Raw genomic sequence first — 230,686 nt, forward strand, 5'->3', positions numbered from 1 at the left:
GGCCGCCCCGGAGGGGGTGAGGAAACCGCCGACCGCGATCGTCGAGCCGAACAGGTACAGCCAGTAGGCGAACATGTTCAGCCGCGGGAACGCGACGTCGGGCGCGCCGATCTGCAGCGGCATGATCCAGTTGGCGAAGCCGGCGAACAGCGGCGTCGCGAACATCAGCAGCATGATCGTGCCGTGCATCGTGAACGCCTGGTTGAACTGCTCGTTCGACATGATCTGCAGACCCGGCCGGGCCAGCTCGGCGCGCATGAACAGCGCCATCACGCCACCGATGCAGAAGAACGCGAACGACGTCACCAGATACAGCGTGCCGATCGTCTTGTGGTCCGTGGTCGTCAACCACTTGACACTTCTGGGGCTCTCGGTGGTGCGGGGTTCGAGGTTGATGGTCTTCACGCCCCGCCTGTGTCCGCGCCCGCCCCGGACGTCACACTCGAAGGACGCGACGAGAATCACGGAAACGGGTGTGACGATCCGCCGAGTGCCGGACACGAGCAGAACATGAGCAACGACGAGACCTTCGCCGCTGCCTATCGCGAGCACTACTGGGCGGTCAGCCGCTATGTCGCTCGGCGACTGGACGGCCGTACCAGCGAGGTGGAGGAAGTGGTGGCGGACGTGTTCACCGTCGCCTGGCGCCGCCGAGGCGACCTGCCCGCCACCCCACTGCCCTGGCTGTACGGCGTGGCGCGCAACTGTCTGGCCAACGCGGTGCGCGGCCAGGGCCGGCGCCGTCGGCTCGTCGACCGGCTGGGCAACGACGAGACCGCGCACGGCAGGCAGGTCGTGGCGAGCCCCGACGCCGAGTCGCCGGGCGCCTGGGTGCACGAGGCGCTCGCCCGGCTCACCCCCGCCGACCAGGAGATACTGCGCCTGACGGCCTGGGAGGAACTCGCCGTCGACGAGGTCGCCGTGGCCCTGGACTGCGGTACGCGCGCGGCGGCGATGCGGCTGCACCGGGCCCGGCGCCGTCTGAGAGCCGAGATCGACCGGATACGCCCCGCGCTCGCCGCCGACGTGAACTCCCCGAAGGAACACGGCCATGCCTGACGAACTCGACCTGCTGCGCGGCGCCGACCCGGTGCCCGCCGACGGCCCCCACTTCGGCGACGGACCACTGCACCACGACGCGGAACGCCGGCTCAACCAACTGCTGCACGGCCGGGGCCCGTTCGGCCGCCGACGCCGTCGTCTGCGCTGGGCCTGGAGCCTCGCGACCGTCGCGGCCGTCGCGGTGACCGTGACGGCCCTGCTTCTCGCGGGCCCGAACACCGTCCCGGCGGTCGCCGCACCCCGCCCGCTCCTCGTACAGGCCGGCTCCACTCCCGTACCCCTGACCAGGATGGTGGAGATCGCCGACGCGGCAGCAAGCTCGGACGGCTCACCGAAACTCCGGAAGGGTACCCACGTACAGACCTGGAGCATGGGCATGTCCGAGGACAAGCCCCCGATCACCCTGCCCGTCGAGCGTGTCGTCAGATGGCGGGCCGACGCGAGCCATACGGAACTGGTCGTCGCGACCGACCCACGGCATCCCGGCCGACCGGTGCTCAGCGAGGGGGAGGACGGGATGGTCGAGGACGGCCATGTGATCAGCGAGCAGACGTTCGGGCCGAGCTGGAGCGACGCCCCGCCCGAGTCGCCGCCCCCGCACGACCCTGGGCGGCTGAAGGCCTACCTTCAGGAGGCGCAGCACCAACCCACCCCACTGACCACCCCCGAACTCCTGGACGCGGTAAAGGTGTTGCTCGACCACTGGACCCTCGGCGCGCGCGAGGACGCGGCCGTCGCCCGGCTGCTCGCGGACGCCGAGGGACTGCGGCCGGTCGGCCGGGTGACGGACCGGCTCGGACGGCCCGGTCAGGCGTATGTGTACGACGGACGCGGCTCCCGCCTGATGGTGATCATGGACCCGGCCACCGGGACCGTTCTCGGCCTGGAGAACACGGCCTCTGTCGCGGAGCCCCAGTGGGGCCTGAAGAAGGGTGACGTCGTGGACTACAGCGCCTGGGTGCGCTGATCACGCCCGCGGGCCGTCCGTGCCGCACCCTGCCCGGCCGACGGCGGCCTCAGCCGCCCTCCTCGTCCCATGCCTGCAGCACGGTCTGGTCGACGATCTTGCCGTCGCGCAGGGACATCATCGAGCCGGCCAGGACGCGGACCCCGTCCGGGTACAGACAGGACTCGGTGTAGGCGACCTGGTCGCCCTGGACGACGACCTGCTCCAGCTTGTGGGTCATGTCCCGGCTGTAGACCTCGTTCAGCATGGCGCCGATCTCGCCGCGGCCGTGCATGACCATCGGGTGGCTCGGCTGGGTCTTGTGGTCGACGACGCGCAGTTCGGCGTCGTCGGCGTAGAGCGACAGTAGCGCTGCCGCGTCCTGGCCTTCGATGCCCCGGCGCAGTGCTTCGGTGTCGAAGGTGGAGCTTGCCGCGGTGCCCATGGTGACCTCCTCCGAGGGGCGCGGCCCGATCGGGCGCGGGCCGCGGGGGGCCTCTCCTCCCGAGCGTCCTCCGTCCCGGGAAGCTCGGCAAACGCAGAAGCGGGGATGAGCCTGACGGGTGAGCGGGGCGGGGTGCCCGTGTCCGGGGGGCGGGGCGCGCGCCGTTCATGAGTACATGATCTCAACACGACGAATCGCCGCCGCCGTTGGTCTCGCCGTCGGCGTCACCGGCCTCGCCGCCCCACTGGCCAGTGCAGCTCCCGCCGCCGACCAGAACGCGGGCAAGCTGAACCCGATCGCCCAGCTCGACTCGCTCGCCGCGAGCGAGATTCCCGCCCAGTACCACGAGGACCTGCCCCGGGTCTCCCACCAGCTGAGCTCGCTCAACCGTCTGAACGACCTCAACCAGCTGCACCAACTGACCGACCTGGCCGCCCCCGTGACCGGCCTGCTGCCGGGTATCGAGGCCTGACGCACACACGCATCCAGGGTCTCGAGGACTGAAGGCAAGCGGGCCGCCCGGCCGGACCGGGCGGCCCATACGCATGTCGTACGCGTGTGCTATTTCGATCGACTTTCTGGCACCGGCTCCGTGCCCAGGAAGTGGAAACCGGGTCTCGGGTGCATCAGGAAGTCGTGGTGGGAGATGTTCCACGCGTAGGCGCCCGCCAGCGAGAACAGGACCCGGTCGCCCGCCCGCAGTCCGGGCGCCGGGACGCGCCGGGCCAGGACGTCCTTCGGTGTGCACAGCTGGCCCGCCAGTGTGACCAGCGAATCCTCGGCCGCAGGGCGTGGCCACGGGTGCGGCCAGCTGTCCACCGGCAGCACCGTGCAGGGCTGGTCGTGGCCCTTGGCCGCCGGGGTGCGCAGATGGTGGGTGCCGCCCCGGACGACCGCGAACTCCTCGCCGTGGCTGCGCTTCACATCCAGCACCTCGGTGGCGTACCACCCGCAGTACGCGGTCAGCGCCCGGCCCGGCTCGATGCGCAGGGTCAGTTCCGGGTACGCCTCGGTCAGTCCCGCCAGGCCTGCACCGAACGCCGCCCAGTCGAACAGCGCGGCCGGGGCGGCGTAGTCGACGGCCATCCCGCCGCCGACGTTCACCTCGGTGAGAGGCACCCCGAGCGCCGCCGCCCAGGTGACCACGGACTCCGCCACCGCCAGCTGCTCCCGGGGGCCGAGCCCACTCGCCAGGTGGGCATGGATTCCGCGCAGCTCGAGCTGTGGGTACGTCCCGTCCGTCAGCGCCCGCAACACCGGCGCGGCCCCGGCCGGGTCCAGCCCGAAGGGGGTCGGCCGGCCGCCCATCGTCAGCGAGCTGCCCGCCAACGAGCCGTCGGACACCGGGATGTTGACCCGCACCAGCACCGCCACCCGGCGCTCGGGGCCGGCCTGGCGTGTCAGCTCGGCGAGCATACGCAGCTCGTGCTCGCTCTCGACATGGAACCGGTCGACACCCAGCTTCAGCGCGGTCAGTACCTCGTCCGGCGTCTTGCCGGGCCCGCCGAACGCCAGCGGCCGGCCCGGCACCGCGTCGGCGACATGGGAGAGTTCGCCGCCCGAGGAGACCTCGTAGCCGTCGACGTACGGCGAGAGCGCCGCCAGGATCTCCGGCTCCGGGTTCGCCTTGGCCGCGTAGTACAGCTCGACCCGCTCGGGCAGCGCCGCCCGGACCATCGCCGCGTGGGCGCACAGTTCCGTCAAGTCGTAGATGTACGCCGGGAGTTCGGTGGCGGGCAGGGACAGCGCGAAGTCGCGCACGGCGAACGTCATCGGGTGCTCCGGGTGGTGTCGCGCAGGATGTCCTCGGCGAGCGGGGACGGCAGCCGAACGTATCCCGCCTCGCGGTCCGCCTTTCGTTCCCAGCGGGTGAGCAGATTGGCCTTCGCGGGCAGCGGCACCCCGGCGAGCAGTGCGGCCAGCCGGGGCGGGCGGTCGAAACGGTCGGCGCAGGACTGCAGCGTGTCGCGCACTCGCCCCCACAGGGCGGCCTCGGCCTGCGGGTGCAGGTCGGCCAGGGCGGCGAGCAGCTCGGCGATGTGGTTGACGAGCAGGCAGTAGACGACCCGGTCCCAGCCGCGCTGCGCGTCGTACGTCATCGGGCCCGCCACCTCGGCGGGCATGGCGGTCAGCGTGTCGGTGTGGTGCTCGGGGACCAGCTTGGTGCCCTCCAGGTCGCGGAAGAGCACCTGGACGGGGCGGCCGTCGGCGTCGACGCAGATCAGCACGTTCTGGAGATGCGGTTCCAGGACCAGCCCGTGGTCGAAGTAGGCGGCCAGGACCGGTGGGACCAGCAGTTCGAGGTACGCCGACCACCAGTCGAGGGCCGTGTCCGCGTCCGCGTCGGACAGCAGTCGGGAGATGTGCGCGGGGCTCGAGGGGTATTCGTCGGCAACAGCCGCCGCGAGCAGGGGAGTTGCTCCCGGGGCCAGGTGGCGGGGGAGGCCCTCGCGGACGATCACGCCGAAACCCTCGAAGAGCTCACGGTCCGCGGTGCCGTCGGGTCCCGGCAGGGCGAGCGTGCGGTAGGCGGGCTCGCGGAGCACCGCGCTGCCGGGGAAGCGTCCGGCCAGATCGGTGAGGGCCGGGGCGAGGGCCCGGGTGAGGGCGACGGCGCCGGACAGTTCGTAACTGCTGTTCTTGCGCAGGCAGTTGGTGATCCGCACGTTCAGGCTGAACTTGAGGAACGTCTCGCCGTCGTACAGGGTGCGCACCGACGCGGTGGCGGCGAAGGGGCGGCCGCCCGGGCCGAGGTCCAGGATGTCGCCACGCTCCAACGCGGCCCGCAGCAAAGGGTGTTCGCGCAGAGTGTCGTACTGCCAGGGGTGCGTGGGCAGCAGCCGGTAACCGTCGGGGACATCGGTGCGCTGGCCGTCCAGCGCGGCGGCGGCCCAGGGGGCGGCGCACTCCTCGGCGATCAGGTCGGCGCGGACGGCGAGGTGCCGCAACGGGAAGACGGCCCCGGTCTCCGGTGCGTACGCCGACCAGGCGCGCGGGTCGCCGGTGCGGGCCTTGGGGGTGGGGTGGAAGCGGTGTCCGAACAGCAGGGACTGCTCGGAGGCCAGGTAGGCGGAGAGATGGTCGGCCGCCGGTTCGGTGGGGCGCTCCCCGGCCAGGGCGGCCGTGACGGCCTGGTGGCTGGAGGCGATCTGCGCCAGGAACTCGTCGTTGGGCTGCCCGGTGCGCAGGGTCAGCTCGTCGCGCGTGTACTCGGCCAGTCGGCGCCAGTCCACCACGCCCCAGCCGTCGTCGGCCCGCTCGCTCACCGGGCCGGTGAAGCGGTGGGCGCCCAGGAGCGAGGTTCGGCGCAGGCCGACCCGCAGGAGAACTCCGCGGCGGGGCAGGCGCAGCAGCAGGTGGCCGTCGTCGACGACGGTCTGGCGTTCCGGGCCCGACACCTCGCGCAGCAGGCAGTTGAGGAGGGTGTGGGTCACCACGTCGTCGGCGGTGGGGAGTTCGACCGTGGTCGGATCGGTGGGGGCGGCGGTGGTGTCGGGCGAGTCGGTCAGCGAGGGCATCAACGGCTCCAACGGGCGCGGTGCGAGTGGGGGTTGAGGAGGAAGGGGGCGGCGAGCACGGTCAGTACGGCGGCTCCGCTGCCGGTCAGCACCGGCGCGGCCGGGCCGAAACGGGCGCTGCCCGCAGCCGCGGCGAGTCCGGCGGCGACCGCTCCGGCCTTGGAGAAGAACTCCAGCGACCCGAACATCCCGCCGGGCGCACGGCCCTTGGCGCAGTCGGCGGCCAGCACCGACAGCGACACCAGGCCGAGCGTGAGCCCCGCCCCGAGGACCAGCCGTACGGCGATCAGCGCGGACAGCGAGTCGGCGACGCCGTGTCCGGCCAGACCGAGGGCGATACAGGCGAAGCCCAGGACGATCCCGGTCCGGGGCCGGTCCCGGACCGCGGCGTGCACCGCCAGCGCCGACACCAGATAGACCAGGTGGGGGAGGGCGAACAGGACACCGGACAAGGTCGCCGACGTGCCCGGCAGTTGGTCCTCGACCAGGGAGATCAGATAGGGGAAGGAGATGACGGTGGAGAACACGAACGCGAACTCCAGGGCGTACAGGGTGCGCAGGGAGACCACCGGTGCGGACGCGGGCGCGGACACGGTGGTCCCGGGTATGGACTCCGCCGGCCCCTCCTCGCTCGGCTCCGGCAGCGCGGCGAGCAACAGGGCGGCGGTCAGCGGGAGTACGGCCAGCAGCGCGTACTGGCGGTGCGGCGACAGCCAGCCGGACAGGGCACCGACGACGATCGGCGCGACGACCAGGGCGGCCCGGGCGCTGCCCTGCATCAGCGTGAGCGCCTTCGACAGGGCGGACCCCTCCAGCGCGGCGCCCAGATAGCCGTTGGAGGCGGCGAAGGTTCCGCCGAGGACCCCCTGCAGGATCAGCGCGACGGTGAACGTTGCCAGGGAGTCGGCCCAGCCGGCGAGCAGAAAGGCGACGGTGAGGCCCAACTGAGCGCGCAACAGTAGCCGTTTGCGGCCGAAGCGATCGGCGAGCCGGCCCCAGAAGGGGGCGCCGAGCGCGCCGAAGACCGTGGGAACCACGTACAGCACCCCGGCCCAGCGCGCCGAGCCGTCGCCGAACTCCGGGAGGATCTGGGTGAGATACGGGGGCAGTCCGAGGGCGGCGAACGACGCGACGAAGTAGCAGCCGGCCACCGCGTGCACATGGCTGCGGCCGAACGAGGAGCGTCTCGGCAGACGCCAGGCCTCGGCGCTCATACGGCGTCGCCTGTGTGCTGAATGGCCTGGGCGCCCGCGTGGAGAAGGTAGTTGGGGCCGGTGGTGTAGTGCTTGTTGATGTCCGCTGCGCCCGAACGGTCCTTGCTGAGCAGGGTTCCGGCGCTGACCATCGCCTTCACGGGCAGGTGCGGCGCGTCGAGGATCCGGGTGCGCAGTACGGCGGCGGCCGTACCGCCGAGCCGGTCGACGGCCTCGCCGAGCCGGTCGCGGACCAGCCTCAGCAGCGTGGGCAGCGGGGCGCGGCCGTGCCGGGCGAGCCCGAACGCGTAGGCGCCCGCGCACAGATGGACGGTGATGGTGGCGAACACGTCCGCGACCGGATCGTCCTCGGTGCCGTAGGTCCGTTCGTCGTCGAAGCCCCACGGCCCCGGCAGGACGCCGGCGAGCCGCTCGGTGTTGATGCGCGGGCCGTCGTTGTCCTTGAACAGCAGCCGCACCCGGCTCGGTTCGGGCCCCAGGACCAGTGAGACGTTCTGCTGGTGCGACTCCAGGGCGATGCCGTGGCCGAAGAGGGTGGTCTGCCAGTCGAAGAGGAGAGTGAGGCACGCGTCCAGCAGGGCGAGCGGGTCGCCGGCGTGGAAGCGGTCGGCGAGATGGTCGACGACCAGCCGTCCGCCGGGCGCCTCGGCGAGGAGGGCCGCGAGTGGGACGACGGCGGCGTTGTCGAGACCGGCAGGGTAGCGGCGGCACAGGACGGCGAGGAGTTCGTGTCCGGCGTGCGCGTACGTGGTCTCGTCGGCGTGCAGGACGGTGTCCCGGAAGCGGGGTTCGCGTCCGACGACCCGCTCGACCAGCCGCTGCCCGGCGGCGCCGTCGACGAGTGTGCCCGGCTTGATGGAGCGCCGGTTGCGCAGCCCCAACGTGGCTGTGGCGAGGGGGAGTTTGAGATGCAGGGTGGGATCGGCGGCGACCGCGACGGTACGCATCGACAGCGTCGGGACCACGTCGAGGTACCCGTGCTCCGCGAGCCGGGCGCGTTGCGCGAGGCCGGTGACGCGCAGTGCCTCGTCGAGCGGGGCGCCGACGGTCAACGGGTGCACGGGCAGGGCGAGATGCGTGCCCTCCAGATCCTCCATACCGAGGGTCGCGGGCGTCGGCCAGACCTCGGGCAGCGCACCCGTGAGGGTCACCGCCTCCCGGGGCACGGCGAGCCAGCGCAAGGCGAAACGAGGGTGGAACTCGGGCGCATACGCGCGCAGTTGTTCTTCCGCCAGCCCGGACCGGCCGCGTGCGGTCGGATACACCGGATGGTCGATACGGGCCGCGAGGGTGTCGTACGCCAGGGAGGCATCGAGGCCCGTCCAGTCGGCCGGGTCGGCGCCATGACGAACCGTCAACTGGTCGGCGGCCTCCACGCGGGTCGCGGCGTGCAACCGCAGGGTGGCCAGGGTCTGCCGGCACTCCTCGGTGAAGGCGTCGAAGCCGTCGCGGTCCACGGGGTCGGCCAGCGCGCGCAGCGCGGCGAGCACGGTGTCGTACGAGGTCAGCTCGGCTCCGTCCGACTCGCGTACCAGCAGCGGGAGTCGGGCGGCGTACTCGCACTGGAAGCCGTCCTCGGTGAGCGGCAGCAGCAGGGCGTGGTCGCCGGGGGTCGCCAGGCGGAGCCACAGGCCGTCCGGGCGGTGTGTGAGCGTGCCGAGGGTGCGCAGGCCGACGACGTCCTCGCGGAGCAGCGCACTGAGAACGCGGGTGAGCAGCTCCGCCTCGGCGGCGTCGCTAGTCATGGTTGCGGGAGCGGGAGCGGGAGCGGGAGCGGTGGTGGTCACGGCTGGACCTCCCAGCGCTGTGCCGCCAGGAACTGCGCCGACACCCGGTCGACCGTCGACTGGTCGGTGCCGGTGGCCCGCAGCACGCCCACATAGTCGCGGTTGGTGCGGTACAGCTCGTGCCGTTCACCCACCGCACGCAGCGGACGGTACGTCAGAATCACGCCGTCGACGGTGAGTTCGGTGGCCGCGGGAGCCGAGGTCAGGATGCCCGCGCGGTCGGCGCACGGGTACTCGAGCCGGGCCGCACCGCCCTGGCGGACACCCAGGTCGGCCGGGAGAGGCTCGCCCAGGTGGGTGCGCAGGATGTGCTCGAAGAGGGGGATCTCCAGCAGCCGGGCCAGCAGCAGATCGACCTGGTCGCCGATGGCACGGTAGTTGACCTCGATGATCCGGGCGCGCCCCTCGTGCACCACGAACTCGGTGTGGCACGCGCCGAACCCGACGCCCAGCGCGTCCAGTTGGGCCAGTATCTGGTCGACGACCGGCTCGGGATGGTCGGGGACGAAGACGAGCCGTTCCTCGATGAAGTACGGCGGCGGCGACAACTCGGTGTGGAAACCGCCCAGTACGTGCCGCAGCTTGCCGTCGCCGAGCGTCTCCAGGGTGTACAGCTCTCCGGGCAGATACTCCTCGACGACCAGTACGGCACCGGGCCGCCGCGCGAAGATCTCCTCGGCGCGGATGCGAAGCTGCTCCGGGTTCTCGACGCGGACCACGTCCTCGCTGGCCACGCCCTCGCGCGGCTTGATGACACACGGGTACGGCGCGGCCTGGGCGACGGACTCGACGGCGCCGGTCCCGGTCAGTTCGGCGGACCACACGGTGTCCGCGCCCGCGGCGGCGAGCCGGCGCCGCATCTCGGCCTTGTCCTTGCAGGCCAGCGCGGCCCGCCAGTCCTTGCCCGGCAGTCCGAAGTAGTCGGCGGCCAGGGCCGCCTGGGTCTGGAGGTGATCGCTGTTGCTGAAGACGGCGTCGGGCCGGTGATGCGTCGAGATCCGGGTGACGACGGCCCTGAAGTCACGGACGTCGCACTCCACGATCTCCACGTCCGGGTACACGGCCCGGTGGGCGTCGGGCTGGTCGGTGAGGACGGTGACATCGAGGCCGAGACGGGCGGCGGCGGGCAGAAAGCCTTCGGTGACGGAGTCGGTGGGGTTGCGGGCGAGCAGGTAAAGACGCATGGCGTGTGGAACAACTTCCGCTAGCGGGTGGGGGGTTGTGGCCCGGGTCGAGGACCCGGGAGCGAGGCGCGTGCAGAAGGGCGCGCCCCGCTCCCGTACAGCGGGAGTTACTTCTTCGGGAGCTCCACACCGGTGGCCTTGGCGACGTCCGCGAGCATCTGCTCGGCGGCCTGGACCCCGATGCCGGACATCCAGATCTCGTCCGGGACCTCGAAGACCTTGTCGTTCTTGACGGCGGGCAGGCTCTTCCAGACCGGGTTGGTGACGACCTGCTGCTTCTGCGTCTTGTCCTCGGTGTCGGCGGCGGTGACGAAGATCAGGTCGGCGTCGGCCTGGTCGATCTGCTCCGGGCTGACGTCCTTCATCGTGACCGTGGGGTCGGTCGAGACCTGCGACTTCGGGCGGACCAGACCGATGTCGCTCAGGACGACACCGCTGTAGGAGTTGGACTGGTAGAGCCGGGTCGGACCGGCGATGAAGCGGACCACGGACGCGGTCGGCATGGTGCCCTTGTTCTTCGCCTTGATGGCCTCACCGAGCGCCTTGGCCTGCGTCTCGTACACCTTGAGCTTGGCCGCGGCCTCGGTCTCCAGGCCGAGGGCCTCGGCGTGCACCTTCAGGTTCTGCTTCCAGACGCCGCCGGTGGTCTCCGTGAAGACGGTCGGCGCGATCGCGCTGAGCTTGCTGTAGATCGCCTCGTGACGGACCTTCGAGGACAGGATCAGGTCGGGCTTGAGCGAGGCGATCAGTTCGAGGTTCGGCTCGAGGAGCGGACCGACGTCCTTCGTGCCGCTCAACTCGCCCTTCAGGTACGTCGGGAAGCCGCCCTCGGACTTGAAGTGCGGGGCGACAGCGCCGACCGGGTCGACACCGAGGAGGGTGACGTCGTCCAGCTCGCCGGTGTCGAGGACGACGACCCGCTTCGGCTTGGCGGGGATCTTCACGTCGCCCATGACGGTCTTGAGGGTGCGCGGGAATCCGGCGGTGTCGGCGGCGGCCTTCGTCGAGGTGTCCGTGCCCTTGCTGTCGGAGTCACCGCTGCCGCAGGCGGCGAGCACGGCGGTGCCGAGTACGACGGCGAGCAGGACCGCGATGAGTCTGCCCAGACGGCCGAACCGGCTGATTCCGGGCAGGGGAGAGCTGTTGTGCATGGGGGGCAGGTCTTTCTGTCGACAAACGGTGAACGGGAAACGGTGAGCGGGTGTGTCACGCGGTCGCGGCGGTGTGCCGCAGCGCGCTGCCCTTGGGTATGACCAGCGGGGTGCCGGTCTCCGGGTCGGCGATGACCCGGCAGTCCACGTCGAACACGGACTTGACGAGCTCCGCGTCGAGCACGTCGGCGGGTGGGCCGGCGGCGGCGAGTCGGCCGTCCTTGAGGACCACCATGTGGTCCGCGTAGCGGGCGGCCTGTCCGAGGTCGTGCAGCACCATCACCACGGTGCGGCCTGCCTCGGCGTGCAGGTCGGCGACCAGATCGAGTACGTCGAGCTGGTGCCGCAGATCGAGGAAGGTGGTCGGTTCGTCCAGCAGGAGCAGCTCGGTGTCCTGCGCCAACGCCAGGGCTATCCAGGCGCGTTGACGCTGACCCCCGGAGAGCCGGTCCACGGGCTGGGCACGCAGCGCGGTCGTGCCGGTGCGCTCGAGCGCTTCGTCGACCGCCCGCTGGTCGGCCGTCGACCAGGGGGCCAGCAGCCGCTGGTGCGGATACCGGCCGAGCCGGACGAGCGCCTCGACGGTGATCGCCTCCGGGGTGACCGGCTGCTGCGGCAGCAGCCCCATCCGCAGGGCCAGCGCCTTCGCGGACATCCGGTGGATGTCGGAGCCGTCGAGGGTGACCGTGCCCGAGGCGGGGGCGAGCAGTCGGCTCAGTCCCCTCAACAGGGTCGATTTCCCACAGGCGTTGGGGCCGACGATGGCGGTGACGGCGCCGCCCGGGAGAGTCAGGTCGAGCCCGCCGACAACGAGCCGGTCGCCGTAGCGCAGGTCGAGGGCCTCGGTGCGCAACTCGTTGGTGGTGTCCGGCCGGGCGTTCATGCGTGACTCCTGTGAACGGACTTGCTCTGACGGAACATCAGCACCAGCAGCCAGGGCGCGCCGAGCGTGGCGGTGACCGCGCCGACGGGCAGTCCCTCGACGGGCAGCAGATGCTGGACCACCAGGTCGGAGGCGAGCAGCAGGACGGCCCCGGTGAGACCGGCCAGCGCCAGTGAGACGGCGGTCGGCGGGCCGGTGAGGAAGCGGACGATGTGCGGCACGGCGAGTGCCACGAACGTCACCGGACCGGCGAGCGCGGCGGCGAGGGACGCCAACACGACGGCGATGAACAGCAGTTGGAATCGTGCGGCGGACGTGTTGAGCCCGAGGGCGCCCGCCGAGTCGTCCCCGAGGTCCAGTACGGCGAGCCGTCGGTGCAGTACGAGGGTGACGGCGAGCGCGGCCACCATGGCGCCGCTCGCTCCCCACACCTCCGTCCACGTCCGCCCGTACACCGAACCGGTGGTCCACTGGAGCGCCGAGCCGGCCAGCTCGGCCGGGAAGCGCACGATCAGCAGGTTCACGGCGGCGGCGAGCCCCGCCTGTACGGCGAGCCCGGTCAGCACCAGCCGGGTCACCGCGACCCCCGAGCGCCAGGCGAACACGCCGAGCAGCAACGCGGACAGCAGTCCGCCCGCCAGCGCGCCCAGGGGGATCAGCGCCTGGGAGGCCCCGGCCGCGAGGAGCGACACCGCGCCGAGCGACGCCCCGCCGGTCACGCCCATGACATCGGGCGAGGCCAGCGGATTCCGGAACAGCCGCTGCAGCACACACCCGGCGACCCCGAGCCCCGCCCCGGCGACGAGCGCGGCGAAGGCGCGCGGCGCGCGGAACTGCTGCACCACCAGCACGTCCCCCGAGTCCCCGACCCCGACCAGCGCCCGCAGCGCGGTACCGGCCGGCATGCCCATCTCGCCGGTCGTGAGGGCGACGGTGAGCAGGACGAGGACGGCGACGACCCCGCAGCCGGCGTACAGCAGCACCCGGCGGCTCGGCCGGCTTCGGGAACCGGACGTCGTACGCGCGAAGTGGGCGGCGACGGTCATGAGGCCACCTTCCGTGCCAGCAGCGCCAGCAGTGGCGCGCCCAGGAACGCGCTCACGATGCCGACCTCGAGTTCCGAGGGGCGGATCACCAGTCGGCCGAGGACATCGGCCGAGAGCAGGAGCAGAGGGCCGGCGATCAGACAGCCGGGGACCAGGAGGCGGTGGTCGCCGCCCACCAGGGGGCGTACGAGATGGGGTGCCGCCAGGCCGATGAACGCGATCGGGCCCGCCACCGCGACCGCCGAACCGGCGAGCAGGACGACCGCGACACCGCCCGCGAGACGGATCCGGGCCACCGGGACGCCCAGTGCCTGCGCCGAATCGTCGCCCAGGGCAAGGGCGTTGAGGGCTGGGGAGACCGCGAGCGCGACCAGGAGGCCGATCAGCAGCGTGGGCAGTACCGGCCAGAGGGTGTCGAGAGTGCGTCCGGAGAGGGAGCCGGCCAGCCAGAAGCGGGCCTCGTCCAGGGTGCGCTGGTTCAGCAGCATGACCGCCGACGTCCAGGACAGCAGGACGAGTTGGAGGACCGTGCCGCCGAGGGCGAGCCGTACCGGGTCGATGTCGCCCGCCCGGCGGGCCAGCGACTGGGCGAGAAGGGCGGCACCGGCAGCGCCCACGAAGGCGAACCACACGTACTCGACCGGGTCGTTCAGCTTCAGCGCGAAGATGGCGACCACCACCGCGAATCCGGCGCCCGCGTTGATGCCGAGGGTGGTCGGCGACGCGAGCGGGTTGCGGGTGATGCCCTGGGCGAGGGCCCCGGCGACCCCGAGCGCCGCACCGACCGCGAGCCCGATGACGGTACGCGGCAGCCGCAGCCCGGTCACCACGAGCGCGTCTCTGCCCTGGGCGTGGCCGAACAGCGCGTCGGCCACGGTCGACAGGGGCACCGAGCGCGCGCCGAGGGCGAGGCTCAGCGCGGAGCACAGGGCCAGGGCCCCGAGTCCGCCGAGAAGGATCGGGATGTGCTTCAGGGCGCGGAAGGGCACACCGGTCGGCGCGCCCCGCTGGGTCGCAGTCACGAGCCGGGAGCTTAGGTTAGGCATGCTTTACTTTTCAATCAGCCATGAAGGGCCTGTGACGTGCACGGTCCTTGATCGTCGAGATGAGGGCATGCCTGGTTACCGCCTTGCGATCTCGCTAGTAAGGTAAGCCTTATCTAACCCTATGTGGGGCCCCTCTGTGCAGGAGTACCGATGAGCGTCACCCTGGAGACCACGCCGACCGCCGCCGTCGCGCTCGTCCTCGGCGGCGCCTACAGGCGGCTCACCGACGTCTGCGGGGTGCTCGCCGCGGAGGTCGTGGCACCGGGCGCGCCGGGCGCTCAAGTGGGTGTTCCGGCAGCAGAGTTGACGGTGAGTCAGGAAACCCTCGATGCCTTTGTCGGGGCCGAGGCGGCGCGGATCCAGGAGCGCTACGAGCACACCGCACGCCCTCATGTCGCCGCGTCCCGCGCCCTCCACGACTACGCCTGGTCGGTGAGCCTGCTGATGAGCGGCGTCTGGTATCTGGAGCGCCGCGTGCCGCGTATCCGGCCCGAGGATGTCCGCCTCGACCTCGCCACCGGCGTGTACAAGATCACACCGGGATCCGCCCTGTCCTGTCTGCCCGGCGACCCAGCCGCCGCGCTCCCCGGAGTCACGGTGCTCCCGCACGAGGAGGCGCTGCGCGCCGAGTTGCGCTCCGCCGTCGCCGACCACATGGCCCCGTTGCTCACGGCGCTGGGCCCGGTCGCCCGCCGGGGCTCGCGCGCCCTGTGGGGCATGGTCTCCGACGACCTCGTCTCCGGGATCTGGTACCTCGGGCGGGTGCTCGGCCAGGAGGACGACGCCGTCCGCGCGGCCACCGACCTGCTGCCCTCCGCAGTCTCCCCGTACCCCGGTGGCGCCGAATTCCGCCACCTCACCGACACGGCCGGGCACCGCCACCCGACCCGCACCCGCGCCGGCTGCTGCCTCTACTACACGATCCGCCCGGACGAGGCCTGCTTCACCTGCCCCCGCACCTGCGACACGGAACGGCTGCGCAGGCTGGAGAGCTGAGCGCCGACCGACCCGCGTGCCCTCAGCCGGCCGTCGCCAGGAACTGCGTCGCCGCCAGCTCGGCGTACAGCGGGTCCCCCGCGACGAGTTCGCGGTGCGTGCCCACCGCACGCACGCGCCCCGCGTCCATCACCACGATCCGGTCCGCCATCGTGACCGTCGACAGCCGGTGGGCGACCACCAGCACCGTCGTCGTACGGGCGACGTCCGCGACCGTGTCGCGCAGTGCCGCCTCGTTCACCGCGTCCAGCTGCGAGGTCGCCTCGTCCAGCAGGAGCAGCCGGGGGCGGCGCAGCAACGCGCGGGCGATGGCAACCCGTTGGCGCTCGCCGCCCGACAACTTGGTGCCGCGATGCCCGACCAGGGTGTCGAGCCCGCGCGGCAACCGGGCCACCAGACCGTCGAGCCGGGTCGTCTTCACCACATGCGTGACCGCGTCCTCGTCCGCCTCCGGGCTGCCGAGGAGCAGGTTGTCGCGCAGCGAGCCCGACAGGACGGGCGCGTCCTGCTCGACATAGCCGATCGCGGAACGCAGTTCGGTCAGTTCCCAGTCGGCGGTGTCCCGGCCGTCGAGCGTGATGACACCGGACTCCGGGTCGTAGAAACGCTCGATGAGCGAGAACACGGTGGTCTTGCCCGCGCCGGACGGGCCGACGAACGCCGTCATGCCCCGGGCCGGCACGGCGAACGTCACCCCGTGGTGCACGTACGGAAGGTCGTCGGCGTAGCGGAAACGGACCTCCTCGAAGGCGAGTGCCGCCGGTTCGGCGTCGGGGGCCGGGAGCGGCACGGGGTGGGCCGACGAGGGTTCGGCGGGCAGGGCGAGGGCCTCCTGGATACGGGTGAGGGCCGCGGCGCCCGTCTGGTACTGGGTGATCGCGCCGACGACCTGCTGGATCGGCGACATCAGATAGAAGACGTAGAGGAGGAACGCGACCAGAGTGCCGACCTCGACCGCGCCCGTGGCGACTCGCGCGCCGCCCACCGCGAGCACCGTGATGAAGGCGATCTGCATCGCGAGACCGGCCGTATTGCCCGCCGCGGCCGACCACTTGGCGGCGCTCACACTCTGCCGCCACGACTCCTCGGCCGCCGCGTGCAGCCGCTCCTCCTCCCGATGCTCGGCGCCGGACGCCTTGATCGTGCGCAGCGCGCCCAGGACCCGTTCCAGCGAGGCGCCCATGACACCGACGGCGTCCTGCGCACGCCGGCTCGCCTTGTTGATACGGGGGACGATCACCCCGAGCACGGTTCCCGCCCCCACGATCACGGCGAGGGTGACGCCCAGCAGCACCGGGTCCACGAGGCCCATCATCACGACCGTCGCCACCAGGGTGAGACCGCCGGTGCCGAGGCCGACCAGCGAGTCGGTCGTGACCTCCCGCAGCAGGGTGGTGTCCGAGGTGACCCGGGCCATCAGATCGCCGGGCTCCGTCTTGTCCACGGCCGGAATCCGCAGCCGCAGCAGATAGGAGGACAGCGCCCGCCTTGCGCCGAGCACCACCGACTCGGCCGTGCGCCGCAGTACGTACGAACCGAGCGCGCCCAGCGCCGCGTTGGCGACGACGAGCGCCGACATCAGCAGCAGCGCCCCGGTGATCGTCCGGTCGTGGGACAGGTCGTCGATGAGCCCCCGCGCGACCAGCGGCAGCGCCAGCCCGGCGGCACCCGTGGCCAGCGACAGCAGGGCGCCCACCAGAAGGGTCCATCGGTGCGGTCGTACGTAGCCGAGGAGCAGCCGCCAGGCGGGCGGCGGACCGGCGTTCGGCTCTGCGATGCTCACGGCGCTCCTCGGGAGGCAGTCGGGGCGGGCATTCACCCTACGTCGACGGCGTGGGGAGGTGCGGTGCCCCTACCGTCGCAGCGTCCGCCAGTCCCGGGCCGTCGCGAGGATGACGGGTGCCGTGTCGTCGTCCGGCAGACAGCCGTCGAGCAGCCCGGCCAGCACCTCGCCCGGGCCGAGTTCGAGATACGTGCCCACCCCGTCCCGCGCCAACAGGCCGACGGAATCGGCGAATCGGACCGGCTCGCGCAGCTCCCGCACCCAGAACTCCGCCGTCGCGGCCTCGCCGCCGACCGGCTTGCCCGAGATGTCGGAGACGAGGGGCAGGCGCGGGGCACGCAGGTCCAGCGTCTCCAGGGTGCGCCGGTAATCGTCGAGGACCGGGTCCAGCCACGGCGAGTGCGCGGCCACATCGGTGCGCAGCGCCCCCGTCCGCCGACCGCGTGCCTCCCACTCCTCCCGTACGGCACGCACCGCGTCCTGGTCGCCCGAAACCACCACCGCCCGGGACCCGTTGACCGCGGCGACCACCACACCGGGCCGCGCGCGGAGCTCCTCCGGGGACACCTCGAGCGCCGCCATCGCGCCTCCGCTCGGCAGCGAACCCATGAGCCGCGACAGGGCGCCCACCGCCCGGCAGCCGTCCGCGAGCGAGAACACCCCGGCGGCATGGGCGGCGGCCATCCGCCCGGCCGAGTAGCCGAAGAGCACGTCCGGACGCACACCCCAGCTCTCCAGCAGCCGGTACTGCGCGACCTGGAGGGCGAAGATCGCCGGATTGCCGAACGCCATCCGGTCCAGCAGGGCAGCCGTCCGCGTCCCGGCCTCGGCGAACATCACGTCCAGCAGCGGCACGTCGAGGTACGGGTCGAGTCCCGCGCACACCTCTTCCAGTGCCGCCGCGAACACGGGGAAGCAGTCGTGGAGTTCACGCCCCATCCCCGGCCGCTGCGACCCCGCGCCCGAGAACAGGAACGCGGTCCGCCCACGAAAAGTCGCAGGAGCCGGGGAAGTTGGCACCTCAGAAGCCTCCTCGTCGGACAACCGGCAGCCTGACTCGACAAGTTGCTCGACAACCTCCTCTGCCGACGTACACACGACGATCCGCTCCAGGTCCCCTGGATGCAGAAATCCCTCGTCCCGCGCGTGCTCGAGAAAGGCCAGCAGCGGACGGTAGAAGCCGCACGGGTCGAGCAGCAGACACGGCTTGCGGTGAATGCGCATCTGCGCCCAGGCGAGCGCCTCCAGCAACTCCTCGGCCGTACCGAGCCCGCCCGGCAGCGCCACGAACGCGTCGCCCAACTCCGCCATGCGCGCCTTGCGTTCATGGATGTCCGCCACGACCTCCAGCTCGCTGAGCCCCTCGTGCGCGATCTCGTACGGCAGCAGCCGGCGCGGTACGACTCCGGTCACCGTGCCGCCGCCGTCGAGCGCGGCGTCCGCGAGGGCGCCCATGAGTCCGGTGCGGGCGCCGCCGTAGACGAGACGCAGGCCCACCTTCGCGAGGGCGTGGCCCAGCGCGGCGGCGGTCTCCCGGTGGGCGGGGCGGTGCCCGGGGGAGGCACCGCAGAAGACGGTGACGGAGGTCACGGCCACAGTCCGTACCCCCGGGTGAGGACGGAGTGCGGGTCGTAGCGGTTCTTCGCGCGGGTGAGGGTCTCCCAGGCGGGGCCGAAGTGCGCCCGCCAGTCCCCGCAGGTCATCGGCAGCGCGCTGGTCGGGTGCAGGACCCCGCCGAGCTCGCGTGCCCGCTCGTACAGCGCACGGTTGGCGGCGACCGCCTCCCGTACGTTCTCGGGGGCGCCCGGCGGCGCCGTACGCATCAGGGAGAGCAGGCACAGGAGGTCACCGGGCGGCCTGCGCAGCAGCGGGGCACGCAAGGTCCGGGAGGTGAGCGGACGCAGCTGGACCACTCCGCAGGCGCGCAGACCGCTCTGCGCGTGGTCGGCCAGCACCGTCGGGACGAAGCCGGCGGCGGCCTCCTCCGGGAGGAGCAGCGTGAGCCAGGGATGCGGGCGCTGCCACTCGCCCGTGGTGCGCAGGATCCGCTCGTCACGGTCCATGCGCCGCACGAACTCCTCGTACGAGAGGTTCTCGATCTCCTCGGTGTTGCGGTCGTGTGCGAGCCCGCCGGTCAACAGGGTGTCGTCGCAGGGCAGTTGTCGGGTGTGCGGGACCACCGCCTCGATCATGTAGTCCCAGGTGCCGCCGAGCGCGGGCCGCGCCTGGCCGCACACATGGCTGAAGCGGTCGTCGCGGGCCAGTGCGCGCTGGTCGGCGAAGAAGGTGCCGGGGGAGTGGTGGTAGAGACGGAAGCGCCGGACCAGGGTGGGTGCGGGGACCAGCTCGAGGGTGGCGCTTACGATCACCGCGCACTGGCCGAGTCCCGCCAGTACGGCGTCGAACAGGTCCGGGCGGCGCTCGCGCGAGCAGGTCACCAGGTCACCGGCGCCGGTGACCACCTCCAACTCCCTCACGTGGTCGGCGACCAGGCCGTGCCGGTGACTCGACCCGCCCAGGCCGCCGGTGCTCAGCAGTCCGCCCACGCTGCCGCCGAGATGGTCGGGGAGCACGGGCGGGGTGAGCCCTTCGGCGAGGGCGGTCCGGACGACCTCGCTCCAGCTCGCGCCCGCTCCGGCGGTCAGCGTCCGCGTGGCCGGCGCGCAGCGCACCTCGTCCAGGGCGCTCAGTTCGACGACGAACCCGCCCTCCGCCTGGCCCTGGCCGTAGACGGAGTACCCACCGCCCCGTGCGGTGACGGGCAGACCCCGGGGCCCGACCAGCGCGACGAAGTCCCGCAGAGCGGCCACGGACGGGGGCGCGAACACGCCCAGCGGCCGTGAACCGACGATATGACCGAAGTCGTCGGCGGCCGGGCCCGCGTCGGCGGTGAACTCCGGGAACGGAAACAGGGAATCCGGCCGGGTGATGACGCCGGTTGCTTTCTTCACGCGGCACGCTCCAGCACACTCGGATCGAATACCGGGACCGGGACCTGTTTTTCGAAAGTTTCGGTGAACACGCGACTCTGCAGAATGCCGTGCTCCGCATGCCGCAGGGCGATGAGGGAGGCCATTCGCGACCGTATCGGGTCGGGCAGTGCCTGTTTGTGAATGGTCTCTACATCCAGTGCGTACTTCGCACAGCATTCGAGGACGGCCTCGAAACCGTTCACGGACGCCGCGAAACGCCGTTGCCGGGGATCGGCCCAGAGCTCGGCCAGCTCCTCCAGCAGGCTGCGGTCGGGGGTCGGCGGGGTGAGCATCGTCAGCGCCCTGCGAGTGAGCGCCTCGACGTAGTCGCCGTACGCGGGCAGCGGCAGCACCTGTACCGACAGCTGCCAGGGGAGCGCGGCGCAGCGCTCGGCCAGTACCTTCAGCAGAGAGATCGAACCGCCCTCGACGATCACGAACCGGTGCCGCGCGCCCAGTCGTTCGACCAGGTCGAACAGGGAGTCGGCGGCCGCGACCGCGCCGAGGTCGCCGTCGGGGACGGTCCGGTCCGCGAGCCAGTACCGCCGCACATCCGGGGCCTCGCCGCCGGCGCGAGCGCTGGTGGTGGCCAGGTCGGTGAAGCACTGGAGCCGGTCGGCGACGACGACCGGGGCTCCGGTGGCCCGGGCCAGATCATTGGCCGCGGCACTCTTGCCCGCCCCCGTCGGCCCCGCGATCAGATGGACAAAAGGACGATTCGTGCAGTCCTCCGGGATACCGGCCATCGGCACTTCCCTCCCGATCCGTGCGACTCGTTTCCATGAAACCGCTGTTGAGTACGGACAAGAAAAGCACGACGTGACACGGGTCAACACCACCTGCCCGCCTGGTCGGGGCAAAGAAACAACCACATTTTCCCGCAGTTGTTAAAGGCGGGAAAACGCTGCTTGAGTGGGAGAATCCCAGGGAATCCGAAACAGGTGGACGGGGTGCGACCGCCCCTTATTTTAATGAATTCCTCATGCTTTGCATCAGGCTCTTACCCAGGAGGACTCCGTGCATTCCGACATGCTGCTCGCCGCCGCCGACGCCCTGCCGCTCCCGGGGCGTGACGAGGTCCGCCCGGACGCCCAGGTCCTCGTCGGCTTCGGTGTGCCGGGAGAACTCGCCAGGTTCGCCGCCCGTCCCGACTGGACCGTGTACGCCCCGGGCCACGCGGAGGAGGCGCGCCAGTCCGTACTGGCCGCCACGGCGCGTGCTGAGCGCGCGTACATCCATGTGTCCGCCGAGTCCAACGCCGAACCGCGGCGCGGCGCGACAGACGGTTTCCAACTGATCCGGGATGGAGGCGCCGGTGTGGTCCTCGCGGTGGGTGCCACACTCGACCCGGTGCTGCGGGCCACGGCCGGGCTGGACCTCGCCGTCCTCTACACGGCCGTCGTCCGCCCCTTCGACGAGGTCGGGCTGCGCACCGCCGTGCTCGCCGCGGAGCACGCCGATGTGGTCCTGGTGGAGCCCTGCCCACGCGGCACCTCGGCCCATCACATCGCCGGCACGCTCGTCCACGTACCGCACCGGCTGCTCGCCCTCGGTGGCCCGGACGGCCTGGACGAGAGTGAACTCGCCCGGGCCGTCCGGGACTTCATGCGCTGACGTCCGTGACGCGGTCGACCGCTGCGGCGGACCCCATGGACTCACCGCGCTTCCGGGGCCGCCGCGCGAGCGCGGTGAGGGTGGCGTCGAGGTCGGCGGGCCGAGGCCGGTTGTGCGGCAGCTTCGCCAGCAGGTGGGCCATGCCGCAGGTGTTGCTGACGGCCGAGAACACGAGACCGCCCGCGACACCTGCGGACACCAGTCGCAAGGCGGGGTGCACGCGGCCCAGCCCCAGGCCCGCGAGGACGAGGCCGCCTGCGGCGAAGCGGACCTGACGCTCCATGGACCAGGTGGCGCGGGCCTCGGTCGCGGGGTGCTGCAGCTCAAGGCCCCGCTCCTGCCATCCCTGGGTGCCGCCGGTGAGGGTCAGCGCCGGGACGCCGTTGTCGGCGAGGACGGAGCGCGCGGACTCGGAGCGGGCGCCGGAGGCGCAGACGACGAGCAGTTCACGCTCGTCCGCCGCCTCCTTGAGGGCGGGCAGTGCGCGGCGGAGGTGGTCCAGGGGGATGTTGAGGGCGCCCGGCAGATGCCCGGAGGCATACTCGCCCGGGGTGCGGACATCGACGACGGTCAACTGCGGCAGGCGGATACGGGCCTGGTCGGTGTCGAGGGCGACGGAAGCGGCCATGAGTGGCTGGGATCCTTTCGTGGGGTGGACCTCGGGGGAGGTAAAATACCCCCAAGGGTATATAGAGGAGTGATTGTGGAACTGCAGTTCGAGGGCGATGAGCTCAAGTCGGTGCTGAACCGGTTGCGCCGGGCGCAGGGGCAGATCTCCGGTGTGATCAGGATGATCGAGGAGGGCCGCGACTGCGAGGAGGTCGTCACCCAGCTCGCCGCCGCCTCCCGCGCCCTGGACCGGGCGGGCTTCGCCATCATCGCGACCGGACTCCAGCAGTGCCTGACCGACGTGGAGGCGGCCGAGCGGAACGGCGAGACGAAGGAGCAGATGCGGGCCCGGCTGGAGAAGCTGTTCCTGTCGCTGGCGTAGGCAAGTTCGAGGGGTGAGCGGCGGGCGACCGGTGCTCACACCATCGCGTCGGCCAGCATGAGCAGCGCCACCCCCAGCAGCACCCAGGCGAAGATCCGCTGAAGCCGGCTCCCCGATACGCGGCCCGCGAGCCGCTTGCCGTCCCACGCGCCGAGGATCGCGGCCGCCGCGAAGGGCGCGACCAGCGCCCAGTCGACACGGGCCGCCGTACCCGCCCGTGCCAGCAGTGCGGCCAGCGAGTTGACGGTGATGACCAGCAGGCTCGTCCCGACGGCGGCCCGCATGCGCAGCCCCACGACGTTCACCAGCGCCGGTACGGCGAGAAAACCGCCGCCCACACCCAGCACCCCGGTGACCGCCCCCAGGCCCGCGCCCGCCTGAGCGACCTGAACCGGCCGCACCGGCACTCCCTCCAGTACGGAGACGGAAGGGCGCAGCATGCGGTACGAGGCAAGCCCGGCGACCACCGCGAACGCGCCGGTCAGCAGGGCGGACGGCACATACCCGCTGACCGCCCCGCCGAGCGTCGCGGGCACCAGCCCCGCCGCCGCGAACACGGCCCCGGCCCGCCACTCGACGGTGTCCGCACGGGCGTGCGCGGCCAGCGCGGTGGCGGAGGTGACGGTGACGATGGCCAGGCTCGCGGTGGTGGCCGCGGCCGGGGTGAACCCGAGCAGATAGATCAGCGCGGGCACGGCCAGCACGCTGCCACCACCCCCGAGTGCCCCCAGCGCGAGACCGGTCACGGCCCCGGCGACCAGGGCGAGAACGTACGCACTCACGTCGCTGGTCCGCCATTGCCGCGAGACTCCGTCGGTGGCCGGCTCGTGGTTGTGGTCGGTCGTCCCGAGTCGGCCCGCGCCTCACTGGTGGTCGTCGGCGGTCGGCCCCTGTCCGCACCCGGTCCGTCCCCGGTGGTCACCGGCAGGCCGGCTTCCGTCCACGCCCGCATCCCGCCGATCACGTCCGCGACCTCCGCGCCGCGCGCCGTGAGCAGTGCCGCCGCCTCCCGGGAGCGCTTGCCGGAGCGGCAGATCGCGATCAGCGGACGCCTCTGCGTGGACCCCGGCAGCAAGGCGCCCGCGGCCAGCGCCGACAGCGGGGCGTGCACCGCCCCGACGGCATGCCCGGCCTCCCACTCCCGGGCCTCACGGACGTCCAGAAGTACGGCCGCCCTGTCCGCGCCGATCAGCTCGAGGGCCTCGGCCGGAGTGACCCTGGCCATGGGGAGCCCCGCTTCACGGGCGGCCGCGAAGCCGTCGTCGACGGCGACCACGACGCGCCCAGCGGCGTCCAGCAGCGAGGCGGCGATCGCGGCCCGCATGCCACCCGCGCAGTGCACCCACACCGTCCCGTCGGGTATCTCCGCGAGCCGGTCGCGCACCTCGTGGAGCGGAATGTGCAGCGAACCCGCGATGTGGCCACCGGCACGCTCGGAGTCGCGCCGCACGTCCAGGACCACGACCTCCCCGCGCCCCTCCTCCGCCCGGGCGGTGTACGAGGTGTGCGGGTGTTCGGCAGGGCGTGGACGGGCGAGGCGGGTGCCCGTGGCAGCGGCCGGCCGGGCGGTGTCGGCGGATGCCGACGTCTCCTCGCTGACACCGAGTTGTCGGGCCAGGTCGGCGAACGTGGCGCGCGGGAATGTGCGCGGTTGCTCGCCCGGGCGTAGCCAGGCGGCGGGGGATCCCGTCGAGGCGGTGGCCGGGCGGTCGATGCCGACCCGCACCAGTTCCCTCTGCGCGTCCGTCAGTTGAGCCGCCGACTCGGCCAGCAGCGTCACCGGCCTGCCCCACGGAAGCAGCCACGCCAGATAGGTGGCGAGCTGTCCCGTCGCCTCGAAGTTGACCGACCCGGCGACATGCCCCTCCGCGAACGCGACCCGGTTGCGCAGATCCACCACCCACTCCCCGGCGGCAAGCCGCGCCGCGATCTCCACGGCGTCCGCCGGGGCCGGCGGTGTCAGGTCGACGGGCGCGGGGCCCGCGGAGTTCACCGGGCCCATGTGGGCGTAGTACGCGGGCACGTCGTCGAGCCCGGCGAGCAGTTCTGTGACGAACGCGTCGGCGTCCTTGACCAGCGCCTCGTTCACCACGCGTTCCCGGCCGATGGTCGTGGCGTCGCCCGTGGCCGTCCCGGCGGAGCAGAAGCTGCCGAAGCCGTGCGTGGGCAGCACCGCCGTCTCGTCCGGGAGCTCGGCGGCCAGCCGGTGCGCCGACTCGTACTGCGCCCGGGCCAGCCCCCCGGTCAGCCTCGGCTCGACCAGGTCCGGCCTCCCGACCGTGCCGATCAGCAGCGAACCCCCGGTGAACACGGCCACGGCCGCGCCGTCCTCCTCGAGAACGTACGCGGTGTGGTGCGGGGTGTGCCCGGGAGTGGCCAGCGCGCGCAGCACCAGCCCGTCGTCGATCTCCACGCTGTCCCCGTCCGTGACCGGCACCCTGTCGTACGCGACCCGCGCACCGGCCGGGACGAGGTAGGCGGCGCCGGTGATCCGGGCCAGCTCCAGGCCGCCGGTGACGTAGTCGTTGTGGACGTGCGTCTCGACGACGTGCGTGACGCGCACACCCCGCCGGGCGGCCGCCTCGATCACCCGGTCGATGTCCCGGGGCGGATCGATGACGACGGCCCGACGCGGCCCACCCGCCAGATAGCCGCGGTTGCCCAGTCCCGGCATGTCGATGCGGTCGACGAAGTGCATGGCGGCACTCCTCCCTCTGCTCGTGAAGCCACGGTGAACCCCTCGGAGGTTCTCGGAGGTCCTCGGAGGTTCTCGGAAGTCCTGGGACGTCCTGCGAACCCCATCGCGGGAATTACCCCGGGGGGTATATTCACCACCGTAGCAGAGGTACCCCCGGGGGTATTCTGATCCCAGGCGCCACCGTGGACGTGCCGTTACCGATCGGTCGCACGTAGGGTCGGAGCGAAGAACCGAACATTGGCCGATGGAAGGGTTCAGCACCATGGCGCAGGAAGTACGCGGCGTGATCGCACCGGGCAAGAACGAACCGGTGCGGGTCGAGACGATCGTCGTGCCGGACCCCGGTCCGGGCGAGGCCGTCGTCCAGATCCAGGCGTGCGGGGTGTGCCACACGGACCTGCACTACAAGCAGGGCGGGATCAACGACGAGTTCCCCTTCCTGCTCGGCCATGAGGCGGCCGGTGTCGTGGAGTCGGTGGGGGAGGGGGTCACCGATGTGGCTCCCGGTGACTTCGTGATCCTCAACTGGCGTGCCGTGTGCGGGAATTGTCGGGCGTGTCTGCGTGGGCGCCCCTGGTACTGCTTCAACACGCACAACGCCAAGCAGAAGATGACCCTGCTCGACGGCACCGAGCTGTCGCCGGCGCTGGGGATCGGCGCCTTCGCCGAGAAGACCCTCGTCGCGGCCGGCCAGTGCACCAAGGTCGACCCCTCGGCCTCCGCTGCCGTAGCCGGGCTGCTCGGCTGCGGTGTGATGGCCGGAATCGGCGCCGCCATCAACACCGGGAACGTCGGCCGTGGTGACACGGTGGCCGTCATCGGCTGCGGCGGCGTGGGCGATGCGGCGATCGCCGGTGCCAACCTCGCGGGAGCCGCGAAGATCATCGCCGTCGACATCGACGACCGGAAACTGGCCACCGCCCGCACGATGGGCGCCACCCACACGGTCAACTCCAAGGAGACCGACCCCGTCGAGGCGATCCAGGAACTGACCGGCGGCTTCGGCGCCGATGTCGTCATCGAGGCGGTGGGCCGCCCGGAGACGTACAAGCAGGCCTTCTACGCCCGTGACCTCGCCGGGACCGTGGTCCTGGTCGGTGTGCCGACGCCGGACATGAAGCTCGAGCTGCCCCTGATCGACGTCTTCGGGCGCGGCGGCTCGCTCAAGTCGTCCTGGTACGGCGACTGCCTGCCCTCCCGCGACTTCCCGATGCTCATCGACCTGCACCTCCAAGGCCGCCTGGACCTCGCGAAGTTCGTGACGGAGACCATCCAACTCGACGAGGTGGAGAAGGCGTTCGAGCGGATGCACGGCGGCGACGTACTGCGCTCGGTGGTGGTGCTCTGATGGCCGCACGCATCGAACACCTCGTCACTTCCGGGCAGTTCAGCCTCGACGGCGGCACCTGGGACGTCGACAACAACGTGTGGATCATCGGCGACGACCACGAGGTGATCGTGATCGACGCCGCCCATGACGCCGACGCCATCGCGACGGCCGTCGGCGACCGGCGCCTGACCGCCATCGTGTGCACCCACGCCCACAACGACCACATCGACGCCGCCCCCGAACTCGCCGCGCGCACCGGCGCCCCGATCCTGCTCCACGGCGACGACCTGCCGCTGTGGAAGCAGACCCATCCCGACCGGGATCCGGACGCCCGGCTGGCCGACGGTCAGGTGATCGAGGTCGCCGGCGCCGAGCTGACGGTCCTGCACACACCCGGACACGCACCGGGCGCGGTCTGCCTGTACGCCCAGGACCTCGGCACCGTCTTCACGGGCGACACCCTCTTCAACGGCGGCCCGGGTGCCACCGGCCGCTCCTACTCCCACTTCCCGACGATCATCGACTCGATCCGGGACCGGCTGCTCGCCCTTCCGGCCGGGACGAAGGTCCTCACCGGGCACGGCGACTCCACCACCATCGGGGCCGAGGCGCCGAGCCTGGAGGACTGGATCGCCCGGGGCCACTGACTCCGCGGACCCGGACACGCCTGTGGGCGCCCACCGCCGAGACGGAGGGCGCCCACACGGACGTACACGGCGAACGAGTGCGATCGGTCAGGCGGCGACGGGCAGTCCCGGAGTCCGGAAGACCTGGCGGTCGGCGTCGACGGCGAACACCTCGCAGCCCTTGCGGGCGGCCGCCCAGTCGATGCCCTCGGCGCCCATCGCGAACGCCGCCGTCGCCGTGGCGTCCGCCTCGGTGAGCGTGGGCGCGACGACGGTCAGGCTCAGCAGCCCGGTCGCCGGCCGGCCGGTGCGGCCGTCGAGGATGTGGTCGCCCCGCTCGTAGCGGGCGGAGGTCGCCACACCCCCGTCGGTGAGCTCCAGGACGGCGCACAGCTGGTCGGCGTGCTCGGGATGCCGTACCCCCACCCGCCAGGGGCGCCCGGCGGCGACCACGTCACCGCCGGCGTTCAGGCAGTACGTCCGTACGCCGGCCGCCTCCAGTCGATCCGCCGCCCGCTGCACCGCCCAGCCCTTCACCATGGCGCACGGATCGAGGCCCCGGCCGGGCAGCCGTACGTCGAAGGCGCCCCGGGTCGCGACCCGGTACTCCTCGCACAGGCCGAGCACCTCGGTGAGGTCCGCGCTCAGCTCGCCGTACCCCAGCTCGCCCCGGTCGAGGCGGGACACCTCGCTGTCGGGCTTGAAGGGGCTGAAGCGCGCGTCGACCTCGTGGAGCCAGGCGAACACGGCGTCCGCCGCCCCCGTGGGAGGTTTCTCGTCCTCGATCAGCAGCGAGATCGGGAACCCCATGATGTGTTCGACGCGCCGCATCCGCTCAGCCCTTCGCGTCGATGGCGGCCTGGAGGGACTCCTTGTAGCCGCCGCTGGTGATGGTGGCGCCGGAGACCGTGTCGATGTCGGCGCTCTGCGCGGCCAGGGTCTCCGAGATCAGGACCGGGACGGCGGCCGTGGTCTGCGGGTGGTTCGGCTGCTGGAGCATCTTCACGGACGCGATCTTGTCGCCCTCGAAGGTCACCTCGACCTGCACGGTGCCCTTCTCGGTGTCCACCGCGGTCCCGGACACGACCTTGGACGCGGAGGCGGCGGCCCCGGACGACGGGGTGGACGCGGCGGGCGACGGGGCCGCCGCGGCCGAGTCGGCCCGGTCGTCGATGGCGGCCTGGAGGGACTCCTTGTAGGCGCCGCTGGTGATGGTGGCGCCGGAGACGGTGTCGATGTCGGCGGTCTGTGCCGCCAGCGTCTCCTTGATGAGGACCGGCACGGCGGCGGTGGTCTGCGGGTGGTTCGGCTGCTTCAGCATCCGCACCGAGGAGATCTTCGAGCCCGCGAACGTCACCTCGACCTGGACGTCACCCTTCTCGGTGTTCACCGTGGGACCGGTGAACACCGAGGACGAGGAACCGCCGGACCCCGAGGACGAGGAGGAAGACGACGAGGTGGACGGCGTCGAGGCCGCCGAGGACGTGATGCCCAGGGACGGCTCGTAGAGCCAGACGGGGACCAGGCCCGCCACGCTCAGGACCAGTACAGGCAGTGCTCGTTTCACGACGTTCCTCTTATCCGGCCAGGCTGAAGCGCTCGAAATGGGTCTGCGATTTGGGCACGCCCAGTTCCCGCAGGTTGCGCAGCACCGCGTTCATCATGGGCGGCGGGCCGCACAGGAAGACGTCCCGTTCCGTGATGTCCGGCACCAGCGCGGCCAGCTCGGCCGGGGCCAGCAGGTCGGGGACGACGGGCCCGCTCACCAGGTGCAGCTCGGCGCCCTTGGCGTGGGCGATGTCCCGCAGCTCCTCGTACAGGACGGCGTCCTGGTCCCTGCCCACCCGGTAGATGACCACCGCGTGGCCCTGGATCTCCTCCAGGAGCGCGCGGATGGGCGTGACGCCCACCCCGCCCGCGATGAGGACGGACTCCGGCCGGGTGCGGTGCATCGCGGTGAAGGCGCCGTACGGGCCCTCGGCGAAGACACGGGTGCCCACCGGGATGTGGCGGAGGGCGGCGGTGCCGTCGCCGGCCACCTTCGCGGTCAGCCGCAGCGACTTGCCGTCGGGTGCCGCCGACAGCGAGAACGGGTTCGCCTGCCACCAGCGGTCCTTGGTGAGGAACCGCCACAGGAAGAACTGGCCGGCGCGGGCGGGCAGCTTGTCGAGGTCGCGGCCCGTCATGTAGATCGACACGACGTTGTCGGCCTCGGGGACGACCGCCGAGACACGCAGCTGGTGGCGGAGGTTCCTGCGCAGCGGCAGCACCACCCGGCCCAGGAACACCGAACCGAGGGCCACGCCCCACAGGGCCCACCAGTACGTGGTGGCGGCGGGCGACGAGGTGAACGTCGTACCGACCCCGACCTGGTGGGTGAACGCCAGGACCACCGCCACATACGTGTACAGGTGGATGAAGTGCCAGGTCTCGTAGGCGAGGCGGCGGCGGGCGTAGCGTGCGGAGACCGCGCCGATGATCATGATCAGGACCAGGGCGACGATCGCGCGCAGCACGCCCTCGGTGGTCTCGGCCAGCTCCACCAGCTCGTCGATCGGGCCCAGGGAGGTTCCCTCGGCGTAGCCGAAGGTGATGAACACCGCGTGGGCCAGCAGGGTCCACAGCAGACCGAAGCCGACCCAGCGGTGCCAGGAGGTCAGCCGGTCCATGCCGATGCGGTGGTCCAGCCACGGCAGCCGCGCCACCAGGACCAGCTGGAAGGCCATGAAGAGCGCGCCGTACAGGCCGGCGAGCCGGCCCAGCACGATCAGCGCGTTCGAGGCGAAGCCTGCCTGGGCGAAGAAGACGGTCACGACGGCCACATTGGCGGCCAGCACGGCGTACAGGCCGGTGCGGGCCACCACTTTGGGTCGTATCGCCGTGGGGGGCGCGGGAGGCGATTGGACGGTCGTCACGGATGGTGCTCCTTGATCGGGTCCTGGGACCACCGAGCATGACCGACCGTAGCTGTCATTCACCTGTCGTTGGACTTTCAAGTTCTTATCGATCGCGCGTAGGAAGGGAGGGAGGTGTGGCGTCGCGGGCGGCGTGCAGCAGTATGAGCACGTGGAAAAAGTACGACTTCTAGTCGTGGACGATGATCCGCCCATCGCCGACCTGGTCGCGACCGTCGCCCGCTACGAGGGCTGGGAGGCGGTCACCGCGTACTCCGGCGAGGACGCGCTGAGCAGGGCCGCCGAGTTCCGCCCCGACATCGTGGTGCTCGACCTGATGCTCCCCGGCCTCGACGGCTTCGCCGTGCTCGACCGGCTGCGGCTGTCGGGCACGATGGTGCCCGTGGTCTTCCTCACCGCCCGCGACGGAGTCGCCGACCGGGTCGCCGGACTCACCCGGGGCGGCGACGACTACCTGGTGAAACCTTTCGCCGTGGAGGAGCTGATGGCACGGCTGCGGACCGTACTGCGCCGCAGCGCCGGTCCCGCCTTCCAGCGGTCCGTGCTCCAGGTGGCCGACCTGACCATGGACGAGGACACCCGCGAGGTCCGCCGCGGCGACAAACGCCTCACCCTCACCCCCACCGAGTACGAGGTGCTGCGCTACCTGATGCGCAAGTCACCGACCGTGCTCACCAAGGCGCAGATCCTCGACCACGTCTGGGAGTACGGCTTCGGCGGCCGGTCCAACGTCGTGGAACTGGTCGTCAGCCGGCTGCGCCGCAAGCTCGACGACCCCGACCAGCACGACGAACCGCTGATCCACACCGTGCGCGGCGTCGGCTACGTGGTCCGGCAGGTCGGCGAGTGAAGCGCGTGGTCCACACGATCCGCCGCTGCCGGGAGCACTACCGCAGGCTGCGGCTGGGCACGCGGCTGGCACTCGGCATGGGCGTCCTCGCGCTGGGCGTGTTCGCCGTCGTCGGCGCGTCGCTCTCGATGTACATGCGGGAGTACCTGGAACGCCAGCTCAGCGACCAGATGGCGCTCGTCCAGACGAGCCAGTCCAAGGACGTCGAGGATTACGGCAGCGTGCAGGGCAAGCCGTACTGGGGCTGGTACACCGCCTCGTACGCGGTGTCCGGCCCCAAGCCCGTGCTGCGTCAGCCGGCCGACGTGCCGCCCGACTCCGCCCAGCTCCTCGCCACCGCCGCGACCCTGCGGGCCTCCGGCACCGACCCCGTCCTGCGCACCGCGCGCATCGACGGGGAGGCCTACCGGCTGCGCGCCTGCGAGGTCGAGGACGGGATCGTCCTCGTCACCGCGGCCCCCATGGACGACATCGAAAACACGATGGACCGGCTGGTCACGGTCCAGGTCGTCGCCTTCGCGCTCGCCCTCCTCGGCCTCGTGATTCTCGGCCGCGCGGTGCTGCGGCGCGGCCTGAGACCCCTCAGCGACATGGCCCACACCGCCCGCGGCATCACCTCGCACGACTTCACCGACTCCGCCCGGCTCCCCGTACGCGCCGACCGCGGCAACGGCGGCCCGGAGGTCGAGGAACTGCGCACCGCGTTCAACACCATGCTCGAACACATCGACGACTCCCTCGCCGTGCGCACGCAGGCCGAACAGCGCCTGCGCCGCTTCGTCGCCGACGCCTCGCACGAACTGCGCACCCCTTTGATGTCGGTACGGGGCTACGCGGACCTCTTCCAGTACGCCGCCGCCAACGAGCCGGGCGAACGGGAGAAACACCTGGCCCGGCTGCGCGCCGAGGCGGCCCGGATGGGCGTCCTCCTCGACGACCTGCTGCTCCTCGCCCGGCTGGACGCCGCCCAGGTCGAGGCACCGCTGCGCCTGGAGGACACCGACCTGGTGGAACTGGCCGCCCAGGCGGCGGACGCCTTCCGCGCGGGCCACCCGGCCCATCCGCTGACACTGACGGCCGCGCCCAAGGAACTGCGGCTGCGCCTCGACCCACTGCGCATCCGGCAGGTCCTGGACAACCTGCTGACCAACGCGGCCGTGCACACACCCGCCGGAACAGCGGTGACGGTGGACGTGATGGTGGAGCACACCGGCCACCGTGAGAGCGGCGGCGCAGGCGGCGACAACAGTGCCCACGGCTACGCGGTGGTCCGGGTCGCCGACGCGGGCCCCGGCATCCCGGCCGCCGACAGGGACCGGGTCTTCGACCGCTTCTACCGCGTCGACAAGGCCCGCAGCCGCGACCGCGGCGGCAGCGGCCTGGGCCTCGCCGTCGCGCTCTCCCTGGCCCGGGCACACGGCGGCACCCTCGACGTGACCAGCGGCCCCGGCTCCACCGCCTTCACCCTGCGCATCCCACTCGACAGAACGGACCGCCCGCTGAACACCTGAACAGCTGAACACCTGGGAAAGCAACGCGAACAGAACGACTCGGTCCGAACGGCTCGGCACGGACGACCTGAGGAGACCCCCCACTGTGAACGTACTGATCGTTTTCGCCCACCCCGAACTCTGCTCATTCAACGGCGCGTTGAAGGTCAGAGCCGTGGAGGTCCTGAAGCGGGCCGGGCACGAGGTCGTGGTCAGCGACCTCTACCGGCTCGGCTGGAAGGCCACCGTCGACGCCGACGACTTCCCGGGAGTCTGGACCGACCCGGACTTCCTGGACGTGGCCGTCGAACAGGAACGCGTGTCGGCGGCGCGGGAGACCCCGCCCGACATCCTCGCGGAACAGGAGAAGGTCGCCCGGTGCGATCTGCTGATCCTCCACTTCCCGCTCTGGTGGTCCGGAATGCCGGCCATCCTCAAGGGCTGGATCGACCGCACGATGGCCCGCGGCTTCGCCTACGGAGAGGGACGCGCCTACGACACCGGGCCCCTGAAGGGCAGACGCGCCCTGGTCTGCACGACCACGGGCACCCCCACGGGCCTGTACGACCCCCACAGCACCGACGACGACCTGGACCGCGTCCTGTGGCCCATCCACCACGGCATCCTGCGCTGCCTGGGCTTCGACGTCCTGCCGCCGTTCGTCGCCAGGGCCCCGGGGGAGGCGTCGGCGAAACAGCGGGAGGAGTACCTCACGGAGTACGCCGAGCGGCTGCTGGCGGTAACCCGGTAGGCGCTGACCCAGAAGAGAGTCCGGGCCGATCCCGCACGGGCTACTCCTTCACCAGGGCGGCGACATGGTCGGTGACCGTGTCGATGATGTCCCCGCTGGCCTTCTCGTCGCCGAGGGCAAGGAAGTTGAGCGTCAGCCCGTCCGTCATGGCCGCCAGATAGCCGGCCAACACCGGTACGGGCACGCTCAGTTCGAAGCCCATGCTCTCGCGCAGCTGCTCCAGCAGTTCGGCGTACGTGTCGGTGTACAGCGTGTACTGCCGACGGGCCAGATGCGCGAACTCCGGCTCGCGCAGGGCGTACTGGGTGAGTTCGTAGGTCAGCATGTGCTCGCCGGGATGGGCGGCCACATGGTCCCAGTACGCCCTGAAGCCCGCCCTGATCGTCTCCTGGAGAGTGGCCTGCGGCTGGATCGCCGCACGCACCACCCCCACCGTGTGATCCATGATCGTCGTGATGACCGACTCGATCAGGGCCTGCTTGGAGTCGAAGCAGTAGTGGAAGACGCTCAGTGACACGCCCGCCTCGGCCGCGATGGACCGGGTCGTCGTCCTGGGGACGCCGTCCCGGGTCATCGCGCGAATGGCCGCCTCGGTCAGCTGCCGGCGTCGCTCGGCCGACGGCTTGCGTGCCATGAACTCCCCCTAGGTACGGAACTCAGGTGCCGTAGACACCCACTTCGTAGAGTGAGTATCCCCAGTCCGTGCCCCGATCCAGTCCGTGGACGCGCACATAGCGGGCGGGTGTTCCCGCGAACTGTGCCGTGTCCAGGCCGCCGTCGCCGACGGTCGTGGACCACGCGGTGTGCCAGGTCGTGCCGTCGGTGGAGAGCTCGATGCGGTACGACTTGCCGAACGCCCTCTCCCAGTCGAGGGTGACCCGCTTGACCAGGTTCGTCGAACCGAGGTCGAGCTGCAGCCACTGGTCGTCGCTCCAGTCGCTCGCCCAGCGGCTGCCCGCGTCGCCGTCCACGGCGCGGCCCGGCTGGTAGCTGGTGACCGGGTTCGACTCGGACGAACTGGCCGTCGCGGACACGCCCTTGGCGAGGTTCACCCCGGCCTTGTGGGCCTCCGAGGCACCCCAGGTGTCGAGGTAGGACTCCGCGCCGCGGAACAGGTCACCCACCGCGTCCGCGCCGCCGACCTGCCGGATGTCCTGGATCCAGTCCGGGATCAGGCCGACGTGCGCGGCACCGTCCGTATTGATGTCCCAGGTGCGCGAACCCGTGGTCTGCCGGTTGATCACCGAACCGCCGTCGACACTGGTGAAGGGGTACGTCACCGCCGTACCGGTGTTCGTGCCGCGCGGGGCGGGGTGGTCACCGATGCCGTTGAAGTCGGTGCCGTAGCCGTACCCCTTGTTGTACTTGCTGCGCAGGGCGTCGGTGCGGGCGGCCTCCGCGACGAACTCCTTGGAGGAGTGCATGTACTGGGCGATGAACCCGCCGAGACGGTAGACGCGGTCGGTCCAGTTGAGGTCCATCCAGCTGTGCGAGGAGAGCACCCCGGGGTAGGCCTCGGCCTCGAAGATGTCCATCGCCTGGCCGGCGGCCTTGACGCCCATGTGGTCGATCTCGAGCATCATCTTGCGCTTCATCATGCCGCGCACCGCGTACTCGCCGAGATCGGTGAGCCCGCGCTTGTTGCACTGCGCGTCCGAGGGGTACGTCGGCAGCTCGGTGCCCTCCGGCAGTTCCTCGGTCGCGTTGGTCGCCGTCGCACCGCCGATGGGGTTGTCGTGCATCGCGGTCGTGCACTTCTCCGTCTGCCAGAAGGTGCCCGTCGACAGGAACTGGCCGACGTTGATCGCCGTACCGAGACCGTCCTCGTCGAACCGCACTCCGCACAGCGCGTTGTCGAACTTGTGGCACAGGAACATGCTGCGCACACCCAGGTCGTACAACTCGTCGAGGCCCTTGTCGATGTCGGCCTTGCCGCACTGCGCGATGTCCAGGATCTGCTTGCAGCCGAAGGGCTCGGACGTCTCGACGCCCAGCACGACCGCCAGCTTGCCCTGCTTGATCACCTCACGCGCCTGGGCGCTGTCGGTGACGATCCGGAACCAGCCCTTGCCGGTGCCGCCGTACTGCGCGTCGATGAAGTCCTGGAGCTGGTACGTCAGTTTCGCCTGGAGGCGGATCGACGTCATCTCGTCGCAGCTGCGGTCCTTGAAGAAGTAGACCGAGCAGATCACGCCGTTGGTGACCAGGTCGTTGACCAGCACCCGCTGACCGCCGCGCCAGGCCCGCTCGATCCAGGCGTAGTAGTTCGCCTGGTGGGTCATCGAGTCGTACGCGGGCCAGTCCTTGAACGTCGGGTAGCCGACCGGGTCGTGCTTGCCGTCACCGCCGTGGGTGATGTAGTCGAACACCGCGAAGGTGCCGTCGGGGTAGTGCTCGGGACAGTCCTTGAGCGCGTCGGCGATCCCGCTGGTGGAGAACACCTTCCCGCAGATGAGCCGTCCGCCGAAGGCCTCGTTGGAGAACAGGTGGTTGTGCGCGTCGACGAACCCCTGTACCTCGCCCTGGGAGTTGGTGCCCTTGAAGGGCTCACCCGTGACATTGATCTGGGAGTCGGGCGCAGGTCGCGCGGTCGGCGTCCACCAGTCGGTGCCGGCCGCCGAGCTGGGCCCGGTACCGAGCGTCAGCGCCAGCACGGCGAGCAGCAGGGACACCACGGTCAGGGGTCTGCGTCCGCGAGGCGGGCGAGGCGGAAAAGCAGGCTCGGTCATCGTTCACGTCCTCGCACAAGGGTTGTCATGACACGTGCAACTACGTGACGAGGATCGCTACAGCAGGGTGACGGAGTCAATAGTCCGGGACACTTGACCTGATAGCTGCGCTGGCAGCTGGTCCGGTGCACTGAGGACGACAGGCTCCTTTGAGGACGACCCGGCCCGCATTTCCAGCCCGTCCGGCGTTTGAGGACGAGGCCGTTCAGGCCGAAAGCGGGGGTCTTGGGGCGGCAGCCCCCAGGGATGGGACGGGTAGGGGCGGCGGGGGCGAAAAAATTCAGGGCGAACATCTGTCACAACCACGAACCGCCCGGTGTCTTAAGGCCGAACCCCTTTGAGGGGCCCCCGAGGGGCCCATCGCACCGTCCAAACGAGGAGACACCATGAGCGGGAACACCACGGTGATCGTGATCGGCGGCGGCTACGCCGGAGTCATGGCGGCCAACCGCCTGACGCAGCGCCCCGACGTCACCGTCACACTGATCAACCCCCGCCCCACCTTCGTCGACCGCATCCGCCTGCACCAGCTCGTGGCCGGCACCCACGACGCGGTCGCCGACTACGGCAAGCTCCTCGCCGAGAACGTCCGGCTGATGGTGGACACCGTGACGGAGATCGACGCGGCCGGACGCGCCGTGACGCTCGCCGGCGGAGGCACGGTCGCCTACGACTACCTGGTCTACGCGGTGGGCAGCGGCAGCGCCGACCCGCGCGTGCCGGGCGCCGCCGAGTTCGCCTACCCGATCGCCGGTCTGGAGGAGGCACAGCGACTGCGGCCGGCCCTCGACGCCGCCCCCGCCGGGGCTCCGGTGACGGTGGTCGGCGCAGGGGCGACCGGTATCGAGACCGCGGCCGAGCTCGCCGAGCAGGGCCGCACCGTGACCCTGGTGTGCGGGGGACTGCTCGGCCCGTCCCTGCATCCGCGAGCACGCCGCTCGGTGGCCAAGCAGCTCACCGCACTCGGGGTGAGCGTCCTCGACGGCCCGGACACGAAGGTCACGGCGGTGACCGGGGACGCCGTGCGGCTCGCCGACGGGCGAGAACTGCCGAGCGCGGTGACGGTCTGGACCGTCGGGTTCGGCGTACCGGACCTGGCCGCGCGCAGCGGCCTGCGCACCGACGCGCTGGGCCGGCTGCTCACCGACGAGACCCTGACGAGCGTCGACGACGAGCGCATCGTCGCGGCCGGGGACTCGGCCGCCCCGTCGGAGCTGCCGTACCGGATGAGCTGCCAGGCCGCGGTCCAACTGGGCCCGCAGGCCGCGCAGACGGTACTGAGCCGGATCGCGGGTGAGCAGCCCGCGTCCGTCGACGTGGGGTTCGTCGCCCAGTGCATCAGCCTGGGGCGGCACGGAGGTGTCTTCCAGCTCGCCGAGAAGGACGACAGCGTCAAGAAGTACTACCTCGGTGGTTGGTCGGGGGCGAAGATCAAGGAGCTCATCTGCAAGGGCATCCCCTGGCAGCTGTCGTACGAGGCGCGCAAGCCGGGTGCGCGTACGTGGTGGTCCAAGGACGCCACGCGTCGGCAGCGCGTCCAGGCCGTGCTCGGCCAGGAGCCTGCCGCCACCGAGCGAGCGGCCTGAGACGCTGCCCGGTGTGTCACGGCGGGACGCCGGGCAGTGTCCCCTGGTATTGATCGAACGCTGTCAAGAAAACGAAGAGGACCCTGTGGTGGAAGCACGCCCAAGAACCAGAACGGTCGGCAGACGGGGCCGCGGCCCGCGCCGGACAGGGGCGGGAACATGAGCGAGCCCACGACTCCTGAGCCTGCAGCCTCCGACCCCGTCACCCCCGAACCTGCGGCCGCCGAACCAACCGCCCCTGAACCCGGTTCCGCCGACCCCGTCACCCCCACCACCGACCCGGCGACCGACACCTTCATCGCCCACCGCAACCTGCTCTTCACCGTCGCCTACGAGATGCTCGGGTCGGCGGCCGATGCCGAGGACGTTCTTCAGGAGACCTGGCTGCGCTGGGTCAAGGTCGACCTCGAGCAGGTCAACGACCAGCGCGCCTATCTGGTCCGCATCACGACCCGGCAGGCCCTCAACCGGCTGCGCACGATGAGCCGCCGCAAGGAGGCCTACGTCGGCGAGTGGTTGCCGGAGCCGCTGCTCACCGCGCCCGACGTGGCCGAGGACGTCGAACTCGCCGAGAGCATCTCGATGGCCCTGATGCTCGTCCTCGAAACCCTGTCGCCGACCGAACGCGCCGTGTTCGTCCTCCGTGAGGTCTTCGACACCGGCTACGACGAGATCGCCGCCGCCGTGGACAAGAGCCCAGCGGCCGTCCGCCAGATCGCCCACCGTGCCCGCCGGCACGTCGACGCCCGGCGCCCCCGCCACTCGGTGTCCCCGGACGAGAGCCGGGCCGTCCTGGAATCGTTCCAGCGCGTACTGGAGACCGGGGACCCGCAGACCCTCCTGGCCGTACTGGCCCCCGACGTCGTCATGGTGAACGACGGTGGCGGCATCAAGCAGGCCGCGCTGCGGCCCATCAACGGCGCCGTGAAGGTGGCCCGCTTCCTGGTCGGTGTCCTCGGCAAGAACACGAGCCCGGTCACCGTCGCCCCCACCGTGGTCAACGGCGGCTTCGCACTTCTCGTACGCCTGGACGGCGAGCTCGACGGGATCCTGGCGATGCGCGTCGAGGACGCGCGCGTCACCGGCCTCTACTACGTGCGCAACCCCGAGAAACTGACCCGGGCCGAGACGGAGACCCCGCTCACCCTGCGCTGACGTCAGCCGTGGCCTGCCGGATGTGCCGGGAGACGAAGGCGTAGATCTCCCGGCCCCTCTCGTCGTCGTTCAGGTCGTAGCCGTGGTCGACCCCCGCCACGTCGTGGTGCTCCACCAGCGAGCCCACCTGGCGGAGCCGCTCGGCGTAGCGCAGGCCCTCCGCCCGGAGCCGGTCGTGGGCGGCCGTGATGATCAGCGCCGGGGCGATGCCCTTGAGGTCCGCGGTCTCCTTCGGGTGGGCGGGGGAGACCAGGCGGTCGGTGCGCCGGAGCGGGTCGGGCACGTACGCGCTGTCGAACACCTCGCCCATCCACGGGCGCAGCATCGGCTTGGCTATGGCCGCCCGCTTGTCCTTCGCGGCGGTCGCCAGGTCGAGCGGCGGGTAGTGCAGGACCTGGAGGGCGATGGCGGGGCCCTGCTCCTCCAGGGCCTGCCGGGCCACGGCCGCCGCGAGACCGCCGCCGGCGCTCTGCCCGCCCACGGTGAGCCGGGTGCCGTCCCATCCGTGCGCGGCCCCGTTCTCGGCGATCCACCGGACCACTTCGTACGACTGCCGGGGCGGGGCCGGGAACGGGTACTGCGGGGCGACGACGTAGTCGACGTTGACGACCACCACGCCCGCCAGCGCCGCGACGGCCCGGCAGAAGGCGTCGTCCGTCTCCGTCAGCGCCATGACGAACCCGCCGCCGTGGAAGTTGACGTGGACCGGCGGGGCCGGGTCCTCGGCGCCCTCGACCGGGGGCCGGTAGACCACGACCCGGGCCGGGGCGACGGAGGTCGGGATCGTCAGCCCGCTTGTCGCACGAGGGAACTCGGGAAGGCGGGCATGGAACGCGGCAGTGGAACCCTGCCCGCCGGACCGACGGTCCGCCAGTGTGAGGACACGCTGCATCGTCTTGGCGACGAGGGAGGCCACCGCTGGCCTGGCCAGGAGGGACATGCGGTTCCGTTCGGTCGGGCTATTGCCAGGAATCCTGTCGATCGACAGGCTGACATTCAACACGACCACCCGGTACGAAGGAAGTAAAGGAAGTGGCTACGCTTTGTACGCGATCCCCCCGTACACATCCGTCGGCTCCGGCGAGGTGCCGGGCTCCGGGCGCCACAGGGGGCAGGAGACGATGCCCGGCTCCAGCAGCTCCAGACCCTCGTAGAGCGCGGACAGCTTGTCGGGACTGCGCAGCACGTACGGGACCGCGCCCGTGTCGTCGTACCCCTGTTGCGCCCGCTTGAGCTCCTCGTCGGTGTCCGTGCTGTCGTAGTGCACGAAGTAGCTGCCCGGGGGAAGGGCGGCCTGGAGGCGGCGCGTGATCGACTTGGCCTCCTCCCAGTCCTGGATGTGGCCGAGGATGCCCATCAGCATCAGTGCCACCGGCTTGTCGAAGTCCAGGAACGTACGGGCCGTCTCGATGATCTTCTCGGGCTCGCGCAGATCCGCGTCCACGTAGTCCGTGGTGCCCTCGGGGGTGCTGGTGAGCAGGGCCTGGGCGTGCCGCAGCACGAGCGGGTCGTTGTCGACGTAGACGATGCGCGACTCGGGGGCCACCTTCTGGGCGACCTGGTGCGTGTTGTCGTACGTCGGCAGGCCGGTGCCGATGTCGAGGAACTGGCGGATGCCGCGCTCTCGGGCCACGAAGGTGACCGTGCGGATCAGATAGACGCGTGAGGCGCGGGCCATCGCCTCGATGTTGGGGGCGATCTCGCGGTACTCGTCGCCCGCCTCGCGGTCGACCTCGTAGTTGTCCTTGCCTCCCATCCAGTAGTTCCAGATACGGGCGGAGTGCGGCACCGTGGTGTCGATCTTGGACAGGGCTTCCTGGTCGGGGGTGGACCGGCTGTCTGTCATCGGAGTTCTCCTGACTTGCCTCGCGCGGACATCGCTAACCTACCGTCAACTGTCTGGGCTGTTGCCGGAGTTGGGACTGTCGGTGCGCGGGTGCACGGATGCGGCGCGCCCGTTCGGTGACCACGTCCAGAAGGACGGGAGTGACGTGCACGTTCACCACGGGAACGTGCTGGGCGAGCGTCTCGAACACCCGGGCGTAGGCGAGCGCGGCGGCCGCGGCTTCCGACGCCTCGTCGCCGGACTCGCCGCAGTGTTCACCGCGGTGATCCCCGCCGTGTTCACCGCCGGTCAGATGGAGCATCGCACCCTCGCGTTCCGCGATCGCCTCGGCGAGGTCGAGTGCCTCGATCCAGGTCACCCGGGACCGTCCGCGACGTAGCGGCCCGTACACGAGTTCCCCGATGACACCGCCATCGATGACGAACCGGCCGGGCGCGGCCAGCAGTTCGCGGTACGGACGGGCGGGATCGAGGTGGTGCAGACCCGTCGGCGGTCGCTGTAACGGGAAGCCGAGCTGGGCCAGTCGGGTGAAAAGTCGGCCGCGGTGGACGCCCTCGTGGCCCTCGACGAACAGGGTTCGGTACGGCGCGACGGTCTCCGCGAGAGTCGGCGGAAGGTTCATCGCAGGGGCGTCCCCGCCCTGGGGGAGCGGCCCGGCAGGGGAGTGCCGGCACGTCCGGGCGGCATGGCTGGACCCGGGGCGCGAGGCGGCGTGTGCATGCCGCTCCCTTCGGAGTGGTGCGCGCACGGTCGTGCGCGCGTCCTGCGTCAACTCCCTCAGTGTGTACGGGACCTCCGCGCGGCGGCAGTGCGCGTGCGGGTTGTCCGGTTGTGCGGGTGTGGTGGCGCGCCGTACCGTTCGCGCCCAGGGTGCACGGCGGGCGGGGGTGTCAGGCGATCAGGAAGTCGGCCTGGCCGGACTTGGCGCCTTCCAGGAACGTCACCATCTCGTCCCGGGAGTAGACCAGCGCGGGCCCTTCGGGGTCCTTGGACTGCCGGAACGCGACACTGCCGTCGGGCAGCCGCTTGGCCTCGACGCAGCTTCCGCCGTTGGTGCCGCTCCAGGGCTTGTGCCAGCCCTCGCGGCCGAGTTCGGACGCGGGCATGCCGCTGTGGACGGGGTTGTCTGTTGCCATGGTTCACAACTCCTTACGCAGTGCTGCCAGGATTTCCCTGGTCCGAGCGACCGGCTCCGCCTGAACGGACATCCGGTCCAGTACCTCCAGGTACGTCACGACGTCGGCGGGCTGGTCAAAGTACTGCGCGCCGGCGAGGCTCTCCGTGTAGACGACATCGGGCAGTTCGGAGAAGCCGAAGCGGAAGTAGTGGAAGGGACCGAAGGCTCCGGGGTGCGGACCGGCGGTGAAGCGCATGATCTGGATCCGGACCTTCGGGTACTCCAACACCTCACTGAGGTGGTCGATCTGAGCCCGCATCACCTCGGCCCCGCCCACGGGCCTGCGCAACACGGTCTCGTCGAGGACGGCCCAGACGGCGGGCGCCTCGGGCTTGTCGAGCAGATCCTGGCGCTTCAGCCGCAGGGCGACCCGGCGCCGGATGTCCTCGTCACTCGCGTTGGGGAAGCCGATGCGCAGCAGCGCGGCGGCGTAGTCGTCGGTCTGCAACAGGCCGGGGACGTAGTGGGGTTCGTACAGCCGGATGACGGTGGCCTCGCTCTCCAGGCTGACATAGGCGCTGAACCAGTCCGGCAGCACATCGCGGTACGTGTACCACCAGCCCGGCTGGTTGGCCTCCCTGGCGAGGTGGAGGAAGTCGTCGATCTCCTTGGCCAGGACCCCGTAGGTGCGCAGCAACTCCTTCACGTAGGGGATGCGGAGGCCGACCTCGGCCTTCTCCATCCGACGGACCGTCAACGGCGTGACCTCGATCGCCCGTGCGGCGTCCTCGAACGACACACCCGCCCGCTCCCGCAGATGCCTCAGCCGCTTGCCGAGGACCATCCGAAGGACGGTGGGGGCACTTCCGCCTGAGCGGTTCTCGCTCACGTGGGACCTCCGGGGGACCGTCACAGCGGGCAGTGTGCCATGCCTTCGGTTGACACCGACAGGGCTTTGCGCTTCATTCTGAAATTATCAGAACGAAGGTTGCGAGCTGTGCCCGTCGGTCACCATAGTGATCGGGTGACCTACCGCACATCGCGCGGTGGTTCACCGAACCTCGTCCGGCTGCCGGGAAGTTGACGCCCCGGCAGATCGGGAGGGGTGCGAGGCCCCCACACCGACGTGATGCGAGACCTGGATGGCCGCCGTGACGAACGGACAACCGAGAAGCCCCGGCAAGGGCGCGGTCGGAGCCAACAAGGCGCTGGCGAACGCGCTCAAGGACGCCGGCTGTTCGTACGCCTCACTCGCGCACCGCGTCAACGAACTGGGCCGCCGTCAGGGCGTGGACACCAACTACGACAAGGCGTCCGTCACCCGCTGGCTCCAGGGCCAGCAGCCGCGGGGCGGTACACCGGAGTTGATCGCCGCCGTACTGTGCGAGCGCCTCGCCCGCACCCTCTCCCCGGCCGACCTCGGGTTCGCGCCCGACGCGCAACGCCCCGTCGTGGGCAGGGCACTCGTGTACGGCGACGACGTGGCGGAAACCCTGCACACCCTGGCGGAACTCGGATCCACCGACATCTCCCGGCGCACGCTCCTCGGTACCGTGCCCTTCGTCGCGGGCGCTCTGACGAACCCGCAGCGGGAGTGGCTGCTCTGGCTGTTGGAGAACGCGGCCCCCCTCGACACGGCCAGGGACACGGGCGGCGTCCGCCCCCCACTGGCCGTCGTGCCCCCTCCCGGCGCCGCCGGTCCCGTGGAGCAGGTCCACGCGATGATCGGCATGTTCGACGAGATGGACAACCACTACGGCGGCGGCGGGGTCCGCACCAGCATCGTGCACTACCTGACCACCGAGCTCATCCCCATGCTGCAGCAGCGCGGAGTCGCCCCGGCCCCGCTGCGCGAGCTGTTCGCCGCCGCGGCCCGCCTCGCGGCGATGGCCGGCTGGAGCTCGTACGACGCGGGGGAGTACGGGCTCGCGCAGCGTTACATGACGCAGGGGCTGAGGCTCTGCGCCGAAGGTCGTGACCGGGTGCTCGGCGGGCAGATCATGGCCGGCCTGTCCCACCTCGCGACCAGCCTCGGCCGTCCCGACGAGGGCGTGTGCCTGGCCCGGGCCGGCCTCGCCACGGCCAGGAGCGCCGGCAGCCCCCTCGGCCTGATGCGCCTGTACGCCATGTCCGCCCGGGGACACGCGGCGCTCGGCCGCGCCCGCGAGACGACCGACGCCCTGCGCGCGGCCGAGCAGCAGCTGGCCGCGAGCCGGGGAAGCGCCGAGGAGTCGCCCTGGGTGCGCTTCCTGGACCACCACTACCTGGAGGCGGAGTCGGCGCTGTGCTTCCGCGACCTGGGCTGGGCGGCACAGGCACAGGACACCGCGGAGCAGTCCGTACGCGCCCACGCCGACCGCCGCCGACGCCAGGCGATCAGCCGCTCGGTGCTGGCGACGGCCCATCTGCAGCAGCACCGTCTGGACGAGGCGCTCAGCACGGCGACGGAGGCCCTCGACGCGTTGAGCGGTGTCCACAGCGAACGCTCGATCCAGGCCCTGCGGGACTTCCGAGGCCGGCTCGGCCCGCACCGCGCCGAGCCGATCGTGCAGGAGTTCGAACGCAGGTCGCGGCCGGTCCTGGGAGCGGTGGCGTAGCCGGCGCCGACGTCACTACGCATATGCAACCGGACAACCCCCGCACTCCCTGGCCAGGCAGGCCGCCGGTGTTGTTGTCTTCGACAACAGCACCCGGCGCTCCGACGCACCGGAAGGATCCCCCGATGACGGCACCGACGGTACCCACGGCACCCACGGCGTCCCCACCACACTTACGCCCCCGGACGTGGACTACATGGTGAGGCTTCCTTGATCTCCCTCAGCAGGCCAAGCCTGTTCCAGGTCGCGGTGCCCGCGCACCCCTCGTGCGCGGCCCGGGTACGGCGCACCGTCGCCGCTCACCTCACCTTCTGGCACCTGTCCCATCTGCTCGACGACGCCGTTCTCGCGACGGACGAACTGTTCGCGAACGCCGTCTCGCACGCGGGCGCCGGTCCCGAGGACTCGGTCGTCATCGTGCTCGAGCACACCGAGCACGAACTGCGCGTCACCGTCTCGGACCCCTCACCCCTGCTGCCCCGGCCGCGCACACCCGGCGCGGCGGCCGAGTCGGGACGCGGACTGGCCATCGTCGCCGCGCTCGCGGACGACTGGGGCACAGCGCCGCCGAACCCGGGAACCCAGGGCAAGAAGGTGTGGTTCTCGCTGGTCGTCGGAGAGAAGACGTGAAGGGCGTCGGGGGCAGGAGAACGGAATCGGTATGAGGAGCGCACCGCCCATGGAGACCGCGCGAGACTCGGGGGCCGGGCCGGGACACACCGCCTTGGCCGCCGAACTGCTGCGCAGGGCCGAGGAGGACCAGCGGCTGACCAGACTGGCCCGGGAGACGCCCACGGCGCTCAACCGGCACTTCGTCACCCGGTGCCGCGGCGCCAACGCCGACGCCCTGCGGGCGGTGGTGGCCCGGCGCGGCTGGCCGGAGGCCGGTCAGGTCGGCGAGCGCGCCTCGACGGCCGCCCTGATGATCCTGCTGCACACCGCCGACCTCGGCTTCCAGCTCACCTGCCGTGACCTGATCGCGGAGGCCGTGGCGGACGGTGGCTGCCCGGCCGTGCACCACGCCTACATCGCCGACCACTGCGCGGTCGAGCTGGGCCAGCCGCAGTTCTACGGCACCCGCATCGACGCCGGCACCCTGTGTCCGTACCCCATCCGTCAACCCGAGACGGTCGAGGAACGCCGTCAGGACGTCGGCCTGGACCCGCTGGCGGAACAACTCCCCGCGCTACGGCATGTCGTGAGCGGAATACCCGACAAGGGATGTCCGGTATCGGCGTCACCCTGGACGTGACGCCGGTCCACCGACCGGGTCGGTCGGGCCACCGCTCACGCACGGAGGAGACACGAACATGCCGAGGACGACGGACAGCCCCCTGGACGGGCGGCGGGACGAGAGGGCTCCCGGCGGGCGACTGACCGGCCGGGTCGCGCTGGTCGCCGGGGCGACGCGTGGCGCCGGACGCGGTATCGCCGTGGAGCTCGGGGCCGCCGGAGCCACCGTCTACGTGACCGGCCGCAGCACCCGGCAGCGGCGCTCCGAGTACGACCGGCCGGAGACCATCGAGGACACCGCCGACCTGGTCACCGAGGCCGGCGGCCAGGGCATCGCCGTACCCACCGACCATCTCGACCCGGCGCAGGTCCGGGCGCTGGTGGACCGGGTCGCCGACGAGCAGGGCCGGCTCGACGTGCTGGTCAACGACGTCTGGGGCGGTGAGAAGCTCTTCGAGTGGGAGAGCCCGGTCTGGGAGCACGACCTCGACAACGGCCTGCGCCTGCTGCGACTCGCCGTGGAGACCCACGCGATCACCAGCCACCACGCCCTGCCCCTGCTGCTGCGCAACCCCGGTGGCCTGGTCGTCGAGATGACCGACGGCACCGCCGACTACAACCGCGCCAACTACCGCGCCACCTTCTTCTACGACCTGGCCAAGTCGTCCGTCCTGCGCATGGGTTTCGCCCTCGGCCAGGAACTCGGCCCGCGCGGCGCCACCGCCGTGGCCCTGACACCCGGCTGGCTGCGCTCCGAGATGATGCTGGAACACTTCGGCGTCCGCGAGGAGAACTGGCGGGACGCGCTGGAACGCGTCCCGCACTTCGCCATCTCGGAGACCCCGCGCTTCGTCGGCCGCGCCGTCACGGCCCTGGCGGCCGATCCCGACGTGGCCCGCTGGAACGGCGAGTCCCTCTCCAGCGGGCAACTCGCCCAGGTGTACGGCTTCACCGACCTCGACGGCAGCCGCCCGGACGCCTGGCGCTACATCGTCGAGGTCCAGGACGCGGGGAAGCCGGCGGACGCGAGCGGATACCGGTAGGAGCGGGCCAGGCCGGCTCGGGTCAACTGCGCCCGGTCGGGCTTCCCGCGTCCCCGGTGCTCCCGGAGAGCGGCCGGCCCGGCAGGACCGGCCAGCGGGCGGAGTGGCCCGGCGGCAGCGCCAGGTCGCCCCGTACGGCCGAGTAGTAGCCCTCGCGTCCGGCCCGCTGGCGCTCCAGCAGCGCCTGCCAGGCCTGCGGATCCGCTGTCCGGGCCCGCAGGAAGGCCTCCATCTCGAGCAGCGTGACCACCCACTCCCGGGCCTTCGCCACCACCTCGGGGGCGCCCAGCAGAAGCAGGGCTTCCCCGTACGGGTCCCGGGCGACGGTGGCCTCGGCGATGAGCGGTGCCGCCTCCTCGGGTGTCAGGGGATGCGGATGCGGGTCGTTGCCGAGGCTCGCCGCGACTCGGTAGGTCAGCGTGACCGACTGTTTGAGCGCCCGTGCGTACTCCGTGTACACCGCCAGCCGCCGCTCCTCCCAGCGCGCCTCCCGCTCGCGGCGGAAGCGGACCCGGTCCCCTCGCGCGACGGCCCAGTAGGAGCCGAGGGCGCCGATGACGACACCCATGAGAGCGGGGAGTTGCTGAATGAACGCGGACATGTTCGCCACGCTATCCGCCCAGTTGATCTCCCGGACAGCACGGTCGCCGACCTCGGGATTGTCACCGTTTCGTCCCGGCCCGGGCCGACCTACAACCGATCGGCCGCCGCACGGGTCTAGGACGCAGAGAAGAGAGTTCATGACAACCCGCACTCAGCACATGACGAGAGAGGCACCACCATGGGGGACGTACGCAGACGAGGTGCGGTAGCGCTCGGGATCACGGGGCTGCTGGCCCCGCTCACGCTCGCGCTCGGCACCGCTCCGGCGCAGGCCGCGAGCTGTACGACGCAGACCGGGCCGTACCAGAAGAAGGTGGAGAAGTTCCTCGGCCGGCCCGTCGACGGGCGGCAGTCCGCCGCTGACTGCAAGGCCATACGGGCCTTCCAGACCAAGCACGGCATCACCCCCAACGTGGGTTACGCGGGTTCCGTCACCTGGGGTGTGATGGACCTGATGCTGAAGCAGAAGGCCGTCGGGAACAAGCCCAACAAGGAAGGCAAGTGCCCGACCAACAAGGGCCGTATCGCCTGCGTCAACCTCACGCTCCAGCTGAGCTGGATCCAGGACGGCAGCCGCCTCGTCTACGGCCCGGTGCCGGTGCGCACCGGCCGCGACGGCTATGAGACCCGCACCGGACTGAAGAAGATCTACTGGCGGGACATCGACCACGTCTCGAACATCTACGACGTGCCGATGCCCTACAGCCAGTTCTTCGACGGCGGGCAGGCCTTCCACTCGGTCGGTCTCAGCATGTGGAACCCGCCTGGCTCGCACGGCTGCGTCAACATGACGAAGACGACCGCCAAGAAGTACTGGTCGCTGCTGAAGAACGGCGACGACGTCTTCGTGTACGGCCGCAAGCCGGGCACCTGATGAGGCACCCGGCCACGGGCCGCCCGGTCGTCTCCCCCTTCCCCCCCGGGGGGGTTACGCCTCGGGCGCGTCCCCGAAGTCCGGGATCGCGAGCCTCGCCCCGCCCTGCCGCGCCGAGTCGTGCGCCACGATGCCCGGCAGGGTGTAACGGGCGGCCACCCACGCGTTCACCGAGGGCAGGGTGCGGGTGTTGACCGCCGTCACGAAGTCGTCCACCAGGAAGTGGTGGCTGCCCTCATGGCCGTTGTGCAGCTCGTCGAACTCCCTCGGCAGCCGCGAGCGGTCGTGCACCGGGGCCGAACCCGAGGTGAACGCGGCCCGCAGGTCCCGTGCGATGTGCTGGAGTGACGGATCGTCAGCAGCCATGGTGGGCTTGGGCTCCAGCAGTTCGCTGATGTCCGTGACCCCCTTCTTGTCCTGCCAGAGGGCGACCGTGGCGAGCTGCTCCATGCTCGCGTCCGTACCGAAGAACCGGAACCGGGACTCCCGGATCTGTGAGGGGTAGCCGACCCGACGGAACTCGTTCGTACGGAACGAACCGCCGCCAGCGACCTCGAACAGCGCGCTCGCGTTTGAGTAGTCGTTGCCGAACTGGCTGACCTCCTTGTCGAACACACCGTCGCCGCGCTCGTCCCGCACCCCGATCGCCGACACGCTCACGGCGTGCGTCCGCCAGGCGCCGAGCACCCCGCCCACCGAGTGCGTCGGATACAGCAGCGGGGGGTAGCTGGCGGTCGCCTTCCAGTTCTCGCCGCCGCTGTACTGGTAGGCCTCGTAGAACCCGAGGTCCATGTCGTGCACATAGTCGCCCTCGGCGTAGAAGAGCCTGCCGAAGGCGCCTTCCGCGATCTGGTTGCGGGCGTGGACGGTCGCCGGGTTGTACTGACTCGTCTCGCCCATCATGTAGGTGAGCCCGGTGGCCCGTACGGCGTCGATGATCGCGCCGATCTCCGCCGCGGTCACCGCCATCGGCACCGCCGAGTAGACGTGCTTGCCGGCCCCGAGGCCCTGGACGACCAGCGGGCCGTGCGTCCAGCGCTGGGTGAAGATCGCGACCGCGTCGACCGCCGGTGATTCCAGCATCGCCTCGTACGAGGGGAACGTGCCCGACAGGCCTTCCGCCGCGGCCAGTTGCTCCGCCCGCTCCGGCAGGAGGTCGGTCACGTACACCTCGTCGACGCCCGGGTGGGCGAGGAACAGCTTGGCGAACTGACCGGAGAACTGCCCGGCGCCCACGATGCCGAGGGAGAACGTCATGTTGTGCGTGCCCTTCGTGTGTTGTCCTACCGGTGACTTCGGTGCCGTCACTGGTCGAGAATCAGGTTGATCTGGCTGTTGGTCCGGTCGAGGCTGGTCACGGACCTGCCGTTGCCGAAGATGTCCTGCATGGCGGGATGCATCAGCGCGTACACGTCCGCCGCGTAGTTGGTGATCGGGTAGGAGAAGGTGGCGAACTCCTTCCCGCCCGCCTTCTCGTCGGCGACCGGCCTGGTGAACGCCGAGACGTCGATGCCCTTCTTCCGGTACGCGGCCACGGCGGCCTTCGTGCCGTCAGGGGTGGCCGGGAAGACGATCCCGTAACTCCCCACCGTCCGCTGGCACTCGGCGGACGCCAGATAGGCGACCCACTTCTTCGCGCCCGCCATGTTGTGGGCGTCCTTGGTGATGGAGTCGGCGAGGCCGTTCATCATCGTCGCCCGCTTGCCCGTGGGCCCCGCCGGAGTGACGGCGGTGGCGATGTCCAGGCCCTTGAAGCCGGCGTACGACGAGATCATCCAGGCACCGTCGAACGCCGCTGCCGCCTTGCCCGCCGCGACCTGCGTGTTGGCCTGGTTGGACTGGGAGTTGTAGTCGGTGAAGGGGACCATGTAGCCCTTCTTCGCCAGTCCGAAGTACCACTTGATCACCGACTGGAAGACGTCACTGTCGTACCGGTACTCGGTGCCCCAGCGTTTCTCGTTCGTGTAGGTCCAGCCCGCCGACGCGGCGAAGGTGCTCCACTGGGTCTGGCCGTCACCGTCGCCGGCGCCGTTGGTGGCCAGCCCGTACACCTTGACGTTGTCCTTGTCGAAGCCGGGCTCGTCGCCCCGTTTGCCGTTCCTGTCGACGGTGAGGTGTGCGATCGCCTTCTCGAAGCTGCCGCCGTCCTTCGGGTTCCAGGAGAGGTCGTTCAGCTGTGCGGCCGTGAGGCCGGCGGCCTTCGCGAGCTTCCGGTTGTAGAAGAGAGCGACGGTGTCCCAGTCCTTCGGGGCGCCGTAGCGGTGTCCGTCCTGGCCCATCCAGTTGGCGGCGAGGCCGGGCTGGTAGGCGGAGTCCTCGATGCCGAGGTCGTCGAGCGGTTCGAGGACCTTCAGGTCGGCGAACTGGCCGAACTTCTGGATGTGGTCGGTGAACACGTCCGGCTGGGTACCCGCGATGAAGCTCGCGGTGAGCTTGGTCCAGTAGTCGTCCCAGCCCAGCTGGGTGATCTTCACCTTCAGCCCGGGGTTCTGCCGCTCGAAGCTCTTCGCGCAGGCCTCGTAGGCGGGTTGCTGGTTGGCGTCCCACAGCCAGTAGGTCACCGTGTCCGCCGACGAGCCGGTCGCTCCGCCCTGCGCGCAACCGGTCGCGAGGGACAGCGTCAGGGCTCCGGTCAGTGCCACGACGGTACGAGTGCGCATGTCCGTCCTCTCGGTCGATCGGTCGCTCGGGTGGTCAGGGGTCCGGTCGGCGCGGTCACTTGATCCCCGTGAAGCCGACGGAACTCACGATGCGGCGCGCGAAGCACCCGAACAGGACGAGCATCGGCAGCGCCGCGATCAGCGTCGCCGCCATCAGCCCCGACCAGTCGACACCGGTCTGCGGGGTCTGCGCCCGGAAGATCGCGAGCGCCACCGTCAGAACTCGTGAACTGTCGCTGTACGACACCATCAGCGGCCAGAAGTAGTCGTTCCAGGCGGTGATGTACGTCAGGATCGCGAGCGTCAGCACCGGTGTGGACGCCATCGGCAGCAGGACCCGGAAGAACACGCGGATCTTGCCGGCGCCGTCGAGGAGAGCGGCCTCCTCGACCTCACGCGGGATGTTCATGAAGAACTGGCGCAGGAAGAACACGGCGAACGGCGTCATGAACATCGTCGGCAGGGCGATCCCCAACAGGTTGTCCACCAGGCCGAGTTGCTTGATCAGGACGAAGTTCGGCAGCAGGGTGAAGATGGCCGGGACCATCAGGCCCGCCAGGAACAGCCCGAAGACCGTGTCCCGGCCCCGCCAGCGCAGCCGGGCGAAGGCGTACGCGGCCATCGCCGAGAAGAAGATCTGGCAGCCGGTGATCAGGGTCGACACGAGCACCGAGTTGAGCAGGTAGCGCCAGAAGTCCAGACCGCCGCCCGCACCGCCCTGTGCGATCGCCTCCTTGGTGGACTGCAGCCCGAGCGCCCGCTCGAAACCGCCGAGGGTCGGGTGCACCGGCAGCGGGTTCGCCGGGTCGGCGGCGAGGCCCGCGTTGGTGGACAGCGCGGTGCGCAGGATCCAGTAGAACGGCAGCAGTGTGACCAGCACGATCGCGGCCATCACCGTCCAGGCGGCGATCCGCCCGAGGGAGGGCCCGCGCCGCAGCGGTCGTACGGCCGTTTCGACCGGAGCCGGGGTGGGTGCCGGTGAGGGTGTCGTCAGGGTTGTCGGAGTTGTCATCGTGTAGCTCCTCCCGGTCAGCCGAGGTCGGTGTGGCCGGCCCGGGTGAGCCGGTACTGGAGGAAGGTGATCGCGCTCAGCACGACCAGCAGGGCCACGGACATCGCCGAGGCGTAGCCGAACTGGAAGCGGCCGAAGGCGGAGCCGTAGATGTAGAACTGCAGGACGTTGGTGGCGTTCGCCGGGCCGCCCGCCGTCGTCACCGCGACCGTGTCGAACACCTGGAACGAGCCGATCACCGTCATGATCAGGACCACCGCGAGGACCGGCCGCAGCAACGGCATCGTGATGCGCCAGAACATCCGCCCCTCGCTCGCCCCGTCCACCTTGGCCGCCTCGTACATGTCATTGGGGATGGCCTGGAGTCCGGCGAAGAGGAGCAGCGCGGTATAGCCGACGTGCCGCCACACGTTGATCAGCGCGATCGTGGGGATCGCCCAGGTCTCGTCCGCGAGGAACGGGATCCGGTCGAAGCCGAGGCCTGCGACGATCTCGTTGCCGATACCGAGCTGCGTGTCGAGGATCCAGAGCCAGACGATGCCCGCGACGACGTTCGACATCAGATAGGGGGTGAGCACGATCCCGCGCAGTACGGCCGACTGGGTCAGCCGCTGGAGCAGTACGGCGATGGCGAGCGCGGACACCGTCTGCACGCCGATGTTGATGGCGACGTACTCGACGGTCACTGTCAGCGAATCCCAGAAGATAGGGTCGTTGACCATCCGGACGTAGTTGTCCAGCCCCACCCACTCGGCCGGGGTCAACAGGTTGAAGCGGGTGAAGCTCAGGTAGACGCCCCGCAGCGTCGGCCAGAGCAGGAACACCAGGAAGCCCAGCATCGCCGGGGCGACGAAGAGCGCTGCGAGCGCGCCGTCGCCGCGGGGTGGACGCACAGGAGGTCTGGTGGAGGCGACGGTCATGGAGAGACTCCCTCGTCTGCTCGTCGGCGGCTCGTCCTCGGGTCACTTACTTTTGCGACGAAAGAATCCATCCGTCAAGATGCGGGTCGTAATCTTTTTCGGGCGGTGGTTCCCGCGTATGGTGAGACCTGTTAGTTCCGTACCAAAAGAAAAGGTGGGGGTCTGATCGGTATGACCGCACTGACCGACGGGTGGCCGCCGCTCAGCGCCGGTGAGCGCTCGGTGGCGATCGAGGTGCTCGTCCACGGCCCGCTGTCCCGTACCGAACTCGCCCGGCGGCTGGACCTCTCCGCGGGCAGCCTCACCCGGCTGACCAAACCCCTGCTCGAATCGGGGCTCCTCGTCGAGGTGCCCGACACCGGTGCGGCGGCCGAGGTCCGTCAGGGGCGCCCCTCGCAGCCCCTCGACGTCGTCGCCGAGTCCCGCGCCTTCCTCGGCTTCAAGATCACCGACGACATGGTCTACAGCGTCGTCACCACGCTGCGCAGCGAGGTCGTCGCCCGCCTCGACCGCCCTCTAGCCACCCATGATCCGGCCCGAGTGGCCGATCTGGTCGGCGAGATGACCGCCGAACTGACCGCCGCCCACCCCGCCGTCTCCGGAATCGGCATCGGCGTCGGCGGGCGCGTGGAGAACCGCGCGGTGGTCGCCGACTCCGTCTTCCTCGACTGGTACGACGTCCCGCTCGCCGCACTCGTCGAGGAGCGCACCGGGCTGCGGGTGGTCGTCGAGAACGACGTCACCGCCCTCGTCGAGGCCGAGAGCTGGTTCGGCGCGGGCCGCGGCCTCGACCGCTTCGCGGTCCTCACGATAGGAGCGGGCCTCGGCTACGGCCTGGTCAACGGTGGCCGGCGCGTGCAGTCGTCCGAGGACGGCCTGGGCATAGGGCGCCGCTGGATCGTCAACCCGAACGGCCCGCTCACCCCGGACGGGGAGCGCGGCAGCGCCATCTCGCTGCTCACCATCCCCAGCATCCGCTACCAGATCCGCGCCGCCACCGGCAACGATCCGACGTACGACGAGATCCTCGCCTCGGCGCTCGCCGGTGACCCCATGGCCGCACGGGTCGTCGACGAGGCGGCCCGTGCGCTGGGCACGCTGGTCGCCCAGATCGCCAACTTCGCGATGCCCGAGAAGATCCTGCTCGCCGGAGAAGGTGTGGGGCTGGTCGAGGCGGCCGGCGGCGCCGTCGAGGAGAGCATCCTCGCCAACCGGCATCCGCTCGCCGACCCGGTCAACCTGGAGACCAAGGTCTCCGACTTCCACGACTGGGCGCGCGGGGCCGCCGTACTCGCCATCCAGGTGTTGGTCCTGGGGGCGACCGACCGGTGAACTCCGAGGCGGGCGACGGGGATGTGACGCGGTGGACGTGATCAGCAACACGGTCAGTAATGCCGGAACAGTCCGATTTATTCGATTCAGATTTCACGCGGGGCGTCATATGCTTCACAGCATGTCCACCACTCTTCAATCCGCCCCTGATCGCTCGGCAGCCGACGTCAACGAAGAGATCCGGGCCCTCTGGCTCCGGTCGGGCGGGATCCTCAACAGTGAGCAGCGGCTCACCTACCAGCAGCTCGTCGCCGAGTGGGCCGCGGTCTCCCCGCACCCCGGACGCGACGCCTGACGTCTTTCGTTCGACCTTTCCAGCCGCAGGGCCGGGGCCGCGCACAGAGCGCGTCAGCCCCGGCCTCTTGTGTTTCTCAGCCCCAGGTGGCCGAGTACGACCTGCGGTAGTCCCGTCGGTCCTGTTCCACCCGGAACCATCGCGTGGCGACCAGGGCGATCAGACTGCCGCCCACGATCAGCAGCCCCGGGCCCACGTTCTTCGGGTCGCCGAGCCTCTCCAGCAGTGCCTCCCCGGCGGAACCGCCCGTCACCGGTGCCACCGAGCCCGGCTGGGCCTCCCCGGGGGCCACGGCGTTCTGCGAGGCCGTCGCGGACGGCGCCGGAGCCGCCGCCTGACCCGCCTGGCCGATCAACCGCACGTTCAGCGCGGTCAGCGCCTTGGTCACCGGCTGGAAGAACGTCGTACCGCCGGTCTTGCAGTCGCCGTTGCCGCCCGAGGTGATCCCGAGCGCGATGCCCTCGGAGAACAACGGGCCGCCGCTGTCGCCCGCCTCGGCGCACACGGTGGTCTCGATCAGGCCCGACACCGTGCCCTCCGGATAGTTGACCGTGGCGTTGAGCCCGGTCACCTTGCCGTCGCGCAGCCCGGTCGTGCTGCCGCTGCGGAACACCTTCTGGCCGACGGTCGGATCGGCCGCACCCGTGATCCGCACCCCCCGGCCGTTGCCGATGGCGACGACGTCGGCGCCGTCACCGGCCGAACCGCCGTCGTACTGAACCAACGAGTAGTCGTTGATCGGGAAGCTGCCGCTGATCGTCTTGCCGATCTCCCGCGAGCCCCCGGTGTCCGCGAACCACACCGAACCGTTGGGTCCGCAGTGACCGGCCGTGAGGATGAAGTCGGCCGAGCCGTTGGTGACGTTGAAGCCCGCCGAGCAGCGCCCGCCGGTCGACAGGATCGGCTGCGCCGCGTTGATCCGGGTGGTGAACTCGCCCTGGCTGCGCTCCATGCGCACGGAAGCGCCGATCCGCTTGGCGACCGCGGCCAGCTTGTCCCAGTCGGCGGCCGACACCGTCTTGTCGGCCTGGACGACCACCTCGTTCTTCGTGTAGTCGACCGCCCACGCCGTGCCCGCCACGCGCGGCGCCGAACGCAGCGTCTGCGTCGCCGACTTGAGGTCGTTCATGCTGTGGTCCACGACCTTCGCGCGGGCGCCCGCCTTCTCGACCTCCGCCGCCGCCTGGGCGTCGGTCACCGCGACCACCGGTTTCCCGTCGGCCGCGATCCAACTGCCCGCCGTACGGTCGGTGCCGAGTTCGCTGACGAGGTCACTGCCGGTGGTGCCGGCCGCGCGCGCGGAGCTGAAGGGCAAGGCGACTTGTGGTGGTTCGGTCGCCACAGCCTGGGTGACCATCAATCCGCCGAGGATGACTCCGCCGACGGCCGCCAGCCGTGTCGCTCGCCGGACGATCCGTCGTCGTGCGTGCCTCATCAAATGGCTCCCGAACCCTGAACGCGCGGTGTCGACACCGCGGGGACCTCCGGTCGTTGAGTGACCCTCACTTCCATACGTGGCAAGCGGTGTTCGTGTTCACCTCGTCCAAGATCCCGTTCGGGTTGTTCGACCGGTGACGGATCATGTCAGGGCTTGCGGGCCACCCCGCAGTACATGGCGACCTCCGCCGGCTCGTCCTCCCCGGCGGGCGACCCCTCCGGGCGCCAGTGCGAGCAGGACACGACGCCCGGCTCCAGCAGGTCCAGGCCGTCGAAGAAACGCGTCACGTCCTCGGCGGTCCGCTGGGTCAGCCGAGGGGTGCCGTGCGCGTTCCAGTAGCGGACCGCCGCGTCCACCTCGGTCAGTCCCGGGCCGGTGATGGTGTGCGAGAGGACCAGGTGGCTGCCCGGCGGAAGGGCGTCCAACAGCCGTCGTACGACGCCGTGCGGGTCCTCGTCGTCGCTGAGGAAGATGACCACCCCGAGCAGCATCAGGGCGACGGGCCGGCTGAAGTCCAGGGTCCGCGCGGCCTGTTCGAGGATCGCGTCCACGTTGCGCAGGTCCTCGTCGACATGGTCCGTACGCCCCTCGGGCGTACTGGTGAGGAGGGCGCGGGCGTGGACCATGACGAGCGGGTCGTTGTCCACGTACACGATCCGGGTGTCAGGGGCGATCCGCTGCGCCACCTCGTGCGTGTTGTCGGCGGTCGGCAGTCCCGTCCCGATGTCGAGGAACTGCCGTGTCCCGCACGCGGTGACCAGATGGCGTACGGCCCGTCCCAGGAAGAGCCGGTCCGCGCGGGCGTACTCGCTGATGCCCGGATGCAGTTCACGGATGCGGTCTCCGGCCTCGCGGTCGACCTCGTAGTGGTCCCGGCCGCCGAGCCAGTAGTTCCAGATCCGGGCCGTGTGCGGCTGACGCGAGTTGATCCGCGACTGCAGCGAGGGGGCCGGGGAGTTCTCGGGCACGGGGTCAGCTCCTGAGCACCTGCGAGAGAGTGTCAACCGGCAATCTAGACAAGGTTGTTGATGTTGGCGAGAGCTGTGACGTCGCAATGACGGATCACTTTGCGAATCCGTCGCGGGTCAGTGGGGGACGGCACCGAAGAGCCGGCCCCGGCTGCGCTCGTCGCCCCACACGGACCGGGCGTCCACGTACGGCCGCAGCAGCGCCGTGAGCGTCGCGTCCCCGCGCCCGTTCAGCTCGTGGGAGGCGACGCTTCGGGCGATTCCGGCGAGGAAATCGGCCAGTTGGACCCGGGTGTCGTCCCGTGCGACGACGAGCCGCAGGCCGCCGATGCGGGCGGTGTCCTTGAGCCACTCGATGCGTTCCTCGGTCAGCATGTTCTGCCGGTCGTGCACCAGCACGACGGCCCGGCCGCCGCCGCGCCAGTAGGCGGCGGTCTGCAGGATCGCCGGCAGCAGTGGGTTCAGTACGGGGATCAGGGAGGGGGCGGCGAGCAGCCGGGCCCGGTGGTCCGCGGCCCGGGAGCGGGCGCCCCCGAGCAGCTTCAGCACGTCCGCCGCGTCCGGGTCACGCAGCTCCGGTGCCCGCTCGGCCAACGCGTCCACCGCGCGGAAGAACGCCTCGACGGGCGTGCCGGTACCGGCGTCGGCCTCGCCGCGTACCCACAGCAGGGCGTTCGCCGCCGTCAGGAACCGCGCCCAGAGCTCGGCGCCGAAGGCGTCAGCGCCCGCCCGGCAGAGGGGGACGGCGCCCGTCGGGTCGCCGAGGAGCAGGTCGACGACCCGCTCCACCATGAAGAAGGTCTTCTCCGTGAGATGGACGTAAGCGCGCCCGTGCAGTGGACCCGAGGGCGCGAGCAGCCACTCGAGGACGGCCCGGTGCTTCTCCCGCAGCAGGTGGTTCGCCTTGTACTCCTCGGCGGGCGACCGGATCCGGTCGCGGATCTCCCGGATGGCCGCCGCCGCGCACTCCTTGGGCACATCCACACTGGCGTGGGCGAAGACATCGGTGTTCCCGCCGGTCAGGTTCTCGCCGTCCGACCCCGATTCGTCGCAGGCGATCTCGACGTGCGTGTGCTGCCGGGTCACATCGGTCAGCATCCCGCAAGGCGACCGGAAGGGCACCTGGTTATCGGGTGGCACAGGTCGTGTGACGTCCGTGAAAACTCCGGACCATGTCTTGACGTACGGCTGAAACCGTTCGTAGCTTACAGCGATCATTTAGATTCGTGAAAGACGTTCACGAATATGAACGGAGAACTTCCATGGGCGATCGCCGACGAAGTCGCCGCCTGGCCGCCGGGCTCGTCACCGCGGGGCTCGCGTTCGCAACGTCCGCCTGCGGAGCCGGTTCCGACAGTGCCGACAGTGACCCGAACTCCCTCGAGGTGTGGACCCGCAGCAACCCGGACGCAGCCGCCACCTATGGACGGGTGTTCGCCGCTTTCACCAAGAAGACCGGGATCAAGATCGACTACCAGCCGGTCATCAACTTCGACCAGCAGTTGCAGAGCCGCGCGTCCACCAGGGACCTGCCGGACGTCATGATCAACGACACCGCGCTGATGGGCAGTTACCAGAGTCAGGGACTGCTCAAGGCAATCGACCCCGACTCGATCGAGGGCCACGACCAGATCACCGCCAAGTCATGGTCCTCGACCGTGGGCATCGACGGAAAGCACTACGGCATCCCCTACTCCCGCCAGGCCCAGACCCTGATGATCCGCACGGACTGGCTCCGGAAACTCGGCCTCCAGGCGCCCACCACCTGGCAGGAGATGCTCACCGTCGCCAAGGCCTTCGCCACCCGCGACCCGGACGGCGACGGCAAGGCGGACACCTACGGCATGGTCGTCCCCGGCAGCGCACAGAACGGCTACGCCGCCTGGTGGGGCGCCAGTTTCCTCTGGCAGGGCGGCGCGAAGATCGTCGAGCCGGACGGCAAGGGCATCTACAAGCCGGCCATGGACTCGCCCGCCGCCGTCAACACCGTGACCTGGATGAAGGACAACCTCTTCTGCGGTGACAACGCTGTCACCCAGCCCGGCGCCCTGACCGCCATCACCTCCACCGCCACCAACTTCCAGGACGGCAACGCCGGGATGTACATGACCGGCCCCTACAACATCACCACCTTCGACCAGACCCCCGGCAAGGACAAGTACGAGGTCGTCCCCGCCCCCGCGGGCCCGGCCGGCGGCGACGTGCTGGCCGACGGCGAGAACGTCTACTTCGGCGCGAAGACCGGAAAGACGCGGCAGGAGCAGGCACTCGCCGCGTTCCTCATCAGCCCCGAGGGCCAGAAGATCGCCATGACCGGCGAGAACCAGCCCGTCGTCCGCATCCCCGTGAACTCCACGCTGGACGCCGCCACGGTCCGCGACGACCCCCGCTGGAGCGTGGTGCAGAAGGCGTACGAGGACGCCTCGCAGCAGTTCCCGAACGCGCCGGACTTCGCCCCCATCAAGCAGGACACCGCCGACGCGCTCAACTCGATCTTCACGTACTGCGGCGGTGACGTCCCCTCCCAGCTGCGGGAGCTCAACGAGACCCTCGCCGGTGACCTCAAGGACCAGGACCTGCTGAAATGACCGCTACCGTGACCACCCCCGCGGCGCGCGGAGGCCGGCGCCCCACCAAGAAGTCCCTGGTGCCGTGGCTGTTCCTCGCCCCTGGCCTGCTGCTCGCCCTCGTCTTCAAGTTCTGGCCGATGGCCAAAGGCGTCTGGCTCAGCTTCTTCGACGTCCGGCCCTTCCTCGGCGACAAGTGGACCGGCCTCGACAACTACACCCGGGTCCTGACCGACCACCGCTTCCAGGACGCCATCGGCCACACCCTGGTCCTCGGCCTCGGCCAGTCCCTCGGCGCCATCCTCCTCGGCTTCCTTCTCGCCCTGCTCCTGGAGGGCCAGGCCCGCTCGCTGAAGATCGTGCGCACCGCCGTCTTCCTGCCCGCCGTCACCGCCACCGCGGTCGTCGGCGAGCTGTGGCGGCTGATGTACTACCCGACCTCCGACGGCCTCATCAACAGTGGCCTCGGCTTCTTCGGGCTCGGCCCCGTCCAGTTCCTCGACAACCCCGGCATCGCACTGTGGTCGACGATGGCCATGGGCATCTGGATCTGGGCCCCCTACAACATGGTGATCATCATGGCGGGCCTCGCGGGCGTCGACCGCTCGCTGTACGAGGCCGCCGCGATGGACGGAGTCTCCCTCTGGCAGCGGCTGCGGTACGTCACCCTGCCGGCGATCCGCCCCGCCCTCGGCATCGTCCTCACCCTCGCGGCGATCCGCGGACTGCGCGTGTTCACCGAGGTCTACGTCCTCACCGGCGGCGGCCCCGCCGGGTCCACCGAGGTCTGGATGACCCGCGCGTACACCCTCGGCTTCACCCGCAACGACATCGGCGGCGCATCCGCGGCCTCCGTGGTGCTGCTCTGCGTGACGCTGCTGCTCACCGTCACGGTCAACTACGTCCGCAAGAGGGGAGATGTGCGATGAGCGCCCCCGTCATCGACTCCGTCCGCACGATCGCACCGAAGACGCCGGGGAAGCGATCCGGCAAGTCACAGCGGACCACACCGGCCCGCTTCGACACCGCCCTCGGCTGGAACGACAGGCCGGGCACCGCCTGGGCCCTGCGGATCCTGCTCTGCGCGATCGCCCTGGCCGTCTTCGCCGCGCCCTTCCTCGCGATCCTCTCGGGTGCCTTCACCAAGAACGCCAGCGGCTCCTCCCTCTCCTTCCTGCCGCACGACAGCACGCTGCTGAACTTCACGGTGGCCGGCGAACGCGGCATCTGGGACTACTTCACCAACTCGCTCGTCATAGCCGGCGGCGGACTGCTCCTCCAGCTCGTGGTCTGCACCCTCGCCGCATACGCGCTGGCCAGGCACCGCTTCCGCGGCCAGGCGCTCATCCTGACCCTGTTCATGCTGACGATGATGCTTCCCGAGGAGGTCATCGCGATCCCGCTGTCCCTGGTCCTCGGCGACGTCCCGGTGGTCCACCTCGACCTCAAGGGCACCGTGTGGGGCGTCATCCTGCCGCTGGGCGCCTGGGGCTTCTCGGTGATGATGCTGACCGAGTTCATGAAGGACATCCCCGACGAGATCGAGGAGGCCGCCCGCCTCGACGGCGTCGGCGAGCTGCGCATGCTGTGGCAGATCGTGCTGCCGCTGTGCAAGCCGGCGCTCGGTGTGGCCGGTGTCCTCGGCTTCATCATGATCTGGGACCAGTACCTGCTGCCGCTGATCGCCGCCAAGGACCCCACCGACTACACCGTGACCGTCGCCCTGTCCGTCCTGCGCACCGACCCCGAGGTCGGCTCCGGGGTGGTGCTGGCGGGCGCGGTCATCGCCCTCGTACCCAGCCTGATCGTCTATCTGCTGCTGCAGCGCTCGCTGGTCACCGGTATCGCCGCCGGTGCCACCAAGGGCTGACATTCCCCCGCCCCCCACGTCTGAGAGAGACATGAAGTTCCAAGGAGTGCTGTTCTTCCCGGTCACGCCCTTCCGGGCGGACGGAACGCTGGACGGGGAACGCCTCGCCCAGCACATCGAGGCCGGCGTCGCGGCCGGTGCGGGCGGGGTGTTCGTCGCCTGCGGCACCGGCGAGTTCCACGCGCTGACGCCCGCCGAGATCGAGGAGGCGACGCGGATCGCGGTCGCCACGACCGCCGGACGTGTCCCCGTACTGGCCGCCGCGGGCGGCCCGGTACCGGTCGCCCTCGACCAGGCCGCCCGAGTCCGGGAGGCCGGCGCCGACGGCATCCTGCTGCTGCCGCCGTACCTGGTGACCGCACCGCAGCAGGGGCTCGTGCGGTACACCCGCGAGGTGGCGTCGGCCGCCGGGCTGCCGGTGATCTTCTACCAGCGCGGCACCGCCCGCCTCACCGAGGCCACGGCCGCCGACATCGCCGCCCTGCCCGGCGTCGTGGGCCTCAAGGACGGCCTCGGCGACCTCGAACACATGCACCGCATCGTGCGTACGGTACGGGCGCTGCCCGGCGGCGACGACTTCGCCTTCTTCAACGGCCTGCCGACCGCGGAGATGACGGCCGGTGCCTACCGGGGCGTCGGCGTCGACCTGTACTCGTCCGCCGTGTTCGCCTTCGCCCCGGAGATCGCCACCGCGTTCCACCGCGCGCTGGCCGAGGGCGACGAGCTGCTGGTCACCAGGCTCCTCGACGAGTTCTACGGGCCGCTGGTCGAACTCCGTGACGAGGTACCGGGATACTCGGTGTCGCTGATCAAGGCCGGCGTCACCCTCCGGGGCCTGGACGTCGGCGGCGTGAGGGCACCCCTGCTCGACCCGACGCCGGACCACGTGGCCCGGTTGGCGAAACTCATCGACCACGGTCTGGAGGCGGTCCGCGCATGACCGGCAGGAGTACGAACACGACTGGCACCGGGGCCGGTACCGGCACCCGTATCCGCGAACTCGTCGTCACCCCCATCGCGTTCGGCGACCCGCCGCTGCTGAACGCCGACGGGGTGCACGAACCGCTCGCCCTGCGCTGCATCCTTCAACTCGTCCTGGAGGACGGCACGGTGGGCCTCGGCGAGTCGCCGGGCGGCAGTGCCCGCCTCGAACGGCTCCAGCAGGCCGCGAAGGCCGTCGTCGGCATGGACGTCTTCGACACGACCGCCGTCGCCGCCGCGATCGACGCCGTCCTGGCGCCGACCGTGCCCCGGTCCCACGACCGCGGCTGGGCCACCTCGGCCGTCGAGGTGGCCTGTCTCGACGCCCAGGGCAAGCTGCTCGGCCGCCCGGTCAGCGACCTGCTCGGCGGCAGGGTCCGGGACGCCGTACCCTTCGCCGCGTATCTCTTCTACAAGTGGGCCCAGCACCCCGCCCTCGACGGCCGCGAGGCCATCGGCGACGAATGGGGCGAGGCCCTCGATCCGGCCGGGATCGTCGAACAGGCCCGGCTGATGCGACAGCGGTACGGATTCACCTCGTTCAAGCTCAAGGGCGGTGTCTTCCCGCCCGACGAGGAGATCGCCGCGATGAGGGCACTCGCCGAGGCCTTCCCCGGGCAGCCCCTGCGTCTCGACCCCAACACGGCCTGGACGGTGGAGACCTCGAAGTACGTCGCCCGTGAACTCGACGGTGTCATCGAGTACTTGGAGGACCCGACAGCCACCATCCCCGGCATGGCCGAGGTCGCCAGGGACGCGCCGATGCCGCTCGCCACCAACATGTGCGTGATCGCCTGGGAGCACCTGCGTCCCGCCGTCGAACAGAACGCGATCCAGGTGCTCCTCACCGACCACCACTACTGGGGCGGGCTGCGCCGGACCCGTGAACTCGCCGCGGTCTGCGAGGCGTTCGGCATCGAGTTGTCCATGCACTCCAACTCACACCTGGGCATCAGCCTCGCCGCCATGACCCATGTCGGCGCCGCCATCCCCAACCTCGCGCACTCCTGCGACACGCACTACCCGTGGAACTCGGCCGACGACGTGATCGTCCCCGGCGCCATCGAGGTCCGCGACGGAGCGGTGAAGGTACCGACCGGCCCCGGACTGGGCGTCGAACTGGACCCCGCCGCCCTGGACCGGGCCCACCGCCGCTACCTCGCATCCGGTATACGGGACCGCGACGACACCGGGTACATGCGGCGGATCCGCCCGGAGTACGAGCGGCGGCTGCCCCGGTGGTGAGAGCGGGCGAGAGAGGAGGGCGCCGGGCGGCGGGTGAAGTACCGGCGCCTACACTCCCGCTCATGGACGACACCAGCAACCTGGACCGGCTCGGCGCGGGCAAATACCTGCTGATCACCAGCTTCCGCAAGAACGGCACGTCCGTCGCCACCCCGGTCTGGGTGGTGCGGGACGGGGACGCCCTCGGCGCCTGGTCGGCGGCGGACGCCTGGAAGGTGAAGCGGATCCGCAACCGGGCGGACATCCTCGTCGGCCCCTGCGACGCCCGTGGCAACCCGACCGGCAACTCGGTCCCCGCCACGGCTATGATCCTCGACCAGCCCGCGACGGACGTCTACCGGCAGCTCATCGCCCGCAAGTACAGCGTGCTGGGCCGGCTCACCCTGCTCGGCAGCCGGCTGCGGCGCGGAAAGTCGGGCACGGTCGGCATCCGGATCACCCTCGTCTAGAAACAGCCGAAGGTGGGATCCGCCCCGCAGGGGCAGCGGTCCCACCTTCGGCCACGAGCAAGGGAGTTCACACCCTACGACGCGTCAAGCACCGTTCCGGTGAACTCCGGACCCGGGATCGGGTCCCCGGTCTCGTCGTCGTACTCGATCTGCCGCAACCGCAGCGTCCTGGCGGGCTCGGCCACGCCGTCCGCGACCGTCGGGACACTCACCTCCGCGCTCAGCGAGCCCGGCGGGACGGTCCCCCACAGAGCGAGCCCGTCGATCGAGGACAACGGCCGCGACGGCAGCGGTGACTCACCGGACACGTCCATCAGCCACGCCGGGTCGACGTCCGTGGTGGACAGTTCCGTGCCACCGGTGACCGGCAGGATCTCCAGGATCGCGTTCATCTCGGTGCGGGACGGCGCCGACAGGGTCCCGCGCCAGGTGAGCCGCTGCCCCTCGGTGACCCGGTCCGCGACCGGGGTGACGGTGACCTTGGGCTTGGGGTCGTCGTTCGTGACGGTCACCCCGCCGGTGTACGAGCCGATGACCGTGCCGCGCACCGCCTTCACCATCACGTACATCCAGGACTCGTAGTCGTAGAGGGTGTCGCCCTTGACCGTCACCGGCACGTCGATGCCGTGCTGGCCCGGACGGACCGTCACCAGTCGGCTCGTCATGGTCTCCGACCCGGCGGGCAGGACGTACACCCGGACCGTGCCACTGCCCCGACCGGCGAGCCGGACCGGCACCCGGTAGGTGCGGGAGCCGGAGTCGCCCTCCTTCACGGTGAGCCGTCCGATGTCCACTCGCGGCAGCGCGGCGGCGCGTACCGCCGGGGTGCCGGGGCGCCAGCCCCAGGTGTCGATCAGCCAGGCCTGCCCCGCACGGCTGCGCGGAGTCAGCTCCACGCTCCGTACCTTGCGCAGGTCGACCCCGGCCCGGGCGGCGGCGGACAGCGGTACGCGGACCTCCCGCGCCCAGTACGAGGCCGTCCGCGGGCTGCCGGGCAGCCCGTCGACGCGGACCCGGCCGAGCGTGGCGTGCTTGCCGGCGGTGTCGGTGACGGACACGTCGAGCTGAGTACCGGTGGTGTTGGGCGGCACGAAGACGCGCAGGGCGAGAGCCTTGGCGCCGCCGAGGGAGACCGGCCGGCCAGGAGTGACCCGCACCGCGCCACCCGGCTGCGACCACTTGAAGGTGACCGCCCGGCGGCCCACCTCCCGCGGCGGCATCCAGCTCGCGAAGTGCGGGGACTGACCTGCCTCCGGGGCGAGACACCTGACCGAGGCACGGTCGTCCACCGCCGAGCAGAGCCGCCCGCCGCCGCCCTGCACGGTCACCGCGCCGTCCGGCAGGATGCCGGCCGAACGGTTCCCGCCCACCGCGTGCGTGAGGACACGCGCCGGGTCGGCGGACGGAGCCCGCCGGCCGGAGCCGTCGAGCAGCGGACGCACCCGGTCGTCGCCCGCGACGAACAGCCTGGCCGCCGCCGCGATGTAGGAGGAGCCCGCCCTGTGCTGCTGGTCGGGGGTCAGCCGGATCCTGGTGCCCACGTCGCACACCGGGTCACGCTCGTCCGGGTCCGACCCGAAGTCGTCGTCCGCCGGTGCCTGTGCCTGCCCCGGCGTCCACTCGGTGTTGAAGTAGTTGTGGTTGGCGCCGATCACGTACACCGCGCTGTGCAGGGCGGCACCGCGGCTGATCCCACGGGTGCCGTCCACGGCCACCTCGCCCTGCAGATCGGACACATCGCCGTCACAGCCCGGGAGGATCGTCATCGACGGCACATCGGCGACCGGGTTCTGCCCGAAGATCGTCGGGCCGATGAGGACCGTGCCCCGGATGTTCCAGCGCACCGGCCCGTGGTACCCGTCCTGATCGGCCGGCGGCCGGTACAGGCTGTCCATCGCGGCGCGGTTCACGCCCTCGCCGCCCCGCGAGTGACCCACCAGGAGCACCCGCGAGAGGTCCGCCGGCGGTGCGCCGCGCACGATCGCGGGCGCCGAGGGCCGGTTCGCCGCCCACTGGGCCCAGTGGGCGAGATGCTGCCGTACGAGGGAGGAGCGGGCCTGGGCCCCGGCGTCCTCGAGCGGCCCGTCCTGGGCGTTGATGCCGTTGGCGGAGATCGACACCGTCACATATCCCTGCGAGGCCAGGAGTTTCTGGTCGCGCAGATAACCCCGGTAGCTCGGTATCTGCTTCTCGCCGGCCGGGCACGGCCACTCGCCGCTGATGTCGTCGCTGCCGGGCTTGTAGCAGGTGGAGTGGCGTCCGTGCAGGAACAGCGCGAGAGGCCTGCGGCCGGTGGTCCCGGTCGGCGCGACCACCACGGCCTTCATCTCCACCGGCACGCGCATCTCGGGCAGTTTCACCGAGTTGAGCGTGTACTCGCCCGAGACCGTACGGTACGAGCCCGGCTTGCCGGGGTCGACCGCGCCTGCCGGTTCGAGGGCGGGCAGAGTGACGGGCGCGCGTCGTGCGCCCGCAGCCGTCCCCGGTGCGGCCGCGTCCAACCGGCGCCCGCCGGCGTGCACTTGGAGGTCCTCGAACGCCCTGGCCCCCTTGAGACCACCGGCCTTCAGCGCGTCTTCCACCGGAAGCCGGTAGGTTCTGCCGTCCTTGGCGGCCGAGGGCCGGCCGAGCAGCCGGTCGCCCGCGTAGAACTCGACGCGCGCGTCACCCATGGGTACCGGACTGTCGGAACGCCATACGAGCTGCCGCTGCTCACCGGCACCGGTGAACGTCCAGCCCGAGGGCAGCTGTTCGTCGGCCGCCGCCGCGGACCGGGTCGGCTGCTGCGCCTGCGCCCCATATGGTGATCCCGCCACCACCGCGAGTACCGCCGCAGCGGTGACCCATATTCGCCGGGCACGTAGCAATGGTCTCCTCCTCCTGGCCCTTGCTCAGGAGCCCCGGTCGCCCGACGGCCCCACTCGCCCCGGAGGACGGGATCGGAGACCTGTGGGTTGCCTGTGGAGGAGTATCAATGAGGGTGCGTGGTACGGGGGTTGGCGAAGGCGGGGCGGGACCGAGGGTCAGAGCCAGGCGCGGTACGGCTCGTCCAGGAGCTGGAACACCGGCTCACCGCGTACGGGGTCCTTCGCGGTGGACAGCCGGACCCGGTCCCCGCTGTGGATGCCGGCTGCCGGGCCCATCACCCGGCCGCGTACGACGAAGCCCTCGGCCATCTCGACCAGCGACACATTGCGCGCGGCCGGAGTGTTCCGGTTGACGACCGTGGCGTGCCGGACGGTGCCCGCGCCCTCGCTGCGCTCCGTACGCAGATCGCTGCCCGCGCAGACCGGGCACAGCAGCCGGTGGTACATCGCGGTGCCGCACCAGCCGCAGCGCTGGAAGACCAGGGCGTTCGTGTCGTCCGGAGCGTCGAGCAGGCCGGTGGCGGAGCCGCCGGGCATCGGACGAGTGGCGCCTAGTGAGTGGTACACGGTGTCGTCTCCCTGCGCTCGGCCTGCTCCGAAGCGCGCGGTTCGCCGTGCCACCGCGCACAGCCTCAGCGTATGGCACTCAGTGTCATGCGTAAAGGCACTGCGTACCCTCAATTTTCGGACGGACCGGACTGGCCGGACGGAGTCGTGAGAGCGGACTCGATCTCCTGCACGACCCGCCACATGGGTGCCCCGCGCCGGGAGACGACGACCACCACGTCCTCGGGCTCGTCGCGGCCGGGGGACGCGGGCGGGGTGCCGAACGCGGCCCGCACATAGTCGAGGGCATGGTCGAAGGCCGTCGTCGCGTCGCCCTCCCCGTCCGAGCGCAGCCAGGAGCGCAGCGCGTTGTTGTGGGCCGCGACGACGGCCGCCGCGATCACGTCGGCCTGCAGCGTCCCGTCGGGCCGGCCCGCGAAACGCCCGCGCAGATACGCGGCCAGGGCGCGCTCGTACCGCCAGACCACCGACAGCTCGGAGGCGCGCAGCCCCGGGACCTTCTTGGTGAGGCGGTAGCGCTGGACGGAGAAGGCCGGGCTCTCCGCGTACATGAGCAGCACCATGCGGGCGGCGGCGCAGACCCGCCCGACCGGTTCCACGTCCTCGGCGCTGTCGGCGAGGTAGGCCGTCATGTCGGCCAGGCACCGCTCGTGGTCGGGGAAGACCACGTCCTCCTTCGAGGGGAAGTAGCGGAAGAAGGACCGCCGCCCGACCCCGGCCAGCGCCACGATGTCGTCCACGGTCGTCTGCTCGTAGCCCCGCTCCAGGAACAACTGGAAGGCCGCCGCGACCAGGGCGTCCCGCATGGGCGGTTTGGTCATGAACGGGAAACTAGCATCAGAGGGACGCTGATGGCACTCAGTGCGCTTCGGACGGGGAACGGAGTGCACTCCGTGTCCGGTCGACGGTTCACGCGAGGGTGACCTCCACCGGCAGCTTCTTGATCCCGTTGACGAAGTTCGAGCGCACCCTGGGGACGTCTCCCACCAGCCGGATGTCCGCGAGGCGCGGGATCAGCTCCTCGAACATGATCCGGATCTCGGTGCGGGCCAGCAGATTGCCCAGGCACAGGTGAGGACTGCCCTTGCCGAAGGTGACGTGGTCGTTGTCCGCGCGGGTGACGTCGAAGTCGTACGGATTGCCGAAGACCGTCTCGTCGCGGTTGCCGGAGGCGAACCACATGACGACCTTGTCGCCCTCCCTGAGCTGCTTGCCGCCCAGTTCGACGTCACGGGTCGCGGTGCGCCGGAAGTGGTAGACGGGGGAGGCCCAGCGCAGGAACTCCTCGACCGCCGTCGGGATCAGGGAAGGGTCGTCCCGCAGCCGGGCGAGCTGCTCGGGATGCTCGAGGAGGGCCAGCATGGAGTGGGTGATGGTGTGCCGGGTCGTCTCGTTGCCGGCGACCACGAGAAGCAGGAAGTAGTTGTCGAAGTCCTGCGCGGACAGCGGCACTCCGTCGCGCGGGATGGTGTTGACGAGCTTGGAGACGAGGTCCGTACCCTCACCGCCGCGTCGCTGTCGGGCCAACTCCCGTCCGTACTCGAAGACTTCGAGGGATGCGGGGGAACGGAAGGGCAGATCCCGGTACTTCTCGCTCTCCGCGCTGTGCAGCAGTACGTCGGCGTAGTCGGGATCGGTGTTGCCGATGATCCGGTTGCCCCAGTCGATGAGCTGCTGGTTGTCCTCCGGCGGGACGTCGAGCAGCCGGGCCAGGACGTTGATGGGGAAGTCGGCGGACACCTCCTTGACGAAGTCGAAACTCCCCTTCGCCAGCGCCGCGTCCAGGGTCTGCGCGGTGAGCCCGCGCAGGAAGTCCGTGTAGCTGTTGATGACACCGGCGCCGAACTGCCGCTGGATCACACTGCGCAGGGCCCGGTGCCGCACCCCGTCGAGCTCCAGGATGGACGCCCGCTTCTTGATCTGGTCCTCGTCGACCTCCTCGAGGTTGACGAACCTGGTGGAGGTGAATGTCTCCGCGTCACGGTCGACGCGCGCGATGTCCGCGTGCCGGGTCACCGCCCAGAAACCGGAGTTGGGCGCCTCCTCCGGCTGCCAGTGCACGGGGTCCTCGTGGCGCAGGGTGTGGAACATCCGCCAGGGCGTCACCCCGTCGGTGAAGTTGTCGAGGTCGGCGAGGTCGACGGCGGCGAGGGGGAGCGGCTCGTGGGCGGCGGGGGAGGGGAGGGTCTCGGTCATCGAAGGCTCCGGGAGGTCGTGCGGAGGAGATCGGGGGCGGGGGCGGTCGGAGGCTGGGTCGATCGGAGGGGGATCAGAGGTGGTACGCGTACTCGGTGAACTCCCAGTCCGTGACATGCCGCCCGAAGCGCTCGACCTCGTTGCGCTTGTACGCGAGGAACGAGGTGACGAAGTCCTTGCCGAGCACCTCGGTGAGCGCGGTGTCCGCCTCCAGGGCGTCGAGGGCGGCCGGCAGACTCATCGGCAGCACGGCGGACCTGTCCGTGTCGTAGCCGTAGCCCTCCAGCGGCGCCGACGGCTCCGCACCGGCCAGCACACCGAGCAGCACGGCGGCCACGGCACCCGCGATCGCGAGATACGGGTTGGCGCTGGCGTCGCCGAGCCGCAGTTCGAGCCGGGCACCGGACCCGCGCTCCGGCGGGACCCGGACCATGGCGCTGCGGTTGTCGAGCCCCCAGTCGATCAGCCAGGGCGCGAGGGTGTCGGGGCCGAAGCGCTTGTACGAGTTGACGGTCGGGTTGAGCAGCGCGGCCAGGGCGGGCGCGTGGGCGAGGAGACCGGCCGCCGCGTGCCGTGCCGTGGCGGAGAGCCCGTACGGGCCCGAGGGGTCGTCGAAGAGGTTGCGCCCGCCGTCGTCCCCCTCGGACGGTGAGTCGCAGGACAGATGGAGGTGGAAGCCGGAGCCGCCCGCGTCGTTGAAGGGCTTCGCCATGAACGTGGCGAGGCGGCCCTCCCTGCGGGCCAGCTCCTTGACCGCCGCCTTGAAACGGAAGGCGCGGTCGGCCGCCGACATGGCCTCCGAGTGCAGCAGGTTGATCTCGAACTGCCCGCCGTCGAACTCGTGGTTGCCGCTGAGCACGCCGAGGTTCAGATCGCGTACGTGGCGCAGGGTTCGCAGGAGATGGTTGTCGGGGTCGGCGCGCAGACCGGCCGTGTAGACGGCACCCGGCTCCCGGTTGTACCGCTGCCAGCCGCTCGCGCCCCCCGGCGCGGGGTCGCACAGGAAGTACTCCAGTTCGGGCCCGACGACGGGCCGCAGCCCGTGCTCGGCACAGCGGTCGAGGACCGCGCGGAGCAGATCGCGGGGCGATTCGGGCGCCGGTGAGCCGGTCGCCGGGTCGACGACGTCCCCGAGGCAGACCGCGACGCCGGGCTCCCAGGGCAGGGCGATCAGGGTGGAGAGATCGGGCCGTACGCAGACGTCGGGCAGGCCCGCGTCCAGGCCGCCGCTGACCGGGACGACGTCGCCCTGCGGGCTGGTGTGGTAGACGGCCCGGCAGAAGGCGAGCCCGTGTTCGCAGGCCCGCGGCAACTCGTCGACGAGCACGTCACGGGCGCGGTCGGTGCCGATGAGGTCGGGATACACCACCCGGACCACGTCGATCCCCTCGGCGGTGAGCCGCTCGATGTGCCGGCGGACTTCTGGAAGGTCGGTTGCGCTCACCGTTGTCTCCTCGGGCGGACGTCGGGCACCCCGGAACGGGGGTCCGGCAGGCGGGTGGCGTGGGGAGTACGGCCGGGGCGCTCGGTGCGGGCGGACATCCCGGGCTCGTTGTTTGATGCCAAACGGTATGGAGGAGTGGTCCGCCCCGCAAGGGGATCGGGAAAAGAATTTATCCATCCGGATAGCTATTGACCAGACTCCGACCGCTTCCTATCTTGTTTGAAGCCAAACGAATTGGGGGGCGGGTCACGCCGGCGGGTCGCGCCCCCTTTGGCCGGGGCCCGGTCCGACAGCGGTCGGGCCCCTCCCCACCCCTCACCCACACCCCGTTCCGACGCCCTCACCACCAGGAGGACCGGCCATGAAGGTCGTCGTCGACATGAACAAGTGCCAGGACCACGGCCAGTGCGTCTTCGCGGCACCCGACGTCTTCTCGATGGACGACGACGGCCATCTGCTCCACGTCTCCGACCCCGACGACGCGCTGCGCGACGAGGTCGAGGAGGCCGCGGACGTCTGCCCGCTCCAGGCCATCCGGATCGAGGACTGACATGACCGACGAGACGGACGCGCCCGCCGGGCGCGTGCTCGTCGTGGGCGCGTCCATGGCCGGACTGCGCGCCGCCGAGCAGCTGAGAGCGGCCGGCTGGACAGGGGCTGTCACGGTCGTCGGCGACGAGCCGCACATGCCCTACAACCGCCCCCCGCTGTCCAAGGAGGTGCTGGCCGGCAAGGCGGCCTTCGACTCCCTCCACTTCACCCCGAAGGCCTCGACCGCCGACGTCGAGTGGCGCCTCGGCACGAAGGCCGTCGCGGCCCGCTTCGACGAGCGGGCCGTCGACCTCGACGACGGCTCGACCCTCTCGTACGACGGTCTGGTCCTCGCCACCGGAACGCGCCCCCGGCGCCTGCGCTGCCCCGGTCCGCAGGCCGGCCGCCACACCGTACGCACCCTCGCCGACGCCGGCGGCCTGCGCGACGAGCTGACCCGGCCCGGCGTCAGGGTCGTCGTGGTCGGCGCCGGATTCATCGGCTGCGAGGTGGCCGCCACGGCCCTCGGGCTCGGCGTCGCCGAGGTCACTGTCGTCGACCCGCTGCCCTTGCCCATGGTGGGACCCCTCGGTGAGTTCCTCGCCCGCGCGCTGCTCATGCGGCACCAGGAACGCGGGGTGCGCTTCGCGCTCGGTACGGCGGTCGCCGGGTTCGAGGGCGACGACCGGGTCACCGGAGTCGTACTCGGCGACGGTACGGTCCTTGCGGCCGATGTCGTCGTGGAGTCGGTCGGTTCCGTCGCCAACGTCGAGTGGCTGGACGGCAACGGGGTCGACCTCGACGACGGTGTGCTCACCGACGAGTGGCTCAGGGTGGGCGGGCGCCCGGAGATCGTCGCGGTCGGCGACGTGGCCCGCTTCCCCAACGCCCGCTACGACGGCGTACCCCGCCGGGTCGAGCACTGGTCGATCCCGACGGACACCGCGAAGCACGCGGCGAAGTCGCTGACCGCTCATCTGGCGGGCAGGGAAGGTGAGTTGGCGCCTTTCGCGCCGCTGCCCACCTTCTGGAGCGACCAGCACGACTTCCGGCTCCAGTCCTTCGGGGCGCCCGTCCTCGGCCTCGACGACGTACGGGTCCTGGACGGCGAACCGGACGGAGACGTCCTCGTCGGCTACTACGCCGGTGACCGGCTCGTCGGTGTCGTCGCTCTCGGAGGACACGCCATGGCGACCAAGGCCGCCCGGTACCGCGCCGAACTGCTCGAGCAGCCCGCCCTCTTCGTCCAAGGAGCCGCCAAGTGACCAGTCCCCGTGGGTTCTTCCACCCCAAGACGGCGAGCGGTGCCTCGTCGCTCATCCCCGCGCCGCCCTGGCGCTACTCGGGCGACCTGCTGACGATCGAGTACCGCACGGACCCCGCGCGGGTGCGCGAACTCCTGCCCCAGCCGCTGGAGTTGGCCGACGAGGATCCCGGCGCGGTGGCCCTGATCTGGGCCGACTGGCAGTCCTGCTCGGGGGCGGGGGACGAGCTCCTTGATCCCGTGCGGGGCCAGTACAAGGAGGCGTTCGCGGTCGTCCGCTGCAAGTACCGGGGCGAGACGTACTCGCGGTGCGTCTACATCTGGGTCGACAAGGACTTCGCGATCGCTCGCGGGCTGCACCAGGGATACCCGAAGAAGCTCGGGTCGATTCACCAGACGCGGCCCCATCCGTTCGGGCCCGCTCCGCGGATCGAGGCGGGTGCTCGGTTCGGGGCGACCTTGGCGGCCGCGGACCGGCGGTTGGCGCAGGCCGTGGTGACTCTGCGGGAGCCTGCGGCGACTAACGGGTTCGTGAACGGGCATCCCATGGCTCATCATCGCTGGCTGCCGTCCATCGAGAGCGGCAAGGGGCTGGCTCTGGACGAGTTGATCGAGTCGGGGGCGGCGTCGTTCGAGGGTGGGCAGGCGTGGGTGGGGGACGCGTCGCTGGAGTTGTTCGACGCGCCTACGGAGGAGCTGGCTCGGCTGGAGGTTCGTGAGCCTATTGCCGCGTATTTCCGGCAGGTTGGCGTGGTTTGGGATGGTGGGCGGCTTCTGGAGTCGGGGACGTCCGGAGCGGGTGCTGGGTGAGGTTGTGGGTGGGTGCGGGTGCGTCGTGGCTTGTCGCGCAGTTCCCCGCGCCCCTAAAGGCAGGTCAGGAAGCCCGAACTTCGTTCAGTAGGAGCTGTTCTTATGTCTGACAAGGTTGTTGTCGCCGGGGTTTCCGTCGACACCCGGCATTGGATCGGTGGTGAGCGCGTCGCATCCGCCACCACCTTCACCGACATCTCGCCCATCGATGGCCGTGTCCTCGGGGAGATCGCTCGCGGTGGGCCCGCCGAGGCGGCTGCGGCCGTTGCCGCTGCCAAGGCGGCCTTTCCTGACTGGGCCGCGACCTCGCGTGTTCAGCGGGCCCGGCTCCTGCATGCCGTCGCCGACGGTGTCGAGAAGCGGATCGAGGAGTTGGCGGTCGTCGAGACCAACGACAACGGCGCGTTGCTCCGCTCGCACCGTCGGGGTGTGATGCCCCGGGTCGCGCACAACTTCCGTTTCTTCGCTGACTGGTTGCTGAAGCTGGACCACGAGGATTTCGAGACACGCGGTCACAGGAACCATGTCTCGTGGGACCCGGCGGGCCCGAGCGTTCTGATCACCCCGTGGAACGCGCCCCTGATGCTGGCCACCTGGAAGGTCGCCCCGGCGCTCGCCGCGGGCAACACGGTGGTCCTCAAGCCCGCCGAGTGGTCCCCGCTCACCGCGTCCCTGCTGGCCGACATCGCCGCCGAGGCGGGACTGCCCGCCGGGGTGCTGAACGTCGTCCAGGGCTACGGTTCCGAGATCGGCGACGCCCTCACCTCGCACCCGGACGTACGCCGGATCAGCTTCACCGGCTCCGTGCCGACCGCGAGGCACATCGCCGCTTCCGCCGCCGCCAACCTGACCCCGCTCAGCCTCGAACTCGGCGGAAAGTCACCGCTGTTGGTGTTCGCCGACGCCGATCTGGAACTGGCCGTCGACCTCGCCGTGGAGCAGTACGACAACGCCGGCCAGGTGTGTCTGGCCGCGACCCGCATCCTCGTCGAGGAGTCGATCGCCGACGAGTTCACCCGACGATTCATCGACAAGGCGACACGGCTGACGCAGGGTGATCCGCGCGACGAGGCCACCGATCTGGGCCCCAACATCCACCCCCGTCAGCTGGAGAAGATCGACGGGTTCGTGCAGCGGGCCCTCGCCGCCGGGGCACGGGCGGTGATCGGCGGGCATCCTGCGGAGGGCGGCGGGCAGTACTACGCGCCGACCCTGCTCACCGACGTCGCCCAGGACTCGGAGATCGTCCAGGAGGAGGTCTTCGGGCCCGTCCTCACCCTCCAGACCTTCACCGACGAGGACGAGGTCGTCCACCTGGCCAACGACACCCGGTTCGGGCTCGCCGCGACCCTCGCCACCGGTGACCCCGAACGCGCCGAACGCGTCACCGCGCGGCTCGTCGCGGGCACGATCTGGGTCAACTGCTTCTTCGTACGCGACCTCCAGGCGCCCTTCGGCGGGTCCCGTCTCTCCGGGGTGGGCCGCGAGGGCGGTACCTGGAGCTTCGACTTCTACTGCGACGTCAAGAACACCGTCACCGCGCCGAACGGATGGAACAACCATGGGTGAGATCGTCGGGGCGGGTCTGCTCGCCCACGTGCCCACCATCGTGCTGCCGAAGGCCGACCGGCTGGAGCTGAACGAGGGCAGGGAGATCACCCTCGTCACCGGACTCCAGCAGCTCAGGAGGGACGTTTTCGAGAGCGGCACCGCCGACGAGTACGACACCGTGGTCGTCCTCGACTCGCACTGGGCCACGACCGTCGAGTTCGTGGTCACCGCGCAGTCGCGCCGGGCCGGTCTCTTCACCTCCGAGGAACTGCCGCGCGGTATGTGCCGGATGCCGTACGACTACCCCGGGGATCCCGAACTCGCCCACAACATCGCCCAGTTCGCCGACAAGCACGGCACCTGGATCACTCCGATCGACGACGACCACCTGCCGGTGTACTACGCCACGATCAACCTCTGGAAGTACCTCGGCGAGGGACTGCCCGACAAGCGCTGGGTGACCGTCGGGGTCTGCCAGACCGGCGACATGGAGGACCATCTGCGGCTCGGGCGGGCGCTCGCCGACGGCATCGCCGCCACACCGGGACGCCGGGTCCTCGTCATCGCCTCCGGAGCCCTCTCGCACACCTTCTGGCCGCTGCGCCAGATCCGCGACCACGAATCCAGCGACCCGTCCCACATCTTCACGCCGGAGGCCCGCGCCGCCGACGAGGAACGCATCGCCTGGTTCAAGGAGGGCCGCCACGACCGGGTCCTCGACACGATGCCCGAGTTCTGGAAGTACAAGCCCGAGGCGAAGTTCTTCCACTATCTGATGCTGGCCGGCGCCCTCGGCGAACAGGGCTGCACCGCACCCGCCCGCCAGTACGGCGAGTACGAGAACTCCGTCGGCACCGGCCAGGTCCACCTGTGGTTCGACCGGCCCGCCGCCGGCTGGACCGCCCCCCGAACCCCCGTACAGGAGCCCTGACATGCCCGAGTACCGCCGTATCCTCCTCGACGGCGCCGCCGTCCAGGTCACCGTCGACGGGGACGAACTCGTCGCCGGTGACGGCCGCCGGGTGAAGGTGGAGGAGGCACGGCATCTGCCTCCCGTCGTGCCCTCCAAGATCGTCGCCGTGCATCTCAACCACCGCAGCAGGGTGGACGAGTTCCAGATTCGGCTCACACCCACCCCCACCTACTTCCACAAGCCGACCTCCGCCCTCAACTCGCACCAGGGCGCCGTCGTGCGTCCCGAGGGCTGCAAGTGGCTCAACTACGAGGGCGAGGTCGCCATCGTCATCGGGAAGACCGCGCGCAACATCTCACCGGCGGAAGCGGGGGAGTACATCGCCGGGTACACCGTCGCCAACGACTACGGCCTGCACGACTTCCGTGACACCGACGCCGGTTCGATGCTTCGGGTCAAGGGCTCCGACACGCTGTGCCCGCTCGGCCCCGGCCTGGTCACCGACTGGGACTTCCACGGCAAGTACCTGCGGACGTACGTCAACGGCGAGGTCGTACAGGACGGTTCGACGGACGAGATGGAGTGGGACATGCACTACCTCGTCGCCGACATCGCCCGCACCATCACGCTCCACCCCGGCGACGTACTCCTCTCCGGTACGCCAGCCAACTCCCGGCCCGTCCAGCCCGGCGACGTCGTCGAGGTCGAGGTCGAGGGGCTCGGCCGGCTGACGAACCACATCGTCACCGGGCCGACCCCGATCAGGACCGACGTCGGTGCGCAGCCCACCGAGTCCGAGGAGGTGCTGTCGACCGCGCTCGGCGGCGACTGGGAGTTCCGCGGCGTCCGGGCGCCACGGCGTTGACCGTGGTCACGGGTAGGGTCACGGGCATGACCGAGCCCGCCGCCCCGCGCCGCCCCCGCAAGCGCGTGACCTACGGCGCCGGCCGCGAGGCGCTGCTGAACGCCGCCGTACGTGTGGTGGCCCGCGGCGGACTCCGCAAGCTCACCTATCGGGCGGTCGCCGAGGAGGCGGGTGTCACCCACGGGCTCGTCGTGCACCACTTCGGTTCGCGCGACGCGCTGATCGAGGAGGCGCTCACCCACGCCATCCGCTCCTCCCTGACCAGCAGCGACCTCGAGACCGGCACGGGCAGGGCCGCCGACTTCTCAGCCGGGCTGCCGGAGATGGTGGAGAGCGGCCCGGACCTCCAGGCATTCCAGTACGAACTGCTGCTGGAGTCCCGCCGCACGCCCGAGCTGCTCCCGCACCTGCGCGCCCTGTACGAGGACGAGTACTTCGAGGCCACCCGGCGCGAGCTCGCCCAACTGCTGCCGGGGACGGTCAGCGAGGGCCTGACCCGCATGGTCTTCGCCACCCTGGAGGGCTTGGTCCTGCACCAGCTCGTGTTCGGCGAGCGCGAGACCATCGAGGACGCCCTCGACGAACTGCGGGGCGTCCTGCGGCTTCTGGCCGCCGACCGCGGCGGCGAGGCCTGAGCCTTCTCCGGCCGACCACGGCCCCCCGGCAACACCCGACGGTGCCGGAATCACCGCGCCGAGAACACCGCGCTGCAAAACAGCGCCGAACCCCTTGCCAAACGGATAGTTCCACCCCACCATGAGGCAACTCGTTTGGCCTGAAACGATTACCCCTCTTCCCTTGGCAGGTGATCCGAGTGGACAGTCGAACGGTCTCCCCAGAACAGACCGCGCGGGACGCATCCACCGCAGGCAAGCTCAAGCCCAACGCCCTCGGCGTACTGGGCATCCTCTTCCTCGTCCTGTCCGCCCAGGCGCCGCTCACCGGCATCGCCGGATCGGTCCCCATCTCCGTCGCGATCGGCAACGGCCCCGGCACGGCCGGCGCGTATGTGCTGGTCGGCGTGGTGACCCTGCTCTTCGCCGTCGGCTTCGTCACCATGGGCCGCCATGTCGTCGACGCGGGCGCCTTCTACACGTACATCGGCAAAGGGCTCGGGCGGACCGCCGGCGCCGGCAGCGCGGGCGTCGCCCTCTTCGCGTACTGCGCCATCCAGGCCGCGATGTACGGGCTGTACGGCGCCATCGTCAACGGCCTGGTCAGCGCCCATACGGGGCTCGACCTGCCGTGGTGGGTTTGGTCGCTGGCCACGATGGCCGTCGTGCAGCTGCTCGGCGCCACCGGCATCGACATGGGCGCCAGACTGCTCGCGGTGTTCGTCCTGGCCGAGTTCAGCATCCTGCTGGTCTTCAGCCTGGTCACCCTCGTCAAGGGCGGCGGACCGGAGGGACTCGGGATCTCGGAGACCTTCTCACCGAGCGCGGTGACCCAGGGCGCGCCCGGCGTGGCCGTGATGTTCGCCCTCGCGTCCATGTTCGGCTTCGAGGCCACCGCGATCTACGGCGAGGAGGCGCGCGAACCGAAGAAGACCGTCCCACGGGCCACCTATCTGGCGATCGTCGTGGTCGTCGGCTTCTTCGCCCTGACCTCCTGGATGCTGGTCTCCGCGCACGGCCCCTCGACGGCCGTCGAGGCGGCGGGCAAGGCGCTGGAGAGCGGCGACTCGACCGCGTTCGTCTTCGCGCCGATCGCCGCCGAGTTCGGGAACTGGGTCAACGACGTCCTGCCGGTCCTGCTGGCCACCTCCCTCTTCGCCGGCCTCCTCACCTTCCACAACTCGGCCAACCGCTATCTGTTCTCGCTGGGCCGCGACGGGCTGCTCCCCGCCCGCCTCTGTACGCTCAACAGCCGCCGCTCGCCCTGGGTGGCGGGCTGCGTGCAGACGGCCGTCGCGGTGGCCCTGGTGACTCCGTTCGCCTTCGCCGGCAAGGACCCCGTCCTGACGCTCTTCTCCTGGTTCAGCGGGGTCGCCGTCCTCGGGATGATGCTCCTGTACCTGCTGACCTCGGTGTCCGTGGTCGTCTTCTTCCGCCGCGAACGCCTCGACACGCGCCTGTGGAACACCCTGATCGCCCCCGCCCTGGCCACGGTCGCCGTCGCGGGTGCCGTCTGGCTGATCCTCGACAACTTCACCACCCTCATCGGCGGTGACAGCGACACCGCCCTGTGGCTGGAGCTGACCGTCCCGGCCGTCATGGCCCTCGGGCTCGTCACCGCCCGGCTGACCCGCCCGCGCGTACCGGCCGCCGACGCCTGACCAGGCCGCGCGCACGCCTCCGGAGCGACACCGCCCGCTCCGGAGGCATTCACCGGCGTTCCCGTCCCGGCCACCCGTCTCGGCACACCCGTCTCCGCCAACCGGCCCGGCCACTCACCACCCATCCATCTCTTCTGGAGGCCCGCATGTCGCCTGTCACCCACGACGAGTGGCTCCGCCGAGCCAAGGCGCCGACGGTGCACGGCGCACACCACATCGACGGCCGGGACGAACCCGGCGGCGGCGCCACCTTCGCCGTCGTCTCGCCACGAGACGGCCAGGTGCTGACCGAGGTGGCCGACGGCGGACCCGCAGAGGTCGACGCCGCCGTGGCCGCCGCCCGCCGGGCCTTCGACACCGGGCCCTGGCCGCGCCTGGCGCCCGCCGACCGGGGCCGGGTGCTGCTGCGCCTGGCCGAACTCCTCGAAGAACAGCGTGAGTCGCTCGCCCTGACCGTGACCCTGGAGATGGGCAAGCCGATCACGGACGCGCACGACATCGAACTGCGCGCCGCCATCAACACCTTCCGCTGGTACGGGCAGTTGGCGGACAAACTCACCGACGAGTCCCCGCACACCGCCCCCGACGCGCTCGCCCTCGTCACCCGCGAACCGGCCGGCGTCGTCGGCGCGGTCGTCCCCTGGAACTTCCCTCTCACCCTGGCGAGTTGGAAGATCGCCCCGGCTCTCGCCGCAGGCTGCACCGTCGTACTGAAGCCGTCGGAGAACTCCCCGCTGTCGGCTCTCCTCCTCGGCCGGCTCGGCACCGAGGCCGGGCTGCCCCCGGGAGTCCTCAACGTCGTCGCCGGGGACGGACCGGGCGCCGGACGCGCCCTCGGACTCCACCCCGACATCGACGTACTGGCGTTCACCGGTTCCACGGCGGTCGGCCGGCACTTCCTTCACTACTCCGCCGACTCCAACCTCAAGCGCGTCTGGCTGGAGCTGGGCGGCAAGTCGCCCAACATCGTCCTTCCCGACGCCCCCGACCTGGAGAAGGCCGCCGCGACCGCCGCCTGGGGCATCTTCTTCAACCAGGGCGAGATGTGCACCGCGCCGTCGCGGCTCCTGGTCCACTCCTCCGTCGCCGAGCAGGTCACCGAGGCGATCGTCCGCCGCGCGCGCGAACTGCGCGTCGGCGACCCCCTCGACCCCGCCACCGAGATGGGCGCACTGGTCGGGGAGGCCCACCTGGGCCGCGTACTCGACCACATCGGAACGGGCCGGGAGGAAGGCGCCCGACTGCGCACCGGGGGCACGCGTGTCCTGGAGAGCACCGGCGGCACCTACCTGGCCCCCACCGTCTTCGACCAGGTCGGCCCGGGCTCGCGCCTCGCCCGCGAGGAGATCTTCGGCCCGGTCCTGTCCGTCCTCACCTTCGACGACGTCGACGAGGCGGTACGGCTGGCCAACGACACCGAGTACGGCCTCGCCGCCGGTCTGTGGACCTCCGACCTGACCACCGCCCACCGGGTCTCGCGGGCGCTGAAGGCCGGCACGGTCTGGGTCAACTGCTACGAGGAGGGCGACCTGACCGTCCCCTTCGGCGGCGTGAAGCAGTCCGGCAACGGCCGCGACAAGTCCGCGCACGCCCTCGAGAAGTACACCGACCTCAAGACCACCTGGATCCAGCTGTGACCGCCGCCTCCGCCCGCCCTCTCATCGCCGTCCCGGCACGCTTCGCCGCGTCCACGTCCGCGCTGCGGTACGCCGCCGAGGTGAACGCCCGCGCCCTGATCGAGGCCGTCTGGCGCGCGGGCGGCGAACCGGCGACCATCCACCCCGCGGACTGCACCGACACCGAGGCCGCCGCCCGCCTCGCCCGGTTCGACGGCATCCTGCTCCCCGGCGGCGGCGACCTCGCCCCGCACCGCTACGGCGCCGCCCACACCCACGACTCGGTGTACGACGTCGACGAACTCCAGGACTCCTTCGACCTCCAAGTCGCCCGCACCGCCCTGGAGTCGGGCGTCCCGCTGCTCGCGATCTGCCGCGGCATGCAGGTCGTCAGCGTCGCCCTGGGCGGCACCTTGCAGCAGGACATGGGCGGCCCGGAGCGCGAACACCGGCACGTCGTCCACCCGGTGACGATTCGTCAGAACTCGCTACTGTCCCGGGTCGTCGGCGCGGAGAAGGCGGAGGTGTCCTGCTACCACCACCAGCGCGTCGACCGCCCGGGCACCGGCCTGGTGGTCACCGCGACCGCGGTGGACGGCACGATCGAGGCAGTCGAACTCCCGCACACGAAGGGTTGGTTCGCTGCTGTCCAGTGGCACCCCGAGGACACGGCACACGAAGACCCGGCCCAACAGGCCCTGTTCGACGCGCTGGTGGAGGCGGCACGGGTGAGCTGAGCCGAGCGCGGACCGTGCCCCACGTCCCGCAAGGGGGCACGGGGCACGGTCAAGTGCAACTCGGCCGCAGGTACAGCTCGGCCGCAGGGCAGCGACGCTCCCCCCAACCGGTCCGGCCGCCGAAGAGCGGCCCCTCCGGCAGAGCGCTCACTCCCGCTCGAAGACCACCCGCCCGTCGAACACCGTGAGATCCACCTCGACGTCGGTGATGTCGTGCGGGTCAAGACCCAGCAGCGGCCGGTCCAGCACACACAGATCGGCCACCTTGCCCGCCTCGATCGTGCCCTTCCAGTCCTCCGCGAAGTCCTGCCAGGCCGGCGTCGCCGTGTAGGCGCGCAGCGCCTCGGCGAGGGTCACGCACTGCTCGGGCCCGCTGGCCCGGCCGCTCGCCTTCGACTCGCGCAGCAGCATCGCGGCCACCCCCTGGCGCCAGTCCGGCTTGGTGACCGGCGCGTCGGAACTCGCGCACACCCGCACCCCGGCCTCGATCGCCGACCGCACCGGCCACTGGTACGCCGACCGTACGGGTCCCACGACCTCGTCCATCAGATCGGAGATGGTCCACTTGATGGCGGGGTTCATATTGACCCCGTACCCGTGCGCCGCCAGTTTCGCCAGGCTCTCCCGCCCGATGAAGTCACCGTGGATGACGTAGTGCCGGGCGTCGGCGCGGGGCGCGGCAGCCTCGGCGTCGACGAACGCGTCCACGACGGTGTCGATCGCCCGGTCCCCGGTGACGTGCACGCCGAGCTGGAAACCGGCCTCGTGCGCGACCTGGATCATCTCCCGCAACTCGTCCACCTGGAGGTCGGGTGTGGACCCGTGCACGCAGAGCGCGCCGTGGCCGCCCTCGGGATACGGGTCGTTCATCCAGGCCGTACGGTTCGGCGGGACCCCGTCGGCGAAGATCTTGACGCCGATCGCGTTGAGCCGCCGGAGGTCGGCGGACTCCGGCCGGCGCAGCTCAGCCAGCCCCTTGCGTACGTCGTCGGCGGAGCCGCCCATCGGGGCGGGCAGCAGCAACACGCTGATTCTGGCGTCCAGTTCACCTTCGGCGGCCAGTTCGGCGTACGCGGTCCAGTTGTCGGTGCTCAGCCCGCCGGAGAAGGTGCCGGCACCGCCCGGCCCGAGCCCGGGCTCGGTGTAACTGGTGATCCCGCGCGAATGCAGCTCTTCGATCACCCCCTGGATGGCCCGGCGCCGCTCGGCGACGCCGGGGGAGGGCAGCCCGGACTGCACGAGCCCCTGCGCGGCCTCGCGCAGGATGCCCGTTGGCTGCCCGTCCGGGCCGAGGTCGATGACACCGCCGCCCGGCGCCGCACTCTCCGCGTCGATCCCGCAGGCGCGCAGGGCCGCGCTGTTGAGCCACGCCATGTGCGCGGAGAAGTCGGTCAGACAGACGGGGTGGTCCGGGGCGACCTCGTCCAGGTCCCGTCGGTGCGGAAACCGTTGTGGATCGGCGAGACACTCCGCCAGATACCCGGGGTCCCAGCCCAGCCCGACCACCCATTCACCGGGCGGCGCGTCGTGGACCGCCCGCTCCACGGCGTCCGCGATGTCGGCGATCGAGGCGACCGTGGGGTGGCCGACATCGATGGCGAAGGGCGGCTTCGTCATCCCGTACGCGGCTCCATGCAGGTGTGAGTCGTTGATACCGGGAAGCACCGTACGGCCGTCGAGTTCGACGATGCGGGTGTCCGGGCCGGCGAGGGCGCGCACCTCGGTGTCGGTCCCGACGGCGACGATGTCCCGGCCGCGCACGGCGACGCCTTCCGCCACGGTGAAGTCGCGGTCGACGGTGAGGATTTGACCGCCGGTCAGGATCAGGGTGGGAGAGCTGTCGCTCACGCGGAAACCTCTTTCGTGCAGTTCACGGTGTTGATGGTGTTCACAGTTGTGGGGGTGTTGACGGCGGTCACGGCAGCAGGGGTGTTGACGCCGGTGTCGGCCGCAGGGGTGTTAACCGTGTTCACGGCCGCCGTGGTGTGGGTCGTGGCGCCGACCGCAGTGGTGTTGACCGGGTTGTCCTCCGCAGTGGTGTTGACCGTGGTGTCGGCCGCAACCGCGTTGACCGTGGTGTCGGCCAAAACGGTGTTGACGGCGACGACGGCCGCAACGGTGTTGACCGAGTTCACAGCCAACAGACCGGCAGCAGCATTCACCGGCCCGCCCGGCCCGACCCGGGCGCGAAGTGCGCGAGCGCCGCGCCCGCCACCAGCGCGGTCCCCTGTGCCATCTGCTGCCAGAAGGTGGGCACGTCGAGCAGGGTCAGCCCGTTCTGCAGGCTGCCGAGGAACAGCACGCCCAGCAGCACCCCGAGGACCGACCCCGATCCACCGCTGAGCGCGACCCCGCCCAGCAGCACGGCCGTGAGCACGGTCAGTTCGAAGCCCGCCCCCGAGGTCCCCCCGACCGCGCTGTCCAGCACGGACGCCTTGATGGCCCCGGCGAGCGCTGCCGCCACGCCGGTGACGACGAAGAGCGCGAAGGGCGTACGCCGGATGCTGATCCCCGACAGATATGCGGCCTCCCGGTTGACCCCGATCGCGAAGACATGCCGCCCGGCCGGTGTGAACGCCAGGAACAGGGCGCCCGCGACCAGTACGACCGCCGCGATGACGACAGGCGCCGCGATCCCGGCTATCCGCGACCCGCCCAGCCACGCGAACCCCGTCCCGAACCCGCTGAGCGGCAACGGGAAGAGCTGCTGTGCGAGACCGCGTACGGCGGTCAGCATGCCCAGCGTCACGATGAACGCCGACAGTCCGAAGTAGCAGCACAGCACCCCGTTCACCGCCCCGACGGCCGCCCCGGCGGCCAGCCCGCCCAGCACGGCGACGACCGGTGACTGCCCCTGCCCGGCGAGCCAGCCGGCGACCAGCCCGCCGAGGGCGAGTGTCGAACCGACGGACAGATCGAGATACCCGCTGATCACCAGCAGTGCGAGAGGCACGGCCACGATGGCGAGGGTGGCCGCGTCGGTGGCGATCCCGCGCAGATTGGCCGGGTCGAGGAAGCTGCCCGTAGACAGCTGGAAGACCAGCACCATCACGGCCAGCACCAGGATCAGCGGATGCCGTCGCACGGTACCGAGACCGCCCGCGGCGAGGGCGCGCGGGCGCACGAGGACGGAGTCGGCGGTGGTCATACTGCTCCTTCGGCGGTGACGGACTGCTGGTGTGCGGGTGGGACGTCGCAGTTCTCCGAGTTCTCCGAGTTCTCCGAGTTCTCCGAGTTCTCGGAGGTCTCGGAGGCCGCCGAGGTCTCGGACGTCTTGGGGGATGCCGAGGCGTCGTGCACGGCCGACAGCAGGGCCTCCTCCGTGAGTTCGGCTCCGGACAGCTCACCGACGACCCGGCCCCCGGCGACGACCAGGCACCGGTCGGCGAGCTCGACGATCTCCTCCGGGTCGCTGGACGCGAACAGCACGGCCGTGCCTCGGTCGTCGGCGAGGGAGCGTACGACCCGGTAGATCTCCTGCCGGGCGCCCACGTCGACGCCCTGGGTCGGCTCGTCCAGGAGCAGTGCGCGGAGGTCCCTGGTGTCGTTGATCCACCGGCCGAGGACCAGCTTCTGCTGGTTGCCGCCGGAGAACGAGGCCGCCGGCAGCCGGGGGCTTGCCGGACGCAGGCCGACCGCGCCGGCCAGCGTGTCGAACACCCGCCGCTCGCTGCCGAGTGACCGTACGCCGTACCGGGACAGCGGGCGCACTGCCGGAAGCAGCGCGTTGTCCCGGGCACTCAACGTCGGGAACAGCCCCTGTCTGCGCCGGTCCGCCGGTACGAGGGCGATCCCGGCGGCCAGCGCGTCGCCGGGCCGGGTGGCCCTGACGGTACGGTCACCGACCCGCACGGTGCCGCCGGACGCGCGGCGCCTGCCGTACAGGGTCTCCAGGATGCGCGTACGGCCGGAGCCGATGAGCCCGTACAGCCCGACGCGCTCACCGCTGCCCACGGTGAGGGTGACGGGCCCGAAGCCGGGACCACGCAGGCCCTCCAGGACCAGTCCGCCGTCGGGTGAACCCACACCCCGCGCCACTGGAGCAGCGGGGGAGACCGTGGCACGGGGTGTGGTGTCGGTGTCGGAACCACGGGCCGGCGCCTCGGCGCCGACCAGGCTGTGTCCCTCGGATACGTCGATCGGCCGCTCCTCGGCGGGCGCGTCGATCGGCTGGTGCCCGGCGGATTCGTCGATCGGCCGGTCTCCGGCGGATACCTCGATCGGCCGATTGCCGCCGGGCCCGCCAGTCGTCCGTTTCCCGCCGGGCACGCCGGGCGCGCCGGCCGTCCGGTTCCCCACGGGCGGCTCGGCCGGGCGTCCGGCGATTGCGGCGACCAGGTCGCGTCGGCTCTGGCCCGCGCCCACCACGTGGTGGGCGACCCGGCCGTCCCGCAGTACGGTGACCGCGTCCGCCAGCCGCTCCACCTCCGCGAGCAGATGCGTGACGTAGACGACGGCCAGGCCCTGGGCGCGCAGGTCCTCGACCCGCTCGGCCAGGGCGTCGCTCTCGGCGGTGGACAGGGCGGCGGTCGGCTCGTCGAGGACCAGGACCGAGGCGCTGCGACTGAGCGCCTTGGCGATCTCCACCAACTGCCGCTGTCCCATGGGGAGTTCACCCACCCGGTCGCGGGGTGAGCAGGTCGCCGCCACCCGTTCCAGGAGGCCGGCGGCCACCTCCTCCTGGGCGCGGCGGTCGATCCGGCCGTACCGGGTCCACTCCTGGCCGAGGAAGATGTTCTCGGAGACGGTGAGCGCGTCGACCACGCTCAGCGTCTGGAAGATGATCGCCACGCCCGCCGTGATCGACTCGCGGGGGCTCAGCCGCTCGTACGCGCGCCCGCCGACTTCGATCGTGCCAGCGTCCGGCGGGAACGCGCCGCCCAGGCACTTGATGAGCGTCGACTTGCCGGCGCCGTTGTGCCCGAGCAAGGCGTGGACCTGTCCCATCGGCACGGTCAGGTCCACGCCGTCCAGGGCCCGGACCCCGCCGAAGGACTTGGTCAGTCCGCGGATCCGGAGACTCACCTCGGTCATGACCGCTCCCCTAGCCGTTCTGGGCGAGCAGCGCGTCGATCTTCGCCGTGTCGCGGGGGCCGACGAGCGCGATCGGTACCTCCACGCCCGGGTTCGCCCTGCCCGCGGCGACCGCGAGGGGCACGTCCACGATGGCGTTGGCGATGTCCTGCGGGGCGAGAGCGGCCGAGGCGCGGTAGAAGGTGCCCTGCTTGATCGCGAGGAGCGAGGGCGCCGCGCCGTCCTGGCCGCCGACGAACGTCTTCGCGTCGTCCTTCGCCCGGCCCGTCTGCTCCAGCGCCTTGTACCCGCCGTACGCCGACGCGTCCGTGACGCCGAGCAGCAGGTTGAGGTCGGGATGCTTGGCCAGGATGGCCTTGGTCTTCGTCAGGCCCGTGTCCGGGTCGATGGCCTGCTCCTGGGCGACCACGTCGACGCCCGGCGCCATTTTGGTGAAGGCGTCGACCATGCCCTTGGTGCGTTCGCGGCCCAGTTCGATCGTGCTGTCGGTGAGAAAGGCGATCTTGCCCTTGCCGCCCAGGTTCTCCAGCGCCCACTTGGCCGCCGCCTCACCGAGCAGGGTCCCGCCCTCCCGGAAGCTGAACCGGATGTCGGCGCTCTGGTGCTCCAGTGTGCCGCCGTACGTCACCCAGATCAGGCCGGCGTCCAGCGCGGCCTTGGCGATCGGTTCGGCGGCCTCGAACACCATCGGGAACGACACGATGGCGGGCGTCTTGCGGGCCACCCAGGTGTTGAGGTTGGTCGCCTGGGTGTCGGCGCTGCTGCCGTCGCTGGTCGTCAGCAGCGAGGCACCGTGCTTCTTGGCGGCGGCCGTGGAGAGCTTCACCAGCGTTGCGTAGAGCGGGAGTTGGGTGAACGGGTAGTCCAGGCCGATCTTCGTCAAGGGCTCGCGCGGTCCCTTGTCGGCGGCGGCCTTCTGCCCCGACGACGCCGTGTCGCCGCCGGGCGCCGAACAGCCGGCGGCGGCAAGGGCGAGAGCCGTACCGGACCAGGCGAGGAACTGTCTGCGCGAGGCCGCGGAACCGGCGAACGGGGATGTGGTCATGACGGTGCTCTCCCAGGGGAAGTGCCCATTGAGGGACGGGCTGCGAGGGGGACGACAACGGGCGGGTTCCACAAGGACCGGCCGTGTCGAACAGAAAAGACCCCCGCGCCCCGCCGCACCATCCGTACAAATACCGAGCGCCCAATACGGACCGCGAAATATCGACCGGGTCCCGCACTCGCCCGACTCCGGCGGCCGGGCGGCACCGAGTCCGTTACGTCGGGCTCGATGTCTTGCCCGGCACGGGGTGCGGCCCTAGCGTTAGGGGCCAAACGAATTGGCTCCTGGATGACTCCCGGGCCCTCCCGGAGGCGCGCATGCTCAGCCACCACCAGATCGCGGCGGCCACCCGCATCGGCATGCTCACGCGTGAGCGCGACACCGTGTCGGCCTGCGCCCAGGCCCTTGCCGAACTCTGCCACGCCCTGCCCCTCGACATGGCGACCCTGCTGTCCATCGACCCGCTGACCGGTGAGCACGTCCAGGTCGCCGGGATCGGCTACACCGCCGAGAACTCGCAGGCGATGGCCGCCGAGTTCGTCGACACGCCCTGGTACCGCAACGTCGTCCGGCAGGACGTGCCGCCCTCGATCTCCGAGGACGCCGACGACCCCGGACAGCGCTTCAGGCACGGCTGGTTCTACGCCGAGCGGGTCCGCCCGGCCGGCCTGCGCGACGCCATGACGGGAGCGCTGCGGCACGATGGACGCCTCGTCGGTCTGATCAACCTCTCCACCCGCACGCCGGACGCCTATGACACCGAGGCTCGCCACCTCCTCGCCTCCGTCATCCCCGCCCTAGGAGCGCTCGTCGACCCCACGGCGCACACCGGCGACCTGCACGGACTGCCGTCCGAGGGTGCGGCGAGCCTCGTCGCCGAGGGCGGGATCGTCGGCCTGCCGGGACGGGAGCGCGCCCGGGTGGCGGCGGACGAGGAGTTCCATCCGCTGCTGCGTGCCTTCGCCGAGACGGGCGGCCGGCGGCTGCGGCTGCTGTGGCCGCTCGACGGCACCTGGTACCGCGTCTCCCTGCACCGGCACACGACGGCACCGGGGCTGACCGGCCCGGCATCGGCGGTGCTCGTCCACGAGACGCCCACCGAACTGCCGTACGGGCTCAGCCCGCGTGAGCTGGAGGTGCTCACCCGCGCCGCCATCGGGCAGACCAACCAGGCCATCGCCCAGGCGTTGTTCCTGTCCCCGCGGACCGTGCACAGTCACATCGAGCATCTGCTCCGCAAGACCGGTGCCGCCTCCCGCGCCGAGGCCACCGCGCTCGCCGTCCGGGACGGTCTGCTGCGTCCGACGCCGGACCATCTGGGCCGCTTCGTCGAGCGCGGCGGCGACTCCGGGGCCGTCGACGGACACCGTGCTCTGCGCAAGCCGCGCCCTTCGTACTGAACCCAACTACCCCTGACCGCGTATCACTTCACGGAGCCGCCGCGTCGCCGCACGCGGCCCGTGTGCGACCCACGCGCATTCGTACGCAGCGAATACGCAGGGAGAGGGAAGGGGAGCAGAGTGTCGACACCGCCCACCCCGGGCCGGCCGGAAGGCCGCCGACCCCTGGAGCCGACGCGCGTGGTGCGCCGTCGCCGCACCGAGGCACTGGCACAGCTCATGCGGGAGCACGAGGAGGCGATGGCCGAAATTCCGGAGGGCTACGAGTCCGTGCCCCTGCCCAGGCCCGAGCCCCGGCCCGAGCCCAGGCCCGAGCCCCGGCCGGCTCCCGGCGCCGAGGACTCGACACAGGAGTTGCCGCCCGTCTCCCGCCGCCGACAGGGCGAACGGACGCGGCGGGCCGACGGTGGCTTCGGGTTCGGCCCGAACCTCCGCCGCGTCGCCGTGGTGGTCGCCGTCGGTGCGGCTGCCCTGGTCGGCTTCGGCTCGGCCCTGCTGCTCCCGGGCAGCGCCGAGGGCGAGGAGGTCCGGCCGGCACCCCCGACCGCCCCGGCCGTGGTGCCCACCCCGTCGGCGTCGACACCGGTCTCGGCCGATCCGGACGGCCCCGGCACGCTGCGGGAGGGGGACAGCGGCCCCGAGGTGACCGAGCTGCAGCAGCGCCTGCTGCGCATCCCCGACGTCTACGACCACGGTGCCACGACCGGCAGTTACGACGCCGGCCTCACCGAGGCGGTGGCCCGCTTCCAGCTCTGGTACGGCATCCGCGGTGACGAGACCGGCGTCTACGGCGACGACACGCGCAAGGACCTGGAGTCCCGTACGGGGTCCTGAACGCCCTCGCGGCAGGCGGCCCTGAGGGCATCGGAAGGGCCGGGGAGGATCGGAAGGGGCCCGGCAGGGGTCCGCTCAGCGAGCGGCGTGGGTGTCGACCAGGGCCTGGGTGACAGCGCGGATGCTCCGGGCGATGTGCTGGAGCTGAAGCACCTCGGCGGCGTACATCTTGATCGTGTGTTCGATGACCGACTCGCTCAGACCGAGGCCGGGGAGGTCGGCGCGGGCCGTCTGGAGGGCGGTTCGGGCGACCCGGATCTCGTGCTGGACCTGGATGTGCGCGTGACGGGCCAGCAGGACGGGGTGGCGGATCAGCGTCGGGTAGCCCGCGTAGCGCGTCGGCACCAGCTCGCGCAGCCACTTGACCGCCGAGCGCTCCCAGTCGTAGCTGCCGGGGATCTTGACCTGACAGGGCCAGTCCGGGCCGGTCCGGGTGGTCGTCGTGGTCATCGTGCTCATGGTCATCGCTCCGGGAGTGCGGCGTCGACAGGGTGGTGCGACGGGATTCAGCGGCCCCGGCCTAGGGGATGGCCGGGGCCGCAACGGGCGTTCGCGCAGGCGACACCCGTCCGGACACCCGAGCGCCGACGCGGGTAGGAGACGGCGGCAGCGGATGCGCGGGGCGTGTGGAACGAGTCCCGGTGTCCCGTCGGGACGCGATCCGTGAGCAGTATTTATATATGCCGTCCGGTTTGCAAGAAGTATGAAAAAATTCATGCACAAAACGGGATATTTAGTCCCTTAGGAAGAACTGATGCAGGTCGGCGCTCTGCTCGTACTCCTCCAGGCGCCCCTGCGTACGCTCCGGATCCGCGTCCGTCATGGCCTGGAGCAGCGCCGCCGACAGCACGGCGGGCCCGGCGTACGAGTCGAACACCAGGCGGGATCCGGTACCGACGGCGAAGATGATGTCGGCCTCGTCGGCCAGCGGACCGAGGGCCAGGTCGGTGATCAGGGCCACCCGCAACCCGGCCCGCCGGGCGACCCGCACCGCCGTGAGCGTCTCCTGCGCGTGCCGGGGCATCGAGAACGCCAGTACCCAGGTGCCCCCGGCCTCCCGCGACTGGAGGAGCGCGTCGTAGGCGACACTGCCGCCCCGGGTCACCACCCGGACGTCGGGGTGGATACGGCGGGCGGCGTAGGCGAAGTACTCGGCAAGCGATCCGGAGATCCGCAGGCCGAGCACGGTCAGTGGGGTCGAGCGCGACAGGCTTCGGCCGACCTCGATCACCCGGTCGGGGTCGGCGAAGTCCCGCCGCAGGTTCTCCAGGTTCGCGATCTCGGCGTCCACCGCCGCCTGGAGTTCGTTGCTCCGGTTCTCCTCCGCCGCGCCCGGGGCGCTCGCGAGGGTGCTGAGCGCGATGGCCTGGAGCCGCTCGCGCAGGGCCGGGTAGCCGCTGAAACCGACGGCCGCCGCGAACCGGGTCACGGACGGCTGGCTCACTCCCACCCGGTCGGCGAGATCGGTGATCGACAGGAACGCGGCCTCGGTGATGTGTTCGATCAGATACTGCGCGATGCGCCGCTGTCCGGGGGAGAGCCGGGGCCCGTCGAACAGTTCCCGCAGCCGGGAGGCCGGCGCGGCTTCCACCTCAGGGGCGGTCTTCCCCGAAGTGATCGCGGACGCCTGGGCGCGAGCCTGCTGCGGCGATGGCACCGATGTGCCTCGTTCGTCTCCCACAGCGACTCAACATAGCTCACCCTTCACCGGCGGAAGATCGTGATCGAGTGGCCGACCTCGTCGACCTCCCGGCTGGTGTGGATCAGCCGCGCCAGTCGCCCCCGCGCCTTGGCGACCGACGAGTCCGACACCACCAGCAGTCCGTGCACCTTCCGTTCGGGCCGGTGGCGCGGATCGGACGCGTGGATCCCGTAGTACGACGGCACTCCGCTGCCCTTGTAGACCAGCCAGACCCGCTGGCCCGCGTACCGGTCGTGCAGCCGGTCCGCAAGCCGCCCCAGGTCCTGACCCCAGTCCACGTTGGAGTCGTGCAGCCACTCGTGCGTCTTGGCCGATCCGCCGAACGCCTCGTTGGAGTACGGGAGATAGAAGGGGAACGCCCGCAGCGAACTGACCGCCACGAACGCCAACAGCCCCGCCGCCACGACCGGCACCCATCGTCGGCGCAGCGCGAGCACACCGACCGCCGCCACCGCGCCGAACATCGGCACGAAGATGGCGTACCGCACCCCCAGGTCCCGCTGGCCGTCCATCGCCGCCGCCAGCAGTACGGCCGTCGGAAGCAGCAAGTAAGGTGCGGCGGACCTGAGTTGACGAATCGTCAAAAACGCTGCCGTACCCACCATCCACAGCACCAGCATGCCGAGCGGGGTCTTCACCAGGAGGGCGGCGGGCAGGTAGTACCAGAGGGAACCCTCGTAGCGCCGCCCGAAGAGGAAGCCCTCCCAGTGCGCGTTCTCCAGGCCGAACTGCAGCCGTACACCGTCCCGGTAGGCCTCCGGAAAGGGCAGCAGACCGGCCAGCAGACCCCTCGGTCCGTGCACGGCCGGTACCTCGCCGGTGGACGGCGTCCAGCGCAGTTGGGGATCGACGGCGAGATATGTGGCCCATACGACGGCCACCGCGACGACCGCCACCAGTGCCGAGCCGGCGACGGCCCGCGCGAGCAGCCTGAGGCGGGCCCCCGGAGCCGCCGCGCGTCCAGGGCGCCACACCGAAAGGCCGGCCAGCAGGAGCAGTACCGGGACGGCGGCGAGGGTGTTCATCTTCGTGGCCAGGGCCGCCCCGAGGGCCGCTCCGGCGAGCGGAAGACAGAGCCGGGGCCGCCACCGGGCCCGCCACAGCAGCCACACCGACGTCAGCACGAACCCGGCCGCCGGTACGTCGAGCGTGGCCAGCGATCCGTGCGCGACGACGTCCGGCGAGAACGCGTACAGGGCCAGCGCCCCCAACCCGCCCACCCCACCCGCGAGTTCGCGACCGAAGACGAACACCACCAGCCCGAACAGCAGGGTCAGCGCGATCACCGGCAGACGCGCCCACAGCATCAGACGCCAGGGGTCGTTGCCGGACTCGTAGAGCAGATGGCGGCCCACATGGCTCTGGTCGCCGTCGTAACCCCGGTCGAAGTGCGGGCCGGCCACGGCCACTCCGGCGGCGATGATCAGCTTGCCCAGCGGAGGGTGCTCGGGGTTGAGCCGCAGGCTGTGCTCGTGGAGATAGACGGCCGCCGTACCGACGTACACGGGCTCGTCGATGGTGGGCGTCTGCTCCACCGCCGTCGTGATCATCGCGACGGCCATCTGGAGGAGCAGCACGGCCACCGCGAGCGGGACCAGCAGGCGTCGGTGGCGTCCGAGACGGGCGAGCAGTCGCGCACGTCCGGTCGGGGGCGCCGGCGTGGCGGGAGCGGCGCCGGGCATCTCCTCCGGAACCCCGAAGGAGGTGCGCCCCGCGTCGGGAGAAGTCCTGGGTTCGACAAGCGTGTGCCGGTCGCGCGTCATCGTCCGCCCCGGGGCGACGCCGACCGCGCGGTGGCGGGAGTGATCCGGAGCCGGGCCATGGCCCTACTCTCGCATCAGCTCCCGCCCCGCCCCGTGCATTACCGCTTCAGGAGTCGCACCGACAGACCGTCCGCCGTGTACACGGGCACGGCACGGATCTTGTCCGAGTTCACCTCGACACGGTCGAAGCGGCCGCGCAGCGACGCGGCGCCGATGACGTCGACGACGCTGCCCACGGTCGGCGGGTTCTCCGCGTCGAGGGTCAGCGACAGGACGCTGCCCTTCTCCAGGAGCGCACGCCGGGTCACCGTCACGACCTCCTTGCGGCGGCCCTTGCGCAGCGTGACCGCCAGCGTTCCGGACTGCTGGGTGTACGTGCCGTGCAGCTGGACCGGCTCGGTCACCCGCAGCGTCCCGCCCAGCACCCGGACGTCGCCGTGGCCCAGCGCGTGGGCGGAGGCGGAGACCAGCGTGCCCGCCTCGAGTTCCGTGCCGCCCGTATAGCTGTTGTGCCCGGCCAGGGTGAGCGTGCCGGTGCCGGTCTTGGTCAGCCCGCCCCGGCCGTCGATGTCGTTGCGCCAGGTGTCGGCCGCGCCGAAACCGCCGGACGCCGCGTCGAGCGAGACGGTCACGTCGGACTCGAAGGAGCCGTAACCGTCCGCCGCGGCGAACAGGTTGAGCCGCCCCCACTGCTCGAAGCCGTCGAGCAGCACGTACCCGGCGGGCAGCGCGGTCGTGCGCAGCACCGCGCGCCGCTGCGCCGCGTCGAGGTACGGCTGACGCGTCTCCAGCAGCACCTCCGCGCCCTTGGGCACGGTCAGCGCCTGGTCGCGGCCCCGGCGGTTCAGGATGTACGTGAGGCGCGGCTCGACCGCACACGCGTTCGCGGCCCGGTCGGCGTACGCGTCGGTGCCGGCGGGGGCCGAGTGCGCGTAGGCGTAGAGGGTGTCCGCCGTCGTGCCCGTCTGCGCCTGGAAGTAGGCGAGGGCCTGGGCGCGCGCCGCCGCCTTGAGGTCGGCGTTGGCCGGGTCGGCGAGGGCGGCGGCGGCCAGGGCGGTGGCCATGACGCGACCGCCGAGGACGTCGACGGGGGAGTGCATGCCCGACATGATCCGGGTGTGGCTCAGCTCGAAGGCGCGCGTCACGATCTCCTGGAAGCGCTCCGGCACCGCGTACGCGAACGCCAGTGCCGCCAGGTGGAACGCGTTGGTGTGGCCGCTGGGGAAGCCGCCGTCCTCGGCCGGGTTCGTGCCGCGCTGACGCAGCAGCTGCGTCACGACGACGACGTCCGACTCGTACACCGGGAAGCCGAGGGAGTCGGTCGCGCCGGTGGGGACGACCTCGCTGTTCGGGTTCAGGCGCCACGGACGCGGGTACTGGAAGGCGAACTTGGCGGGGTTGCCGGAGGCGAACGGGCCGCGCACGGTGTCGACCAGCTTCGCCACCTGACCGAGGTCCGAGGTGTACGAGCCCGCGCCGAGGGCGGAGCCGGCCGGGGCACCCGCCGGGACCGCGTCGCTGATCGTGGTCGGGGGCGTCGTGTCCGGCGCCGTCGTGATCGACGTGACCGCCTTGGCACCCGCCTTGTACAGATCGGCCAGCGGACCCAGCGCGGCGATCATCGCGTAGCTCTGGTGCTGGCGGTCGTAGACGAACGCCTCCTTGGCCTGGGCCTCGGTGCGGGCGCCGGTGACGCGGGCGCAGTAACGCACGTTGGCGCGCAGCACCTCGGGCTGCAGTGCTATGCCGGTGTTCCAGGCGTCGCCGGTCTTCCACACCTTGGCGAAGCCGTCGAGGACCCGGAGCACGGCGTTGGTCTCGGCCGTCTGGTTCGCCACGACGTTGGTCTTGTAGTCGTCGACGAACGCGAGGGGGGCCGTTGCCGTCGTCGCGTCCGCGGCGGGGCTCGTGGCCGCCTTGGCGTCCGCCGCGGCGAGCCATGACACGAAGGTCGGCGCGCCCAGCACTCCGGCCGACGCACCCAGGGACGTCCTGAGGAACCCTCGGCGGTTCGGGGCGTGTTCACGGACCGACGCGGGGGAGTTGTGCCCGGCTGATGACGGCATGTGGCTGCCTCTCTGGAGTTCTACGGCCGTACGGCCGGGGAGGGATGCGAGTGACTGCGGCTCGTGGTGCGCTCGTGACGCGAGCGGTGAACGCGCTTGCCCGAGCATACGAGCGAAGATCTACGGGCGAGTTGTGTCCGGTCGGAGTTGGTTCGGCGACCGGCACATGTCAGACGAGTGAACGGGCCATCGCGAGTGCCCCTTCGACCGGCGCGACGTCGAGGTGCCTCGGCCGGGCGTGGGGCACGCGTTCGGCCAAGGACGCCACGAAGGCGTCGTACAGGACGGGTTGGGCGAGAACGGTACTGCCCGCGACCACGACGTCGTCGACCGGGACACCGCGCGCGGCGAGTCGGGCGACGAGCGCGGCGAGCGACCGGCCGCCCTCGGCGATCACCGTGCCGGCGAGCGACGAGCCCGCCTCGGCGGCGGCGAACACGGCCGGCGCGTGCCGGCCCCAGTCGGCGGACGGAGACGTGGCACTCTCCAACGCCCCGCCCAGCGCGGGCACTTCGGGCACCTCGAACGCGACGAGAAGTTCCTTGGTGAGTTCGTCGGGTTCCTCTCCGCGGTCGTGTGCGGCCCACACCGCGCGGACGGCCTCGCGGACGAGACCGGCGGAGCCGCCCTCGTCGCCGAGGAGTGCGCCCCAGCCGCCGACCTGGACGGGAGTGCCGTCCTCGAGGCGGCCGACCGCGACGGAACCGGTGCCCGCGACGAGACCGGCGCCCCGGTCCAGACCGACGGCGGGAACGAGCAGTTCGGCGTCGCCGACGATCCGGCACGGAACACCCAGACGTTCCTCGAGCGCGGAGCGGATCTCCTCGCACTGACGGGGTGTCTCACAGCCGTGTCCGCCCATGGCGACGGCGGACGGGCGCGAGCCCGCGGGCAGGGCGTCGGTGACCAGCGCGGCCAGCCAGTCGGCGGCGGCCACGGGGTCGTGCGGCCGCCAGCCGCTGCTCGGGCGGACGTGATCGGCGATCGACTCGTCCCCGGCGCGGGCGCGCAGGTGCGTCTTGGTGCCGCCCACGTCGATGCCCACGACGAGCGGGCGCGGGAAGGGGGAGTCCTGCACGGATCCTCTTTCGTCGTTGCGCTTGGCTGCGACGGTGGGCGAACCGTGCCTGGAGCAGGGAAAACCTGGGGAAGACCTGATGTACGGAAGAGCTAGGGAAGCCCCGGGACGGGCCTCTGAGCGGGCACGGCAGGCGAGTACCGTGACATTCGTTAGGAAGTTAACTAACGAAGTACAGTGCGTGTCAAGAGGTATCGCGCACCCGACCGCGACGGCGCCCCGAGGGGGCCGGAGACGCGGCGGGAAACCCGCGATACCAGGGCATCCCGTCGCCGCATCCCACGACTTCGAGCTTCCGGGGAGCGCGGCCCTCGACCTTGGGGAGACTGTGGAACACGACGTGGCGAAGGCCCCCCGTCTGACCGAGAGCGCGAGCGCCGTGTTCGCCGTGCTGGCCGGGGCGGGTACGGCCACCCGGCCGCAGCTCGCGAGTCTCGCGGGCCTGTCGAAGCCGACCGTCTCCTCCGCCGTGGCGGAACTGGAGAACGCCCGGCTCGCCGCCCACTCGGGCATCGCCTCCGGCGGCACGGGCCGTTCCGCCGCCGTCTACGGACTCGGTCCCGCGGCCGGCTCCGTACTCGCCGTCGATCTCGGCCCCGCCCTGACCCGGGTGCGCGGCTGCGCCCTGGACGGCACCCTGCTCGCCGAGGCCACCGGCCCCCGCGAGGAGGGCGCCGACGTGGTGCGCGAAGCGCTGTCCGCGCTCCCCCCCGACGCTCCGCTGCGCACCATCGTCGTGGCCGTCGGTGATGTCACCGCGCGCGCCGAGGAGGGCACCGTGCGGCCGGCGACCGCCAAGGCGGGACCCGTCTTCGACGCGGTCGCCGTGGCACTGCCGCCCGGGGTGCCCGTCCACCTCGAGAACAACGTCAACTGCGCGGCGCTCGCCGAGCTGCACGAGGGCGCGGCGCGCGGCCGGCACACCTTCGGCTATCTGCGGATCGGTGTCGGTATCGGTCTCGGCATCGTCGTGGGAGGCCATGTGCTGGCCGGCGCCAACGGGGCGGCCGGAGAGCTCGCCCGGCTGCCCTACCCCTGGGACGACGACCTGGAGCCCCGCCACGAGGCCCTGGAGGAGTACATCGGCGCCCGCTCGCTGCTGCGCAGGGCCGCCGAGGCGTGGCCGGAATCCGAGGGCGCGTGCCCCCGTACCGCCGACCGGCTCTTCTCGCTGGCCGGAGAGGGCGGCGCCACGGCCCGCGCGATCGTCGACCGGCACGCGGTGGACGTGGGCCGGCTGGCCGCCGCGGTGACCGCCGTACTGGACCCCGGGCTGCTCGTCCTGGGCGGCAGCACCGGTGCGTTTCCGCAGCTCCTGCCCGGTGTGCGGGCCGAGCTGGAGCGGCTGAGCTGGCCCACCGAGGTGGTCAGCAGCCAGGTCGGTGATCTCGGCACCGTCGTGGGTGCGGCGCGGCTCGCCGTCGCCAGAGGAGTCCAAACCGTGACCCAGCCCGGGCGGTCCAAGGATTGACGGGTTCGGACTCGGTCTGCCAATGTCCGGACAAGCGCTTTCTAAGTCGGCCGGGACGCCGGCTTGGGGCGAGCCTCCCGCCCGTACACGACGTACGGCAACCGCACGAGGGCGTGCCCGTGCGGTGACGGCCAGGACGGCCGGGGATCCCGCCCCGCGTGGACGACGCGGCCGGGCGAGGCTGCGCCCCCCGAAAGCAGCCCTTCCTGCAAAATGCACCCGTGCCGCCTCGATCGGCGCCGTGCTCTGTCCCCTACGACGAAAAAAAGGGATCGAAGATGACCACTGTGGGTGTGCGGCGCTCCAGCCGACTCGGCCGCGGCGGTATGCGCCGCCTGGTTCCCCTCGCTGCCGTTGCCTCGGCGGGAGCCCTGCTGCTCACCGCCTGCGGAGGGGGAGGCGACTCGGGCGGTACCTCCAAGAAGCTGACGTTCTGGATCTCGACGGTTCCGGGGCAGGACGCGGGCTGGAAGAAGATGGTGGCGCAGTACAAGAAGGAAGCCGGCGTCGACGTCAAGCTCGTCAACATCCCCTACGACGGCTACACGACGAAGCTGCACAACGCCGCGCAGGCGAACTCCCTGCCCGACGTGGCCGCCGTGCCGGCGCTGGACCCGATCTGGTCGAACAAGCTGCTCGACCTCAGCTCCATCGCCAACAACAAGAGCAACAACATCAACGCCAACTTCCTGGCGAAGGACTCGTCCGGGAAGGTGCTGTCCATCCCCTCGGACGTCACCGCGTCCGGCATGTTCATCAACAAGTCGCTCTTCGAGAAGGCCGGCGTCTCCTTCCCGACCGAGCCGTCGAAGACCTGGACCTGGACCGACTTCATCAAGGCGGCGGACGAGGTCCGCGAGAAGACCAAGGCCAAGTACTCCCTGACGTTCGACCAGTCGCCGTCACGGTTGCGCGCCATGGTGTACGAGATGGGCGGGCAGTACGTCCACGCGGACGACTCCGGCAAGTTCTCGGTGGACGAGGCGACCAAGAAGGCCGTGAACACCTTCGTCGGCTGGAACGACGACAAGACCATGCCGAAGTCGGTCTGGACCAGCGGCGCCGACCCGTCGGCCATGTTCCAGAGCGGTGACGTCGTCGCCTACTGGTCCGGTGTGTGGCAGGTGCCCGCCTTCGCGGAGAGCATCAAGAAGTTCGAGTGGGCGAGCGTCCCGACCCCGGCCCAGCCGGTGCAGGCCAGCGACGTCAACAGCGGCGGCATGACGGTGGGCTTCAACAACAACGGCGACGCCGCCAAGGCCGCGACGAAGTTCCTGTCCTGGCTGTACGAGCCGGCCCACTACCAGGCGCTGTGCGAGGCGTCCGGCTTCCTGCCGGTCGAGAGCGGTCTGACCCCGAAGTACCCCTTCACCTCCGAGGCGGCGCAGGCGGCGTTCAAGCTCTACAACGAGTCGATCCCGCTCTACGCCCCGATCTCCGGCTACTTCAGCAGCGCGCAGACGAACTGGGTGCTGAAGGGCAAGAGCCTCACCGAGGACCCGACCAAGACGGAGCTCGGCAAGGCGATCAACGGCCAGCAGACGGCCGACAAGGCCCTGGAGAACATCGTGGCCGGCTACAACCAGCAGGTCGGCGGCTGATCGTGGGCCCGGGGGACGGGCGGCGCCGAGACACCGCCGCCCGTCCCCGGACGCCCGAGTGATGCCGGGCTCATGACCGGAGCCCGCAGCAATCCAAACCACCAGCACGGAGTCAGGAAGATGACAAAACGCGCCTCGGCCGTGACCGCGAGCCCGCCGAGCTCGCCCAGGAGACGCAGCAAGTACACCCTTGCGCCCCTCGTCCTCATCTCGGCCAACGTCGTGCTCTTCGCGCTGTTCTTCGTCTGGCCGGCGGTGATCGGGCTCGTCTACTCCTTCACGAACTACACGGGAGTGGGGGCGTTCCAGTACATCGGACTGGACAACTACCACAACCTGTTCGGGGACTCCACCTTCTATGACGCGCTGACCCGGACGCTGCTGTACGCCGTCCTCTTCGTACCGCTGAACTTCGTGGTCTCGCTGCTCGCCGCCAACCTGGTGGTGAGCAAGCACGCGAAGGGCGGGTCGGTCGCCCGCGTCGTCTTCTTCATCCCGTGGCTGCTGTCGCCCATCGTCGTGGGTGTCCTGTGGCGGTGGATGTTCGGCGAGAACTTCGGCCTGGTCAACTACGTCATCGAGAAGTTCGGCGCAGACGCCGTTCCGTGGCAGTCGAACGCGGACCTCTCGTTGCTCGTGGTGGTGATGGCGGCATCCTGGGCCTGGACCGGTTTCACGATGCTGCTGTTCATCGCGGCGATCAAGAACGTACCGGTGTCGTACTACGAGGCCGCCTCTCTCGACGGTGCCGGCCCCTGGCGCCAGTTCTTCAGCATCACGCTGCCGAGCATCGCGCCCACCTCGTTCATCGTCATCCTGCTCAACACGATCAACGCGATGAAGGAGTACCCGGTGTTCGTCGCCCTCAACAACGGAGGGCCCGGAACGTCGAACAACCTGCTCGTCCAGTACATCTACGAGACCGGCTTCAAGCGGGGACAGATCGGCTACGCGAGCGCCGCGTCGTTCGTGCTCATGCTCATCCTGATGGCCGTGGCGGTCATCCAGCTGATCGTCAACCGGCGGGTGGAGAACCGATGACAACCACAGACATCCCGCGCCCGACCGACGCCGGCTCCGGACGGAGAGTCGCCAAGAAGCGGCCCCGCAGGACGGCCACCGGTGGACTCAGGCAGGCGGTGTCCGCGACGACACTGCTGTGGATCATGGCGTGCCTGTACGGCTTTCCGGTGCTGTGGTTCATCCTCAGCTCTCTCAAGCCGTCCAGCGACCTGTTCTCCTACCCGCTGACACTGGTTCCGCACAACCCCACCCTGTCGGGCTTCGAGGCGGCGTGGGACAGCGCGAACTTCTCCCAGTACTTCATCAACACGGCCATCGTGTGTGTGATCACGACGATCCTCACGGTGGGAATCAGCTGCTGTACCGGGTACGCGCTGGCCAAGTACGACAACAAATGGCTCAAGGCGTTCTTCATCTGCATCCTGGCCACCACGATGCTGCCGTCCGAGGTCATGCTCGCCCCCGAGTTCCTGGTGGTCCGCAACCTCGGCCTCTACAACTCGTTCGCCGGCATCATCCTCCCGGCCGTGCTCACCGCGACCGGCTGCTTCATGTTCCGCCAGTTCTTCCTGACGGTGCCCGACGAACTAGTGGAAGCCGCCCGCATCGACGGCGCCAAGGAGCTGTCGATCTTCCTGCGGATCATGGTGCCGCTCTCCCGGCCCATCATGCTGACCCTCGCCATTCTGTCCTTCCAGTGGCGGTGGAACGACTACATCTGGCCGCTGCTGATGCTCAACGACCCCGACAAGTTCACCGTGCAGATCGGCATCCAGAGCATCGTCGGCGCACAGAACATCAACTGGTCGGTCCTGCTGGGCGCGTCGGTCATCTCGATGATCCCGCTGATCGTCATCTTCCTGGTCTTCCAGCGTTACGTCATGGGCGCCGACATCAACGCCGGACTGAAGGACTGATCTTGCTCTCCCCGCTCGACCACGAGTTCGTCCGGTCGGTGGCCCGTGCCGCCGACCGGACGGCCGTCCCGTTGGCGGCCTGCCCCGACGAGGAACCCGCCGGTGTGCCGCACCGCGGTCTGGCACGGCGGGTGAAGACCCTGGTCGCGGCCTACCGTTCCCCGGAGTCGGAACTGCACGGCAGCGGGCAGGCCCTCGCCGCCGTGATGACCCACCTGCGCGCCCTGCGGGGCGCTCAGACTCCCTCCGGCCTGTTCGCCGGTGGCGACAACGTGCAGTCACCGCCGGACTCCGCGTTCACCGTCAACGACGTGTGCGACGCGTACGTCCTCGCGGCGGGCGGAGGGCCGGAACTGCAGGACATCACAGCGGCGCTGGCCGAGATCGCCGGCGCCGCCACCCCAAGTCTCCTCACCGGTGGCGTGCACACCCCGAACCACCGCTGGGAGCTGAGCGCGGCGCTCGCCCGTCTGCACCGGTCGTTCCCCGACGACCGGCTGCCCGCCCGCGCCGAGGAGTGGCTCGCCGAGGGCGTCGACATCGACCCGGAGGGCCTGTACTCCGAACGCAGTGCCGTCTACGCGGCCCTCGTGACCAACCCCTCGCTGCTGTTGCTGGCCGAGGTGCTCGGGCGTACCGACCTGCTGGACGCCGTCGAACGCAACCTCGCCACGACCCTGGACCTGATCAGGCCGGACCGCACGGTGGAGACCGTCCACTCGCGCCGCCAGGACCAGAGGCTCTCGTTCGCGCTGTGGCCCTACCTGCCGCACTACCGGCTGCTCGCGATCCGCACCGGCCGGGGCGACTTCGCCCGCGCGGCCCGCCTCGCGGCCGCCGACGGCGTCGACGACCCTGACCTGCTCGCCCAGACCCTCCTCACCCCGGATCTGTGCCGCGCACTGCCGGCCCCGGACGCGGAGAAGCTCCCGCGCGACGGGTACCTCCCCACGGCACGCCTCGCCGCCCACGTCTCGGCCACCGCGCACACCGTGGTGTACGGCGGCTCCGACGTGCCCGAGCACCGGCGCATCCGCTCGGGCCTCGCCTGCAACCCCACCTTCCTGCGCATGTTCGCCGGTGCCGCCGTCCTCGACGCGGTCCGCCTCTCGCAGGCGTTCTTCGACCTGGGCCCGTTCCGTGCCGCCGACATGGAACAGCTCGCCGCCAACCGGTACCGGCTCACCCAGACCCTCACCAGCGCCTACTACCAGCCGCTTCCGACGGACCGCAGGCGCGACGACGGCGCCTACCGCCTGGTGGACGAGGGCCGCTTCTCCGCGTCGATGGCCTTCCCCGACCGCCCTCAGGACGAGGTCTCCCACACGACCCGAGTAGAGGCCGAGCTGCGGGAGGACGGGGCCGACCTGCGGATCGACATCAGCGGCCCCTCGGTGCCCTGGGCCCTCGAACTGACCTTCCGGCCGGGCGGCGAGGTGCGGGGCGCCGTACCGCTCGGCGACGGAAGCTGGTGTCTGACGACCGAGCCGTTGACCTACCGCGTCGGCGACGACGAGATCCGGGTCGAGGCCACCGTCGAGACGGGCGAACCGCTCGTCGGACCGGACCGGAGCGACGTACTGCGCTACGACCCGGGACAGGACTACACCGTGGTCGGCGGCACGGACGCGGCGGCCGGGAACCGCGTCTACCTCGGTGGGCACGGACCGCAGGCACTGACCCTCACACTGCGCGCCACCTCTCAGGCATGAAGGGCTGATCTCCTTGCACCTCCCACGCCAGCTCGGGCCGCTGCACGACCTGCCGGACACTCCGGAGGCGTACGACGCCGTCCTCGCCGACGTCACCGAGCAGGCCCTCGCGCGCCTCACGCCCGAGGGCAACCTCGAACATCCCGACTGCGTCGACGACATCGGCGACACCTCACTCGGCATCACCTCGCTCCTCGCGCTCGCCTGGCAGCGCGGCAAGGACCCCCGGCTGCCGGAGGCGGTGCACCGCAGCCTCGCCTTCCACCTGCGCGAGCGCGTCTACGTCGAGGACAACCCCGGCTACCCCAACCTGACGGTACGCAACTCCGGTCTCCCGTACGCCCGTTACGTACTGGAGTCCGGCGCACACCCGATCGGCGACTGGCCGAGCACGGTGTGGGCGCTGCTCCACGCCGTCAACATCCTGGACGCGGCCGAGGGACTCGTCGCCGACGAACAGCGCGCGGAACTGGTCGAGTTGGCGTGCGGTTACTGGCGCTGGCTGACCGAAGCCACCTTCTTCAACCCGCAGGAAGCCGGCAACCAGGCCATCGGCTGCATCGTCGGCGGTCTGATGCTCGCCCCCCATCTTCCGCCGGACGAGGGGAAGTCGCTCCGAGCCCGCGCGATCTCGTTGTACGTCGACAAGATCCGCGACCGCCGGGTGAGCGACCGGGGCGCGGCCCTGCCGCCCGAGCACGGCGGCGCCTACGACAACAACTACGGCCCGATCTCCCTCTCCTTCCTCGCCCAGGCCCACCGGATCAGCGGCGAGGAGATCTTCGCCGAGGACGGCGAGGCGCTGGCCCACTATCTCGACGCCCGCCTGACGAACGGCGGCTACGACAACGGCGGCCCCCGCTACAGCGAACAGCACTCCGCGTTCGAATCGGTCCTCGGCCTGCGCTACTTCGGCCACCGCATCGGCTCCGACCTCGGCCGCTACCGGGGCGACAGCCGCTGGGCCCGCGGCGCGGTCAAGCAGGACGGCGGCATCGACGGCCACTTCGCGTGGATGCTGGTCTGGCAGATCCAGGACACCACCCGCTGGCACCGCACGCCCTCGACCCGGCCGCTGCGCCACCAACTCCGCGCCGGCACGGTCTCGGTGGCCTTCGACGACAAGATGACGCCGTCGCTGGTCGAGGCGGCGGGCACCTACTACCTCCCGGCGGCGGTGAACCGCCAGCACGGCTTCGGCCCGGTGACGGACGGCTTCCTGCTCTGCCGCCCGATGGGCGAGGTCCGAGTACGGGACCTGCGCACCGGTGCTCGCACGGCCAAGCTGGTCACCACGCCGGTCGTCGGCCGCGACCACGTCCTGCGCCACGTCCGATCCCTGTACGTCACCGACGGCACCACCCTGTGGGTCGCAGTCGCCGTCGAACACCTCGACGGCACCCCGTACCTGCTCGCCGGCCTGCCCTACGCCACCGACGACGGCGACCGGGTCCACCGGACCGCCGAAGCCGGCGCCGTGACCTCCGCCGGCCCCCTGCGTCTGACGCACCCGCGGGCAGAGGGCACGGACCACTTCGACGCCCGCTCGGACACGACCCAGGAGCAGGCAGCCTTCGCTCTCGCGGCGGACCCGCGCGGCTACGGCAACCCCGACGAGGGCTGGCGCCACCTGGTCAGCTCCACGGCACTGGAGGCCGACCCGGCCCCCGGGGCGCCGGAGGGCCTGAGCGTGTTCGCCGTACGGTACGGCGGCGACGGCGACGCCGGATTCGCGCCGGTGTTCGAGGCGACGCCGGAAGGCCTGCTCGTGCGCACCGAGTCGTTCACCGCCGTGATCGGCGATCCTGCGGGCGACGCTCACGGCGAGCCGGAGCTGACGCTTCTCGACTGAGCAGGCGGACCGAGACGGACCGACAAGACGTACGAGGCCGAGCAGCTCACCCGCGCGCTGCTCGGCCTCGTCACATCACGTCCCGCCAAGTCGCGTCGCTCAGGTCCACTCGGCCACGACCAGGTCCGCCCGGTCCCGGGTCGCGGCAACCAGATCGGCGTTGCGCTGGTCCGTCCCCCGCACCCACGCGAGAGCCGTGTCATGGTCCTTGCCGAACTCCTCGTGCCGGGCGACCAGCCGCTGCACGCGCTCGTCCTCGTCCAGCGCGCAGAACCACACCTCGTCGAGCTGGGCCCGCACCCGAGCCCACGAACCCTCCGTCAGCAGAAGGTAGTTGCCCTCGGTGACGACAAGCCGTGCCGAAGGGAACACCGGGATCGCACCCGCGACCGGCTGCTCCAGCACCCGCTCGAACCCCGGCGCGTAGACGATCTCCGCGTCGCCGCTCTCACGCAGCCGCCGCAGCAGCGCCGCGTACCCCGCCGCGTCGAACGTGTCCGGCGCGCCCTTGCGGTCCCGCAGGCCCAACCGCTCCAACTCGACGTCGGCGAGATGGAACCCGTCCATCGGCACATGGGCGACCCAGGGCGAGCCGTCGCCGTTCAGCGCCCGGACGAGCCGTTCGGCGAGCGTCGTCTTGCCCGAGCCCGGGCTCCCGGCGATACCGAGCACGGCACGCCGGTCGCCCCTGACCAGCGCCCTGGCCCGGCCCAGGAGGTCGTCGAAGGTGGGTGCGGGGGAGGAGAGGGGGTGTGCCACGCGGCCGAGTCTCTCACCCGGCGAGCCCTTCGTAGGCGGCCGCGACGATCAGGAAGGCCCGGTCGTCGCCGAGTCCGCCCGAGTCGAGCATGCGGTTCATGACGTACGCCACCGTGAGGCGGGCGTCCATGTCGACCAGGACCATCGAACCGCCCCAGCCACCCCAGGAACAGGTGCGGGGGTTGGGGAGCTGGCCGCTCAGGCCATACCCCAGGCCCCAGCGAATGGGCACGCCCAGGACCGAGTCCGTCCCGGCGAACTGTTCCTCCAGGGCGCGTTCGCAACCCGCCTCCGACAGCAACCGTACGCCTCGTGCCGTGCCGCCGCAGGACAGGACCGACTGGACGGCGGCGACCGAGCGGGCATTGCCGTGGCCGTTCGCGGCGGGGATCTCGGCGCGCCGCCAGGCGTCGGTGTTGGCGGTGGCGGCCACGACGGGCGGGTTGCCGGGGCGGTCGGGTGCCGCGTCCGGGTCGCGCGGACGCTCGGGCGGCGGAATCACGGGCGTGACGCGGTGGTCGTACTCGACGGGCAGCCCGATGTGGAAGTCGGCGCCCAGCGGCCCGGCGATCTCCTCGGCGAAAAAGACACCCAGGGTACGGCCGGTGACCCGGCGGACCACCTCGCCGACGAGATAGCCGTACGTGGAGGCGTGGTAGCCGGCCTCGGTGCCGGGCTTCCAGGCCGGGGCCTGGGCGGCGAGGCGGGCGGTGGCGGTCGGCCAGTCGTAGAGGTCCTCGACCGTCATCGGCTCGTCCCAGGTGGGCAGCCCCGCCGTATGACCCAGCAGATGCCGAACCAGGACGTCGTCCTTGCCGTTCGCGGCGAACTCGGGCCAGTAACGGGCCACCGGCGCGTCCAGGTCGAGTTCACCCCGGTCGGCGAGGACCAGCGCGCACAGCGCCGTCATCGTCTTCGTCGTGGACCACGTGTTGGTGATCGTGTCGCGCTGCCACGCGGTGGTACGCGCCTCGTCGAGGTGGCCGCCCCACAGGTCGACCACCGGTTCGCCGTCGAGGAACACCGCCACGGACGCGCCCACGTCCTTGTCGTTGAGCGACGCCGTCAACGCCTCGCGTACGGGGGCGAACCGGTCCGTGCACGTGCCGAAGGTCTCCACCATGCGGCGACCGTAGCCAGGGCCCGCGAAGGCGGCCACCGATTAATTCCGGCCACCCCGTATGCCCCTGCGCTGCGCCCGGTTCAGGTCCGGTCGATGTGCACGTTCGTCGACTTCACCCGGGCCGTCGCCTCCATACCGACCTCGAGGCCCAGTTCCTCCACGGCCTCCCGGGTCAGCAGCGACACCAGCCGGTGCGGTCCCGCCTGGATCTCCACCTGAGCGGCGACATCGCCGAGCTTCACCGCCGTGACGATGCCGGCGAAGGCGTTACGGGCGGAGGTGTACGACGGCTCCTCCTCGCCGGAGCCGGTGCCCGCGCCGGAGTTGGCCAGCTCGATCGAGAAGGCGGCCAGATCCCGCCCGTCGATCAGGCGTCGCCCGCCCTCGTCGCGGTGGGTCTTCACCCGGCCCGCGTCCGCCCACCGCCTCGCGGTGTCAGGGCTCACGCCCAGCAGACGGGCGGCCTGACCAATGGTGTAGGACTGCATACGCGCCAACCTAGCTCCTTCCCCGATCTCGCAAAATGAGCAACCGCGCCCGTCCCGGCGTACTGAAGTGGCAGGGAACGCACGCACGCAGCACCGCCACGCCCGGAGGTACCTCACCCGTGAGCATCACCAAAGCGGCCCCGCCCGGGGCCGGCCACCGCGACACGGAGGCTCCGCCGGACCAGGCGCCGGACCAGGTGCCCGACAAGACACCGGGCGAGCAGCAGGGCTGGCAGTTCAGCTCGCCGCTGGTCCTGACCATGGTGCTGATCCTGGTGGTCGCCCTGCAGGGGCCGATCCGGCGGGCGGTGTCCGCGCCGGTGATGCAGAGCTGGATGACGGTGTTCGTCGCCGTCGTCGTCCAGGCCCTGCCCTTCCTCGTCCTCGGGGTGCTGCTGTCGGCGATGCTCGCGGTGTTCGTCCCGCCGTCGTTCTTCGTCCGCGCCCTGCCCGGCCGGCCCGCCCTCGCGGTACCGGTCGCGGGGATGGCCGGAGCGATCCTGCCCGGCTGCGAGTGCGCTTCGGTGCCGGTGGCCGGCGCGCTGGTGCGGCGGGGGGTCGCCCCGGCGGCGGCACTGGCGTTCCTGCTCTCCGCCCCGGCGATCAACCCGATCGTGCTGACCGCGACCGCCATCGCGTTCCCCGGCAAGCCCGAGATGGTCGTCGCCCGGTTCGTCGCGAGCCTGCTCGTGGCCTGCGCGATGGGCTGGCTCTGGCAGCGCCTTGGCCGCACCGACTGGCTGCGCCCGCCGGCCCACCCCTCGGACGAGGGCCTCGGCAGGGGCGCCGCGTTCTGGAACTCCGTACGGCACGACGTGGTGCACGCGGGCGGTTTCCTGGTCGTCGGCGCGATGGCCGCCGCCACGCTGAAGGCCGTGGTGCCGGCGAGCTGGCTGGGCCTCGCGGCGGACAACCCCGTGGTGTCGGTCCTCGCGCTCGCCGTCCTCGCGGTGCTGCTGTCGATCTGCTCGGAGGCGGACGCGTTCGTCGCCGCGTCCCTGACCCAGTTCTCGCTCACGGCCAGACTGGCGTTCCTCGTGGTCGGCCCGATGATCGACCTGAAACTGTTCGCCATGCAGACGGCGACCTTCGGCCGCGGGTTCGCCCTCCGCTTCGCTCCGGCCACCTTCGTCATGGGCGTGGCGTCGGCGGTCCTCGTCGGGGCGGTGCTCCTTTGAATCCTCCCCCAGCTGAAGCAGGGGGATTCCTGGCTCACGCCGCCTGCGGGTCAGCGACCCAACAGGTCTTCCACGATCAACACCAGCCGGGTTGAAACCAGCCCGGTTTGATACGGCAAAGCTTGGAGGTGCATGTGCTGTCTTGGTTCTCGATCAGCACGGCGTACGCGCTTGGTTCTCGCAACGCACGGGCGTCAGCCTACCCGACCGTGTGGGCGGTCTTTCGCCCTGGAGGCGAGACCCCGTTCCCTGCCCTGCTCCGCAGGAGACCGATTCCTCCCCGGCCTGAAGACCGAGGCATCCGCGGAGGTCTCAGGTGAACCGGCAGGCGCAGGCGGTCGTCCTGTTCCTGGTCGGCGGAGCGATGATCCATGCCGGGTCCACCGATTTGTACCTGCGGTACGTCAAGGCGGGGCTCCAGCCGATGGTCATCGGTGCCGGCGCGATCCTGATCGTGGCCGCGCTGGCGACGGTCTGGTACGAGCGGAAACTCACGAAGACCGGTCCTGACAACCGAGTTCACACCCACGACAAGGACACCGGCGTTCACGACGACGCCGACGTTCACGGCAAAGACGTCCACGTCCACCGTGAACCGCGCGTCTCCTGGCTCCTGGTCCTGCCCCTGTTCGCGCTGATCCTGGTCGCCCCGCCCGCCCTGGGCTCCTACAGCGCCCTGCGCACGGGTACGGCCCTCCAGGCGCCGCTGGCCTACGCACCCCTGCCCTCCGGTGACCCCGTACGCCTCAGCCTGGTCGACTACGCCGGCCGGGCGGCCTACGACCACGGACGTTCACTGGGCGACCGGCGGATCACCATCACCGGGTTCCTTGCGCTCGACCGCAAGGGCACCCCGTATCTCGTCCGGATGGCCCTCAACTGCTGTGCGGCGGACGCCCAGCCGGTCAAGGTCGGCCTGACCGGCAAGATCCCCCCGGTGCTCCAACCGGACAGCTGGCTCGAACTCACCGGCACCTACACCGAGCGGCGGACCAAGGACCCGGTGAACAACGGCATCATCCCGTTCTTCGACATCACCGAAGCCAAGCCGGTGGCGACTCCGCGCGACCCCTACGACGAGAGCTGGAACAACTGAGGCCCAGGCCGGGGCGTCAGGTTCGGGGCGTCGGCTCAGAGCCGGATCAGCCCGCGCTCGTACGCCTTGACCAGCCGCTGCGGCACCATGTGCGCGACCCCGTCGACGGTGACGGGCACCAGCTGGGTCGTGGTCGCCTTCCACTGGGCGCGGCGGTGACGGGTGTTGCTGCGGGACATCTTCCGCTTGGGAACGGCCATGGGAATCCTCCTCGGTTGGCAAGCGAGACAGGACGCTACATGAAAATGGATCCCATTAACAGTTGAGTCGACCCGACCGGTGGAGCCGAAGGGCTGGGCACGCGGTCCGCGCCCGACGTCAGAAGCCGCCGGAGCGGAACTCGTCGTCGGAGCCGGCCACGGCGGTGACGTTGTAGCGGTCGCCGCCCGCTCCACGGTTGCCCTGGTCGTGGTTGTACTGGAACTTGAAGACGTAGGTACCGGCGTCCAGCGTGTTACCCGGCTTCAGCGTCACCACGTAGTCCAGCTCGCTGCTGCTCCCTCCCGTGGACACCGTCACCCTGTCCCCGAGGTCGCTCCAGGTCCCGGTGCTGGAGACGCCTCCGGTCTGAATGATCTTGACGACCACCTTGAGGCTGCTGAGGGGCTTGGTGGACTTCACGGTGACGATGCTCTGGTCCCAGTAGGCGTTGGCCTCGGAAGTGTCCACGCTTCCGTCCGACCACAGGTAACTGGTCGTCGTGCTCGACGTGATCTTCTGGTCCGTCGGCGAGGAGCTCTGTTCCCCGGTGCCGCCGCCGGTCGAGCCGGAGGTGCCTTCGGTGCTACGGGTCGGGGAGGGCTCCGACGCCGACGTGTGCCCACCCGGACCAGCACCCCCACCCGCGCCGCCCGACACGGGCACGTAGACCACCTCGGGGTCCTTCCCGCCGCGGTCCTCCTCCTTCTTCCTCTTGGACGGGGCGGTTGTCGGCTTCGCGGCGGTGTCGACGCGCTCCTTCTCCCGCGGCGCCTTCTTGTCGGCCGCAGCGGTCACCTGGTCGGAGTCGCCGATGCTCCAGTCGGCGGCTGAGACGACCCAGGCGGACGCGGCGATCACCAGGACCGCGGCCGCGGAGCCGCCGACCGTCTTCCAGACCCGGCGGCCGGGCAGGAAGCCCCGGATCGGAGTGCGGGCCCTGCGGGCGAACAGATCGGCGAACTCGCCTTCCTGGCGGTCACCTTGCTGAAGGTCGGGCGTGTGCGGCATGAAAGTCGGTCCTTACGGGGTTGTCCGCTGTGGGTGCTGTGGGTGCTGTGGGTGCTGTGGGTGCTGTGGGCCGCGCTCACGGTGTCTGCGGGATGTCCTGCGTCCTCAGCGTCATCACGTCGGACTCCGAGACGTCCGGCAGTTCGGCGACGCGGTACGCCTGACGCTCCGTCATGGCCTGGAACAGCTGGCGCGCGGTACGGCCGTTGCCGAACCCCCGGTCCCTGGGCATCGCGTCGAAGCGCGCGGTCAGCACCTCACGGGCTTCGGGGGCGAGTTCGTACTGGTGCTGTGCGGCCTGGTGCTCCACGATGCTGACCAACTCGGCGCTGCCGTAGTCCTCGAAGAGCAGGGTGCGGTTGAAGCGCGAGGCCAGACCGGGGTTGGAGCGGACGAACGTCTCCATCTCCTTGAGATATCCGGCGACGATCACCACCACGTCGTCGCGGTGGTCCTCCATCAGCTTCAGCAGGGTGGCGATCGCCTCCTGGCCGAAGTCGTTCGAACCGGCGTACTGGGTGAGGGAATACGCCTCGTCGATGAACAGCACACCACCCCGGGCCTGCTGGAAGACCCGGGAGGTCTTCGGGCCGGTGTGGCCGACGTACTCGCCGACCAGGGCGGAGCGGTCGGCCTCGACCAGATGGCCGCGCTCCAGCAGGCCGACGGCGGCCAGGATGCGGCCGTAGAGCCGGGCGACGGTGGTCTTTCCGGTGCCCGGGTTGCCGGTGAAGACGAGGTGGCGGCTGAGCGGGGGCGGGGCCAGGCCCATCTCCTCGCGGCGGCGCACCATCCGCATCAGCTTCACCAGGGACGAGACGTCGTGCTTGACGCGGTCCAGTCCGGCGAGGCCGTCGAGTTCGGCGAGCAGGTCCTCGAGGGTGTCCTCGGAGGGTGCCTCGGTCTCCCGCGCGGTGGTCTGCGGGTCCGATTCCGGGCTGCCCGCGGACGCCAGGGACTGCTCCACGCCGGTGGGCAGCGACGGATTCCTCACGTCCCGTGCGAGGCAGTCGTCGAACACCGGGCGTGCGCCCTTTTCCAGGGCCACGTCCTCCTCGGTGTCCCGGACCAGACACCCGCGCAGTACGGGTGCGCCGCCGGCCGACACGTGCAGTGCCGGGAAGGCCGCGCCGTCGCTGCCCGCCCCGGCGAAGACGCAGTCCTCGAAGGTGCCGCGGGCCTTCTCACCCACGAACAGGCTGTTCTTGCCGGTCCGGGCCACCGTGACGGACCTGACCCGGGGTTCGGCCCCCGGGCCCACCACCAGGCCGGAGCCCGCGGCGTCCCGTACCGTGCAGCCATCGACGCTGGGTGTGGCGCGCTCCCCGATCACCAGGCCGGCCGTGCCCGTACCGCTGATCCGGCAGTCCCGCAGCACCGGGGCCGTCCCGGTGCCACAGGAGATCCCGGCCCGCTCGGCGTCCGTGACGTCGCACTCCTCCAGGACCACCGTCCCGGTCGACTCGGTGGTGATGCCCGCCCGGCCGCGCACCACGGACAGCCCGCGCATCCGGGCCTCGGCCGCGCTGTCGAGCTGCACCCCGGTCAGTCCGCAGTCCGTGATGCGGCCGCCCTCGACGGTGAGGCCGGCGCGGTCGGTGACCCGGATCCCGTGCTCCGCGGTGGACGCGATACGGCACGACGTGAGCGTCACCCGGGAGTCGTCGCAGGCATGCACCGCGCTGAAGGAGCACTCCGTCACGTCGCCGGCGGCCATGCGGACCTCGGAACGGTCGCCCGCCAGCAGACCGTTGGCCCGGCTGCCGGTCACCGACGTGCCCTCGGCGGTGAGCCGGGCGGAGCCCCGGGCCACCAGACCCGAGCCGTGTGCCCGGTCGACCTGGCAGTCCACCAGCTCCACGCGGCTCTCGCCGTCCGCGCTCGCGCCGGGCCCCGAACCGTCCCGCAGCCGGCAGTTCCGCAGCAGGACGTCCCCGGTGCCGGAGACGGCGACCCCGTCCGTGCCGGTGCGCAGGACCTCGCAGCGGGTGAGGAGCACACCACCGGCCCTGCCGTCGGCGCGCGCCGAACTGCCCAGCACCCGTACGCCCTCGGCCGCGGTCTCCTCCACCCGGCAGTCCAGCGCGGTGAGGGCCGCCGCGTCCTCCACCAGCAGCCCGCTGCGGCCGGGTCCGGAGATCCGGCAGTCGCGCAGCACGGCCCGGGCGTCGCCCCGAACCCGGACACCGGACCCGGTGACCCGCCGTACCGTCAGTTCCGTGGCCTCGGCGGCGGCTCGGGAGGCGATGACGACGCCGGTTCCCTGGATGTCCTCGACCACGACCCGGGTCAGCCGCGCCGAGCCGGTGGTGTTGACGTGCACCCCGGCCAGCCCAGCCCCCGACACCCGGCAGTCCGTCAGGGCGAGCGACGAGTCGCCGCCCGCCTCGACGCGGCCACCGGATATCTCGCAGGCGTCCAGTTGCAGGTCCCCGGCGCCGACCAGTACGGCGGGCAGCCCCGGGTCCTGTCCGGTCAGGGCGATGCCCTCGACCAGTACGCCGGCTGCGGCGACCTCCAGTACGGGCCGCCCCGGGGACGCGGCCAGCAGCCGTACGGCGAGTTCCGGCCCGTCCTCCGGCAGCAGGTGCACCGTGCGGTCGACGAGCAGCTGTTCGACGTACGTGCCCGGTGCGATGCGGATCTCGTCGCCGTCGCGGGCGGCGCGCACGGCGGAGGCGATGCTGCGGTGCGTGCCGCGGCCCTTGGGGGCGACCCGGTGCACGGCGGAGGTGGGGGTCACGTGAGGTCCAATCCCTCGATGGGCGAGACGGCCGGTTGCTGCGTCCTCTGCGACGGCGGGAACGGATGGGTCGAGTCGATGTGGGCGCCCCTGGTGTTGATCCAGTAGTTGAGGATGCCCGTGGCCAACGACTCGGCGCTCTGCCAGATCAGCTCGCCGGGGCCGCCGCGATGGAAGATCCGCGAGCCCGCGGTGGTGTGGATGGTGTATCTGGCCATCCCGCTGGTGACACCGGTGAACAGCGAGCCCGCCGCGCCCCAGGCGCCCGCTTCGAGGGCTTCGAGGCCGGTGTGCTTCTGGCCGCCCACGCCCCAGATGGCCGCGTTGGCGGCGTTGTTGACGAAACCGGTGAGCGCGCTGACCGTCAGGCCGTCGAAGAAGGCGTAGGTGCCGGACCGCCAGCGGGCGGGGTTCTCGTACGACGACCACTCGCCGGCCCAGTCGTCGCTGGAGGCGAGCGAGTGGCGGTTCCAGTCCTGCCCCTGGTCGAGATTGGTCAGGCCGTACTTGATCTTGCCGAGTGCGGTCATGTCCTGCGCCACGTTGAAGCCGGCCCGGATGCCGCCGCCAACAGCGCCGTTGAACAGAGCCCGCTCGAAGGCCACCATCGGGTCGAAGCGGGTGCCCGCGAACTCGGAGACGATGGCCGACACCGCGAAGCTGGTGCCGAACTCGATCAGGAAGCCCGTGGCGAACTCGGTGGCCGCCTTGCGCAGCTCGTGGCGCCACAGCGGCATGGCGACCGAGGAGCCGTCCCGGACGCCGGTCCAGATCTCGTGGAAGGGGTCGCGGAACTCGCGGTTCACACCGCGGAACTCGGTGGTGTAGCCGCGGAAGTCGACCTCGCGGCCGATGAGCCGCCAGGCGCGGTGGCCGTCCAGGCCCACCTGTCCGCCGACCGACGGCAGGCTGCTGATCTCCGGCAGTTTGGCGACGTCGAACGCCGACCAGCGGCCGAAGGCGTCGGTGGCCCAGACCCGTCCGGTGATGGTGCGCTGGGCGACCAGTCGGCTGTCCTGGTACTCCCGCCACTGCCCCCACAGCGACTCCGACTCCCGGTACCGGCCCGGGGCGCCCTCCACCGCGTCACGGCGGTGGCGCACCTTGCCCATGTCGAACTCCCGCCAGACCTCCCGGTCGACGGTGACCGTGGTGGTCGGCTCGAAGTGGCGTGCGGACCGGGAGAGCAGATCCGTCACGCTGGCCGGGCCGGTCTCCGGCGCCGGGGTGAGGGCCGCGGGGGCCGTCTCCTCCACGGTGTACGCGTACTCGCGGACCCGGCCGCCGGTGCGCCGCCGCACCACGTCGTCGCCGATGCGGTCGGTCCAGCGGCCCTTCGCGAAGTCCTGGTGGTCGCGGACACCCTGGGAGTGGACCGTGCCGTCGGCGTTGGTCTTCTGCCAGGTCCAGGTGGTGTCGGGCTGCCGGGTGGCGTCGATCCAGACGGTGCCGTCGTCGGTGGCGTTGCGTTCCCGCAGCGCCTGTCCCGGCCGGCCGTTCTCCAGCCGCTCGAAGTCGACGAACGAGTCGTCCCAGGTGCGGGAGTACAAGGAGCCGCGGTTCTGCATGCGGATGCCTTGGGTGACCGTCCCGTCCGGGCCGGTGGCCTTCCACTCCCAGGTGCGGTGGCGGGGGTTGCCGTGCGCCTCGATGCGGAGATCCCCCCACTGGTCGCGTCGGCCCGTGATCTGCAGCTGGGTGTTCTTGTCCACCCACACCCCGGAGACGTCGTCGCGGCCGATGCCGCGCGCCGGGTTCTCGCCGAGGTACTCGCGCACGCCGGTGCCCTGCGAGCGCATCGACAGCAGTTCGTCGCCCGCGGCGTTGGTGAACACGTCCTCGAAGCTGCCGTCGCCAGTGACATGGCGGGTGCCCGAGACCCCGCTGGTCGTGTCCAGCCAGGGCAGCTCGTACGGGTCGGCGGAACCGTTCCACTTCGGGGCCGGGGCCCACTTCGTGGGATCGTCGAGACTGCGGCCGACCTCGACGACGGCGCCGTTCTCCAGCTTGCGGGTCTCCCGGACGACACGGCCGAACTCATCGACGTCCCGCCAGCTGTGACCGCCGTGCGAGACGAGCCGGACACCTTTCAGCCGGGTGCCGTCGGCGGCGGTCTCGGTCCACTTGGACACCGCGAACATGGAGTCCCCGGTGACGAGGTTCCCGAGGAACCCGTCGAGCCGGCCGGCGCCCGTGCGCGTCTGCCAGAGGCCCGCGGGCATGCGCTGGTCGGAGATGCGTACGACATGCAGGGTGCCGCCGTCCGCCAGGTGCTCGATGACGTCGATCGCCTTGTTGGCGGGACCGACGGCGGAATGCAGCTCGGGGTCGACCCGCATGCCCGCCGGGCTCTGACCGGGCAGTACCGGGTGCTCCAGATACTGGCGCGAGCCGTGATAGCCGTCCAGCGGCCATATGTTGCCGCGCTGGTGGGCGACGGTCCGCTGTCCGGTGGCCGGGTCGATGTAGGTGTCCTTGAAACCGATGTGGTTCCAGGACCACTCGCGGGTGCCCGACAGCACCTCGGTGCCGCCGGAGTCGAAGCGCGTCCACGTCCAGTCGCCCCCCGCGCCCTTCTCCGCCCGGATCAGGCCGCCGTCGAGGGCCTTGGTGTACGTCCGTACGTCAAGGACGTCCATCGGGGCCCAGCGGTAGGAGAGCGTGTCGTGGACGGTTCTGCGGTCGCTGTCCCAGATCCGCTCGCCGGACCGCACCTTGGTCCCGGCCGGGTCGAACTCGCTCCAGCGGGCCCGGCCCACCCGGTCCAGGTCGATGTGGAGGACGTTGCCGTTGCCGAGCACCTCGCGTTCGAAGAGAGTCACCTTGCCGTCGCCGGTCAGTTTGAACCGGCCGGTTGCCGACATCTCCACCCTGGCCGTGGAGAAACGGCCGGTGAGCGGCGTGCCCGACGAGTCGACCCGTACGGCGGTGCCGGCAGCGTGGTCGATCCTCCAGTACTCGCCGTTGGCCTTTCCGCCCTTGATCCGTACGGCGATCGTCTCCTCGAGCAGCGTGCCGGTGCCGCTGAAGACGGTCCGCTCCATCGGTTGGGCCGCCCGGCCGGTGGGAACCAGGGCGATCCCGCCGGTGTCCAGGGGCTCCGGGCGCACCCCGAGGAGCGGCCGGTCCGCCGAGTCCAGCACCTGCGGTACGCCGCCGGGGGCGTCGGCGTCGAAACGGAGGATGCCGCGGTCGCCGGGCAGCTGTACGTCCCGCAGGGTGTGCACGCCTTCGGGCCCGTAGTGCCAGTGTGTGGTGGAGGCGGCGTCGGTGACGGTGAAACCGCCGCGCGGGTTCGGCGCTGTCGTGAAGAGGCCCTCGGCCGGGCGTGCGCCCACGAAGTCGAGCGAACTCGGGGTCCACGGCCCGCCGTCGGCCGAGCGGCCGGTGATGCCGACCCTCAACCCGTCCAGGTCGCTCGGTCCGCCTCTCAGGAACACCTCCTGGTAGAGGAGTTCACGGTTCGCGCCGAAGCCCAGCGTCACGTCCGACGGGTGGTGGTGCACCGTGTAGCGGCTGCCGCCGGGCCCGCCGTGCGGCGTGGGCGTGACGGTGAGGTCGCCGATCACGCGGCCGCCGGCGCCCTGGGCCACGGTCATGGACCGGAGGTCGTCGAGGCGGGGCGCCGGAGGCCGGTCGAGGTAGTCGCCGAGTGCGGTGACGGCGTGCTGCCGCAGCGTGTGCCGTGCCTGTCCGGTCAGCTGCCGCACCTGGTCGTTCAGCAACTCCGGGCGCAGGCCGAACCTCTCCAGCGGCGCGGTCGAGTCGTCGAGCGTACGGATGACGATCCGGGCCGTGTTGTCCAGGGCGATGCCCTCGGGGAGGTCGCCGAGGCCGTCGAGGCGGACCGGTGCGGTGCCGGGTGCGGCGTCCTCGGTGAAGCGCAGGAATCCGGGGCCGTCCGGGTCCGGAAGGTCACGGAGGACGAGGCGGTGGTCCGCGTCGAAGTGGAAGCGGCTGTGGGTGACCGTGTCGGTCACCGTGAAGCCGTTCGGCAGCCGTCCGGAGAGCGCGCTGTCCACCGGGGTGAGCCGGAGGGTGCCGGTGAGACGCCGAGGGCCGGTCAGCTCGAGCACCCTGGTCGTGGTGGAGCCCGCGCCCGGTGTGACCGTCACCTTGACCCCCAGGCCGCCCGAACCGTCGAGGCCGGGCAGTGCGATCGGCAGCTCCTGCTGACGCAGCAGACCACCGGGTTCGAACCGCCACACCGCCGTGAGACCGTCCGTGCCCGGCACGGGCACCCGCACGGTCAGCTCGCTCAGCGCACCGGTCGCGTTCCGGACCGGCGTGGCCGCCGCACCCGGTACGGGCACCCCGTCCCGGCCGACCACCGTCATCGGGTTGAGCGCCTCGTCGGTGAACCGCAGTGCGAAGTCGGTGCCGGACAGCGGTACTTCCCGGTGCTCCAGCCGTCCCAGGGAGTCGAACTGCCAGCGCACACCGCCCTGCGGACCTGTCGCGGTGAAGCCGCCGCCCTCGCGCACGGTGACCGGGACATCCGGCAGGCGCACCGGGCCGCCCTGTGCGGTGAGGTCCACCATCTCGATCCGGACCGAAGCCGGGACGGTGTCGGTCGCCGCGACCTCCGTGACGCGCAGCCGCAGCCCCGTCACGTCGGCCGGCCCGGACAGGGGTATCTCCCGCACCGAGGAGACCGGCGGGACCGGGGAGTCGAGGAACTGCCCCGGGACGCCGGCGCCCCTCAGGTCCGACACCGGCCCCTGCGTGATCCGCGGCAGGTCGACGACGGGCACGTCCGGGCCGCCGACGCCGGCCACCGGCCGCCCCAGTTCCTCGGGCAGCGGCCCCGCCGCGACATGCGGCGCCACCGGTGGGGCGGCGGGGACGGCTGAAGCGGGTGGCCCGACGGCGACGGGGGTCCTCGCGGTGATGTCCTGCCACGTCTGCGGATGCCGGGCGGCGATCCACTCGGCCTTGTGGCGGGCCGCCGCCATCCTGAGGATCTCGTCGGTGGTCTTGTTCCGGTAGGTCCGCCCGGCGTCGGGGTCCCTGGGGAACTCCGCGCGGTACCAGTCGGCGAAGGCGTCCTTGTTCTCCGGCCCCGAGACGAAGTCGTTGATCTTCCTGACCGCGATCGCCCGGTTCCCGCCCAGCTCCGCCAAGGGGTCGCTCACCAGGGAGACAGGGGCCCTCTCGTGCGGTACGAAGCCCTTCAGCTCGTCCGGGAGGGTCCGGAACTCGAACAGCAGGGCTCGCTCCCCGCCGACGGTGGCGTTGTTGATGCCACGTCCGGCCACCTCGTTGCCGTTCAGGATGTACTGTCTGGCGGCCGTCCAGATGGACTCGTCACCGATGGCGGTGGTCTCCCGGAGGAGCCTCAGCGTCACGGCTCGGTCACCGGGGGACAGGGAGTCGAGGACGAGGCTCGGCCTGGTCCGGGGCAGCACCTTCCACTCGTTCTTCACCGCCGGATGGGTCAGCCCGCGGTACGGCGGCGCGCCGGCCCAGTCCTCGATGGGGATGCCGTGTCTGTTCACCAGGTCGGAGGTGAACTCGATGACGGACTTCGTGTAGGTGTACGCGTTCTCCACCTGCTCGGGCGCGTCGAGTGTCTCCCGCACGAGCGCCGTCCGCAGGGCGTCGTCGTCGCGGAAAGCGGGCTTGTACCAGTGGGCGTGGTCCGCCAGCAGTCTCAGCTCGTGCGTGGCACGGGTGCCGAAGTCCACGGCCCTGATACCGATCGTCGCCTGCTGCTGGGTCGTCGGCATGGAGACGGAGGGCAGTCCCTCGAGTTCCAGTCCGTTCCCGGCCGCGATGACGTGCCGGTCGCTCGTCACCTGCAACCTGTAGAGGCCGTCGGGGCTGATCATCGACTCGAGCGGCTGGTGGTTGTGGACGCCGAGTCGGTCCTTGAAGACGTCGAGGAGCCATTGGGTGGCGTCGTTGCGGGCGCCGATCGCCACCTGGTCGCCCAGCCGTGAGGGATAGGTGATCAGCTCCACGGTGTGCGTCTGCCAGTTTCCGTGCTGTGCCTCCGGGAGGCGGGCGGGGTTGGTGTATCCGCCCGTGCCCATGTCCTTCGTGACCATGAGCAGGGGTTCGTCGGTGTCGACCTTCGACACGAAGGCGAAGGTTCTGTCCGAGCTCCCCGGGAGGGCGACGACGAACCCGCCGAGTTCGCTCTCGGTGCCGATGGAAGGGGCCGGGAAGGACGAGTCGAATCCCGGTGCCACGGCCCGCGCGGGCCGCGCCGCCACAGGCGTTCGGGGCAGGTTCACGGTGGGAGGGGCGGCGGAAACCGGGGGCGGGGGTACGCGGGGCGGGGCGGGAGCCGGCGGGGGAGCGACCGGGGGCGGAGCCGGGATCGCCGGGCCTTCCAGGGGCATGTGCTCGCCGGCCGGAACCGTCCCGGTGAGATCGCCGGCGACGGCGTCCAGAACGCTGTTCCCGGGGACGTCGCTGGGCGGGACCCGCTCCGGCAGAGGGCCGCCGAGACCGTCGAGGGCTGTCACCGAGCCCACGCTCGTCTCCGGCACCACCGACCCGGACACATCCAGCCGGGTGGACGCGGCCGCGTCCGCCGGAAGGTCCACGAACCGGCCGTCCCGGTCGAAGACGAGCCGAGCGCCGGTCGGGTCGGTCATCGCGAACCCGCCCGGCAGCCGCTGCGCCAACTCCCCGTCCAGCCGTACGACGGAGAAGCCGCCGTCGCCAGGACCCGGCACCGCCAGCCGGTACGCCGGTGTCGTTCCGCCGCCCGGCAGCCGGGTGAACGTCGTGGTCAGCCGGGCCCCGGTCAGCGGGCCGCCGACGGGGCCGGAGAGCGTCAACTGTTCGGACAGCCGCGTACCGTCCAGGTCGAACCGGCCGATCCAGGCCCCCTCCAGTGACTGGACCCGCACACCGGTGACCACGTTCAGCGCGCCCCTGACCGGCTCGATCACCGCGCCGTCGGGCACCGGCAGTCCGTCCGTGCCGACCACCCGGGGAAGCGTGCCCGGCCCTGGTTCGGCGTCGAAGCGGAGGAAGCCGTCCGCACCGGGGAACCGGATGTCACGGAACTGAAGGACCTCGTCCGCGCCGAAGACCAGGCGCATGTCCCCTGCCTGGTCGGTGAACGCGAACGCGCCGTCGTCCAGCGGGGTCCGCTGCCATTCCATCCGTAGGCCCGGTATGCCTGTGACCTGCTGAGGATCCAGCAGCACGGTCTCGCCGCGGGGCGCGGGAGCGTCGAAGCGGTCCAGCCGCAGGGAGTTGGTGTCGACGCCCGGGACGGAGACCGGTGCCAGGTCGCCGAGGTCCGTCGGCCGACCGTCTGCGCCGAACCTGGCCCCGATCCCGTCGGGCGTGGTGAGGGTGAAGCCGCCGTCGGCCATGTCGACCCGGACGTCGGGGACGATCCCGGAGTCCGTCCTGAGGACCCAGTTGACGGTCTCCCCCGGTTCCATGGTGATCCACTGACCGGTGGGCCGCCCCAGGTCGTCCAGCAGCCCCAGCTCACCGACGCGCGGCTCCAGCAGCCGACCGGAGTTCGTGCCGGCCGGATTGCGCCACTCGATGGAGACGGCCTTCACCTCGAAGTCCGGCTTGAACGTGTCCGACAACCGGAGGTCGCCGGCGGCTTCGTCGAGACCACGGAGTGCGGTGCCGGCGGGCACTGAGCCACCCGCGACCTCGGACCCTGTCACCCGGGGGTACGGACCCTCCAGATAGTTCCTGGGAATGGTGCCCTTGACCAGCCATTCCTGGTCACGGGTGGTGTTCAGCAGAACGCGGACATCTCCGGCGACCTTGCCGATCGCGTCCTTGCCGCCCCGGCCCACGACATTGACGTCGTTCTTCCTGAGGAACTCGACGACGTCGTTGCGGGAGCTGGCCCCGGTGAGACCCGAGAAATCGAGCCGCTTCCCGATGGTCCGCTCGATCTGGTCGCCGATCAGTTGCTGGAGATCCCGGGCCGGGAGAATTCCCACGTTCTCCAGCTTCCCGGCCTTGATGTCCAGACCCAGCTTGTAGACGTCGAGGGTGAACTCCGTGTCGCCGTACACCTTCTCGCCGCCGGCCACGGCGAACGAGGTGAAGGGACTGTTGCTCTTGCGCTCCGCGATCTCGGCACCCGCCACATGCTGGAATGCGGTGGTTTTCCCGTCTCGGTTGGCCGGGACCATTCCGAGATCGGGATCGAAGTGCGACTTGCGCAGGCCCTTGGCGTCGACCTGCAACGCGTGGAAGTCGTCCTGCCGGATGAGCTTGACACCGTGCAGGTGCTCCAGGCCGACGTTCGACATGAAGAATTCGTCCGTCCTGATGACCAACTGCGGACTCTCCGAAGGAGTGAGCCCGGAGCCGGAGGACCGGCCTGCTGACTCCAGCAGGTCCGTGGGCGCCGTGACCGGTGTGGTGGTGACCGGGGCGGCCGGTACGCGCTGCAGCGATTCGACGGTCGGATAGGTGTCCGTCAGATACTTCTTCGGAATGGCCCCCTGTATGAGCCAGGTGTTGTCCCGGCGCACCTGCAGCAGCGTCTTGATGTCCGTCGTGACCGATGCACCCAACTTCTTCGGCACGTTGTATTCGGCGAGGAATTTCTTGATGTCGTCGTTCTTCGTCAAGTGGGTGAACTTCGACGGGATCTCCAGTGTCGAGTCCCCGACGGCGAACCGGATCTCCTTGAGGATTTCCTGCTCCAGTTCGGTGTTGGAGATGATCCGCACACCCCTGACGTTCTCCGCACCGGCCGAGATGTCGTTGCTGAGGGACACGAGATCGAGCCCGATCTCGTTGTTCCCGAAGGGCTTTCCGGTACCGCCGGGCACGGAGAACGCGGTGAACTGGCTGTTTTCCTTGAACAATTTGGCATTGCCGGTGGACACCGCCTGGAGCGGTGTGATGGTGCCGTCGATCCTGACCGGCACGAGACCGTCCTCGGTCAGCCGTGTCTTCATACCGGACTTGCCCACCGTCGCCGAGAAGTCAGCGTCCTGCCGCACCAGCCAGTGGACCTGCGGCACGGACGGCGCCGTCACCTCCGGCACGACGGGCACCCGCACCGGATCCACACCCTGCGGGGCGGCCGACGGACCCGCGGGCGACGCCGGGCGGACCGGGATGTCGTCGAGCAAGGGTCTGCCGTCCAGACCGATCCTGGTGACGAGGCCGTCGGCCTCGGTGAGGGTGAAGACGCCGTCGGTCAGGGTCACCCTGACGTCGGCGACGATCCCGGATTCCCCCTTGAGGACCCAGTTGACGGTCGGCCCGGGCTCCATGGTGACCCACTGGCCCGTGGGCCGCCCCAGGTCGTCCAGCAGCCGCAGTTCACCGGTGGGCAGGGTGGCCGCCGGGCCGTCGATGCGGGTCATCATCACCGTGACGTCCCGGCGGACCGTGTCCAGGTTCATCCCCAGCCGGTCGAACGCGATGCGGGACCGGGTGAAGTCGATGCGGGCCGCGCTGAGGTCGAGTTCGGCCTGGACGCGGCTCAGCGGCGGTACGTCGGTCAGCTTGTCGAGTTCGCTGAGCCTGCGTCCGGCGGTGTCCAGCTGGAACTGGGCGGACTGGGTGCGCAGCCAGGTCTGGAAGCGTTCCGTGGCGATTTTTCCGCCGGCTCCGCCGGTGACGATGTCCCGCAGGGTGAGCGGGGTGAAGGCGGGGCTATCGGTGACCGGGGCAGTGAGGTCCGTCCGGACCGGCCCCAGGCCCAGGAGTTCGCGTGCGGTGCTGGAGCCGTCGCCGGTGTCGGGGAGCAGCCGGGTGAGGTCGTCGAGCTTGATGCCGAGCTCGTCCAGGCGGTCGGTGCCGGCGACCGACCTCAAGGCGGGGACACGGGGGTCGGCCGGGCCGATGACCTCGATCTTCACGCCGTCCTTCAACCGCACCCGGACGTCCACCGGGTCGGTCTTCCCGATCCGCAGGACGACCCCGTCCGGGGTGACGTTCACCAGGTCGATCTCGCCGTCCACGATCTGCCGCACCTGGAACTCGCTCAGCCCCCCGAGCCTGCCGTCGAGGCTCAGCTCCGCCAGGTTGTCGAGCGGCGTGAGCAGCCCGGTCGTGGTGCGCTCCACGCCGGTCAGCGTGTCGAGGTCCCGCAGCTCGTCGCTCGCGGTGCGCGGGGGCGGCAGGTCACCACCGAGGCGGCCGCTCGTGGGGTCGAGGCGGCCGAGGCGTTGGTTCACCGGGGTGAGGAAGCCGAGCCGCTGCCCGCCGGGGGCCGTGCCGACCGGCAGGCCCACCGTGTCGAGGAGGTGCAGGTTGTCGAGCCGGCCACCCATGTCGTCCAGGCGGCCCGGCATACGGGGGGTGCCAGGGCCGGACAGGGAGCTGAAGCCCGGCGTACGGGGTGTCGTCACCGGTGTCACCGAGATCTCGGCCAGCTCGTCGAGGGTCTCGTCGAACTCCGGGGTGCCGGGCACGGCGAGTCTGTCGGTGTTCGTGCCCTTCACCGGGGGCAGGGTGCCGCCCCGGTCGAGGTTGCGGCCCGTCAGGTTCGCGAGGTCCGCGGCCGACGAACCCGTCCTGCCGAGTGGGCGCAGCGTCCGCGGCGCCAGGCGCATGCCCCGGTCGACGAAGCCCATGCGGAAGGCGCCCCGGTAGCCGAACCGCGCGATCTCCGAGTACCTCATCGGCAGCAGTGCCGTGGTGACGAGCCGGCCCATGCTCATGATCGTGTAGACGCCCAGCCGGGCGGCGGTGTTGCCGCCGACGAACGCCGTGGACTCGACGAAGTCGCGGCTCAGCGCGGACCTGCCCTGCCGGAAGGTGCCCCGGGCGAACCCGCCCATGAACCTCAGGGTCGATCCCAGCATCGCGGGCGTCTTGGACAGCACCCGGGGCAGCGCCATGAACCCGCTGCCCACCCGGCCGGCGAGCCCCCCGCCGAACTTGACCAGGCCCATCCCGGCCCCCGACAGGAGCCGGCCGGGAGAGTTGAGCAGCGCCCTGCCGCCCCGGAACAACAGGCGCCCGCCCGCTGAGAGGCCGCCGGCCAGGCCCTTGCCTCCCGACAGGCCCAGCCGGAGCAGTCCGCCGAGGGTGGTGATGCCCTTCGTCGACGGGAACAGAATGCCGAGGAAGGCGAGGCCGAGGCTGAGGGCGTTGCCGTTGCCCGAGGCGTAGTCGACGAGGGCCTTGGCGAAGAGCACCAGACCCAGCCCGAAGGCCAGGAGGCCCAGCGGGCCGCCGATGATGGCCGCGACGAGGGTGATGACCAGCGCGACGATCTCCAGGACCTTGAAGAACGTCGACACGAAGCGCTTCCAGGCGCTCTTCTTCGGCTTCGCCACGGGCCGCGACACCAGCCGGGCCGCCTCGTGCAGGGCGTCCTCCAGGATCTTCCCCTCGGCCTGGACGGCGTCCGTCTCGGCGTCCACCTCGCCCCGGGCGCGGGTCAGCTCCGGATCGTTCTCGGGCAGCGGCTGACCGCCGACCCGCTCCAGCGCGGCCACGGTGTCCGCGGCGTTCTCGGCCCGGTCCTGGGAGTCCCCGAGAGCACGGGCGTACCGAGCCGTGGCGTTGGCGGCCATGTCGAACGAGCGGTTGATGTTCGCCATGAACACCTTGAGCTCGTTCTTGACGTACGTACGCAGGGCGTCCGCGGTCCGGCCCTCGAAGCCGCCGTCCTCGGCCTTGGCCAACAGGGTGTCGAGGCCGCCGCTGACCCGTCCGGCAAGATCGCTGAGGTCGCGCAGCTCCTTGGTGACGTTCTCGACGACACCCGGATTCCCCGTCACCGGATTGCCGGTGAATCCGACTCTGCTCCACTCGTCGGAGGTGGCCAACGAATCCTCCACGTGGTCCGGGACGCGGTACCGGGACTTCGGGTACCGGAAGCAGACGTTCCCAGGCGGCCCGAGAGTTCAAGGAAGTGGCGCACGCCACAGTTTCCGCCGGTCAGCGCGATGCGGACGAAATCTCTTTGAACCATCCGGGCCCGAGTCCTCGTCTACAGAGCGCCTCGGCATCCACGCCCGGCAGCGACCGCTTCGAGGGAAGGACGGCGGACATGGCGCGCGTCTCCTACGACTACGACCTGATGACCGTCCTCGCACGTCATCTGTGGCACCTCCGCGACGAACTGGACGTCACCTCCCAGTCGGACAAGACCTTCGCCCCCGGGAACATCGGCCCGCGCCGGGAGACCGCCGAGGCGTTGGAGGACTTCTACGGCGCCTGGAAGAAGTCGTTCAAGGAGGGCTGGCAGGTCATGACCGACCTCGGCGACCTCCTCGACAGGGCGGGCAAGGCCTTCTACGACCAGGACGCCGCCCAGGCCGCCGGCGCCGCCCAGCAGGTCACCGCCCAGGTCCGGAGCGAGGCCATCCGGCACAACGAGGTCCGCAAGCAGACGCTGGACGGCAAGCGCCGCCAGGCGCTGGCCAGAAGGGCGGAGGCGGGCTACAAGATCCAGCAGGCCCAGCTGAAGAAGGACCAGGACGCGCTGGCCGAGAAACGGAACAAGCTCGACGAACACAGCGCTGCCCAGCAGAAGCGGCAGGAAGAGCTGAACAAGAAGCAGGAGGACCTGGCCGGGAAACGCGAGCCCCTCCTGAAGCAGCAGGACGAACTCGAGGCCAGACAGCGGCAGCTCTGGCAGGAGGAGAAGGAACTCCTCGCCCGGCGCGAGGAACAGCTCCAGGCGAAGCGGGACGAACTGGCGAAGGAGTACGAGGCCCTCCGCGTGAAGCAAGAGCCCCTGAGCGAGCGGCAGGAGGAGCTCCAGCGCGAGCAGCAGCGGCTCTGGGCGGACGAGAAGGCCCTGCGCGCCGAGCAGAACGCGGCGATCGAGAAGAAGGCCGACGCCCTGGAGCAGGAGCAGAAGGCCTACGACGCCAGGCAGGACGCCCTGGAGGAGAAGCAGGAAGCCCTTCAGAAGGAGCGGGAGACCCTGCTGAGCAGGGGCAACGCCACCCGGGCGGATCTCGACGCCTGGCAGCGCAAGCAGGACGCTCTGGACAGGGAACGGGACGCCCTGTGGGAGAACGAGGGCAAGGGGCTCTCGGAGCGGTGGGAAGCCCTTGAGCAGGAACAGCGGGACGGGGAGAAGGCGTTCGCCCCGCTGAACGAGCGGCAGAGGGACATCGACGACGCACGCGAGAGGCTGAGTCGCGACCAGGCGCCCCTCTCCGAGCGGCAGGACGAACTGCAGGCGAGGCAGAAGGACCTCTGGGCCCTGGAGAAGTCCACCCAGAAGGAGGTCGAGGACGCCGTGAAGGGGAAGCAGGACGGCCTCGACGCCGACCGGGCCGACCTCCAGACCCGGCTCGATCCCCTGGACCAGGAGTCGCGGGACCTCCAGGACCGCCAGAAGGAACTGTGGGACGACCAGGCGAAGACCGAGGACGTACAGAACGAACTGACCGAGGAGGAGAAGCCCCTCCAGCAACGGCAGCAGGACCTCCAGGAGCGCCTCGGCGAGGAGCAGGACAGGATCCGCGACCGGGACTTCGACAAGGACGAGGACCTCGGCCAGCTCAGGGGAATGCGCGGTGAGCTGGACGATCTGCCCCCCGAGGCCTTCGTGCCCACGGGCTACACCATGGAGGACGAGAACAGCACCACCACGGTGTCGTTCCAGCTCGACGAGAAGGGTGAGATCAAGGTCGACAGGAACGGCGACCCGCTCGAGACGACCACCACCGTCACCAACAAGAACACCGGGCTGTCGTACTCGGAGACGTATCACCCGCTGTCCCGCGACGGCGACTCCGTGACGACGATCCGCAGCTCCGACGGCTCGGTCACCAAGGTCTACATGGACTCCGACCCGGAAGGCTCGCCCGACGGCTGGATGAGGCGCTACGTGACCGACGAGACGGGCACGGACACCCTCCAGATCTGGACCAAGCGCCCGGACGGCGACTGGGAGCTGACCATGGACAAGGAGCAGTACTTCAGCTCCGAGGCGGGCAAGGAGGACGACCAGCAGCGACTGGACCGGCCCCCGGCCTACCTCACCGTGGAGAAGCCGGTGGTCGACCCGGACGGTCACCCCGCCGGCTCCACCGCTCCGGGGCGGACGACCACGGTGCAGGAGGGCGTCACCCGGACCGACTACCCGGGCTCCGACGGCTCGGTCACCAAGGTCGTCACCGACGAGAACTCCGGCACTCGCTACGTCGCCGACGCGAGCAACGAGATCCAGGAGATCTGGCAGCGCGACGAGAACGGCGGCTGGTACCTCAGGGAGTCCGTCACCCAGCACGAACGCAGCAGCGCCGAACCGCCCCTCGGAACCCTCGGAGAGAACTGGCGCTGAGCCCTGTGGGGCGCCCGGCGCCCCACCCCCAAGCTCCCGGCGCGCGCCCGCGCGGCGCCGTCGGGTCCCTCGCACACCGAACACAAGAGAACGAGGCCCACCATGCCCAAGAACGTCATCAGCGACGAGGATGTCGAAGCCACCGCGAAGCAGCTCGAGTCCGCGGTCAGCGACACCATCGTCCCCCAGCTGTCCTCGCTGCAGTCCGCGGTCGACAACCTGCTCCAGGACGGCCTGGTGCTGACGGCCACCAGTCCGAAGATGCAGGCCTCCTACGCCAACTTCAACAAGTCGTTGACGGAGGCCGTGAACAATATCACTCAGTTCTCCAAGCAGTTCCGTGACGTCTGCAAAGCGGTGAACAACCTCGACTCGCAGATCGCCGGCGGCATCCCCACCTGATCCCACCCCCGAGGGATACCGACCCCCAACTCCCCCTCCGTCGGCATCCCTTCAGCCAGGGGTGTCGGTCCTCTTCGGACCGGCGCCCCTGTCGGCGTTTTCGGGCAGCCTCCGGAATGCGCAGTTGTCGCTTCTCCGAACTCCGTACCAGCGAGATTTGTCTTCTCGGGAAGTCTTGAAACATTCGCAACCGCTCATAGACTCCCTGCGGAACCTCACGTTCCACTCATGAACGTGAGTCCACCCCGGGTACCCGTGCTTAGCCCTGCCCAGCTCACGCCGCCGCCGCGGCGCCCGATCGGACCGGCCCAAGTCCCCTGCCGGTCCTGGGGGAACTATGAGAACGCCCACGCCCAGTACTGCCGTGACCGGGAGCGATCCCGGTACCGGCGGCGCCTCGTCCTCTGGCGACGGATCGATCCGCAGGCTCTACGAAGAGCACCACGGCCCCCTGCTGCGCTATGTGTCGAGCCTCATCCGGGGCGACCGACAGCGGGCCGAGGACTTCGTCCAGGAGACCCTGGTACGCGCCTGGTTGAACACCGGCAGCCAGCCGCCTGGCTGGTCGCCGTCCCGGGCCTGGCTGATGAGGGTGGCGCACAATCTGGTGATCGACTGGTCGAGGCGCGAGCGAGTACACGCCGAGATCCAGCACGAACACACCCTGGATCATCACATGGAAGCCGTGGACCCGATGAGCCAGGCCGTCCAGCGCCGCTTCATGGTCCACGCCCTCTCCCGGCTCTCGCACGCCCACCGCGAGGTCCTCTTCTACGTCTACGTTCTGGGCTGTACCGGCCCCGATGTCGCCGATGCCCTGGGCATACCGCCGGGAACCGTGAAATCCCGGACGCATCACGCGATGCGGGAGCTGCGCCGTCGGCACCCCGAGCACGCGCTGGCGGCGGCATGACCGGGGCAGCCGTGACGATCCCTGATCCGACGCTCGGTTTCGTCATCGCGCTCGGAAAACCCGGCGATTCGCTGCTCACGGCCCTCATCGTGGCCGTCGTCGTTCTGCTGCTGCTCGTTCTGCTGCTGCGGCACACGATCCGCAAGCGGGGCGGCTGGCGGCGTTTCCGGCGCAGCCTGGGCCGTGAACTGGCCCTGACCCGGCGGGCGTTCGGTGAACCCCTGCGCGCCTACCGCCGCCACCGCCGTGGTGTGCGCGCCCTGACCCGCCAACTGGCCGACCCCCGGGGCGGTCTGCTCGTACGACGGTTGCTGGACGCGGCGGGAGCGGCCCTGGCCGACGCGCCCGGGGCCGTGCCGCACGCCGTGCGGCTCGAACCCGGCTGGGCCGCCGTGCAGATCGCCGGGCGGTCCCTGCCCGAGCCACCCGCCCCGTGGGAGGCCGCCGCCGAACCCGGCCCGCAGCGCTGGGAACTGCCACTGGACGAGCAGAACGGGCTGCCGTCGGCCGGGCCACGTGCCGGTGCGGACGTCCGGCCGCTGCCGGTCGCCGTCGGCATGGCGGACGACGCCTGCGTGCACCTCGATCTTGCCGCCGGGCCACGACTGGTCACCGTGGAGGGCGACCCCGCCGCCCGGATGCGGCTGCTCCAGGCCATGGCGGCCCAGCTGGACCGGCCCGGCAGCGGCGCCTCCGTCGTTGTCACGGCCGGGCTCCATCCGCAGCACCGGGGCCGGCGACTCGACACGGCGCTGCGGGAACTGGAGGCCGCCGCGGCGGACCGGAACCAGGATCCCGGTGAGATCGGGGAATCCGGTCGCGCCGACACGACCGTGGTCGTCTGCGCCACCCCCAGCCCGGAGCAGGCACGGCGGCTGGGCGCGCTCGCCGCCTCCGGTGCCGTCGTCTGCCTGGTCGACGGCCGGACGGCCGGGCACGTTTGGGCCCTCCGGGTCGATGGACGCGGACGGGTGGTCGCGCCGGAACTCGGCCTCGACGCGGACTCGGCTCCACTGGGCCGAGCCGTCGTCGCCGCCGTCCGGGCCGACCGCCGCCGACTGCGCCGGGAGCCGCCCCCACGCCGGGGCGCGTCCGTACCGGGACGACTCCGCGATCGGGAACGTCCGCTGCCGGAACAGGAGGAACGCCTTCACGAAACCCGGCTCCTGGAGGAAGCGGAGATTCTCCGGGAGGAGTCGGCGGAGCCCACCCCGGAGCTCACGGTTCCCACCCGGACCGCCACCGGATCGGACCTCCTCGCCGAGCCGACCGCCGCCCGCGAACGCACCACCGCGGCCTCCTCGGGCACGCGGGACGACTAGGACCTGTCCGGCCGATCATGTCGCAGACGCGGGGTGTGGCACGCACTCCCCCAGAGGGGGGACCCCCAGCCGCGTTGTCGTCGGTTGCCGACGCTCCGCGTCGACGCCCTCCTCCGCCTGGCAGCTGCACGCACCACACCCCGCTCACCGGGATCAGACAGGAGCCGCTGCCTTCCTGCGACTTGATCGGCCGGACAGGCCCCAGCCGGCGAGCGCACCGGCCCCCAGTACGCAAGAACACCCACCCCCGAACCACCCGCAAGGGGAGAAGTGAAACTCCTCATCACCACCGTCGCCGACGGCGACTTCGCCGGTCGTCAGGACGTCCTGCTCACCGCGTCAGGCGGCACCCCCGTCAAGGATGTCGCCGCCCACCTGGCCCGACTACGCGCCGGGGACGCCGACGAGGCCGATGGCCCGCTCCCCGCGCCGACGGCCGCCCCGTCCTGCTACCTGGGCGACGAACCCCTCGCCCCGGGCACCCCGCTGGCGGCCACCCCCCTCATGGACGGCAGCGTCGTCGCCCTCGGCGCCCCCTCGCCACCGGCCGCGACCGCCTACGGCCCCGAGCGCGAGGCCATGCCGCAGCCGCAGCGGGCGGACCACGCACCGGTCGTCGAACTCCAGGTGGTGGGCGGCCCGGACGCCGGACGCGTGTACCCGCTCGGTCTCGGCACCCACGGCATCGGCCCGCTGGAGGACGCGGCCGTACCCCTCGAAGGCCGGGGCATGCCGGGCGAGGGCATCCGGGTGACCGTACGCCCGGACGGATCGGCCATCGTGGAACTGAGCGAGGACGGCCCGGCCAAGCTGTCCGTACCGGAGCCGCCGAAGCACCGGGGCAGGACCGACTCCCCGCTGCTGCCCCTCGCGGAACGGGATGAGGAGGACGCCGCGGACGCGGCGCCCCAGGAGGTCGTCGGCGGCGCGGAACTCCCGGACGGCTGGCAGGTCTGGGCCACTGGCGCGGAGCTGTCCGCCGGCGAGTATCTGCTGCGGCTGGCCGCACCGACAGTCCGGGACGCCGCCGTGGTGCCGTCCGAGGGAGGCGGCGGCCTGGACTACAACCGGCCGCCGCGCATCCTGCCCCATCTGGCGCCCGAACGGTTCCGGCTGCCCGGCCCGCCCGACCCGCCGGGCCGCAGGCCGATCCCGCTGATGATGGCCCTCGCCCCGATGGTCTCCGGCGTCGCCATGATGCTGTTCCTGAACTCTTACTACTATCTGATCTTCATGATCATGTCGCCGGTACTGATCGCGGCGAACTACATCAGCGGACGCCGGCAGACACGCAAGGACTACGAGGAGAAGTCCCGCGTCTACCGGCACCGCCGCGCCTCGTTGGAGGAGGACGTCCGGCGCAAGGTCGCCACCGAGCGGCGGTTGCGCACCGAGAGCGCGCCCGACCCGGCGGTCGCCGGACTGTGGGCGGTCGGCCCGGGGCGCCGGCTGTGGGAGCGGCGCCGCGGCGATCCGGACCATCTGGCCCTGCGTATCGGCACCGCCCCTCAGCCGTCCCTGCTCGGCGTCGACGACACCGCCCGCGAGGACAACCACACCGCCGTGCACTGGACGATCCCGGACGCCCCGGTCAGCGTCGACCTGGTCGACAGCGGCGTGGTCGGGCTGGCCGGCGCACCCGGCCCGGTGCAGGCGCTGGCCCGGTGGATGACCGCCCAGGCCGCGATCCTGCACACCCCACGCGACCTGCGGATCGTCGTTCTCACCGACAAGGGTTCGGAGGATTCCTGGCACTGGGCGCGCTGGCTGCCGCACTCCCGCGACGGCCTGCCCGGCACCAGGGGCGGCGCCGTCACTCTGATCGGCAACGACCCCGAGACGGTCGCCAACCGCGTGGCCGAACTCGTCTCCGCCCTCCGCACCCGGCAGCGGGCCGCCGAGTCCACCATGAGCAAGGCTCTGCTGAGCGAACCCGACGTCCTGGTCGTGATGGACGGCGCCCGTCGCCTGCGGGACGTACCCGGTGTGGTGTCGATCCTCAAGGAGGGCCCCGCGGTCCGGATCTTCCCGCTCTGTCTGGACCAGGACGAACGACTCCTGCCGGAGGAGTGCACCGCCGTGGTCCGCCACGAGGACCACCGGCTCACCCTCCGCCGCACCGGACAGCCCGACATCACCGGCATCCGCCCGGACCTGGTCGAGCCCGGTTGGTGCGAGCGCGTGGCCCGGGGCATCGCCCCGATCCGCGATGTCACCCCGGACGCCGCCGAGGGCCTGCCCACCAAGGTGGGACTGCTGGAACTGCTCGGGCTGCCACAGCCGGACGCCGAGTCGATCGCCGCCCGCTGGGGGCGGCGCCCGGCCTCCACCGGCGTCCTGCTGGGCGCCGGATACGACGGCCCGGTCGCCTTCGACCTGGTCAAGGACGGCCCCCACGGACTCGTCGCCGGCACCACCGGATCCGGCAAGTCCGAACTGCTGCAGACCTTCGTGGCTGCCCTCGCCGCCGTCAACCGGCCGGACGAACTCACCTTCGTCCTCGTCGACTACAAGGGCGGCAGCGCCTTCAAGGACTGCGTCGACCTGCCGCACACCCTCGGCATGGTCACCGACCTGGACAGTCATCTGGTCCAGCGGGCACTCACCTCACTGGCGGCCGAACTGACCCGCCGCGAGCACATCCTGGCCGAGGCCGGCGCCAAGGACCTGCCCGAGTATCTGGGCACGCGCCGCCGGAACCCCGAAATGGCGCCCATGCCCCGGCTGGTGATCGTCATCGACGAGTTCGCCACCCTCTACCGGGAGATCCCCGACTTCATCCCCGGCCTGGTGAGCATCGCCCAGCGCGGCCGCTCCCTCGGCATCCATCTGATCCTGGCCACCCAGCGCCCCGCCGGAGTGGTCAACTCCGACATCCGGGCCAACACCAACCTGCGGATCGCACTGCGCGTCACGGACGCGTCGGAGAGCCAGGACGTCATCGACACCAAGGACGCCGTCAGCATCTCCCCGGGTACCCCCGGCCGCGCCCTGGCCCGCCTCGGCCACGGCACGGTCGTCCCCTTCCAGACCGCCTACGCCGGCACTCCCCTGCGCGACGCGCGGCAGACCGCCGAAGCGAAGGGCCGCCAGGAACGGCAGTCCGCCGAGGAAGACAGGATCTGGGGGACCACCCTGCAGTGGCAGCGCCTCGGCCGCGCCGTCGGCCGGCCCGGCACCCCCGAGAGCGAGCAGGGCACGGAAATGGCTACGGAGACCGCGGCCGACGACGTCCGCACCGACCTCAACGCCCTGGTCGAGGCGCTGTCCGAGGCCACGCAGCTCATCGGCTGCGCCGCACAGCCCAGCCCCTGGCTGCCCGCGCTCGACTCGCACGTCCTGATCGACGACCTGCCCCAGCCCGACGAGCCCGGCGGCGCCCGACTGGCTCCGGTCTCCTGGGCCCTCTCCGACCTGCCGGAGGCTCAGGCCCAGCTCCCCGTCCGGCTGGATTTCGCCGAGTTCGGACACCTGTACGTCATCGGCATTCCGCGCTCCGGCCGCTCCCAGGTGCTGCGCACCATGGCCGGAGCACTGGCCCAGGCCCACTCCAGCGCCGACGTCCACCTCTACGGCATCGACTTCGCCGGCGGCGCCCTCACAGCGCTGGGCGTGCTCCCGCACTGTGGGGCCGTGGTGCCACGCGGCGACGTCGAACGCCTCGAACGTCTCTTTGTCAGGCTCGACGCGGAACTGGAACGGCGCCAGGAAATCCTCACCCAGCACCACGCCGGCAACCTCACCGAACTACGCGAACTGGTCGGGGCCGGGGCCCGCCCGGCCCACGTCATGCTGTTCATCGACGGCTGGGACGCGCTGATCGAGGCCGTCGCCGACCACCACGGCGGCCGGCTGGTGGAGCAGCTCAACCGGCTGCTGAGAGAGGGAGCCGCGGCGGGACTCCATGTCGTCGCGACCTCCGAACGTGCCCTGCTGTCCGGAAGGGCCACCGCCCTCAACGACAACAAGCTGCTCCTGCGCCTGAACGACCACACCGACTACCACGCCGTCGGCAAGCGCTCGCGCGACATTCCCGACCTCATCCGGCCCGGCCGCGGCTGGACCTCCGACGCGGGCACCGAGATCCAGGTCGCCCTGCTCGCAACCGGTGCCACCGGGCAGGAACAGGCCGAGGCACTGCGCAGGATCGGCGCCGAGGCGGCCCGCCGCGACGCCGGGCTCCCCGCGGACCGCAGACCCGCGGGCATCGGCACACTGCCGGTGAAGGTGACCTTCACCGACGCGTACGAGAAGATGGCGGAGGGACTGCGCCGGCCCATGTGGGGCCTGCTGGGCCTCGGTGGCGACGACGTGTCGCCAGTGGGCGTCGACTTCGCGGACACCGCACCGGCGTTCTCCGTCACCGGCCCACCCGGCTCCGGCCGCAGCACCGCCCTGGCAGCCCTGGCCGTCTCGCTGCTCGCCTCCGGCACCCGCCTGGTGATCCTCGCTCCCCGGGAGTCGCCGCTGCGCGCCCTCGGGAACCATCCGGGAGTACGGCTGGTCACCGCGACGGAGCCCACGGTCGAGGAGTTCACCGAGGCCCTGGAGGCCGGCGGCGGACCCCGGGTGGTCATGGTGGACGACGCCGACCTGTTCGTCCTGCCGGACATCGACCAGAACCTCCGCTCCCTGGCCCAGTCCGGCAGGGACCACGGCATCGGCATCGTCTGCGCCGCCACCGCGGAGACCATGACAGGCGCGATGGGCTGGCTCAGCGCCCTGAAACGGCACCGCAAGGGCGTCCTCCTCGGCCCGCAGAGCATCCTGGAGGGCGACTTCGTCGGGGCCCGCCTGGCCCACGCCCATCTGCGCGGTCGCAGACCCGGCCGTGGACTCACCGTCGACCCACGCTCCGGGGAATTGATCAACGTGCAGATTCCGGAGACCGTGCTGGACGGGACGGACGGGGCCACCTGACACCGACGAGCCCGACGCCGCACCCGAGAAGTCACGGGCCGACATGTCCGCCACGCGCAGGGAGAGGGCTCGGGGAGGCCACGGAGCCCCACCGGACAGCTGACCGCGCACGGCGAGCTGCGCCCTGGACACACCGGAAGGTGCTCGCACCGAGACCAGGTCATGGTGTGCCGCTGCGGGCAGAGCGGTCTTCAGGCGTACGACGTCGTGAGGCATGTGGTCGGCATGTGCGGCCGCCACGGAGGTCGCCCGGCGCCGAACGCCGTCACGGTGAGCGGGCCCCCGGGCGGCCGGCGCCGCCGGGAGACACTCCGGGGCGCGATCCCCTCGCCCGGCGCCCCGCACAGTAGCCCCCGGTACGGCCTCAGTGCTGTGCGCGAGCGCGGACGCCGGCCGGATTCGGCACACCCCGCGCATGCCTTCGACGACCTGCCTGCCGGGGAACGCGTACGCAAGAAGGGTACGGATGCGGCCCTCAGGACGATCGCCCGGTTGCCTGCTCGACCCGCACCGGCTCGTCGACCGGACTGCCGTCCTCACGTGCCGCGGCGGCAACGCCGATGGCCATGAACTCACCGTAAGTTGGTGCCGTCTTGCGGGGCACGGCGGTTCAGGTGGCGGTGTGCAGGGAGTCCTGGGAGCCGCCATGGGGGTACGACTGCGCTTCCCGTCCTGTCCCGGCCAGCCAGTCGGCGACGGTCTGGGCGATCGGCTGTCCGGTGTCCATCTCGACGAAGCCGAACTGGCCCGACTGGTTGCACTCCAGGAACCACCAGACACCGTCGAGATCCTCCGCGAAGTCGAAGGCCCCGTAGGCGAGTTCCGCCTCCCGCAGATACCGGTGCACGGCCTCGGCGAGCCGGGCCGGTACATCGACGGGCCGCCATGACTCGTCCGAGGGCGCGAACCGGACATCGATGTCGTCGGGGTGCGCGTCGGGTGCGACGGCCTTGCGGGCGGCGAGGATGCGGTCGCCGACCGCCGTCAGGCGGATGTCGGCCCGCTTGTCGACGCGGCGCTGCAGCAGCGTGGGCCCGAAGGCGACGGCGGCGAAGTCGACGTCGGGCGCCACCCGGCTCGTCGGCACGACCCTGGGCGGTTCCTGTGGATGCGACCCGGAGACGGGCTTGACGACCAGGTCGGGAAACCGCTGCGCGAAGTCTCTGGCCGCCTGCGGAAACGTGGTGATCAGTGTGGCCGGCACGGGGAGCCGGCTGCGTTGCGCGAGGTGCAGCTGCCAGGGCTTGTGGCGGGCCCGGGTGGCGGCGTCGGGATGGTTCATCCAGCGCGCGCCCGTGCCCCGGAGCATGCCGTAGAAGGCCTGCGAGGCCTCCTCGGTGAGCCAGTCGGACGGCTCGGCGGCCCGCACGCCCGGCACCCCCGGCCTGCGCACCCACACGGACCGCAGCCCGCCCATGCTCACCAGCCTGCCCCCGACGGACAGATGCCCGCGAAAAGCGCCATGTACGTACTCGCCGGACAGAGCGACGGGGCCGGGCAGATCGGCGGGATCGAGCCGGACCACGGGAACACCCGTGCCGTTCAGCCGGGCCACCACGAGATCCGCCGTCACATCGTGGTCGGACGTCAGAACCAGGACCGTCATCGTGTCAGGTCCACGCTCAGTCGTCGAAGTGCGTCTTGGAACCGGCAGTTGACGTAGTGGCCCCGAATTCACGCATCACAGCATGGTCATGAGCGGCAATTCGCCCGCCCGGCAACACATTCAACTGCAGTCCGCAGTCGTAACTGTACGGAGTGCTCACCTCCAACTGCTCTGCTGGGCGCGCGTAGTTCAAAACGAACAGCTGCATCGCTTCTCCTCGATCGGCGACAACGTCGGTCAAGTGGACGGTGGAGGTCCGGTATTACAACTGTCCCGTCCCCGGTGCCCCGCCTCCAAGGAGTTATACGAATCGAACGCGTGAATGGTTGCCTCACGTTGTGGGCAACCGCGGCCGGGCAGCCCCACGAGGGTCGCGGCCCGTCCTCCACGGGCCGCCCGACCACTGTCGCGGGCGCGTCAGTGGCGCCCCAGGCCACCACTGCCGAAGGAGCCGCTGGAACCGGGATCCCAGCGTCCGCGCTGCTGGTCCGCCCGCCGTTTCGTCGACGCGCGATGGAGGTCGTGCGGCATGAGACGCTCCCGCTCCTCGCCCGCAAGCGGCATTTCGTCGGGCTCTCGCATCTCACGGATCTCGTGAACCGGACCGGAAGGCGGGAGGGTGGGGTGTTCGTCGGGGCGGGGCCGGGCGGATTCCCGGTCCCGTACCCGCATGCCGAACCAGAAGGCCCAGATCAGTGCACCAGCGATGAACAGGCCTGCGACAAATGCGGCCGTTACGTTGAGTAGATCGCTCGACGCGGCCAGTAGTTCAGACGTTGTCGTACTCATATGGCGATTATCGCCGAGGACATATGAATGCGCGTCCGAAAACAGCCTGTGGAATCACTGTGCCATTCCCGCCGACCGGAGCTTCGGGCCGGAGCATCCGGTCGGCGTTCTACGGTCAGGGCTTGACGGTCAGGGCTTGACGGCGACGGCACCGAATTGCGGAAGGGTGACGGCCGCGTCCTCCTCCGGGCGCCACCGCGCACAGGAGACGAGCCCCGGCTCGAGCAGGTCCAGCCCGTCGAAGAAGGCGGCCACCTCGGCACGCGGGCGGGCGGTGATCGGCGGGGTGGCGTTCTCGTTCCAGAACTTCATCGCCTCGATGTTCCCCTCGCCGTCGAGGTCCGCGTCGGTCGTCGGATGGGTCAGGACCAGATGGCTTCCCGACGGCACCGACGCCATGACCTGGCGCACGATGTCCTGCGCCTGGGCCGTGTCCAGCACGAAATTCAGGATGCCGAGCATCATGACGGCGACCGGCTGCTCGAAGTCGAGGGTCTGGGAGGCGCGGCCGACGATGGTCTCGGGGCGGTGGACGTCCGCGTCGATGTAGTCCGTGGCCCCCTCCCGCGTGCCGGTCAGCAGCGTACGGGCGTGCGCGAGCACGATCGGATCGTTGTCGACGTAGACGATCCGGGACTCGGACGCGATGCGCTGGGCGATCTCATGGGTGTTGTCGACCGTCGGCAGCCCCGTCCCGATGTCCAGGAACTGACGTACTCCCCGCTCGGCGACCAGGAAGCGCACGGCCCGCCCGAGGAAGGCGCGGTCCGCGCGGGCCACGCTGCGGATCAGCGGGAACATGGCGTCGATGTGATCGCCCACCTGCTGGTCGACGACGTAGTTGTCCTTGCCGCCGATCCAGTAGTTCCACACCCGCGCGTTGTGGGCCACCGAGGTGTCCAGCCGACCGCGTCCCTCTGACGTGCCGTCCTGCTCGCTCACGCCGCTTCCTCTCGTCACTTCCCGCGCCCCGCACGGACGTTGACGCCCGCTGGGGGCCGTCAACATCGTTCGCGCCTACGAGGGTGATCTTATGACCGGCCTCCTCGAAGCGCGGCCGGAGGCGCCGCCGACGGGTGCTGCCGTCCGCCGACAACGGCCTCTAGTCTCGGCGGACAGGCCCCAGGGGAGCGGGAGAGACGCATGGATCACGACGGCTACGACTACGACCTCGGCACCCATGGGCGGCCCGTGACGACGTCGTCCGCCGAGGCCCAAAGGTGGTTCGACCGGGGCCTGGTGTGGACGTACGGCTTCCATCACGAGGAGGCCGTCGCCTGCTTCGAGGCCGCCACGGCGGCGGACCCCGACTGCGCGATGGCCCACTGGGGCATCGCCTATGCCCTCGGCCCGAACTACAACAAACCCTGGGAGTTCTTCGACGGCGACGACCTCGCACGAACCGTCGCCCGCACCCACACCGCCGTAGAACTCGCCCACCGTAAGGCGGCCGGTGCCACGCCCCTCGAACAGGCCCTGATCGCCGCTCTGCGCGCCCGCTATCCGCAGGCGGAGGCTGCCGAGGACTGCTCGGTGTGGAACGAGTCCTACGCCGACAGCATGCGGGCGGTGTACGAACTGACCCCGGACGACCTCGACGTGGCCGCGCTGTACGCCGACGCGCTGATGAACCTGACGCCCTGGCAGCTGTGGGACGTGCGCACGGGCGAACCGGCCGAGGGCGCCCGCACACTCCCCGCGAAAGCCGTCCTGGAACGGGCGCTCGCGACCCGGGAGGGGGAACGCCACCCGGGTCTCCTGCACCTCTACATCCACCTGATGGAGATGTCCTCCGTCCCGGAGACCGCCCTGCCCGCCGCCGACCGGCTGCGCGGCCTGGTCCCGGACGCCGGACACCTCCAGCACATGCCCACACACCTGGACGTGCTCTGCGGCGACTACCGGCGCGTGGTGGCCGACAACAGCGCGGCGATCGCCGCCGACGAGAAGTTCCGCGAGCGCTCCGGCGCGATGAACTTCTACACCCTCTACCGGGCACACAACCATCACTTCAGGATCTACGGCGCGATGTTCCTCGGACAGTCCAGGACGGCCCTTGAGGCCGTCGCGCAACTGGAGGCCGCCGTCCCTGAGGAGCTTCTGCGGGTGCAGAGCCCGCCCATGGCCGACTGGCTGGAGGGCTTCCTCGCCATGCGCGTCCATGTGCTGATCCGCTTCGGCCGCTGGCCGGACATCCTCGAACTGCCGCTGCCCGCCGATCCGTCGCTGTACTGCGTGACGACGGCCATGCTCCGGTACGCCCGAGGGGTCGCCCTCTCCGCCACCGGCCGGATCACCGAGGCAGAGGCCGAACGCGAACTGTTCCGCACGGCCCTCACCCGGGTCCCGGAGACCCGGATGCTGTTCAACAACACCTGCTCCGACGTCCTCGCCGTCGCGTCGGCGATGCTCGACGGCGAACTCGAGTACCGCAAGGGCGAGTTCGAGGCCGCGTTCGCCGCGCTGGAGCGTTCGACCGAGCTGTCCGACAACCTCCCCTACGACGAGCCCTGGGGATGGATGCAGCCCACCCGGCACGCCTACGGCGCCCTGCTCCTCGAACAGGGCCGCGTCGCCGAGGCGGAAGCCGTCTACCGAGCCGACCTCGGCCTCGACGAGACCCTTCCGCGTGCCGTGCAGCATCCCGGCAACGTCTGGGCGCTGCACGGATATCACGAGTGCCTCGTCCGCCTGGGCAGGGCGGGGGAGGCCCGGATCGTCGCCCAGCAGCTGAAGCTCGCGCTCGCCGTGGCGGACGTCCCGGTCGAGGCGTCCTGCTTCTGCCGGCTGGAGGTCGGTACGGACGGCGCGGGCGGTGCCGAAACGGGATGCTGCTGAAGCCGCTCGGGCGGACGGTCACGCCAGTTTGGCGGCGGCGCTCTTGATCGCCTCGCGGATACGGAAGTAGGTCCCGCAGCGGCAGACGTTCGCGATCGCGTCGATGTCGGCGTCCGTGGGGTTCTTCGTGCGCTTCAGCAGGGCCACCGCCGCCATGATCTGGCCGGGCTGGCAGAAACCGCACTGGGCCACGTCCTGCTCCAGCCAGGCCTCCTGCACGGGGTGCAGCCGGTCACCGTCCGCCAGACCCTCGATGGTGGTGACCTCCCGCCCGGCCGCCTCGGCGACGGGCACGACACAGGGATTGACGGCCTCGCCGTCGAGATGGCTGGTGCAGGCCTTGCAGACGTCGATCCCGCAGCCGTACTTGGGGCCGCGCACGCCGAGCAGATCGCGCAGCACCCACAGCAGGGGCAGGTCGTCGGGGGCGTCGACGGTCACGGACTTCCCGTTGACGGTGAAGGTGTGGGAGGGCACGTACGGGCTCCGCTCAGCGAGGAAAGGGGGTGAAGTCGACGTCGAAGTTGACGGGGAATCGGCGCGGTCTGGTGCCGGTGGCCCGGGCGTAGGCGTTGGCGATCGCCCCGACGGCCGCGGGGACGCCCAGTTCGCCCGCCCCGCCCGGCTTGCCGTTCGCCGGCATGATGAAGATCTTCACGTCCTTGGGGCTGTCCTTCTGCCGCGCGTAGTGGAACTGCGAGTAACTGCCTTCCAGCGGCAGTCCCTTGTCGATGTGCAGCCCGGCCCGCAGGGTGGTGGAGATGGCGTCCGTCAGACCGCCGAGCAACTGCGCCTCGAGCCCTCGCGGATTGACCGGCCGGCCCACGTCGGCGGCGATGACGGCCTTCGTCACCCGTGGCTTCTTCGGGTCGGTGGCGTCGATCTCGACCAGACAGGCCGTGCAGGACTTGTACTCCTCGTGGAAGCCGACGCCCTGCGCCCACCCCGGCGGCAGGTCGCGGCCCCAGCCGCCCTCCGCCGCCACCTTGTCGAGCACGGCCCGCTGCCGGTCGTTCTTGAGGAACGATCGCCGGAAGGCCACCGGGTCCTTGCCCAGTTGGGCGGCCAGTTCGTCGACGACGATCTCCTCCGCGCCCCGGGTGTTGCCCGAGTAGACCGAGCGCCAGGACCCGGTGTGCATCTTCAGCGGCACCTCGGTGAGCACCTGGGTGGTGAGGCCGAAGTTGTACGGGGACTTCACGGTGGTCAGGAAGAGCGTCTGTGCGAAACCCGCGTTGCCCACCCCTGAGGGGAGACTCGCGGCACTGGCGGTAAGGATCTCGCCGAGCCCGTGCCGGAAGTCGGTCTCCACGGCCGCCACCCGGTGCTCGAACGAGAGGACCTGCCCGAGCGCGTAGGTGGCACGGATCTTGTGGTGGGTGGCGGGTCGCATACGGCCGTGCCGCATGTCGTCGATCCGCGACCACTGGAGCCGGACCGGACGCCCGCTCTTCTGCGACACGAGCGCGGCCTCCAGCGCCGCGTCGAAGAACAGCCGACGCCCGAAGGAACCGCCCGCCTGCACCACATGGACGGTGACCTTGTCCAGCGGCAGCCCGAGTTCCCGCGCGATGGTCTGGCGGGCCACGATCGGGGACTTCAGCCCCGACCAGATCTCGGCCCGATCCGAACGGACGTCCGCCACCGCCGAGTTGGTCTCCAGCGGGGCATGACTGGCGAACGCGAAGTCGAACTCGGCGTCCACGCGCTTGACGAGCACCCCGGGCACGACCAGCGGGGCGGTCGCGCCCTTCAGCTTCGCGGAGATCTCCTCGTCGGAGAACGCGTCGACGCTCCCGGGGCCCCAGGTGATGTCCAGGGCGTTCTTGGCGTCGAGCGCCTGCCCGAAGGTCTCCGCGACCACCGCGACACCCGTCGGGACGGTCACGATGTCCAGCACACCCGGCATCGCCCGTACGGCGGGCTCGTTGTGAACCGACTTCACAGTGCCGTTGATGGTGGGCGGCCGGCGCACCATGCAGGGCTTGGCGCCGGGCACCTCCAGGTCGAGGGTGTACTCCTGCCGGCCGGTGATGATCGACCGGGCGTCGATCCGGGAGGTGGGGGTGCCGACCAGCGTGTGCTGGGACTCGGGCTTGGGGGTGGCGGTGAGCGCGCCCAGATCGGCGGAGGCCGCCGCAGCCGACAGCGAGCCGTAGGAGGCGGTACGCCCGTCGGGTGCCGTCACCACCCCCTGCCGGACCGTCAGGACACCGGCCTTCAGGCCCCATTGGCGTGCCGCCGCGGCGACCAGACGGGCCCGGGCCGCAGCCGCTGTGTGCCGTACGGGGTCGTAGAGCGACCGGATCGAGTTGGAGCTGCCGGTCAGCTGGTTGAAGAGCAGCTCGGGCCGGGCGTCGTCCAACCGGATGCGGACCCGGGCGAGCGGGACGTCGAGTTCCTCGGCCACGAGCATCGCCACCGCCGTGGTGAGGCCCTGCCCGACCTCCTCCCTCGGCAGCCGGAAGTCCACGGTCCCGTCCTCGCGGACCTCCAGCACCAGCATGTTCGCGGTGGGCGCGCTCGCGAGGATCAGCACATCCCCGAGGTCGACCAGGTCGGCCGGCGCGGGCAGCGTGGGTATCGCGGCTCTGGCCTCGCCCGGTGCGACGGCGTCGAGGCCGACGGTCGTCGCCACGGACAGGGTGGGGGCGGAGACGAGATAGGTGAGGAACCTGCGCCTGCCGAGTCGTTTCATCGACGCTCCGTTCAAGCGGGCCCGCCGACATCGCCGGGCCGCGCCCCAGATCATTACCGACTGGTAGGCACGGGTTCAAGTCGCTGGGCGTTTCGTCCGGGCATGACCCGGACGACGCTCATGGCCGGAAATCGCGGACCGCGCGTCCCATCCTCCCCACCGCTTCACGCAGAACGGCCGGGGTCGTCGCGAAGTTGAGGCGTACGTGTCCTTCGCCGCCGGAGCCGAACACATGGCCGGAACTGAGCGCGACCCTGGCTTCGTCGAGGAACAGCTTCGCGGGTCCGGCCAGATCGCTCACCACCCCCGGGCCTGCGGTGTCCCGGGCCTTGTGCAGCCCAAGCCAGGTGAAGTCCAGCCAGGCCAGATAGGTGGCTTCGGGCTGCCGGTATCCCACGTCGGGAAGGTGTTCCTCGAGCAGCCGCCCCAACAGGCGCCGGTTGGCGTCGAGTCCGGTCAGCAGTTCGTCGAGCCAGTTCCCGCCCTCGCGGAACGCCGTGGTGTGGGCGATGATCCCGAGGTGGCTGGGGCCGTGGCCGACCTCCTCCGGCAGGAGTTGGAGCTCGTCGGCGGCTTCGGGGCCCGCGACGGCGAGAGCGGCCTTCAGCCCGGCGAGGTTCCACGCCTTGGACGCCGAAACCAGGGCGAACGCGTTCTCGGCGCCGGGAACGGTGAGAAACGGGGTGAAAGTGGCCCCCGGCAGTATCAGAGGGGCGTGGATCTCGTCGGACACCACGCGCACACCGTGCTCGCGGGCGAGGGCCGCGACGGCTTCCAGCTCCTGGCGGGTGTGAACGACACCGGTCGGATTGTGCGGGTTGCTCATCAGGAAAACGGCACGGCGGCCATGACATCGCGCCCGCACGAAGGCGTCCTCCAGGGCGGCCAGGTCGACGCGCAGATCGGGGCCGAGACGTGCCTCGACGATCTCCCGGGCATCGTGTGAGACGAACGCGTAGAAGGGCGGATACACCGGGGAACAGACGACGACCGCGTCCCCCGGGCCGGTCACCAGCCTGATCATCTCGACGACGCCCAGCATCACATCGGGCACGATCGCCGTGTGCTCGACGCGCAGCCCGTCCCATTGCCACCGCTCGGCGGCGAACGCGGCGAGCGCCTCGGCGTAGGCGGTCCCGTACGGATACCCGGTGTCACCGAGGTCGATCGCCCTCTGCAGCGCCTCGGCGATGGGCGGGGCCATCGGTACGTCCATCTCCGCCACCCAGAGCGGAAGCACGTCCGCCGGGTGCGTACGCCACTTCATGCTGGTGCGCTGCCGCAACTGCTCCAGGGACAGTTGGACGAGAGGATCCGTCCGGTCGGCGTCGGCGACCTCGAGGGGTTCGCTCTTCGTTTCGTCCGTCATCGCGCGCTCCAACTCCCGGGCGGACCGGGCCGATAGGGGTGGCCACGACTCCGGCCGGTACCCCGGCGGCGCCGACGGGCCGCCGAACGCCGCCCGCAGTCACATCAATGCCCGGTGTCGGCCCCAGAACCTCCTGTCCCGGGAACGCACGACCGTACCTGACGTCAGCCTGGGACGTGCAGTCCGTCGAGGAGCGGGCGATGGCTGTGCCGCCAGCCACCCCTGACCCGGGTCGCGTCGGACAGATGCGGGTGCCCGGCGGGGAGATCGGCGTGCTCGTGCTCGACACGCGGGGCCGACGGAGCCGGCCACAGGCGTACGGCGAGCAGCCCGGCGGCCAGGGCCAACGCCCCCAGGGCCACCACCGCGGACCTGAGCCCGGCCGCCGCGCCGAGCCAACCGGCCAGCGGGTACGTGAGCAGCCAGCAGCCGTGCGAGAGGGAGAACTGGGCGGCGAACGCGGACGTACGCCGCTGTGGCGGCGCCGCGCGGCGGATCAGCCGTCCCGTCGGGGTGAGCACCATCGAGCTGGCGGCGCCGAACGCGGCCCAGCAGACGAGCAGCGCCGGCCAGCGCCAACTGCCGCCGCCGGCACCGGTGACGACGCCGAGCGCGACGAAGACACCGGTGAGCAGCAGCGCCCCGCGCAGCATCACCGTACGGTCCGGAACCCGGTCGAGCACCCGGGGCAGGAGCAGCGCGACGACCATCGAGCCCGTGCCGTACGAGCCGAGCGCCAGGGGGACGTCGGCGGCGCTCCGGCCGAGCTCGTCGCGGACGTACACCACGCTGTTGACGGTGACCATGGCGCCGGCGGCGGCCACCGCCAGGTCGAGGGCGAGCAGGGCGCGCAACTCGGGGACGGACAGGAACAGCCGGGTGCCCGTGCCCGTCCGGGCGTACGCACCGCCGGTTCGTGGGGTGGCGGCGACGACGGCTGTCGGCAGTACGGCGGAGACGACCAGGGCCGCCGACGCGGCGAAGCCGAACACCGTGCCCAGGAACAGCCAGTTGTAGGTGATGAGCGACAGCAGTGCGGCGGCCAGGGCCGGGCTGAACAGGCTCTCCAGGTCATAGGCGAGCCGGGACAGCGACAGAGCCCGGGTGTAGTCGCGTTCGGCGGGCAGCACGTCCGGTATGACCGCCTGGAAGGTGGGCGTGAACGTGGCCGAGGCGGCCTGGAGCAGGAAGATCAGGACGTACACCTGCCACACCTGGTCCACGAACGGCAGCAACAGCGCGACCGCGGCCCGGGTGAGGTCCGCGCCGACCATCAGCGCGCGCCGGGGCAGACGGTCGGCGACCGCGCCGACGGCCGGGGCGATGGCCACGTACGCCACCATCTTGACCGCGAGGGCGGTGCCGAGGACCGATCCGGCGTCGGCGCCCGCGATGTCGTAGGCGAGCAGTCCGAGAGCGACGGTCGCCAGGCCGGTGCCGATCAGGGCGACGACCTGGGCGGTGAAGAGACGGCGGTAGGCGCGGTTGCGCAGTACGGCGAACATACGGCTGTCCTCGACCGGTCGGGAAGGCGAGCGCGACTGTTCACCACTGTACCCATGGGTGCGCATCTGCGCACATATGGATTCGGCGAACCCGTACAACCGGCGGCGACACTGTCGACGGGGTCCGCCCTGCCTCTACGCTGAGGGCATGCCTGCTCGCGAGACCTTGCCAACTGCGGCCGATACGCATCTGCGTGCCCCGGACAGCGCACGTCTCGCGGAGGCGACCGGGGTGTTCGCCCTCCTCTCCGACGCCACGCGGCTGCACCTGCTGTGGCTGCTCGCGCAGGGAGAGTCGGACGTCGGTTCGCTGACCGAGCGGTGCGAGGCATCGCGAACCGCCGTGAGCCAGCACCTGGCGAAACTACGGCTGGCCGGACTGGTGGAAACCCGGCGTGAGGGCCGCTACGTGCACTACAGCCTCCGTGACGGGCATCTGCGCCGTCTGGTGATGGAGGCGCTCAGCCACGCCGACCACAGGGTCAGCGGCAAGGCCCCACACGACTGACGCGCGGGCGCGGTGCCCTCCGGTTCCGCCGCGAGCAGCGGAACCGGAGGAACGAAGCCCGCGAGTCGGCTACTGCTGACCGGCCGCCCGGCGGCGTACGAGATAGACGGCCGCGCCCGCCACGACGACCACAGCCGCCCCGATGCCGATCCAGGCACCCGCGGACATCCCGCCGTCGTCGTCGCTCGCCGCCTCGGCCGACGCAGAGGCAGTCGGCGTGGCCGACGCCTGGGTGGGCTCGGCCGTGGGAGTCGGCGAGGCGGACGGCGACTCGGACGCCGTCTCGCTCGGCGACGGGCTCACCGGCTTCGCGCCCGGCGCGGCGGCCTTCAGCTTGAGCACCGGAGCCGGCTGCTCACTGCTCTCGTCCAGCTCGATCCAGCGGTCGATCTTGCCGTCGCTGTAGGTCTGCAACGACTTGAAGGCGAGCTCCTTCACATCGGGGAGCTGTCGTACGACGACGGAGTACTCGGCGTTCACACCGGCCTTCAGGGCCGGGCCCTTGATCGTGTAGCCGTCGTCGGCGGCCGTGAACTTCCAGCCCTTGGGGCCCTCCCCGTAGGTCACGTCGCCGGGCGCGATGCCCGCCGGGAGGATCACCCGGACCTCGGCGATCCCGGCGGTGTCGGACTCGGCCTCCGCGTCGAAGGAGATCTCGACGTTCTCGGCGAGGGCCTGGGCCTTGTCGGACTTGACCTCCACATGGGCGGCGGCCGGTCCGGCGGTGAGCAGGAGAAGGGCGGCGGAGGCGACGGCCGCGAGGGTCAGACGCCGTGCGGTGGCGTGCTGGGAGGGTGCAGTGGACATGGTTGTCTCCGGGTCTTTCCGGGTGTGCGGTGGCACGGAACGGCCGATCGCTGAAGGGCTGTTCCGGCAGGATCAGTTGGCGAGAGCGGGCCACGCCGGCGGCGGACCCCGCCGTACCACCACGTCCGCGAGGAGTGCCCCCCTGAGCGGCGGCTCCGTCCGTCGCGGGCGGCGCACCCGTGAGCGTCGCCTCGCGGGCACCGGCACACCGTCGAGCAGCGCCCGTACGGTGGCGATCCGGGCCCGTACCCTGTCCACGGCCCCGGTCAGCCCGCGCGCCAGCGACCAGCAGGCCGCGTCGGCGCGGTGCAGCAGCACGGCGACGAGTACGGCGGCCAGGGCATGGAGGACCGTCATCGCCGCCGAGTCGTGCAGCCGCGCGGGCCAGGTCCCGTGGGCGGGCATCGCGAGATGCGCGTGCGTGCCCATGTCCACGCCTGTGTCCGCCAGTTGGCGCGCGTGCGCGGCCGACAGCCACACATGGAGGCCGGTCTGCGCCACCGCACTCGTCACCACGACCACGGCGAGCGAACGCGGGCGCCTGGTACCGGCCAGCCCCACGACGAACAGCAGCACCGCCGCCGCCAGCCCCGACCGCCACGGAGCGGGCCCCTCGGCGACCAGATGATGCGCACTGATCCCGAGCACCGTGCCGACGACGGCGAAGACCGCTGCCCGGAACACGGGCAGTGGCGCGGAGCGCGTCGTCGGCACAGGGAGCATGGTCATGACTCGCCCATCATCGACCATGCGGCGGCCGGGGCGGGACCGGGCCCCGGGAATCCGTCTATACGATGGCCGCTCGGCGAACGGACGGCGGCGGAGGGGAGACAGGACGTGACGGATCACCGGCAGCGTCCCCGGCGACGGGGGCAGGGCGAGCTGGAGGCGCTGGTCCTGTCGGCGCTGCGCGAGGCGGAGGGCCCGGCGACAGCGGGCTGGGTCCAGGAGCGGCTCGGCGGCGACCTGGCGTACACGACCGTCATCACGATCCTCACCCGGCTGCTGGCCAAGGGCGCGGTCACCCGGGAGCGCGCGGGACGGTCCTTCGCCTGGACGTCCGCGTCGGACGAGGCGGGTCTCGCCGCACACCGGATGCGCAGGGTGCTGGACGCCGAGAGCGACCGGCAGGCTGTCCTGGCCAGCTTCGTCACCGGGCTCGGCCCCGCCGACGAGCGGCTGCTGCGCGAACTCCTCGGCCGACCGAGCACGGACGAGACGGACACGACGGACACAGGTACAAGTGCGGACACAGGTACAGGTACGGAGAGGGAAGACTGAATCCTCATGGGGGTGTTCGTCTTTCTCCCGCTCGTCCTGCCGCTGACGGCCTGGCCGATCGCCCGCCTGGCCGAACAGCATCTGCATCCGCGTACCGCGACACGGCTGCTCGCCGCGGTCGCGGGCGTGATGGCGGCATGCAGCACGGTGTGTCTCGGCCTGCTGATGGTGGTCGGCACGGCGCAACTGCCCGGCAACCCGCTGCCCGACGGCTGGTCGGACCCGGAGGTGCGCGAGGCCGTGCCGTACGACGAGGTGGCCGGCCGGCTCGCCATTCCGGCGCTGCTCACGGTCCTGGCGGTCTGCGGCCGGACACTGTGGCGGCACGGCCGGGTCCGCCGCCGCGCCCATCGCGTGCTCGCCGGACTGCCCGGCACGGAGGCGGCGGTACTGCCCGACGAACTGCCGTACGCGTACGCGCTGCCCGGCGGCCGACGGGACCGGATCGTGGTGAGCACCGCCCTGCTCGACTGCCTCCAACCGGCTGAGCGGCGCGCCCTGTTCGCCCATGAGCGCGCCCATCTGACGGCCGGACACCACAAGTTCCTGCTCGCCGTCCAACTGGCCGCGCGCGCCAACCCGTTCCTACGGCCCTTGAGTACGGCTGCGCACTACACGGCGGAGCGGTGGGCCGACGAGGACGCCGCCGGGCGGGTCGGCAGCCGGAGGACCGTCGCGCACGCCATCGGCAAGGCGGCCCTCGTGTCCCGGGGCACGCCCGCGCCCACGCCGGCCGGCTTCGCCGCGGCGGGGCCGGTACCGCGCCGGGTGGCGGCGCTGCTCGGCCCGGCACCCGCGGCACGCAGCCGGCCCTCGGTGTTCACCGCGGTGGGCCTGGCGGCCTGGGGCGCGGCGGCGGGCACGGCCGTGTCGGCGATGTCGTCCGCGAACTCGGCCGTGACCATGGTCCTCATCCTGCAGGCCGCCACACCCCTCTGAGGCAGGCCCCGGTCCTCAGCCGCCGCCGAATGCCTTGAGGATGCGCTCGGCGGCGAGTGTGGCCGTCAACTCGCCGTCCCTGACCTGCTGTTCGAGGCCGGGGGCGACGGCGCGCACGGCCTCGTCGGCGTGCAGTCGGCCCAGCAGTTCGTCGCGGACCATCGTCCACGTCCAGTCGACCTGCTGGTCACGGCGTTTGGCTGCCAGGCGGCCGGTCGAGTCGAGCAGGGCGCGATGCTGTTCGAGGCGGTCCCAGACGGCGTCCAGACCGGTCGACTCGCGGGCGCTGCACGTCAGCACGGGCGGAGTCCAGGCCACGTCCTTGCCGTGCATCAGCCGCAGCGCGCCCGCCAACTCCCGTGCCGCTGCCTGGGCGTCGCGTTCGTGCGGGCCGTCCGCCTTGTTGACGGCGAGGACGTCCGCCAGTTCCAGGACGCCCTTCTTGATGCCCTGGAGCTGGTCGCCGGTGCGGGCCAGCGTCAGCAGCAGGAACGAGTCGACCATGTTGGCGACGGCGGTCTCGGACTGGCCGACCCCGACCGTCTCCACCAGCACCACGTCGTAGCCCGCCGCCTCCATGACGACGATCGACTCGCGCGTCGCCTTCGCGACCCCGCCCAGGGTGCCCGCGGTGGGGGAGGGCCGGATGAAGGCGGCCGGGTCCACCGCCAGGCGTTCCATCCGGGTCTTGTCGCCCAGGATCGAACCGCCCGTACGGCTGGACGACGGGTCCACGGCGAGCACCGCCACCCGGTGCCCCAGTCCGGTCAGCATCGTGCCGAACGCGTCGATGAACGTCGACTTCCCGACGCCCGGCACCCCGCTGACCCCGATCCGCCGGGCCCGCCCGCTGTGCGGGAGCAGCTCGGTCAGCAACTCCTGTGCCAGCGCCCGGTGCTGGGGCCGCGTCGACTCGACGAGGGTGATGGCCCGCGCCACGATCGCCCGCTTCCCGCCGAGCACGCCCTTGACGTACGCGTCGAGATCGATCACAGGTCGTGCCCGAGGTCGGCCGAGAGCCGCTGGACGAGGTCGTAGGCCGCGTCCGGGATCACCGTCCCCGGCGGGAACACGGCCGCCGCGCCCATCTCCAGCAGGGTCGGCACGTCCTGCGGCGGGATCACCCCGCCGACGACGATCATGATGTCCTCCCGGCCCTCCGCCGCCAGCTCCTCGCGCAGCGCCGGTACGAGGGTGAGGTGCCCGGCGGCCAGCGAGGACACCCCGACGATGTGGACGTCCGCCTCCACCGCCTGCCGGGCCACCTCACCGGGGGTCTGGAAGAGCGGGCCGACGTCGACGTCGAAGCCGAGGTCGGCGAAGGCGGTGGCGATCACCTTCTGGCCGCGGTCGTGGCCGTCCTGGCCCATCTTGGCGACCAGGATGCGCGGCCGGCGCCCCTCGGCCTCCTCGAAGGCGTCCACCAGGGTGCGGGTGCGGTCGACGGACGGGGACTCGCCTGCTTCGTTGCGGTACACCCCGGCGATCGTACGGATCTGGCCCGCGTGCCGCCCATACACCTTCTCCAGGGCGTCGGAGATCTCCCCGACAGTCGCCTTCGCGCGGGCCGCGTTCACCGCCAGGTCCAGCAGGTTGCCCTCTCCGTCCGCCGCCCGGGTCAGCGCGTCCAGTGCGTCCTGGCAGGCCCGCTCGTCGCGCTCAGCGCGCAGCCGCCGCAGCTTCTCGATCTGCTGGGTGCGTACGGAGGAGTTGTCGACCTTGAGGACGTCGATCTGCTCGTCGGTCTCCACGCGGTACTTGTTGACGCCGATCACCGGCTGGCGCCCCGAGTCGATCCGGGCCTGCGTACGGGCCGCCGCCTCCTCGATGCGCAGCTTCGGGATGCCGGCGTCGATGGCCCTGGCCATGCCGCCCGCCGCCTCGACCTCCTCGATGTGCTGCCAGGCGCGGCGCGCGAGGTCGTACGTCAGCTTCTCGACGTACGCGCTGCCGCCCCACGGGTCGATGACCCGGGTCGTGCCCGACTCCTGCTGGATCAGCAGCTGGGTGTTGCGGGCGATGCGCGCCGAGAAGTCGGTGGGCAGCGCGAGCGCCTCGTCCAGGGCGTTGGTGTGCAGCGACTGGGTGTGGCCCTGGGTGGCCGCCATCGCCTCCACGGCCGTACGTGTCACGTTGTTGAACACGTCCTGCGCGGTCAGCGACCAGCCGGAGGTCTGCGAATGGGTGCGCAGGGAGAGGGACTTGGCGTTCTGCGGGTCGAACTGCTTGACGAGCTTCGCCCACAGCAGGCGTGCCGCGCGCAGCTTGGCGACCTCCATGAAGAAGTTCATGCCGATCGCCCAGAAGAAGGACAGCCGGGGCGCGAACGCGTCGACGTCCAGGCCCGCTTCACGGCCCGCCCGGATGTACTCGACCCCGTCCGCGAGGGTGTACGCCAGCTCCAGGTCGGCCGTCGCACCCGCCTCCTGGATGTGGTAGCCGGAGATGGAGATGGAGTTGTAGCGGGGCATCCGCTGCGAGGTGTAGGAGAAGATGTCGGAGATGATCCGCATCGACGGCTTCGGCGGATAGATGTAGGTGTTGCGGACCATGAACTCCTTGAGGATGTCGTTCTGGATGGTCCCGGCCAGCTTCTCGGGCGGTACGCCCTGTTCCTCCGCCGCGACGATGTAGAGCGCGAGAACGGGCAGCACGGCGCCGTTCATCGTCATCGACACCGACATCTTGTCGAGGGGGATGCCGTCGAAGAGCTGTCGCATGTCGTAGATCGAGTCGATCGCGACGCCCGCCATGCCGACGTCACCGGTCACGCGCGGGTGGTCGCTGTCGTAGCCCCGGTGGGTGGGCAGGTCGAAGGCGACCGACAGGCCCTTCTGGCCGGCCGCGAGGTTGCGGCGGTAGAAGGCGTTCGATTCCTCGGCGGTGGAGAAACCGGCGTACTGGCGGATCGTCCAGGGCTGGTTGACGTACATCGTCGGGTACGGGCCGCGCAGATAGGGCGCCGCGCCCGGGTACGTCTCCAGGAAGTCCAGGCCCTCCAGGTCACGGCCGGTGTAGAGCGGTTTGACCGCGATGCCCTCCGGGGTCTCCCAGAAGGTCTGGTCCGAGCCGGTGGCCGACTTGACGGCCGTACGCCAGTCGCCGGTGTCGGCGTTGGCGGTCGGGGTCCCCAGTTCGATTCCGGAGAAGTCGGGGATTCCCATCAGGACACTCCCATGCGGTCGAGGGTGGCGGAGAGCACGGCGACGGCGTCACAGCCCGCGAAGACATACGCGTCGACGTCCGTGTACTGCCCGGGACGGCCGGCGAGGAACACATGCGAGGCGCCGGCGGCCTTCAGCTCGGCCGCCACGGTCGCGGCCTGTTCCTCGTACAGCGTGTCACTCGAGCAGAGACAGGCCTCGCCGGCGCCGCTCTCCTCGAAGGTGCCCTCCGTGACGGGCTCGATGCCGCCCGCCTGGAAGAGGTTCGAGACGAAGGTCGTGCGGGCACTGTGGGCGGCGGCCGGCCCGATGGTCGCGAGGTAGACGCGCGGCCGGGTCCCGGTGGCGGCGAGGTGGGCGTCGGACCGGGCGCGCAGAGCCTCGTACGCCTCGTCGCGCCGCACCCGGGGAAGTCCTCCGGACGGCGGCTCGGGCGAGGGCTCGCGGTCCGGCAGCCGCTCGGCGAGATTCGGGAACTCGCTGACCCCGGTGATGGGTTCGCGCCGCTTGGCCAGCTTGGCGGAGCGGGCCGCCCAGGTGGTGGCCAGTGCCTCGCCCAGGTTCCCGGAACGAAGGGCGGCGGCCTGGCCACCGAGACCCTCGATCCACTGGAAGAACTCCCAGCCCGCGTGGGCGAGTTCGTCGGTGAGCCGCTCCACGTACCAGGAACCGCCCGCCGGGTCGATCACCCGCGCGAGATGCGATTCCTCGACCAGGATCGTCGAGGTGTTGCGGGCGATCCGGCGGGCGAACGCGTCCGGCAGGCCCAGCGCGTGGTCGAAGGGGAGCACGGTGACCGAGTCGGCGCCGCCGACCCCGGCGGCCAGCGTGGCGATCGTCGTGCGCAGCATGTTCACCCACGGGTCGCGGCGCGACATCATCACCGGCGAGGTCACCGCGTGCTGCACCTGCGCCCCGGCCGTCGGCGCCCCGCACACCTCGGCGACCCGCGCCCACAGCCGCCTGGCCGCACGCAGCTTGGCGATCGTGAGGAACTGGTCGGCGGTGGCCGCGTACCGGAACTCCAGCTGTGCACAGGCCTGTTCGACGGACAGCCCGGCCCCGGTCAGTTCCCTGAGGTAGGCGACCCCGGTCGCCAGGGACGCCCCCAGCTCCTGCGCGGCCGAGCCGCCCGCCTCGTGGTACGGCAGCGCGTCCACGGTCAGCGCACGCAGCCCCGGGTACTCCTCGGCGCTCAGCCGCGCGAGCGCGACGACCGGCGCGAAGTCCAACTCCTCACCCGTACGGGCCTCGTGGCCCAGCGGGTCGCCGCCGAGGTTGCCGCGCGCTGCCTCCCTGGCGATGCCCCGCTCCTCGTACAGCCGCAGCAACTCCCGTGCGGCGGGCTCGACTTCCTCGCCGGCGTCCAGGACGACGGGGGCCAGGTCGAGGTAGACGCCGTCGAGGGCCCGGGCGAGTGAGGACACCGGGATCGCGTCCGGGCCGACGGTCAGCCACAGCGAGGTGACGCCGTTCTCCAGGTCCGCGAGCACCGCGTCGCCGACGAGGGTCGCGTGCCGCTGCCGTACGTCCCAGCCTCCGACGGTGTTCCCCTCGGGGCGTCCACCACGCACGAAGGGGGCGAAGCCGGGGAATCCGGGGTCGGGAGCGTCGTCGTGCGCCGTGTAGAGGGGGCGGGTGGTGAGCCCGTCCTCCAGCGCGGTGGACAGCGCGTCCTCCGCTGTCGCCGCGGAGACCTCCTTGCCCGATTTGCGCAGGACGCCCTCCACCAGGCGCTGCCACTGCTCATGGGGCGTGGAAGGGAACTCGGCGGCCAGCGAGAGCCCGTCGTTGGGCAGGACTGTCATGCCCGGATGCTAGGCCAGTAAGGTCCGGCGACAGCAGAGCCCCCGCCTGTGACCTTGACCTCGGCCGAACTGTGACCCCGGCCTCATGGCGGTTCACCCATACCGCTGGGCGAGTCAATGGGGCGCCGCAGCGCGGGGACAACCCCGGAATGCCAGGCTGGGGTGTCACCATCGGCTTCGCCGGACTCGTACTCAACGGAGAGCACACCATGAGGATTCACCTGACCAGCGTCTTCGTCGACGACCAGGACAAGGCCCTGCGCTTCTACACGGACGTGCTGGGCTTCGTGAAGAAGACCGAGGTACCGCTCGGCGCGGACCGGTGGCTGACCGTGGTCTCGCCCGAGGATCCCGACGGGACCGAACTGCTGCTGGAGCCCTCCGGTCATCCCGCGGTGAAGCCGTACCGGGACGCGCTGATCAAGGACGGGATCCCGGCGACCGCCTTCGCGGTGGACGACGTACACGCGGAGTACGACCGACTGCGCGGTCTGGGCGTGCGGTTCATCCAGGAGCCGCGGGAAATGGGCCCGGTCACCATCGCCGTGCTGGACGACACCTGCGGCAACCTGATCCAGATCGTGCACCAGGCGTAGCGGGAGCCGAGCGAGCGCCGGCCCGATATTCGGTGGCGGCCGGTGTCGCCGCGCGCGACGATGCCCCCCATGGACTCGCGTGCGCACGACAACGGGACAACGGCGACTCGGTGGACGGTCGCGACCGTCTATGACGACATGTGGGTCGACCCGGACGACGACCCGCGTGAGACCGACACCGAGATCGTCGACGAACGCGGCACGCTGCTCGAAGGCCTGCGCCACTACCGCCTCACCGTGGAGATGAAGTGCGCCGGTCTGGACGCCGAGCAGATGGCCCGGCGTTCCGTGCCGCCGTCCACGATGTCCCTGCTCGGGCTGGTGCGGCACCTGACCGAGGACGAGCGGCACTTCCGCCGGGTCATGGCCGGCGAGGACGCGCCCAAGCTGTACCGCACCGACGACGACCGTGACGGCGACTGGAACGGCGCGGTGGCCGATCCCCAGGTCGTGGAGGACGCCTGGCGACAGTGGCGGGAGGAGACGGAACGCACCGACCGGTTCATCGCGAGCGTCGCCGACCTCGGCACCACGAACGCCGGCTTCTCCGACTTCGGCGCCGAGCACGGTGGACAGATCCAGCTGCGCGACGTCCTGGCGGCGCACGTCAACGAGTACGCGCGGCACTGCGGCCACGCCGATCTCCTCCGCGAGTGCATCGACGGCCGAGTGGGCCAGTGACCGCCGCCTGACCGGAGGGATGGGCCGACTGGAGGACCGGCGGAGAAACTCGTCGCGCCGCCGATGAGTTTCCGCCCGAGGATCGGTCGAAAGAGGCGACAGCGTTCCCCGCTCCAGGAGGTACTCATGACCACCGACGGATTCACCACGTGTCTCTGGTTCGACGGCCAGGCCGAGGAAGCAGCCCACTACTATGTCTCGGTCTTCAAGAACTCGAAGCTCGGCAGGATCGGCTACTACAACGAGGCCGGTCCCGCCCCCGCCGGCGACGTGCTGGCCGTCGACTTCGTGGCCAACGGCCAGAAGTTCGTCGCCCTGAACGGCGGCCCGCAGTTCAAGTTCAGCGAGGCCGTCTCCTTCCAGATCTACTGCGCGGACCAGGAAGAGGTCGACCACTACTGGGCCAAGCTCACCGAGGGCGGCGGCGAGGGCGGCCCCTGCGGCTGGCTCAAGGACAAGTACGGACTGTCCTGGCAGGTCATCCCGGACGGCCTGATCGAGATGATCAGCGACCCCGACCCGGAGAAGGCCGTCCGCACCACCAAGGCCATGTATGCGATGGGCAAGCTGGACATCGCCGCCCTGAAGAAGGCGTACGCGGGGGAGTAGGGCCCGTGCGGTCACGTGAACGCGGGCGCCGGTGGCGGGGTCGTCCGTACGAACGCCCCGCCGCCGGCGCTCGGTTCACGGCGTCATGCCGTTGGTGCAGGAGGCACCGGGCTCGGGCGTCTGCTCGCCCTGGACGTACTTGTCGAGGAACTTGGCGACCTTCGGGTCAGACGCCTTGTCCACCTTGAGCTGGTGCTCCCAGGCACTCAGCACGATCGGCGACGACTGGTCCTCGTACGGGCTCATGAAGGTGTACGCCGTGTTGGTCACCTTCTCGGAGAGCGCCTCGACGTCCGCCTTGGCCGCCTTGTCGTTGTACGTGATCCAGACGGCGCCGTGCTCGAGGGCGTGCACGGCGTTCTCGTTGGGGACCGCCTTGGTGTAGACCTGTCGGTCGCAGTTCACCCACACCTGGTTGTGGTCGCCGCCCACGGGCGGGCTCATCTTGTAGGTGACGGCCGTGGTGACGTGGTTCTGGGTGAGCTTGGACCAGGTCTTCACGCCGGCGATCGGCGCGGCCTTGGCCTCCTCCTTCTCCTGGGCGGAGTCGACGAGATACCAGCCGCCGCCGGCCAGGCCGACGAGTATGACGGCGGTCGCGCCGAGCGTGAGCAGCCGCATACGGCGCTCACGGGCCTGCTCGACCTTGCGCAGTTCCTCCATGTGGGCGCGGCGGGCCGCGGTCTTCGCCTTGGCGTTGGATGTACCCATGGGATGTCCTTCTCCGGGCCATGCCCGTTGTCGGGCACGGCACTGCAAGCTGGGGTGACGGTCGGGGCCGTGGCCGGGCGGAGCCGGGCCGGCGGATCGGGCCGTGGAGCGTGGGCCCGGTCGGCGTCTAGACCCTGAGCAGTTGCAGTTCGTGGAGATCGGGAGGGCGGGTGGCGCCCGGGATCCGCGACGGGCCGAGTGGCAGCCGCGCGGGGTCGGTGCCCGGCTGGTCCACCGCGGCGGCCCGGTCCGCGCCGATGACGGGCGCGTGGCTGAGGACCCCGTGGTGCCCGGGGGTGTGACAGCCGTGGTGCGGGCCCTCCTGGCAGGGGTCCCGGTCGGCGATGTGCACGGCGTGCACCGAGGCCGAGGCCGAGCCCGAGGGTCCGGTGTCCGGGGAGGGCAGGGCACCGGCGCAGGAGAACACGAACGTCGCGAGGACCAGGAGCAGGACGCCCAGCAGATGCGGGAGACCGCCGCGGGCATGCCGCGTCGCGAGGCGACGCACCCGTGCAGCGGACATCCGGACACCTGGAGGTAGGGGAGAGGGCGAGGAGAGATGAGCGCCGATGAAATTATCAGACCGCAAGGGTGTGCTAATGCCGTGCCCTCGATGCCCACGCGTCGCACCAGCGTCGGCGTTCGGCGCGCGTCCCGGACAAAGCCTGGCTAGCGTGAGGATCCGGACAACCCGACGAGAGTGACGAGACCGGAGAGGCCGAAGCCATGGCCGTGCAACCTGAGGGAACCCCCTGTTGGGCCGACGCGATGTTCAGTGACGTCGAGGGAGCCAAGAGCTTCTACGGCGAGGTGCTGGGCTGGACCTTCGGCGAGTCGTCGTCGGAGTACGGCAACTACACACAGGCGTACGCCGACGGCAAGGCGGTCGCGGCCGTCGTCCCGCCCATGCCGGGCCAGGAGGGACAGTCGGCATGGTGCCTCTATCTCGCCTCGCCGGACGCCGCCGCCACCGCCACCAAGATCCGCGACAACGGCGGCGAACTGCTCATGGAACCCATGCAGGTGGGCGACTTCGGCACCATGTGCCTGGCCCGCGACCCCAGTGGTGCCGTCTTCGGGGTCTGGCAGGCCGGCACCCACGAAGGCTTCGAAGCGGGGCCGGACCAGCCCGGTGCCTACTGCTGGGCCGAGGTCTTCACCCGCGACGCCGACAAGTCGGACACCTTCTTCCCGGCCGTCTTCGGCTACTCGGCGAAGCAGATGCAGGACGACGCCATCGACTTCCGGATGTACAACCTGGGCGAGCAGACCGTCCTCGGGCGGATGCGGATGACGGACGACTTCCCGCCCGAGATGCCGCCGTACATCAACGTGTACTTCAGCGTCGTCAACTGCGACGAAGCCGTTGCCACGGCCACCGAACTCGGCGGTGTACTGCGCTTCGGGCCCATGGACAGCCCGTTCGGCCGGTTCGCCGCGCTGAGCGATCCACAGGGCGCCAACTTCTCCGTCATCGACATCACGACCACGGCCGGCGAGATGCCCAAGTCGGCGGACGTGGACTGAGATCGGGCCCCGGTAACGGCGGGCGGGCGTCCGGTCCGCGCATGGCATGATCGAGCGCATGCGTGAACGAGTGGTGGCCGCGTGCGACGGGGCGTCGAAGGGAAATCCGGGACCGGCGGGCTGGGCCTGGGTGGTCGCAGACAGCTCGGAGAGCCCCAGCCGCTGGGAGGCCGGGCCGCTCGGCAGAGCCACCAACAACGTCGCCGAACTCACCGCGCTGGAACGGCTGTTGACGGCCGTCGCGCCGGACGTGCCGCTGGAGATCCGGATGGACTCCCAGTACGCGATGAAGGCCGTCACCACCTGGCTGCCCGGGTGGAAGCGAAAGGGCTGGAAGACGGCCGCCGGTAAACCGGTCGCCAACCAGGAGCTCGTCGTCCGCATCGACGAGCTCCTCGACGGGCGCTCGGTCGAGTTCCGCTATGTGCCTGCCCATCAGGTCGACGGGGACAAGCTGAACGACTTCGCCGACCGGGCTGCCAGTCAGGCCGCGATCGTGCAGGAGCCTGCGGGTAGTGAGCTGGGGTCTCCGCAGCCTCCGGCTGCGCCGGACAGTCCGCGTTCCGCCTCCGCGAAGGCCTCCGGCGGGAAGGGGGGCCGGGCGCGGGGTGGGAACTCCGGCCGCACCCTGAAGGCGAAGTTCGCCGGCCGGTGTGTGTGCGGGCGGTCGTATGCGGCCGGGGAGACCATTGCGAAGAACGCGCAGGGGTGGGGGCATCCGGAGTGTCGTAGCGTCTCGTAGCGGTTTGCCGGCGGCGCCGTTTCGTGGTGCGGGCCGGTGGGGGGTTTTGCGCAGTTCCCCGCGCCCCTGAGAGGTCGTGGTTCCTCGCGTTCTGGGTGGCTGCGGGGCGGTGGGGGCTTGGCGCGCAGTTCCCCGCGCCCCTGCGAGCCCGGCTGCGGGGCGGCGCTTGGCGTGCTCGCGGACTGCTACTCTCCGACGCTAAATGACCACCTTCTGTAATCGCTAGGGGTGTGTGTGAAGGTCGCCTGTGTGGGAGGCGGGCCTGCCGGCCTGTATCTCTCGATTCTGATGAAGCTGCGGGATCCGTCCCACGACATCACCGTGTACGAGCGCGACCCGGCGGGCTCGACCTACGGCTGGGGTGTCACCTACTGGCGCGGACTGCTCGACAAGCTCCAGGAGCACGACCCCGAGTCCGCGCGGGCCATCGCCGACGCCTCGGTGTCCTGGGACCACGGAGTCGCCCACGTGGGCGACAGCGCGACCCGGCACCCCGGTGACGAGGGCTTCGGCATCGGCCGGCACAGGCTCCTCGAGATCCTGGCCGACCGGGCCCGGCAGCTCGGCGTACGGCTGGAGTTCGAGCACGGGATCACCGGGGCCGAGGAGCTGGTCGGCGCCGACCTGGTCGTGGCCGCCGACGGCGTCAACAGCGTGCTGCGCGAACAGCACACCGAACACTTCGGCGCGGGCCTGCGCGCCGGGCGCAACCGGTACATCTGGCTCGGCACCACCAAGGTCTTCGACGCCTTCACCTTCGGCTTCAAGGAGACGGAGCACGGCTGGATCTGGTGCTACGGCTACGGCTACAGCAAGGACCACAGCACCTGCGTCGTCGAGTGCGCCCCCGAGACCTGGAGCGGGCTCGGCCTCGACCGGGCGAACGAGGCCGACGGCCTGGCCGCCCTCGAGAAGATCTTCGGCGACCTGCTGGACGGCCACCCCCTGATCGGCAGGTCCTCCGCCGACGGCGCCGCCCAGTGGCTCAACTTCCGCACCCTCACCAACCGCACCTGGCACCACGGCAACCTCGTCCTGCTCGGCGACGCCGCCCACACCACCCACTACTCCATCGGCGCCGGCACCACACTCGCGCTCGAGGACGCCATCGCCCTGGCCGAAGCGCTCCACGCACACCCCGGACTCCCCGAGGCGCTCACCGCCTACGAGGAGCGGCGCAAGTCCGAACTGCTCTCCATTCAGAGCGCGGCCCGCTACAGCGCCCAGTGGTACGAGAATTTGCCGCGCTACATCCGGCTGCCCCCGGCCCGGATGTTCGCCCTGCTCGGCCAGCGCCATTCTCCCCTGCTGCCCTATGTGCCGCCCCAGCTCTACTACGGCATCGACCGGGCGGCGGGGCGCCTCGAAGCGCTGCGCCGGTTCAAGCGGTGGCTCGGGCCGAAACTCGCGCGCACCGCGCAGACGCGGGTGCTGGCCTCCCGTACCCGGGAAGATGCCGAGGTCTCCGGAAAATAGCCTGGTCATGGCACGGTGGTATTGGGTGAATGGCGATTCACCGCTATGGTGAATCGCCATTCACCCATATTATTTGTCGCGCAGAGCGGCCGGCCGCTGGAGTACCGATGGACCAGCCTGTCCCGATGTCCGACCACCCGTCGGCCGCGCGGCCCCTGCGCGACCGTATGACCGTGCCGGCGCTCGCGTTCGGCGGAATGCTCATGGCGGTCATGCAGACCGTGGTCGTCCCGCTGCTGCCCGACCTGCCCCGGCTGACCGGTGCCTCGCCCGGCGCGGTCTCCTGGATGGTGACCGCGACCCTGCTCTCCGGTGCCGTCCTCACCCCCGTGCTGGGCCGCGCCGGGGACATGTACGGCAAACGGAGAGTGCTGATCGCGGCCCTCGGGGTGATGGTCCTCGGCTCGGTCATGTGCGCCCTGTCCTCCGACATCGGCGTACTCGTCACGGCACGCGCGCTGCAGGGCGCCGCGTCCGCCGTCGTACCCCTGTCCATCAGCATTCTGCGCGACGAACTGCCATCGGAGCGCACCGGAAGCGCGGTCGCGCTGATGAGCGCCACCCTCGGAATCGGCGCATCCCTGGGGCTGCCGCTCGCCGCGCTGGTCGTCCAGTACTCCGACTGGCACGTCATGTTCTGGGTGACCGCCGGCCTCGGCGCGGCAGGCGTGGCGGCGGTGTGGTGGGCGGTGCGCGAGTCGCCCGTCCGGGAGCCGGGGCGCTTCGACCTCGTGGGCGCGCTGGGGCTGGCTGTCGGGCTGGTGTGTCTGCTGCTCGGGATTGTCGAGGGCGGCGAGTGGGGGTGGGGAGGTGCGCGCGTCCTGGGGCTGTTCCTCGGCGCGGTCGCCGTACTCGGCCTGTGGTGGTGGCAGCAGTTGCACACCCGACAGCCGCTGGTCGACCTGCGGTTGGTGGCCCGGCCCCGGGTCGGCCTGTCCCATGTCGCCGCCCTGCTGACCGGGTTCGCCTTCTACTCCAACACCCTGGTGACGGCCCAGCTGGTGCAGGCCCCCGAGGCCACCGGGTACGGGCTCGGCCTGTCCATCGTCGAGACGGGTCTCGTCCTGCTGCCCGGCGGCATCGCCATGCTGCTGTTCTCGTCCGTCTCCGCGCGCGTATCGGCGGCGTTCGGGCCACGCGTCACCCTGGTCGTCGGTACGTCGGTCATCGCGCTCGGCTATGTGGTGCGCATCGCCGACAGCCGCGAACTGTGGATGATCATCGTGGGTGCCGCGGTCGTCTCCGTGGGTACCACCCTCGCCTACTCGGCGCTGCCCATGCTGATCCTGGGGGCCGTACCGCCCGGCCAGACGGCCTCCGCCAACGGAGTGAACGTACTGATGCGCACGATCGGCCAGGCCATGTGCAGCGCGGCGGTGGTCGCCGTGCCGGTACGCCACACCAGTCCGGTGGACGGCACCGCCGTGCCCACCCTGCACGGCTACCTGCTCGCCTTCGCGATGGCGGGCGCCGTCGCCCTGCTGGCCTGCACGGCGGCCCTGACCATCCCCGGCGACCCGGCAGCCGACGGCACCCGGCGCACCCGCGGCCGCACAGCGGGGACGCGGGGCGGGGTGATGGAGGGAGCATGAGCACCGTGCACACACCACCGCCGACCGACGCCGACACCCAGCCGACCCCTGCCCAGGAGGCCCCGGCCGCGCGCCGGGACGCCGAGCAGACGAAGGCCGCCATCCTGCGCGCCGCCCGGCATCTGCTCGCCCGTCACGCCCAGGCCGACATCACGCTCAAGACGGTCGCCGACCGCGCCGGGGTCAGCCCTCCGCTGATCCTCAAGTACTTCGGCAACAAGGACGCGCTCTTCGCCCGCGTGATGTCCTTCGCCCAGGACGCCGACGGCCTCCTCGACGCGCCCCTGGACGACCTCGGCCGCCACATGGTCCGCCATCTCCTCACCGGCCAGACCGAGCGCGGCGCCGACCCGGTCCTGCGGATCGTGTTCGCCCCCTTCCAGGGCGACCGGGGCGACATCATGCGCGCCAACTTCCGCACCCAGGTGAGTGATCGCCTCGCCGCCCGTCTCACCGGCCCCGACCCGGGCCTGCGGGCCGAACTGGCCGTCGCCACCCTGCTCGGCCTGGGCGTCATGTACGGCATCGCCCGCGGAACACATCTGCGGGAGGCGACGATCGACGACATCGTGGACCGGTACGCCCCCACCGTGCAGGCCCTGCTCACCCCCTGACGGGGTCTCAGCGCAGCAGCCGGTCGAGGAACGCGTTCTTGAACACACCGTGCGGGTCGAGCCGGTCGAGGGTTCCGACGGCCTCCTGCCACACAGCGGGGCCGTACGAAGCCGGTACCGCCGTACCGATGACCTCCGCGTCGCTCCACCCCGCCGTCTCCGTGTACGCCCAACCCTTGGACCACTCGACCCGGGTCAGCGCGTGCCCGCCGTCGTACGTCCCGAGCAGGAACTGTTCGAGTTCCCGGAAGAAGGCCTCCGCGTACGGCGTCCCGGGCAGCGTCAGTACGTCCAGCCAGACCGCCGTGTCCCACTCGGGGTGCCCCTCGACCGGGCGCGGCGCGGACAGCAGCGGGGCACGGGCGCCGGCCGCGTCGGAGTCCGCCGGGCGGTCCAGGCCGGTGGCGCGGATCTCGACGGTGCCGTTGACCGGGAAGCGGCCCAGGGCGGCGTACGCGGCGAGGCGTTCCCGGTAGAACGCGGTGAACTCGGCGATGACACGCTGCACCTGGGCCCGGCCGGTCAGCACCGCGTACCCGTTCGCGGCGACCCGCAGAGTCGTCGGTCTGACGTACAGCAGCGTGTTCTTCGACGGCCCCCAGATGTCCGCCGACAGCGTCGTGACGAGCCCGAGCGAGGCCACGTCCAGCTGCGTGTTGCCGAGCACCGGAGCGAGGTACCAGGCCCCGTCGGACAGGATCCGCCCGACGAGGTCGGCCACCACGGTCGGGACGTTGTCGGAGAACGGGTAGTTGTACGGCGACGAAACGCGCCGCGAGGTCAGCGGCTTGTCCGGCGCGACGCTCCACACCTTCAGCCAGGGGAACTCGGTGAAGGCGAACCAGATCGTCTCGACCCTCCCCGCCTCGTCCAGGAAGCTCGCGAAGGTGCGCCCACCGGACCCGCTGCCGGGTGCCGCGAACAGTTCGGCCGCCGAGATGTCCGTACGGCTGAGGCAGCGCAGGTTCGTGTTGGCCCCCACCCGCAGGACTACCTCGACGACCAGGGACCGGCCCAGGTGGGTGAGGAGCGCCGCGCAGTCCGCCTCGTCGCGGTCGAACGTCCGCAGTACGTAGGCGCCGGAGCCCTCGTCCCACACGACCGCCGTCAGCGACAGCACGAGGTTGCTCAGCGAGCCGTACGTGTGCCCGGGCAGCAGGGTCTCCCCGTCGGCCGGTACGGACGTGCCGTGGGCGTCGACGGCCAGGGCGCCGCCCAGGGTGAGGTCACCGGGCGCGGGCGCGTTGGTCACCCCGAGTCCGTGCTGCTCCAGGTAGGTGAGCAGGGCCTCCAGGGTGACTCCGGTACCGGCGCGCACAGCGGCGGGGCCGGTGGACTCCAGGGCGAGGCCGGTGAGATGGGGAGCGGTGTCGACGATCAGCACGGGCGCGTCGGCCTCCGTACCCTCCGTGATCGTCAGGGGCGACCAGCCGTGCGCGGAACCCCGGGCGCGAACCGTCCAGCCGTGCCGCCAGGCCCAGTTGACGACCTCGACCACCTGGCCGGGGCCGGCCGGCGCGCAGGCCCAGAGCCCGTCGGCGGTGATCTCGCCGACCCAGTTGCGGTAGCCGGAGCGGTAGGGCGTGACGTCGGCCGGGAAGTCGGGAAGCTCGGCGGCGGCGACGGCCGGGTCGGCCGCGATCGCCACGAGGGCGAGGGAGGCCGCGCCGAGCAGGAATCCGCGGCGCGCCAGATGATCAGTCATCCGGTCACGCTAAAGGGTGAATGACGCGCATTGGTTGACGCCTGCATTGACTCACTCGTTCGGGTGACGCATGGCCCTGTCTGCGGGCCGGTCGGACGGATGAAAGACTGACGCCATGGACGAGCGTGTAATCGGTAGGTCGGGTCAGCGGGCGTCGGTCATCGGCCTCGGAACGTGGCAGTTGGGCGCCGACTGGGGCGACGTGGAGGACAAGGACGCCCTCGCGGTGCTGGACGCGGCGGTCGAAGCGGGAGTGACCTTCTTCGACACCGCCGACGTGTACGGCGACGGGCGCAGCGAACAGACCATCGCCGCCTTCCTGCGTGGCAGGCCCGAGCTGGACGTACTGGTCGCGACCAAGATGGGCCGCCGGCTCGAGCAGCTCCCGGAGAACTACGTCCTCGACAACTTCCGTGCCTGGAACGACCGTTCGCGGCGCAACCTCGGCGTCGACCGGATCGACCTGGTCCAGCTGCACTGCCCGCCGACCCCGGTCTACTCCTCCGACGAGGTCTACGACGCCCTGGACACCCTGGTCGCCGAGGGGCGCATCGCGCGTTACGGCGTCAGCGTCGAGACCTGCGAGGAGGCGCTGACCGCGATCGCCCGGCCGGGCGTCACCAGCGTGCAGATCATCCTCAACGCGTTCCGCATGAAGCCCCTGGCCGAGGTGCTCCCCGCCGCCGAGAAGGCGGGTGTCGGCATCATCGCCCGCGTCCCGCTCGCCTCGGGCCTGCTGTCGGGCAAGTACACCAAGGACACGGTGTTCCCCGAGAACGACCACCGCACCTACAACCGTCACGGAGAGTCCTTCGACCAGGGCGAGACCTTCTCCGGCGTCGACTACGCGACCGGTGTGGAGGCGGCGGCGGAGTTCTCGGCGCTCGCCCCCGAGGGGTACACGCCGGCCCAGCTGGCCCTGCGCTGGATCGCCCAGCAGCCGGGCGTGACCACGGTGATCCCGGGCGCCCGCTCGGCCGAGCAGGCCCGCGCCAACGCGGCGACCGCCGCCCTGCCGCCGCTGTCGGCGGAGACGCTCACCGCGATCCAGGACCTCTACGACCGCCGGATCAAGGCACAGGTGGAAACCCGCTGGTAGTCAGCGCACTGACGTACGCCTCTCACGGCTCCAGGAGCAGCTGGTGTTCCTGTTCCTGGTCGCCGGAGGCACTGCCCCGGTCATGGGCGGTGAAGGTGCCGGTGAGGGTGGCGTCCGCGCAGCGCACGGCCGCAGGTGTGCCCTGCACGGTGACCATCACGGGCGCCGACAACTGTTCCCTCTTGGGCTGACCGGGCGTGAGCGTCTCCGTACCGACCGTGAACGCGGCCGTGTGCACCGTCGAGTGTCCGTCGTCGTCCCCGGGGAACTCGTCGGCGGGGCCGAAGACCGACTCCAGGGCCCGGACGACCGTCTGTGCGTCGGCGGCGTTGCCGCCGCTGACCGTGAGGGTGAGCTGTGTGCCGGACATGGCCGGACCTCCCTGTTCGCCGTGGCCGCGGTGGTGGTCTCCGGGTAGCCACGGTTCCGATCACTCAAACAAACCCGTCGGGTCAGGATCTGATCGGTTTCGCCGTGACGGGGAACCCGTAATCGGACCAGGACATGCGGGTGAGTGGCCGGGAGGAGACATGGTGGACACCGACGGCGGGGCCGGCACGCGCGAACGCGGGCGCACGGAGACCGAGGACGAGCGGGCCGACCGTATGTGGGGCGAGCTCATCCAGGAGGTGCGCGTCGCCCAGACGGGGGTGCAGATCCTCTTCGGCTTCCTGCTGACCGTGGTCTTCACCCCGAGGTACCCGCAGCTGGACGAGACGGAACACGCGATCTACATCATCACCGTGGTGCTGGGTTCCGCCGCGACCGGTGCCCTGATCGGGCCGGTCTCCCTGCACCGGATCGTCTCCGGCCGCCGGGTGAAACCCGAGGCCGTGCGCTGGGCCAGCCGTCTGACCTTCGTCGGCCTGGTGCTGCTGCTCGCCACGATGACGGCCGCGCTGCTCCTGGTCCTCCGGGTGGCCACCCACGACGCGTACGTGCCCTGGCTCGTCGCGGGTGTCGTCGCCTGGTACCTGGCCTGCTGGTTCGTCCTGCCGCTGTGGACGCGCCGCCGCTACACCGAGGACTGAGCGCGCAACGCCGCGAGCTGCCGGTCGTGGACGCGGCTCAGCACGAGCAGGGAGACGCTCGCCCCGATCAGCGCGCAGAACATGTCCCACTGGGTGTCCCACACATCGCCCTGCGTGGCCAGGAAGTCGTCGGCCGCCGCGCCGCCGATCACGGCCGCCGCCCACTCGAACATCTCGAACACCGCGCTGAAGGCCAGACAGGCGCACACCGTCAGGGGGGCGAGCCAGCGGCTGCCGCGCAGCGGTGACGTACGGCTCAGCAGCTCCCGTACGAGCAGGGCCGGCACGAAGCCCTGCATGAGGTGGCCGAGCCGGTCGTACGGATTGCGGTCGAGGCCGAACGTGTCGCGCGCCCAGTCGCCCAGCGGGACCTGCGCGTAGGTGTAGTGGCCGCCCACCATCAGGACGAGGGCGTGCAGCGCGAGCAGACAGCACAGGAGGTTCGTGAGCGGGAAGCGCCGCCAGGTCAGCACGATCACGGGCAGCCCGATCAGGATCCAGACCGTCTCCAGGAACCAGGTCATCAGATCGTGCGGCTGCCACACCGAGACCGCGAGCGCGACGGCCACCAGCCCGGCCAGCAGCACGGGAAGGTGCCGCCGCGGGGCCTCGGTGGCCGTCGGGAGGGCGCTGGTGAGGTGGTCGACTGCGGGCATCGGAACGCTCCTTGTGGTGGGAGCATCATCGTGGCGGAGCGTTCCGACCCCGGGCATGAGTACCTGTACTCAGCGCGGGGCGCCCGTGTGCTCAGCCGTCACGTGGACGAGGTGTTTGCCCCGCGCAGTGCCGTGATGCAGGAGGCGATGGCCTCCTGGAGCTCCTCCAGCTGCTGGACCATCTCGTCCTCGGCGAACTCCTGGACGTCGTCGAAGGTCAGCTCCTCGAACGCCTTCGTCGCCTTGGTCAGGCTGCTGTAGAACTTCGTCCGCCGTTCCTGGACGCGCAGTTCGGGGTCGGCCTCGACGGCCTCGACGACCAGGTTCTTGAGGGTGCCGTAGGCCTCGGTCGCCCACTCGCCGGTGTCCTCGTCCTCGTCCAGTTCGTCGAGGAGGGACAGATGCCGTTCGGCCTCCTGGCGCAGATCGAGGGGCGCCTCGATGGTCTGCCCGGCAGGCGTCTTCACCTGGCCGGACTCGGCGATCTGGCGGACGTATCCGACGCGGTCGGCCGACCGGGACTCGGTGGCCACCGCCTTCTTCAGATCGTCGGTGCGGACGATGTCACGCGCCAACTCGGCCTGGAGATCCGGGTCTTCCTTGATCCGGTCGAGCAGTGCGTGCCGGGCGGCACGGGCGGTCGAGGGGTCGGCCATGATCGCGGCCCGCAGGGCGGTGGGGTTCTCCGCGACCTCCAGCGCCTTGGTCGGCCGGATGCCCTCGGCCTCGGCGGCCTCCGAAATGGCGGCGCCGCGCTCCGAGCCGGCGCTGGAACGTGAGCTGTAGTAGGTGAGCCACAGGTCGGCGCCCGGGAGTTCGACCTCCTGGCCCGGGACCAGCGCCTCGAAGTGCGGGACCACACCGTCGTCGGCGGCCTTGTCCCAGGCCTTGTAGTAACGCATGACGCGCTCGGGCGAGCAGTCGGCGAGCGCCGCGAACTCCTTGGCGGAGACCTTCGGCGTCTCACCGGCGGGCTGACCGCCGGGCCGCACGCTCCGCGCCACCATCAGCCCGAAAGTCCACCCTCCCGTCCGCGCGTAGACGCCGAACTCCCGCGCGTCACGCGCCACGAGCGGCGACACGTCGGCGGAGACCTCGGCGATCTCGTCGCCGGATTCGTCGCCGGGTTCGTCGCCGGGTTCGTCGCTGAGTGCGTCGACGGGCTCGGCGGACGGCTCGGACCACTCGGACCCGTCGAATTCCTCGGACAGGGCGATCGCTACGGTCACAGGTGACTCTCCCAGGGGTGGCTGGACGGACGGCGAAGGTGCAGACAGGCAGCCTATATGCGGGCATTGACGTCACTTTGACAGACCGGGCCCTGCCCGGATCCCGGTCTGTCACCGCATCCGTACGCCCGGTGGTCGACACGTGTACCCGCCCATGGCTGTACGCGCATCACTCTCTGAAGGTGCGGAAGAAGGCGTCCAGCGCCTGCTTGTTGGCGGTGGACTCCCAGTCCGCGGCGGGTGTCGTCCAGCGCAGCGAGAAGCCCGTGTTCTCGCCGATGAGGAAGCCACGGCCGAGCGTACGTATCCGGGTGCCGTCGAAGTCGGACAGCCACTCCATGTCGGCCCCCCTGTGCCCGCGAAAGGTCGTCGCCCGGATCGCGCCGATCCGCTGGAAGCCGATGCCCGCCCGGCTCAGGACCGGCTCGACGTCGTCGCGCCACACGGCCACCGGGTCCGAGCGAAGCCGCTGGCTGTAGGTGACGGTCAGGGTCCGCGGGTCGCCGGCGGCGCCGAACACGATGCGGTAGGCGACGTTGCCGGGGGAGACGTCCTCGCTCAGCCGCTTCCACCCCTGGGGAAGGGCGACGGAGAAACCCTCGGGGGCCTGGTAGACCCTGAACCCGGCGGGCAGCGCCTCGGCGGTGCCGCCACCGGCCGGGGGGGTGGGCGTGGGTTTCGCCGACGGCGGCACCGACGGGGGCGGCGGGGCCGGCGCCGAGGGGGAGACGCTGGGCCGGACGGTCTCCTCCGGGACGGGGGTGTTCTGGTCGGCGGAGGGGAGGGAAGGGACCGGGTCGGGCGGCGCGACGGCCGACGGGGTGGTGTCCGCACCGGACGCCGAGGCGTCGATGCCGGGCAGGTTGTCCGTCGTGGCGAGGACGGCGACGGTGACGACGGCCAGAGCGGTTCCGGCGAGCACGAGCTTGCGGGTGGCCCTGCGGTTCCAGGTCCCGCCGCCGAGCCGCCCGGCGCCCTCTCCCGCGGCGGCGCCGCGCAGCCGGACGGTGGGCACCGCCGCGTCCGAGGTGTCCGGCTCGTCCCTGATGACACGGAGCAGGGCGTCCCGTGCCACCGGAGCGGTCAGCCGTTCCCGGGCGTTCTTGCGCAGCAGCCCCTGGATGACCTGGGTGAGCGGCCCGGCCCGCACCGGGCTGCGCAGCGGCAGCCGGTCCACCGCCCGGAGCGTGGCGTCGGGCCGCCCCCGGTCACGGAACGGGGGCCGCCCCTCGGCCATCGCGTACAGGAGCGCGCCCAGCGCCCACAGGTCGTCCGACGGCTCGGCGCGCGCCCCGTGGGCCTGTTCCGGCGAGGCGTACGACGGCGCGCCGACCCGGGACACGGACGTGGCCCCCGCCAGGCCGAAACCGGTCACCACGACCGGGCCCTGGTCCCGCACGAACACCTGGCCGGGACTGAGTTCGGCGTGCACGATGCCCTCGCGGTGTGCTCCCTCCAGGACGTCGAGCACCTCGAGCGCGATGCGCGCCGCCCGCACGTAGTTGAACGTCCCCTGCCGTTCGAGGAGTTCACTGAGCGGCGTGCCGTCGATCCATTCGGCGACCGTCCACAGGGTGCCGAACTCCTCGAGGACGTCGATCACGACGCCCACCCGGCCCGGCAGGACCAGCCCGAGGATCTCGGAGGCGCGCATCACCCGGGCGATGGTGCGGCGCGCGGTCTGTTCCCGGGGGTCGGGAGGGAGCTGGATCTGGGTGAGGACGACCGGGCGCTCCGATGCGGTGTCCTCGCCGGCCCAGGAGACCCGGTTCGTTTCGCGATGGACGACATCGAGGAGTCGGTACCTTCCGGCCACCAACTCATGTGTGGAGACGTGCGCCTTGACCATGGCCATCCCTCGCTGAACCCCTGGCTCTCACCTTTTGGCTCTCACCTTTCCCAGAGGTACGAGGGGTGTGAGGGGGTCTGTTCAAATATTCCGCAACTCCTGGGCCCGGTTCTCCTTTTATTCATCTGCGCAGGGCAGGTGTGCGAAGAAATGGGTGCATTCCCTGGTCCTGCCGTGACGGCCCGCACACGATCTCCCCGCCGGATCTCTCCTTCCGGCTACAGCTCGCGGCGCGCCAGGAAGCCCAGCAGGGCCCGCAGTTCGCCGACCGCAGGCCCCGCCAGGGGCAGGTCGTCCAGGCCGCGTTCGACCGCAGCGAGGTGCCGACGGGCCTGGGCGAGGGTCGCCGTACGGCCGCCCGCCTCGCTGACGAGCGCCGCCGCCCGGCGCGCCACCGCCGCGTCGGGCGCGTCGACGGACTCCAGCAGCTCGGCGAGCCGCCGGGCGGCCGGCACCGGCGCGTCGAGCGCGGCCAGTACCGGGTACGACTTCTTGCGCTCCCGGAGATCGCCGTGGACGGGCTTGCCGGTCACGGCCGGGTCGCCCCAGACGCCCAGCACGTCGTCGGCCATCTGGAAGGCGGCACCGGCATGCCGTCCCACCCGCTCCAGCGCCGCCGTCGTGGCCGGCGGGGCGCCACCCAGCGCGGCTCCCAACGAGAGCGCGCAGCCGAGGAGGGCGCCCGTCTTGCGCTCGGCCATCCTCCGGTACTCCTCGGGCCGCACCCGCTCGGGCCCGGTCCACGGCCGGGAGGTGAACAACAGGTCGTCGGCCTGCCCGGCCACCACGTCCGTCAGCGCCGCCGACAGCAGCCGCATCCCCGCCGGTCCGCCCGGTGTCCGCGCGAGCGTCTCGACGGCCAGTGCGAACAGGGCGTCACCCGCGAGCACGGCCGGGCCGGTCCCGTACGCCCGCCACACCGTAGGGCGGCGGCGCCGGGTCGGGTCGCCGTCCATGATGTCGTCGTGCAGCAGCGAGAAGGTGTGCACCAGCTCCACCGCGACCGCCGCCGCGACCCCGGCCCGCGCGGGCGCCCCGGCCGCCTCCGCACCGAGCACGGCCAGCGCCTGCCGTACGCCCTTGCCGCCGGACGCGTCGACGGGCGCACCGCCCACCTCGCACCAGCCGAAGGAGTACGCGGCCATCTCGCCCAGCCATGGATGCAACCGACCGACGGCCTCGGTGAGCGCCGGCCGCACCAGGTCACGGCACCGGTCGAGGACTTGGGGCACAGAGGGGGCCGCCGGTGCCAGCGACCTCGAACCGGGAGGCGTCATCGTGCGGCCTCCGGGTCCGTGCCGAGGCCCAGTTCGCTCTCCGCCCGCGCCACCATCGCACGGGCGTGCCGCAGCCCGATGCGCTCCAACTCGTGTGCCAGTTCCCTCAGTTCAGCGGCCGTCTCGGTGCGGTCGCGGCCCAGGCGGGCCAGCGACTTCGCCAGTCCCAGACGGGACAGCGCCTCGCCGCGCGGCTCACTCATGGCCTGGAACTCGGCCAGGGCCTGGAGATACAGGTCGCGCGCCTCGGTGTAACGCCCGGCCCGGTAGAGAACGTTGCCACGCATCTTGTGGTTGTAGGCGAGCGCGCTGGACAGGTTCATCGCCGTGCAGCTCTCCTCCGCCTCCGAGAGCAGCGCGAGGGCGCGTTCCGTGTCCCCGTCGATTACGGACACGAGGTCGGCGAGCCCGCGCAGGGCCCAGGCGTGACCACGCCGGTCGTCGGCCCGCGCGGCGATCTCGGCCGCCTCCTCGAACAGGGCGTACGCGGTGTCGTACGAGCCGGTGTTGCGGTGCATCTGCGCGATGCCCTCCAGTGCCCACACGGTGTGCCGCGCCTCACCGCGCTTGCGTGCCTCGGCGAGCAACTGCTCGTGCAGCAGGCCGACCGCCTCGTAGTCGCCCTGGATGCGGCCGGTCTCGGCCAGACCCGCGAGCGAGTAGCCGCGTACGACGATGTCGCCGCCGCGCTCGCCGAGTTCGGCGGCGAGTTCCAGCAGCCGCCGGGCCAGTCTGAACGCGCCGCGCTGCCGGGCGAGTGTGCCGCCGCTCCACAGCGCCCACGCCATCGCCGCGGTGTCCCCGTCCGCCCGGGCCGCGCGGTAACTCGCCTTCCAGGCCAGGTCGGCGTCGCCGATGTGCCCGAGCCGCCGGTGCGCCTCCGCGACCGCGAGTCCCGAACGGGCCGCCTCCGCGCGCCGCCCGGCCCGCTTCGCGGCCGCTAACTGCTCGGTGCCCGCGGCGAGTACGTCGACCAGGGAGGAGTTCACCGAGAGGCCGGTGAGCGCGCCCTGGTACTCCGGGGCGAATGCCTTGCCGTACATGTGACCCTTTCGGTATACGCTGGGCGTATACACGGTGTGTATAGTGCGCCGAAAGTTCGCCCCGGCCGGTCGGGCCGGGGCGGCGCCTCGTTGTTCTTTGGTGTCGTCGATCAAGACGGCGGGGACGGCCGCGAGGTTGCCTGTGCGGCGCAGATCACGTTCCGGAAAGCGGGCCGCAGTGGTGTCAGTTCTGCGGCTTCTGCGCGGTCGCCTCGCTCGGCCGCACGACGACGACCCCCTCGCCCTGCAGCATCAGTTGGACGGCCTCGCCGGAGCCGCCGCGGAGCATCGAGCCGAAGGACTGCGAACGGTGCAGCGACGTCTGGAGACTCGCCGTCCAGCCGACGACGGCGTCCGTGTCGACGTACACCGGATACTGCGGCGAGACCGGGATCACCAGCGGGTTGCCCTCGCACATCAGCCCCAGCCGCCCCTGCCCGGTGAAGACGCTGTTGAACAGGCCCGCGCCGCTCGCCCCCGCCCCCTTCACAGTCTTGATCTCGTACGCCAGTGACGCGTCGAAGCACAGCACGTTGCGGCCGTTGACCGTGAAGACGTCACCCGGGTCGATCTCGACGACGAAGCAGTTCTGCGCCTCGTGCGCGAACCATGCCTCGCCCTGACCGCGCACCGTCATCAGGGGCAGTCCCTCGCCCGTGACCGCACGCTTCAGCATGCCGCCGACGCCCTGTCCCTTGCGCTCGAACTGCAGGTCGCCGCGGAAGGCGATCATCGAGCCCTGCCGGGCGAACATCTCGCCGTTGACCACGTACTTGATGGACTTGGCGTTCTCGACGGTCATCCCGGGCGCCGTGGCCGGCTGCACCATGTACTCACTGGAAAAGAGGTCACCCTTCATGCGGGCATCGTGTCCCGGAGGGTGCCGCTCCGCCAAGGGAGCGCGCGGAAGGCGAGGCCCCCGGCGGAAGGAGGCCGAAAAGGGCGCCCTTGTGTCCGGACCTCCGTCGTCGGCGACGCCGGTGACGCTAAGTTGAACGGCACGGTCAACTACGTATCCCCACAAGGAGGTTGCCCGGTGACGCAGGACTCGTCCGGCCCCGGCACACAGACGCCGGAGAAGATCGACACGACAGTGCCGCACTCGGCCAGGATCTGGAACTACTGGCTCGGCGGCAAGGACAACTACCCGGTCGACCACCAGGCGGGCGACGCCTTCCGCGAGATCTTCCCCGGCATCAACGACCTGGCGCGCGACTCCCGCGCCTTCCTCGGCCGGGCCGTACGCCACCTCGCCGGCGAGGCCGGAATCCGGCAGTTCCTCGACATCGGCACGGGCCTGCCCACGGCGGACAACACTCACGAGATCGCCCAAAGCGTGGCCCCCGGCGCCCGCATCGTCTACGTGGACAACGATCCGCTGGTCCTGACCCACGCGGAGGCCCTCCTCACCAGCTCACCCGAGGGCGTGACGGACTATGTCGACGCCGACCTGCACAACCCCGTCGCCGTCCTGCGGGAAGCGGCCCGGACCCTGGACCTCAGCCGGCCGGTCGCCCTGACACTGATGCAGGTCAGCGGGCACATCGCCGACTACGACGAGGCGCGGGCCATCGTCCGGGAGCTGCTGGACGCCCTGCCGTCGGGCAGCTACTTCGCGTTCAACGACAGCGTGGACACCAACAGGGCCAACGCCGCGGCGACCCGGCTCTACAACGAGAGCGGCGCCGTCCCCTACTACCTGAGGAGCCCGGCGGAACTCGCCGGCTTCTTCGACGGCCTGGAGCTGCTCGCCCCCGGCGTCGTCCCCATCACCGACTGGCGCCCCGATCCCGGGACGGCGACCGCGACCGGCGAGGTGATCGCCCTGGGCGGCGTCGCACGCAAGCCGTAGCCGGGCAGGACAGGGCAGGGGCAGGGCCGCGCGGGGGGTGTTCAGGCGCCGAAGAGCTGGGTCCAGTACGTGCCCGCCTTGCCGCCGCCCGCGAAACCGATGCCTATGTGGGTGAACTCCCGTTTGAGGATGTTGGCCCGGTGCCCGGGGCTGTTCATCCATCCCTCGACGACCTCCGCGGCGGAGCGCTGCCCGCACGCGATGTTCTCGCCGATCGTCCGCCGTGTGGACCCCGCGGCGGCGGCCCGGTCCCACGGCTGGCTGCCGTCGGGCCCGGTGTGCGAATAGAACGCGCGGGCCACCATGTCCGTGCTGTGCGCCTGCGCGGCCCGGGCCAGCAGGGCGTCGGAGGCCAGCGGCGGCAGCCCGGCACGGGCCCGCTCCCGGTTGGTGAGCTCGATGACCTCGGCCGCCGTCCGCTCGAGATCGCCGGGCATGAGGGGCCGGGCCCACAGGACGGTCCAGTACGTGTCACCCGTGCGGGACCCGATGACAGACGCCAGGCCGACCTGTGTGAACGCCGGGTCGTGCAGGGTGCGGCGGGCCTGCTCGGTGCGCAGGCAGTAGTCGACGAACTCGTCCGGCGTACGCGGCCCGGAGACCAGATGCTCGCCGACGGTCAGATACGTGTAGCCGGTGGCCGTGACGCGCTGGTGGACGGAGGTGCCGTCCCTGCTCTCGGTGCCGAGCCGGCCTGCCGAGGCCATGTCGGCGGCGTGCGCCCGCGCGGCTGCGGAGAGCCGGGAGTCGAGGGCGACGGGCGGGGAACCGGCGGCGGCCCGGGCCGAGTTGACGAGGGCGAGGAACTCGGTGGCGCCGGGGCCCAGCGAGCCCGGCGTACCGGAGTGCGTGCCGGGAGCCACCGCACCCGGCCCCGCTCCGGCGGCCGACGCGGCGACCGGGGGAGCGGACCCGGCGGCCCCGACCGGTCGCGGGGCGCCCGTCGGCCGGGACCGGCGTGCGGTCGCCGCCCCAGCCAGCCGGGAAGCCGCGCCCGACAGGCGGGAGGCCGCGTCGGACCAGACGGACGGTGTCCGCGGGGTTCCCGAGGCCGAGGCCGACGAGGCGTCGTCGTCCGCGACATCCACCCCGAAGTCCCGGGCGAGCCCCGCCAGCCCGTCCGCGTACCCCTGGCCCAGCGCGCGCAGCTTCCAGCCCGCACCTCGCCGATACAACTCCGCGAGCAGCAGTACCGTCTCCCGCTGCGGACGCGGTGGTGTGAACCGGGACGGTGCCAGGCCGCCGGGGCCGGTGAGATGGAGCGTGGGCGCGGGCAGCGTGCCCAGCGCCGTGCCGGGGTCGGCGGCGCTGACCACCACCGTGACCCGGGTGGCGCCGGGGCGCAGAGCCCCCGGGTCGACGGTGAGGGTGTCGCCGTGCAGCCGGACTCCCGGGGCCGTCGGCTGGTTGTAGAACACGAAGTCGGCGTCGCCGCCGACCTTGCCGCCGTCGTCCGTCACAAGCGCGCTCACGTCGAAGGGGCCCGGCACCCGGAGCGTGAGGGTGCCGCCCGGCAGGGGCGTGTTGCCCCCGGGGACCAACTCGCTCATCGCGCCTGCCCTGGGGTTCGTGGTTCGTGCCCCCATGGGGGCGTTGCCCCTGTAACGCCCGGCCGGGGCGCTGCGGTTCCCCGGCCGACGAAGGCCGGCCGGGGAACCGTCCGGCCTACGACTCCCGCACACGCACCAGGTGCACGGCCGTGCTGGACCAGTCGCCGGGCGCGAGGTCGAGCCGCAACCCGTACTCGCCGAGCACGTTCGCGTGATGAACGGCACCCGTGTACGTGTCGCGGTACCTGGCGCCCGGCGTCAGGCCCCGCAGGCGCACCGGAATGCGCGGGAGACCGTGCCGAGGGCCGTACCGGAAGCCCAGCACCAGAGCCTCGGCCGCGTCCTCGCCGACGTACTGCACGACCGTCGGCTCCTCCCCGAGCGGCCCCGACAGCCGGTACAGCTCACCGTGCTGCACCAGATGCCGCACCTTCTTGTAGTCGGCGACCAGCGCCGCGCCCTCCGCGAGCTCCTCCTCGGACCAGCGCGTGAGGTCACCGCCGATCCCGAGCAGCCCGCACATCGCCGCGTGGAAACGGAACCGCAGCGGCACCGAACGCCCCGTGAGCTGGTTGGGCACGTCGGTCACCCACGCCGACATCGCCCGCGCCGGGTACACCTGGCCGAAACCGTGCTGGATCACCAGCCGGTCCACGGCGTCGGTGTTGTCGGACGTCCACGCCTGATCCGTACGGGAGAGGATGCCGAGGTCGACCCGCCCCCCGCCGCCACTGCACGTCTCCACCCGCAGCCCGGGGTGGTCGGCGCGCAGCCGGTCGATGACGTCGTACAGGTTCGCCACGTACCGCGTCCACAGCCGGTCGTCGCCGTCCGGCTGCCCCGGCCAGCCCGACTCACCGAAGGCGCGGTTCATGTCCCACTTCAGGAAGTCGACCTGGTGGTCCCCGACGAGCCGGGTCAGCCAGCCGTACGCCCACTCGGCGACCTCGTCGCGCGCGAAGTTCAGGACGAGCTGGTTGCGCATCTCGGTACGGGCCCGCCCGGGCACGTGCAGCACCCAGTCGGGGTGCTCGCGGTACAGGTCGCTGTCCGGATTGACCATCTCCGGCTCGACCCAGATCCCGAACCGCATGCCCAGCCCGTGCACGAAATCGGCCAGCGGCTTGAGCCCCTCGGGGAAGCGCTCCGGAGTCGGCGTCCAGTCGCCCAGCCCCGCCCGGTCGCTGCGCCGCGCCCCGAACCAGCCGTCGTCGACGACATACAGCTCCACCCCGAGCAGGGCGGCCCGCTCGGCCAGCGCCATCTGGCTCGCCTCGTCGACGTCGAAACCGGTGGCCTCCCACGAGTTGTAGAGCACCGGCGCCAACTCCCGAGCGCTGGGCAGCACATGGGCCGTCGTGTACGTGTGCCAGGCGCGGCTCGCCGCCCCGAAACCGCCGTCCGTGCACAGCCCGGCGAACACCGGCGTGGTGAACTCCTCGCCCGGCGCCAGCGGAACGCTCGTACCCTCGTGGCCCACGCCTCCGGTGAAACCGACGAATCCGTCGGGGGTGCGCTGGGCGGTGATGCGCCAACTCCCGCTCCAGGCAAGGGCGGCGCTCCACACCCGGCCGTGCTCCTCGGTCGCCTCGCCCGAGTCGAGCATCACCCACGGGTTGGCGTGATGACTGGTGATTCCGCGCCGGCTGGTCAGCACCGTCTCGCCGAACGGCAGTGCGTCGCACCGCAGTTGGCTCTCGGCGGACCACTGGCCGGTGACATGGCTGAGCCGGTGGTCGCGCGACGGCGGCAGCGTCCAGGCGGCGGAGTCGACGCGCAGCAGATCGACACGTTCTTCCCCGGCGTTGCGCACCACGGTCCGGCGCTCGATGACGTCCGAGTCGGCGCGGACCGTGTAGTGCAGCGCGACCTCGAGAGGGTAGCGGCGGTCCCGGAACTCCAGGACCAGCTCGGCCGTTCCGGTCTCCGGTTCGAGGACCCGGTGGCCGGTCGGTACCCATTCGAAGCCGCGGGAGGAGTCCGCGTACCGGACCTGGAGCGAGGGCGGGCCGTAACGCGTGCCGCCGTCGACGGGGAGCTCCTCGCCCACCGCGGGCCTACCCTCGAAACTGCTCGCCATGTCCTGCGCAGGAGGAACGAGCGCATCCGCCTCCGCCAGGGTCAGCCGCGGCCCCCACGCGAGATGACACGGCGCGCCGCTCCCGTCGATCCGCAGCGCGTACGACGTGCGCGGGGTGGTCAGCAGCCAGACCCCGGTGTCCGGGGAGTGGGAGATCAGCGGCATGGTGCCTCACGTTCGTGGTACTGGTGTTCTCGGCGAACCCAAGCGCGACCATGGATCATGTGTCAATGGGATGCCTGTGACGGTCTTTCGCAAAGTCTAGAGGGGCCTGCGGTGGTGGTTCCGCCCATCTTGGCTTCTTTCATTGACAGGGGAAAATAAGCGATCTAGGTTCCGGGCCATGCCCTCGCCCCCTCGTGCCGAGGTGTTTCCGGTCCGTACGCCGGCCGCCTCGCAGATCTTCACCACGGTCCTGTCCCACGGCCCGCTCACCCGTGCCGACGTGGCCCGGCGCGCGGGGCTGTCCGCCGCGGCCGTCACCAAGGCGGTCCGTCCGCTGATCGAGGCGGGCTACCTGGTCGAGGACGCGGACGGCGGGACCCGTCCGCTGCTGGGGCGGCCGGCGAACCTCGTGCGGGTCGACGGCGGCCGGGCGCTGTTCGTCGGCGTCAAGCTCACCGGTGACCGGATCTTCGGCGTGCTCACCGACCTCTGCTGCCGCGTCCGGGTCGCCCGCGACCTCCCGCTGCCTGCCCGGGCCCCGAAAGCGGTGCTGGTCTCGGTCGCCGAGCTGGTGCGGGAGCTGCTCACCGAGGCGGACGGCTTCGGGGTGCCCGTCCTGGGCTGCGGCATCGCCGTCGCCGGAGAGGTCGACCGCGCCGAGGGCGCCGTACGCTACTCGCCGTTCCTGGGGTGGCGTGATGTACCGCTCGCGGAACTCGCCGCGACCGTGACGGGCCTGCCCGTCACGGTCGACAACGACGTGCGGGCGCTCACCGTCGCCGAGCAGTGGTTCGGCGCCGGCGTGGGGCTGTCCGACTTCGCCGTGGTCACCGTCGGCGCGGGGGTCGGATGCGGCCTCGTGGTCCACGGGCGCGTGGTCGCGGGGACGTACGCGGTGGCCGGAGAGATCGGGCATGTCGTCGTCGATCCGGCGGGCCCGCCCTGCCACTGCGGCAAGCGTGGCTGTCTGCAGGCGTTCGCGGGGGACGCGGAGATCGTCGCCCGGGTACGGGAGATCACGGGCACCTCGATCACCGACAGCGCCGAAGCCGTCGCCCTGGCCCACGCGGGGCACCCCGGGGTACGGGAGGTGTACGCGCGGGCGGGTGCGGCGATCGGCCGGGGCATCGCCACCGTGGCCAACCTGCTCGGCCCCGAGCGCGTGATCATCTCCGGCGAGGGGCTCGCCGCGTACGACCTGTTCGCCGAGCAGATCCGCGACGCGTTCACCGAAGCCGCCTTCGGCTCCGCCGCCCACTGCGAACTGCTGACCCGGCCGCTGCCCTTCGAGGAGTGGGCGCGCGGGGCGGCGGCGACGGCGATCCGGGCCTTCGTCAGGGCAGATCCGGAGCAGCAGGCGGCAGCGCCGGCGACTTGACCAGCCCCTCCCGATGGGCGACCGCCACCGCCTCCCCGCGGCTCGCCGCACCCAGTTTGGCCAGGATGTTGGAGACGTGGACACTGGCCGTCTTGCCGCTGATGAACAGCTCCTCGCCGATCTGGCGGTTGCTGCGGCCGAGGGCGAGGAGCCCCAGGACGTCCTGTTCGCGGGCGGTGAGAGGTGTCGGGACGGCGCCGGGATCCTCCATGGGGGAGGGGTCCGTGAGCCGGCCGCGGCGGATCAGGGCGTCCAGGTCCCGGAGCAGGGGCGTGGCGCCCAGCCGTACCGCCGTCTCGCGGGCGGCGCGGGCCTGGACGGCCGCCTCCGCACGGTTGCCGTCCGCCAGCAGGGCCTCGGCGTACCGCCGTCTGCACCGTGCCTGTTCGTAGACATCGCCGAAGCCGAACGCCGTGACCGCCCGTTCCCACGCGTCGACCTCCGGACCGGCCGTCATCCGCGCCCACTCGGCCTCGGCACGAGCCAGCCACGCGTGCCCCTCCGGGCCCTGAGGGCTTCCGTCGCGGCCGATCGCGCCCCGGGTGCGGGCCAGTTCCAGCAGTTCGGCCGCCGTGTCCGTCCACCGCAGTACCCCCGCCTCGTCGCCGGACCGGCGAAGGCGGACAACGGTGTCGGCGACGGCGGACAGCGCGAGGGCGACGAGCCGGACCGCGACCTCCGGCCGGGCCCCGGTGTCGTCGGTGAGCGCCTTCACCGTGTCGTGCACGCGCTGTACGGCCGCCTCGGGGCCGCCAGCCGCAGCGGCGGCGTCCGTGAGCACGATGCCCGCGACCAGCGTGGCCATCCAGTCGAACGGACCGGCCAGCAGCGCCCGGGCGCGGTCTACGGCGCCCAGGTCACCACGTGCCAGCGCCACGTTCAGCGAAGGCCCCGCCACGTAACCGGCAGCCGTGGGCAGCACCTCGGTGTCGGCCACCGCCGCGCGGGCGCACTCGTCCCAACGGCCCAGCGTGTACAGCACCAAGGAGTGCAGATAGCGCATCTCCAGCGGGTACGGCGAGGAGAGGAGACCGACGCGGCGGGCGCGGTCCAGGCCCTCGGAGAGCCACGGCAGGCTCTCCTCCAGCCGGCCGGACTCGAAGCTGCCGATCGCGAGATTGAACAGCGCGCGCATCTCCACCGTGGTACAGCCCGAGCGCCGGGCCAGTTCCCGGGCTTCCACGAACCGCTCGCGGGCCTCGGGCGTGCGACGCCCGCCTGTTTCCAGACCGGCCACGGAGATCACGAGATCGGCCTGCGCGTCGGGAGCCTGAAGCTGCTCGGCGACGGTGAGGGCCTGCCGGGCCACCCTCAGCGCGGTGTCGTTGTCGCCCATCTGCCGTGCCGCCATGACATGGGTGGCCGCCGCCCACACCCAGGTCCGTGACGGGGGCTCGGCCGGGATCAGGGCGAGCGCCTCACTGCTGTACGCGAACGCCGCCGCGAGATGGTCGATGCTCATCAGGTTGTCGGCGAGCGTGTAGCGGACGCGGGCCGCGAGTTCGGCGTCCGTGTCCCGGCCCTCGCCGGCGAGGGCGGCCCGGGTGAGCGACACCGCGCGATGCGCCTCCCCGGCGTGCGCCGCCGCGGCCGACGCGCGCAGCATCAGCGTCACCGTGTCCAGTCCCTCGCCGGTGGGACGGGCGCCGGCCTCCACCGCCGGCCACATGTCGAGGGCGGCCTCCAGATGCCGCAGCTCCTCCGCGGGAGCGCCGACGCGAGCGGCGTGGTCGGCGGCCTCCAGGGACGCCGTGAGCGCCTCCGCCAGGTCATGGCTCTCCCGGTAGTGGTGCGCACGCTCCGCCGCACTCTCGGCGGGGCGGCCCCGCCCGGCCAGCAGCCGCGCGAACGCCCCGTGCAGCCGGGACCGCTCGCCCGGCAGCAGGTCGGCGTAGACGGCCTCACGCGCGAGAGCGTGCCTGAAGGAGTACGTGTCGCCCTCACCCGGGACGAGCAGCTGGCGTTCGACCGCCTCGCGCAGCGCCGACTCCAGCTCGTCCTGCGGCAGTCGGACGGCGTCGCTCAACAGTTCGTGCTCGACGCGCCGCCCGGCGACGGCGGCCGTACGCAGCACCTGCTGTGCGGTGTCGGACAGTTGCTCGAAGCGGATCAGGAGAACGTCGGCGAGCCCGCTGGGTACGCCGCCCGACTCGGTGTCGGTCGCCGCGAGCAGTTCCTCCGCGTAGAAGGCGTTGCCCTCGGCCCGCTCGACGATCCGCCGCACGGTCGTGTCAGGCAGCGCCCCTTCGCCGAGGGCCCGCACCAGCCGGGCCACCTCGGTGTCGGCCATCGGCCGCAGCTCCAGCCGTTCCACCGCGGGCAGCCGCACCAGCTCCGCCAGCAGCGGGCGCAGCGGATGGCGGCGGTGGAGGTCGTCGGCGCGGTACGAGGCGAACAGGGCGAGCCGGTGGCCGGGGGCGCCGCCCGCCGACCCCTGGAGCACGCCCCTGCTGAGCAGGAACCGCAGCAGATCCCGGGAGGACTGGTCGGCCCAGTGCAGGTCCTCCAGGACGAGCAGCAGCGGCGCGATCTCGGTGACGGCGGCCAGCAGTCCCGCCATCCCTTCGAACAGGCGCAGCCGCCCACCGGCATCCCGCCCGCCGTCCGCCTCCCCGCCACCGAGTAGCCGCCCCACCACGGGATGCGCGGCGAGCGCCCCGGCGAACCGCTCGTCGGCGGCGAGCAACCCCACGATCTCGGTGAACGGCAGATACGGCAGACCGACGTCACCGAGATCGACACAGTGCCCCGTGAGCACCGTCATCCCCCGGTCCGAGGCCCGCTCCGCCGCCTCCGCCAGCACCCGTGTCTTGCCCACCCCGGCATCTCCGGCGATGAGCACGGCACGGGCCTCACGGACGCGGGCACGGTCCAGCACACCGGCGAGACGGGTCAGCTCGTTGTCGCGGCCGATGAGTGGCGTGTTGAACAGGTTCTGCGGCACAGATCAATCCTGACACGCACCACTGACAGCCCTGGTGGGGCAGGCCTCAGCGCAGTATCTCGACCCAGTTCGCGGGGACGCGTCCCGCCGGTCCAGGGGTGGGCTGGTCGGCCGGATGGCTGGTCGGGGGTGCCAGGGCCGGACCGGACTCGTAGAGCTCGGACGTCTCGAAGTTCCAGAACCAGGCCTCGCCCGGTTCGTAGCTGCGGATCACCGGGTGGCCGGTGTCCCGGAAGTGGGCGGTGGCGTGCTTGGCGGGCGAGTCGTCGCAGCAGCCGATGTGGCCGCACTGGGCGCAGCGCCGCAGGTGGAACCACCAGCCGCCGTCGGCGTCGCACTCGACGCAGCCGGCTCCGCTGGGCGGGACGCTGGGGTCGATTCCGGTGTCCTTGGTCATGAGGGCTCCTGAGCCGGGTCCGGGACCACGGCCGGGTCGGTATCGGTATCGGGGTCAGTGGCGGTGAGGGGGAGCAGCACCTGGAAGCGGGTGTCGCCGGGTACGGACTCGACCTTCAGATCACCGTGGTGCTTGTTGACGACGATCCGCCAGGAGATGTCGAGGCCCAGCCCGGTGCCCTCGCCGACCGGTTTGGTGGTGAAGAAGGGATCGAAGATCCGGTCGCGGATCTCGGCCGGTACTCCCGGGCCCGTGTCGCGGAACTCGACCAGCAGCCGGTCGTGCACCACAGCGGTGCGTACGGTCAGCGTCCCTTCGCCGTCCTCGCACTTGATGGCGGAGACGGCGTTGTCGATCAGGTTGGTCCATACCTGGTTCAGCTCGGCCGGGTAGGCCGGAATCCTCGGTACCGAGCGGTCGTACTCCTTCACGACCTTGACCTGCGGCCCGATCTTGCCCGACAGCATCAGCAGGGTGCTGTCGAGGAGTTCGTGGACATCGGCGACCTGGTAGGGGGCGCGGTCCAGCTGCGAGTACTGCTTGGCGGCGTCGACGAGGTGCGAGATACGCGTGGTGGAGTCCTCGATCTCGGACATCAACAGCTCGGTCTCGACCGTGTAGTTGAGCCACCCGATGGCACTCTGCAGGATTTCCTGCTCGTCGACGGCCGCCGCGATCTGCTCCAGCCAGTCGACGTCGAGACCGCCCTGGACGAAGGTCGGCGCGATCTGCCAGCCGTTCTGGATGCCGTGGTCGTCGAGCCAGTCGGCGAGTTCGTCCTCCCGGTCGGAGGCTTCGAGCGGGCTCAGTACCGGCGCCTTGGAGACCCGCTCGGCCGTACGCTCCTGAAGGTCGACCAGGGCTTTCAGGACGTCGTGGTGATAGTCGCCCGAGGCGATGAGGCCGAGCTTGTTGCGCATGTGCGCGACCCGGTCCCTGAGCGACGAGGTTGCCCGTACGGCCGCCGCGGCCGGGTTGTTGAGCTCATGGGTGAGACCCGCGGACAACGAGCCCAGCGCCAGCAGCCGTTCGCGCTGCCCGACGGCCCGCTGAAAGGTCTGCGAACCGAGGAAGAGCCCCTCCAGGAGATGGACCGCCATCGGAAACCACTCGCGCATGAAGTTCGCGAACGACTCGGCGGGCAGCACGAAGAACCGCGTCGGCTCCGACACCCGCAACGAGCTGGGGTACCGCTGCATCTTCCCGTCTTCGACGTACGCCATCACGGCCCCCGCGTACACCCCCGGCTGGGACGTGCGGCTGACCTCGATGTCGTCGCCGCCGACCCGGCGCGACATGACGAGCGTGCCCTTGATCATCACGTAGAAGCAGGTCGCCGGGTCGCCTTCGGCGAACACCGGTCCCGGCTCGAACAGTTCGACCCGTCCCTCGGCGCACAGCCTGCCGAGCTGTTCGGAGTTCAGCTTCTCGAAGAGGAACAGTGAGCTGATCTCCGCCGTGCTGCACGGCATCAGCCGGCCGCTCACGACTGCTCCAGGTAGCGGTGGACGAGCATCACGGCCATGGCTCCCTCTCCGACGGCGGACGCGACCCGCTTGGCGGACTCCGCGCGCGCGTCCCCGGCGACGAACACGCCGGGGATATTGGTCTCCAGGTGGTACGGCGGCCGATCCAGCTCCCAGCCCGCCGGTGGCCGCCCGTCGGCGGTCAGATCGGGCCCGGCGAGGATGAACCCGCGCTCGTCCCGCAACACAGTTCCGTCCAGCCAGTCGGTCAGCGGGGCCGCGCCGATGAACACGAACAGCCACTGCGCGTCGACCAGTTCGCTCTGCCCGCTCGTCGTGTCGCGCAACGTCAGCTGTTGCAGCTGGTTGTCGCCGTGCGCGGCCTCGACGACCGTGTGGGCCCGCACCGAGATGTTCGGCGACTGGGCGATCTGCTGGATCAGGTAGTGCGACATCGACGCGGTCAGGTCCGCTCCGCGCACCAGCAGGGTCACCGACTTGGCTCCCCTGGACAGGTACATCGCCGCCTGCCCGGCCGAGTTGGCGCCGCCGACGATGTACACGTCGTGGCCCTGGCAGCCGGCGGCCTCGGTGAGCGCCGACCCGTAGAACACCCCGCGGCCCGACAAGTCGTCGGCACCCGGCGCCTGAAGCTGCCGGTAGGACACACCGGTCGCCAGGATCACGCTGTGCGCCGCGATCGCCGACCCGTCCGCGAACCGTACGAGCCGCGCCGCACCACTCACCTCCAGGCCGGTCACCTCCCGCGCGGAGAGGATCTCGGCGCCGAACTTGGTGGCCTGGCGCCGCGCCCGGTCGGTGAGCTGACCGCCGGACACCCCGTCCGGGAAGCCCAGGTAGTTCTCGATGCGTGAACTCTGCCCGGCCTGCCCGCCGGTCGCCGACCGCTCCACCAGCACCGTACGCAGCCCCTCCGAAGCCCCGTACACCGCCGCGCCCAGCCCGGCCGGGCCGCCGCCGATGACGACCAGATCGTAGAAGTCGGCCGTGGGCGTCGTCGCCAGCCCCACCTGCGCGGCCAGCTCCGGCACCTCCGGCTCGACGAGCGCCGTACCGTCCGCCGTGATCACCACCGGCAGCCGCTGCCCGTCCTCGCCCGCCGCGGCCAGCAGCCGCTGCCCCTCGGGCTCCTCGGTGGAGTACCAGCGGTAGGGCACCTGGTTGCGGGCCAGGAACTCCCGCACGTCCGACGAACGCGCCGACCACCGGTGACCGACCACCTTGGTGCTCGGCACCGGCCGGAAGTCACTGCACCGCCACGCCGCCAGGAGGTCGTCCAGCACCGGGTAGAGCTTCTCCTCCGGGGGGTCCCAGGGCTTGAGGAGGTAGTGGTCGAGGTCGACGACGTTGATCGCGTCGATCGCCGCGTTCGTGTCCGCGTAGGCGGTCAGCAGCACGCGCCGGGCGCCCGGATAGACGTCCAGGGCCTGTTCGAGGAACTCGATGCCGTTCATCTGCGGCATCCGGTAGTCAGCCAGGATCACCGCGACCAGATCACCGCGCAGCTTCAGCTCCCGCAACGCCTCCAGCGCGGAATCCCCGGACTCCGCGCGCACGATCCGGTACGACTCGCCGTAGCGCCGCCGCAGGTCACGGGCGACGGCCCGGGACACCCCGGGGTCGTCGTCCACGGTCATGATGACGGTCCGCGCGGCGTCCGCGGCCTGTGCCATACGTCTCCCACCCCGAGTGATCGGATCACCGGCCGACGCCGGCCCGGTGCCGGCGACGCCTTTGAGCCATCGTATGTTCGATCGCCCTGCTTCGCTGCGGTCAGCTCCGCCGCGAACCGAGCACACAGAACTCGTTGCCCTCGGGGTCCAGCAGGGTGGTCCAGGACTGCTCTCCCTGGCCGATGTCCGCGTGCCGCGCACCGAGGGCCAGCAGCCGGTCGACCTCGTCCTGCCGGTCGTCGGGCCGGAAGTCGAGGTGCAGCCGGTTCTTGACGGTCTTCGCCTCCGGGACGTGTACGAAGAGCAGGCCGGGCAGCCGGTCCGGGGTCGGCCGGATCTCGTACTCCTCGGGGGAGTCGTCGACGACCGCCCAGCCGAGCGCGTCCGCCCACCAGCGGCCCAGCGCCGCCGGGTCCGCCGCGTCCACGATCACTTGTTCCCATTCCAAGGTCATGAGTGCAGCGTAGTGAACACTGGGCGGGGTACGCACCCAAGATCACGACCCGGAGGGAACCGCATGACACGCCCGATCACGGCAGGGGTGGACGGAACGCCCGAGAGCCACGCCGCGCTGGCCTGGGCCGCCCGGGAGGCCGTACGGCGGGACCTCCCGCTGCGGGTGCTGCACGCCTGGCAGCTGGTGCCGGACCAGGCGTTCGGGGCCGCGAGCCGGGAGACCCACGACCAGTGGGTGCGAGAGGGCGTGGACGAGGCGGCGCAGAGCGTCGCCGAACGGCATCCGGAACTGGAGGTCGCCGTCGACGTGGTGGAGGGCAGCGCGGCGGACTCCCTCGTCGAGGCCGCGGCGGAAGCGGAGATGCTGGTGCTCGGCTCCCGTGGGCACGGGGCCGTCGTCGGGTTCCTGCTCGGTTCCGTCGGACAGCACGTGATCGCCGAGTCCGCGCGGCCCGTGGTGCTCGTCCGGGCCGAGGACCGCGCCTCCGACGAGGCCGCCGGGCGCGAGGTCGTCGTGGGCCAGCACGGCGACCCGGAGGAGAGCGCGCCCGCCCTGCGGTTCGCATTCGAGGCCGCGGCGGCTCGTGGCGCCGGGGTCCTCGCCGTACGCGCGTGGAGTCTGCCGCCGGTGTTCGCGTACAGCCCGGGCTCGCTGAAGCTCCTCGACGACGCCGGGGGCATGGAACCGTACGAGAGGAACACGCTGTCCGCCGCGCTGGAGCCGTGGCGCGAGCGCTTCCCCGAGGTACCCGTCACCCAGCACGTCGAGATGGGCAGCGCGGGCGAGGTACTGCTGTCGGCCGCCTCACGGGCGCAGCTCCTGGTCGTCGGGCGGCGCGCCCACCGCTCGGCCGTGGGCGCGCGGATCGGCTCGGTCGCCCATGGCGTGCTGCACCACGCGCGCTGCCCGGTGGCCGTCGTCCCGCACGACTGACTCAGACGGGCGGCGCGGCCTCGTCCGTCGGCAGGGGCAGCGACTGGCGGGCCTTGGGCAGGATGTTCACGATGTAGTCCTTGACCGCCTCGTCGAGGCCGATGTCGTGCTGCGCGCGCTCGGACAGGTACCAGCGGTGCTCGAGGAGCTGGTGGTAGATCTCGGCCGGGTCCACGTTCCCGCGCAGCTCGCGCGGCACCTCCCGCACGGTCGGCCGGAACACCTCCCGCACCCACCGGTGCGCGAGGACCTCCGGGCTGGCCCCCAGGGGGTCGCCGGGCTCGTAGTCGTCCTGGGTGGCCATCCAGCTCTCCAGGTCGCTCAGCAGCCGCCGCGCCTGGTTCTCCTCGGTGTCGAGCCCGGTCAGCCGCAGCAGCTGCCGCTGATGGTGCCCGGCGTCGACGACCTTCGGTACAAAGGTCACCGTGTCGCCGTTCGAGGAGTGCTCGATCTGCATCTCGGCCACGTCGAAGCCGAGCTCGTTGAGGCGCCGGATGCGGCGCTCGATGTAGTGGTACTTGCCCGCCGGGTAGACGGAGGTGCGGGTCAGCTCCTGCCACAGCCGCTGGTAGCGGGCGCAGATCTCCATGCCGAACTCGATCGGGTCGACGGAGGGGTGCAGTGCGCCGGACGCCTCCAGGTCCAGCAGCTCACCGCTGATGTTCACGCGGGCGAGATCGAGGTCGTACTCGCGCTGGCCGTCGCTGAGCTGCGGGTGCAGATCGCCCGTCTCGGCGTCCACCAGGTATGCGGCGTACGCGCCCGCGTCCCGCCGGAAGAGCGTGTTGGACAGGGAGCAGTCGCCCCAGGCGAACCCGGCGAGATGGAGCCGCACCAGCAGGACCGCCAGCGCGTCCATCAGCCGGTGCATGGTGGCCGGGCGCATCGTCGTCTCGAACATCGAGCGGTACGGCATGGAGCCGCCCAGGTGGCGGGTGATCAGTACCGGCTCCAGGGCGCCGCCGTTGCCGTCGGCGCGCCCGGTGACGACGGCCAGGGGGTCGACGGCCGGGATGCGGAGCCGGTCCAGGTCCCGCAGCAGCTCGTACTCGCGCAGGGCCGGGCGTTCCGCCAGTTCCTTGACCGCTATGACCTCTTCCCCGGCACGCGCGTAGCGCACGACGTGCCGGGAGATACCGCGCGGCAGCGGAACGAGGTAGCGGTCGGGCCACTCCTCCAGCGGGAGGTGCCACGGCAGCTCGAGCAGGAGTGCGGGGTGCTCGGGGTTGGTGGCGCTGATCTGCAATGCCATGGCTCGACCGTTCTCGTTCCGCAGGTGATCGTCAGCCCACTCTAGAACGCCTGGTCAATGGGCCCGCTCCCGCGCCTGCCCGGCCGCCTCCCGCACGCTGCCGTGGTGCACGGGCCCATGGCCGGGCAGGACGACGTCGGCGGTGAGCTTCTCCAGCAGGTCCAGCGAGGCCACTGCACGCGCGCGCTCGCGGTGGAACATGTCGGGCAGCAGTTGCGGGCCCTTGAGCCGGGAGGTCGGGTGCCCGCTGACGAGGGCGTCGCCGGTGACCACGACACCGGCGTCCGGGAGGTGGAAGGCGCAGTGTCCGTCGGTGTGCCCGGGGGTGTGGACGGGGACCGGCCCGCCCGGCAGGTCGAGTGCCTCCGGGAACGGCTGCGGCTCGCTGACCGGCACCTGCGCGGTACCGCCGGAGCGGATCGCGTGCACCGCCCAGGGGAGCACACCAGGCCGCCACCCGTTCCTGAGCACGTCCCCGACGCTCACCTGGTGCAGGAAGTCCCGGCGCGCGTGCGGCACTTCGGCCTCGTGCGTCAGCACCGGCGTGCCGTACGTCGAGCGCAGGTACTCGGCCGAGCCGATGTGGTCGTTGTGTGCGTGGGTGACGAGTATCGCCGCCACCGCCTCCGGCGAACTCCCCACCTGTGCCAGCGAGTCGAGCACCAGTTCCCGGTCGCCGGGGTAGCCGGTGTCGATCAGTGTGGTGGCATCCCCCTCGGTGAGGATCACCCAGTTGGTGTTGCTTCCGTGTACGAGGTAAATGCCATCGGCGACTTGCTGGACGTCTGCCCGCATGTTCTTCCCGTTCTGCAGTGCGCTGCCGGATGACGCACAGCAAAGCAGATCGCGAGGGAGCGGCTCACGACAGGGCAGGCCGTCCGGTCTTCACCGAACGCCCTGTGGCCGGAACTGGATGCTGATCCGCGGGCCCGTGGTCCGTGTGCTCTTGGGAATGGCGTGCTCCCAGGTCCGCTGGCAGGAGCCGCCCATGACGATCAGGTCGCCGTGTCCGAGCGGACGCCGCAGTGTCTCGCCGCCGTGCACCGGCCGCAGCAGAAGATCGCGCGGTGTGCCGACGGACAGGATGGCGACCATGGTGTCCTCACGTGCGCCGCGCCCGGTCCGGTCCCCGTGCCAGGCGACGCTGTCCCGCCCGTCCCGGTAGTGGCACAGCCCGGCCGTGGCGAACGGTTCCCCGAGTTCGGCGGCGTAGTGCGCGCAGAGCGCGTCGCGCGCCTCGGCCAGCACCGGGTGCGGCAGCGGGTCCCCGACGCCGTAGTGGGCCAGCAGCCGGGGGACGTCCACGACGTGGTCGTACATCGTGCGGCGCTCGGCCCGCCACGGAACCTCGGCCGCCAGTAGTTCGAACAGGGCGTCGGCCCCGTGGAGCCAGCCGGGGAGCTCGTCGATCCAGGCGCCGTCGGTCAGTGGAGTACGGCGCATTTCGGCCAGTGGGCCGAGCCGGATCTCGTCGGTCTGGTCGAAGAGAGAGCCTTGGAGATGCGCGGTCATGGCATCAGCCTACTCCCGCATTCGAATGTACGTTCCTATTTGATGAGTGGCGCGATATCGCCCGCCGGAACCTCTTTGGATACATCGATGTATCGGATACATTTCTGTATCGAACGGAGGGCCGGACATGGCGGTCGAGGGAACGACGGGGCGCGTGACCAAGCGACGCGTGCGGACACGGGCCAATCTGCTGGAGGCCGCGTTCGCGGTGTTCGCCGCGAAGGGCTTCGGGCGGGTCTCGATCGAAGAGGTCTGCGAGGCGGCCGGCTACAGCAGAGGCGCGTTCTACTCGAACTTCGACAGCCTCGACGAGCTGTTCTTCGCCCTCTACGGGGAGCGCGCCGCCCTGATCGCCGAACAGGTCGCGGGGGCGCTCGCCCTGGACGGCCCGGATCTCGACGTGCCCGCGGCCGTCGACCGGGTCACCGAGGTCCTGCTGCTCGACCATGACTGGCTGCTGGTCAAGACCGACTTCCTGGTCCACGCGGCCCGGATCCCGGCCCTCGCCCAGACCCTCCTGGAACACCGTGAGCGGCTGCGTCGGGCCGTCGCGGACCGGCTCGCCCGGGCCACCGGACACACGGAACTGCCCGCCGTACTCGGCGACACCGAGGGCGCCGCCCACGCGGTGATCGCCGCGTATGACGGGGTCACGACCCAACTGCTGCTGGACAGGGACGTCGAGCACGCGCGTGCGTGGCTGAAGCAGCTACTCACCGCACTGCTGACCGACGGCCATGACAACCCGGCCGCGCACAGCGGCGGATGAGAAAGGACAACGGTCGCCATGGATGCGGACGTCATCGTCGTCGGAGCCGGCCTCGCCGGACTGGTAGCGGCCCACGAGCTGACCAGCAAGGGCCGCCGGGTCGCACTGGTCGACCAGGAGAACGCCGCGAACCTCGGCGGACAGGCCTTCTGGTCCTTCGGCGGGCTGTTCCTCGTCGACTCACCGGAGCAAAGACGCCTCGGCATCAAGGACTCCTTCGACCTCGCGTGGAGCGACTGGCAGGGCAGCGCCCAGTTCGACCGCGTCGACGACGAGGACTCCTGGGCGGTGAAATGGGCGCGCGCCTACGTCGAGTTCGCGGCCGGGGAGAAGCGGTCCTGGCTCGCCGGTCACGGCATCTCGTTCCTGCCGACGGTCGGCTGGGCCGAGCGCGGCGACCTGCGCGCCCACGGACACGGCAACTCCGTGCCCCGCTTCCACGTCTCCTGGGGCACGGGCACCGGGGTCGTCGAACCGTTCGTGCTCAGCGCCAAGCAGGCCTCCCGCGCCGGACTGCTGACCTTCTACCACCGTCACCAGGTCGACGAGCTCGTCGTCACGGAGGGCGCCGTGCGCGGCGTACGCGGCACGCTCCTCGCAGAGGACACCTCGCCGCGTGGAGTGGCGTCCAACCGGGACCGGGTCGGCGACTTCGAACTCACCGCCCAGGCCGTGATCGTCACCACCGGCGGCATCGGCGCCAACCATGACATCGTGCGCCGGTACTGGCCCGAGCGGCTCGGCACGGCACCGGCCGAGATGGTCACGGGCGTACCGGCCTACGTCGACGGGCGGATGCTCGACATCAGCGCCGAGGCAGGCGTGCGACTGGTCAACCGCGACCGCATGTGGCACTACACCGAGGGCATCCAGAACTGGAACTCGATCTGGCCCGGCCACGGCATCCGCATCCTGCCCGGCCCGTCCTCCATGTGGTTCGACGCGCTCGGCCGCCGCCTGCCCGACCCCTGCCTGCCCGGGTACGACACCCTCGGCACCCTCAAGTACCTGCGCACCACCGAGGACATCGCCGAGTACGACCACTCCTGGTTCATCCTCACCCAGCGGATGATCGAGAAGGAGTTCGCGCTGTCGGGCTCCGAACAGAACCCCGACATCACCGCCAAGAACCGCAAGGAGTTCCTCAAGGAGCGCATCCTCGGCAAGGGCGCCCCGGGTCCGGTGGCCGACTTCGTGAAGCACGGCGCGGACTTCGTGGTCGCCGGCAGCCTCGACCAACTCATCGGCAAGATGAACGAGTTGACCGACAAGCCGCTGCTCGACGCGGACCGGGTACGCCGTCAGATCGAGGCCCGCGACCTCCAGATCGCCAACCCCTACAGCAAGGACGCCCAGGTCCAGGGCATCCGCAACTCCCGCCGCTACATCGGCGACCGGCTCGGCCGCACCGCCGTCCCGCACCGCATCCTCGACCCCGAGGCCGGCCCGCTCATCGGCGTCAAGCTCCACACCCTCACCCGCAAGACCCTCGGCGGCATCCAGACGGACCTCGACTCACGCGCGCTGGGCGCGGACGGCGATCCGGTGGAGGGGCTGTACGCGGCCGGCGAGGTCGCGGGCTTCGGCGGCGGAGGCGTCCACGGCTACAACGCACTCGAGGGCACCTTCCTCGGCGGCTGCCTCTTCTCGGGCCGCGCGGCCGGGCGGGCGGCGGCACGGGCGACCGCCTGAAACTCTCAGCACCTCACGAGGTCAGTGCCTTCCCCCGGACGTCAGCAGTTCGGCCAGCACTGAGGCGTGACTCTGCGCGGGGGACCTGGTGGCGGTGATGAGCGTCACCGGTCCCTCGCCGGCCAGAGCGCGCAGCGCGTCCAGACGCTCCACCGCGTCGGGCTCGGCCAGCTCTGCCTTGTAACGGCGCCGGAACTCCTTCTCGGCGTCGGGGGTGTCCTCCTGGGCGTGGTGCCAGCGGCGCAGCTCGGTCGACGGCGTGATGGCCTTCGGCCACTCGTCGACGTGCGCCGCCTCCTTGGACAGACCGCGCGGCCACAGCCGGTCGACCAGGACGCGGGTGCCGTCCTCCGGCTCAGGAGGTTCGTAGACACGGCGGACACGGACGGTCACGAGCGGCCTCCCGGGTGGTCGCGTGGATACCTGACCGAAAGAATGATGTGCCCGGTCGCGAGGGCTCGCAACCTGGCCACAAGGAGGAGGAATTCGCGCGGAGACGCCTCTAGGGTGAAAACCCTGAAGACGATCAGAACCCATCCCGTAGGAGCTCGCGTGAGACGCCCCAGGAAGTACTCAGGCAGACCCACCGCCGTTCTCCGTCGTGACGCCGTCGTCGCGACCGTACCCGTCGCTCTCGCCGCCCTCCTGGCCGCCGCCGGCCCCGCGGGAGCCGCGACGACAGGCACCTCCGGTGTCGGGGACCCGTACTTCCCGCTGTCCGGAAACGGCGGCTACCACGTCGGCCACTACGACCTGCACCTCCGTTACGACCCCACCAGCCGCCGCCTCGACGGCAGGGCCGTGCTCACCGTCCGCGCCACCCAGAAACTGACCCGCTTCAACCTCGACCTCAGCGGACTGAAGGTCACCGCGCTCACCGTCGACCGCGTCAACGCGAACTTCCGGCGCTCCGGGCAGGAACTGATCGTCAGCCCGCGCCGCGCCCTGAACAAGAACCAGACGTTCCAGGTCGCCGTGAGCTACACGGGCGTGCCCAAGGCGGTCATCGACCCGGACGGCTCGAAGGACGGCTGGATCACCACCGACGACGGGGCGTTCGTCGCCGGCGAGCCACAGGGCTCCATGAGCTGGTTCCCCGGCAACAACCACCCCAAGGACAAGGCCTCCTACGACTTCACGATCACCGTCCCCCAGGGGCGCACCGCCGTCGCCAACGGCGTCCTGCTGAGCCAACGGACAGTGGGCGGCAAGACCACCTTCCGCTGGCGCCAGACGGAGCCGATGGCCTCCTACCTGGCCACGGCGACGGTCGGGAAGTTCAAGGTCGAGCAGTACACCACCCGCGGCGGCATCAAGGTCTACAACGCCGTCGATCCGCGCGAGGCCTCCGCCGCCGCGCCCGTGCTGAAGAAGCTGCCGTCCGTCCTGGACTGGGAGGCCAAGCTCTTCGGCCCCTACCCGTTCCGCGCCGCCGGAGCCATCGTCGACCGCGCCCCGCAGGTCGGCTTCGCGCTGGAGACGCAGACCCGTCCCGTGTACGACCAGGCACCCGACCTGAGCACCCTCGTCCACGAGAGCGCACACCAGTGGTTCGGCGACTCCGTCGCCCTCACCAGCTGGAAGGACATCTGGCTCAACGAGGGCTTCGCCACCTACGCGGAGTGGCTGTACGCGGAACAGCACGGCGGACCGAGCGCCCAGAAGACCTTCGACGGCCTGTACGCCACGGCCAAGAACGACGACCTGTGGTCCTTCCCGCCCGCCAACCCGGGCAGCGGCGCGAACATCTTCGGCAGGCCCGTCTACGACCGCGGTGCCATGGCGCTGCACAAGCTCCGCAAGGCGGTCGGTGACCCGGCGTTCTTCAAGATCCTGCGCACCTGGGCCACCCAGCACCGGGGCGGGCACGGTACGACCGCCCAGTTCACCGCCCTCGCCGAGCGCATCTCCGGCAAGGAGCTGGACACACTGTTCCGGACGTGGATCGGCACGAAGGGCAAGCCCTCCGCGCCGTAGGGCGCCCCGGCGTCACACCCCGCTCCCCGGGTTCCGGCCCGGGGAGCGCGTCTCACTGCTCGCGCATGCCCCACGGTGAGCCGTACGCCGTCAGCAGGTCCAGGAAGGGGCGGGCCGGGAACGCCTCCGGGCCCAGGACACCCCTACCGGACCAGGCGCTGGTGGCGACGAGTTCCAGGGCGACGACCGGATTGACGGCCGTCTGCCACACCACCGCCTGGGAGCCGTACTCCGCCATGGACCACTGGTTGTCGACCACGTGGTACAGGTACACCTCGCGCGGTGCCCCGTCCTTCGTGCCCTTGACCCAGGTCCCCGCGCACGTCTTGCCGTGCATCCGGTCGCCCAGCGTCGCCGGGTCGGGCAGACAGGCGGCGACGACGTCCCGGGGCGACACGGCGACCGGGCCTGCGGCGCCTGGGACGGTCACGGGGTCGGTGCGGTCCAGGCCGAGCAGGTGCAGCGTCCTGAGGGTCTGGATGAACTCCTCGCCCAGGCCGTACTTGAAGGTGACGCGGCGCGCGTCGATCCAGCGCGGCACGAGCAGCACCTCCTCGTGCTCGACGTTCACGCACTCCACCGGCCCGATGCCCTCGGGGAAGTCGAACACCTCCGGCTCACTGAAGGGCGGTGTGGTGTACCAGCCCCGGCCCGTCTCGTAGACGACCGGCGGGTTCAGACACTCCTCGATCGTCGTCCAGATACTGAAGGACGGCGCGAAGTCGTAGCCGTCCACGGTGAGGTTCGCCCCGTCCCGGATGCCGATCTCCTCGATCTCGTCGAAGAGTTCGTCGGCCGCGTACCGGGCGAACACATCGGACATGCCCGGCTCCACACCCATGCCGACCAGCGCCAGCGCGCCCGCCTTCGCCCACTCGTCCGCCGCCGCGAACTGTTCGTCCCCGAGCTTGACCCCGCACTCCTCGTACGGCCGCTCGGCGTGCGGGCGCGACAGGGACATCGCCATGTCCAGATAGGTGACCCCGGCGGCGCGGGCCGCACGGAACAGCGGCATGACAAAGCGCGGGTCGGTCGCGTTGAGCAGGACATCGCACCCGTGCCGGGCCAGCAGGTCCGCCACCGCCGCCTCGTCGGACGCGTCAACCCGCTCCGCCACGAACCGGCCATCGGCATCGAGCGCGGCCACCGCGGCCTCGGCGCGCACGGGGTCGTAGTCGGCCACCACCATCAGGTCGAAGAAGGACCGCCTGGCGGCGATCCGGGTGATCGCGGTCCCCACACCGCCGGCTCCGACGAGCAGCACACGCATGGCAGAACTCCCTTTTGTGAGGTTCGTAAAGATTCCGACGCCGTTGTCCGCCGATCCAACGCCTTGCCTTGATCTAAGGTCAATGGCGTTGGCATAAGAACCGAGCGGATCGAAGGGATCGCCGTGCCGAAGCAGGTAGTGCCGGAGGAGAAGCGACGGCGTCGCCGTCCCACCAGGAGCGGCACGGTCTTGTCCGAGCGGCTGATCGTCGACACCGCCCTGCGCATGCTCCGCGAGCACGGCAGCACCGGCCTCACCGCCCGCCGCCTGGGCCTGGCCCTGGACGCCGACCCCAGTACCCTCTACCGCTACTTCCGCGGCATGGACGACCTGACCCTCGCCATCGGCGACGCGCTCATCGGGCAGGCGCTCCAAGGCTGGCGGCCCACGGGGGAGTGGCAGGCCGACCTGCGCGCCATCGGGCTGCGCATCCACGCCGTGTATGTCGGCCATCCCCAGGCCGCGGTCCTGACCGCCAGCCGCGTCACGGGGCGCGCCAACGAACTGGCCGCCGACGAGGCCATCCTCGACGTCCTGCGCACGGCCGGTTTCCCGCTGCCGGAGACGGTACGGATCTACCACGCCTTCATCGACCAGACGCTGGCCTTCGCCGCCCTCGACGCCGCCTCCCTGGCCCTGCCGCGGGCCAGCCTCACCGCCGACGAGGACATGTGGCGTTCGACCTACGCCCGCCTGCCCCGCAGCACCCACCCCCGGATCGCCGAGGCGGCCCCGCTGCTCGCCGCCCGCATGGTCGCCAGCGCCTATCCGACGGCCCTCGACATGCTGCTGGACAGCGCCGCCCGGACGCTCGCCGCAGAAGGTCCCGGAAGGATCTGTGATATTGAAAGCTGAGCCGATTGGCTGTAACCAGCAGCCAGGACACCCGTGGACCCCAGCAACAGCAGCACCGGCAACGACTCGGACCCCCAGCCGACCGAGCCCCCGGACGAGCCCAGTGCCGAGCCCACGGCCGAGTCCCGCCCGGGCCGGCGCCGCTGGGCCATGGACACCCGACCCCTGCGCCGCCCCGCCTACCGTCGCCTGTGGACGTCGACCGCCGTCACCGCCGTCGGCAGCCAGCTCACCGCCGTCGCCGTGCCCAAGCAGATCTACGACATCACCCAGTCCTCCGCCTGGGTGGGCTACGCGAGCCTCGCCGGGCTCCTGCCCCTCGTCGTGTTCGCCCTGTGGGGCGGCGCCGTCGCCGACAGCATGGACCGCCGCAAGCTGCTGCTGATCACCAACACCGGCATCGCCGTCACCTCGCTGCTGTTCTGGATCCAGGCCCTCGTCGGCCTGGACTCGGTGGCGACCCTGATGATCCTTCTCGCCCTCCAGCAGGCCTTCTTCGGCCTGAACTCACCGGCCCGCAGCGCCGTAGTCGCCCAACTGGTCCCCGAGGAGGAACTGGCCGCCGCCAACGCCCTGGGAATGACCGTCATGCACACCGGCCTGGTCGCGGGACCGCTGCTCGCCGGCACCCTCATACCCGTCGTCGGCCTCGCCGAGCTGTACCTCATCGACGCGCTCGCCCTGTGCGTCACCCTGTGGTCCGTCGTACGGCTGCCCTCGCTGCCGCCGGGACCAGAGGCCTCCCGGAAGGCGGGCGCACGGGAGATCGTGGCCGGATTCCGCTACATCGCCCTGCACAAGGTGCTCCTGCTGTCCTTCCTCGCGGACATCGTCGCCATGGTCTTCGGTATGCCCCGGGCCCTCTTCCCGCAGCTGGCCGCCCAGACGTACGCCCCGTACGGGGAGGGATTCGCCCTCGGCCTGCTGTTCGCGGCGATCCCCGTGGGCGCGGTGCTCGGCGGTCTGTTCTCCGGCACGTTCTCGCGGGCGCGCCGGCACGGCTGGATGGTGATCGGCGCGGTCGTCGCCTGGGGGCTGGCGATCACGGGATTCGGGCTGAGCACCAGCCTGTGGGTGGCGGCGGCGTTCCTGGTCGTCGCGGGGGTCGCCGACATGGTCTCCGGTGTCTTCCGGATGGCGATCCTGCTGTCGGCGGTGACCGACGAGATGCGCGGCCGGATGCAGGGCGTCTTCACAGTGGTCGTCGTGGGCGGACCCCGCCTGGCCGACCTTCTGCACGGCACCACCGCATCCGCCCTCGGACCGCGTACCGCCGTCGCCGGGGGCGGACTCCTGGTCGTCGCCGTCACCCTGGTCCTCACGGCCGCGATGCCGGCACTGCGCCGCTACCGCGTCCGATGACCGGCCCGGGACTCCTACCCCGGCCCCCGCTTGTGCAGCGAGAAGTGCTCCATCAGCCGGCCCCGGGTCAGCTCCAGCCGATGCGCGAGGATCTCGGCGATGACCCGCACCAGTTGCATCCCGAGGGCCGGGTCCTGTTCGCAGAGCTCGAGCACCGCCGCGGCGTCGAACTCGTAGGCGCGTACGGGGCTGAAGGCCTCGGCGCCGAAGTCCCACTCATGGGGCGGGAAGAGCCAGGACCAGCCGAGCAGATCGCCCGCACCGAGACTGGCCACCGTCACCCGCTGCACCGGCGTCACCTGCTGCACCAGGGAGACCGCCCCGGAGCGGACCACCCAGAACCGGTCGGCGGTGCCGCCCGCCTCGAAGATCGTGCAGTCCTCCGGGAAGGACACCTCTGTCGCGAGCGCCAGCAGACGCTCACGCCGGTGCGGGGGAAGGGCGGTCAGCAGCTTCGTCGCTTTGGTCATGAGCAGGGCTCCTCGCCGGCGATCTGGAGGGAAGTCGTCCGCCATGGCAGCGCACTACCCGGTTCCGGTGGCTCCCCTACACCCATTTCAGCCGTTGCGGACGCGGCGAGCACCTCGGCGGCAGGCATGAATTCGCTTTTTTGGCACAAGAAGGCCCTGGCTGGACGGGGGAGACCAGCCAGGGCCGTAGGTGGTGGCACGCGGAGGGCGGTCGCCTCGCGGCGAAAGGCTCCATGGGGCTTCAGCCGAACGATCTTCCCCATGGGCTATAGGTGAGGCCCGGGGACACTGTCCCCTCCGCAGCCACGTAGACAAGAACGGCCGGCCCCGCCGGGATGTTCCGGCTCGACCCCGGAGCCGGTCGTGATCCACGTCACGTCCGGTCGCGGGGTGCTCAGCCCTCGGACACCTGCGCCATCAGCGTCTGCAGATGCAGCCCCCGACGGGCGTCGAGCTCACCGGCGACACCGCTGCGTACAGCGGTCGCGAACTCGCGGCGCAGTACCGGCCAGGTCTCCTCATGGTCGAGTTCCGCGCTGTCGAACACCAACTCCGGCCCGGAACCGAAGAGTTCGACGCGGGCGGAGCCCTGTGCCACGTTCACGGAACCGGACAGTGAGGCCTGGCTGACCGCGCCGTTCTCGTGCTCACAGGTGAGTTCGATCCAGCGGCGCGGATCTCCCGTGCCGCGCACCCGCGTGATCGGCCCCACGGAGGCGTCGAGGAGGTCGAGGACGTGCGGCCCCAGATCGAGCAGCGCGCCCTGTTCCAGCCGCCAGGGGCTGGCGAACGCGCCGCCGAGGAAGGCACCGCTCAGAAAAGCCGCCCGAGCGCCGAACACGTCCGCCTCACTCGCCGCCGCCAGGAACCGGCGCGTCTCGGGGTGGAAGCGGTTCGTCAGGGTCACCTGGGAGGCGACCCCCGCCTCGCCGATCGCGTCCACCAGCTGTCGGGCCGCCGCCAGATCCTGGGCGATGGGCTTCTCCAGCAGCAGCGCCTTGCCCGCCTTCGCGGCGCGCAGGGCGAGCTCGGCCTGTACGGCGGGCGGCACGGCGAACGCCACCGCCTCGCAGGAGTCGAGCAGTTCCTCGAACCGGGCGGCGACCGGGGCGCCGTACGGTGCCGCCGTCTCCTGTGCGGCCTCCGGGCGGCGTGCCCAGACCCCGGCGAGTTCGGTCTCGGGCCCGGCGGCCAGCATGCGTGCGTACACCCACTGCGCCCAGGGTCCGGCGCCGACGAGCCCGACCTTGACGGGCGCCTGCGCCCACGGTGCGGCGGTACTGGTCACTGCAGGTCCAATCCGTACAGGGGAGGCCGATACGGAGATCACTCTGCGGGCCCGTCCGCCGTACCGTCAACCATGGTCAGTGCCGGGTTTGCGCCGGGTACGCGCCGTGCGCTCAGCGGAACACGTTGTCCGCGTCGTCCCAGTGCGCGAGTTCCTCCGCCGCCGGGTCGGGACGCGGGGAGCGTGTCCTGGCCTGGTACATCGCGTCGATCTCGAAGGCGAAGTGCCGAACGATCGCGTCCCGGCACAGCTTCATCGAGGGGGTCAGCAGGCCGTTGCTGAGGTCGAAGGGTTCCGCGAGGACACGGAACACCCGGATCGACTCGGAGCGCGACACCGTGCTGTTGGCGGCGGCGACCGCCCGTCCGATCTCCTCCCGCAGGGCGTTCTCCTCCCGCGCCTGGCGGTGCGGTGTGTCCTCCTGGAGGGCCAGAGAGGCGCGCCAGTGCGCCAGGAAATCCGGGTCGAGGGTGATCAGGGCACCCACGCACGGCCGGTTGTCACCCACGATCACCGCCTGGTGCACCAGCGGATGCATCCGCAACCGCTGCTCCAGGGCGGCCGGGGCGACACTCTTGCCGCTGCTGGTGATGATGATGTCCTTCTTGCGCCCGGTGATCGTCAGATACCCCTCCTGGTCCAGCCGCCCGATGTCCCCGGTGGCCAGCCAGCCGCCCCGCAGCGCCGCCCGGGTGTCGGCGTCGTCGTTCACATAACCCTGGAAGACGGAGGCGCCGTACACGAGGATCTCGCCGTCATCGGCGACCCGGATCTCCGTGCCCGGCAGCGGCTGCCCGACCGTCCCGAACTTCTCGCGGCCCACGGGCTGCGCGGTGACACCACCGCCGGTCTCGGTGAGGCCGTAGCCGTCGTGGACGGGGATACCGATACCCGCGTAGAACAGGGCGAGTTCGCGGTTGAGGGGCGAGCCGCCAGAGACCGCGCCGCAGACCCGCCCGCCCAGAGCGGCCCGGAGTTTGCGGTACACCGTCCGCTCGTAGAGGGCGTGCTGGAGCCGCAGGTCGAAGCCGGGCCCGGAGCCGGTGCCCAGCCGCTGCCGTTCGACAGCCGTCGCGAAGTCCCGCGCGGTGCCGACGGCCCGCTCGAACAGGCTGCCCCGGCCGGCTTTCTGGGCGGCGCGCAGAAAGTTCTTGTAGATCTTCTCGAACACCGACGGGACCGCGTACAGATACGTCGGCCTGAACGAGAGCAGCGCCGCCGACAGCGCCTCGCCGGCCAGATCGGGCTCGTGCCCCATCAGCATGCCGCCGCGCAGACACAGGCCCTGGATCATCAGGCCGTACACGTGCGAGAACGGCAGGAAGGCGAGGACCGTGGGCTGTTCGCCGGGCGGTGCCGCCGTGTGCCGCCAGCCCGCGAGGAGGGTGTCGCACGGACTGGCCAGGTTGCGGTGGCTCAGGGCGCAGCCCCGGGGATGCCCGGTCGTGCCGGAGGTGTAGGCGATCACCGCGGCCGAGTCCGGCAGCACGATCCGGCGCAGCGAGTCGACCGTGGTCATCGGCACCGACCGACCCAGCTCCACGAGGTGGGGCAGAGCACCGTCGTCCAGCTGCCACACGTTGCGCAGCAGGGGCAGCGAAGTGCACACCGAGCCGACGGTCATCAGACCCTGCTCGTCCTCCACGACGATCGCGCTGCACTGCGAGTCGGCGAGGATCCAGGCGACCTGGTCGCGCGAGGACGTCGGATAGATCGGCACGACTTCCGCGCCCACCGTCCACAGCGCGTAGCAGAGCACCGTCCACTCATAGCGGGTGCGGGCCATGATGGCCACGCGGTGGCCCGGCGAGATGCCGGAGGCGATGAACCCCTTGGCCAGGTCGACGACCTCGTCCCGCAGTTCGGCGGCTGTCACCCGCGTCCAGAGCTGCTTGGCCGGGTCGATGCGGCGCGCGATCTGCGGCAGGTTCGGTTCGCGCAGCGCCGTGTCGAACACGCTGTCGGCGAGACCGCCCGTCAGCGGTGCGGTGGTGGGGGGAGCGAGGGCGAAGTCGCGCATGCGCTGCTCCTGGATCGTACTGACTGTGACCGCGCCGACGAGTGGAGTTATCGACGGTGAACGAATGTAGCTCAGGTCACGGCCTTTGTTGTCGGGAACTGTGAAGTGTTTTTCCCGCGGACCTTCGACGAAGGAGCCAGCCACACCGTCGCGAGCGGCGGCAGGGTCAGCAGAAGGCCCGACGACCTGGGCTTCAACGTCCCGGAGTTGAGGATGTCGCTACCGCCGTAGCGGGCGGCATCGGTGTTGAGGACCTCCTGCCAGGCGGGGACCGAGCCGGGAACGTCGAGGCGGTAGTCGTGCCGGACCACCGGCGAGAAGTTGCTGACCGCCAACAGGGGCGCTCCCTGCGCGTCGTGGCGCAGGAACGCGAAGACGTTGTCCTCGGCGGCGTCCCCGGCCACCCAGCGGAAACCGGCGGGGTCGGTGTCCCGCTCCCAGAGGGCGGGGGTGCGCCGGTAGACGGTGTTGAGGTCGCGGACGAGGTCGCGGACGCCCCGGTGGTCGGGCTCGGCGGCGTACTCGGTGTCCAGCAGCCACCAGTGGGGGCCCTCCGCCTCGGACCACTCCGCTCCCTGGGCGAACTCCTGCCCCATGAAGAGGAGTTGCTTGCCGGGGTGGGCCCACATGAAACCGAGATACGCGCGGTGGTTCGCCCGTTGCTGCCACCAGTCGCCCGGCATCTTCGACACCAACGACCGCTTGCCGTGGACGACTTCGTCGTGGGAGATCGGCAGGACGTAGTTCTCGCTGTACGCGTACACCATGGAGAACGTCATCTCGTGATGGTGGTACTTGCGATGGACCGGCTCATGGCACACATAGCCGAGCGAGTCGTGCATCCAGCCCATGTTCCACTTCAGGCCGAAACCGAGCCCGCCGCTGTCGGTGGGCCGGGTCACCCCGTCCCACGCCGTGGACTCCTCGGCGATCGTCATGACCCCGGGGACCCGCCGGTACACGGTGGCGTTCATCTCCTGGAGGAAGGCGACCGCGTCGAGATCCTCCCGCCCGCCGAACACGTTCGGCGTCCACTGCCCCGAGTCGCGCGAGTAGTCGAGGTAGAGCATCGAGGCGACCGCGTCCACCCGCAGCCCGTCGAGATGGAATTCCTCGCACCAGTACACGGCGTTGGCGACCAGGAAGTTGCGCACCTCGGTGCGCCCGAGGTCGAACTCGTACGTCCCCCAGTCCGGGTGCTCGGCTCGCCGTGAGTCCCCGGGCTCGTACAGGGACGTCCCGTCGAACCGGGCCAACGCCCAGTCGTCCTTGGGGAAATGCGCCGGCACCCAGTCCAACAGGACACCGACACCGGCCCGGTGCAGCGCGTCGACCAGATACCGGAAGTCGTCGGGAGAACCCAGCCGGGCGGTCGGGGCGTAGTAGGAGGTGACCTGGTACCCCCAGGACGGGCCGAAGGGATGCTCGGCGACCGGCATGAGCTGCACATGGGTGAAGCCCAGATCGGCGACATACGCCGGGAGTTCGTCGGCGAGCTGACGAAACGTCAGTCCTGGTCGCCAGGACGGCAGATGGACCTCGTACACGGAGAACGGCTCCTCGTGCACGGCTGATCCGTTCCGGCGCGCGAGCCACTCCTCGTCGCCCCACTCGTAGTGGGAGGCGGTGACGACCGACGCCGTCGCGGGTGGCACCTCGGTGCGCCGGGCCATCGGGTCCGCTTTCATGACCCGGCCGCCGTCCCTGCCCACGACCTCGAACTTGTACCGCTCGCCCTCACCCACACCCGGCACGAACAGCTCCCACACCCCGGCCGCGCCGAGGGAGCGCATCGGGTGGGCCGTTCCGTCCCAGCAGGTGAAGTCCCCTGCCACCCTGACCCCTTGCGCGTTCGGCGCCCAGACGGTGAAGCGGGTGCCGGTCACGCCCTGGTGGGTCATCGGCTGGGCGCCCAGCGCCTTCCACAGCTCCTCGTGCCGGCCCTCCCGGATGAGATGCAGATCCAGCTCGCCGAGCGCGGGCAGGAAACGGTACGGATCCTCGATCTCCGACTCGCCGTCCTCGTACGAGACCAGCAACGTGTAGTCGGGCATCGCGGGACCGGACAGGCCGAAGGGGAGCAGGCCGCTGAAGAACCCGTCACCGTCGTCGTCGAGCCTGCTCGGCCGCCCGTCGACGAGCACGGTCACCCCACGCGCGTACGGGCGCAGCGCACGGACGACGACGCCGCCCGGCCCGGGATGCGCGCCGAGCACCGCGTGCGGATCGTGATGGGTGCCGCAGAGCAGCCGCTGCCTGTCGCCGGGCTCCCACAGGCCGTCGGGCCTGCCCAGGGACGGCATGTCGGAGAGTGAGGGATCGTGCAGGGCCACAGCTGTCAGCCTCCTCGGACGGAGAGTCGCTCGATCGCCGCCATGGGGACGGGGAGCCAGTCGGGGCGGTGCCGGGCCTCGTAGACGACCTCGTACACGGCCCGGTCGGTCTCGTACGCGCGCAGCAGCCCAGGGTCGCGGCGCGGGTCCCACCCGGCCCGGGCGGCATACCCCGCGCAGTAGGCCTCGCGGCAGCGCGACGCCCACTCGGGGTGCCACGGCAGGCGCGTGCGGGCGGCGTAGTCGAAGGAGCGCAGCATGCCCGCGATGTCCCGCACCGGGGACTGGGCACTGCGGCGCTCGGCGAGCGGGCGGGACGGCTCGCCCTCGAAGTCGATCACGAACCAGTCGCCGCCGGTCCCGCCGGTGCGCAGCACCTGCCCGAGGTGCAGATCGCCGTGGACGCGCTGTGCGGCCGGACCCGCGTCGAGCCCGGCCAGGCTGTCGAACGCGGCCCGCAGCCCCGGGGCGTACGGCCGCAACGCCGGTACGCAGTGCACGGCGGCGTCGAGTCGCTCGGCCATCGCCGCCGCCGTGCGCCGGCTGTGCCGCGTGTCGCGGGCGTCGTCGGGGAACGCGGTCGCGAGGGCCAGGTGTACGTCGGCGGTGGCCCGGCCCAACTCGTAGGCCTCGTCGGTGAACGGGTGTCCCGCGGCGAGGGCGCGCAGGGCCAGCGTCCAGCCGTCGGCGGCGCCGGGCAGGTAGGGCTGGAGGACCCCGAGGGTCGCGTCCTGCGGCAGATCGGTGCGGAACCAGGCTGCTGGGGCGGGCACACGGGCGCAGCCCTGCCGGGCGAGGGCGGCGGGCACCTCGAGGTCGGGATGGACACCTGGCTGGACGCGCCGGAGCACCTTCAGGATGAACGCGTCGCCGTACACGAGCGAGGAGTTGGACTGTTCGACGTCGAGGAGGCGCGGGGTGAGTCCGGCGGGCACGCCGATACCGGGGTCGGCCTCGAAGCGCAGGGGGCCGGCTGTTCCGGGGTGCCGCAGGCGCTCGAGGAGCAGGCCCGCCGCCCGGGGGTCGCGCAGGGCGTCGTAGATCAGCAGCCCGGCCAGGGGTCCCTCGTCCGCGCGGCCGATGAGGGCCCGGCCCAGCCGCGGCGCCGGGCGATCCCTTACGCCGAGGAGCAGTTGGTAGCAGTCGCCGGGCGGGGGAGGGCCGCCGGGGGTGGGGACGGCCGTGTGACCGGTACGGACGAGCAGGTGCAGACAGCCCGGAAACAACTCGGTCATCGACAGCAGACCCAGGTCGTTGACGGGCCGGTCCTTGCCCGCGAACCAGCGCTGCTGGGGCAGCCACTCGCGCAGGAGACCGCCGAGCGAGGTCAACGGCTCGGCGAGGGCCGTCCCGCTCGGGCGAAGAGACGCGGTCTTCGGCATGGTGACGCTCCTTTCCCGGGGCACACACTCACGGTCGTCGGGCAGTGCGCGGGGCTGGTCTGGTGAGCCGGAACCAGTAGAAGCCGTGGCCGGCGAGGGTGAGGAGGTAGGGGAGTTCGCCGATGGCGGGGAAGCGGACTCCGCCGATGAGTTCGACGGGGTGTGCGCCGTTGAACGCCTGCAGGTCCAGTTCGGTGGGCTGGGCGAAGCGGGAGAAGTTGTGGACGCACAGGACGAGGTCGTCCTTGTACTCGCGCAGGAAGGCGATGACGGCGGGGTTGGTGGAGGGGAGTTCGGTGTAGGAGCCGAGGCCGAAGGCGGGGTTCTGTTTCCGGATCTCGATCATGCGCCGGGTCCAGTGCAGGAGCGAGGACGGGGACGACATGGAGGCTTCGACGTTGGTGACCTGGTAGCCGTAGACGGGGTCCATGATCGTGGGCAGGAAGAGGCGGCCGGGGTCGCTGGAGGAGAAGCCGGCGTTGCGGTCCGGGGTCCACTGCATGGGGGTGCGGACGGCGTCGCGGTCGCCGAGCCAGATGTTGTCGCCCATGCCGATCTCGTCGCCGTAGTAGAGGATCGGGCTGCCGGGGAGGGACAGGAGCAGGGCGGTGAACAGTTCGATCTGGTTGCGGTCGTTGTCGAGGAGGGGGGCGAGGCGGCGGCGGATGCCGATGTTGGCGCGCATGCGGGGGTCTTTGGCGTATTCGGCCCACATGTAGTCGCGTTCCTCGTCGGTGACCATTTCCAGGGTCAGCTCGTCGTGGTTGCGCAGGAAGATGCCCCACTGGCAGTTGTTGGGGATGGCGGGGGTCTTCGCGAGGATTTCCGAGACCGGGTAGCGCGATTCACGGCGGACGGCCATGAAGATGCGGGGCATGACGGGGAAGTGGAACGCCATGTGGCATTCGTCGCCGCCGCTTTGGAAGTCGCCGAAGTAGTCGACGACGTCCTCGGGCCACTGGTTCGCCTCCGCCAGCAACACCGTGTCCGGGTAGTGGGTGTCGATCTCCTTGCGCACGTGCTTGAGGAATTCATGCGTGCGCGGCAGGTTCTCGCAGTTGGTTCCTTCCTCCTGGTAGAGGTAGGGGACCGCGTCGAGTCGGAAGCCGTCGATTCCCAGGTCCAGCCAGAATCGGAGAGCCGCCAGAATCTCTTCCTGGACCGCCGGGTTCTCGTAGTTGAGGTCCGGCTGGTGGGAGAAGAAGCGGTGCCAGTAGTACTCCTTGCGCACCGGGTCGAAGGTCCAGTTGGAGGCCTCGGTGTCGACGAAGATGATCCGGGCGTCCTGGTACTGGTCGTCCTTCTTGGCCCAGACGTAGTAGTCGCCGTAGGGGCCTTCGGGGTCGTTTCTGGACTCCTGAAACCAAGGATGTTCGTCGCTGGTGTGGTTCATGACGAAGTCGATGACGACGCGCATGCCGCGTTGGTGGGCGGCGTCGACGAATTCGACGAAGTCGGCGAGGTCGCCGAACTCGGGGAGGACGGCGGTGTAGTCGGAGACGTCGTAACCGCCGTCGCGCAGGGGTGATGTGAAGAAGGGGGGCAGCCAGAGGCAGTCGACGCCGAGCCACTGGAGGTAGTCGAGTTTGGCGGTGAGGCCTTTGAGGTCGCCGACTCCGTCACCGTTGCTGTCCTGGAAGGAGCGGACGAGGACCTCGTAGAAGACGGCGCGTTTGAACCACTCGGGGTCCCGGTCCTTGGCGGGAGTGTCCTCGAAGGTGTCCGGCACAGGCTCATTGACGGTCACGTTGTTACTGGCCTCCAGTCGAATACCGCAGCAGATGCAATACGTGCGCGGGTGCCCTCCCCGGCTCCAGACGTACGTAGTTGGAGCGGCCCCAGTGATAGGTCTCGCCGCTCAACTCGTCATGCACCGTGACGGAACACGGTTCGTCGTTCCGCTGGTCCAGGCCGAGTTGCGGCATGTCCAACGAGACCGTCGCCTCCTGGGTGTGGTGCGGGTCGAGATTCACGACCACCAGAACGGTGTCCTCGCCGGTGCGCTTGCTGTAAGCGATCACCGCGTCGTTGTCGGTCCGGTGGAAGTGCAGATTCCTGAGCCGGTGCAAGGCGGGATGGTCGCGCCTGATCCCGTTGAGAGCGGTGATGAGCGGGGCGATCGACTGCCCGTTCTGCTCGGCCGATTCCCAGTCCCTGGGCCTGAGTTGGTATTTCTCGGAGTCCAGGTATTCTTCGCTGCCCTCGCGCAGCGGGGTGTTCTCGCACAGTTCGTAGCCGCTGTAGATCCCCCAGGTCGGGGACAGCGTCGCGGCCAGCACGGCACGCGCCTCGAACGCCGGACGGCCGCCGTGCTGAAGGTACTCGTGCAGGATGTCCGGGGTGTTGACGAAGAAATTCGGCCGCATGTACGCGGCTGCCTCACCCGACAGTTCGGTGAGGTACTCGGTGAGTTCGGCTTTGGTGGTGCGCCAGGTGAAATAGGTGTACGACTGCTGGAACCCGGCCTGCGCCAGCGCGTGCATCATCGCCGGGCGGGTGAAGGCCTCCGCGAGGAAGATGACGTCCGGGTCGGTGCGGTTGATGTCCGCGATCACCTGCTCCCAGAACACGACCGGTTTGGTGTGCGGGTTGTCGACCCGGAAGATCCGCACACCATGGGACATCCAGTGCCGCAGCACCCGCGTCGTCTCCGCGACGAGACCGGGCAGGTCCGCGTCGAAGGCGATGGGATAGATGTCCTGGTACTTCTTCGGCGGGTTCTCCGCGTACGCGATCGTCCCGTCGGGGCGGTGATGGAACCACTGCGGGTACTTCTGCACCCAGGGATGATCCGGCGAACACTGCAACGCGAAGTCGAGGGCCACTTCCAGCCCGTGCCGGCCCGCCTCCGCCACGAAGAACTGGAAATCCTCCAGGGTGCCGAGATCCGGATGGACGGCGTCATGGCCGCCGGCCTCCGACCCGATCGCCCACGGCACCCCCACATCCTCCGCCGACGCGGACAGCGTGTTGTTGGGGCCCTTGCGGAAGGTGTGCCCGATCGGATGGATCGGCGGCAGATACAGCACGTCGAAACCCATCGCCGCGATCGCCGGCAACCGCCGCACCGCCGTCCGGAACGTCCCGTGCGGCTGCTCCGGCGTACCCTCCGAACGCGGGAAGAACTCGTACCACGCCCCGTACAGCGCCCGCTCCCGCTCCACCACCAGCGCCAACGCCTCACTCGACGTCACCAGCTCACGCAGCGGATACCGGCGCAGCACCTCGTCCACGGCCGGCGTCAGCGCCGGCGCGAGCCGAGCCGTGACCGGGAGCGAGTCGTCGCCCAGGGCTCGTGCGGCGGCCAGCACGGCGGCTCGGCCCGCCCGCTTCGGTACGCCGGCGGCGGCACGCTCGTACAGCAGCGCGCCCTCCTCCAGCACCAGCCCGACGTCGATCCCGGCCGGGATCTTGATGCCGGCGTGGTGCCGCCAGGTGCTGACCGGGTCGCCCCACGCCTCCACCCGGTAGGTCCAGTGGCCCACCGCGTCCGGGGTGACATCCGCGCCCCAGCGGTCGGTGCCCGGGGCGAGTTCACGCATCGGTGTCCAGGGGCCCGGGCGGCCCTTCGGGTCGCACAGCACGACGTTCGCGCCGACCGCGTCATGGCCCTCGCGGAAGACCGTCGCGGTGACCTGGAAGGTCTCTCCCGCGGCGGCCTTGGCCGGGCTTCTGCCGCTCTCGACGGCCGGGCGCACATCCCGCACCGGGATACGGCCGCTGGCCGGACTCGGGCTCATGGGGCTCACCTCTGCCGTGGTCTGGGTAAAAACCGGGGACGGGGGATCGGGGAATGCGGCCGGGGACGGGGGCGGCGGACGGTGCCGTCCGGCCTCGGCTATCCCCCTGCCGTGGAACGCTGGACGGCCTGGGGAGCGTGTCCGGTGAATCGGTCCGCGTGGCGCCATCCGGCCTGTTCCCGCAGGTAGGCGACCAGGCTGGTGCGCAGATAGCGCTCGGCGGCGTGTACGGCCTCTCGTGCGCAGCGCTTCCCCATCAGCACGCACAGGGTGTAGCCCGAGTCCTCGAAACTGTCCCGAGCCGAACGGTCGGACGGGGCCGCGAGAGTGACGCGCTCCCACGTCCGGTACCGGTTCAGCTGTTTGGCGACCTCGGCTTTGGCGGGCAACAGCATGGCGCTGGTCCCCTTCCTGGTGACTGAACGGCCTGGTGGCCGAACGGCTTCTACAGCGAGACCTTCACTCATGGTGCATGCGCGACGACCAAGCGTCCTGTTGGATCTTCAACGACTGTGCGGGCTGCTCGTGTTGCACGAATGGACTAGTGCTCCCACTCTGGAGCTGACTCAGAAGCGAACAGTGCTCACGCTCCGCGTTCGGGCCCGGTCCCGGGCCGCGTGGAAAGCCGTGAGTCCGCCGTGAGGAGCCAACGACGATGAAGACCGCAGAGCCCTGCTACTACCACCTCGACGTGGAGGTCTGTCCCGAACGGGTCGGTCAGGTGGGCCGCATCCTGGCCGCCCACCTCCGGCTCTGGGATCTGGAGCACCTCGTCGGGCCCGTATGTCACGGCGCCGAGGCGCTGCTGCGCGCCATCGACGAGCACGCGTCCGACAAGAACGCCGTGGTCGAGATGTGGTGGAACGGCCAGCACATCATCACCGCCATCGGCGAGAACGACACCGGCCCGCATCTCGACCAGGAACTCGGCAGCTGCCTGGCGCGGATCGCCGCGGAGAGCGACGGCTGGGGTTGCTGCGCCACGGACACGGGTGCCAAGGTCATCTGGTTCTCGCGCCGGGCCCGCTCCTGCGAAGGCGTCCCCCTGATCCCGTCCCCGCCCCCGCCGACCCTGCCGGAGCGCCGACGGGCACCCCGACCGCTCCCGGCCTTCGCCGGCACGGAGAGCAGGGGCTCGGACGTTCTCACGAACGCGTAGGGGCACCCATCGGGTGGTCCCGCGGGAGCCGGGACCCCTCAGCGTGGGATGCGTGAAGTCACCGTGAACTGGGCGCCGTCCGGATCTCGCAGGACTGCCTCGAACGGTGTGGTGACGGCGTCGTACCGCAGGACGCTGCCGCCGTTGTCCTGCGCGGCCTTGACGCAGGCCGCCACGTCCTCGACCGCGAAGTGGACCTGCCAGTGGGGCCTGATCGTGGGATCGGGTGCCGCCTCCAGCGCACCCGAGACGATGCGGGCGACGACGTCGCCCCGGCTGCGCAGCACGACCTCGTCGCCCTCGTAGTGGACCTGGCAGCAGCCGGGACGCTCGGAGGCCCACTCCAGGATCTCGCCGTAGAAGATGGCCGCGTCGAACGCGTCGCGGGTCTGCAGCCGGACGAACGTCGGTGCGGCCCGTCGCCAGGCCTCCCAGCCGGCGAGCAGCTCGCCCTCCCAGATTCCGAAGATCGCCCCGTCACGGTCGGCCAGCAGGGCCGCCCGGCCCGGCGGGAAGGAGAGCGGTCCGACCGCCGCCGTACCCCCGCGCTCGCGGACCCGGGCCACCGCGTCGTCCGCGCTCGGTACCGCGAAGTACGGGATCCAGGCGACCACCATCTGCCAGACGGAGGCCACCGCGGCGATCCCCGCGACCGGGGTGCCGTCCACCAGAGCGACCCGGAAACGGTCGCCCAGCCGGGCCGAACGCCATCGCCAGCCCAGTACTGCGCTGTAGAACGCCTCGGTGGCCCGCAGGTCGCGGCTGGTGAGACTCACCCAGCAGGGGGCGCCGAACACGGAGTGGGTCGAGACGACGTTCGTCGCGCCGCTGGGATGTGTCGGGTCGTGGTTCATGGCACTCGCGTCCTGACTCGATCGGCCGGCAGGCACCGGTCCGGACACCAGTCTCCGGCCGGACCCCTTCCCAGTGCCTGTCGAGTACCCCGATCGGCCCCCCGGACGCATGGCCGCCATCCGGCCGGAAGAGCGGGTTTCAAGTCCCTTCCTCCGGTGACTCCGGGGGTTGGAGGGCGCGCTGAGGAGCCATTCCCGGGAGGGTTCGGCAGTGAGCCCGTCCCCCGGTCGCCCGGTCGCGAAAGACTCGCTCGGGCGACCGTGGTGTGTACGGGACGGCCGGACGTGCCCTCAGCAGGCTTCGGCGAGCACATCGTCACGCCGCGTTCCGTTCCCCTCGGACTGCCCGGCGGACGGCTCCTCCTCGAGCTGCTCCCGGATGCGTGCGCAGCAGGTGCTCAGCAGCCGGGAGACGTGCATCTGTGAGATGCCGAGCTGCGACGCGATCCGGCTCTGGGTCATCCCGCGGAAGTACCGCAGGTAGAGGATGGTCCGCTCACGTTCGGGCAGGGCACGCAGGCAGGGGCCGACGGCCGTGCGGTCGACGATCAGGTCGAAGCCGGGGTCGGGCCCGCCGACGGTGTCCGCGAGGGCGTACCCGTCGGTGCGCGGCAGCTCGGCCTCCAGTGACAGCACGGAGAAGCACTCCAGCGCCTCCATGCCGGTACGCACCTCGCTCTCGCTCAATTGTGCGTACGTGGCGATCTCGGCGACAGTCGGCGGCTGTCCCGGGACGGTGGCGGACAGCTCCTTGGTGGCGCTGCGCACCCGGTTGCGCAGGTCCTGGACCCGGCGCGGCACATGCAGCGCCCACAGATGGTCGCGGAAGTGGCGCTTGATCTCGCCGGTGACGGTCGGTACCGCGTAGGCCTCGAAGGCCGCACCCCGCTCGGGGTCGTAGTGGTCGACGGCCTTGACGAGCCCGACGGCCGCGACCTGGTAGAGGTCCTCCAGGGCCTCCCCGCGCCCCCGGAAGCGGACGGCGATCCGCTCCGACATGGGCAGCCAGGCCTGTACGAGATCGTCCCGGAGGGCATGGTGTTCCGGTCCCTCGGGCAGACGCGCGAGCCGCTCGAAGTCGGCGGCGGTGTCGGGGGCGTCATCGTGCGGATGCTGCTTCGTTCTGATGGCGACACGCATGGTGCGCACCTTCCTCAGCTGGTGCTGGATGGGCAGACACCGGGGGAGGGTGCGCTCGGACCGGGCGGACGTCGGCCGAGATCCGGCGGAACCGGCTCCCACGGACGTGCCTCCAGTCCGAAGCACTGACTGGGTGATTCCCTTTTCGGATGATAAGGAAACAAATCGGCATGAACTATGACTCGGCGCTTACGGTTCTTCGCCACGCGCATCGAGGACGCGCAGGCTGTCGGCTGACCCGCTGAACGACGGTCACGACCATGCACCCGAACGTGATGTGTGGCACGCGTCCACCTGGTGTGGGACGGCCCTTCGGTGGATTTCCGCCGCTCACCGCTTGATCAGTGATCAAGGGGGCGAATTCGCTGGCCACAGCGCATTCCGCTCATTTGACTGTGCGCCGGGCACAAGGATAGGAAGCAGCCATCCGAGGTGGAGAGGTGGACTGTGCGCGAGCCGAACGTGGTCGGGGACTGGCACGAGTACGACGAGCATGCCGGCCTGCGTGTCCGCGTCCACCGTCTGGTGGCGGCGGAACCGCCGCGCGGGCGCGACGACGCCGCCGAGGGGCTGACCTATTTCAGCCTGCGGGTGACGGTCGAGAACCGCGGTGACCGGCATTTCGGCGTCCACCTGGAGGACGGCCAGATCGACGTCCGGCTCGGCCCCGACGGCGAGGGCGCCTTCATCGACTGGCGGAACTCGCAGTTCATCGAGGGCTTCGACGTCCACCCGCTGCGCCGTGCCACCGCCGTCCTGTACGCGGCCGGTCCGGAAGCGTCCCTGACGCAGGTGGACGTACAGATCCAGCTGCGGGTCGAGGAGGAGTGGACCGCCCGGCGTCTGTGGGCGGGCGGGATCGGCCTGCCCGAGGACTTCACCGGCACCGGCGCGCACCACGGCCCCGCCCGCGACGGGGTGGCCCACCAGGCGAGCAACTTCCTCAAGGAACAGAGGGGCCTCAAGGAGCAGCGGGACCTCCGCGAACAGCGGGACCAGAAGGGTCAGACCGGACCCACCTGAGCGGCCGGCCCGAACCGGCGTGCCGCTCTCGCCGCCACCGGCCCGGGCCCGCTGCCTTCCCTGAACCTCAGTGCGCGATGTTGTCGATCAGCTCGCGCGCGCCCTGTCGCAGCAGCGCCACCGCCACGGACGTGCCCAGCGTGGCCGGGTCGAGGCGCCCCGCCCACTCGTGGGCGTTCAGCTGCACCTTGCCGTCCGGGGTGAACACGCAGGCACGCAAGGAGAGTTCGCCGTTGCGGGCCACCTGCGCGTAGCCGGCGATCGGGCTGTTGCAGTGTCCCTGGAGAACATGCAGGAACATGCGCTCGGCCGTCGCCTCGCGGTGCGTGTCCGGGTCACCGAGGACGCTGACCGCGTCGATCAGCTCGGCGTCGCCCTCACGGCACTGCAGGGCGAGGATGCCCGCGCCGATCGGCGGCATCATCGTCTCGGGGGAGAGGACCTCGCTGACCACGTCCATCCGGCCGATGCGCTCCAGACCGGACACGGCGAGGAGCAGTGCGTCCGCCTCCCCGGCCGCGAGCTTCTCCAGCCGCCGGTTGGCGTTGCCGCGGAACGGCACGCACTCCAGGTGCGGGTGGGAGGCGGCCAGTTGGGCGATCCGGCGTACCGAGGACGTACCGATCCGGGTGCCGTCCGGCAGCTCGTCGAGGGTGCGGCCACCCGGGTGGATCAGGGCGTCGCGGATGTCGTCCCGCTTGAGGAACGCCGCGAACATCGTGCCCGCAGGCAGCGGCCGGTCGGCCGGTACGTCCTTGACACAGTGCACCGCGAGATCGGCCTCACCGGCCAGCAGCGCGGCGTCGACCTCCTTGGTGAACGCACCCTTGCCCTCGACCTTGGACAGATCGCCCATCCACTTGTCACCGGTGGTCTTCACGGGGACGACCTCGGTGCGCACGTGCGGATGTGCGACGGCCAGCTCGGCGCGCACCCGTTCCACCTGTGCCAGCGCCATGGGCGAGTCGCGGGAGACGATACGAATCAGTTCAGGGACGGACATGCCGACACGATAGACCCTTCGGACCACCCTCCCGCTCAAGAACCGGTCGCTCCGGGGTGTGAGCGGACCTCGTCCGATACGAACACCCGCCCCTCGACCTGCATTTACCGTCCAGTAGGATCGCCCGGCACCCCATCCGAGGAGGAAGCGTGCCCCGGTCCCAACGCTCGCCCCTGCTGCTAGCCGGTCTGTTGGCCGCCGCCGGCGTCACCCACTTCGTCGCACCCCGCACGTACGACGCGATCGTGCCGCGCGCGCTGCCCGGCGCGCCCAGGACGTGGACGTACGCGAGTGGTGTCGCCGAACTCGCGCTGGCGGCCGGGGTGGCGCTGCCGCGTACCCGGCGGGTCGCCGCGCTCGTCACGGCGGGCTTCTTCGTCGGGGTGTTCCCGGCCAACGTGAAGATGGCCGTCGACTGGCGGAACAAACCCGCCGCCCTGCGGGCCGGTGCCATCGGGCGGCTGCCGCTCCAGGTACCGCTCGTCCTGTGGGCACGCAGCGTCGCGAAGAACGGAGAGGGCCGGTCATGACACACAAGGTGAACGTCGGCGACAAGATCGAGGACTTCGAGCTGCCCGACGAGAGCGGAGCGCCCCGTAAGCTCTCCGAACTGCTCGCCGAGGGGCCGATCGTCCTGTTCTTCTATCCCGCGGCCCTGTCGCCCGGCTGCACCGCCGAGGCCTGCCACTTCCGGGACCTGGCCGCCGAGTTCGCCGCCGTCGGCGCGCGGCCGGTCGGGATCAGCGGGGACTCGGTCGAGCGCCAGCAGGAGTTCGCACAGAGCCACACCCTCGGCATGCCGCTGCTGTCGGACACCGACGGGAAGGTCCGTGAGCTGTTCGGGGTGAAGCGCGGGTTCTCGATGATGCCCACCAAGCGCGCCACCTTCGTCATAGCCGAGAACCGGACGATCCTGGAGGTGGTGACGAGCGAGCTGCGGATGAACACCCACGCGGACCGCGCCCTCGCCGCACTCCGCGCACACAAGGGCTGACGCCCGCCGGGACCGTGGTCGGCCGCCCCGCAGCGGGGTGGCTGCGCGGGATTCCCGAGCCGAGCTGGGTCCTCGGGGTTGATGCCCTGAGGACCAGGGACCATCCTGGGGCGTATGAAACAAGTCGCCGCCGCGGTGATCATCGATGCCCGAGGCATGGTGACGGGCTGGAGTGAGGGCGCCCGGCGGTTGACGGGACACAGGGCCGAGGACGTCGTCGGACGCCCGGCGACCGGACTTCTCGCCGAAAACCCGCCGCCGTCGGCGATGACCGGGCTCACCGGAGTGGTCGCACTGCGCCACCGGGACGGCCACCGCGTCGAGATCGCCGTCAGCGCGTGCCCGGTACTGGGTGAAGACGGTGCCTCCCGGGGATTCGTCGTCACCGCCCTCCCCGAACCGCCACCACCGCGGCCGCAACCGGTCGCGGAGCGGCCCGCCTCACTGGAGCGGGCCATCCGGCAGGCCTCCGTGTCGATGTCCGCCCTCGACACCAACCAGCGCTACCTCTGGCTGAACGAGGCCGCCTGTGACCTGATGGGCGCGACGGAACAGGACCTGATCGGGCAGTTCTACGGGGACACGAACCTCGTGCCCGACGACCGGATCAGCCAGGGATTCCTGCGCAAACTGCGGCAGGTCGTGCGCACGGCAACACCAGTGCGCTACGAGACCTTCGGCAAGGACGCGAACGACGGCCGGGAATACGCGTGGAGTCTCGAGATATGGCCGGTGCGCGACGACCGGGGCGCCATCACCTCGGTGGGCATCGCCGCTTTCGACAACAGTGAGCAGCACTGGTCGCGACGCAGACTGGCCCTGCTCAACGAGGCGGCGGCCACCATCGGGACCACCCTCGACGTGGTGCGCACCGCGGAGGAACTCGTCGAACTGGTCGTTCCCCGGTTCGCCGACTTCGTCAGCGTGGACCTGCTCGACTGGGTGCTCGGTGCGGACGAACCCCCGGCGGCGCCCGCCGAGGAGGTCGTACTGCACCGGGTGGCCCACGGGTCCGGCAACGAGGGCACGCCGGAGGCCGTGATTCCGCTGGGAGCCAAGGACACCTATCCGCCGTCCACCCCGCCCGTGCGGGCGATGGCGGAAGGCCGGGCGGTTCTCGTGAACGTCGGCGAGCAGGCGTTCGACGACTGGGTGGCGGAGCGCAACGCCCGTGAGCCCGTCGGACGGCCGTACCGCCAGGGCGTCCACTCCATGGTCACCGTGCCGCTGCGGGCGCGCGGCACCATCCTGGGCGTCGCGGTCTTCCTGCGCATCACCCGGCCCGACCCCTACACCGAGGACGACGTCACCCTCGCCGAGGAACTGGCCAGCCGGGCCGCCGTCTGTGTCGACAACGCCCGCCGGTTCGCCCGCGAGCGCTCCACCGCGCTGGCGCTCCAGCACAGCCTGCTGCCCAGGGGGCTGCCCGGTCAGGCGGCCGTCGAGGTCGCCCACCGCTATCTGCCCTGCGGATCAGTGGCCGGCATCGGCGGCGACTGGTTCGACGTCATCCCGCTGTCCGGCAGCCGCGTCGCCCTGTGCGTCGGCGACGTCGTGGGCCACGGAATCCAGTCCTCCGCGACCATGGGACGGCTCCGTACGGCCGTACGCACCCTCGCGGACGTCGATCTGCCGCCGGACGAGCTCCTCACGCACCTCGACGACCTGGTCACCCATCTGGCCGACGAGGAGGACGAGGAAGACGTCGCCGAAGTGGGTGCCACCTGCCTCTACGCCGTCTACGACCCGGTGTCGCGCCGGCTGACCCTGGCTTCCGCCGGGCACCCGCCGCCGGCCGTCCTGGCACCCGGCGGTGTCGCCGAGCTGATCGAGGTGTCGGCGGGACCGCCGCTCGGCGTCGGTGGCCTGCCCTTCGAGGCGACCGAGCTGCAGCTGCCCGAGGGCTCACTCCTCGCCCTCTACACGGACGGTCTGATCGAGGACCGCGACCGGGACATCGACCACGCCACCGCCGAGCTGTGCCGCGCGCTGAACCTGCCCGGCGCCTCGCTCGACGCCGTGTGCGACGCGGTCCTCAAGACCGTACTGCCCGAGCAGCCCGGCGACGACGTGGCCCTGCTGCTCGCCCGTACGCACGCGCTGGGCGCCGGCCGGGTGGCCACCTGGGACGTCCCGCCGGACCCCGCGCACGTGGCGGTCACCCGTCAGGCGGCCATGGAACAACTGGCCGCCTGGGGGCTGGACGAGGAGACGTTCGTCACCGAACTCGTCGTCAGCGAGCTGGTCACCAACGCCATCCGGTACGGCGAACCGCCCATCCAGCTGCGGCTGATCCGCGACCGGGCCCTCATCGTCGAGGTCTCCGACGGGAGTTCCACCTCACCGCATCTGCGTCGGGCGCACGCCTACGACGAGGGTGGCCGCGGCCTGTTGCTCGTCGCCCAGCTCACCCAGCGCTGGGGCAGCCGCCAGACGGGCACCGGCAAGACGATCTGGGCGGAGCAGCCGCTGCCGGCCGAGTGATCCGGCCGACCGGTCGGGTTCGGCGACCGGTCACTCGAAGGCGCATCCGGGGTTCGGCGCGTCCTGGGAGAAGGGCGAGCCGTGCGGCAGGACGTACAGGACGTCGAGCACGAGGGGCGTGCTGCCGAGGTTCCGGCCGATGTGGACGTAGTCGGAGCCGGCCGGCTCACTGATGGTGCTGCCCTGCGTGTACACGCCGTCCGACGCGCAGGTGGAGTCGAAGTGGCTGAGGGTGCCCTGCTTGACGTAACCGCGGAGCGGGCCGTCGTGATAGTGCCAGCCGGTGGCCTGACCCGCGGGGATGGTGACCTCCCGCAGGGTGTAGTCGGTGTCGCCGATGGTGGTCTGGAAGAGGACGCGGCCCGATACTCCCGGCCCGGGCGGCGTGGCGTGGGCCGTGCCGCAGGCGAGTACGGCGGTGACCGTGACGGCACCGGCGGTGGCGGCGCGAAGCAGACTGCGCATGGTGGGGGTCCCCTCGAGGGCGAGCGAGTGAGCGCGTGACGAGCAGGTGACGTGATCCTAAAGGGGTGCGCCGAGGGCGGAAAGAGGGGGCCGATCGAGAGACGGGCGAAGACAGGCGAGGTGCGCGCTCGCCGGGCGGACCCGGAGGTGGCCGAAGTCGACGCGTTGAGCGAGGAGTTGGGCTGGAGGGCGCACAACTCGGCGGCTCAGCGCCGGAGTGGCCGGCGCTGCCGCTCGCCGTCCTCCTGGCACCCGCGCTCCTGTGCTCTGCGCCGCCCGTCGGTGTCAGCCGCCGGTCAGAGCCCGGCGGCGCGCAGGTCGCCTCGCTCGGCGAGTGGGAACTGCCAGTACGAGAACAGCCGGTTCTCCAGGTGCAGCCGCCGCAGTACCCGCATCACGTCGTTGACCACACCGGCGTCGGTGACGGCCTCGTGGGGCCGCAAGTGCCGTCGTACACGCTCCATTTGGAGCAGGAGCAGTGCGCCGCTGGGCAGTGGCTCCTCCAGCGCGGCGGCGGAGTGGACGTATGTGTGCACGCAGGCCGCGGCGGCGTGCAGGAGGCAGTACTCCTTGGCCAGGTCGAAGAACTCGGCGGACTGACCGTAGTCCCGGCCCAGCGAGGCCTTGAGCGAGGTGACGCGCTCGCGCAACGAGGCGGCTCCGGCGAGGAGTTGCGCGGCCGTGTCCGCCGCGCGGGTCAGCCGGTCCCGCTCGTCGGGCCTCGCTTCCGCAGCCAGCCGGCGCAGCCGTACTAGCGCGGTGGGAGCGGCGAGGAGGGCGTCGTCCCGGCCCCGGCTGTTCAACTCCTGGTCCCAGGGCCGGTACAGCGGCAGCTGACGGTCGATGCCGAAGAGCACGGCCGCCCGCGCGTCCGCCTCGTCGAGCAGGTCCTGGTCGGCTGTCGTGGCCGTGGCGAGAAGACCGTCGAGCTGGAGCGCGATGTTCCTGAGGTTCACGGCGGTGTTGCCGTCGGCGAAGGTGGCGACCGACAGATCACGCAGCATCTTCTGGTGGATCGCGTACTGCGGATGGCCTCGGAGGTAGAAGCTCGCTCCGAGCACGACGTTGAGCTGCGCGTAGGTGCGTTCCAGGAGCGTCGGCACGAAGTACTTGACGACGGACGACCACACGCCGGTGTGCTCCGGCACGACCTGCAGGGCTCGCACCGCGCCCAGGCTGACCGCGTCGGCGACCATCAGGTCCGCGAAGCACTCGGTCAGCTGCCGTCGGGAGTAAGGGGTTTCACGGACCTTGCGGCCGAGGACGGTGCGTCCCTCGGTGAAGTCGAGGATGCCCCGCAGTCCGGTGTCCACGGCCGAGAGCGCGATGCCGCTGACGAGGGTGTGGGCCGTCTGGGCGGTCTTGAGCGCGATCTCCAGGCCCTGGCCCTCGCGGCCGAGGCGAGCGGAGTCCGGCACGAAGACCCGGTCGAGCCGGAAGCCGCTCATGTCGAGCCCGCGCAGTCCGTGCATGCGCTCGCGCGGCAGTTCGTTCACGGCCCCGGCGGGGGTCTGCTGTCGGTCGAGGACGAAGACGGAGTAGCCGCCCGGTCCGCCCCGGGGGTCGGTGCGGGCGTAGATGCTGAGCCCGCCGGTGACACTGCTGTTGCCGACCAGCCACTTCTCCCCGGTGAGGAGGTAGCCGCCGTCCGTCTTCTCGGCTGTCATCTCGTCGGCCGGCAGATCACTGCCGTGCCGGATTTCCGACAGGCCCCAGGCGAAGCGGTTGCCGCGCCGGATGGAGTCCACCAACGCCCGCTTCTGGGCATCGGTACCGGCCACCCACGCCGGCATGAAGCTGAGGCTGGTGATGACGAACGCGGTCGCGGTGGTCGGGTCCCTGCGGGCGATCAGCCGCATCAGGTTGAAGCCGATCTCCACATCGCCCGCCTTGCCGCCCTGCGCGCGGGGGAGCGAGTAGTCCAGGGCGCCCCAGCGCTGGAGAAGGTGCACGAACTCGGTGGGATGGTCTTCCTGTTCGTCGTGCTCGAGGACACGGGTGTACGGCATACGGCTGCTGGGGTCGTGCGGATCGCCCAGGTCGCGTTCGAGCCGTCCGGCCAGCTCCGTGAGGTCCGATTTCGGCATGGGGGTCTCCCAACGGTCTGTGATCGGCGGCCTGTTCGGATACGGAGCGGCGGAACTCGTCGTTCCGGTGGGGTCGGCCAGCCGAAGGCGGAGACAGCAGGCGATGCGTGAAGGCGCGCGGCTTACGATTAACGATTGCTGCCGCGGGCACGAGTCCGATCACCTGGTCCAGACATGCGGTTCCACGTGTAAAGAGGCGGAGTTCGGGAGTGGCCGCCCGAAGTACGCAGGTCACAGTCTTGCCAGCCTGGTGAATTTTGGACAACCACTCTTCCGCAGAGTGGAAAACAAACTTTGGTTTGCTTCCGTGGTCACGCTAACTGCCGGGATCGGCGCCGCGTCTGAATGCGCCAGGAGTCATGTTCACGCGTCGCGCGAAGAACTTGCCGAAGTTCGTGACCTCGGTGAACCCGAGTTGGCGGGCGATGGTTCCCACGGGCAGATCCGTGTGGACCAGCAGACGCTTCGCCTCCAGGGCGACGCGGGCGTCGATCACATCCTTGGCGGAGGTCCCGGCTACGGAGTGGCAGGCCCTGGACAGGGTGCGGGGTGTGCAGTTGAGGGCGGCGGCGTAGTCCTCGACGAGGCGGGTGGTGGTGTAGCTGTGCTCCAGCTCGCGCCGGAAACGCAGGAAGAGCTCGCCGTTCTCGTGGGAGGGGCTCTCCTGCCGCGCGTGCCCCTTGCCCTGGCTGCGGCAGATCTGGTCGATGTGCAGCAGGGTGACAGCGAGCAGATGCTTGAGGATGTCCTCGCCGAGCCCCTGGTCGGGCCGCTCGAACTCCTCCTGCAGCATGTCCAGTACGCGTTCGAAGGTGGCCAGGTGGTCTTCGCGGAGCTGCCAGTGGGAAGGGCGCAGGACGTCGTCGAGCATCCCCATGTGGGCGCGCAGGCGCAGGGGAAACGTTTCGGTGAACATGACCATGCGCGCCTCCACGTCCGAAGCGGGGGCGAACTGGATCACCTGGTTCGGCCGGATCCACAGCAGCGAGCCCGCTCGGCACGGGTAGCGGGTGGAGTCGATCGTGATCTCCCCTGTGCCCGCCCCGACCAGTGTGACCTGGTGGAAGGCCAGCCGGTGGGGAGTCGTGGGCACGTCCGAGCAGTGCCTCTGGCGTAGCTCGCTGAGCGAGGTCATCGCCAGGCCGATGCCGGGCCTGCAGGTGGGGGTGTACGGGACCACAGGGATCGGTAACGTAGCGAAATCGACCATGAACGTTCCGGAATCGACCTTTCTCATGCTCTTTCAAATCTCAATGATAGGCGTGGCCGCCCGTCGCCGGATCATGTCCGGCCCATGCATGAGTAACGTTCCCCGCATGATGTGCAGGTGAAGGGAAGTAACGGGATGACCACCCACCCCGGCGCCCCCGAGCGCTCGGTTGTCGACCGCACGCTCAGCATCCTCGGCGTCTTCGACCGCGACAACCGCACCCTGACGCTGAGCGACATCAGCCGACGCTCCGGGCTTCCGGTCACCACGGTCCATCGCATCGTCCACAAGCTCCATGGCTGGGGTGCGTTGGAACGGAGAGAGCAAGGCGGATACAGCATCGGCCTGAGACTGTGGGAGACGGCGACCCTGGCCCCCCGCTACTCGAGCCTGGCCGAGGCCGCGCGGCCCTGTCTCGTGGAACTCCAGAACCAGGCCGGCGGCGCGGCGGTCCTCGCCCTCCAGGACGGGGCGGAGAGCGTCTGTCTCTCGTTCATCTCCAACGACCCCTGTCTCACGTCGGTCTGGGGCGACCCGGGCTGCCGACTGCCGTTGCATGTCACCTCGGTGGGCCTCGTGCTGTTGGCGCACGCCGATGTCGAGCTGCAGAACGAGGTCTGCGCCGGTCCGCTGCGCGCGTACACCAGCGCCACCGTCACCGACGGCACCGCACTGCGGAACCTGCTGAACAAGATCAGACGGGAGGGATACGCGATGTTCTGCGGCGCCCTCAGCGAGGGCCATGGGGGGATCGCGGCCCCGGTGCGCAACGCGCGCGGCACGGTGGTGGCGGCAGTGGGGGTCGTGGGGCCGCTGGACCTGCTGCAGTCGTCCCGGCTGGCCCCGTTCGTCCTCGCCGCGGCGGAGGCGGTCTCCCAGCGAGACCGGACAGAAGGGTGGCGGATGGTGGAGGCGGGCGCGTAGGCCCGCCGCGGTCAGGCGGACCGCCGTTTCCAGCGCCGCGTCGAACCGGCACACTCACGAGGGAGGCCGGCAGGCGTCACGGAATCACGATCGGAGCGTGCATGAGGACGGACCAGGCCACGAACGGCGAAGTACCGCCGCCCGCCCCGGAATTGGCGGCGGGGACCGCCGGACTCGAGGTGAGGCCGGTGGCCGGGCACATCGGCGCCGAGATCTCGGGAGTCGACCTGACCGAACCCCTCGACGACACCGTGGTGGCCGCGATCCGGGCGGCGGTGCTGCGCTGGAAGGTGGTGTTCTTCCGCGGCCAACGGCTGGACCACGCCGGGCACATCGCCTTCGCACGCCGATTCGGTGCGCCCGTCGTTCTCGGACGGCGCGGCGGCGCGTCCCCGGCCGGCTTCCCGGAGGTCGAGACGACCGCCGACCGGCTGGAGCTGGGCGGACGGTACGGCATGGAGCACGCCGAGTGGCTGGAGCGGCGCCGCCACTCACTGCTGCGCGGCTGGCACTGCGACCACGGCGCCCGCATCGACCCGCCCGCCGCGACCATCCTGCGCGCCGAGACCGTACCGCCGTACGGCGGCGACACCACCTGGTCCAACCTGGCCGCCGCGTACGCCGGACTCTCCGCGCCCGTACGGGAGTTCGCGGACGGGCTCCGGGCGGAGCACCGGCTCGGCGTCGGCTACCAGGCGCGGCCCGGCGACGACGCGTACCTGCGCCATCTGCTGGACCACCAGGTCGCCTCGGTGCACCCGTTGGTACGGGTGCACCCGGAGACGGGGGAGCGGGTGCTGTTCGTCAACGGCTACTACCTGGAGCAGATCGTGGACGTCTCCCGCGCCGAGAGCCGGCTGCTCCTGGAGATGCTCCTCGAACAGGCGACCAGGGCCGAGTACACGGTCCGGTTCCGCTGGGAGCCCGGAAGCGTCGCCTTCTGGGACAACCGGGCCACCATCCATCTCGCCCCCAGCGACAACGCCCACCTCGGCCACCCCCGGGTCATGCACCGTGTGATGCTGACCGGCGACATCCCGGTGGGCGTGGACGGCAGGCCGTCGGCGCCGGTCACCGGTACCGAACCCGGGCGTTGGTGAGAATCCCGCCGGCTATCGGCCGGTGGCCGGCTGCCAGCCGAGGGCGGGGCCGAGGCGGGTCGCCATGTCCGTGAGGATCTGGACGTAGTCCTCGTGCTCGAAGGTGAAGGGCAGCGCGAAGGCCACCTCCTCGATCTCCTGGAACGCGACGTGCGCGTACAGGCGTTCGGCGATCTCGGCCGACGTACCGACGAGGTCCGGCGCGAACATCAGGCGCGCCGGACCCTGCGGGGACGCGGTGCGCGGCAGCCGCTTCGCCGCGTACTCCTCGTACTTCGCGCGCTGCTCGGGGGAGGCGCTGTCGGTCGGGATGACGACGAGGCCCTGGGAGACCCGGGCCCGGTCACCGTCCGGGTGATGCGCCCGGAAGGCACGGACGCTCGCGAGCTGGATCTCGGCGAAGTCCGGCGACTCCTCGTCGCCCTCGGCCTTGACGACACTGCTGGTCAGGAAGTTCATCCCGTGCTCACCGGCCCACCGCGCCGAGCGCAGACTCCCGCCGCCGTACCACAACCGGCTGCCGAGCCCCGGGGAATGGGGCTGCACCCGGTCCGAGAACACCTCGAACCCCTGCACCCCGCTGAAGTCGCTGGCCGCCTTCCCGCGCACATGGTCCAGCAGCCGTTCGACCCGCCGGTAGCTGAAGTCCTCGGTGTCCGCCGTGTCGGGATACAGGGCGTCCTTGACGTGGTCGTAGTTCATCGGCGGGCCGACACTCAGACCCGGGTTGAGCCGGCCCCCGGACAGGATGTCGACGGTCGCCCAGTCCTCCGCCAGACGCAGTGGGTTCTCCCAGCCCAACGGGGTGACCGCGGTGCCCAGTTCGATACGGCTGGTGCGCTGCGAGGCCGCCGCGAGGACGGCCACGGGGGAGGAGATCCCGTACTGGAGATGACGGTGGCGCAGCCACGCGCTGTCGAAGCCCAGCCGCTCACCCAGCTCGATGATCTCCAGCGTCGACTCGTGCCCTGCTCGTGGATCGTCCCCGTCGAACAGCCCGATGGTGAGAAAGCCCAGTTTGCGCAGTGGCTGTGAGGGGGTGGGCACGAGCTCCTCCAACGAACGTCGTACGGATGTTCACGCTGTGTCGATTGTGCCAGGCGGCGGGGTCAAAGGGATCACCACTTCGTCCTCGACCGGCGGGTCCAGCTCCTGCCTGAGCATGCCCGTCGCGGAGAAGCAACGCAGCCGGACGGCCTCCCGGGACACGTCGAGACGCAGGAAGCTCTTGAAGAAGGGCGGACTGTACGTCGCCGAGCCGGGCGAGAACAGCTGTGTGTACGCCTTGCGGACCGGGAGCCGAAGGCGCCGTGTTCGGCCGGGACGGCGGGCCGTGCCCAGCAGCCCCGCGACCAGCCGGATGCGCCAGGTCAGCCGGACCGGCTCGCCCGGTGCGCGCGCCGGACGGATCCCGAGACGCTCGGCGATCACGGCCGTCGCCTCCGCCTCGGACAGGGTGAAGAAGCGGCGCAGCCGCAGTCGTCTGCCGTAGACCCCGCTGTAGAAGGCCAGCGAGTCGCCGCGCAGCGGATAGCAGCGGAAGTCGTCCTCGGTGACATCGGCGACCGCGACGCGCTTGATGGTGTGGGTGGCGTGCATGAACGCACCGCCCCCGCCTGACACCACGTACTGGATGGTGCGGCCGTGCACATTCACCGGATAGCGCTGGTAGTTGTGGATGTCGCCGCCGATCGCGGCCACGAAGTTGCGCTCCGGATCGCGGACGAGGTCGTCGACCGTGCCGCCGCCCTCGATGGGGCACGGATGCTGCTCACCGTCGACGTACAGGGGCGAGCCGGTGATGAGGATCTTCGGGACCGGCCCCTCGGACACCTCCCGCAGCCAGCGGCCCTGTTCGGCGTCGAGCGTGCCCAGCAGACCGGTGTCGATGCCGATGACGCGCACCGGTCCGGCGTCGATCGCCCAGTACGGGCCGGGCTGGAGGCCCTGTTGGGCGGGCGCCGAGCGCAACTCGCCCGCCTCGGCGAGGCGTTGCTCGTCGACGGCGCTCGGCCTGTGCCACAGGAGGGTACGCAGCCAGGCCCGGGTGAGGGGGCGCGGCGCGGGGTCGGCCGGAAGGGGCGGGGCGTCGCAGAACACGCGCATGAACCCGTTCAGGTCCTCGTACCAGTCGTGGTTGCCCGGGATCGCGTAGATGGGGGCCTGGTAGTCCTGGTAGGGACGGAAGAACTTGGTGCCGTAGTCGTCGGTCGCCCCGACCGGGTAGATCACGTCACTGGCGAGCACCGTGAACGCCGTGTCCTGACCGACCTTCAGAAAGCCGGGTACGACGGAGTACTGGGGTGCGTCGCCCTCGCCCGTGTCGCCGATGACCATGAAGGAGAAGTGGTCCGGATCGCTCCGCCTGATCACCTTGTCCGGGGGCGCACCCGCTGCCGTTCGCTCTGCCGCCAGACGGCTCCGGGTGCGGCCCGTCGGGTCCCCGAACCAGGAGGCCAGCACGCCGTTGCGGGCGGGCCACAGGGTCCGGGGGTCGACCCAGGAGAGCTTCTCGACCCGGCTTGGCATCAACTCCCGGTAGGAGCCCGGGTCTTCGAGGTTCCAGCCGGCGCCCTCCGGGGTGTCGCGGGAGGAGTGGGACTGTGTTGAGTCGACCATCGGCGCACCGTAGCAATGTCCTACAGTCGAAGATCCGTCCGGGTCGGCGTCGTGGTCCGCGGCCGGCCGGGGAAGTGCTGTTCGGCTTCCCGCCGAGACGACTGCCTCCCGATGAGCGGCGTCTCCTGAGACGTGGGCTGCTGCCGCGGGGTCCGCCCGCCCCACTCGCCGTCGCCCAGCACGAGCAGCGGGTCGAACATCACCACGACCCCGGCCAGCAGCAGGAAGATGATCGGGCCGATCAGCATCGGGAGCAGGAGCGAGGTCGGTGAGTCCCCGGACCAGATGGTGCCACCCGATTCGTGCACATGGACGCTGACGGCGGCCATGCCCGTGTAGTGCATTCCGGTGACGGCCACACCCATCACCAGGCTGGCCCCGAGGCTCGTCAGAAAGCCCCGGATGGAGACGACCGCCCACAGGGCGGCGGTGGCGGCGACGATCGCGATCACCACGGAGAGCGCCACGGTCAGACCGTCGTAGTGGATCGTGCCGTTCAGATGAAGTGCCGCCATGCCGAGGTAGTGCATCGCGGCGACGCCGAGGCCCGTCACGATGCCCGCGGTGGACAGCGCGGCGGGCGTGGCGCCCCGGTATCCGACGACGAACACACCGACACCGACGACGACGATCGCCACGGCGAGGCTGATGACCGTCAGCCCGGTGTCGTAGCGGACCGCGGTCTCCTCGACCTGGAATCCGATCATCGCGATGAAGTGCATGGTCCAGATTCCGCACCCGATGGCCGCGGCCCCCAGCGCCAGCCAACCCGGCTTCCACGAGTCCTGGTTGAGCAGGGTCCTGACCACGCAGCGCAGGCCCAGGGCGCTTCCCAGGCATGCCATGACATAGGCGGCCACCGGGGTGACGAACCCGTAGCTGAATCCGTCAATTGTTCCTTGCATATGCCAATTCCCCCCGAGGCGCAACATGTTGAGGGATGAAATTCTCGCCTCGGATACGAGTAAATCAAGCAGTTACCGCGAGTATTCGGTGAAATTGGTTTGAACGAAGGTCAGGATCGGCCGAAAAGGGATGAGACTCGGTCGGACTCCCTTGTTCCGGTTGTGATGCTGCCGTCCGGCTCGCCGATCGCTATGCTGCGCGACAAAGCGTTCAAACGAACATTCCGCTGCGCCGGCTCGCCCGATGCGCCGACGTGAGGAGCGAACGGTATGCGCGAGCCCGTCGAACTGAGGCGGCAGCGGATCCTGGCCGCCGTGCAGGCGCGCGGTACGGCCCGGGTGACCGATCTGGCGGCCGAGCTGGAGGTTTCGGTGGTCACCGTCCGCCGGGACGTGGAGGAACTCGCCCGCGAGGGCAGGCTCCGGCGAGGCCACGGCATCGCCCGCTCCACCCTCCCCGTACCGGCGCCCCCGCCCGAGCGGGCCGCCGGGTCCGGCGACGGCGACACCGTCGTCCTGGTCGTACCCGCCCGCCACTCCTATCTCTACGAGACCCTGCACGGCGCCCGCTCTGTCCTGGAGGAGGCGGGCGTGCGCATCGCCCTGCACATCGCCCCGCAGGTCGCCGGCGCCGAACAGCCTCTGGTGGAACGGGCGTTGGCGGACGGCGCCCGGGGTGTGCTGATCGCCCCGGGCTGGCACACCCTCGCCGCCGAGGAGGCCGACGCGAAGTGGCTGTGCGGCCTCGGCGTACCGACGGTCCTGATGGAACGCAGACCACGCCCCGGCAGCGCCCTGCACGCCCTGGACTCCGTGTGTTCCGACCACTGGTACGGCGCCCATCTCGCCGTCGAACACCTGGTCGCCCTCGGTCACCGCAGGGTCGTCTTCGCCGCGCGGGACGACAGTCCCACCGCCCGGGCCCTGCGTGCCGCCCTCGCCGAGATCGCCGGCGCCCATCCGGAACTCGACGCCTGGACTCTCACCCTCAGTTCCCCCGAGGCGGGCCCCGACCGCACCGACGGCGCGGACCGGCCGCCCGTCGACCTGCCCGGTGTCCTGCGTGAACTGGAGGCCACGGCCTGCGTGTTGCACGGTGACGCGGACGCGCTGATGCTGGTCCAGGACCTGGCCGCGCACGGAATCCGGGTGCCGGAGGACTGCTCGGTCGTCGCCTACGACGATGTCGTGGCCGCCCTCGGCAGCACCCCCCTCACCGCCGTGTCGCCACCCAAGGGCGAGGTCGGCCGGGCCGCCGCCGAACTGCTGCTGCACCGGCTGCGCGGCCCACGTGGCGGCGGGGCGCGACCGGCGCGGCGGATCGAACTGCTGCCGGAACTGAAGGTGCGCGGCTCGACCCGGGCACTGACCTCCCAGTAGTCGACCCCCGGCACGCAATGAGCGTTTGACCGCTTTATTTTCTTCTGATCGTTCTATTGACCGTTTCCTCTGCGCCGATCAGGATTTCCCTGTCTCGCAGCAAGGAGTGACCGACCCGAATGACCATGTACTCGCCGGGCCCCGGCTTCCGCCCCCGTGCCGCCCTCGCCATGTCCCCGGACGCCGCTGCCGCCGTCCTCGATCCCGCCTCGCTGGCCGCCCTCGCCGCCGTCTGCGACCTCGCCCCGCTGCCGGTCCTCGACGACTTCGGCACGGAGAGCGCACGCGAGATCCTCGCCGACGTCGATCTCCTGGTCACGGGCTGGGGCTGCCCCGTACTGGACGCCGACGTCCTCGAGGCGGCACCCCGGCTGCGGGCGGTCGTGCACACGGCGGGCAGCGTCCGCCCGCATGTCACCGACGCCTGCTGGGAACGCGGCATCGAGGTGTCCTCCGCCGCCGCCGCGAACGCCCTGCCGGTCGCCGAGTACACCCTCGCCATGATCCTGCTGAGCGGAAAACAGGTGCTGGAACGGGCCCACGCCTACGCCACCACCAAGACCCGCGACAACTGGCTGCGCACCTCCCACACGATCGGCAACTACCGCCGGACCGTGGGTATCGTCTCGGCCTCCCTCATCGGCCGCCGCGTCATCGAATTACTGCGCCCCCACGACTTCGACGTCCTCCTGTACGACCCGTACGTCACCGACGCCGACGTGGCCGAACTGGGCGTGGAGCGGGTCGAGTTGGACGCGCTGTTCGCCCGCTCCGACACGGTCAGCCTGCACACCCCGCTGCTGCCCGCCACCCGGGGCCTGGTGAGCCGCGCCCTGCTCGACGCCATGCGTCCCGGAGCCGTGTTCATCAACACCGCCCGAGGAGGCGTCGTCGACCAGGACGCCCTCACCGACGCCGTACGGGCGCGCCGCATCCGCGCCGTGCTCGACGTCACCGACCCCGAAGTCCTGCCCGCCGAGCACCCGTTGTGGGACTGCCCCGACGTGCTCCTCACTCCCCACCTCGCCGGATCCCAGGGCAACGAATGGCGCCGCCTGGCCGATGTCGCCGTCGCCGAGACGGAGCACTGGGCATCCGGCGCGGGTTTCCGGCATCCCGTACGACGCGAAAGGCTGGCCTTCCTCGCATGAGCAGCACGGCCCGTATCACCAGCAGCCGCATCCCCTTCGCCTTCCCGCCCGAGGACCGTGGGACGAGCCCGTGCACCGGGTACACGCGGGCCCACTGGGAGGCCGTGGCGGACGGGCTGCTGGCCGCCGCATGGCGCTTCAGCACCCCCGGCGGCGCCTTGCTCGACCTGCCCGGCGTCCCGTCGCGCTCCGGTGTGCGCTCCGACGGTCTCGAGGGCTACGCCCGCACCTTCCTCGCCGCCGCCTTCCGCGTCGCGGGCGCCGGCGGCGACGACCCGCAC

General features: G+C 70.9%; 193 protein-coding genes (1 of these 193 cut by a window edge). 83 read left to right on the top strand and 110 right to left on the bottom strand.

Features of this window, described 5'->3' with window-relative positions:
* A partial coding sequence (locus tag PV396_RS31080; protein ID WP_319210340.1) for a cbb3-type cytochrome c oxidase subunit I occupies positions 1-405 on the bottom strand: 405 nt, incomplete at its 3' end.
* 105 nt (positions 406-510) lie between these two features.
* Here PV396_RS31080 and PV396_RS31085 point away from each other — a divergent pair.
* Positions 511-1,059 carry an RNA polymerase sigma factor gene (locus tag PV396_RS31085; protein WP_319210341.1) on the top strand — a complete coding sequence of 183 codons (549 nt, stop codon included), beginning with the start codon at positions 511-513 and terminating at the stop codon, positions 1,057-1,059.
* Positions 1,052-2,029, top strand: a complete 978-nt coding sequence (locus PV396_RS31090) for a CU044_5270 family protein (protein WP_319210342.1) — start codon at positions 1,052-1,054, stop codon at positions 2,027-2,029. The genes PV396_RS31085 and PV396_RS31090 overlap by 8 nt, the downstream gene beginning before the upstream one ends.
* A gap of 49 nt (positions 2,030-2,078) precedes the next feature.
* Here PV396_RS31090 and PV396_RS31095 read toward each other — a convergent pair whose 3' ends face one another.
* Positions 2,079-2,453, bottom strand: coding sequence for a nuclear transport factor 2 family protein (locus tag PV396_RS31095; protein WP_319210343.1), 375 nt, complete (start codon positions 2,451-2,453; stop codon positions 2,079-2,081).
* Between the two features lie 175 nt (positions 2,454-2,628).
* On the opposite strand from PV396_RS31095, the gene PV396_RS31100 reads away from it, so the two are divergent.
* The gene (locus tag PV396_RS31100) at positions 2,629-2,925 is read left to right on the top strand and encodes a hypothetical protein (protein ID WP_319210344.1); all 297 of its coding nucleotides are present in this window, start codon (positions 2,629-2,631) and stop codon (positions 2,923-2,925) included.
* Between the two features lie 89 nt (positions 2,926-3,014).
* Here the strand turns inward: PV396_RS31100 and PV396_RS31105 are convergent, their stop codons facing one another.
* The 9 genes from PV396_RS31105 to PV396_RS31145 all read right to left on the bottom strand — a co-directional run bounded on the left by PV396_RS31105 (position 3,015) and on the right by PV396_RS31145 (position 14,225).
* A complete protein-coding gene (locus PV396_RS31105) occupies positions 3,015-4,226 on the bottom strand; it encodes a type III PLP-dependent enzyme (RefSeq protein ID WP_319210345.1) in 1,212 nt (403 codons plus the stop codon).
* The gene (locus tag PV396_RS31110; protein WP_319210346.1) at positions 4,223-5,971 is read right to left on the bottom strand and encodes an IucA/IucC family protein; all 1,749 of its coding nucleotides are present in this window, start codon (positions 5,969-5,971) and stop codon (positions 4,223-4,225) included. The genes PV396_RS31105 and PV396_RS31110 overlap by 4 nt, the downstream gene beginning before the upstream one ends.
* Positions 5,971-7,185 carry an MFS transporter gene (locus tag PV396_RS31115; RefSeq protein ID WP_319210347.1) on the bottom strand — a complete coding sequence of 405 codons (1,215 nt, stop codon included), beginning with the start codon at positions 7,183-7,185 and terminating at the stop codon, positions 5,971-5,973. Before PV396_RS31115 ends, PV396_RS31110 begins: the two co-directional genes overlap by 1 nt.
* Positions 7,182-8,930, bottom strand: coding sequence for an IucA/IucC family protein (locus PV396_RS31120; RefSeq protein ID WP_319210348.1), 1,749 nt, complete (start codon positions 8,928-8,930; stop codon positions 7,182-7,184). Before PV396_RS31120 ends, PV396_RS31115 begins: the two co-directional genes overlap by 4 nt.
* 38 nt (positions 8,931-8,968) lie before the next feature.
* Positions 8,969-10,156 carry an ATP-grasp domain-containing protein gene (locus tag PV396_RS31125; protein WP_319210349.1) on the bottom strand — a complete coding sequence of 396 codons (1,188 nt, stop codon included), beginning with the start codon at positions 10,154-10,156 and terminating at the stop codon, positions 8,969-8,971.
* Between the two features lie 107 nt (positions 10,157-10,263).
* Positions 10,264-11,307 (bottom strand): iron-siderophore ABC transporter substrate-binding protein, encoded by a 1,044-nt coding sequence (locus PV396_RS31130; RefSeq protein ID WP_319210350.1) that lies wholly within the window; start codon positions 11,305-11,307, stop codon positions 10,264-10,266.
* Positions 11,308-11,362: 55 nt separating this feature from the next.
* On the bottom strand, positions 11,363-12,190 hold the full coding sequence (locus PV396_RS31135; protein WP_319210351.1) for an ABC transporter ATP-binding protein: 828 nt from the start codon (positions 12,188-12,190) through the stop codon (positions 11,363-11,365).
* Positions 12,187-13,236: an iron ABC transporter permease gene (locus PV396_RS31140; RefSeq protein WP_319210352.1), complete on the bottom strand. Its 1,050-nt coding sequence runs from the start codon at positions 13,234-13,236 to the stop codon at positions 12,187-12,189. The genes PV396_RS31135 and PV396_RS31140 overlap by 4 nt, the downstream gene beginning before the upstream one ends.
* A complete protein-coding gene (locus PV396_RS31145; RefSeq protein ID WP_319210635.1) occupies positions 13,233-14,225 on the bottom strand; it encodes an iron ABC transporter permease in 993 nt (330 codons plus the stop codon). The genes PV396_RS31140 and PV396_RS31145 overlap by 4 nt, the downstream gene beginning before the upstream one ends.
* A gap of 207 nt (positions 14,226-14,432) precedes the next feature.
* Here PV396_RS31145 and PV396_RS31150 point away from each other — a divergent pair, with 207 nt between their 5' ends.
* Entirely contained in the window at positions 14,433-15,278 is an 846-nt protein-coding gene (locus PV396_RS31150) for a (2Fe-2S)-binding protein (protein ID WP_319210353.1), read from the top strand.
* 22 nt (positions 15,279-15,300) lie between these two features.
* Here the strand turns inward: PV396_RS31150 and PV396_RS31155 are convergent, their stop codons facing one another.
* The 4 genes from PV396_RS31155 to PV396_RS31170 form a co-directional block, all read right to left on the bottom strand.
* Positions 15,301-17,061 (bottom strand): ABC transporter ATP-binding protein, encoded by a 1,761-nt coding sequence (locus PV396_RS31155; protein WP_319210354.1) that lies wholly within the window; start codon positions 17,059-17,061, stop codon positions 15,301-15,303.
* A 69-nt stretch (positions 17,062-17,130) separates the two neighbouring features.
* A complete protein-coding gene (locus tag PV396_RS31160; protein WP_319210355.1) occupies positions 17,131-18,651 on the bottom strand; it encodes a TIGR00730 family Rossman fold protein in 1,521 nt (506 codons plus the stop codon).
* Positions 18,648-20,012 (bottom strand): FAD-binding protein, encoded by a 1,365-nt coding sequence (locus tag PV396_RS31165; RefSeq protein ID WP_319210356.1) that lies wholly within the window; start codon positions 20,010-20,012, stop codon positions 18,648-18,650. Before PV396_RS31165 ends, PV396_RS31160 begins: the two co-directional genes overlap by 4 nt.
* The gene (locus tag PV396_RS31170; protein ID WP_319210357.1) at positions 20,009-20,779 is read right to left on the bottom strand and encodes an isopentenyl transferase family protein; all 771 of its coding nucleotides are present in this window, start codon (positions 20,777-20,779) and stop codon (positions 20,009-20,011) included. The genes PV396_RS31165 and PV396_RS31170 overlap by 4 nt, the downstream gene beginning before the upstream one ends.
* 271 nt (positions 20,780-21,050) lie before the next feature.
* Between PV396_RS31170 and PV396_RS31175 the strand changes: the two genes are divergently transcribed.
* A complete protein-coding gene (locus PV396_RS31175) occupies positions 21,051-21,647 on the top strand; it encodes a transketolase (RefSeq protein ID WP_319210358.1) in 597 nt (198 codons plus the stop codon).
* Here PV396_RS31175 and PV396_RS31180 read toward each other — a convergent pair.
* Positions 21,637-22,275, bottom strand: coding sequence for a rhodanese-like domain-containing protein (locus tag PV396_RS31180; protein WP_319210359.1), 639 nt, complete (start codon positions 22,273-22,275; stop codon positions 21,637-21,639). The genes PV396_RS31175 and PV396_RS31180 overlap by 11 nt on opposite strands.
* A gap of 75 nt (positions 22,276-22,350) precedes the next feature.
* Between PV396_RS31180 and PV396_RS31185 the strand changes: the two genes are divergently transcribed.
* Positions 22,351-22,638: a metal-sensitive transcriptional regulator gene (locus tag PV396_RS31185; protein ID WP_319210360.1), complete on the top strand. Its 288-nt coding sequence runs from the start codon at positions 22,351-22,353 to the stop codon at positions 22,636-22,638.
* Between the two features lie 35 nt (positions 22,639-22,673).
* Here PV396_RS31185 and PV396_RS31190 read toward each other — a convergent pair whose 3' ends face one another.
* Together PV396_RS31190 and PV396_RS31195 are read right to left on the bottom strand one after the other, a co-directional pair.
* Entirely contained in the window at positions 22,674-23,420 is a 747-nt protein-coding gene (locus PV396_RS31190) for a sulfite exporter TauE/SafE family protein (protein ID WP_319210361.1), read from the bottom strand.
* Entirely contained in the window at positions 23,417-25,336 is a 1,920-nt protein-coding gene (locus PV396_RS31195) for an MBL fold metallo-hydrolase (protein WP_319210362.1), read from the bottom strand. Before PV396_RS31195 ends, PV396_RS31190 begins: the two co-directional genes overlap by 4 nt.
* 262 nt (positions 25,337-25,598) lie before the next feature.
* Between PV396_RS31195 and PV396_RS31200 the strand changes: the two genes are divergently transcribed.
* Both PV396_RS31200 and PV396_RS31205 read left to right on the top strand, forming a co-directional pair.
* Complete coding sequence (locus PV396_RS31200; RefSeq protein ID WP_319210637.1) at positions 25,599-26,684, top strand: S-(hydroxymethyl)mycothiol dehydrogenase; 1,086 nt, start codon at positions 25,599-25,601, stop codon at positions 26,682-26,684.
* On the top strand, positions 26,684-27,313 hold the full coding sequence (locus PV396_RS31205) for an MBL fold metallo-hydrolase (protein ID WP_319210363.1): 630 nt from the start codon (positions 26,684-26,686) through the stop codon (positions 27,311-27,313). Before PV396_RS31200 ends, PV396_RS31205 begins: the two co-directional genes overlap by 1 nt.
* Before the next feature lie 87 nt (positions 27,314-27,400).
* Here the strand turns inward: PV396_RS31205 and PV396_RS31210 are convergent, their stop codons facing one another.
* From PV396_RS31210 to PV396_RS31220, 3 genes are read right to left on the bottom strand one after another with little or no spacing between them, the layout of a single operon-like run.
* Positions 27,401-28,123 (bottom strand): FAD:protein FMN transferase, encoded by a 723-nt coding sequence (locus tag PV396_RS31210; RefSeq protein WP_319210364.1) that lies wholly within the window; start codon positions 28,121-28,123, stop codon positions 27,401-27,403.
* Between the two features lie 4 nt (positions 28,124-28,127).
* Positions 28,128-28,859, bottom strand: coding sequence for an FMN-binding protein (locus tag PV396_RS31215; protein ID WP_319210365.1), 732 nt, complete (start codon positions 28,857-28,859; stop codon positions 28,128-28,130).
* Positions 28,860-28,869: 10 nt separating this feature from the next.
* Positions 28,870-30,207, bottom strand: a complete 1,338-nt coding sequence (locus tag PV396_RS31220) for a ferric reductase-like transmembrane domain-containing protein (RefSeq protein ID WP_319210366.1) — start codon at positions 30,205-30,207, stop codon at positions 28,870-28,872.
* A gap of 151 nt (positions 30,208-30,358) precedes the next feature.
* On the opposite strand from PV396_RS31220, the gene PV396_RS31225 reads away from it, so the two are divergent.
* From PV396_RS31225 to PV396_RS31235, 3 genes are all read left to right on the top strand, one after another.
* A complete protein-coding gene (locus tag PV396_RS31225; protein WP_319210367.1) occupies positions 30,359-31,057 on the top strand; it encodes a response regulator transcription factor in 699 nt (232 codons plus the stop codon).
* A gap of 77 nt (positions 31,058-31,134) precedes the next feature.
* Positions 31,135-32,568 carry a HAMP domain-containing sensor histidine kinase gene (locus PV396_RS31230; RefSeq protein ID WP_319210639.1) on the top strand — a complete coding sequence of 478 codons (1,434 nt, stop codon included), beginning with the start codon at positions 31,135-31,137 and terminating at the stop codon, positions 32,566-32,568.
* 85 nt (positions 32,569-32,653) lie between these two features.
* Positions 32,654-33,298: an NAD(P)H-dependent oxidoreductase gene (locus tag PV396_RS31235; protein ID WP_319210368.1), complete on the top strand. Its 645-nt coding sequence runs from the start codon at positions 32,654-32,656 to the stop codon at positions 33,296-33,298.
* 40 nt (positions 33,299-33,338) lie between these two features.
* Here PV396_RS31235 and PV396_RS31240 read toward each other — a convergent pair whose 3' ends face one another.
* Both PV396_RS31240 and PV396_RS31245 read right to left on the bottom strand, forming a co-directional pair.
* Complete coding sequence (locus PV396_RS31240) at positions 33,339-33,932, bottom strand: TetR/AcrR family transcriptional regulator (RefSeq protein ID WP_319210369.1); 594 nt, start codon at positions 33,930-33,932, stop codon at positions 33,339-33,341.
* Positions 33,933-33,954: 22 nt separating this feature from the next.
* Positions 33,955-36,027 carry a discoidin domain-containing protein gene (locus PV396_RS31245; protein WP_319210370.1) on the bottom strand — a complete coding sequence of 691 codons (2,073 nt, stop codon included), beginning with the start codon at positions 36,025-36,027 and terminating at the stop codon, positions 33,955-33,957.
* 386 nt (positions 36,028-36,413) lie between these two features.
* Here PV396_RS31245 and PV396_RS31250 point away from each other — a divergent pair, with 386 nt between their 5' ends.
* Both PV396_RS31250 and PV396_RS31255 read left to right on the top strand, forming a co-directional pair.
* Positions 36,414-37,613: an NAD(P)/FAD-dependent oxidoreductase gene (locus PV396_RS31250; RefSeq protein WP_319210371.1), complete on the top strand. Its 1,200-nt coding sequence runs from the start codon at positions 36,414-36,416 to the stop codon at positions 37,611-37,613.
* Between the two features lie 159 nt (positions 37,614-37,772).
* Entirely contained in the window at positions 37,773-38,768 is a 996-nt protein-coding gene (locus PV396_RS31255) for an RNA polymerase sigma-70 factor (protein ID WP_319210372.1), read from the top strand.
* Here the strand turns inward: PV396_RS31255 and PV396_RS31260 are convergent.
* The 5 genes from PV396_RS31260 to PV396_RS31280 all read right to left on the bottom strand — a co-directional run bounded on the left by PV396_RS31260 (position 38,755) and on the right by PV396_RS31280 (position 42,620).
* A complete protein-coding gene (locus tag PV396_RS31260; protein WP_319210373.1) occupies positions 38,755-39,708 on the bottom strand; it encodes an alpha/beta hydrolase fold domain-containing protein in 954 nt (317 codons plus the stop codon). The two genes, PV396_RS31255 and PV396_RS31260, sit on opposite strands and share 14 nt — an antisense overlap.
* Before the next feature lie 96 nt (positions 39,709-39,804).
* Complete coding sequence (locus PV396_RS31265) at positions 39,805-40,614, bottom strand: SAM-dependent methyltransferase (RefSeq protein ID WP_319210374.1); 810 nt, start codon at positions 40,612-40,614, stop codon at positions 39,805-39,807.
* A gap of 34 nt (positions 40,615-40,648) precedes the next feature.
* Positions 40,649-41,236: a hypothetical protein gene (locus tag PV396_RS31270; RefSeq protein WP_319210375.1), complete on the bottom strand. Its 588-nt coding sequence runs from the start codon at positions 41,234-41,236 to the stop codon at positions 40,649-40,651.
* Between the two features lie 268 nt (positions 41,237-41,504).
* Positions 41,505-41,750, bottom strand: coding sequence for a DUF397 domain-containing protein (locus PV396_RS31275; RefSeq protein ID WP_319210376.1), 246 nt, complete (start codon positions 41,748-41,750; stop codon positions 41,505-41,507).
* Positions 41,751-41,753: 3 nt separating this feature from the next.
* Positions 41,754-42,620, bottom strand: a complete 867-nt coding sequence (locus PV396_RS31280) for a helix-turn-helix transcriptional regulator (protein ID WP_319210377.1) — start codon at positions 42,618-42,620, stop codon at positions 41,754-41,756.
* 253 nt (positions 42,621-42,873) lie between these two features.
* On the opposite strand from PV396_RS31280, the gene PV396_RS31285 reads away from it, so the two are divergent.
* The 4 genes from PV396_RS31285 to PV396_RS31300 all read left to right on the top strand — a co-directional run bounded on the left by PV396_RS31285 (position 42,874) and on the right by PV396_RS31300 (position 46,604).
* Positions 42,874-44,328 (top strand): hypothetical protein, encoded by a 1,455-nt coding sequence (locus PV396_RS31285; protein ID WP_319210378.1) that lies wholly within the window; start codon positions 42,874-42,876, stop codon positions 44,326-44,328.
* Between the two features lie 210 nt (positions 44,329-44,538).
* Positions 44,539-44,958, top strand: coding sequence for an ATP-binding protein (locus PV396_RS31290; protein WP_319210379.1), 420 nt, complete (start codon positions 44,539-44,541; stop codon positions 44,956-44,958).
* A 49-nt stretch (positions 44,959-45,007) separates the two neighbouring features.
* On the top strand, positions 45,008-45,580 hold the full coding sequence (locus tag PV396_RS31295) for a DUF6624 domain-containing protein (RefSeq protein WP_319210380.1): 573 nt from the start codon (positions 45,008-45,010) through the stop codon (positions 45,578-45,580).
* A gap of 58 nt (positions 45,581-45,638) precedes the next feature.
* The gene (locus PV396_RS31300; protein ID WP_319210381.1) at positions 45,639-46,604 is read left to right on the top strand and encodes an SDR family oxidoreductase; all 966 of its coding nucleotides are present in this window, start codon (positions 45,639-45,641) and stop codon (positions 46,602-46,604) included.
* A gap of 22 nt (positions 46,605-46,626) precedes the next feature.
* Here the strand turns inward: PV396_RS31300 and PV396_RS31305 are convergent, their stop codons facing one another.
* Positions 46,627-47,205, bottom strand: coding sequence for a hypothetical protein (locus PV396_RS31305; RefSeq protein WP_319210382.1), 579 nt, complete (start codon positions 47,203-47,205; stop codon positions 46,627-46,629).
* A gap of 180 nt (positions 47,206-47,385) precedes the next feature.
* Here PV396_RS31305 and PV396_RS31310 point away from each other — a divergent pair, with 180 nt between their 5' ends.
* The gene (locus tag PV396_RS31310; RefSeq protein ID WP_319210383.1) at positions 47,386-48,081 is read left to right on the top strand and encodes a L,D-transpeptidase; all 696 of its coding nucleotides are present in this window, start codon (positions 47,386-47,388) and stop codon (positions 48,079-48,081) included.
* A 54-nt stretch (positions 48,082-48,135) separates the two neighbouring features.
* On the opposite strand, the gene PV396_RS31315 is transcribed toward PV396_RS31310, so the two are convergent.
* From PV396_RS31315 to PV396_RS31330, 4 genes are read right to left on the bottom strand one after another with little or no spacing between them, the layout of a single operon-like run.
* On the bottom strand, positions 48,136-49,338 hold the full coding sequence (locus PV396_RS31315) for a Gfo/Idh/MocA family oxidoreductase (RefSeq protein WP_319210384.1): 1,203 nt from the start codon (positions 49,336-49,338) through the stop codon (positions 48,136-48,138).
* Positions 49,339-49,385: 47 nt separating this feature from the next.
* Entirely contained in the window at positions 49,386-50,741 is a 1,356-nt protein-coding gene (locus PV396_RS31320) for an ABC transporter substrate-binding protein (RefSeq protein ID WP_319210385.1), read from the bottom strand.
* Positions 50,742-50,796: 55 nt separating this feature from the next.
* Complete coding sequence (locus PV396_RS31325) at positions 50,797-51,753, bottom strand: carbohydrate ABC transporter permease (protein WP_319210386.1); 957 nt, start codon at positions 51,751-51,753, stop codon at positions 50,797-50,799.
* A gap of 17 nt (positions 51,754-51,770) precedes the next feature.
* Positions 51,771-52,673, bottom strand: a complete 903-nt coding sequence (locus PV396_RS31330) for a sugar ABC transporter permease (RefSeq protein ID WP_319210387.1) — start codon at positions 52,671-52,673, stop codon at positions 51,771-51,773.
* 171 nt (positions 52,674-52,844) lie between these two features.
* On the opposite strand from PV396_RS31330, the gene PV396_RS31335 reads away from it, so the two are divergent.
* Positions 52,845-54,005, top strand: a complete 1,161-nt coding sequence (locus PV396_RS31335) for an ROK family transcriptional regulator (protein WP_319210388.1) — start codon at positions 52,845-52,847, stop codon at positions 54,003-54,005.
* A gap of 109 nt (positions 54,006-54,114) precedes the next feature.
* Complete coding sequence (locus tag PV396_RS31340) at positions 54,115-54,300, top strand: hypothetical protein (RefSeq protein ID WP_006380218.1); 186 nt, start codon at positions 54,115-54,117, stop codon at positions 54,298-54,300.
* A 76-nt stretch (positions 54,301-54,376) separates the two neighbouring features.
* Here the strand turns inward: PV396_RS31340 and PV396_RS31345 are convergent, their stop codons facing one another.
* From PV396_RS31345 to PV396_RS31355, 3 genes are all read right to left on the bottom strand, one after another.
* On the bottom strand, positions 54,377-55,735 hold the full coding sequence (locus tag PV396_RS31345) for a S1 family peptidase (protein WP_319210389.1): 1,359 nt from the start codon (positions 55,733-55,735) through the stop codon (positions 54,377-54,379).
* A gap of 149 nt (positions 55,736-55,884) precedes the next feature.
* Positions 55,885-56,706 (bottom strand): SAM-dependent methyltransferase, encoded by an 822-nt coding sequence (locus PV396_RS31350; RefSeq protein WP_319210390.1) that lies wholly within the window; start codon positions 56,704-56,706, stop codon positions 55,885-55,887.
* A 117-nt stretch (positions 56,707-56,823) separates the two neighbouring features.
* On the bottom strand, positions 56,824-57,804 hold the full coding sequence (locus tag PV396_RS31355) for a hypothetical protein (protein WP_319210391.1): 981 nt from the start codon (positions 57,802-57,804) through the stop codon (positions 56,824-56,826).
* Between the two features lie 164 nt (positions 57,805-57,968).
* Between PV396_RS31355 and PV396_RS31360 the strand changes: the two genes are divergently transcribed.
* From PV396_RS31360 to PV396_RS31385, 6 genes are all read left to right on the top strand, one after another.
* Complete coding sequence (locus PV396_RS31360; RefSeq protein WP_319210392.1) at positions 57,969-59,294, top strand: extracellular solute-binding protein; 1,326 nt, start codon at positions 57,969-57,971, stop codon at positions 59,292-59,294.
* Positions 59,291-60,202, top strand: coding sequence for a sugar ABC transporter permease (locus PV396_RS31365; protein ID WP_319210393.1), 912 nt, complete (start codon positions 59,291-59,293; stop codon positions 60,200-60,202). Before PV396_RS31360 ends, PV396_RS31365 begins: the two co-directional genes overlap by 4 nt.
* A complete protein-coding gene (locus PV396_RS31370; RefSeq protein ID WP_319210394.1) occupies positions 60,199-61,143 on the top strand; it encodes a carbohydrate ABC transporter permease in 945 nt (314 codons plus the stop codon). Before PV396_RS31365 ends, PV396_RS31370 begins: the two co-directional genes overlap by 4 nt.
* A 31-nt stretch (positions 61,144-61,174) precedes the next feature.
* Positions 61,175-62,083: a 5-dehydro-4-deoxyglucarate dehydratase gene (locus PV396_RS31375; protein ID WP_319210395.1), complete on the top strand. Its 909-nt coding sequence runs from the start codon at positions 61,175-61,177 to the stop codon at positions 62,081-62,083.
* Positions 62,080-63,369, top strand: a complete 1,290-nt coding sequence (locus PV396_RS31380) for a glucarate dehydratase family protein (RefSeq protein WP_319210396.1) — start codon at positions 62,080-62,082, stop codon at positions 63,367-63,369. The genes PV396_RS31375 and PV396_RS31380 overlap by 4 nt, the downstream gene beginning before the upstream one ends.
* Positions 63,370-63,431: 62 nt before the next feature.
* Positions 63,432-63,818, top strand: coding sequence for a PPOX class F420-dependent oxidoreductase (locus tag PV396_RS31385; RefSeq protein WP_319210397.1), 387 nt, complete (start codon positions 63,432-63,434; stop codon positions 63,816-63,818).
* Positions 63,819-63,892: 74 nt separating this feature from the next.
* Here PV396_RS31385 and PV396_RS31390 read toward each other — a convergent pair whose 3' ends face one another.
* From PV396_RS31390 to PV396_RS31410, 5 genes are all read right to left on the bottom strand, one after another.
* Positions 63,893-66,685 carry a hypothetical protein gene (locus tag PV396_RS31390; RefSeq protein ID WP_319210398.1) on the bottom strand — a complete coding sequence of 931 codons (2,793 nt, stop codon included), beginning with the start codon at positions 66,683-66,685 and terminating at the stop codon, positions 63,893-63,895.
* 156 nt (positions 66,686-66,841) lie between these two features.
* On the bottom strand, positions 66,842-67,222 hold the full coding sequence (locus PV396_RS31395; protein ID WP_319210641.1) for a Zn-ribbon domain-containing OB-fold protein: 381 nt from the start codon (positions 67,220-67,222) through the stop codon (positions 66,842-66,844).
* A 140-nt stretch (positions 67,223-67,362) separates the two neighbouring features.
* Positions 67,363-68,058 (bottom strand): TetR family transcriptional regulator, encoded by a 696-nt coding sequence (locus PV396_RS31400; protein WP_319210643.1) that lies wholly within the window; start codon positions 68,056-68,058, stop codon positions 67,363-67,365.
* Positions 68,059-68,161: 103 nt separating this feature from the next.
* Positions 68,162-69,448 (bottom strand): cytochrome P450, encoded by a 1,287-nt coding sequence (locus tag PV396_RS31405; protein WP_319210399.1) that lies wholly within the window; start codon positions 69,446-69,448, stop codon positions 68,162-68,164.
* A gap of 73 nt (positions 69,449-69,521) precedes the next feature.
* Positions 69,522-70,892 (bottom strand): glutamine synthetase family protein, encoded by a 1,371-nt coding sequence (locus PV396_RS31410; protein ID WP_319210400.1) that lies wholly within the window; start codon positions 70,890-70,892, stop codon positions 69,522-69,524.
* Between the two features lie 361 nt (positions 70,893-71,253).
* Here PV396_RS31410 and PV396_RS31415 point away from each other — a divergent pair, with 361 nt between their 5' ends.
* The 10 genes from PV396_RS31415 to PV396_RS31460 all read left to right on the top strand — a co-directional run bounded on the left by PV396_RS31415 (position 71,254) and on the right by PV396_RS31460 (position 81,454).
* Positions 71,254-71,442, top strand: a complete 189-nt coding sequence (locus PV396_RS31415) for a ferredoxin (RefSeq protein ID WP_319210401.1) — start codon at positions 71,254-71,256, stop codon at positions 71,440-71,442.
* A 1-nt stretch (position 71,443) separates the two neighbouring features.
* Entirely contained in the window at positions 71,444-72,688 is a 1,245-nt protein-coding gene (locus PV396_RS31420; RefSeq protein ID WP_319210402.1) for an NAD(P)/FAD-dependent oxidoreductase, read from the top strand.
* Positions 72,685-73,497: an acetoacetate decarboxylase family protein gene (locus PV396_RS31425; RefSeq protein ID WP_319210403.1), complete on the top strand. Its 813-nt coding sequence runs from the start codon at positions 72,685-72,687 to the stop codon at positions 73,495-73,497. Before PV396_RS31420 ends, PV396_RS31425 begins: the two co-directional genes overlap by 4 nt.
* A gap of 102 nt (positions 73,498-73,599) precedes the next feature.
* Positions 73,600-75,066: an aldehyde dehydrogenase gene (locus PV396_RS31430; RefSeq protein WP_319210404.1), complete on the top strand. Its 1,467-nt coding sequence runs from the start codon at positions 73,600-73,602 to the stop codon at positions 75,064-75,066.
* Positions 75,059-75,979, top strand: a complete 921-nt coding sequence (locus PV396_RS31435) for a 3,4-dihydroxyphenylacetate 2,3-dioxygenase (RefSeq protein ID WP_319210405.1) — start codon at positions 75,059-75,061, stop codon at positions 75,977-75,979. Before PV396_RS31430 ends, PV396_RS31435 begins: the two co-directional genes overlap by 8 nt.
* 1 nt (position 75,980) lies before the next feature.
* Positions 75,981-76,826 (top strand): fumarylacetoacetate hydrolase family protein, encoded by an 846-nt coding sequence (locus PV396_RS31440; RefSeq protein WP_319210406.1) that lies wholly within the window; start codon positions 75,981-75,983, stop codon positions 76,824-76,826.
* Between the two features lie 26 nt (positions 76,827-76,852).
* Positions 76,853-77,461, top strand: coding sequence for a TetR/AcrR family transcriptional regulator (locus PV396_RS31445; RefSeq protein ID WP_319210407.1), 609 nt, complete (start codon positions 76,853-76,855; stop codon positions 77,459-77,461).
* A 179-nt stretch (positions 77,462-77,640) separates the two neighbouring features.
* A complete protein-coding gene (locus PV396_RS31450; RefSeq protein WP_319210408.1) occupies positions 77,641-79,101 on the top strand; it encodes an APC family permease in 1,461 nt (486 codons plus the stop codon).
* Between the two features lie 146 nt (positions 79,102-79,247).
* Entirely contained in the window at positions 79,248-80,738 is a 1,491-nt protein-coding gene (locus PV396_RS31455) for an aldehyde dehydrogenase (protein ID WP_319210409.1), read from the top strand.
* Positions 80,735-81,454, top strand: coding sequence for a gamma-glutamyl-gamma-aminobutyrate hydrolase family protein (locus tag PV396_RS31460; RefSeq protein ID WP_319210410.1), 720 nt, complete (start codon positions 80,735-80,737; stop codon positions 81,452-81,454). The genes PV396_RS31455 and PV396_RS31460 overlap by 4 nt, the downstream gene beginning before the upstream one ends.
* A 147-nt stretch (positions 81,455-81,601) precedes the next feature.
* Here the strand turns inward: PV396_RS31460 and PV396_RS31465 are convergent, their stop codons facing one another.
* The 5 genes from PV396_RS31465 to PV396_RS31485 are packed head-to-tail and all read right to left on the bottom strand — an operon-like array spanning position 81,602 to position 87,533.
* A complete protein-coding gene (locus PV396_RS31465; RefSeq protein WP_319210411.1) occupies positions 81,602-83,302 on the bottom strand; it encodes an amidohydrolase in 1,701 nt (566 codons plus the stop codon).
* Positions 83,299-83,589, bottom strand: a complete 291-nt coding sequence (locus PV396_RS31470; protein ID WP_319210412.1) for a hypothetical protein — start codon at positions 83,587-83,589, stop codon at positions 83,299-83,301. The genes PV396_RS31465 and PV396_RS31470 overlap by 4 nt, the downstream gene beginning before the upstream one ends.
* 23 nt (positions 83,590-83,612) lie before the next feature.
* Positions 83,613-84,602: an ABC transporter permease gene (locus tag PV396_RS31475; protein WP_319210413.1), complete on the bottom strand. Its 990-nt coding sequence runs from the start codon at positions 84,600-84,602 to the stop codon at positions 83,613-83,615.
* Positions 84,599-86,488, bottom strand: a complete 1,890-nt coding sequence (locus PV396_RS31480; RefSeq protein WP_319210414.1) for a sugar ABC transporter ATP-binding protein — start codon at positions 86,486-86,488, stop codon at positions 84,599-84,601. The genes PV396_RS31475 and PV396_RS31480 overlap by 4 nt, the downstream gene beginning before the upstream one ends.
* Before the next feature lie 10 nt (positions 86,489-86,498).
* Positions 86,499-87,533, bottom strand: a complete 1,035-nt coding sequence (locus tag PV396_RS31485) for a sugar ABC transporter substrate-binding protein (protein WP_319210415.1) — start codon at positions 87,531-87,533, stop codon at positions 86,499-86,501.
* A 317-nt stretch (positions 87,534-87,850) separates the two neighbouring features.
* Between PV396_RS31485 and PV396_RS31490 the strand changes: the two genes are divergently transcribed.
* Positions 87,851-88,933, top strand: a complete 1,083-nt coding sequence (locus tag PV396_RS31490) for a LuxR C-terminal-related transcriptional regulator (protein WP_319210416.1) — start codon at positions 87,851-87,853, stop codon at positions 88,931-88,933.
* Positions 88,934-89,053: 120 nt separating this feature from the next.
* Positions 89,054-89,767: a peptidoglycan-binding domain-containing protein gene (locus PV396_RS31495; protein WP_319210417.1), complete on the top strand. Its 714-nt coding sequence runs from the start codon at positions 89,054-89,056 to the stop codon at positions 89,765-89,767.
* A 75-nt stretch (positions 89,768-89,842) separates the two neighbouring features.
* On the opposite strand, the gene PV396_RS31500 is transcribed toward PV396_RS31495, so the two are convergent.
* From PV396_RS31500 to PV396_RS31520, 5 genes are all read right to left on the bottom strand, one after another.
* Positions 89,843-90,217, bottom strand: a complete 375-nt coding sequence (locus PV396_RS31500) for a hypothetical protein (protein ID WP_319210645.1) — start codon at positions 90,215-90,217, stop codon at positions 89,843-89,845.
* Positions 90,218-90,500: 283 nt separating this feature from the next.
* The gene (locus tag PV396_RS31505; protein ID WP_319210418.1) at positions 90,501-91,424 is read right to left on the bottom strand and encodes a MurR/RpiR family transcriptional regulator; all 924 of its coding nucleotides are present in this window, start codon (positions 91,422-91,424) and stop codon (positions 90,501-90,503) included.
* Positions 91,425-91,471: 47 nt separating this feature from the next.
* On the bottom strand, positions 91,472-93,151 hold the full coding sequence (locus tag PV396_RS31510) for a phospholipid carrier-dependent glycosyltransferase (RefSeq protein WP_416071510.1): 1,680 nt from the start codon (positions 93,149-93,151) through the stop codon (positions 91,472-91,474).
* A 179-nt stretch (positions 93,152-93,330) separates the two neighbouring features.
* Positions 93,331-95,298 (bottom strand): phosphatase PAP2 family protein, encoded by a 1,968-nt coding sequence (locus tag PV396_RS31515; protein ID WP_319210420.1) that lies wholly within the window; start codon positions 95,296-95,298, stop codon positions 93,331-93,333.
* 169 nt (positions 95,299-95,467) lie between these two features.
* On the bottom strand, positions 95,468-96,376 hold the full coding sequence (locus PV396_RS31520) for an N-acetylglucosamine kinase (protein ID WP_319210421.1): 909 nt from the start codon (positions 96,374-96,376) through the stop codon (positions 95,468-95,470).
* A gap of 340 nt (positions 96,377-96,716) precedes the next feature.
* On the opposite strand from PV396_RS31520, the gene PV396_RS31525 reads away from it, so the two are divergent.
* From PV396_RS31525 to PV396_RS31550, 6 genes are all read left to right on the top strand, one after another.
* The gene (locus tag PV396_RS31525; protein ID WP_319210422.1) at positions 96,717-97,847 is read left to right on the top strand and encodes an ROK family transcriptional regulator; all 1,131 of its coding nucleotides are present in this window, start codon (positions 96,717-96,719) and stop codon (positions 97,845-97,847) included.
* Positions 97,848-98,125: 278 nt separating this feature from the next.
* Positions 98,126-99,448: a sugar ABC transporter substrate-binding protein gene (locus PV396_RS31530; protein ID WP_319210423.1), complete on the top strand. Its 1,323-nt coding sequence runs from the start codon at positions 98,126-98,128 to the stop codon at positions 99,446-99,448.
* 120 nt (positions 99,449-99,568) lie between these two features.
* Complete coding sequence (locus PV396_RS31535; protein WP_319210424.1) at positions 99,569-100,489, top strand: carbohydrate ABC transporter permease; 921 nt, start codon at positions 99,569-99,571, stop codon at positions 100,487-100,489.
* A complete protein-coding gene (locus PV396_RS31540; protein ID WP_319210425.1) occupies positions 100,486-101,388 on the top strand; it encodes a carbohydrate ABC transporter permease in 903 nt (300 codons plus the stop codon). Before PV396_RS31535 ends, PV396_RS31540 begins: the two co-directional genes overlap by 4 nt.
* A 2-nt stretch (positions 101,389-101,390) precedes the next feature.
* The gene (locus tag PV396_RS31545; protein ID WP_319210426.1) at positions 101,391-103,100 is read left to right on the top strand and encodes a hypothetical protein; all 1,710 of its coding nucleotides are present in this window, start codon (positions 101,391-101,393) and stop codon (positions 103,098-103,100) included.
* 13 nt (positions 103,101-103,113) lie between these two features.
* On the top strand, positions 103,114-104,952 hold the full coding sequence (locus PV396_RS31550) for a hypothetical protein (RefSeq protein ID WP_319210427.1): 1,839 nt from the start codon (positions 103,114-103,116) through the stop codon (positions 104,950-104,952).
* 99 nt (positions 104,953-105,051) lie between these two features.
* Here the strand turns inward: PV396_RS31550 and PV396_RS31555 are convergent, their stop codons facing one another.
* The 3 genes from PV396_RS31555 to PV396_RS31565 form a co-directional block, all read right to left on the bottom strand.
* The gene (locus PV396_RS31555) at positions 105,052-105,711 is read right to left on the bottom strand and encodes a nucleoside/nucleotide kinase family protein (RefSeq protein ID WP_319210428.1); all 660 of its coding nucleotides are present in this window, start codon (positions 105,709-105,711) and stop codon (positions 105,052-105,054) included.
* A gap of 13 nt (positions 105,712-105,724) precedes the next feature.
* The gene (locus tag PV396_RS31560; RefSeq protein WP_319210429.1) at positions 105,725-106,834 is read right to left on the bottom strand and encodes a serine hydrolase domain-containing protein; all 1,110 of its coding nucleotides are present in this window, start codon (positions 106,832-106,834) and stop codon (positions 105,725-105,727) included.
* 80 nt (positions 106,835-106,914) lie between these two features.
* Positions 106,915-107,322: a helix-turn-helix transcriptional regulator gene (locus PV396_RS31565; protein ID WP_319210430.1), complete on the bottom strand. Its 408-nt coding sequence runs from the start codon at positions 107,320-107,322 to the stop codon at positions 106,915-106,917.
* 119 nt (positions 107,323-107,441) lie between these two features.
* Here PV396_RS31565 and PV396_RS31570 point away from each other — a divergent pair, with 119 nt between their 5' ends.
* A complete protein-coding gene (locus PV396_RS31570; RefSeq protein WP_319210431.1) occupies positions 107,442-108,500 on the top strand; it encodes a permease in 1,059 nt (352 codons plus the stop codon).
* Between the two features lie 316 nt (positions 108,501-108,816).
* The gene (locus PV396_RS31575; RefSeq protein WP_319210432.1) at positions 108,817-109,596 is read left to right on the top strand and encodes a TIGR03943 family putative permease subunit; all 780 of its coding nucleotides are present in this window, start codon (positions 108,817-108,819) and stop codon (positions 109,594-109,596) included.
* Positions 109,597-109,631: 35 nt separating this feature from the next.
* Here PV396_RS31575 and rpmF read toward each other — a convergent pair whose 3' ends face one another.
* The 4 genes from rpmF to PV396_RS31595 form a co-directional block, all read right to left on the bottom strand.
* On the bottom strand, positions 109,632-109,796 hold the full coding sequence (gene rpmF / locus PV396_RS31580) for a 50S ribosomal protein L32 (RefSeq protein ID WP_319210433.1): 165 nt from the start codon (positions 109,794-109,796) through the stop codon (positions 109,632-109,634).
* A 118-nt stretch (positions 109,797-109,914) separates the two neighbouring features.
* Positions 109,915-110,805 (bottom strand): hypothetical protein, encoded by an 891-nt coding sequence (locus PV396_RS31585; RefSeq protein ID WP_319210434.1) that lies wholly within the window; start codon positions 110,803-110,805, stop codon positions 109,915-109,917.
* A gap of 76 nt (positions 110,806-110,881) precedes the next feature.
* Positions 110,882-113,548 (bottom strand): right-handed parallel beta-helix repeat-containing protein, encoded by a 2,667-nt coding sequence (locus PV396_RS31590; protein ID WP_319210435.1) that lies wholly within the window; start codon positions 113,546-113,548, stop codon positions 110,882-110,884.
* Positions 113,545-125,286, bottom strand: a complete 11,742-nt coding sequence (locus PV396_RS31595) for an actin cross-linking domain-containing toxin (protein WP_319210436.1) — start codon at positions 125,284-125,286, stop codon at positions 113,545-113,547. Before PV396_RS31595 ends, PV396_RS31590 begins: the two co-directional genes overlap by 4 nt.
* Positions 125,287-125,510: 224 nt before the next feature.
* Here PV396_RS31595 and PV396_RS31600 point away from each other — a divergent pair, with 224 nt between their 5' ends.
* The 5 genes from PV396_RS31600 to PV396_RS31620 all read left to right on the top strand — a co-directional run bounded on the left by PV396_RS31600 (position 125,511) and on the right by PV396_RS31620 (position 135,320).
* Positions 125,511-127,763, top strand: coding sequence for a hypothetical protein (locus PV396_RS31600; protein ID WP_319210437.1), 2,253 nt, complete (start codon positions 125,511-125,513; stop codon positions 127,761-127,763).
* A 102-nt stretch (positions 127,764-127,865) separates the two neighbouring features.
* Positions 127,866-128,165 (top strand): hypothetical protein, encoded by a 300-nt coding sequence (locus PV396_RS31605; protein WP_319210438.1) that lies wholly within the window; start codon positions 127,866-127,868, stop codon positions 128,163-128,165.
* A gap of 364 nt (positions 128,166-128,529) precedes the next feature.
* Positions 128,530-129,078: a sigma-70 family RNA polymerase sigma factor gene (locus PV396_RS31610; protein ID WP_319210439.1), complete on the top strand. Its 549-nt coding sequence runs from the start codon at positions 128,530-128,532 to the stop codon at positions 129,076-129,078.
* Positions 129,075-130,400, top strand: coding sequence for a hypothetical protein (locus tag PV396_RS31615; protein ID WP_319210440.1), 1,326 nt, complete (start codon positions 129,075-129,077; stop codon positions 130,398-130,400). Before PV396_RS31610 ends, PV396_RS31615 begins: the two co-directional genes overlap by 4 nt.
* A gap of 270 nt (positions 130,401-130,670) precedes the next feature.
* Positions 130,671-135,320 carry an FtsK/SpoIIIE domain-containing protein gene (locus PV396_RS31620; protein ID WP_319210441.1) on the top strand — a complete coding sequence of 1,550 codons (4,650 nt, stop codon included), beginning with the start codon at positions 130,671-130,673 and terminating at the stop codon, positions 135,318-135,320.
* A 610-nt stretch (positions 135,321-135,930) separates the two neighbouring features.
* Here the strand turns inward: PV396_RS31620 and tgmB are convergent.
* The 4 genes from tgmB to PV396_RS31640 all read right to left on the bottom strand — a co-directional run bounded on the left by tgmB (position 135,931) and on the right by PV396_RS31640 (position 138,657).
* Positions 135,931-136,926, bottom strand: coding sequence for an ATP-grasp ribosomal peptide maturase (gene tgmB, locus PV396_RS31625; RefSeq protein ID WP_319210442.1), 996 nt, complete (start codon positions 136,924-136,926; stop codon positions 135,931-135,933).
* Between the two features lie 16 nt (positions 136,927-136,942).
* Positions 136,943-137,134, bottom strand: coding sequence for a putative ATP-grasp-modified RiPP (gene tgmA, locus PV396_RS31630; protein WP_319210443.1), 192 nt, complete (start codon positions 137,132-137,134; stop codon positions 136,943-136,945).
* Positions 137,135-137,343: 209 nt separating this feature from the next.
* The gene (locus PV396_RS31635) at positions 137,344-137,715 is read right to left on the bottom strand and encodes a DUF6479 family protein (protein ID WP_319210444.1); all 372 of its coding nucleotides are present in this window, start codon (positions 137,713-137,715) and stop codon (positions 137,344-137,346) included.
* Between the two features lie 129 nt (positions 137,716-137,844).
* The gene (locus tag PV396_RS31640) at positions 137,845-138,657 is read right to left on the bottom strand and encodes an SAM-dependent methyltransferase (protein ID WP_319210445.1); all 813 of its coding nucleotides are present in this window, start codon (positions 138,655-138,657) and stop codon (positions 137,845-137,847) included.
* A gap of 201 nt (positions 138,658-138,858) precedes the next feature.
* Between PV396_RS31640 and PV396_RS31645 the strand changes: the two genes are divergently transcribed.
* Positions 138,859-140,553: a hypothetical protein gene (locus tag PV396_RS31645; protein ID WP_319210446.1), complete on the top strand. Its 1,695-nt coding sequence runs from the start codon at positions 138,859-138,861 to the stop codon at positions 140,551-140,553.
* 18 nt (positions 140,554-140,571) lie between these two features.
* On the opposite strand, the gene PV396_RS31650 is transcribed toward PV396_RS31645, so the two are convergent.
* The 4 genes from PV396_RS31650 to PV396_RS31665 form a co-directional block, all read right to left on the bottom strand.
* Positions 140,572-141,030: a (2Fe-2S)-binding protein gene (locus tag PV396_RS31650; protein ID WP_319210447.1), complete on the bottom strand. Its 459-nt coding sequence runs from the start codon at positions 141,028-141,030 to the stop codon at positions 140,572-140,574.
* Between the two features lie 13 nt (positions 141,031-141,043).
* Positions 141,044-143,251 (bottom strand): xanthine dehydrogenase family protein molybdopterin-binding subunit, encoded by a 2,208-nt coding sequence (locus PV396_RS31655; protein WP_319210448.1) that lies wholly within the window; start codon positions 143,249-143,251, stop codon positions 141,044-141,046.
* A gap of 118 nt (positions 143,252-143,369) precedes the next feature.
* Complete coding sequence (locus PV396_RS31660; RefSeq protein WP_319210449.1) at positions 143,370-144,620, bottom strand: MalY/PatB family protein; 1,251 nt, start codon at positions 144,618-144,620, stop codon at positions 143,370-143,372.
* Positions 144,621-144,784: 164 nt separating this feature from the next.
* Positions 144,785-146,125, bottom strand: a complete 1,341-nt coding sequence (locus PV396_RS31665) for an MFS transporter (protein ID WP_319210450.1) — start codon at positions 146,123-146,125, stop codon at positions 144,785-144,787.
* 148 nt (positions 146,126-146,273) lie between these two features.
* Here PV396_RS31665 and PV396_RS31670 point away from each other — a divergent pair, with 148 nt between their 5' ends.
* On the top strand, positions 146,274-146,633 hold the full coding sequence (locus PV396_RS31670) for an ArsR/SmtB family transcription factor (RefSeq protein WP_319210451.1): 360 nt from the start codon (positions 146,274-146,276) through the stop codon (positions 146,631-146,633).
* A gap of 69 nt (positions 146,634-146,702) precedes the next feature.
* On the opposite strand, the gene PV396_RS31675 is transcribed toward PV396_RS31670, so the two are convergent.
* Together PV396_RS31675 and PV396_RS31680 are read right to left on the bottom strand one after the other, a co-directional pair.
* Positions 146,703-147,440 (bottom strand): DUF1775 domain-containing protein, encoded by a 738-nt coding sequence (locus PV396_RS31675; RefSeq protein WP_319210452.1) that lies wholly within the window; start codon positions 147,438-147,440, stop codon positions 146,703-146,705.
* A 72-nt stretch (positions 147,441-147,512) separates the two neighbouring features.
* Positions 147,513-148,169 carry a hypothetical protein gene (locus PV396_RS31680; RefSeq protein ID WP_319210453.1) on the bottom strand — a complete coding sequence of 219 codons (657 nt, stop codon included), beginning with the start codon at positions 148,167-148,169 and terminating at the stop codon, positions 147,513-147,515.
* A 108-nt stretch (positions 148,170-148,277) separates the two neighbouring features.
* On the opposite strand from PV396_RS31680, the gene PV396_RS31685 reads away from it, so the two are divergent.
* Positions 148,278-148,721 (top strand): BlaI/MecI/CopY family transcriptional regulator, encoded by a 444-nt coding sequence (locus PV396_RS31685; protein ID WP_319210454.1) that lies wholly within the window; start codon positions 148,278-148,280, stop codon positions 148,719-148,721.
* Between the two features lie 6 nt (positions 148,722-148,727).
* A complete protein-coding gene (locus PV396_RS31690; RefSeq protein WP_319210455.1) occupies positions 148,728-149,660 on the top strand; it encodes a M56 family metallopeptidase in 933 nt (310 codons plus the stop codon).
* Between the two features lie 15 nt (positions 149,661-149,675).
* On the opposite strand, the gene meaB is transcribed toward PV396_RS31690, so the two are convergent.
* The 3 genes from meaB to PV396_RS31705 are packed head-to-tail and all read right to left on the bottom strand — an operon-like array spanning position 149,676 to position 154,632.
* The gene (meaB, locus tag PV396_RS31695) at positions 149,676-150,653 is read right to left on the bottom strand and encodes a methylmalonyl Co-A mutase-associated GTPase MeaB (RefSeq protein ID WP_319210456.1); all 978 of its coding nucleotides are present in this window, start codon (positions 150,651-150,653) and stop codon (positions 149,676-149,678) included.
* Entirely contained in the window at positions 150,650-152,824 is a 2,175-nt protein-coding gene (gene scpA, locus PV396_RS31700; protein ID WP_319210457.1) for a methylmalonyl-CoA mutase, read from the bottom strand. The genes meaB and scpA overlap by 4 nt, the downstream gene beginning before the upstream one ends.
* A complete protein-coding gene (locus tag PV396_RS31705; protein ID WP_319210458.1) occupies positions 152,824-154,632 on the bottom strand; it encodes a methylmalonyl-CoA mutase family protein in 1,809 nt (602 codons plus the stop codon). The genes scpA and PV396_RS31705 overlap by 1 nt, the downstream gene beginning before the upstream one ends.
* A 209-nt stretch (positions 154,633-154,841) precedes the next feature.
* Between PV396_RS31705 and PV396_RS31710 the strand changes: the two genes are divergently transcribed.
* The 3 genes from PV396_RS31710 (at position 154,842) to PV396_RS31720 (ending at position 156,518) form a co-directional block, all read left to right on the top strand.
* Positions 154,842-155,228 carry a VOC family protein gene (locus tag PV396_RS31710; RefSeq protein ID WP_319210647.1) on the top strand — a complete coding sequence of 129 codons (387 nt, stop codon included), beginning with the start codon at positions 154,842-154,844 and terminating at the stop codon, positions 155,226-155,228.
* 69 nt (positions 155,229-155,297) lie between these two features.
* Positions 155,298-155,909 carry a DinB family protein gene (locus tag PV396_RS31715; RefSeq protein ID WP_319210460.1) on the top strand — a complete coding sequence of 204 codons (612 nt, stop codon included), beginning with the start codon at positions 155,298-155,300 and terminating at the stop codon, positions 155,907-155,909.
* A 126-nt stretch (positions 155,910-156,035) separates the two neighbouring features.
* Positions 156,036-156,518 (top strand): VOC family protein, encoded by a 483-nt coding sequence (locus PV396_RS31720; protein ID WP_319210461.1) that lies wholly within the window; start codon positions 156,036-156,038, stop codon positions 156,516-156,518.
* Between the two features lie 75 nt (positions 156,519-156,593).
* On the opposite strand, the gene PV396_RS31725 is transcribed toward PV396_RS31720, so the two are convergent.
* Together PV396_RS31725 and PV396_RS31730 are read right to left on the bottom strand one after the other, a co-directional pair.
* Positions 156,594-157,229, bottom strand: coding sequence for a DUF3105 domain-containing protein (locus tag PV396_RS31725; protein ID WP_319210464.1), 636 nt, complete (start codon positions 157,227-157,229; stop codon positions 156,594-156,596).
* Between the two features lie 127 nt (positions 157,230-157,356).
* On the bottom strand, positions 157,357-157,752 hold the full coding sequence (locus PV396_RS31730; RefSeq protein ID WP_319210466.1) for a DUF6153 family protein: 396 nt from the start codon (positions 157,750-157,752) through the stop codon (positions 157,357-157,359).
* Positions 157,753-157,955: 203 nt separating this feature from the next.
* On the opposite strand from PV396_RS31730, the gene PV396_RS31735 reads away from it, so the two are divergent.
* The 5 genes from PV396_RS31735 to PV396_RS31755 all read left to right on the top strand — a co-directional run bounded on the left by PV396_RS31735 (position 157,956) and on the right by PV396_RS31755 (position 163,180).
* The gene (locus PV396_RS31735; protein ID WP_319210468.1) at positions 157,956-158,756 is read left to right on the top strand and encodes a VOC family protein; all 801 of its coding nucleotides are present in this window, start codon (positions 157,956-157,958) and stop codon (positions 158,754-158,756) included.
* Between the two features lie 46 nt (positions 158,757-158,802).
* Positions 158,803-159,498 (top strand): ribonuclease H, encoded by a 696-nt coding sequence (locus tag PV396_RS31740; RefSeq protein WP_319210470.1) that lies wholly within the window; start codon positions 158,803-158,805, stop codon positions 159,496-159,498.
* Between the two features lie 234 nt (positions 159,499-159,732).
* Positions 159,733-160,974 (top strand): FAD-dependent monooxygenase, encoded by a 1,242-nt coding sequence (locus PV396_RS31745; RefSeq protein ID WP_319210471.1) that lies wholly within the window; start codon positions 159,733-159,735, stop codon positions 160,972-160,974.
* A 107-nt stretch (positions 160,975-161,081) separates the two neighbouring features.
* Entirely contained in the window at positions 161,082-162,566 is a 1,485-nt protein-coding gene (locus tag PV396_RS31750) for an MFS transporter (RefSeq protein WP_319210472.1), read from the top strand.
* Positions 162,563-163,180: a TetR family transcriptional regulator gene (locus PV396_RS31755; protein ID WP_319210474.1), complete on the top strand. Its 618-nt coding sequence runs from the start codon at positions 162,563-162,565 to the stop codon at positions 163,178-163,180. The genes PV396_RS31750 and PV396_RS31755 overlap by 4 nt, the downstream gene beginning before the upstream one ends.
* A 7-nt stretch (positions 163,181-163,187) precedes the next feature.
* On the opposite strand, the gene PV396_RS31760 is transcribed toward PV396_RS31755, so the two are convergent.
* Entirely contained in the window at positions 163,188-164,885 is a 1,698-nt protein-coding gene (locus PV396_RS31760; RefSeq protein ID WP_319210476.1) for a cholesterol oxidase substrate-binding domain-containing protein, read from the bottom strand.
* A gap of 115 nt (positions 164,886-165,000) precedes the next feature.
* Between PV396_RS31760 and PV396_RS31765 the strand changes: the two genes are divergently transcribed.
* A complete protein-coding gene (locus tag PV396_RS31765; protein WP_319210478.1) occupies positions 165,001-165,984 on the top strand; it encodes an aldo/keto reductase in 984 nt (327 codons plus the stop codon).
* 22 nt (positions 165,985-166,006) lie between these two features.
* On the opposite strand, the gene PV396_RS31770 is transcribed toward PV396_RS31765, so the two are convergent.
* A complete protein-coding gene (locus PV396_RS31770; RefSeq protein ID WP_319210480.1) occupies positions 166,007-166,354 on the bottom strand; it encodes a hypothetical protein in 348 nt (115 codons plus the stop codon).
* Between the two features lie 160 nt (positions 166,355-166,514).
* Here PV396_RS31770 and PV396_RS31775 point away from each other — a divergent pair, with 160 nt between their 5' ends.
* Positions 166,515-167,015, top strand: coding sequence for a DUF6328 family protein (locus tag PV396_RS31775; RefSeq protein ID WP_319210482.1), 501 nt, complete (start codon positions 166,515-166,517; stop codon positions 167,013-167,015).
* Here the strand turns inward: PV396_RS31775 and PV396_RS31780 are convergent.
* The 6 genes from PV396_RS31780 to PV396_RS31805 form a co-directional block, all read right to left on the bottom strand.
* Positions 167,000-167,671 carry a DUF2238 domain-containing protein gene (locus tag PV396_RS31780; RefSeq protein ID WP_319210484.1) on the bottom strand — a complete coding sequence of 224 codons (672 nt, stop codon included), beginning with the start codon at positions 167,669-167,671 and terminating at the stop codon, positions 167,000-167,002. The genes PV396_RS31775 and PV396_RS31780 overlap by 16 nt on opposite strands.
* A 98-nt stretch (positions 167,672-167,769) precedes the next feature.
* Positions 167,770-168,774, bottom strand: coding sequence for a hypothetical protein (locus PV396_RS31785; protein WP_319210649.1), 1,005 nt, complete (start codon positions 168,772-168,774; stop codon positions 167,770-167,772).
* A 295-nt stretch (positions 168,775-169,069) separates the two neighbouring features.
* On the bottom strand, positions 169,070-170,749 hold the full coding sequence (locus PV396_RS31790; RefSeq protein ID WP_319210651.1) for a protein kinase domain-containing protein: 1,680 nt from the start codon (positions 170,747-170,749) through the stop codon (positions 169,070-169,072).
* A gap of 218 nt (positions 170,750-170,967) precedes the next feature.
* Complete coding sequence (locus PV396_RS31795) at positions 170,968-172,026, bottom strand: polyprenyl synthetase family protein (RefSeq protein ID WP_319210485.1); 1,059 nt, start codon at positions 172,024-172,026, stop codon at positions 170,968-170,970.
* Positions 172,023-173,069, bottom strand: a complete 1,047-nt coding sequence (locus PV396_RS31800; protein ID WP_319210487.1) for a tetratricopeptide repeat protein — start codon at positions 173,067-173,069, stop codon at positions 172,023-172,025. Before PV396_RS31800 ends, PV396_RS31795 begins: the two co-directional genes overlap by 4 nt.
* Before the next feature lie 184 nt (positions 173,070-173,253).
* Positions 173,254-173,928, bottom strand: a complete 675-nt coding sequence (locus PV396_RS31805; protein ID WP_319210489.1) for an AIM24 family protein — start codon at positions 173,926-173,928, stop codon at positions 173,254-173,256.
* Positions 173,929-174,105: 177 nt separating this feature from the next.
* On the opposite strand from PV396_RS31805, the gene PV396_RS31810 reads away from it, so the two are divergent.
* Positions 174,106-174,921, top strand: coding sequence for an SAM-dependent methyltransferase (locus tag PV396_RS31810; RefSeq protein WP_319210491.1), 816 nt, complete (start codon positions 174,106-174,108; stop codon positions 174,919-174,921).
* A gap of 41 nt (positions 174,922-174,962) precedes the next feature.
* On the opposite strand, the gene PV396_RS31815 is transcribed toward PV396_RS31810, so the two are convergent.
* Together PV396_RS31815 and PV396_RS31820 are read right to left on the bottom strand one after the other, a co-directional pair.
* Positions 174,963-176,471, bottom strand: coding sequence for a CAP domain-containing protein (locus PV396_RS31815; RefSeq protein WP_319210493.1), 1,509 nt, complete (start codon positions 176,469-176,471; stop codon positions 174,963-174,965).
* 115 nt (positions 176,472-176,586) lie between these two features.
* On the bottom strand, positions 176,587-178,716 hold the full coding sequence (locus PV396_RS31820; protein WP_319210495.1) for an alpha-galactosidase: 2,130 nt from the start codon (positions 178,714-178,716) through the stop codon (positions 176,587-176,589).
* Between the two features lie 178 nt (positions 178,717-178,894).
* Here PV396_RS31820 and PV396_RS31825 point away from each other — a divergent pair, with 178 nt between their 5' ends.
* The gene (locus PV396_RS31825; RefSeq protein ID WP_319210497.1) at positions 178,895-180,094 is read left to right on the top strand and encodes an ROK family transcriptional regulator; all 1,200 of its coding nucleotides are present in this window, start codon (positions 178,895-178,897) and stop codon (positions 180,092-180,094) included.
* Here PV396_RS31825 and PV396_RS31830 read toward each other — a convergent pair.
* The 5 genes from PV396_RS31830 to PV396_RS31850 all read right to left on the bottom strand — a co-directional run bounded on the left by PV396_RS31830 (position 180,051) and on the right by PV396_RS31850 (position 187,049).
* Positions 180,051-183,038, bottom strand: a complete 2,988-nt coding sequence (locus PV396_RS31830) for a helix-turn-helix transcriptional regulator (RefSeq protein WP_319210499.1) — start codon at positions 183,036-183,038, stop codon at positions 180,051-180,053. The genes PV396_RS31825 and PV396_RS31830 overlap by 44 nt on opposite strands.
* 46 nt (positions 183,039-183,084) lie before the next feature.
* Positions 183,085-183,435 (bottom strand): UBP-type zinc finger domain-containing protein, encoded by a 351-nt coding sequence (locus PV396_RS31835; protein WP_319210501.1) that lies wholly within the window; start codon positions 183,433-183,435, stop codon positions 183,085-183,087.
* Positions 183,432-184,907 (bottom strand): ATP-binding protein, encoded by a 1,476-nt coding sequence (locus PV396_RS31840; protein ID WP_416071511.1) that lies wholly within the window; start codon positions 184,905-184,907, stop codon positions 183,432-183,434. Before PV396_RS31840 ends, PV396_RS31835 begins: the two co-directional genes overlap by 4 nt.
* A gap of 11 nt (positions 184,908-184,918) precedes the next feature.
* Positions 184,919-186,595, bottom strand: coding sequence for an FAD-dependent oxidoreductase (locus PV396_RS31845; protein WP_319210504.1), 1,677 nt, complete (start codon positions 186,593-186,595; stop codon positions 184,919-184,921).
* A 100-nt stretch (positions 186,596-186,695) separates the two neighbouring features.
* Positions 186,696-187,049, bottom strand: a complete 354-nt coding sequence (locus tag PV396_RS31850) for a VOC family protein (RefSeq protein ID WP_319210505.1) — start codon at positions 187,047-187,049, stop codon at positions 186,696-186,698.
* Positions 187,050-187,112: 63 nt separating this feature from the next.
* On the opposite strand from PV396_RS31850, the gene PV396_RS31855 reads away from it, so the two are divergent.
* Positions 187,113-187,985 (top strand): universal stress protein, encoded by an 873-nt coding sequence (locus tag PV396_RS31855; protein ID WP_319210508.1) that lies wholly within the window; start codon positions 187,113-187,115, stop codon positions 187,983-187,985.
* Position 187,986: 1 nt separating this feature from the next.
* Here PV396_RS31855 and PV396_RS31860 read toward each other — a convergent pair whose 3' ends face one another.
* The 3 genes from PV396_RS31860 to PV396_RS31870 form a co-directional block, all read right to left on the bottom strand.
* A complete protein-coding gene (locus PV396_RS31860; RefSeq protein WP_319210510.1) occupies positions 187,987-189,237 on the bottom strand; it encodes a DUF4032 domain-containing protein in 1,251 nt (416 codons plus the stop codon).
* A gap of 54 nt (positions 189,238-189,291) precedes the next feature.
* Positions 189,292-190,032 (bottom strand): MBL fold metallo-hydrolase, encoded by a 741-nt coding sequence (locus PV396_RS31865; RefSeq protein ID WP_319210512.1) that lies wholly within the window; start codon positions 190,030-190,032, stop codon positions 189,292-189,294.
* Between the two features lie 90 nt (positions 190,033-190,122).
* Positions 190,123-190,749: an alpha-ketoglutarate-dependent dioxygenase AlkB gene (locus PV396_RS31870; protein ID WP_319210514.1), complete on the bottom strand. Its 627-nt coding sequence runs from the start codon at positions 190,747-190,749 to the stop codon at positions 190,123-190,125.
* Between the two features lie 127 nt (positions 190,750-190,876).
* Between PV396_RS31870 and PV396_RS31875 the strand changes: the two genes are divergently transcribed.
* Together PV396_RS31875 and PV396_RS31880 are read left to right on the top strand one after the other, a co-directional pair.
* Positions 190,877-191,518 (top strand): TetR/AcrR family transcriptional regulator, encoded by a 642-nt coding sequence (locus PV396_RS31875; protein ID WP_319210516.1) that lies wholly within the window; start codon positions 190,877-190,879, stop codon positions 191,516-191,518.
* Positions 191,519-191,536: 18 nt separating this feature from the next.
* A complete protein-coding gene (locus tag PV396_RS31880) occupies positions 191,537-193,210 on the top strand; it encodes an FAD-binding dehydrogenase (protein ID WP_319210517.1) in 1,674 nt (557 codons plus the stop codon).
* 21 nt (positions 193,211-193,231) lie between these two features.
* Here the strand turns inward: PV396_RS31880 and PV396_RS31885 are convergent, their stop codons facing one another.
* On the bottom strand, positions 193,232-193,603 hold the full coding sequence (locus tag PV396_RS31885; RefSeq protein ID WP_319210519.1) for a DUF488 domain-containing protein: 372 nt from the start codon (positions 193,601-193,603) through the stop codon (positions 193,232-193,234).
* A gap of 159 nt (positions 193,604-193,762) precedes the next feature.
* Here PV396_RS31885 and PV396_RS31890 point away from each other — a divergent pair, with 159 nt between their 5' ends.
* A complete protein-coding gene (locus tag PV396_RS31890; protein ID WP_319210521.1) occupies positions 193,763-195,187 on the top strand; it encodes a M1 family metallopeptidase in 1,425 nt (474 codons plus the stop codon).
* A gap of 52 nt (positions 195,188-195,239) precedes the next feature.
* Here the strand turns inward: PV396_RS31890 and PV396_RS31895 are convergent, their stop codons facing one another.
* Entirely contained in the window at positions 195,240-196,457 is a 1,218-nt protein-coding gene (locus tag PV396_RS31895) for a saccharopine dehydrogenase family protein (RefSeq protein WP_319210523.1), read from the bottom strand.
* 123 nt (positions 196,458-196,580) lie between these two features.
* Here PV396_RS31895 and PV396_RS31900 point away from each other — a divergent pair, with 123 nt between their 5' ends.
* Positions 196,581-197,312, top strand: coding sequence for a TetR/AcrR family transcriptional regulator (locus PV396_RS31900; protein WP_319210525.1), 732 nt, complete (start codon positions 196,581-196,583; stop codon positions 197,310-197,312).
* 33 nt (positions 197,313-197,345) lie between these two features.
* Positions 197,346-198,674, top strand: a complete 1,329-nt coding sequence (locus PV396_RS31905) for an MFS transporter (RefSeq protein ID WP_319210527.1) — start codon at positions 197,346-197,348, stop codon at positions 198,672-198,674.
* A 14-nt stretch (positions 198,675-198,688) separates the two neighbouring features.
* On the opposite strand, the gene PV396_RS31910 is transcribed toward PV396_RS31905, so the two are convergent.
* The 8 genes from PV396_RS31910 to PV396_RS31945 all read right to left on the bottom strand — a co-directional run bounded on the left by PV396_RS31910 (position 198,689) and on the right by PV396_RS31945 (position 210,302).
* The gene (locus tag PV396_RS31910; RefSeq protein WP_319210529.1) at positions 198,689-199,144 is read right to left on the bottom strand and encodes a cyclic nucleotide-binding domain-containing protein; all 456 of its coding nucleotides are present in this window, start codon (positions 199,142-199,144) and stop codon (positions 198,689-198,691) included.
* Positions 199,145-199,538: 394 nt separating this feature from the next.
* The gene (locus tag PV396_RS31915; protein ID WP_319210531.1) at positions 199,539-200,432 is read right to left on the bottom strand and encodes a Gfo/Idh/MocA family oxidoreductase; all 894 of its coding nucleotides are present in this window, start codon (positions 200,430-200,432) and stop codon (positions 199,539-199,541) included.
* A gap of 112 nt (positions 200,433-200,544) precedes the next feature.
* Entirely contained in the window at positions 200,545-202,452 is a 1,908-nt protein-coding gene (locus tag PV396_RS31920) for an AMP-dependent synthetase/ligase (RefSeq protein WP_319210533.1), read from the bottom strand.
* Between the two features lie 71 nt (positions 202,453-202,523).
* The gene (gene glgB / locus PV396_RS31925) at positions 202,524-204,755 is read right to left on the bottom strand and encodes a 1,4-alpha-glucan branching enzyme (protein WP_319210653.1); all 2,232 of its coding nucleotides are present in this window, start codon (positions 204,753-204,755) and stop codon (positions 202,524-202,526) included.
* Between the two features lie 35 nt (positions 204,756-204,790).
* Positions 204,791-206,167 (bottom strand): maltokinase N-terminal cap-like domain-containing protein, encoded by a 1,377-nt coding sequence (locus PV396_RS31930; protein WP_319210535.1) that lies wholly within the window; start codon positions 206,165-206,167, stop codon positions 204,791-204,793.
* A gap of 28 nt (positions 206,168-206,195) precedes the next feature.
* Entirely contained in the window at positions 206,196-207,914 is a 1,719-nt protein-coding gene (treS, locus tag PV396_RS31935) for a maltose alpha-D-glucosyltransferase (RefSeq protein WP_319210537.1), read from the bottom strand.
* A 4-nt stretch (positions 207,915-207,918) separates the two neighbouring features.
* The gene (locus PV396_RS31940) at positions 207,919-209,907 is read right to left on the bottom strand and encodes an alpha-1,4-glucan--maltose-1-phosphate maltosyltransferase (protein WP_319210539.1); all 1,989 of its coding nucleotides are present in this window, start codon (positions 209,905-209,907) and stop codon (positions 207,919-207,921) included.
* 98 nt (positions 209,908-210,005) lie between these two features.
* On the bottom strand, positions 210,006-210,302 hold the full coding sequence (locus tag PV396_RS31945) for a DUF5133 domain-containing protein (protein ID WP_319210541.1): 297 nt from the start codon (positions 210,300-210,302) through the stop codon (positions 210,006-210,008).
* Between the two features lie 260 nt (positions 210,303-210,562).
* Here PV396_RS31945 and PV396_RS31950 point away from each other — a divergent pair, with 260 nt between their 5' ends.
* Positions 210,563-211,066: a pep a2 gene (locus tag PV396_RS31950; RefSeq protein ID WP_319210543.1), complete on the top strand. Its 504-nt coding sequence runs from the start codon at positions 210,563-210,565 to the stop codon at positions 211,064-211,066.
* Between the two features lie 38 nt (positions 211,067-211,104).
* On the opposite strand, the gene PV396_RS31955 is transcribed toward PV396_RS31950, so the two are convergent.
* On the bottom strand, positions 211,105-211,920 hold the full coding sequence (locus PV396_RS31955; protein WP_319210545.1) for a VOC family protein: 816 nt from the start codon (positions 211,918-211,920) through the stop codon (positions 211,105-211,107).
* A gap of 291 nt (positions 211,921-212,211) precedes the next feature.
* Complete coding sequence (locus PV396_RS31960; RefSeq protein WP_319210547.1) at positions 212,212-213,060, bottom strand: SigB/SigF/SigG family RNA polymerase sigma factor; 849 nt, start codon at positions 213,058-213,060, stop codon at positions 212,212-212,214.
* A gap of 447 nt (positions 213,061-213,507) precedes the next feature.
* Between PV396_RS31960 and PV396_RS31965 the strand changes: the two genes are divergently transcribed.
* Positions 213,508-214,083: a hypothetical protein gene (locus tag PV396_RS31965; protein ID WP_319210548.1), complete on the top strand. Its 576-nt coding sequence runs from the start codon at positions 213,508-213,510 to the stop codon at positions 214,081-214,083.
* A 67-nt stretch (positions 214,084-214,150) separates the two neighbouring features.
* Here the strand turns inward: PV396_RS31965 and hemC are convergent, their stop codons facing one another.
* Positions 214,151-215,086, bottom strand: a complete 936-nt coding sequence (gene hemC, locus PV396_RS31970) for a hydroxymethylbilane synthase (RefSeq protein ID WP_319210550.1) — start codon at positions 215,084-215,086, stop codon at positions 214,151-214,153.
* Between the two features lie 149 nt (positions 215,087-215,235).
* Between hemC and PV396_RS31975 the strand changes: the two genes are divergently transcribed.
* The 3 genes from PV396_RS31975 (at position 215,236) to PV396_RS31985 (ending at position 218,564) form a co-directional block, all read left to right on the top strand.
* Positions 215,236-215,616, top strand: a complete 381-nt coding sequence (locus PV396_RS31975) for a hypothetical protein (protein ID WP_319210552.1) — start codon at positions 215,236-215,238, stop codon at positions 215,614-215,616.
* On the top strand, positions 215,613-216,080 hold the full coding sequence (locus PV396_RS31980) for a peroxiredoxin (protein WP_319210554.1): 468 nt from the start codon (positions 215,613-215,615) through the stop codon (positions 216,078-216,080). The genes PV396_RS31975 and PV396_RS31980 overlap by 4 nt, the downstream gene beginning before the upstream one ends.
* Before the next feature lie 114 nt (positions 216,081-216,194).
* Positions 216,195-218,564 (top strand): SpoIIE family protein phosphatase, encoded by a 2,370-nt coding sequence (locus tag PV396_RS31985; RefSeq protein ID WP_319210556.1) that lies wholly within the window; start codon positions 216,195-216,197, stop codon positions 218,562-218,564.
* 30 nt (positions 218,565-218,594) lie between these two features.
* Here PV396_RS31985 and PV396_RS31990 read toward each other — a convergent pair whose 3' ends face one another.
* The 3 genes from PV396_RS31990 to PV396_RS32000 all read right to left on the bottom strand — a co-directional run bounded on the left by PV396_RS31990 (position 218,595) and on the right by PV396_RS32000 (position 222,296).
* Positions 218,595-219,029 carry a cupin domain-containing protein gene (locus PV396_RS31990; protein ID WP_319210558.1) on the bottom strand — a complete coding sequence of 145 codons (435 nt, stop codon included), beginning with the start codon at positions 219,027-219,029 and terminating at the stop codon, positions 218,595-218,597.
* 296 nt (positions 219,030-219,325) lie between these two features.
* Positions 219,326-221,116, bottom strand: a complete 1,791-nt coding sequence (locus PV396_RS31995) for an acyl-CoA dehydrogenase (RefSeq protein WP_319210560.1) — start codon at positions 221,114-221,116, stop codon at positions 219,326-219,328.
* A 316-nt stretch (positions 221,117-221,432) separates the two neighbouring features.
* The gene (locus tag PV396_RS32000; RefSeq protein ID WP_319210561.1) at positions 221,433-222,296 is read right to left on the bottom strand and encodes a helix-turn-helix transcriptional regulator; all 864 of its coding nucleotides are present in this window, start codon (positions 222,294-222,296) and stop codon (positions 221,433-221,435) included.
* A 165-nt stretch (positions 222,297-222,461) separates the two neighbouring features.
* Here PV396_RS32000 and PV396_RS32005 point away from each other — a divergent pair, with 165 nt between their 5' ends.
* Positions 222,462-223,250: an IclR family transcriptional regulator gene (locus PV396_RS32005; protein ID WP_319210563.1), complete on the top strand. Its 789-nt coding sequence runs from the start codon at positions 222,462-222,464 to the stop codon at positions 223,248-223,250.
* Between the two features lie 101 nt (positions 223,251-223,351).
* A complete protein-coding gene (locus PV396_RS32010; RefSeq protein WP_319210565.1) occupies positions 223,352-224,350 on the top strand; it encodes a TauD/TfdA dioxygenase family protein in 999 nt (332 codons plus the stop codon).
* 12 nt (positions 224,351-224,362) lie between these two features.
* Here the strand turns inward: PV396_RS32010 and PV396_RS32015 are convergent, their stop codons facing one another.
* Genes PV396_RS32015 through PV396_RS32025 form a run of 3 tightly spaced genes read right to left on the bottom strand, consistent with a single transcriptional unit; the run spans position 224,363 to position 227,874 of the window.
* Positions 224,363-225,397: an LLM class flavin-dependent oxidoreductase gene (locus tag PV396_RS32015; RefSeq protein ID WP_319210567.1), complete on the bottom strand. Its 1,035-nt coding sequence runs from the start codon at positions 225,395-225,397 to the stop codon at positions 224,363-224,365.
* 30 nt (positions 225,398-225,427) lie between these two features.
* Positions 225,428-226,969 carry a metallophosphoesterase family protein gene (locus PV396_RS32020; RefSeq protein WP_319210568.1) on the bottom strand — a complete coding sequence of 514 codons (1,542 nt, stop codon included), beginning with the start codon at positions 226,967-226,969 and terminating at the stop codon, positions 225,428-225,430.
* A gap of 20 nt (positions 226,970-226,989) precedes the next feature.
* A complete protein-coding gene (locus PV396_RS32025; RefSeq protein ID WP_319210570.1) occupies positions 226,990-227,874 on the bottom strand; it encodes an MHYT domain-containing protein in 885 nt (294 codons plus the stop codon).
* Positions 227,875-228,144: 270 nt separating this feature from the next.
* Here PV396_RS32025 and PV396_RS32030 point away from each other — a divergent pair, with 270 nt between their 5' ends.
* The 3 genes from PV396_RS32030 to PV396_RS32040 all read left to right on the top strand — a co-directional run.
* Complete coding sequence (locus tag PV396_RS32030) at positions 228,145-229,254, top strand: substrate-binding domain-containing protein (RefSeq protein ID WP_319210572.1); 1,110 nt, start codon at positions 228,145-228,147, stop codon at positions 229,252-229,254.
* A gap of 119 nt (positions 229,255-229,373) precedes the next feature.
* The gene (locus PV396_RS32035; protein ID WP_319210573.1) at positions 229,374-230,405 is read left to right on the top strand and encodes a hydroxyacid dehydrogenase; all 1,032 of its coding nucleotides are present in this window, start codon (positions 229,374-229,376) and stop codon (positions 230,403-230,405) included.
* On the top strand, positions 230,402-230,686 hold the beginning of the coding sequence (locus tag PV396_RS32040; RefSeq protein ID WP_319210575.1) for a DUF2264 domain-containing protein. The gene runs 1,647 nt beyond the window's last position; the window shows 285 of its 1,932 coding nt (coding positions 1-285); the start codon lies at positions 230,402-230,404; its stop codon lies off the right edge, out of view. The genes PV396_RS32035 and PV396_RS32040 overlap by 4 nt, the downstream gene beginning before the upstream one ends.

Origin of the sequence: Streptomyces sp. ME02-8801-2C, assembly GCF_033793965.1 — a bacterium.
Classification (GTDB): domain Bacteria; phylum Actinomycetota; class Actinomycetes; order Streptomycetales; family Streptomycetaceae; genus Streptomyces.

Excerpts from the sequence above, each read along its gene's own strand:
- PV396_RS31895 (WP_319210523.1), bottom strand. The coding sequence starts at position 196,457 with ATGCGTGTGCTGCTCGTCGGAGCCGGCGGTGTGGGGACCGCGATCACC.
- glgB (WP_319210653.1), bottom strand. The coding sequence starts at position 204,755 with ATGCCGTCCCTGGGCAGGCCCGACGGCCTGTGGGAGCCCGGCGACAGG.
- PV396_RS31315 (WP_319210384.1), bottom strand. The coding sequence starts at position 49,338 with ATGACGTTCTCCCTCGGCATCGTGGGCGCCGGGCAGTTCTCCGGTCAG.
- PV396_RS31740 (WP_319210470.1), top strand. The coding sequence starts at position 158,803 with ATGATCGAGCGCATGCGTGAACGAGTGGTGGCCGCGTGCGACGGGGCG.
- PV396_RS31725 (WP_319210464.1), bottom strand. The coding sequence starts at position 157,229 with ATGGGTACATCCAACGCCAAGGCGAAGACCGCGGCCCGCCGCGCCCAC.
- PV396_RS31405 (WP_319210399.1), bottom strand. The coding sequence starts at position 69,448 with ATGACCGAGACCCTCCCCTCCCCCGCCGCCCACGAGCCGCTCCCCCTC.
- PV396_RS31445 (WP_319210407.1), top strand. The coding sequence starts at position 76,853 with ATGACCGAGCCCGCCGCCCCGCGCCGCCCCCGCAAGCGCGTGACCTAC.
- PV396_RS31305 (WP_319210382.1), bottom strand. The coding sequence starts at position 47,205 with ATGTCCGCGTTCATTCAGCAACTCCCCGCTCTCATGGGTGTCGTCATC.
- PV396_RS31485 (WP_319210415.1), bottom strand. The coding sequence starts at position 87,533 with ATGACCACATCCCCGTTCGCCGGTTCCGCGGCCTCGCGCAGACAGTTC.
- PV396_RS31415 (WP_319210401.1), top strand. The coding sequence starts at position 71,254 with ATGAAGGTCGTCGTCGACATGAACAAGTGCCAGGACCACGGCCAGTGC.
- PV396_RS31395 (WP_319210641.1), bottom strand. The coding sequence starts at position 67,222 with ATGCCCGGCGGCTCCGCCACCGGCCTGCTCGACGCTCCGGACGACACG.
- PV396_RS31285 (WP_319210378.1), top strand. The coding sequence starts at position 42,874 with ATGGCCGCCGTGACGAACGGACAACCGAGAAGCCCCGGCAAGGGCGCG.
- PV396_RS31815 (WP_319210493.1), bottom strand. The coding sequence starts at position 176,471 with ATGAGCGAGTTGGTCCCCGGGGGCAACACGCCCCTGCCGGGCGGCACC.
- PV396_RS31855 (WP_319210508.1), top strand. The coding sequence starts at position 187,113 with ATGACACGCCCGATCACGGCAGGGGTGGACGGAACGCCCGAGAGCCAC.
- PV396_RS31265 (WP_319210374.1), bottom strand. The coding sequence starts at position 40,614 with ATGACAGACAGCCGGTCCACCCCCGACCAGGAAGCCCTGTCCAAGATC.
- PV396_RS31760 (WP_319210476.1), bottom strand. The coding sequence starts at position 164,885 with ATGACTGATCATCTGGCGCGCCGCGGATTCCTGCTCGGCGCGGCCTCC.
- PV396_RS31355 (WP_319210391.1), bottom strand. The coding sequence starts at position 57,804 with ATGCTGACCGATGTGACCCGGCAGCACACGCACGTCGAGATCGCCTGC.
- PV396_RS31875 (WP_319210516.1), top strand. The coding sequence starts at position 190,877 with ATGGCGGTCGAGGGAACGACGGGGCGCGTGACCAAGCGACGCGTGCGG.
- PV396_RS31100 (WP_319210344.1), top strand. The coding sequence starts at position 2,629 with ATGATCTCAACACGACGAATCGCCGCCGCCGTTGGTCTCGCCGTCGGC.
- PV396_RS31560 (WP_319210429.1), bottom strand. The coding sequence starts at position 106,834 with ATGGTGGAGACCTTCGGCACGTGCACGGACCGGTTCGCCCCCGTACGC.
- PV396_RS31455 (WP_319210409.1), top strand. The coding sequence starts at position 79,248 with ATGTCGCCTGTCACCCACGACGAGTGGCTCCGCCGAGCCAAGGCGCCG.
- PV396_RS31980 (WP_319210554.1), top strand. The coding sequence starts at position 215,613 with ATGACACACAAGGTGAACGTCGGCGACAAGATCGAGGACTTCGAGCTG.
- PV396_RS31800 (WP_319210487.1), bottom strand. The coding sequence starts at position 173,069 with ATGTACGGCAAGGCATTCGCCCCGGAGTACCAGGGCGCGCTCACCGGC.
- PV396_RS31490 (WP_319210416.1), top strand. The coding sequence starts at position 87,851 with ATGCTCAGCCACCACCAGATCGCGGCGGCCACCCGCATCGGCATGCTC.
- PV396_RS31110 (WP_319210346.1), bottom strand. The coding sequence starts at position 5,971 with ATGCCCTCGCTGACCGACTCGCCCGACACCACCGCCGCCCCCACCGAT.
- PV396_RS31860 (WP_319210510.1), bottom strand. The coding sequence starts at position 189,237 with ATGGCATTGCAGATCAGCGCCACCAACCCCGAGCACCCCGCACTCCTG.
- PV396_RS31515 (WP_319210420.1), bottom strand. The coding sequence starts at position 95,298 with ATGCCGTCATCAGCCGGGCACAACTCCCCCGCGTCGGTCCGTGAACAC.
- PV396_RS31140 (WP_319210352.1), bottom strand. The coding sequence starts at position 13,236 with ATGACCGTCGCCGCCCACTTCGCGCGTACGACGTCCGGTTCCCGAAGC.
- PV396_RS31240 (WP_319210369.1), bottom strand. The coding sequence starts at position 33,932 with ATGGCACGCAAGCCGTCGGCCGAGCGACGCCGGCAGCTGACCGAGGCG.
- PV396_RS31985 (WP_319210556.1), top strand. The coding sequence starts at position 216,195 with ATGAAACAAGTCGCCGCCGCGGTGATCATCGATGCCCGAGGCATGGTG.
- PV396_RS31750 (WP_319210472.1), top strand. The coding sequence starts at position 161,082 with ATGGACCAGCCTGTCCCGATGTCCGACCACCCGTCGGCCGCGCGGCCC.
- PV396_RS31675 (WP_319210452.1), bottom strand. The coding sequence starts at position 147,440 with ATGTCCACTGCACCCTCCCAGCACGCCACCGCACGGCGTCTGACCCTC.
- PV396_RS31195 (WP_319210362.1), bottom strand. The coding sequence starts at position 25,336 with ATGCACTTCGTCGACCGCATCGACATGCCGGGACTGGGCAACCGCGGC.
- PV396_RS31255 (WP_319210372.1), top strand. The coding sequence starts at position 37,773 with ATGAGCGAGCCCACGACTCCTGAGCCTGCAGCCTCCGACCCCGTCACC.
- PV396_RS31330 (WP_319210387.1), bottom strand. The coding sequence starts at position 52,673 with ATGACCGTCGCCTCCACCAGACCTCCTGTGCGTCCACCCCGCGGCGAC.
- tgmA (WP_319210443.1), bottom strand. The coding sequence starts at position 137,134 with ATGCAGCTGTTCGTTTTGAACTACGCGCGCCCAGCAGAGCAGTTGGAG.
- PV396_RS31645 (WP_319210446.1), top strand. The coding sequence starts at position 138,859 with ATGGATCACGACGGCTACGACTACGACCTCGGCACCCATGGGCGGCCC.
- PV396_RS31535 (WP_319210424.1), top strand. The coding sequence starts at position 99,569 with ATGACAAAACGCGCCTCGGCCGTGACCGCGAGCCCGCCGAGCTCGCCC.
- PV396_RS31200 (WP_319210637.1), top strand. The coding sequence starts at position 25,599 with ATGGCGCAGGAAGTACGCGGCGTGATCGCACCGGGCAAGAACGAACCG.
- PV396_RS31115 (WP_319210347.1), bottom strand. The coding sequence starts at position 7,185 with ATGAGCGCCGAGGCCTGGCGTCTGCCGAGACGCTCCTCGTTCGGCCGC.
- PV396_RS31475 (WP_319210413.1), bottom strand. The coding sequence starts at position 84,602 with ATGACCACCGCCGACTCCGTCCTCGTGCGCCCGCGCGCCCTCGCCGCG.
- PV396_RS31530 (WP_319210423.1), top strand. The coding sequence starts at position 98,126 with ATGACCACTGTGGGTGTGCGGCGCTCCAGCCGACTCGGCCGCGGCGGT.
- PV396_RS32005 (WP_319210563.1), top strand. The coding sequence starts at position 222,462 with ATGACCACCCACCCCGGCGCCCCCGAGCGCTCGGTTGTCGACCGCACG.
- PV396_RS31250 (WP_319210371.1), top strand. The coding sequence starts at position 36,414 with ATGAGCGGGAACACCACGGTGATCGTGATCGGCGGCGGCTACGCCGGA.
- scpA (WP_319210457.1), bottom strand. The coding sequence starts at position 152,824 with ATGGGAATCCCCGACTTCTCCGGAATCGAACTGGGGACCCCGACCGCC.
- PV396_RS31775 (WP_319210482.1), top strand. The coding sequence starts at position 166,515 with ATGGTGGACACCGACGGCGGGGCCGGCACGCGCGAACGCGGGCGCACG.
- PV396_RS31670 (WP_319210451.1), top strand. The coding sequence starts at position 146,274 with ATGCCTGCTCGCGAGACCTTGCCAACTGCGGCCGATACGCATCTGCGT.
- rpmF (WP_319210433.1), bottom strand. The coding sequence starts at position 109,796 with ATGGCCGTTCCCAAGCGGAAGATGTCCCGCAGCAACACCCGTCACCGC.
- PV396_RS31655 (WP_319210448.1), bottom strand. The coding sequence starts at position 143,251 with ATGAAACGACTCGGCAGGCGCAGGTTCCTCACCTATCTCGTCTCCGCC.
- PV396_RS31660 (WP_319210449.1), bottom strand. The coding sequence starts at position 144,620 with ATGACGGACGAAACGAAGAGCGAACCCCTCGAGGTCGCCGACGCCGAC.
- PV396_RS31735 (WP_319210468.1), top strand. The coding sequence starts at position 157,956 with ATGGCCGTGCAACCTGAGGGAACCCCCTGTTGGGCCGACGCGATGTTC.
- PV396_RS31600 (WP_319210437.1), top strand. The coding sequence starts at position 125,511 with ATGGCGCGCGTCTCCTACGACTACGACCTGATGACCGTCCTCGCACGT.
- PV396_RS31340 (WP_006380218.1), top strand. The coding sequence starts at position 54,115 with ATGCTTCACAGCATGTCCACCACTCTTCAATCCGCCCCTGATCGCTCG.
- PV396_RS31565 (WP_319210430.1), bottom strand. The coding sequence starts at position 107,322 with ATGCAGTCCTACACCATTGGTCAGGCCGCCCGTCTGCTGGGCGTGAGC.
- PV396_RS31105 (WP_319210345.1), bottom strand. The coding sequence starts at position 4,226 with ATGACGTTCGCCGTGCGCGACTTCGCGCTGTCCCTGCCCGCCACCGAA.
- PV396_RS31245 (WP_319210370.1), bottom strand. The coding sequence starts at position 36,027 with ATGACCGAGCCTGCTTTTCCGCCTCGCCCGCCTCGCGGACGCAGACCC.
- PV396_RS31770 (WP_319210480.1), bottom strand. The coding sequence starts at position 166,354 with ATGTCCGGCACACAGCTCACCCTCACGGTCAGCGGCGGCAACGCCGCC.
- PV396_RS31170 (WP_319210357.1), bottom strand. The coding sequence starts at position 20,779 with ATGGCCGGTATCCCGGAGGACTGCACGAATCGTCCTTTTGTCCATCTG.
- PV396_RS31790 (WP_319210651.1), bottom strand. The coding sequence starts at position 170,749 with ATGGTCAAGGCGCACGTCTCCACACATGAGTTGGTGGCCGGAAGGTAC.
- PV396_RS31435 (WP_319210405.1), top strand. The coding sequence starts at position 75,059 with ATGGGTGAGATCGTCGGGGCGGGTCTGCTCGCCCACGTGCCCACCATC.
- PV396_RS31095 (WP_319210343.1), bottom strand. The coding sequence starts at position 2,453 with ATGGGCACCGCGGCAAGCTCCACCTTCGACACCGAAGCACTGCGCCGG.
- PV396_RS31360 (WP_319210392.1), top strand. The coding sequence starts at position 57,969 with ATGGGCGATCGCCGACGAAGTCGCCGCCTGGCCGCCGGGCTCGTCACC.
- PV396_RS31325 (WP_319210386.1), bottom strand. The coding sequence starts at position 51,753 with ATGACAACTCCGACAACCCTGACGACACCCTCACCGGCACCCACCCCG.
- PV396_RS31210 (WP_319210364.1), bottom strand. The coding sequence starts at position 28,123 with ATGCGGCGCGTCGAACACATCATGGGGTTCCCGATCTCGCTGCTGATC.
- PV396_RS31835 (WP_319210501.1), bottom strand. The coding sequence starts at position 183,435 with ATGACCAAGGACACCGGAATCGACCCCAGCGTCCCGCCCAGCGGAGCC.
- hemC (WP_319210550.1), bottom strand. The coding sequence starts at position 215,086 with ATGTCCGTCCCTGAACTGATTCGTATCGTCTCCCGCGACTCGCCCATG.
- PV396_RS31230 (WP_319210639.1), top strand. The coding sequence starts at position 31,135 with ATGGGCGTCCTCGCGCTGGGCGTGTTCGCCGTCGTCGGCGCGTCGCTC.
- PV396_RS32010 (WP_319210565.1), top strand. The coding sequence starts at position 223,352 with ATGAGGACGGACCAGGCCACGAACGGCGAAGTACCGCCGCCCGCCCCG.
- PV396_RS31205 (WP_319210363.1), top strand. The coding sequence starts at position 26,684 with ATGGCCGCACGCATCGAACACCTCGTCACTTCCGGGCAGTTCAGCCTC.
- PV396_RS31090 (WP_319210342.1), top strand. The coding sequence starts at position 1,052 with ATGCCTGACGAACTCGACCTGCTGCGCGGCGCCGACCCGGTGCCCGCC.
- PV396_RS31820 (WP_319210495.1), bottom strand. The coding sequence starts at position 178,716 with ATGCCGCTGATCTCCCACTCCCCGGACACCGGGGTCTGGCTGCTGACC.
- PV396_RS31335 (WP_319210388.1), top strand. The coding sequence starts at position 52,845 with ATGACCGCACTGACCGACGGGTGGCCGCCGCTCAGCGCCGGTGAGCGC.
- PV396_RS31710 (WP_319210647.1), top strand. The coding sequence starts at position 154,842 with ATGAGGATTCACCTGACCAGCGTCTTCGTCGACGACCAGGACAAGGCC.
- PV396_RS31260 (WP_319210373.1), bottom strand. The coding sequence starts at position 39,708 with ATGTCCCTCCTGGCCAGGCCAGCGGTGGCCTCCCTCGTCGCCAAGACG.
- PV396_RS31960 (WP_319210547.1), bottom strand. The coding sequence starts at position 213,060 with ATGCGTGTCGCCATCAGAACGAAGCAGCATCCGCACGATGACGCCCCC.
- PV396_RS31995 (WP_319210560.1), bottom strand. The coding sequence starts at position 221,116 with ATGCCGAAATCGGACCTCACGGAGCTGGCCGGACGGCTCGAACGCGAC.
- PV396_RS31295 (WP_319210380.1), top strand. The coding sequence starts at position 45,008 with ATGGAGACCGCGCGAGACTCGGGGGCCGGGCCGGGACACACCGCCTTG.
- PV396_RS31085 (WP_319210341.1), top strand. The coding sequence starts at position 511 with ATGAGCAACGACGAGACCTTCGCCGCTGCCTATCGCGAGCACTACTGG.
- PV396_RS31120 (WP_319210348.1), bottom strand. The coding sequence starts at position 8,930 with ATGACTAGCGACGCCGCCGAGGCGGAGCTGCTCACCCGCGTTCTCAGT.
- PV396_RS31615 (WP_319210440.1), top strand. The coding sequence starts at position 129,075 with ATGACCGGGGCAGCCGTGACGATCCCTGATCCGACGCTCGGTTTCGTC.
- PV396_RS31720 (WP_319210461.1), top strand. The coding sequence starts at position 156,036 with ATGACCACCGACGGATTCACCACGTGTCTCTGGTTCGACGGCCAGGCC.
- PV396_RS31125 (WP_319210349.1), bottom strand. The coding sequence starts at position 10,156 with ATGCGTCTTTACCTGCTCGCCCGCAACCCCACCGACTCCGTCACCGAA.
- PV396_RS31920 (WP_319210533.1), bottom strand. The coding sequence starts at position 202,452 with ATGCGCGACTTCGCCCTCGCTCCCCCCACCACCGCACCGCTGACGGGC.
- PV396_RS31420 (WP_319210402.1), top strand. The coding sequence starts at position 71,444 with ATGACCGACGAGACGGACGCGCCCGCCGGGCGCGTGCTCGTCGTGGGC.
- PV396_RS32025 (WP_319210570.1), bottom strand. The coding sequence starts at position 227,874 with ATGCAAGGAACAATTGACGGATTCAGCTACGGGTTCGTCACCCCGGTG.
- PV396_RS31270 (WP_319210375.1), bottom strand. The coding sequence starts at position 41,236 with ATGAACCTTCCGCCGACTCTCGCGGAGACCGTCGCGCCGTACCGAACC.
- PV396_RS31805 (WP_319210489.1), bottom strand. The coding sequence starts at position 173,928 with ATGAAGGGTGACCTCTTTTCCAGTGAGTACATGGTGCAGCCGGCCACG.
- PV396_RS31345 (WP_319210389.1), bottom strand. The coding sequence starts at position 55,735 with ATGAGGCACGCACGACGACGGATCGTCCGGCGAGCGACACGGCTGGCG.
- PV396_RS31180 (WP_319210359.1), bottom strand. The coding sequence starts at position 22,275 with ATGGCCGCTTCCGTCGCCCTCGACACCGACCAGGCCCGTATCCGCCTG.
- PV396_RS31910 (WP_319210529.1), bottom strand. The coding sequence starts at position 199,144 with ATGACCAAAGCGACGAAGCTGCTGACCGCCCTTCCCCCGCACCGGCGT.
- PV396_RS31840 (WP_416071511.1), bottom strand. The coding sequence starts at position 184,907 with ATGCCGTGCAGCACGGCGGAGATCAGCTCACTGTTCCTCTTCGAGAAG.
- PV396_RS31430 (WP_319210404.1), top strand. The coding sequence starts at position 73,600 with ATGTCTGACAAGGTTGTTGTCGCCGGGGTTTCCGTCGACACCCGGCAT.
- PV396_RS31680 (WP_319210453.1), bottom strand. The coding sequence starts at position 148,169 with ATGACCATGCTCCCTGTGCCGACGACGCGCTCCGCGCCACTGCCCGTG.
- PV396_RS31795 (WP_319210485.1), bottom strand. The coding sequence starts at position 172,026 with ATGACGCCTCCCGGTTCGAGGTCGCTGGCACCGGCGGCCCCCTCTGTG.
- PV396_RS31385 (WP_319210397.1), top strand. The coding sequence starts at position 63,432 with ATGGACGACACCAGCAACCTGGACCGGCTCGGCGCGGGCAAATACCTG.
- tgmB (WP_319210442.1), bottom strand. The coding sequence starts at position 136,926 with ATGACGGTCCTGGTTCTGACGTCCGACCACGATGTGACGGCGGATCTC.
- PV396_RS31755 (WP_319210474.1), top strand. The coding sequence starts at position 162,563 with ATGAGCACCGTGCACACACCACCGCCGACCGACGCCGACACCCAGCCG.
- PV396_RS31955 (WP_319210545.1), bottom strand. The coding sequence starts at position 211,920 with ATGAACCACGACCCGACACATCCCAGCGGCGCGACGAACGTCGTCTCG.
- PV396_RS31540 (WP_319210425.1), top strand. The coding sequence starts at position 100,486 with ATGACAACCACAGACATCCCGCGCCCGACCGACGCCGGCTCCGGACGG.
- PV396_RS31665 (WP_319210450.1), bottom strand. The coding sequence starts at position 146,125 with ATGTTCGCCGTACTGCGCAACCGCGCCTACCGCCGTCTCTTCACCGCC.
- PV396_RS31370 (WP_319210394.1), top strand. The coding sequence starts at position 60,199 with ATGAGCGCCCCCGTCATCGACTCCGTCCGCACGATCGCACCGAAGACG.
- PV396_RS31635 (WP_319210444.1), bottom strand. The coding sequence starts at position 137,715 with ATGAGTACGACAACGTCTGAACTACTGGCCGCGTCGAGCGATCTACTC.
- PV396_RS31780 (WP_319210484.1), bottom strand. The coding sequence starts at position 167,671 with ATGCCCGCAGTCGACCACCTCACCAGCGCCCTCCCGACGGCCACCGAG.
- PV396_RS31480 (WP_319210414.1), bottom strand. The coding sequence starts at position 86,488 with ATGACCGAGGTGAGTCTCCGGATCCGCGGACTGACCAAGTCCTTCGGC.
- PV396_RS31845 (WP_319210504.1), bottom strand. The coding sequence starts at position 186,595 with ATGGCACAGGCCGCGGACGCCGCGCGGACCGTCATCATGACCGTGGAC.
- PV396_RS31825 (WP_319210497.1), top strand. The coding sequence starts at position 178,895 with ATGCCCTCGCCCCCTCGTGCCGAGGTGTTTCCGGTCCGTACGCCGGCC.
- PV396_RS31510 (WP_416071510.1), bottom strand. The coding sequence starts at position 93,151 with ATGCCCGGCGCCGCTCCCGCCACGCCGGCGCCCCCGACCGGACGTGCG.
- PV396_RS31690 (WP_319210455.1), top strand. The coding sequence starts at position 148,728 with ATGGGGGTGTTCGTCTTTCTCCCGCTCGTCCTGCCGCTGACGGCCTGG.
- PV396_RS32030 (WP_319210572.1), top strand. The coding sequence starts at position 228,145 with ATGCGCGAGCCCGTCGAACTGAGGCGGCAGCGGATCCTGGCCGCCGTG.
- PV396_RS31705 (WP_319210458.1), bottom strand. The coding sequence starts at position 154,632 with ATGACAGTCCTGCCCAACGACGGGCTCTCGCTGGCCGCCGAGTTCCCT.
- PV396_RS31365 (WP_319210393.1), top strand. The coding sequence starts at position 59,291 with ATGACCGCTACCGTGACCACCCCCGCGGCGCGCGGAGGCCGGCGCCCC.
- PV396_RS31945 (WP_319210541.1), bottom strand. The coding sequence starts at position 210,302 with ATGCTGTTGCCCGCCAAAGCCGAGGTCGCCAAACAGCTGAACCGGTAC.
- PV396_RS31880 (WP_319210517.1), top strand. The coding sequence starts at position 191,537 with ATGGATGCGGACGTCATCGTCGTCGGAGCCGGCCTCGCCGGACTGGTA.
- PV396_RS31850 (WP_319210505.1), bottom strand. The coding sequence starts at position 187,049 with ATGACCTTGGAATGGGAACAAGTGATCGTGGACGCGGCGGACCCGGCG.
- PV396_RS31870 (WP_319210514.1), bottom strand. The coding sequence starts at position 190,749 with ATGACCGCGCATCTCCAAGGCTCTCTCTTCGACCAGACCGACGAGATC.
- PV396_RS31765 (WP_319210478.1), top strand. The coding sequence starts at position 165,001 with ATGGACGAGCGTGTAATCGGTAGGTCGGGTCAGCGGGCGTCGGTCATC.
- PV396_RS31375 (WP_319210395.1), top strand. The coding sequence starts at position 61,175 with ATGAAGTTCCAAGGAGTGCTGTTCTTCCCGGTCACGCCCTTCCGGGCG.
- PV396_RS32035 (WP_319210573.1), top strand. The coding sequence starts at position 229,374 with ATGACCATGTACTCGCCGGGCCCCGGCTTCCGCCCCCGTGCCGCCCTC.
- PV396_RS31150 (WP_319210353.1), top strand. The coding sequence starts at position 14,433 with ATGAGCGTCACCCTGGAGACCACGCCGACCGCCGCCGTCGCGCTCGTC.
- PV396_RS31300 (WP_319210381.1), top strand. The coding sequence starts at position 45,639 with ATGCCGAGGACGACGGACAGCCCCCTGGACGGGCGGCGGGACGAGAGG.
- PV396_RS31135 (WP_319210351.1), bottom strand. The coding sequence starts at position 12,190 with ATGAACGCCCGGCCGGACACCACCAACGAGTTGCGCACCGAGGCCCTC.
- PV396_RS31940 (WP_319210539.1), bottom strand. The coding sequence starts at position 209,907 with ATGAGCCCGAGTCCGGCCAGCGGCCGTATCCCGGTGCGGGATGTGCGC.
- PV396_RS31310 (WP_319210383.1), top strand. The coding sequence starts at position 47,386 with ATGGGGGACGTACGCAGACGAGGTGCGGTAGCGCTCGGGATCACGGGG.
- PV396_RS31865 (WP_319210512.1), bottom strand. The coding sequence starts at position 190,032 with ATGCGGGCAGACGTCCAGCAAGTCGCCGATGGCATTTACCTCGTACAC.
- PV396_RS31130 (WP_319210350.1), bottom strand. The coding sequence starts at position 11,307 with ATGCACAACAGCTCTCCCCTGCCCGGAATCAGCCGGTTCGGCCGTCTG.
- PV396_RS31275 (WP_319210376.1), bottom strand. The coding sequence starts at position 41,750 with ATGGCAACAGACAACCCCGTCCACAGCGGCATGCCCGCGTCCGAACTC.
- PV396_RS31950 (WP_319210543.1), top strand. The coding sequence starts at position 210,563 with ATGAAGACCGCAGAGCCCTGCTACTACCACCTCGACGTGGAGGTCTGT.
- PV396_RS31380 (WP_319210396.1), top strand. The coding sequence starts at position 62,080 with ATGACCGGCAGGAGTACGAACACGACTGGCACCGGGGCCGGTACCGGC.
- PV396_RS31715 (WP_319210460.1), top strand. The coding sequence starts at position 155,298 with ATGGACTCGCGTGCGCACGACAACGGGACAACGGCGACTCGGTGGACG.
- PV396_RS31585 (WP_319210434.1), bottom strand. The coding sequence starts at position 110,805 with ATGCCGCACACGCCCGACCTTCAGCAAGGTGACCGCCAGGAAGGCGAG.
- PV396_RS31400 (WP_319210643.1), bottom strand. The coding sequence starts at position 68,058 with ATGCGGGACGCCCTGGTCGCGGCGGCCTTCCAGTTGTTCCTGGAGCGG.
- PV396_RS31500 (WP_319210645.1), bottom strand. The coding sequence starts at position 90,217 with ATGACCACGACGACCACCCGGACCGGCCCGGACTGGCCCTGTCAGGTC.
- PV396_RS31990 (WP_319210558.1), bottom strand. The coding sequence starts at position 219,029 with ATGCGCAGTCTGCTTCGCGCCGCCACCGCCGGTGCCGTCACGGTCACC.
- PV396_RS32020 (WP_319210568.1), bottom strand. The coding sequence starts at position 226,969 with ATGGTCGACTCAACACAGTCCCACTCCTCCCGCGACACCCCGGAGGGC.
- PV396_RS31440 (WP_319210406.1), top strand. The coding sequence starts at position 75,981 with ATGCCCGAGTACCGCCGTATCCTCCTCGACGGCGCCGCCGTCCAGGTC.
- PV396_RS31930 (WP_319210535.1), bottom strand. The coding sequence starts at position 206,167 with ATGCCGAAGACCGCGTCTCTTCGCCCGAGCGGGACGGCCCTCGCCGAG.
- PV396_RS31605 (WP_319210438.1), top strand. The coding sequence starts at position 127,866 with ATGCCCAAGAACGTCATCAGCGACGAGGATGTCGAAGCCACCGCGAAG.
- PV396_RS31320 (WP_319210385.1), bottom strand. The coding sequence starts at position 50,741 with ATGCGCACTCGTACCGTCGTGGCACTGACCGGAGCCCTGACGCTGTCC.
- PV396_RS31730 (WP_319210466.1), bottom strand. The coding sequence starts at position 157,752 with ATGTCCGCTGCACGGGTGCGTCGCCTCGCGACGCGGCATGCCCGCGGC.